This window comes from Pseudomonas sp. R3-41 (assembly GCF_054161485.1).
Map to the genome: position 1 here is coordinate 4,482,072 of NZ_CP096421.1, position 227,615 is coordinate 4,709,686.

202 protein-coding genes and 3 tRNA genes (2 of these 205 cut by a window edge) are annotated in these 227,615 nt (G+C 61.5%); 99 read left to right on the forward strand and 106 right to left on the reverse strand.

Annotation, left to right across the window (positions count from 1 at the left end):
* Window positions 1-300, reverse strand: partial view of a M20/M25/M40 family metallo-hydrolase gene (locus M1D99_RS19155; RefSeq protein WP_458130617.1) — the start only. Its footprint begins 939 nt before the window's first position; the window shows 300 of its 1,239 coding nt (coding positions 1-300); the start codon lies at window positions 298-300; the stop codon falls past the left edge of the window.
* Between the two features lie 85 nt (window positions 301-385).
* A complete protein-coding gene (locus tag M1D99_RS19160) occupies window positions 386-1,471 on the reverse strand; it encodes a diguanylate cyclase (protein ID WP_434571071.1) in 1,086 nt (361 codons plus the stop codon).
* A 268-nt stretch (window positions 1,472-1,739) separates the two neighbouring features.
* On the opposite strand from M1D99_RS19160, the gene M1D99_RS19165 reads away from it, so the two are divergent.
* The 3 genes from M1D99_RS19165 (at window position 1,740) to M1D99_RS19175 (ending at window position 5,021) form a co-directional block, all read left to right on the forward strand.
* Window positions 1,740-2,669, forward strand: coding sequence for an alpha/beta fold hydrolase (locus M1D99_RS19165; protein ID WP_434571073.1), 930 nt, complete (start codon window positions 1,740-1,742; stop codon window positions 2,667-2,669).
* 144 nt (window positions 2,670-2,813) lie between these two features.
* A complete protein-coding gene (gene hglS, locus M1D99_RS19170; RefSeq protein ID WP_458130618.1) occupies window positions 2,814-4,202 on the forward strand; it encodes a 2-oxoadipate dioxygenase/decarboxylase HglS in 1,389 nt (462 codons plus the stop codon).
* A 300-nt stretch (window positions 4,203-4,502) separates the two neighbouring features.
* The gene (locus M1D99_RS19175; RefSeq protein ID WP_434571077.1) at window positions 4,503-5,021 is read left to right on the forward strand and encodes an Hcp family type VI secretion system effector; all 519 of its coding nucleotides are present in this window, start codon (window positions 4,503-4,505) and stop codon (window positions 5,019-5,021) included.
* A gap of 501 nt (window positions 5,022-5,522) precedes the next feature.
* Here the strand turns inward: M1D99_RS19175 and M1D99_RS19180 are convergent.
* The 6 genes from M1D99_RS19180 to M1D99_RS19205 all read right to left on the reverse strand — a co-directional run bounded on the left by M1D99_RS19180 (window position 5,523) and on the right by M1D99_RS19205 (window position 12,279).
* Entirely contained in the window at window positions 5,523-5,696 is a 174-nt protein-coding gene (locus tag M1D99_RS19180; protein ID WP_458130619.1) for a hypothetical protein, read from the reverse strand.
* A 26-nt stretch (window positions 5,697-5,722) separates the two neighbouring features.
* Window positions 5,723-5,965: a hypothetical protein gene (locus tag M1D99_RS19185; RefSeq protein WP_186730067.1), complete on the reverse strand. Its 243-nt coding sequence runs from the start codon at window positions 5,963-5,965 to the stop codon at window positions 5,723-5,725.
* 66 nt (window positions 5,966-6,031) lie between these two features.
* Window positions 6,032-7,102: a lipocalin-like domain-containing protein gene (locus M1D99_RS19190; RefSeq protein ID WP_458130620.1), complete on the reverse strand. Its 1,071-nt coding sequence runs from the start codon at window positions 7,100-7,102 to the stop codon at window positions 6,032-6,034.
* Window positions 7,092-9,560 carry an FtsX-like permease family protein gene (locus tag M1D99_RS19195; RefSeq protein ID WP_458132154.1) on the reverse strand — a complete coding sequence of 823 codons (2,469 nt, stop codon included), beginning with the start codon at window positions 9,558-9,560 and terminating at the stop codon, window positions 7,092-7,094. The genes M1D99_RS19190 and M1D99_RS19195 overlap by 11 nt, the downstream gene beginning before the upstream one ends.
* Entirely contained in the window at window positions 9,560-10,228 is a 669-nt protein-coding gene (locus M1D99_RS19200) for an ABC transporter ATP-binding protein (RefSeq protein WP_186708642.1), read from the reverse strand. The genes M1D99_RS19195 and M1D99_RS19200 overlap by 1 nt, the downstream gene beginning before the upstream one ends.
* Before the next feature lie 353 nt (window positions 10,229-10,581).
* On the reverse strand, window positions 10,582-12,279 hold the full coding sequence (locus M1D99_RS19205) for a sulfatase-like hydrolase/transferase (RefSeq protein ID WP_458130621.1): 1,698 nt from the start codon (window positions 12,277-12,279) through the stop codon (window positions 10,582-10,584).
* Window positions 12,280-12,654: 375 nt separating this feature from the next.
* Here M1D99_RS19205 and M1D99_RS19210 point away from each other — a divergent pair, with 375 nt between their 5' ends.
* The 16 genes from M1D99_RS19210 to M1D99_RS19285 all read left to right on the forward strand — a co-directional run bounded on the left by M1D99_RS19210 (window position 12,655) and on the right by M1D99_RS19285 (window position 30,826).
* On the forward strand, window positions 12,655-14,019 hold the full coding sequence (locus M1D99_RS19210; RefSeq protein WP_411385072.1) for a UDP-glucose dehydrogenase family protein: 1,365 nt from the start codon (window positions 12,655-12,657) through the stop codon (window positions 14,017-14,019).
* Entirely contained in the window at window positions 14,016-15,071 is a 1,056-nt protein-coding gene (locus tag M1D99_RS19215) for an NAD-dependent epimerase (RefSeq protein ID WP_434571087.1), read from the forward strand. The genes M1D99_RS19210 and M1D99_RS19215 overlap by 4 nt, the downstream gene beginning before the upstream one ends.
* The gene (locus M1D99_RS19220) at window positions 15,068-15,814 is read left to right on the forward strand and encodes a sugar transferase (protein WP_458130622.1); all 747 of its coding nucleotides are present in this window, start codon (window positions 15,068-15,070) and stop codon (window positions 15,812-15,814) included. The genes M1D99_RS19215 and M1D99_RS19220 overlap by 4 nt, the downstream gene beginning before the upstream one ends.
* A complete protein-coding gene (locus M1D99_RS19225; RefSeq protein ID WP_186708626.1) occupies window positions 15,815-16,459 on the forward strand; it encodes a CpsD/CapB family tyrosine-protein kinase in 645 nt (214 codons plus the stop codon).
* 20 nt (window positions 16,460-16,479) lie between these two features.
* Complete coding sequence (locus M1D99_RS19230) at window positions 16,480-17,502, forward strand: polysaccharide biosynthesis/export family protein (RefSeq protein ID WP_186708624.1); 1,023 nt, start codon at window positions 16,480-16,482, stop codon at window positions 17,500-17,502.
* A gap of 15 nt (window positions 17,503-17,517) precedes the next feature.
* Window positions 17,518-19,110 carry a GumC family protein gene (locus M1D99_RS19235; protein WP_411385076.1) on the forward strand — a complete coding sequence of 531 codons (1,593 nt, stop codon included), beginning with the start codon at window positions 17,518-17,520 and terminating at the stop codon, window positions 19,108-19,110.
* Window positions 19,107-20,210, forward strand: coding sequence for a glycosyltransferase family 4 protein (locus M1D99_RS19240; protein WP_186708620.1), 1,104 nt, complete (start codon window positions 19,107-19,109; stop codon window positions 20,208-20,210). Before M1D99_RS19235 ends, M1D99_RS19240 begins: the two co-directional genes overlap by 4 nt.
* Window positions 20,207-21,577 carry an O-antigen ligase family protein gene (locus tag M1D99_RS19245; RefSeq protein ID WP_434571091.1) on the forward strand — a complete coding sequence of 457 codons (1,371 nt, stop codon included), beginning with the start codon at window positions 20,207-20,209 and terminating at the stop codon, window positions 21,575-21,577. Before M1D99_RS19240 ends, M1D99_RS19245 begins: the two co-directional genes overlap by 4 nt.
* Window positions 21,574-22,533 (forward strand): glycosyltransferase, encoded by a 960-nt coding sequence (locus M1D99_RS19250; RefSeq protein WP_458130623.1) that lies wholly within the window; start codon window positions 21,574-21,576, stop codon window positions 22,531-22,533. Before M1D99_RS19245 ends, M1D99_RS19250 begins: the two co-directional genes overlap by 4 nt.
* Window positions 22,526-23,662, forward strand: a complete 1,137-nt coding sequence (locus M1D99_RS19255; RefSeq protein WP_458130624.1) for a glycosyltransferase — start codon at window positions 22,526-22,528, stop codon at window positions 23,660-23,662. Before M1D99_RS19250 ends, M1D99_RS19255 begins: the two co-directional genes overlap by 8 nt.
* 12 nt (window positions 23,663-23,674) lie before the next feature.
* The gene (locus M1D99_RS19260) at window positions 23,675-24,679 is read left to right on the forward strand and encodes a polysaccharide deacetylase family protein (RefSeq protein WP_434571097.1); all 1,005 of its coding nucleotides are present in this window, start codon (window positions 23,675-23,677) and stop codon (window positions 24,677-24,679) included.
* Window positions 24,676-25,980, forward strand: coding sequence for an oligosaccharide flippase family protein (locus M1D99_RS19265; RefSeq protein WP_186708605.1), 1,305 nt, complete (start codon window positions 24,676-24,678; stop codon window positions 25,978-25,980). The genes M1D99_RS19260 and M1D99_RS19265 overlap by 4 nt, the downstream gene beginning before the upstream one ends.
* Before the next feature lie 263 nt (window positions 25,981-26,243).
* Window positions 26,244-28,193 (forward strand): hypothetical protein, encoded by a 1,950-nt coding sequence (locus tag M1D99_RS19270; RefSeq protein WP_458132155.1) that lies wholly within the window; start codon window positions 26,244-26,246, stop codon window positions 28,191-28,193.
* Window positions 28,190-28,879 carry an N-acetyltransferase gene (locus M1D99_RS19275; protein ID WP_458130625.1) on the forward strand — a complete coding sequence of 230 codons (690 nt, stop codon included), beginning with the start codon at window positions 28,190-28,192 and terminating at the stop codon, window positions 28,877-28,879. Before M1D99_RS19270 ends, M1D99_RS19275 begins: the two co-directional genes overlap by 4 nt.
* A gap of 5 nt (window positions 28,880-28,884) precedes the next feature.
* Window positions 28,885-30,060: a GNAT family N-acetyltransferase gene (locus tag M1D99_RS19280; RefSeq protein ID WP_458130626.1), complete on the forward strand. Its 1,176-nt coding sequence runs from the start codon at window positions 28,885-28,887 to the stop codon at window positions 30,058-30,060.
* Window positions 30,032-30,826: a carbohydrate deacetylase gene (locus M1D99_RS19285; RefSeq protein WP_434571102.1), complete on the forward strand. Its 795-nt coding sequence runs from the start codon at window positions 30,032-30,034 to the stop codon at window positions 30,824-30,826. The genes M1D99_RS19280 and M1D99_RS19285 overlap by 29 nt, the downstream gene beginning before the upstream one ends.
* Window positions 30,827-30,965: 139 nt before the next feature.
* Here the strand turns inward: M1D99_RS19285 and M1D99_RS19290 are convergent, their stop codons facing one another.
* Complete coding sequence (locus M1D99_RS19290; RefSeq protein WP_434571104.1) at window positions 30,966-31,508, reverse strand: hypothetical protein; 543 nt, start codon at window positions 31,506-31,508, stop codon at window positions 30,966-30,968.
* 161 nt (window positions 31,509-31,669) lie between these two features.
* On the opposite strand from M1D99_RS19290, the gene M1D99_RS19295 reads away from it, so the two are divergent.
* Window positions 31,670-32,653 carry an alpha/beta hydrolase gene (locus M1D99_RS19295; RefSeq protein WP_458130627.1) on the forward strand — a complete coding sequence of 328 codons (984 nt, stop codon included), beginning with the start codon at window positions 31,670-31,672 and terminating at the stop codon, window positions 32,651-32,653.
* 278 nt (window positions 32,654-32,931) lie between these two features.
* On the opposite strand, the gene M1D99_RS19300 is transcribed toward M1D99_RS19295, so the two are convergent.
* Window positions 32,932-33,645, reverse strand: a complete 714-nt coding sequence (locus M1D99_RS19300) for a FadR/GntR family transcriptional regulator (protein WP_186708587.1) — start codon at window positions 33,643-33,645, stop codon at window positions 32,932-32,934.
* A 300-nt stretch (window positions 33,646-33,945) separates the two neighbouring features.
* Here M1D99_RS19300 and gudD point away from each other — a divergent pair, with 300 nt between their 5' ends.
* Window positions 33,946-35,289 carry a glucarate dehydratase gene (gene gudD, locus M1D99_RS19305; RefSeq protein ID WP_186708585.1) on the forward strand — a complete coding sequence of 448 codons (1,344 nt, stop codon included), beginning with the start codon at window positions 33,946-33,948 and terminating at the stop codon, window positions 35,287-35,289.
* Window positions 35,290-35,643: 354 nt separating this feature from the next.
* On the opposite strand, the gene glgB is transcribed toward gudD, so the two are convergent.
* From glgB to M1D99_RS19320, 3 genes are all read right to left on the reverse strand, one after another.
* Window positions 35,644-37,878: a 1,4-alpha-glucan branching protein GlgB gene (gene glgB, locus M1D99_RS19310; protein WP_186708576.1), complete on the reverse strand. Its 2,235-nt coding sequence runs from the start codon at window positions 37,876-37,878 to the stop codon at window positions 35,644-35,646.
* 11 nt (window positions 37,879-37,889) lie between these two features.
* Window positions 37,890-41,234 carry a maltose alpha-D-glucosyltransferase gene (gene treS, locus M1D99_RS19315; RefSeq protein ID WP_186708567.1) on the reverse strand — a complete coding sequence of 1,115 codons (3,345 nt, stop codon included), beginning with the start codon at window positions 41,232-41,234 and terminating at the stop codon, window positions 37,890-37,892.
* 210 nt (window positions 41,235-41,444) lie between these two features.
* The gene (locus M1D99_RS19320) at window positions 41,445-43,442 is read right to left on the reverse strand and encodes an alpha-1,4-glucan--maltose-1-phosphate maltosyltransferase (RefSeq protein ID WP_458130628.1); all 1,998 of its coding nucleotides are present in this window, start codon (window positions 43,440-43,442) and stop codon (window positions 41,445-41,447) included.
* Window positions 43,443-43,654: 212 nt separating this feature from the next.
* On the opposite strand from M1D99_RS19320, the gene M1D99_RS19325 reads away from it, so the two are divergent.
* Complete coding sequence (locus M1D99_RS19325; RefSeq protein WP_458130629.1) at window positions 43,655-43,819, forward strand: hypothetical protein; 165 nt, start codon at window positions 43,655-43,657, stop codon at window positions 43,817-43,819.
* 159 nt (window positions 43,820-43,978) lie between these two features.
* On the opposite strand, the gene M1D99_RS19330 is transcribed toward M1D99_RS19325, so the two are convergent.
* On the reverse strand, window positions 43,979-44,479 hold the full coding sequence (locus M1D99_RS19330) for an MgtC/SapB family protein (protein ID WP_186708554.1): 501 nt from the start codon (window positions 44,477-44,479) through the stop codon (window positions 43,979-43,981).
* A gap of 135 nt (window positions 44,480-44,614) precedes the next feature.
* Here M1D99_RS19330 and M1D99_RS19335 point away from each other — a divergent pair, with 135 nt between their 5' ends.
* The 3 genes from M1D99_RS19335 (at window position 44,615) to mapR (ending at window position 48,247) form a co-directional block, all read left to right on the forward strand.
* Window positions 44,615-44,851: a DUF3203 family protein gene (locus M1D99_RS19335; RefSeq protein ID WP_411385090.1), complete on the forward strand. Its 237-nt coding sequence runs from the start codon at window positions 44,615-44,617 to the stop codon at window positions 44,849-44,851.
* A gap of 375 nt (window positions 44,852-45,226) precedes the next feature.
* A complete protein-coding gene (ccoG, locus tag M1D99_RS19340) occupies window positions 45,227-46,639 on the forward strand; it encodes a cytochrome c oxidase accessory protein CcoG (protein ID WP_434571118.1) in 1,413 nt (470 codons plus the stop codon).
* Window positions 46,640-46,837: 198 nt separating this feature from the next.
* Complete coding sequence (gene mapR / locus M1D99_RS19345) at window positions 46,838-48,247, forward strand: GntR family transcriptional regulator MpaR (RefSeq protein WP_250965328.1); 1,410 nt, start codon at window positions 46,838-46,840, stop codon at window positions 48,245-48,247.
* A 149-nt stretch (window positions 48,248-48,396) separates the two neighbouring features.
* Here mapR and M1D99_RS19350 read toward each other — a convergent pair whose 3' ends face one another.
* Together M1D99_RS19350 and M1D99_RS19355 are read right to left on the reverse strand one after the other, a co-directional pair.
* Entirely contained in the window at window positions 48,397-49,143 is a 747-nt protein-coding gene (locus M1D99_RS19350) for an SDR family oxidoreductase (protein ID WP_458130630.1), read from the reverse strand.
* A 77-nt stretch (window positions 49,144-49,220) separates the two neighbouring features.
* Window positions 49,221-50,099 (reverse strand): Dyp-type peroxidase, encoded by an 879-nt coding sequence (locus tag M1D99_RS19355; RefSeq protein WP_458130631.1) that lies wholly within the window; start codon window positions 50,097-50,099, stop codon window positions 49,221-49,223.
* 223 nt (window positions 50,100-50,322) lie between these two features.
* On the opposite strand from M1D99_RS19355, the gene ampC reads away from it, so the two are divergent.
* Window positions 50,323-51,471 carry a class C beta-lactamase gene (gene ampC, locus M1D99_RS19360; protein WP_458130632.1) on the forward strand — a complete coding sequence of 383 codons (1,149 nt, stop codon included), beginning with the start codon at window positions 50,323-50,325 and terminating at the stop codon, window positions 51,469-51,471.
* A 177-nt stretch (window positions 51,472-51,648) separates the two neighbouring features.
* On the opposite strand, the gene M1D99_RS19365 is transcribed toward ampC, so the two are convergent.
* The 4 genes from M1D99_RS19365 to M1D99_RS19380 form a co-directional block, all read right to left on the reverse strand.
* A complete protein-coding gene (locus M1D99_RS19365; protein ID WP_186730082.1) occupies window positions 51,649-52,197 on the reverse strand; it encodes a DUF4174 domain-containing protein in 549 nt (182 codons plus the stop codon).
* 136 nt (window positions 52,198-52,333) lie between these two features.
* Window positions 52,334-53,692 (reverse strand): erythromycin esterase family protein, encoded by a 1,359-nt coding sequence (locus M1D99_RS19370; RefSeq protein ID WP_458130633.1) that lies wholly within the window; start codon window positions 53,690-53,692, stop codon window positions 52,334-52,336.
* A 69-nt stretch (window positions 53,693-53,761) separates the two neighbouring features.
* Complete coding sequence (locus M1D99_RS19375; protein ID WP_186708523.1) at window positions 53,762-54,547, reverse strand: sulfite exporter TauE/SafE family protein; 786 nt, start codon at window positions 54,545-54,547, stop codon at window positions 53,762-53,764.
* 106 nt (window positions 54,548-54,653) lie between these two features.
* Complete coding sequence (locus tag M1D99_RS19380; RefSeq protein ID WP_250964640.1) at window positions 54,654-55,358, reverse strand: hypothetical protein; 705 nt, start codon at window positions 55,356-55,358, stop codon at window positions 54,654-54,656.
* A 341-nt stretch (window positions 55,359-55,699) separates the two neighbouring features.
* On the opposite strand from M1D99_RS19380, the gene M1D99_RS19385 reads away from it, so the two are divergent.
* Window positions 55,700-56,848, forward strand: a complete 1,149-nt coding sequence (locus M1D99_RS19385; protein WP_186708518.1) for an aldose epimerase family protein — start codon at window positions 55,700-55,702, stop codon at window positions 56,846-56,848.
* 161 nt (window positions 56,849-57,009) lie between these two features.
* Window positions 57,010-57,831 carry an aldo/keto reductase gene (locus M1D99_RS19390; protein WP_186708516.1) on the forward strand — a complete coding sequence of 274 codons (822 nt, stop codon included), beginning with the start codon at window positions 57,010-57,012 and terminating at the stop codon, window positions 57,829-57,831.
* A 149-nt stretch (window positions 57,832-57,980) separates the two neighbouring features.
* Here M1D99_RS19390 and M1D99_RS19395 read toward each other — a convergent pair whose 3' ends face one another.
* A complete protein-coding gene (locus M1D99_RS19395; protein WP_458130634.1) occupies window positions 57,981-60,344 on the reverse strand; it encodes a DNA polymerase II in 2,364 nt (787 codons plus the stop codon).
* A 375-nt stretch (window positions 60,345-60,719) separates the two neighbouring features.
* Here M1D99_RS19395 and M1D99_RS19400 point away from each other — a divergent pair, with 375 nt between their 5' ends.
* The 5 genes from M1D99_RS19400 to M1D99_RS19420 all read left to right on the forward strand — a co-directional run bounded on the left by M1D99_RS19400 (window position 60,720) and on the right by M1D99_RS19420 (window position 64,675).
* A complete protein-coding gene (locus M1D99_RS19400; protein ID WP_030138503.1) occupies window positions 60,720-61,160 on the forward strand; it encodes a CBS domain-containing protein in 441 nt (146 codons plus the stop codon).
* 69 nt (window positions 61,161-61,229) lie between these two features.
* Window positions 61,230-61,826 (forward strand): paraquat-inducible protein A, encoded by a 597-nt coding sequence (locus M1D99_RS19405; RefSeq protein WP_458130635.1) that lies wholly within the window; start codon window positions 61,230-61,232, stop codon window positions 61,824-61,826.
* Window positions 61,823-62,482: a paraquat-inducible protein A gene (locus tag M1D99_RS19410; RefSeq protein WP_458130636.1), complete on the forward strand. Its 660-nt coding sequence runs from the start codon at window positions 61,823-61,825 to the stop codon at window positions 62,480-62,482. Before M1D99_RS19405 ends, M1D99_RS19410 begins: the two co-directional genes overlap by 4 nt.
* Window positions 62,463-64,121: a PqiB family protein gene (locus M1D99_RS19415; protein ID WP_411385095.1), complete on the forward strand. Its 1,659-nt coding sequence runs from the start codon at window positions 62,463-62,465 to the stop codon at window positions 64,119-64,121. Before M1D99_RS19410 ends, M1D99_RS19415 begins: the two co-directional genes overlap by 20 nt.
* 17 nt (window positions 64,122-64,138) lie before the next feature.
* On the forward strand, window positions 64,139-64,675 hold the full coding sequence (locus M1D99_RS19420) for a PqiC family protein (protein WP_458130637.1): 537 nt from the start codon (window positions 64,139-64,141) through the stop codon (window positions 64,673-64,675).
* Between the two features lie 77 nt (window positions 64,676-64,752).
* On the opposite strand, the gene M1D99_RS19425 is transcribed toward M1D99_RS19420, so the two are convergent.
* Window positions 64,753-65,382: a glutathione S-transferase family protein gene (locus tag M1D99_RS19425; RefSeq protein ID WP_186708663.1), complete on the reverse strand. Its 630-nt coding sequence runs from the start codon at window positions 65,380-65,382 to the stop codon at window positions 64,753-64,755.
* Window positions 65,383-65,604: 222 nt separating this feature from the next.
* Here M1D99_RS19425 and M1D99_RS19430 point away from each other — a divergent pair, with 222 nt between their 5' ends.
* Window positions 65,605-66,039: a phage infection protein gene (locus M1D99_RS19430; RefSeq protein ID WP_434571134.1), complete on the forward strand. Its 435-nt coding sequence runs from the start codon at window positions 65,605-65,607 to the stop codon at window positions 66,037-66,039.
* A 199-nt stretch (window positions 66,040-66,238) separates the two neighbouring features.
* Here M1D99_RS19430 and M1D99_RS19435 read toward each other — a convergent pair whose 3' ends face one another.
* The 4 genes from M1D99_RS19435 to M1D99_RS19450 form a co-directional block, all read right to left on the reverse strand.
* Window positions 66,239-67,333 (reverse strand): DUF1615 domain-containing protein, encoded by a 1,095-nt coding sequence (locus M1D99_RS19435; protein ID WP_186710864.1) that lies wholly within the window; start codon window positions 67,331-67,333, stop codon window positions 66,239-66,241.
* Between the two features lie 259 nt (window positions 67,334-67,592).
* Complete coding sequence (hemB, locus tag M1D99_RS19440; RefSeq protein ID WP_434571136.1) at window positions 67,593-68,567, reverse strand: porphobilinogen synthase; 975 nt, start codon at window positions 68,565-68,567, stop codon at window positions 67,593-67,595.
* Between the two features lie 116 nt (window positions 68,568-68,683).
* Window positions 68,684-69,541 (reverse strand): PhzF family phenazine biosynthesis protein, encoded by an 858-nt coding sequence (locus tag M1D99_RS19445; RefSeq protein WP_458130638.1) that lies wholly within the window; start codon window positions 69,539-69,541, stop codon window positions 68,684-68,686.
* On the reverse strand, window positions 69,538-70,236 hold the full coding sequence (locus M1D99_RS19450) for a glutathione binding-like protein (protein WP_186710858.1): 699 nt from the start codon (window positions 70,234-70,236) through the stop codon (window positions 69,538-69,540). Before M1D99_RS19450 ends, M1D99_RS19445 begins: the two co-directional genes overlap by 4 nt.
* Window positions 70,237-70,544: 308 nt before the next feature.
* On the opposite strand from M1D99_RS19450, the gene M1D99_RS19455 reads away from it, so the two are divergent.
* Window positions 70,545-71,219: a histidine phosphatase family protein gene (locus M1D99_RS19455; RefSeq protein WP_186710866.1), complete on the forward strand. Its 675-nt coding sequence runs from the start codon at window positions 70,545-70,547 to the stop codon at window positions 71,217-71,219.
* A 134-nt stretch (window positions 71,220-71,353) separates the two neighbouring features.
* On the opposite strand, the gene mnmH is transcribed toward M1D99_RS19455, so the two are convergent.
* Window positions 71,354-72,457 carry a tRNA 2-selenouridine(34) synthase MnmH gene (gene mnmH, locus M1D99_RS19460; protein WP_458130639.1) on the reverse strand — a complete coding sequence of 368 codons (1,104 nt, stop codon included), beginning with the start codon at window positions 72,455-72,457 and terminating at the stop codon, window positions 71,354-71,356.
* A complete protein-coding gene (selD, locus tag M1D99_RS19465; RefSeq protein WP_458130640.1) occupies window positions 72,457-73,491 on the reverse strand; it encodes a selenide, water dikinase SelD in 1,035 nt (344 codons plus the stop codon). Before selD ends, mnmH begins: the two co-directional genes overlap by 1 nt.
* 182 nt (window positions 73,492-73,673) lie before the next feature.
* Here selD and M1D99_RS19470 point away from each other — a divergent pair, with 182 nt between their 5' ends.
* Window positions 73,674-73,958, forward strand: coding sequence for a hypothetical protein (locus M1D99_RS19470; protein WP_186710061.1), 285 nt, complete (start codon window positions 73,674-73,676; stop codon window positions 73,956-73,958).
* 263 nt (window positions 73,959-74,221) lie between these two features.
* Window positions 74,222-74,809 (forward strand): DcrB/PsbP domain-containing protein, encoded by a 588-nt coding sequence (locus M1D99_RS19475; protein ID WP_186730093.1) that lies wholly within the window; start codon window positions 74,222-74,224, stop codon window positions 74,807-74,809.
* Between the two features lie 181 nt (window positions 74,810-74,990).
* Here M1D99_RS19475 and M1D99_RS19480 read toward each other — a convergent pair whose 3' ends face one another.
* From M1D99_RS19480 to M1D99_RS19495, 4 genes are all read right to left on the reverse strand, one after another.
* Window positions 74,991-75,707, reverse strand: a complete 717-nt coding sequence (locus tag M1D99_RS19480; protein ID WP_434571145.1) for an alpha/beta hydrolase — start codon at window positions 75,705-75,707, stop codon at window positions 74,991-74,993.
* Between the two features lie 65 nt (window positions 75,708-75,772).
* The gene (locus M1D99_RS19485; RefSeq protein WP_434571147.1) at window positions 75,773-76,885 is read right to left on the reverse strand and encodes a succinylglutamate desuccinylase/aspartoacylase family protein; all 1,113 of its coding nucleotides are present in this window, start codon (window positions 76,883-76,885) and stop codon (window positions 75,773-75,775) included.
* A 102-nt stretch (window positions 76,886-76,987) separates the two neighbouring features.
* The gene (locus M1D99_RS19490) at window positions 76,988-77,767 is read right to left on the reverse strand and encodes an ABC transporter substrate-binding protein (protein WP_186710055.1); all 780 of its coding nucleotides are present in this window, start codon (window positions 77,765-77,767) and stop codon (window positions 76,988-76,990) included.
* Between the two features lie 416 nt (window positions 77,768-78,183).
* The gene (locus M1D99_RS19495) at window positions 78,184-78,618 is read right to left on the reverse strand and encodes a rhodanese-like domain-containing protein (RefSeq protein ID WP_186730695.1); all 435 of its coding nucleotides are present in this window, start codon (window positions 78,616-78,618) and stop codon (window positions 78,184-78,186) included.
* Window positions 78,619-78,721: 103 nt separating this feature from the next.
* Between M1D99_RS19495 and ftrA the strand changes: the two genes are divergently transcribed.
* Window positions 78,722-79,681 (forward strand): transcriptional regulator FtrA, encoded by a 960-nt coding sequence (gene ftrA / locus M1D99_RS19500; RefSeq protein WP_434571150.1) that lies wholly within the window; start codon window positions 78,722-78,724, stop codon window positions 79,679-79,681.
* A 210-nt stretch (window positions 79,682-79,891) separates the two neighbouring features.
* On the opposite strand, the gene cobF is transcribed toward ftrA, so the two are convergent.
* A complete protein-coding gene (gene cobF, locus M1D99_RS19505) occupies window positions 79,892-80,650 on the reverse strand; it encodes a precorrin-6A synthase (deacetylating) (RefSeq protein ID WP_458130641.1) in 759 nt (252 codons plus the stop codon).
* Complete coding sequence (locus M1D99_RS19510; RefSeq protein ID WP_434571154.1) at window positions 80,647-81,225, reverse strand: histidine phosphatase family protein; 579 nt, start codon at window positions 81,223-81,225, stop codon at window positions 80,647-80,649. Before M1D99_RS19510 ends, cobF begins: the two co-directional genes overlap by 4 nt.
* 299 nt (window positions 81,226-81,524) lie before the next feature.
* Here M1D99_RS19510 and M1D99_RS19515 point away from each other — a divergent pair, with 299 nt between their 5' ends.
* From M1D99_RS19515 to M1D99_RS19550, 8 genes are all read left to right on the forward strand, one after another.
* On the forward strand, window positions 81,525-82,379 hold the full coding sequence (locus M1D99_RS19515; protein WP_053183441.1) for a MurR/RpiR family transcriptional regulator: 855 nt from the start codon (window positions 81,525-81,527) through the stop codon (window positions 82,377-82,379).
* A gap of 2 nt (window positions 82,380-82,381) precedes the next feature.
* Entirely contained in the window at window positions 82,382-83,026 is a 645-nt protein-coding gene (locus M1D99_RS19520) for an isochorismatase family cysteine hydrolase (RefSeq protein WP_458130642.1), read from the forward strand.
* Window positions 83,023-84,375 (forward strand): type I glutamate--ammonia ligase, encoded by a 1,353-nt coding sequence (locus M1D99_RS19525; RefSeq protein WP_434571158.1) that lies wholly within the window; start codon window positions 83,023-83,025, stop codon window positions 84,373-84,375. The genes M1D99_RS19520 and M1D99_RS19525 overlap by 4 nt, the downstream gene beginning before the upstream one ends.
* Window positions 84,359-85,111 carry an N-formylglutamate amidohydrolase gene (locus M1D99_RS19530; RefSeq protein WP_458130643.1) on the forward strand — a complete coding sequence of 251 codons (753 nt, stop codon included), beginning with the start codon at window positions 84,359-84,361 and terminating at the stop codon, window positions 85,109-85,111. The genes M1D99_RS19525 and M1D99_RS19530 overlap by 17 nt, the downstream gene beginning before the upstream one ends.
* Before the next feature lie 73 nt (window positions 85,112-85,184).
* Window positions 85,185-86,534, forward strand: coding sequence for an APC family permease (locus M1D99_RS19535; protein ID WP_250964611.1), 1,350 nt, complete (start codon window positions 85,185-85,187; stop codon window positions 86,532-86,534).
* Between the two features lie 111 nt (window positions 86,535-86,645).
* Complete coding sequence (locus tag M1D99_RS19540) at window positions 86,646-87,662, forward strand: arginine N-succinyltransferase (protein WP_186730701.1); 1,017 nt, start codon at window positions 86,646-86,648, stop codon at window positions 87,660-87,662.
* A 61-nt stretch (window positions 87,663-87,723) separates the two neighbouring features.
* A complete protein-coding gene (gene astA / locus M1D99_RS19545) occupies window positions 87,724-88,758 on the forward strand; it encodes an arginine N-succinyltransferase (protein ID WP_434571162.1) in 1,035 nt (344 codons plus the stop codon).
* Between the two features lie 173 nt (window positions 88,759-88,931).
* Window positions 88,932-89,801, forward strand: coding sequence for an isocitrate lyase/PEP mutase family protein (locus M1D99_RS19550; RefSeq protein ID WP_053120909.1), 870 nt, complete (start codon window positions 88,932-88,934; stop codon window positions 89,799-89,801).
* Window positions 89,802-89,940: 139 nt separating this feature from the next.
* Here the strand turns inward: M1D99_RS19550 and M1D99_RS19555 are convergent, their stop codons facing one another.
* Window positions 89,941-91,170, reverse strand: a complete 1,230-nt coding sequence (locus tag M1D99_RS19555) for an acyl-CoA dehydrogenase (protein WP_434571165.1) — start codon at window positions 91,168-91,170, stop codon at window positions 89,941-89,943.
* A 177-nt stretch (window positions 91,171-91,347) separates the two neighbouring features.
* On the opposite strand from M1D99_RS19555, the gene M1D99_RS19560 reads away from it, so the two are divergent.
* The 3 genes from M1D99_RS19560 to M1D99_RS19570 all read left to right on the forward strand — a co-directional run bounded on the left by M1D99_RS19560 (window position 91,348) and on the right by M1D99_RS19570 (window position 93,928).
* Window positions 91,348-92,280 carry a LysR family transcriptional regulator gene (locus M1D99_RS19560; protein ID WP_186710034.1) on the forward strand — a complete coding sequence of 311 codons (933 nt, stop codon included), beginning with the start codon at window positions 91,348-91,350 and terminating at the stop codon, window positions 92,278-92,280.
* Window positions 92,281-92,485: 205 nt separating this feature from the next.
* Window positions 92,486-92,887, forward strand: coding sequence for a MerR family transcriptional regulator (locus M1D99_RS19565; RefSeq protein WP_186730703.1), 402 nt, complete (start codon window positions 92,486-92,488; stop codon window positions 92,885-92,887).
* 141 nt (window positions 92,888-93,028) lie between these two features.
* Window positions 93,029-93,928 carry a hydroxymethylglutaryl-CoA lyase gene (locus tag M1D99_RS19570; RefSeq protein ID WP_434571167.1) on the forward strand — a complete coding sequence of 300 codons (900 nt, stop codon included), beginning with the start codon at window positions 93,029-93,031 and terminating at the stop codon, window positions 93,926-93,928.
* A gap of 856 nt (window positions 93,929-94,784) precedes the next feature.
* Here the strand turns inward: M1D99_RS19570 and M1D99_RS19575 are convergent.
* On the reverse strand, window positions 94,785-96,482 hold the full coding sequence (locus M1D99_RS19575) for an AMP-binding protein (protein WP_434571168.1): 1,698 nt from the start codon (window positions 96,480-96,482) through the stop codon (window positions 94,785-94,787).
* Window positions 96,483-96,836: 354 nt separating this feature from the next.
* Between M1D99_RS19575 and M1D99_RS19580 the strand changes: the two genes are divergently transcribed.
* Genes M1D99_RS19580 through M1D99_RS19595 form a run of 4 tightly spaced genes read left to right on the forward strand, consistent with a single transcriptional unit; the run spans window position 96,837 to window position 102,397 of the window.
* On the forward strand, window positions 96,837-98,000 hold the full coding sequence (locus M1D99_RS19580; RefSeq protein WP_250965215.1) for an isovaleryl-CoA dehydrogenase: 1,164 nt from the start codon (window positions 96,837-96,839) through the stop codon (window positions 97,998-98,000).
* Window positions 98,001-98,011: 11 nt separating this feature from the next.
* On the forward strand, window positions 98,012-99,619 hold the full coding sequence (locus M1D99_RS19585) for a carboxyl transferase domain-containing protein (RefSeq protein WP_434571172.1): 1,608 nt from the start codon (window positions 98,012-98,014) through the stop codon (window positions 99,617-99,619).
* A 13-nt stretch (window positions 99,620-99,632) separates the two neighbouring features.
* Window positions 99,633-100,451: a gamma-carboxygeranoyl-CoA hydratase gene (locus tag M1D99_RS19590; protein WP_186710025.1), complete on the forward strand. Its 819-nt coding sequence runs from the start codon at window positions 99,633-99,635 to the stop codon at window positions 100,449-100,451.
* The gene (locus M1D99_RS19595; RefSeq protein ID WP_458130644.1) at window positions 100,448-102,397 is read left to right on the forward strand and encodes an acetyl/propionyl/methylcrotonyl-CoA carboxylase subunit alpha; all 1,950 of its coding nucleotides are present in this window, start codon (window positions 100,448-100,450) and stop codon (window positions 102,395-102,397) included. The genes M1D99_RS19590 and M1D99_RS19595 overlap by 4 nt, the downstream gene beginning before the upstream one ends.
* 29 nt (window positions 102,398-102,426) lie before the next feature.
* Here the strand turns inward: M1D99_RS19595 and M1D99_RS19600 are convergent, their stop codons facing one another.
* On the reverse strand, window positions 102,427-103,074 hold the full coding sequence (locus tag M1D99_RS19600) for a LexA family protein (protein ID WP_186710021.1): 648 nt from the start codon (window positions 103,072-103,074) through the stop codon (window positions 102,427-102,429).
* Between the two features lie 131 nt (window positions 103,075-103,205).
* Here M1D99_RS19600 and M1D99_RS19605 point away from each other — a divergent pair, with 131 nt between their 5' ends.
* Window positions 103,206-103,547, forward strand: coding sequence for a DUF6124 family protein (locus tag M1D99_RS19605; RefSeq protein ID WP_186710019.1), 342 nt, complete (start codon window positions 103,206-103,208; stop codon window positions 103,545-103,547).
* A 259-nt stretch (window positions 103,548-103,806) separates the two neighbouring features.
* Here the strand turns inward: M1D99_RS19605 and M1D99_RS19610 are convergent, their stop codons facing one another.
* The gene (locus M1D99_RS19610; RefSeq protein WP_458130645.1) at window positions 103,807-104,022 is read right to left on the reverse strand and encodes a hypothetical protein; all 216 of its coding nucleotides are present in this window, start codon (window positions 104,020-104,022) and stop codon (window positions 103,807-103,809) included.
* 20 nt (window positions 104,023-104,042) lie between these two features.
* Here M1D99_RS19610 and M1D99_RS19615 point away from each other — a divergent pair, with 20 nt between their 5' ends.
* Window positions 104,043-105,194 carry a M14 family metallopeptidase gene (locus tag M1D99_RS19615; protein WP_458130646.1) on the forward strand — a complete coding sequence of 384 codons (1,152 nt, stop codon included), beginning with the start codon at window positions 104,043-104,045 and terminating at the stop codon, window positions 105,192-105,194.
* Between the two features lie 178 nt (window positions 105,195-105,372).
* On the opposite strand, the gene M1D99_RS19620 is transcribed toward M1D99_RS19615, so the two are convergent.
* Both M1D99_RS19620 and M1D99_RS19625 read right to left on the reverse strand, forming a co-directional pair.
* Window positions 105,373-105,909, reverse strand: coding sequence for a cytochrome b (locus M1D99_RS19620; RefSeq protein ID WP_434571179.1), 537 nt, complete (start codon window positions 105,907-105,909; stop codon window positions 105,373-105,375).
* Window positions 105,906-106,988 carry a catalase family peroxidase gene (locus M1D99_RS19625; protein ID WP_186710014.1) on the reverse strand — a complete coding sequence of 361 codons (1,083 nt, stop codon included), beginning with the start codon at window positions 106,986-106,988 and terminating at the stop codon, window positions 105,906-105,908. Before M1D99_RS19625 ends, M1D99_RS19620 begins: the two co-directional genes overlap by 4 nt.
* Window positions 106,989-107,157: 169 nt before the next feature.
* On the opposite strand from M1D99_RS19625, the gene M1D99_RS19630 reads away from it, so the two are divergent.
* Both M1D99_RS19630 and M1D99_RS19635 read left to right on the forward strand, forming a co-directional pair.
* The gene (locus M1D99_RS19630) at window positions 107,158-107,664 is read left to right on the forward strand and encodes a sigma-70 family RNA polymerase sigma factor (RefSeq protein ID WP_186730707.1); all 507 of its coding nucleotides are present in this window, start codon (window positions 107,158-107,160) and stop codon (window positions 107,662-107,664) included.
* Entirely contained in the window at window positions 107,661-108,413 is a 753-nt protein-coding gene (locus tag M1D99_RS19635) for an anti-sigma factor family protein (RefSeq protein ID WP_458130647.1), read from the forward strand. Before M1D99_RS19630 ends, M1D99_RS19635 begins: the two co-directional genes overlap by 4 nt.
* Window positions 108,414-108,825: 412 nt before the next feature.
* Here the strand turns inward: M1D99_RS19635 and M1D99_RS19640 are convergent, their stop codons facing one another.
* Window positions 108,826-109,662: an IclR family transcriptional regulator gene (locus M1D99_RS19640; protein WP_434571184.1), complete on the reverse strand. Its 837-nt coding sequence runs from the start codon at window positions 109,660-109,662 to the stop codon at window positions 108,826-108,828.
* A gap of 246 nt (window positions 109,663-109,908) precedes the next feature.
* Between M1D99_RS19640 and M1D99_RS19645 the strand changes: the two genes are divergently transcribed.
* The 8 genes from M1D99_RS19645 (at window position 109,909) to M1D99_RS19680 (ending at window position 118,722) form a co-directional block, all read left to right on the forward strand.
* Window positions 109,909-110,934 (forward strand): ABC transporter ATP-binding protein, encoded by a 1,026-nt coding sequence (locus M1D99_RS19645; RefSeq protein WP_458130648.1) that lies wholly within the window; start codon window positions 109,909-109,911, stop codon window positions 110,932-110,934.
* Window positions 110,931-111,800 (forward strand): ABC transporter permease, encoded by an 870-nt coding sequence (locus M1D99_RS19650; RefSeq protein WP_186710009.1) that lies wholly within the window; start codon window positions 110,931-110,933, stop codon window positions 111,798-111,800. Before M1D99_RS19645 ends, M1D99_RS19650 begins: the two co-directional genes overlap by 4 nt.
* A gap of 6 nt (window positions 111,801-111,806) precedes the next feature.
* Window positions 111,807-112,601 (forward strand): ABC transporter permease, encoded by a 795-nt coding sequence (locus M1D99_RS19655; RefSeq protein WP_186710008.1) that lies wholly within the window; start codon window positions 111,807-111,809, stop codon window positions 112,599-112,601.
* A gap of 7 nt (window positions 112,602-112,608) precedes the next feature.
* On the forward strand, window positions 112,609-112,899 hold the full coding sequence (locus M1D99_RS19660; RefSeq protein WP_186710006.1) for a (2Fe-2S)-binding protein: 291 nt from the start codon (window positions 112,609-112,611) through the stop codon (window positions 112,897-112,899).
* Between the two features lie 706 nt (window positions 112,900-113,605).
* Window positions 113,606-114,961 (forward strand): FAD/NAD(P)-dependent oxidoreductase, encoded by a 1,356-nt coding sequence (locus tag M1D99_RS19665; protein ID WP_434571191.1) that lies wholly within the window; start codon window positions 113,606-113,608, stop codon window positions 114,959-114,961.
* A complete protein-coding gene (locus tag M1D99_RS19670) occupies window positions 114,958-116,073 on the forward strand; it encodes an NAD(P)/FAD-dependent oxidoreductase (RefSeq protein WP_434571193.1) in 1,116 nt (371 codons plus the stop codon). The genes M1D99_RS19665 and M1D99_RS19670 overlap by 4 nt, the downstream gene beginning before the upstream one ends.
* A gap of 18 nt (window positions 116,074-116,091) precedes the next feature.
* On the forward strand, window positions 116,092-117,153 hold the full coding sequence (locus M1D99_RS19675) for an ABC transporter substrate-binding protein (RefSeq protein WP_458130649.1): 1,062 nt from the start codon (window positions 116,092-116,094) through the stop codon (window positions 117,151-117,153).
* Window positions 117,154-117,396: 243 nt separating this feature from the next.
* Entirely contained in the window at window positions 117,397-118,722 is a 1,326-nt protein-coding gene (locus tag M1D99_RS19680) for a leucine-rich repeat-containing protein kinase family protein (RefSeq protein WP_458130650.1), read from the forward strand.
* A 183-nt stretch (window positions 118,723-118,905) separates the two neighbouring features.
* On the opposite strand, the gene M1D99_RS19685 is transcribed toward M1D99_RS19680, so the two are convergent.
* On the reverse strand, window positions 118,906-119,610 hold the full coding sequence (locus tag M1D99_RS19685) for a YebC/PmpR family DNA-binding transcriptional regulator (protein WP_458130651.1): 705 nt from the start codon (window positions 119,608-119,610) through the stop codon (window positions 118,906-118,908).
* Between the two features lie 219 nt (window positions 119,611-119,829).
* Between M1D99_RS19685 and M1D99_RS19690 the strand changes: the two genes are divergently transcribed.
* The gene (locus tag M1D99_RS19690; protein WP_458130652.1) at window positions 119,830-121,236 is read left to right on the forward strand and encodes a type VI secretion system Vgr family protein; all 1,407 of its coding nucleotides are present in this window, start codon (window positions 119,830-119,832) and stop codon (window positions 121,234-121,236) included.
* Between the two features lie 125 nt (window positions 121,237-121,361).
* Window positions 121,362-121,910, forward strand: coding sequence for a cytochrome b (locus M1D99_RS19695; protein WP_434571199.1), 549 nt, complete (start codon window positions 121,362-121,364; stop codon window positions 121,908-121,910).
* 6 nt (window positions 121,911-121,916) lie between these two features.
* On the opposite strand, the gene M1D99_RS19700 is transcribed toward M1D99_RS19695, so the two are convergent.
* Together M1D99_RS19700 and M1D99_RS19705 are read right to left on the reverse strand one after the other, a co-directional pair.
* Window positions 121,917-122,825, reverse strand: a complete 909-nt coding sequence (locus tag M1D99_RS19700; RefSeq protein ID WP_434571201.1) for a 1-aminocyclopropane-1-carboxylate deaminase/D-cysteine desulfhydrase — start codon at window positions 122,823-122,825, stop codon at window positions 121,917-121,919.
* 226 nt (window positions 122,826-123,051) lie between these two features.
* Complete coding sequence (locus M1D99_RS19705; RefSeq protein ID WP_458130653.1) at window positions 123,052-125,091, reverse strand: oxidoreductase; 2,040 nt, start codon at window positions 125,089-125,091, stop codon at window positions 123,052-123,054.
* A gap of 242 nt (window positions 125,092-125,333) precedes the next feature.
* Here M1D99_RS19705 and M1D99_RS19710 point away from each other — a divergent pair, with 242 nt between their 5' ends.
* The 3 genes from M1D99_RS19710 to M1D99_RS19720 all read left to right on the forward strand — a co-directional run bounded on the left by M1D99_RS19710 (window position 125,334) and on the right by M1D99_RS19720 (window position 128,894).
* Window positions 125,334-126,551 (forward strand): DUF3422 domain-containing protein, encoded by a 1,218-nt coding sequence (locus M1D99_RS19710; RefSeq protein WP_186710597.1) that lies wholly within the window; start codon window positions 125,334-125,336, stop codon window positions 126,549-126,551.
* Window positions 126,552-126,723: 172 nt separating this feature from the next.
* The gene (locus tag M1D99_RS19715; RefSeq protein ID WP_186710595.1) at window positions 126,724-127,854 is read left to right on the forward strand and encodes a carbon-nitrogen hydrolase family protein; all 1,131 of its coding nucleotides are present in this window, start codon (window positions 126,724-126,726) and stop codon (window positions 127,852-127,854) included.
* A 2-nt stretch (window positions 127,855-127,856) separates the two neighbouring features.
* On the forward strand, window positions 127,857-128,894 hold the full coding sequence (locus M1D99_RS19720; RefSeq protein ID WP_186710594.1) for an AraC family transcriptional regulator: 1,038 nt from the start codon (window positions 127,857-127,859) through the stop codon (window positions 128,892-128,894).
* Between the two features lie 27 nt (window positions 128,895-128,921).
* Here M1D99_RS19720 and M1D99_RS19725 read toward each other — a convergent pair whose 3' ends face one another.
* The 3 genes from M1D99_RS19725 to M1D99_RS19735 all read right to left on the reverse strand — a co-directional run bounded on the left by M1D99_RS19725 (window position 128,922) and on the right by M1D99_RS19735 (window position 131,354).
* Window positions 128,922-129,056: a hypothetical protein gene (locus M1D99_RS19725; protein WP_264083855.1), complete on the reverse strand. Its 135-nt coding sequence runs from the start codon at window positions 129,054-129,056 to the stop codon at window positions 128,922-128,924.
* Window positions 129,057-129,175: 119 nt separating this feature from the next.
* Window positions 129,176-130,060, reverse strand: coding sequence for a DUF2242 domain-containing protein (locus M1D99_RS19730; protein ID WP_186710593.1), 885 nt, complete (start codon window positions 130,058-130,060; stop codon window positions 129,176-129,178).
* A gap of 250 nt (window positions 130,061-130,310) precedes the next feature.
* Window positions 130,311-131,354, reverse strand: a complete 1,044-nt coding sequence (locus M1D99_RS19735; RefSeq protein ID WP_186730888.1) for an AraC family transcriptional regulator — start codon at window positions 131,352-131,354, stop codon at window positions 130,311-130,313.
* 207 nt (window positions 131,355-131,561) lie between these two features.
* Here M1D99_RS19735 and M1D99_RS19740 point away from each other — a divergent pair, with 207 nt between their 5' ends.
* A complete protein-coding gene (locus M1D99_RS19740; RefSeq protein WP_186710591.1) occupies window positions 131,562-132,506 on the forward strand; it encodes a SphA family protein in 945 nt (314 codons plus the stop codon).
* Window positions 132,507-132,745: 239 nt separating this feature from the next.
* Here M1D99_RS19740 and M1D99_RS19745 read toward each other — a convergent pair whose 3' ends face one another.
* From M1D99_RS19745 to M1D99_RS19755, 3 genes are all read right to left on the reverse strand, one after another.
* The gene (locus M1D99_RS19745) at window positions 132,746-134,044 is read right to left on the reverse strand and encodes a D-arabinono-1,4-lactone oxidase (RefSeq protein ID WP_434576566.1); all 1,299 of its coding nucleotides are present in this window, start codon (window positions 134,042-134,044) and stop codon (window positions 132,746-132,748) included.
* Between the two features lie 116 nt (window positions 134,045-134,160).
* Entirely contained in the window at window positions 134,161-134,532 is a 372-nt protein-coding gene (locus tag M1D99_RS19750) for a c-type cytochrome (protein ID WP_458130654.1), read from the reverse strand.
* 320 nt (window positions 134,533-134,852) lie between these two features.
* On the reverse strand, window positions 134,853-135,737 hold the full coding sequence (locus tag M1D99_RS19755; RefSeq protein ID WP_186710588.1) for a LysR family transcriptional regulator: 885 nt from the start codon (window positions 135,735-135,737) through the stop codon (window positions 134,853-134,855).
* 130 nt (window positions 135,738-135,867) lie between these two features.
* On the opposite strand from M1D99_RS19755, the gene M1D99_RS19760 reads away from it, so the two are divergent.
* Entirely contained in the window at window positions 135,868-137,511 is a 1,644-nt protein-coding gene (locus M1D99_RS19760) for a GMC family oxidoreductase (protein WP_458130655.1), read from the forward strand.
* Window positions 137,512-137,716: 205 nt separating this feature from the next.
* Window positions 137,717-139,339 carry an MFS transporter gene (locus M1D99_RS19765; protein WP_186730828.1) on the forward strand — a complete coding sequence of 541 codons (1,623 nt, stop codon included), beginning with the start codon at window positions 137,717-137,719 and terminating at the stop codon, window positions 139,337-139,339.
* A 43-nt stretch (window positions 139,340-139,382) separates the two neighbouring features.
* Here the strand turns inward: M1D99_RS19765 and M1D99_RS19770 are convergent, their stop codons facing one another.
* The 4 genes from M1D99_RS19770 to M1D99_RS19785 all read right to left on the reverse strand — a co-directional run bounded on the left by M1D99_RS19770 (window position 139,383) and on the right by M1D99_RS19785 (window position 143,944).
* The gene (locus M1D99_RS19770) at window positions 139,383-141,860 is read right to left on the reverse strand and encodes a TonB-dependent siderophore receptor (protein WP_458130656.1); all 2,478 of its coding nucleotides are present in this window, start codon (window positions 141,858-141,860) and stop codon (window positions 139,383-139,385) included.
* Window positions 141,861-141,956: 96 nt separating this feature from the next.
* Entirely contained in the window at window positions 141,957-142,916 is a 960-nt protein-coding gene (locus tag M1D99_RS19775; RefSeq protein ID WP_434571215.1) for a FecR domain-containing protein, read from the reverse strand.
* Entirely contained in the window at window positions 142,913-143,434 is a 522-nt protein-coding gene (locus M1D99_RS19780; RefSeq protein WP_053184044.1) for a sigma-70 family RNA polymerase sigma factor, read from the reverse strand. The genes M1D99_RS19775 and M1D99_RS19780 overlap by 4 nt, the downstream gene beginning before the upstream one ends.
* Before the next feature lie 102 nt (window positions 143,435-143,536).
* Window positions 143,537-143,944: a response regulator gene (locus M1D99_RS19785; RefSeq protein WP_411385145.1), complete on the reverse strand. Its 408-nt coding sequence runs from the start codon at window positions 143,942-143,944 to the stop codon at window positions 143,537-143,539.
* A 240-nt stretch (window positions 143,945-144,184) separates the two neighbouring features.
* On the opposite strand from M1D99_RS19785, the gene M1D99_RS19790 reads away from it, so the two are divergent.
* Together M1D99_RS19790 and M1D99_RS19795 are read left to right on the forward strand one after the other, a co-directional pair.
* On the forward strand, window positions 144,185-146,131 hold the full coding sequence (locus tag M1D99_RS19790) for a DNA topoisomerase III (protein WP_458130657.1): 1,947 nt from the start codon (window positions 144,185-144,187) through the stop codon (window positions 146,129-146,131).
* 671 nt (window positions 146,132-146,802) lie between these two features.
* Window positions 146,803-147,132 carry a hypothetical protein gene (locus tag M1D99_RS19795; protein ID WP_186710489.1) on the forward strand — a complete coding sequence of 110 codons (330 nt, stop codon included), beginning with the start codon at window positions 146,803-146,805 and terminating at the stop codon, window positions 147,130-147,132.
* A gap of 62 nt (window positions 147,133-147,194) precedes the next feature.
* On the opposite strand, the gene glsB is transcribed toward M1D99_RS19795, so the two are convergent.
* On the reverse strand, window positions 147,195-148,103 hold the full coding sequence (gene glsB, locus M1D99_RS19800; protein WP_186710491.1) for a glutaminase B: 909 nt from the start codon (window positions 148,101-148,103) through the stop codon (window positions 147,195-147,197).
* A 322-nt stretch (window positions 148,104-148,425) separates the two neighbouring features.
* Here glsB and M1D99_RS19805 point away from each other — a divergent pair, with 322 nt between their 5' ends.
* On the forward strand, window positions 148,426-148,620 hold the full coding sequence (locus M1D99_RS19805; RefSeq protein WP_053123348.1) for a hypothetical protein: 195 nt from the start codon (window positions 148,426-148,428) through the stop codon (window positions 148,618-148,620).
* Between the two features lie 9 nt (window positions 148,621-148,629).
* Here the strand turns inward: M1D99_RS19805 and M1D99_RS19810 are convergent, their stop codons facing one another.
* From M1D99_RS19810 to M1D99_RS19865, 12 genes are all read right to left on the reverse strand, one after another.
* On the reverse strand, window positions 148,630-149,634 hold the full coding sequence (locus tag M1D99_RS19810) for a hypothetical protein (RefSeq protein WP_458130658.1): 1,005 nt from the start codon (window positions 149,632-149,634) through the stop codon (window positions 148,630-148,632).
* A 227-nt stretch (window positions 149,635-149,861) separates the two neighbouring features.
* A complete protein-coding gene (locus M1D99_RS19815; RefSeq protein WP_458130659.1) occupies window positions 149,862-151,268 on the reverse strand; it encodes a saccharopine dehydrogenase C-terminal domain-containing protein in 1,407 nt (468 codons plus the stop codon).
* Between the two features lie 115 nt (window positions 151,269-151,383).
* Window positions 151,384-152,193, reverse strand: coding sequence for a DUF3618 domain-containing protein (locus tag M1D99_RS19820; protein WP_434571223.1), 810 nt, complete (start codon window positions 152,191-152,193; stop codon window positions 151,384-151,386).
* Window positions 152,190-152,621, reverse strand: a complete 432-nt coding sequence (locus tag M1D99_RS19825) for a phage holin family protein (RefSeq protein ID WP_186710499.1) — start codon at window positions 152,619-152,621, stop codon at window positions 152,190-152,192. The genes M1D99_RS19820 and M1D99_RS19825 overlap by 4 nt, the downstream gene beginning before the upstream one ends.
* The gene (locus tag M1D99_RS19830; RefSeq protein WP_186710501.1) at window positions 152,621-153,274 is read right to left on the reverse strand and encodes a hypothetical protein; all 654 of its coding nucleotides are present in this window, start codon (window positions 153,272-153,274) and stop codon (window positions 152,621-152,623) included. Before M1D99_RS19830 ends, M1D99_RS19825 begins: the two co-directional genes overlap by 1 nt.
* Window positions 153,275-153,612: 338 nt before the next feature.
* Window positions 153,613-154,113 (reverse strand): YciE/YciF ferroxidase family protein, encoded by a 501-nt coding sequence (locus M1D99_RS19835; protein WP_186710503.1) that lies wholly within the window; start codon window positions 154,111-154,113, stop codon window positions 153,613-153,615.
* A 153-nt stretch (window positions 154,114-154,266) separates the two neighbouring features.
* Window positions 154,267-155,196 (reverse strand): ZIP family metal transporter, encoded by a 930-nt coding sequence (locus M1D99_RS19840; protein WP_186710504.1) that lies wholly within the window; start codon window positions 155,194-155,196, stop codon window positions 154,267-154,269.
* A 64-nt stretch (window positions 155,197-155,260) separates the two neighbouring features.
* Window positions 155,261-156,142 carry a manganese catalase family protein gene (locus M1D99_RS19845; RefSeq protein WP_186710505.1) on the reverse strand — a complete coding sequence of 294 codons (882 nt, stop codon included), beginning with the start codon at window positions 156,140-156,142 and terminating at the stop codon, window positions 155,261-155,263.
* A 259-nt stretch (window positions 156,143-156,401) separates the two neighbouring features.
* The gene (locus M1D99_RS19850) at window positions 156,402-156,779 is read right to left on the reverse strand and encodes a con-10 family general stress protein (protein ID WP_186710506.1); all 378 of its coding nucleotides are present in this window, start codon (window positions 156,777-156,779) and stop codon (window positions 156,402-156,404) included.
* 528 nt (window positions 156,780-157,307) lie between these two features.
* Window positions 157,308-157,556 carry a metallothionein gene (locus tag M1D99_RS19855; protein ID WP_186710507.1) on the reverse strand — a complete coding sequence of 83 codons (249 nt, stop codon included), beginning with the start codon at window positions 157,554-157,556 and terminating at the stop codon, window positions 157,308-157,310.
* Window positions 157,557-157,583: 27 nt separating this feature from the next.
* Window positions 157,584-157,850, reverse strand: coding sequence for a hypothetical protein (locus tag M1D99_RS19860; protein WP_434571230.1), 267 nt, complete (start codon window positions 157,848-157,850; stop codon window positions 157,584-157,586).
* A 62-nt stretch (window positions 157,851-157,912) separates the two neighbouring features.
* Window positions 157,913-158,422 (reverse strand): ferritin-like domain-containing protein, encoded by a 510-nt coding sequence (locus tag M1D99_RS19865; RefSeq protein ID WP_186710509.1) that lies wholly within the window; start codon window positions 158,420-158,422, stop codon window positions 157,913-157,915.
* Window positions 158,423-158,599: 177 nt separating this feature from the next.
* Between M1D99_RS19865 and M1D99_RS19870 the strand changes: the two genes are divergently transcribed.
* Window positions 158,600-159,427, forward strand: coding sequence for an NAD-dependent protein deacetylase (locus M1D99_RS19870; protein WP_434571232.1), 828 nt, complete (start codon window positions 158,600-158,602; stop codon window positions 159,425-159,427).
* 116 nt (window positions 159,428-159,543) lie between these two features.
* Here M1D99_RS19870 and M1D99_RS19875 read toward each other — a convergent pair whose 3' ends face one another.
* The gene (locus M1D99_RS19875) at window positions 159,544-160,446 is read right to left on the reverse strand and encodes a LysR family transcriptional regulator (protein ID WP_434571234.1); all 903 of its coding nucleotides are present in this window, start codon (window positions 160,444-160,446) and stop codon (window positions 159,544-159,546) included.
* 241 nt (window positions 160,447-160,687) lie between these two features.
* Between M1D99_RS19875 and M1D99_RS19880 the strand changes: the two genes are divergently transcribed.
* The 3 genes from M1D99_RS19880 to M1D99_RS19890 are packed head-to-tail and all read left to right on the forward strand — an operon-like array spanning window position 160,688 to window position 163,280.
* Entirely contained in the window at window positions 160,688-161,386 is a 699-nt protein-coding gene (locus M1D99_RS19880) for a CoA transferase subunit A (RefSeq protein ID WP_458130660.1), read from the forward strand.
* A 35-nt stretch (window positions 161,387-161,421) separates the two neighbouring features.
* Complete coding sequence (locus M1D99_RS19885; protein ID WP_003180355.1) at window positions 161,422-162,087, forward strand: CoA transferase subunit B; 666 nt, start codon at window positions 161,422-161,424, stop codon at window positions 162,085-162,087.
* 11 nt (window positions 162,088-162,098) lie between these two features.
* On the forward strand, window positions 162,099-163,280 hold the full coding sequence (locus M1D99_RS19890; protein WP_434571236.1) for an acetyl-CoA C-acetyltransferase: 1,182 nt from the start codon (window positions 162,099-162,101) through the stop codon (window positions 163,278-163,280).
* Between the two features lie 1,276 nt (window positions 163,281-164,556).
* Here M1D99_RS19890 and M1D99_RS19895 read toward each other — a convergent pair.
* The 4 genes from M1D99_RS19895 to M1D99_RS19910 all read right to left on the reverse strand — a co-directional run bounded on the left by M1D99_RS19895 (window position 164,557) and on the right by M1D99_RS19910 (window position 169,013).
* On the reverse strand, window positions 164,557-165,444 hold the full coding sequence (locus M1D99_RS19895; RefSeq protein ID WP_434571238.1) for a DMT family transporter: 888 nt from the start codon (window positions 165,442-165,444) through the stop codon (window positions 164,557-164,559).
* 97 nt (window positions 165,445-165,541) lie between these two features.
* On the reverse strand, window positions 165,542-166,435 hold the full coding sequence (locus M1D99_RS19900) for a dihydrodipicolinate synthase family protein (RefSeq protein ID WP_458130661.1): 894 nt from the start codon (window positions 166,433-166,435) through the stop codon (window positions 165,542-165,544).
* Window positions 166,436-166,533: 98 nt separating this feature from the next.
* Entirely contained in the window at window positions 166,534-167,769 is a 1,236-nt protein-coding gene (locus M1D99_RS19905; protein ID WP_434571241.1) for an aromatic ring-hydroxylating oxygenase subunit alpha, read from the reverse strand.
* 275 nt (window positions 167,770-168,044) lie between these two features.
* On the reverse strand, window positions 168,045-169,013 hold the full coding sequence (locus tag M1D99_RS19910) for a LysR family transcriptional regulator (RefSeq protein ID WP_458130662.1): 969 nt from the start codon (window positions 169,011-169,013) through the stop codon (window positions 168,045-168,047).
* A gap of 333 nt (window positions 169,014-169,346) precedes the next feature.
* Here M1D99_RS19910 and proV point away from each other — a divergent pair, with 333 nt between their 5' ends.
* The 8 genes from proV to M1D99_RS19950 all read left to right on the forward strand — a co-directional run bounded on the left by proV (window position 169,347) and on the right by M1D99_RS19950 (window position 179,159).
* On the forward strand, window positions 169,347-170,507 hold the full coding sequence (proV, locus tag M1D99_RS19915; protein WP_186708375.1) for a glycine betaine/L-proline ABC transporter ATP-binding protein ProV: 1,161 nt from the start codon (window positions 169,347-169,349) through the stop codon (window positions 170,505-170,507).
* A gap of 93 nt (window positions 170,508-170,600) precedes the next feature.
* Window positions 170,601-171,554, forward strand: a complete 954-nt coding sequence (gene proW / locus M1D99_RS19920) for a glycine betaine/L-proline ABC transporter permease ProW (protein WP_250963964.1) — start codon at window positions 170,601-170,603, stop codon at window positions 171,552-171,554.
* 53 nt (window positions 171,555-171,607) lie between these two features.
* Complete coding sequence (proX, locus tag M1D99_RS19925; RefSeq protein WP_458130663.1) at window positions 171,608-172,636, forward strand: glycine betaine/L-proline ABC transporter substrate-binding protein ProX; 1,029 nt, start codon at window positions 171,608-171,610, stop codon at window positions 172,634-172,636.
* 199 nt (window positions 172,637-172,835) lie between these two features.
* Window positions 172,836-174,155 (forward strand): NAD(P)/FAD-dependent oxidoreductase, encoded by a 1,320-nt coding sequence (locus M1D99_RS19930; protein WP_458130664.1) that lies wholly within the window; start codon window positions 172,836-172,838, stop codon window positions 174,153-174,155.
* A 131-nt stretch (window positions 174,156-174,286) separates the two neighbouring features.
* The gene (locus M1D99_RS19935) at window positions 174,287-175,189 is read left to right on the forward strand and encodes a dihydrodipicolinate synthase family protein (protein WP_458130665.1); all 903 of its coding nucleotides are present in this window, start codon (window positions 174,287-174,289) and stop codon (window positions 175,187-175,189) included.
* Between the two features lies 1 nt (window position 175,190).
* Window positions 175,191-176,681: an aldehyde dehydrogenase gene (locus M1D99_RS19940; RefSeq protein ID WP_434571252.1), complete on the forward strand. Its 1,491-nt coding sequence runs from the start codon at window positions 175,191-175,193 to the stop codon at window positions 176,679-176,681.
* 164 nt (window positions 176,682-176,845) lie between these two features.
* The gene (dddP, locus tag M1D99_RS19945; protein WP_458130666.1) at window positions 176,846-178,192 is read left to right on the forward strand and encodes a dimethylsulfonioproprionate lyase DddP; all 1,347 of its coding nucleotides are present in this window, start codon (window positions 176,846-176,848) and stop codon (window positions 178,190-178,192) included.
* A 10-nt stretch (window positions 178,193-178,202) separates the two neighbouring features.
* Window positions 178,203-179,159, forward strand: a complete 957-nt coding sequence (locus M1D99_RS19950; RefSeq protein WP_186708363.1) for a GlxA family transcriptional regulator — start codon at window positions 178,203-178,205, stop codon at window positions 179,157-179,159.
* A 90-nt stretch (window positions 179,160-179,249) separates the two neighbouring features.
* Here the strand turns inward: M1D99_RS19950 and M1D99_RS19955 are convergent, their stop codons facing one another.
* The 6 genes from M1D99_RS19955 to M1D99_RS19980 form a co-directional block, all read right to left on the reverse strand.
* Entirely contained in the window at window positions 179,250-179,528 is a 279-nt protein-coding gene (locus tag M1D99_RS19955) for a transcriptional regulator (RefSeq protein ID WP_186708361.1), read from the reverse strand.
* Window positions 179,529-179,579: 51 nt separating this feature from the next.
* Entirely contained in the window at window positions 179,580-180,200 is a 621-nt protein-coding gene (locus M1D99_RS19960) for a dimethylsulfonioproprionate lyase family protein (RefSeq protein ID WP_434571258.1), read from the reverse strand.
* Window positions 180,201-180,239: 39 nt separating this feature from the next.
* Window positions 180,240-181,259 (reverse strand): Ldh family oxidoreductase, encoded by a 1,020-nt coding sequence (locus M1D99_RS19965; protein WP_458130667.1) that lies wholly within the window; start codon window positions 181,257-181,259, stop codon window positions 180,240-180,242.
* A 63-nt stretch (window positions 181,260-181,322) separates the two neighbouring features.
* On the reverse strand, window positions 181,323-182,222 hold the full coding sequence (locus M1D99_RS19970) for a glycine betaine ABC transporter substrate-binding protein (RefSeq protein WP_458130668.1): 900 nt from the start codon (window positions 182,220-182,222) through the stop codon (window positions 181,323-181,325).
* A gap of 353 nt (window positions 182,223-182,575) precedes the next feature.
* The gene (locus M1D99_RS19975; RefSeq protein WP_458130669.1) at window positions 182,576-183,511 is read right to left on the reverse strand and encodes an electron transfer flavoprotein subunit alpha/FixB family protein; all 936 of its coding nucleotides are present in this window, start codon (window positions 183,509-183,511) and stop codon (window positions 182,576-182,578) included.
* Window positions 183,511-184,260 carry an electron transfer flavoprotein subunit beta/FixA family protein gene (locus M1D99_RS19980; RefSeq protein WP_458130670.1) on the reverse strand — a complete coding sequence of 250 codons (750 nt, stop codon included), beginning with the start codon at window positions 184,258-184,260 and terminating at the stop codon, window positions 183,511-183,513. Before M1D99_RS19980 ends, M1D99_RS19975 begins: the two co-directional genes overlap by 1 nt.
* A 211-nt stretch (window positions 184,261-184,471) precedes the next feature.
* Between M1D99_RS19980 and M1D99_RS19985 the strand changes: the two genes are divergently transcribed.
* Complete coding sequence (locus M1D99_RS19985; protein ID WP_458130671.1) at window positions 184,472-186,508, forward strand: oxidoreductase; 2,037 nt, start codon at window positions 184,472-184,474, stop codon at window positions 186,506-186,508.
* A 321-nt stretch (window positions 186,509-186,829) separates the two neighbouring features.
* Window positions 186,830-187,213, forward strand: coding sequence for a VOC family protein (locus M1D99_RS19990; protein WP_186708349.1), 384 nt, complete (start codon window positions 186,830-186,832; stop codon window positions 187,211-187,213).
* A gap of 335 nt (window positions 187,214-187,548) precedes the next feature.
* On the opposite strand, the gene M1D99_RS19995 is transcribed toward M1D99_RS19990, so the two are convergent.
* From M1D99_RS19995 to tig, 13 genes are all read right to left on the reverse strand, one after another.
* Complete coding sequence (locus M1D99_RS19995; RefSeq protein ID WP_434571270.1) at window positions 187,549-187,818, reverse strand: hypothetical protein; 270 nt, start codon at window positions 187,816-187,818, stop codon at window positions 187,549-187,551.
* A 96-nt stretch (window positions 187,819-187,914) separates the two neighbouring features.
* Window positions 187,915-190,026 carry an ATP-binding protein gene (locus M1D99_RS20000; RefSeq protein ID WP_458130672.1) on the reverse strand — a complete coding sequence of 704 codons (2,112 nt, stop codon included), beginning with the start codon at window positions 190,024-190,026 and terminating at the stop codon, window positions 187,915-187,917.
* 273 nt (window positions 190,027-190,299) lie between these two features.
* Window positions 190,300-193,377, reverse strand: a complete 3,078-nt coding sequence (locus M1D99_RS20005) for an error-prone DNA polymerase (RefSeq protein WP_458130673.1) — start codon at window positions 193,375-193,377, stop codon at window positions 190,300-190,302.
* Window positions 193,374-194,795, reverse strand: coding sequence for a Y-family DNA polymerase (locus tag M1D99_RS20010; protein ID WP_458130674.1), 1,422 nt, complete (start codon window positions 194,793-194,795; stop codon window positions 193,374-193,376). Before M1D99_RS20010 ends, M1D99_RS20005 begins: the two co-directional genes overlap by 4 nt.
* Before the next feature lie 7 nt (window positions 194,796-194,802).
* Window positions 194,803-195,435 (reverse strand): translesion DNA synthesis-associated protein ImuA, encoded by a 633-nt coding sequence (gene imuA / locus M1D99_RS20015; protein ID WP_250963988.1) that lies wholly within the window; start codon window positions 195,433-195,435, stop codon window positions 194,803-194,805.
* On the reverse strand, window positions 195,435-196,052 hold the full coding sequence (lexA, locus tag M1D99_RS20020) for a transcriptional repressor LexA (protein ID WP_186708336.1): 618 nt from the start codon (window positions 196,050-196,052) through the stop codon (window positions 195,435-195,437). Before lexA ends, imuA begins: the two co-directional genes overlap by 1 nt.
* Window positions 196,053-196,286: 234 nt before the next feature.
* Window positions 196,287-196,496 (reverse strand): hypothetical protein, encoded by a 210-nt coding sequence (locus tag M1D99_RS20025; RefSeq protein ID WP_458132179.1) that lies wholly within the window; start codon window positions 196,494-196,496, stop codon window positions 196,287-196,289.
* Between the two features lie 294 nt (window positions 196,497-196,790).
* The gene (locus M1D99_RS20030; RefSeq protein WP_186708334.1) at window positions 196,791-198,662 is read right to left on the reverse strand and encodes a SurA N-terminal domain-containing protein; all 1,872 of its coding nucleotides are present in this window, start codon (window positions 198,660-198,662) and stop codon (window positions 196,791-196,793) included.
* Between the two features lie 224 nt (window positions 198,663-198,886).
* Window positions 198,887-199,159, reverse strand: coding sequence for an HU family DNA-binding protein (locus tag M1D99_RS20035; protein ID WP_002552737.1), 273 nt, complete (start codon window positions 199,157-199,159; stop codon window positions 198,887-198,889).
* Between the two features lie 149 nt (window positions 199,160-199,308).
* Window positions 199,309-201,705: an endopeptidase La gene (gene lon / locus M1D99_RS20040; protein ID WP_014339302.1), complete on the reverse strand. Its 2,397-nt coding sequence runs from the start codon at window positions 201,703-201,705 to the stop codon at window positions 199,309-199,311.
* A 161-nt stretch (window positions 201,706-201,866) separates the two neighbouring features.
* Window positions 201,867-203,150, reverse strand: coding sequence for an ATP-dependent Clp protease ATP-binding subunit ClpX (gene clpX / locus M1D99_RS20045; protein ID WP_063322129.1), 1,284 nt, complete (start codon window positions 203,148-203,150; stop codon window positions 201,867-201,869).
* Between the two features lie 112 nt (window positions 203,151-203,262).
* Window positions 203,263-203,898: an ATP-dependent Clp endopeptidase proteolytic subunit ClpP gene (gene clpP, locus M1D99_RS20050; protein ID WP_186609760.1), complete on the reverse strand. Its 636-nt coding sequence runs from the start codon at window positions 203,896-203,898 to the stop codon at window positions 203,263-203,265.
* 93 nt (window positions 203,899-203,991) lie between these two features.
* Window positions 203,992-205,302 (reverse strand): trigger factor, encoded by a 1,311-nt coding sequence (gene tig / locus M1D99_RS20055; RefSeq protein WP_458130675.1) that lies wholly within the window; start codon window positions 205,300-205,302, stop codon window positions 203,992-203,994.
* A 264-nt stretch (window positions 205,303-205,566) separates the two neighbouring features.
* On the opposite strand from tig, the gene M1D99_RS20060 reads away from it, so the two are divergent.
* Window positions 205,567-205,713, forward strand: coding sequence for a hypothetical protein (locus M1D99_RS20060; RefSeq protein WP_458130676.1), 147 nt, complete (start codon window positions 205,567-205,569; stop codon window positions 205,711-205,713).
* A gap of 13 nt (window positions 205,714-205,726) precedes the next feature.
* Here the strand turns inward: M1D99_RS20060 and M1D99_RS20065 are convergent.
* The 3 genes from M1D99_RS20065 to M1D99_RS20075 form a co-directional block, all read right to left on the reverse strand.
* Window positions 205,727-205,811 (reverse strand) — tRNA-Leu (locus M1D99_RS20065).
* 58 nt (window positions 205,812-205,869) lie between these two features.
* Window positions 205,870-205,945, reverse strand: a tRNA-His gene (locus tag M1D99_RS20070).
* Window positions 205,946-205,986: 41 nt separating this feature from the next.
* Window positions 205,987-206,063: transfer RNA gene (locus tag M1D99_RS20075), tRNA-Arg, on the reverse strand.
* 281 nt (window positions 206,064-206,344) lie between these two features.
* Between M1D99_RS20075 and folD the strand changes: the two genes are divergently transcribed.
* Together folD and pbpG are read left to right on the forward strand one after the other, a co-directional pair.
* Window positions 206,345-207,199, forward strand: coding sequence for a bifunctional methylenetetrahydrofolate dehydrogenase/methenyltetrahydrofolate cyclohydrolase FolD (gene folD, locus M1D99_RS20080; RefSeq protein WP_092326854.1), 855 nt, complete (start codon window positions 206,345-206,347; stop codon window positions 207,197-207,199).
* Window positions 207,200-207,556: 357 nt separating this feature from the next.
* Entirely contained in the window at window positions 207,557-208,495 is a 939-nt protein-coding gene (pbpG, locus tag M1D99_RS20085) for a D-alanyl-D-alanine endopeptidase (protein ID WP_434571292.1), read from the forward strand.
* A gap of 684 nt (window positions 208,496-209,179) precedes the next feature.
* Here pbpG and M1D99_RS20090 read toward each other — a convergent pair.
* Entirely contained in the window at window positions 209,180-209,374 is a 195-nt protein-coding gene (locus tag M1D99_RS20090) for a DUF6021 family protein (RefSeq protein ID WP_207961385.1), read from the reverse strand.
* 101 nt (window positions 209,375-209,475) lie between these two features.
* Entirely contained in the window at window positions 209,476-210,153 is a 678-nt protein-coding gene (locus M1D99_RS20095) for a peptidase C39 family protein (protein ID WP_458130677.1), read from the reverse strand.
* Window positions 210,154-210,377: 224 nt separating this feature from the next.
* Between M1D99_RS20095 and M1D99_RS20100 the strand changes: the two genes are divergently transcribed.
* Window positions 210,378-210,542 (forward strand): hypothetical protein, encoded by a 165-nt coding sequence (locus M1D99_RS20100; RefSeq protein ID WP_186708327.1) that lies wholly within the window; start codon window positions 210,378-210,380, stop codon window positions 210,540-210,542.
* An 86-nt stretch (window positions 210,543-210,628) separates the two neighbouring features.
* Here the strand turns inward: M1D99_RS20100 and M1D99_RS20105 are convergent, their stop codons facing one another.
* Together M1D99_RS20105 and M1D99_RS20110 are read right to left on the reverse strand one after the other, a co-directional pair.
* Window positions 210,629-211,378, reverse strand: coding sequence for a TerC family protein (locus M1D99_RS20105; RefSeq protein WP_053120828.1), 750 nt, complete (start codon window positions 211,376-211,378; stop codon window positions 210,629-210,631).
* Window positions 211,379-211,404: 26 nt separating this feature from the next.
* Window positions 211,405-211,656, reverse strand: coding sequence for a hypothetical protein (locus M1D99_RS20110; protein WP_024619156.1), 252 nt, complete (start codon window positions 211,654-211,656; stop codon window positions 211,405-211,407).
* Between the two features lie 138 nt (window positions 211,657-211,794).
* On the opposite strand from M1D99_RS20110, the gene nhaR reads away from it, so the two are divergent.
* Entirely contained in the window at window positions 211,795-212,691 is an 897-nt protein-coding gene (gene nhaR / locus M1D99_RS20115) for a transcriptional activator NhaR (protein WP_092472701.1), read from the forward strand.
* Here the strand turns inward: nhaR and M1D99_RS20120 are convergent.
* Window positions 212,688-213,848, reverse strand: a complete 1,161-nt coding sequence (locus M1D99_RS20120; protein WP_434571296.1) for an MFS transporter — start codon at window positions 213,846-213,848, stop codon at window positions 212,688-212,690. The two genes, nhaR and M1D99_RS20120, sit on opposite strands and share 4 nt — an antisense overlap.
* A 437-nt stretch (window positions 213,849-214,285) precedes the next feature.
* On the opposite strand from M1D99_RS20120, the gene sstT reads away from it, so the two are divergent.
* On the forward strand, window positions 214,286-215,518 hold the full coding sequence (gene sstT, locus M1D99_RS20125; RefSeq protein WP_434571298.1) for a serine/threonine transporter SstT: 1,233 nt from the start codon (window positions 214,286-214,288) through the stop codon (window positions 215,516-215,518).
* 218 nt (window positions 215,519-215,736) lie between these two features.
* On the opposite strand, the gene M1D99_RS20130 is transcribed toward sstT, so the two are convergent.
* Entirely contained in the window at window positions 215,737-216,246 is a 510-nt protein-coding gene (locus M1D99_RS20130) for a DUF1993 domain-containing protein (protein ID WP_186708319.1), read from the reverse strand.
* A 129-nt stretch (window positions 216,247-216,375) separates the two neighbouring features.
* Between M1D99_RS20130 and M1D99_RS20135 the strand changes: the two genes are divergently transcribed.
* Window positions 216,376-217,023 (forward strand): YceH family protein, encoded by a 648-nt coding sequence (locus M1D99_RS20135; protein ID WP_411387015.1) that lies wholly within the window; start codon window positions 216,376-216,378, stop codon window positions 217,021-217,023.
* 124 nt (window positions 217,024-217,147) lie between these two features.
* On the opposite strand, the gene M1D99_RS20140 is transcribed toward M1D99_RS20135, so the two are convergent.
* Window positions 217,148-217,969, reverse strand: coding sequence for a shikimate 5-dehydrogenase (locus M1D99_RS20140; protein WP_434571301.1), 822 nt, complete (start codon window positions 217,967-217,969; stop codon window positions 217,148-217,150).
* A gap of 256 nt (window positions 217,970-218,225) precedes the next feature.
* Between M1D99_RS20140 and M1D99_RS20145 the strand changes: the two genes are divergently transcribed.
* Window positions 218,226-218,576: a hypothetical protein gene (locus M1D99_RS20145; protein ID WP_434571303.1), complete on the forward strand. Its 351-nt coding sequence runs from the start codon at window positions 218,226-218,228 to the stop codon at window positions 218,574-218,576.
* Window positions 218,577-218,746: 170 nt separating this feature from the next.
* On the opposite strand, the gene M1D99_RS20150 is transcribed toward M1D99_RS20145, so the two are convergent.
* The 5 genes from M1D99_RS20150 to M1D99_RS20170 all read right to left on the reverse strand — a co-directional run bounded on the left by M1D99_RS20150 (window position 218,747) and on the right by M1D99_RS20170 (window position 226,534).
* Window positions 218,747-220,267, reverse strand: coding sequence for a nucleobase:cation symporter-2 family protein (locus tag M1D99_RS20150; protein WP_186728258.1), 1,521 nt, complete (start codon window positions 220,265-220,267; stop codon window positions 218,747-218,749).
* Between the two features lie 123 nt (window positions 220,268-220,390).
* Window positions 220,391-221,215, reverse strand: coding sequence for an arylamine N-acetyltransferase family protein (locus M1D99_RS20155; RefSeq protein ID WP_434571305.1), 825 nt, complete (start codon window positions 221,213-221,215; stop codon window positions 220,391-220,393).
* Window positions 221,216-221,316: 101 nt separating this feature from the next.
* Window positions 221,317-222,111, reverse strand: coding sequence for an exodeoxyribonuclease III (xth, locus tag M1D99_RS20160; RefSeq protein ID WP_186728256.1), 795 nt, complete (start codon window positions 222,109-222,111; stop codon window positions 221,317-221,319).
* 70 nt (window positions 222,112-222,181) lie between these two features.
* Complete coding sequence (locus M1D99_RS20165) at window positions 222,182-224,758, reverse strand: bifunctional diguanylate cyclase/phosphodiesterase (protein WP_458130678.1); 2,577 nt, start codon at window positions 224,756-224,758, stop codon at window positions 222,182-222,184.
* 204 nt (window positions 224,759-224,962) lie between these two features.
* Window positions 224,963-226,534 carry a sensor domain-containing diguanylate cyclase gene (locus M1D99_RS20170; RefSeq protein ID WP_458130679.1) on the reverse strand — a complete coding sequence of 524 codons (1,572 nt, stop codon included), beginning with the start codon at window positions 226,532-226,534 and terminating at the stop codon, window positions 224,963-224,965.
* Window positions 226,535-226,811: 277 nt separating this feature from the next.
* Between M1D99_RS20170 and chrA the strand changes: the two genes are divergently transcribed.
* Window positions 226,812-227,615, forward strand: the 5' portion of a protein-coding gene (chrA, locus tag M1D99_RS20175; RefSeq protein WP_434571310.1) for a chromate efflux transporter. Its footprint extends 555 nt past the window's final position; the window shows 804 of its 1,359 coding nt (coding positions 1-804); it begins with the start codon at window positions 226,812-226,814; its stop codon lies beyond the right edge, outside the window.

Genomic DNA, 227,615 nt, shown 5'->3' on the forward strand with positions numbered 1-227,615 from the left:
GAGGGTCGCCAGGATGTGCTGGCTACCGTCCGAATTCGGCACCTTCTCGATGGTAGCGCCCAACTTTTCCAGCTCGTCGATGGCAATGTCACCGACCTGGGTCAGCCCTGGCACATAGCCGGAGCCGGAGTCGATATTCACCAGCCGCTCCAGCAGTTTCAGGGCCTCGCCCTGGTACTGCTGCGCATCGGTCAGGATTTGTTGATGGGGTTGCGCGAAGGCCATGGGGGTGAAGGCGCCAAGGGCCAGGCTCAGGCCGAGGCTGACGGCCAGACGGGAGCGAACAGCGGTCATCGTCATGATTTCATCCTTGTTCCGTATCGAAAGAGTGCCATAGGCACCCTACCCGACAATGAACCAAGGCTCTAGACAGCAGGTGGCCATCTCAGAGGGAAACAACCGATGCTTCCAGCACCGGCCGATGCCGGTGGCAAGTGACCCGGTTGCGCCCGCTGGTCTTGGCTTCGTATAACGCCTGGTCTGCATCGTTGAGCCAAAACGTTGCGTCGCCATACGCCGGGTTGAACACCGCCAGGCCAATACTCAGGCTCACTTTAAGCGCCGGATCCTGCTCGTAGCTGAGGGTCGCGAAGCGCTCACGCAAACCATCCATTGCCTGCACAGCGTTATGCAGGGTCAGGTCCGGCAAGACCACGCAAAACTCGTCGCCACCATAACGCCCGACAATGTCGGCGGCGCGCAGGTTCTGCCTGAGCAGCTTGCCGAGCCGGCGCAGCACGACGTCGCCGGCGCCGTGGCCATAGGTGTCATTGATGGCTTTGAAATGGTCGATGTCGATCAGCGCAATCGCGCCATGGGCCGTCCCGTCCGCTGGATGGCGCCCGCAACGCTGGAACTCCTCGTTGAGGCGATCTTTCCAGGCGCCATGGTTGAGCAACCCGGTCAGGCTGTCGGTACGACTCAGGGCCAGCAACTCACGTTTCTGCCGCCCTAGGGTGTAGGCCTGGCGAAAGCAGATCCAACCCAGTGCCATCGGATACAGGCACAGCAGCGGCAGACAAGCATAGATCTGCGTCGGGCTGGTCATGGGCACGCCGGTCAACGGGAAGATCACCATGCCCACGGCGATGCCCGCCACTTGGGCCACAACCCCGACGAGCAGGAAACGCAGACCACCGATGGCGACGTTGTTCATCGCCATCATCGCCAGCGTGACGGCCGTGGGCAACGGGTTGAATTGCATCGCCACGACCCAGAAGCCGCCGAGAAAGGCATCGATCAACAAGTTGCGGTGTTCGGCGTGGTACGGCACCGCGCATCGGCGAGCCCACCCATAGGACAGGTGCGGCCAGAGCAGGCCGTTGAACAGCATGAGGCCCCAGACCCAGGGCGGCGGATCGAGGGGATAGAGCGCGGCGCTGACCAGCAGCAACCCCAGCGTCAGGCCCAGGATGCGCGATACGTAGAGCCTCCTGGCCAACGACAGTCCCTTTTTTCCCGTCTTTTGCATAGACGCCTCTGCACCGCGGGTTTCCCGAATCATCGGGATGGGCTTGCCTGGAGTCTATCAGGGCGGCATCAAATAGCCACCACTGAATGCAGGGGTATTTTCTTCGTCAAAATGCGGGGCTCTGCTCGGATTTTGGCTATATATGACAAGGAAGTCCGTGACACCTCGCAAAGCAGGTTCCTGGGCAACGATGTTCCCGGGTTAAGCTTCACTGAACACCGCCTGATCCGTTTGATTACATTCTGTCGCAGCCCATGGAGGGCAAAACATGCTGGTGTTGTTCGTGGTTATTGCTGTACTTATCGCCTGGAGTTGGTTGACCTATCCCGGCATTGGCCATGTGATCTACGACATGAGCATGGCCTTGGAAGCACGCCTTTACCGGTTGCGCAAAATCACCGTGCCCATCAGTGAAATGACCGTGTCGACCTGGCAGGGCGGGCCTTATGAAGCGTCCGCCAGCATCCTGATGCTGCACGGCTACAGCGGCGACAAGAACCTCTGGCTGCGGGTTGCCCGACATCTTGTTGGTGATTACCGAGTGGTGATCCCCGACCTCCCCGGCCATGGCGAAACCGGCTTCAAGGCCGGCGGCGGCTACGACATCCCGACCCAGGCCCGGCGAATCATCGAATTGCTCGACGCCTGCGGCTTGGACAAGGTCCACGTGATCGGCAATTCCATGGGTGGGCATCTCGCCGCGTGGCTGGCAGCCACTTCGCCTGACCGCGTGCTGACCCTGGCGCTGCTCAATCCGGCCGGTGTCACCTCCCCCCAGCCCAGCGACATGGACCGCCAATTGGCCGCCGGTCATAACCCGTCCCTCGTGCATTCGCGGGAGGAGTTCATGCCGTTCTACGCAATGACCATGGCGTCGCCGCCCTGGGTACCCGGCATGGTCATGGCCGCGGTGGCCGAGCGTTATGTACAGCAACGCGAAGAACTGGCGGAGATCTACACCGACTTTCGCGCCAGCCCGCCAATGGAGCCCCACTTGGCCGCCATTCGTGCCCCTTCGCTGCTGCTCTGGGGTCGCCAGGACCGGGTGATCGACGTCAGCAGCGTACCCGCATGGAGCAAGGGCATCGCGGACTTGCGTGTGGAAATCTGGGACGGGATCGGCCACCTGCCCATGATCGAACAACCAGGGAAAACCGCGGCGCTGTACCGTGACTTTCTCAAGGGATTGGGGCAGTGATCATGATGCAAGCAACGCCCGGTGGTGAACCGGTGGGTCAGTCCCTGGCAGAATGAAGTCCTGAAGATTCTTCGTTTGCCGGGACCGGCGAAGGCTGCGATCTTTCGTCCAACTTTCCCACAGCCCTCGCCAGGAATTCCCACGATGAGCTTCGTCAGCCCCGACCTGATCCGCCAACGCTTCTCCAAAGCGATGTCCGACATGTACCGCGACGAGGTGCCGTTGTATGGCGCACTGATGGAGCTGGTGGAAGCCACCAACGCCCAGGTCCTGACCGAACAGCCGGAACTGGCCGCCCACCTGAGCAACACGGGCGAACTCGAGCGCCTGGACCTGGAACGCCACGGCGCGATCCGCGTCGGCACCGCCGCCGAGCTGGCCACCCTGGGGCGACTGTTCGCGGTCATGGGCATGCAGCCGGTGGGCTACTACGACCTCACGCCAGCCGGTGTACCGGTGCATTCCACCGCGTTTCGCGCCGTGCATGAAAGCGCCTTGCAGGTCAGCCCGTTCCGGGTGTTTACCTCGCTGCTGCGCCTGGAACTGATCGAGAATGCCGAGCTTCGGGCCTTTGCCGAATCGGTGCTGGCCAAACGGCAGATCTTCACCCCCGGCGCCCTTGAGCTCATTGACCTGGCCGAACGCCAGGGCGGCCTGAGCGAAACCCAAGCCGAGGACTTTGTCCTACAGGCCCTGGAAACCTTTCGCTGGCACCACAGCGCCACCGTCACCGCCGAACAGTATCGGCAACTGAGTGCCCAGCATCGCCTGATCGCCGACGTGGTGGCGTTCAAGGGCCCGCACATCAACCACCTGACGCCGCGCACCCTGGACATCGACATCGTCCAGGCGCGGATGCCCACGCATGGCATCACGCCCAAGGCTGTGATCGAAGGCCCACCCCGTCGCCAATGCCCGATCCTGCTGCGCCAGACCAGTTTCAAGGCGCTCGATGAGCCCGTTGCCTTCACCGACCAGCCCCAGACCCGGCCCCAGCCCCAAGGCAGCCATAGCGCCCGCTTCGGCGAAATCGAACAACGCGGCGCCGCGCTCACACCCAAAGGCCGTGCGCTTTATGACCAATTGCTGAACGCCGCGCGCGATGCGCTGGGGGAATTCCCCAACGAAGCCAACGCCGGGCGCTACAACGTGCTGATGGCCGAACACTTCGGCGCATTCCCGGATAACCACGATGAGCTGCGCCAACAGGCGTTGGCGTATTTCCGTTATGTCCCGACGCCCAAGGGCCTCGCCGCCAAGGGCACCCTCGAGGCAGCGACCACCCTGGAACACTTGCTCGAACAGCAATACCTGCGGGCCGAGCCCTTGGTGTACGAAGACTTCCTACCCGTCAGCGCCGCCGGCATCTTCCAGTCGAACCTCGGCGACGCCGCCCAAAGCCATTACGCCGGGCAATCCAACCGCCAGGCTTTCGAGGCGGCGCTGGGGCGAGGGACCATCGACGAGTTGGGGCTGTATGCCCAGACGCAACAGCGCTCCATCGATGAGTGCAGGGCCGCATTGGGCGTATAGGAATACACCGAAGGATAAAACGGCAAGAAGTTGCCTGGGGGGCGCGTGCAGCGTGGCGCGCCTTCCTGGGTGATTCTGCCCGGATGGCGCGGTGTGCGGGTGGGCCGCGAGGATCTGTCATGCGCCGGGCAAGGGTTTGTGCGCTTTGTGACCGCCCTGGAAGATATAAGCACCAAGGGTCAAACCAACCTATTGATATCTATGGTTTTTTTGAAGATGGCACAGCTCTTGATAACCGTCAGGCCACCTCGGGGCGATTTCCGTCCCAGGCCCTTAGTTATCCAGGAAGGAGAGCATCCCTTGGCTACCCCCGCATATATGACCATTACAGGCGCCAAACAAGGTCTGATCACTGCCGGTGCGTTTACCATTGACTCGGTTGGTAATATTTTTCAGGAAGGTCGTGAAAATAAAATCATGGTGCAAGGTTTCCAGCATCGGGTGACTGTTCCGCGCGATCCGCAATCCGGCCAGCCGACCGGCCAACGCATGCACCAGCCCCTCATAATCACCAAAATGTTCGACAAGGCCACGCCGTTACTGCTTGCGGCCCTGACCAGCGGTGAATGCATGAATGAAGTCGAGATCCAATGGTTCCGGACATCCGCCTCGGGCAGCCAGGAACATTACTTCACCACCAAGCTGGAGGACGCGATTATCGTCGAGATCAAGGATTACATGTTCAACTGCCAGGACCCGGCGAACGCGCACTTCACCCATCTGGAAGACGTGCATTTCACGTACCGCAAAATCACTTGGACCCACGAAGTCAGTGGCACTTCGGGTTCCGATGACTGGCGTTCACCCATAGTCGGCTAATGTTCGAGCGCAACCACTCACGCATGGGCCACCGCTGTTGGCCAATGTGCAAACAAATAATTGAAAGTCATTGATTCAGGACGGTGTTCGCCCAGTGCGACGGCCTCGGCAATCCATGCACTGGTAAAGAGCCTGACACTGGGCGAACGGGGACAATAATAATGGAACTTTCAGACTATGTCCGGGAGAGTGTTTAAATAATTGTTTATCTTTGATCGTAACTGCCGCCGATTGATCATGACTCGCACAGTTACATTGTGACCGAACCGCGGAACCTGTGGCGAGGGAGCTTGCTCCCGCTCGGGCGCGCAGCGGCCGCTTTTGGGGCTGCTTCGCATCCCAGCGGGAGCAAGCTCCCTCGCCACAGTATTGAATGGCAACTCCTGCACTAGCCGTACAACCGGTTATACAAGACATGGACAAATACAAAAAAGTTATCCATGAATAAAAATTAAACAACCATTAAAAACTCTTTTTTAATACCCCTCGGCATGACGCACTTCATCCACGCCGTCCGTTTTTTTGCGCATCGGTATCCCCCGCATCAGGGTCACCGTGTTGCTGTTTGCGCTTGGCCGGGTCATTGGGCCGCAAGGCATCGTTATCGCGTTCCACTTCGCCGGGCAATGCTGGCGCGTCCGGGTTGGGCCGGGTTTGATCGGGGCTGTGGTTCATGGCGAACTCCTGGGGTCATTCGGGATTCAGGCATCGGGGTCGGCGACTTCTTCGGCGACATTGGCATCCGGGGAGCGCTGGTGCAGTTGCTCGGCCTGGGTCTTCAAATCCTGCCAGCGTGCCAGATCGATGGCGCCGCGGCCGAACAGGTCATTGGCCACCTGCATCAACTCAGTGAAATGAGCATCGGGGGACTGCTGCCGGTAGGCCTTGTCGTCGAACAGCCGCTGCCAATCGGCCAGCGACGGAAGCTTGAGGTCATCGCCCATGACGGACTCCTGCGAGACATTCATAGGTTATGAGGGTCGGCGTTCGCGGGGAGTTCCAGTGATTTTTCAGTAGCCGGTCATTTCCAGGTAACCCGTGCCGCCCTGGTTGCCGCTCAGCCGCACCGGGCCTTCCCAATAGGGAATGCGCAAGTCCATCCAGGCGTTGGGGTTGAGTGCCTGGGTGATGATGTCGAGTTGCTTGCCCGGGATCTTGATGGCCCAGCGTACCGGCATCGAGCGCCCGGCGACCTTGGCCGTGTCCAATGGCACGAGACTGATCTCCTCGGCGCGCAGGGTTTGCGCCCGGCCCTGGGCATCGACCCAGGTGCCCGTGAGGTAAGGCGCGCCGTGCTTGTGGCGCATGCGATAGAGCATCAGGTGCTGGCCATTGTCCAGGTGCAGGGAGAACCAGTCCCAGCCGGTCTGGTTGGCGGTCAGGGGCTGGCTGCTCCATTCGCGATCGAGCCAGGCCGGGCCGCTGACCGTGTAGCGCTGGCCGTCGATTTCCAGTTCACCGTCGGCCTGGAAAAACGGCTGGCTGTAGTAGTACGACGCCTGGCCCTGTTCGGATTTCTGGCTGAAACCTTGATCGCCCTGCAACACCAACGGACGGTTCGACGTCAGCCGCAAGGCATAGCTGAAGCGTCGGTCGCGAGCCTTCAATTGCATGTCCGCCAACGGCTCGGCCGCTGAAGCCTGGGTGCCGAATTGCCAGTCGTCGATCCAGGCCTCGAAGGGCTGCACTTGCACCCCGGCCTGCCCCACCCCACCTCGCGCATAACGTTCGGCGGCATAGTGCACGCTGTCGGAAGTGACCGCCGCATGACCGAGCCAGATTGCCTGGTTGCGCCAACCGCTGGCTTGGGGTGCGGCATCCAAGGCGCTGCGAAACAGCGTCCATTGCACGCCGAACTCTCGGCCTTGGGAATCCTTGAGGTTGGCGGTGATGTACCACCATTCGATGCGAAAACCTTCATGGACGCCGTGGTCGGCCGGGAAACTGAACACCCGCCCAGGCACGACCGGCGTGAACGCGACAGCCTGGTCGCCGAGGCCGGCGAAGCCCTTTTGCGTCGGCGCCGAGTCATCACAACCGCTGAGCAACGCCAGCAGTAACAGGCCGGCTTTAATCTTCATGGGCAAAGCTCCTGAGCAAATCCGCCGGCTGCGTGCGGTACAACGCATACAGGGGCCAGGCCGATGCCAGGAGCGTGGCGAGCATCGCCAGGGCCAGCAACTGAGCCAACTGCAATGGGAACACCCGCAACGGCAGGCGCCAGCCGAAAGCCTGCACATTGATCACCGCGTCCAGGCACCAGGCCAGGGCAATGCCCAGCGGCAAGGCCAGGACCAGGGTCAGCAGCGCCAGTAACCAGGTCTGGCCGAGGTTGAGCAACATCAACTGCCGACGCGTCACTCCCAGCGCCCACAACGGTGCCAACTGGCCGAGACGGCTCTGGCTCTGGGTCAGCAGGCTGATGAACAACGCCACCCCGGCTACCGCCAGGGTCAGGCTGTTAAGGGCGGCGGTGGCGGCGAAGGTGCGTTCGAACACCTGGGTCGACCAGCCCTTGAGCCGGGCCTGGTCGACAATGCGGCTGTCATCCAGGCCGAACCGGCCCTGCAATGCCGTCACCAGCGCCGGAATCGCCGGCGGTTCAATGCGCAGGTTGAAACGGTTCGGCGTCAGGTTCGGCCAGTGCGCCAGCAAGTGCTCGACGTTGACCAGCACATGGCCCTTGGGATTGCCATAGTCGGCGTAGATGCCGACGACACGTAGCGCCCAAGGTCCCTGCGGCGTCGGCAAGGTCAACTGATCGCCGATCCTCACCTTGAGGCGTCGGGCCAGTTGTTCGCTGAGCATGAGGGTGTCGGCGGCGGCCAACTGCTCCCACGGCTTGTCGCCGGACGATTCCAGCAGCGGCCAATGCTGGCGATAGTGAGAGTGGTCGAGGATGCCATGGATATCCGTCGGCCAGCCCCGCAACGGGAGCGAGACTTGCCAGAGCGGCACAACGGCAGTGATCGCCGGTTGCTGCTTGAGCCAGGTATGCAGCTCTTCGGCTTGGGCCGGGGTTTGCGGGTTGATGTACAACTCGGCGCTCAGCCGTTGTTCGAGCCAGTTGCTGAACGTCTGGCGAAAGCCGGCGGTCATGCTGCCGGCGCCGATGTTCGCCGCCAATGCCAGCAGCAAGGCCATCAGCGCCAGGCTCAGGGTCGGCAATTGTTGGCGGCAATCGGCGAGAAACCATTGCCCGAGCACCGAGCGGCTGCGGCGCGACAACCACGTCAGCACGCCGCTGAGCAACACCGGCAAGGCCAGTGCCGCGCCCAGCAACAAGGCGGTCATCAGGACAAAACCGCTGGCCAGGCTGTCGCCCCAGACCAACGCCGATGCGGCAATCAACGCCGCCACCGTCGCCACCCATCCCTGGCGTCGCAGCCAGCGCCCATGGGCTTGATGCCAGGCTTGGGGATTGGCCAACGCCAGCAAGGGCAGGCGCGCCGCCCGCAACAGGCTGTCGGCGCCGGCCAGCAGCGCGCCAAGCAAGCTCAGGCCGACACCGCTGAGCCACCACGCCGGGCTGAGGTTCAAGTGCCCGGCCACTTCAGCGCCGTACAAGCCCCGCAGGCTCGCCGCGACATCGGGCAACAACAGGCCCGCCAGCCAATAGCCGCTGAGCACCCCGGCGATCCCACCGAGCAAGGCCAACCCGCCCAGTTCAATCGCCAGGCTGGTGACCAGTACCCGCGCACTGACGCCACAGGCCCGCAGGGTTCGCAACAGACTGCGGCGCTGTTCCAGAGCCAGGCCGATGGCCGCGTGAACGATGAACAACCCCACCACGAAGGATAAAAAGCCCAGGGCGTCGAGGTTCAAGTGGAAACTTTCGGTCAGGCGCGAGAGATTGTTTTCTTCATCGGCGCGCTTGAATTGCAGTCGATCGCCGAACGCCTCCGGCAGCGCGGCGCTGAACGTCTCGGGCAACAGCAGCCGCGACAGCTGGTCCGGCATTCCGAGTACCGCTTGGGCAAACCCGATGTCCATCAACAGCATGCCCGGCGCCATGTCCACTTGGACATGCAGCGGCGGCAGGGGTCGCCCATCGACGGTTTGGGGCTGGTCGCCCTCACCCAGCCCCAGGGCCTGCAAAGTCTGCGGGGCGATCCAGGTACGACCGGGATCGGTAAAGAACTCCACCACCTCGCTCATCTCCCGCGCCTGCCCCGCCAACGCCGCACCGGGCGGCAGCGACACCGGGTCGATGCCCATCAGTTGCAGACGCTGGTCCTCGTGCCCCTTGAGCACCACCCGGGCCTGCAACACCGGCGACACCGGCCAGCCCTGGCGCCGCAAATCGACAAACCATTGCTGAGGGAAGGTGCCGCCGCCGGGTGCAGTGAGGCTGGCCTGGGGTTCGCCGCCGATCAGTTGGCTGGCCCGGGCGTAGCTGTCCCGGGCCTGACTGTTCAGCGCTTGCACGCCGGTGAGCAGACTGGTGGCGAGCCAGAGGCCAGTCAACACGCTGAAGAACTGCACCGGGTGCTGGCGCCAATGGCTGAGCAGTGCCTTGAGGGCCTGGCGGAAAATCATCACCCCTGGGCCACCTGCGCCAACCGTCCGCCATGCAATACCACGCGTTGGGCCAGGCGAGCCGCTACCCGGGGACTGTGGGTCACCATCAACAGGCTGGTGGGGCTGCCCTCCAGCAGTTCCAGCAAAAGCTGCAGCACTTCGTCACTGGTGGCTTCGTCGAGGCTGCCGGTGGGTTCGTCAGCCAGCAACAAGGGCGGTCGAGAAGCCAGCGCCCGCCCCAGCGCCACCCGTTGCTGCTGGCCGCCGGAAAGCTGCTCGGGGTAACGCCGCAGCAACCCTGAAAGCCCGAGCCGCTGCACCAGATGGGCTTGCCAGGCCGCGTCATAGCGACCGCACAAGCGGGCCTGGAACGCTAGGTTGTCTTCCACCGACAAGCTGCTGATGAGGTTGAACTGCTGGAACACCAGGCCGATTTCCGTGCGCCGCCAATTCGCCAGCTGGCTTTCACTCATGCCGTCGAGTCGATATTCGCCACTGCGAATGCTCCCGCGATCGACCTTGTCCAGCCCGGCAACCAAATGCAGCAAGGTACTCTTGCCGCTGCCAGATTCCCCCATCAGCGCCAAGCTGCTGCCGGGCATCAAGGTCAGGTCGACGCCCTGCAGCACCGGCAACGGGCCTTGGGGCGTGGGGTAGCTTTTGAACACTTGGCGGACTTCCAGCATGGGCAGCCTCGACGGGTGGGCGTGAGGCTCAGGATAGCGGAGGTTGGGCGCACTCAACACCTCCCACCCACTCACCCACCGCCATCGCGAGCAGGCTCGCTCCCACAGGGTTTACCGTTGATCAATCCGTGGCGTGATGGCTGGGTAGCTTTTGTGGCGAGGGAGCTTGCTCCCGCTTGAGTGCGTAGCGCTCATCGCTTTTTTTGGGGCCGCTGCGCGACCCAGCGGGAGCAAGCTCCCTCGCCACAGGGTCGTGCAAGACCTTGTGGGTATCCAACATCATCGCAAACTGACCCTCCGACATCGCGAGCAAGCTCGCTCCCACAAAGAGCCCAGCGCATGGGGGCCTTCAATCAATGCCCCGCCGCCATTTCGGCCTGGCCAGGCTGCGGCGTCACGATATGGTCCAGGTCAATATGCTTCCAAGCCGGTTTCGCCCCCAACCGCGCGTTGAAACGATAGTTGAACGTAAAATCATCCTCCGTCGGCTGGCTCAACGACCTGCCATAAACCGATTCAACCCCAACCGGGTCATACCCCATCAACTGCAACAGCGTCGGAAAGATGTTGTAGTGACTCGAACGATCCTTGTTCCGCGCCCAGGCGCCACGCCAATCAAGACTATCCAACTGACGGCCCTGGATCACCACCAACGGCACCAACCCCTCTTCGGGCATCGGGTCGCCACCACAATGAGTGTTGAGCCCAGGATTGCCACGCTCGTGCAGATCCTGGCCATGATCGGAGGTGTAGATCAGCACCGCTCGGCTCAAATCGGCCTGCTGGAAGACTCGCCTGAAGAACTCACCAACGTTCCACAGCAAGGTGTTCTGGTACGCGTTGCGGTACAGCAACCAGTCATCTTTCTGCCCATCGAAGCCGTCGCGGCTGCCGGTATCGGCCACTTCCTGGTACTGCCCGCGCGGCAAGGCCGGGCGGTAATTCATGAAGTCGTCGGGGTATTTGTCGTGTACCGGGAAATGCGCCCCCACCTTGTTGATCACCACCAGTTCAGCCTGGTGATCGTCCAGCAGTTCGATCAACTTCGCCGCCGCCGCCATGTCGCGGTCGCGCACGCGGGTCTGGTCGAATTGGACGAATTCATCGATGTCCTGCTTTTCCAACTCGGTCATCAGGTTCTGCAAGTTGCCACCGGTGCGCTGGGCGTCGATGTAGACGGTACGCAAGCCGGCCTTTTTGGCGTACTGCCAGATCGACGGCCGAGTGCTGTTGATGCGTATGTAGTCGGTCCGCGTCCCCCCGTAGCGCAAGGTGACATTGGTGTCGGCGCTGCAATTGGCAATGGACGCCGCGTAGCCGAAATTGAACATATCCACGCCCTCGGGCGGCGTTTTCAGGCCGCTGCGCACGCCAAACGGGGTGTTGATATCCAGGTAATTGCCGCCGACGCTTTCATCGATGATCAGCACTATGTCCTGCTCGATCAAGGATGATCGCCGCGTTAGGGTGACCGGCTCCCGGGGACCGATCGTGCTGTGCAAGGACTCATAGGCAAGGAGATTCAAATAGGCCAACGGCGTGTACATCACCGGCAGGCCGCGCGCACCTTCGCCCGCCCGCACGAACAACACGCCACTGAGCAACATCACCCCCAGCACGGGCGCGACCACAGGCAGATAACCGGGCACTCGCAGCGTTCGTCGAGGTTTGAGAGCGATGCCGAACAACAGTAACAAGCCCCCGATCACCGCGTTGATGATCACCTCGCGGTACTGATAGGCCGCCTCCTGGATAAAGCCTCCCGAGTACACCAGCGAAACGAACTGGCTGTAGGTCAGGTAACTGTCCGTGACTTGGGTGTACACCTCGAAAAACACCGCCGAAACAAACAACGCCAAGGCAAACACATGCCTCACCAACGTCTGGCGAATGTAGGCGCTCATCCACAGCGCCAGCACCAGCACCACGAACATGGCGCCGAACAGCACGGTCGCCAAGCCCAGGCCCAACGCGTCGAGACGGTCGAGGTAAGCGTCGTACCCCTTGAGCAGGTACAAAAGCAGGAGCAATTCCTTGAGGTAGCGGGCCATGTTTTCCTCGACCGGATCGCGGTGTCAAAAGCGCTTCGTTCCTGCACGTTAGCAGCCGGTTTTCAAAGCGCAAGAAACGTCCACCCACAACAAGCGTCAAAAAAAAGTTACCCCAAAAACGACACGAAAATAGGTAACAAAATATAAAAATCTATGGATAACGACCGTTTATCGCTTTGTTAAATGCCGGACATCCCCAGTAAAACAGCCACTTTGCTAGAACAGTCAATGACTTGATATCAAAAGGCCCGATTTCACATGAATTGCCAACACTGACAACTGTCATTTTGCTGACACGCTTTTCTGAAGCTGCGCTATACCCCTCTAAACAGTTTCATCCGAGTTACATCATTCGGTTTGCGAGGCGCGCCAAAAATGGACGTGAGCGTATTTGGTACGGGGTATGTCGGGCTGATCCAGGCGGCTGCAATGGCCGACGTCGGACACCGCGTTTTATGCATCGATATCGACCCGAACAAGATCCGGCAACTGCAACAGGCTGTGCCAACCATCAGCGAGCCGGGGCTGTCCAATCTGCTCGAAGACAACATCAAGGCCGGACGCTTGTCGTTCAGCTCCCAGGCCAGCGACGCGGTCAATCATGGCGAGTTGATCTTCATCGCCGTTGGCACGCCCGCCGATGAAGACGGCTCGGCCGACCTCAGCCATGTGCTGGCCGTCACCCGGCAGATCGCCGATTTCATGGACAGCGACCGCACCCTGGTCATCAAGTCCACCGTGCCGGTGGGCACCGCCGACAAGGTGGCCGAATGCGCCCGCCAGGCATTGGCCCGGCGCGGCCTGAAACAGCTGAACGTACGCGTCGTGTCCAATCCCGAGTTTCTCAAGGAAGGCAGCGCCCTGGCCGATTGCATGCGTCCGGACCGGATCATCGTCGGCACCGCCGATCCAGTGGCTCGCGACCAGATGACCGAGCTCTACGCGCCCTTCTGCCGCAACCACGAAAAACTGATGTTCATGGACAACCGCAGCGCCGAACTGACCAAGTACGCCGCCAACGCCATGCTCGCCACCCGCATCAGTTTCATGAACGAACTGGCCAACCTCACCGAACGGTTGGGCGCCGACATCGAAGCGGTGCGCAAAGGCATCGGCTCGGACCCGCGCATCGGTTATCACTTCATCTACCCTGGCTGCGGTTTCGGCGGTTCGTGCTTTCCCAAGGACCTGCGGGCCCTGCTGCACACCGCCGAACAAAGCGGCATGCCACTGCGCCTGCTGCGCAGCGTCACCGACGTCAACGACAGCCAGCGGCACATCCTCTTCGAAAAACTGGCCAAGCAGTTCCAGGATGGCCTGGCCGGCAAGTCGATTGCCATCTGGGGCCTGGCGTTCAAGCCCAACACCGATGACATGCGCGAAGCCCCCAGCCGCTACCTGATGGAAGCCCTGTGGCGCGAAGGCGCACGGGTCCAGGCCTACGATCCGGAAGCCATGTCCGAATGCCGTCGCCTCTACGGCTATCGCAAAGACCTCAATCTCTGCGCGACCCGCGATGACACCCTGGAAGATGCCGATGCCCTGGTGATTTGCACTGAGTGGAAGAACTTTCGCGTGGTGGATTTCGACCTGCTGGCCAGCAAGTTGCGCGCCCGGGTGATCATCGATGGCCGCAACCTGTACAACCCCGAACACCTGGCCGCCGCCGGGCTGTTGTATCGCGGTATCGGGCTGCGCCACACCGTGCCCGGCACTCCGGCGCCAGGGCCGCAAGCATGAACATCCTGGTCACCGGCGCAGCCGGTTTCATCGGCGCCCACGTCGTGCTGCGGCTGCTGCGCGACGGCCATCGGGTGTGCGGGCTGGATAATTTCAACGACTACTACGACCCGCAGCTCAAGCACGATCGCGTGGCCTGGGTGAACGGCCAGGTCGGCAGCTTCCCCTTGGCGCGGCTCGACCTGGCCGACGCGCCGGCCATTGATGAACTGTTCCAAACCCGGCGCCCGGACGTGGTGATTCACCTCGCGGCCCAGGCCGGCGTGCGCTACTCCCTGGAAAACCCCCAGGCCTATGTCGACAGCAACATCACCGGGTTCCTGAACATCCTGGAAAACTGCCGCCGGTATCCCGTCAAGCACTTGATCTACGCCTCCTCGAGCTCGGTGTACGGCGCCAACACGCGCATTCCTTATTCAGTCCAGGACAATGTCGACCACCCATTATCGCTGTATGCGGCGAGTAAAAAAGCCAACGAACTGATGGCCCACAGCTACAGCCACCTGTTTGGCATTCCCTGCACCGGCCTGCGGTTCTTTACGGTGTACGGCCCTTGGGGCCGGCCGGACATGTCGCCGATCCAGTTTGCCCGCGCCATCGCCGAAGACCGGGTGCTGCAACTGTTCAACCACGGCGAGCACCAGCGGGATTTCACCTACATCGACGACATCGTCGAAAGCATCGCCCGCCTGATCGACCGTGCGCCCCAGGTCACGCCCTTGCTGGATCACGAACAACCGGACCCGGCCACCAGCCGCGCGCCCTGGCGGATCTACAACATCGGCGGCCAGCACCCGGTGGCGCTGCGCACCTATGTCGCGCTGCTGGAAAAACACCTGGGACGAACCGCTCGCATCGAACTGCTGCCCCTGCAAGCCGGCGATGTACTCAACACCTGCGCCGACGCCAGCGACCTGGCACGGGCCACCGGCTTCCGGCCGTGCATCGCACTGGACGACGGCCTGGGTCGCTTCATCCAGTGGTTCCTCGATTACTACCCACTGCCTGCCCACGCGCCGCTCCCGGCCCAACCTCAGCGGAGGAGTCTATGACCCGACATGAACAAGCCATCGAGATCAACGCCCCCGGGCGCGACAAACGTGTCGATCCCGACCACCGCAGGCGCCTGGACGCGGCCATCCACCGCCAGGGCCGTGGATGGTTGACCGGTCGCGACGGCGGCCGGCCCTGGACGGTCTCGCGCACCAACCGTGTAGTGGCCTGCCTCGGCGCACTGGCGATCCTGGTGGTGTTCTGCCCGCTGTTGCTGGGCCTGGCACTGCTGGTCAAATTTTCCAGCCCGGGCCCGGTGCTATTCGTACAGAAGCGCACCGGTTATCGCGGGCGGGTGTTCGGCATGTACAAGTTCCGCACCATGGTCGCCGACGCCGAGGCCCTCAAGGAGTCGCTGCGTCACCTCAACAAACACGGCGCCGAAGCCATCGATTTCAAGATCGACAACGACCCGCGCATCACGCCCATCGGCCGGTTCCTGCGTCGCAGCAGCCTCGACGAACTGCCGAACCTGATCAACGTAGTGACTGGCGACATGCGCCTGGTGGGCCCGCGGCCAACCTCGTTCAACGCCTATCGCTACAAGGACAACCATCTTGTGCGCCTGAGCATCTACCCCGGCATGACCGGCCTGTGGCAGATCTCCGGGCGCAGCAATATCGACTTCGACCAGCGCGTGGAATTGGACCTCAGCTATATCGCTGAACAAAGCCTATGGCTGGATTTGAAGATCCTGATGCTAACCCCCTTCAAAGTTTTCAGCGGCCACGGAGCGAGTTAAATGGACGGTTCAACGAATATCCTGACCATAGCCAGCCCGAGCGAGACCAACCTGACCTCGACCGTGCTCGACCCTTCCCTGCGGATCCTGCTCTTGACGTCCGCCAACACCGGCACTGGCACCAGCACCAGCGCCATGGCACTCGCCGCGCAACTGGCGCAGATGAGCAACGGTCGCGTCCTGCTGGTGGATGCCAGCCAGTCACCGCGCAACCTCAGCCAACAGCTGTCGTTGCACAAGGAGCGCGGCTTCACCGACCTGTTGTTCAACAGCCTTGCCCCGCCCCTGTTGCAGGATTGCGTGGTGCAGGCGTCCAGCCTGCCCTTCGACGTGCTGCCCCACGGTCGCCTCGGCCGCAATGCCGACCACCTGAGCCCCGAGCGCCTGCGCCCGCTGTTCAGGCAACTGGCGGCGCAATACCGCTTTGTGGTGATCGACGGCGACGCGGTGTATTCGGCCAGCGACACCCTGGTGCTCAGCACCCAGGTGGATGGCGTGGTGCTGGTGGTGCGCGGTGAAGACACCCGCTGGGAAGTGGCCCAGGCCACCCGCCAGCGCCTGTCCCAAGCCGGCGCGAAAGTGGTCGGCAGCGTGTTCAACCGCCGCAAGTACTACATGCCCAAGTGGCTCTACAACAACCTGTAAGCCTGCAAAAGGATGACGAGATGAACGCCAAGATGCTTGTCCTGCTGTTGCTGCCGCTTGCCGGTTGCTCCAGCACCACCGATACCCGCTCGATGCCGGTGCAGATCCTCACGGCCGCGCCGGCCAACGCCCAGGCCACCGACATGCCCAGGGTCGAACAAACCCTGAGGCCCCAAGATGTGTTGGATGTGATTTTTCACATCGACACCACCTCATCCCAGGCTTATCGAGTGCAACCTGGCGATCAGGTTGCCTTGAACTTCACCGCCGCCAGCCAGCTCAACGGCACGCAACAGGTGATGCCCGACGGCAGCATCGAACTGCCGGGCGCCAACACCTCGGTGAAAGTCGCCGGCCTGACCACCGACGAAGCCCGCCTGGCGGTGCAGCGTGCCTACAACCAGAAGATGCTGTTCCAACCCAACCGCAACCAATTGACCGTTCTGGTGACGAGCCCGCTGTCCGGCGAGACGAACTTGCGCAACACCCTGACCCACCCGGCCACGGGCATGAGCCGGGAAATCATCGTAGGCCGGGATGGCTACGCCAGCTTCCCGGAAATCGGCTCGGTGCCGTTGCAAGGCATGACCGTCACCCAACTGGAAACCTTCCTCAACGAGCGCTACGCGCAGCTGCCCGGCCACATGACGGTGGATGTGCTGCTCAAGTCCACCGCCGGCAACGAGATCTATGTCCTCGGCGAAGTGGCGCAGCCGGGTTCCTACCCGATCCGCCGGCCGATCTCGGTCCTCGAGGCCCTGACCCTGGCTCGTGGCACCAACGTCAAGGCAAGGCTCGACTCGGTGGTGATCATGCGTCGCAACGGCAATCAGGTTGAAGCCCGCCACTACGACGTGGAGAAGGCCCTGAGCGGTGACGCCTCGCAGATCGCCTACCTGCAACCGGAAGACATGCTGTATGTGCCCAAGACCGGCTTGGCCAAAGCCGGTGAAATGGCCAGGCAACTGGCCGACGTGGTGCTGTTCCAGGGCGTTGGCGTCAGCTTCGGCTACGACCTCGACAACGACAGCAGCGGCAACTGACCCAGGTGAATGATCATGAACCCCAAGGAAAACTATCTGCACGAGTTCTTCAGGATCTTCTTTGCCAACAAGCAGTGGGTGAAGCGCGTCTTCCTGATTTTCGCCATGATCGCCCTGGTGCTGCCGTTGATGCTCAAGCAGAGCTTCGACATCACCGCCCAGGTGATCGTCCAGTCGAAAAAGCTCTCCCAGGGCGACGCCACCACGTCGCTGAACCAGGAAAACGCCACCTTCATCCCGCCGTCCCTGGCGGACATGGAAACCGAGAGCAACATCCTGCGCTCGCCGGCGCTGATCCGGCAGACCATCAGTGTCCTGCGCGAACAGGGTGAATACACCCCAAGCCCCGGCATTCTCAACAAATGGGTGAGTGAACCGCTCAAGCGCTACATCACCCAGCCCCTGCGCGAGTACGTCGTCAACCCGCTGCGCGATGGCCTGGGGCTTGAGGTCGATCCGGTGCGCGACACCGTGCTCGATACCCTGACCGACGAGGCCATCGAGAACCTGAAGATCGAGACCCTGCCCGGCTCCAACGTCATCTCCATCGTCTACAGCTTCGGCGATCCGGCCCAAGGCACCCGGTTCGTGGCGCAACTGCTGCAGAACTACCTCAGCAACCGCCAGGACCTGCAGTCGATCGAACTGCCGCAAACCTTCTACGAGCAGAAGAAAGCCCAATACCAGACGCGCCTTGACGGCTTGGAAGGCAACCGCCTGACGCTGCTTGAAGGCGTCGGCTCTTCCGATCCCAAGGAAGAAATCACGTTCCGCTTGAATGCGATCAACACCGAGGAACAGGCACTGAACCTGTACCGGGATCGCTTGCTGCAAAGCCAACGCTGGCTCGATTACCTCAAGACCAGCCTGGCGGCGGCGAACAGCTCGCGGTTCAACGACTACACCTTCCCGTTCACCTTCACCACCACCGTGGACAACATTGCCTTCGAAGACCGGGAAATCCGGCAAATGGGCGAGCAATTGACCAGCCAGGTGAGCCGCTACATGAACGACCTGGCGATCTTCCAACCCAGCAGCGAACCGATGCTGCTGGCCCGGGAGCAGATCGTGCGCACGCGCCAGCAATTCCTCAAAGTGGTGAACAACCGCATCCAGGAACGCACCACCGACCTGGCGGTGGTCAGCTCGGTGATCAACCAGAAAGTCGAACGCATCGCAGCCTTCAAGGAACGCATCCACCAGTTGCAGGAAACCCAGAGCAAGCTGCGGCAGATGGACACCGAGATCAACGCCCTGCATGCGGCCTTCTCGACGTATGCCCAACGCTTCGCCGAGGCCAGCACCGCGCGTTCGCTGGACAACGACCTGTCCAACGCCCGGGTCCTGAGCCCGCCGTTCGAACCCACCGCCGCGGCCTTTCCCAAGCCGATGCTGATCATTGTCTTCGGCATGTTCAGTGGCCTGCTGCTGGCGATCGCCCTGGTCTACGTGCGTGAGTTCTTCGACCATCGCTTCAAGCACCCAGCGCAAATCAGCCAGCAACTGGATCTGCCGGTCTTGCTGGTGATCAACGAGCAGTCACCCGAGCAGATCAATCCACACCGCAACTGGAGCCTGCCCAGCCTTGTCCATTGGGTGAGAAATTGAACGCGCCGTTCGGCCCGTCCCGCCATGACAGCCCCTTGTCGATCATTCATCTGCTCGACAGCGGCGGCTTCTATGGGGCCGAGCGGATGCTGCTCGATCATTGCCTGGCGACACCCGGCCAACATCAGGTGGTGTTTCTGGCGGCGCCGCCGACCTTGATCACGCGGTTCCGCCAGGCCGGAGTCGATTGCCACCACTGCGCCAGTTGGGCCGAGTTGTTGCAACATTTGCGGCAACGGCGCGCCGAGCGACCACTGATCAATACCCACAACTTCAAGGGTCTGTTGTTCGGCTGGTCGGCGGCCACGATGCTGCGCCTGCCGCTGGTGATTACCCAGCACGGCTTCACGCCGCGCAGTCCAAAGCAGCGGTTCTATACGTGGCTGAGCCTGCAACTGTGCCGTACCGCGCCGGTCAAGCGTGTGGTTTGCGTGGCCGAAAGCATCGCGGCGCTGCACCGCCAGGCCAGCGTGCGGGCGGAAAAACTCGATGTGATCCCCAACGGCCTGCCCGCCGTCACGACGCCGCTGCCCCACCACGCCGACAGGCAGCGCTGGCGGGTCGGCTACGTCGGTCGGTTGAGCAGCGAGAAGGGCCCGGACCTGTTCCTCGACGCGATGATCCCGCTGTGCCAGCGCCATGCGTCGCTGCACGCGGTGATGCTTGGCGACGGCCCGGAACGCCAGTCCTTGCTCAAACGCATCACCGATGCCGGGCTGCCCACGCGCATCGAACTGCCTGGTTATCAGACAGACATGAACGGCTGGTGGAGCCGCCTCGATGCGCTGGTGATCAGTTCACGCACCGAAGGCACGCCGATGATCCTGCTCGAAGCCATGCAGGCCGGCGTGCCGGTGGTGGCGTTCGGCGTCGGCGGCATTCCCGATATCCTGCAAGACCGCCACAACGGCCTGCTCGCTACACCGGCCGACAGCGAGGCGCTGGCCAGCCAGATCGAAACGCTGTTCAGCGAACCGCCCCTGGCGCAGATCCTCGCCGACAACGCGCGGTGCACCCAACGCGACCGCTACGACCTGCGCACGCTGGCCGAACGCTGGTCACAACTCTATATCCGCACGGCACGGGAGGCTCGGCCATGATCGTCCCGCTCTCGATCGTCAGTCTGCTGGGGCTGGTCTGCCTGGCATTGCTGGCCAGTCCTTATCCGTTCCTGGCACCGGGCGCAGTGTTCGGCCTGGTGGGCGTCGCCATGCTGTACCGCAAGCCCAGCTGGGGTTTGCTAGGCATTGCCGCGCTGCTGCCGTTCGAAGGCCTGTTCAAGGACAACGCGTTTTCCGGCAGCAAATTCCTCGGCGTGGCGCTGATCCTGATCCTGATGCTGCAGTTGGCCTTGCACCAGATCCCTGGGACGCGCTTGCGCAGCAATATCTGGAAGCCGTTACTCGGCTTCATGGCGTTGTATGGCCTGAGCCTGTTGATCTCGGAAAACATCGGCGTGTCCCTGACGCATCTGCGAGAACTCGCCGTAGGGCTGATTCTGTTTGTGATCGCGCTGCTGATCGGCCGCGAGCTGAACCTGGATATGTTCGCCCGGCTGATGACGGTGAGCGTCGCCACGGCCTGCGTGCTCGCGATGTTTTCAGCCCGGTACCAGGATCAGGGCCGCGCCTCGGGTTTGCTGGAAGACCCGAACGCCTTTGCACTGTTGATTGCCTTTACCGTACCGCTGGCATTGCTGCTGACCCTACGCAGCCAGAACCTGTTGCACCGGTTGTTCTGGGGTGGCGCTTTCATCCTGTTGTTGGGCGGGATGACGAAGACAGAATCGCGTTCAGGGCTGGTTGTGCTGTTGCTCAGTCTGATGATCGGCTTGTATCACTATCGGGCGCAGCTACCTCGCATACGTCCTCGGCACCTGGGGTTCGCGATGCTCGGCCTGGCACTCATGGTTCCGGTGACAGTCGCCGTGATGCCGGCTGGCTACGTGGCGCGCATCCAGTCGTTGAGCATCCTCAGTTCCGGCACCAATGCCCACAAGGACGGTTCCTTGGGTCGTCGCGCCTCCTACATTGTGGTGGGCAGCCAGATGATCCGAGAGAACCCGATTCTCGGTTCCGGCCCCGGGACGTTTCCGCAGCACTACGCCCCCACCGGCTACGCGAAAGCATTCTCGGCCAATCGCAAAATGGGCGATCTGTACCGCCAGGCCCATAACACCTACCTGGAAATCTTCAGCGAAATCGGCGTACCAGGCGGCTTGATGTTTGTCGCTACGATTGGGCTGGGCCTCTATAACCTGATGCGCGCGCGCCAACTCTGGCTCCGGCGTAGGGACTGGGCCCAGGCGGACCTGCTGACGCACTTGGGCATGAGTTTCCTGTCGCTGGCGCTGTTCCTGATGTTCCTCAGCGCGCCGAACCACAAGTTGCTGTGGATCATGCTCGCCTTGACCAGCATTTTGCGCTACGACGCCGAACAGGCCGAGCCGCAGGAGGCCCGTTCATGAGCCGCGTAAGCATCATTATCCCGATGTACAACGAGGCCCGGCACATCGGCCGCACACTGCTGGCGGCGCAGGAAGCGGCTCGCCAGGCGCGGCTGGATTGCGAGTTGATCGTGGTGGACAACGGCTCCGACGACCACGGTCCGCGCATCGCCAATGAGCTGGGCGCGCGGGTGTTGATCGTACCTGGCGTGCACATCGGTGCCCTGCGCAACCGTGGCGCGGCGGTCGCCAGTGGGGAATGGCTGGCGTTCATCGACGCCGACATGGAAATGCCGGCCGACTGGCTCAAGTCACTGCTCGAAATGGAAGGCCGCCAGGGCGATGTGCTGGGGCTTGACCTGGACACGCCCGGCCAAGCGCCGTGGTTTGCACAGGCTTGGCAGCGCCGCAGTCAGCGTCCGGGCTCCCGCCCCTTGCATCGCGTGCAATGGTTACCCAGCGCCAATCTGTTGATGCGTCGCGCCTGGTTCGAACGGGTCGACGGTTTCGACGAGACCCTGCGCACGGGTGAAGACAAGGATTTCTCCCTGCGCCTGCGCCAAGCCGGTGCGCAGTTGTTGCTGGTCAACGAAAGCGTGGCCCTGCACTGGGGCTATGAAGGCAGCTGGCGCGAATGGATGAGCAAGGAGCTGTGGCGCCAGGGCAGTCACTGGCAGTTGTTGCGCAGCCACGGGCCGAGCCTGCGCCTGCTGCGGTTTCCCGCGCTGTCCATTGGCACCTGGGGCATGGATTTGCTGGCACTGATCGCCTTGCTTCAAGGCCAGGCGCGCCTGGGGCTGATGCTGTTGTTCATCAGCACATTGCCGGCCTTGGTGCTGAGCCTGCGCCAGAGCCAACGCGACCCGCGCCTGGCCTTGCAACTGTGGACCTTGCACGGGGTGCGCCTGCACCTGACCGGTGCCGCGCTGCTGCTCAATCTTTTCCAACGGAACGTCAGGAGACCTGCCCGTGGCTGAATATCTGTATTGGTCTTGCCTGTTGCTGCCGGTGTACGCCTACCTCGGCTACCCCGTGCTGTTGACCTTGCTCACTCCGCTGTTTCCGGTACGCCGCTACATCACGGCAGTGCCCATGGACGTCAGCATCATCATTGCTGCCCATAACGAGGCGCGGCACATCGAAGCGAAATTGCGCACGCTGCTGGCCCAGGATTACCCGGCGCGCTCGCTGCAAATCATCCTTGCCAGCGACGGTTCCACGGACGACACGGTGGCCTGCGCGCGCAACGTCATCGACCCGCGGATTACCGTGCTCGACCTGCCACGCCAGGGCAAGGCGGCCGCCCTCAATACCGGCGTGGCCCACAGCAGCGGCGACATCCTGGTGTTCACCGATGCCGACAATCAATGGTTTCCCGATACTCTCGGCCATCTGCTGGCACCGCTAGGGGATCCTGAGGTTGGCGCCTGTGCCGGCCATATGGAGATTCCCGTGCCGGGCAAGGGCCTGAGCCTGGGCGATAGCTTGTATCGGCACTACGAAGGCTGGTTGCGGCGGGTGGAGAGCCGCACCGATTGCATGGTCTCGGCCGACGGTGCCCTGTTGGCGCTGCGCCGGGTTTTGTTCCAACCGATACCGGCGCAAGTCAACGATGACTTTTTCCTCAGCACCTGCGCGCCGGCCGCTGGCAAATCCATCGTCTACGTACCCCAGGCCCGAGTGACCGACCAGGGCGTGGACGAAGCCGACAAGCAGTTTCGCCGGCGCCAGCGGGTCACCGTCGGTGGGTTGCAGAGCCTGGCCCAGCGCCGGGAGCTACTTAACCCGCTGCGTCACGGCCTCTACGCCATCGGGTTGATCAGCCATAAATTGATCCGCCGCCTCGCGCCAGTGTTGCTGCTGCCGCTGTTGCTGAGCAACGCCTGGCTGTGGGACGACCATCCGTTCTATCGCCTGAGCCTGGTGGCGCAGTTGCTCGGCTACGCCATGGCACTGATCGGCTTGATGGACGCCGGCCACCGGTTGCCCCGGCCCTTTCGACTGGCGGCGTTCGTGCTGGTGACGCTGGCGGGCATGAGCATCGGGCTCTGGCAGTTCCTGCGGGGCCAGCGCTACAGCCAATGGAACCCCGAGCAGAATCGCTAAGGAGAAGGGCCGATGTCGATCAAACACGTCTTCAAGCGCACCGGCGGCTGGCTGTACCTGAACACATCCCTGGGCCGCCATCCACTGCGTGGCGCCGGCGTGATCCTGATGTTGCATCGCGTGTTGAACAACGACCGCGCCGCCGAATTGCCCCATCGCAACGAGTTGTGCGTGGGGCCCGATGCGTTTGAACATTTGCTGATCTGGCTGCAACGGCATTTCGAATGTGTGCCACTGATGAGCTTGCTGCTGGCCGACCCTGAGAGTGTCCCGAATCGCCCACGGGTGGCCCTGACCTTCGACGACGGCTGGCGCGACAACGCCATGAATGCCTTTCCGTTGCTGCGCCAATACCAGGTACCGGCGAGTATTTTCCTGTCCACCGACTTCGTCGGCAGTCGCCAGCACTTCTGGTGGGAAAGCATCGGCGAAACCCTGTGGGGCAGCCACGGACAGGTGGCACGGCATTCGCTGATCGAGCAGTTGCAACACGTCGGGCGGCCGTTGCCGGTGCTGCTCGATGATATCGACGATGAGCGCCGCAGCCTGGCGCTGCTGCATTATCTGCAAAGCCTCAAGACCCTCGATCCACGCACCTTGAGCGAGCTCACGCAGGCCTGCCCGCACGGCTCGCAACCCCAGGCCCTGGACTGGCCCCAGGTGCGCCTGCTCGAAGATTCCGGCCTGGTCCGCTTCGGCCCCCATGGCGCCAGCCACGCGATCCTGACCGGGCTGGACGACCAGCGCCTGCATGAAGAACTGACCCGCAGCTGGACAGCCCTGGAAAACGGCTGCGCCCAACCCTTGCCGGTGTATTGCTATCCCAATGGGGATAACGATGCCCGCGTGCGCCAACAGGTGGCGGCCCACGGTTTTGCCTTCGCCCTGGGCACCGAGGCCGGGCTGTATCGCAACGATGGCGACCCTTTGAACCTGCCGCGTTTCGGCGTCAGCCAGCGCAACGCCTGCCACCCTGAATTGTTGGCCTGGCGTATTCGCCAAGGAGCCCGTTCATGAATCGCGCACATTACATCAGGCTTTTGGTGTTGAGCATGGGCACAAGCCTGGCGATGATCGGCCTGCGCCTGCTGCGCAACGTGTTGCTGGCACGGATCCTGGGGCCCAGTGAACGCGGGCTGTTGGCGCTACTGAGCACCCTGCCGGACCTGATCAGCGCCACCACCAGCGGGGGCCTGAATTCCGCCGTGGGGTATCAGGCGGCGCAGCATCGCTCGATGAGCCTGTTGCTCAGCCATGTGCTGGTCTTCGGCTGCCTGCTGGCGGGGTTGCTGACGCTGCTGGTGGTGGCGCTGGTGCGCGGGTTCGGCGCCGAACTGGACATCACCCTGCAGCTGGGACTGCTGGCCTGGCTGCTGTTGCTGGCCGTGCCGCTGGCGGTACTCAAGAGCGGCCTGCTGACGCTGCACAACGCCTCCGGCGGCGTCGGTGTGTTCAATGCCTTGCGGCTGATGGAATCCCTGGTCCCGCTGTTGCTGTTCGTCGCGCTGTTCTGGATGTGGAAAGACACGGCGCTGGAAGCGGCGCTGATCAGCTGGCTGGCGGGCCTGAGCCTGGTCGTACTGGCGGGCTGGATGTGGTTGCGCCGAGATCATGCGTTCACGCTGCGCTGGGATCGCACCGGCCAGAACGAACTGCTGCGTTACGGTGTCCGCAGTCATCCGGACCTGTTGTTCCAGCAACTGATGATGCGCTCGGATTACCTGTTCATCGGTGCACTGCTGGGCAGCACGGCGCTGGGGCACTACGCCATGGCCAGCGCCGCGGCTGAACTGCTGCATATCGTGCCGGAAGCGGTCACCACGCCACTGATGAAACGCCTGCTGCAGCAAGACACAGACATGAAGCGCCTGACCCCGCTGGCCTTGCGCCTGACCGCCACGGCCATGCTCGCCGCCTGCCTGGGCATGGTACTGGTCGGCGAATGGCTGATCGTCACCATGTTCGGCATCGCCTACCAACCGGCGTACCCGGCCCTGCTGGCGCTGCTGCCTGGGGTGTTCGGGTTGTGCTACGCGAGCATCCTGCGCCTGGACCTGCTGGGCAAGGGCCGCCCCGGTAGCGTTTCGTTATTGATGGGCGTGGGGGCGCTATTGAACCTGGCGCTGAACCTGATCCTGATTCCGAGCTACGGCATCGTCGGCGCCGCCGCCGCTTCGTCCATCGCCTACTTGGGTGTGACCGTTGCCATGCTGGTGATGTATTGCCGCCTGAGCGGCGTGGCGCCGTGGCAGACGCTGATCATCCTGCCCAGTGATTTGCTGCCGATGCGTCAGATGCTGCTGGGGAAATCCGCGTGAGCACCGTGGCCAGCAAAACCGCCATCGCGAGCAAGCTCGCTCCCACAGGGTCCGGTATGTGCAAGCACCACAAATCCCTTGTGGGAGCGGGCTTGCTCGCGAAAGCGGTGGGGCAGCTTGCGATGATGTTGAAAGTGACGGCCTCTTCGCGAGCAAGCCCGCTCCCACAAAAACCTGGCGCCGAGCACAATTTTCATGACCACAACAAATCAACTGTGGGAGCGAGCCTGCTCGCGATGAGGCCAGTGCGGCGCATGCTCAAAATGAGCGGTTGCCTGTGTTTCCTGCTTTTGGCCACTTCGGCCCAAGCCGCGTCCATGCAGTGGACCGGTATCCGTGACGGCAGCCTGTACCTGCAAACCGACCGTCCAGATGCTGTCACCGTACGCTGGGTGCCCGCCTGGCAGGCCGATGCCAATGCCGAACACGTGTATCTGCTCGACGGCCACGGGCGGTTGGCGGGCGAACGCCTGGTCAAGGCCGACCAGGTGCGCGGAGAGCAACAATGGCCCTTGCTGCCCGGCGCCGCCAGTTATCGGTTGGAGATTCCCGGCTACAGTTTCCGGCGCTATAGCGTCGAACACGACGCCCGCACCCGTGCCCTGTTTGCTCCGGCCAAGGTGCATTTCAGTGCTGAAGCCCACGATGGCGACGAGCTGTATTTCAAAGTGGCGGCTGGCGAACAGGCAGTGCTGGCAGGCAAGTTCCACGGCGGCGCGCGGGCATTGCAAGCCCGGCGCGTCGCCGATGGCAAACAGCTGCAACTGAACCTCAAGCCGTACCGCGCCTATTGGCAGTTCGACCAAGTGGCCCTGCCGGTGACGGATGTTGAACAAGTCTGGCGCCTGCATGTACAGGGCAATGGCAAGCTGGCGTTCTGGCTGGACGGCACGGCCAACCTGTTCGCCCAAGACCCGGCGCACTTGCAACCGGTGCGCCAGGATCCGGGGCAGACCCACCTGACGCTCCACGACGAGGCGCTCGGCACGACCCCTAAACTGGGCATATACCTGCCGTACGAATTACTGCCGCCCTCCAGCTACGCGATGCTCGATGCGCTCAAACCCCAGGCGGCAAGCCTCTACAGTTTTGTCGATGTCATGGCGGCCAAGGTCAATCATGAAGACGCCTTCCGACGTTTGTATCAGGGCCGCTTCGGCATCAGCCAGGACATCACCCTGCTCGCCGCTACCCAGCGCCGGGCGGATCTGCAGGCCGACCGGACCAGTCTCAGCGGCTTGCAAGCCTGGCTCATGTCGACCCGGGCTTCGGGCGGCAACGGTATCCATTACCTCAGTTTTGCCGATGAGCCAAACCTGAACTACCCAGACTTCGCCAGTTTCCAGCAACTGTTCCAGAGCATGGCGGCCCAGGTCCGCGCCGATCCTGCCAACGCACGCGCCGGTGTCCGCATCGCCATACCCGCCAGTTCCCGGTTCACCAACGGCCCCTTCACCGACAATGCGGCTGACAAGCGCGGGATCGACTGGGCACGGCGCCTGCTCGCGACGTCCGACGACCAGATCGACGCCTTGGCCTGGCACGAATGGATGATCCGCGACCTGCTGGCGACCCGGGTCTACCGCGACAGCGTCCGTCAGGCCGCCAACCTGGTGGGGCTGGACAGCCAGGGCCGGCCCCGCAAGGCGTTGCTGTTGGACCAGACCAACATGTCCAGCGGCTCGAGCCTGAGCCCTTACGACCAGGAAACCCACTACGCCGCTTTGTGGTGGACGTCGGTGGCGATCAACGCCTCCGCGGATGGTTGGCTCGACATGCTCAACTGGTTCATGCTCGCCGACGAACCCGAATACCCCAAAGGCATGGTGCGGGTGCTGGACAATCAGCGCTTCGAGCTCAAGCCCGTGGGCCTGGCCCAGCAGTTCATCCAACAGCACTGGCTCGACCAGGTGCTGCGCCTGGACAACGACGCGTTTGAAGTCGACGTACTGGCCATGGCCACCGGAAAACAACGCAATCTGCTGGGCGTGAACAAAAGCACGCGAGCCCATCAGGTCAGCCTCGACGGCACGGCCTGCCCTCAGCCTGGCATGACCTTGATGTATTTCGGCCCGGACAACCGCAGCCACAACGCTGTGCTTGATTGCAAGGCCGGCCAGGTCGGGTTCCTCCTGCCAGGGGAAACCGTGTTCGCCCTCAGTTGGACAGCTCCCCTTCCCCCCAAACCTGCCACCCGTCAGGAGGCACCATGAACGCTCTGCAAACATTGCGAGATCGCATCCAGAAAAAAGGTCTGCGCGCCGTTCTAAAGCAGCTGTGCAGACGCTACGTATTTGCCCACACCCGACTGGTGTGGCTGGAGCATGACATACGGACCCCGCTCCCCCCCCATAACCTCAAGCCCTACCCACCGATGCGCCTGGAGCTCATCACGGTCAGCAATGCCGATGCGTTTGCCCGACACTTCGGCGACCGCGTCGAAACCATGCGCGAATTGGCGGCTGAAGGCTACACCGGCTTGATGTACCTGGATGATCAGGGCGACAGCGTGGGCTTCGCCTGGGCCAGTACACGGGACTATTTCGACCGCCATTTCTACCGCTGCAACTTTCCGATCAAGCCTGGCGAGTACTTTCAGTTCGGTGGCGAGGCGATTCGTCAATACTGGGGTACCAGTATCTCGGCGGACATGCAGTTGGAGGTGTGGAAAGTCATGGCGGACCAGGGTTGCAGCACGATGGTCGATGTCTGCGATCTGCAAAACATCCAGGCGATCAAGATGCACATCCGCATGGGCTTCCAGGAGCGCGGGCAGATCACCCACCTCTACCGTTTGTTCGGTCATTGGCGGTTCCTGCGCAATACGTCTTACGCCGGCACGGCACTGGACGCGTTCCGTAAACCGGCGCAGCCGGCTGCCTCGACGTCGGCGGCCTGATCCCCATGGCGATCCGGTTCCAATGGTGTCGCTCCCTGGGCGCAGCGGATTTTCCTGTATCAGCTTATGAACTGCTGCTGACCCAGGTGGCCGACGCAACACCGTTCAACAGCCTGGCCTGGCTGCAAGCGGCGGAATTCGCCCTGTTGCCCGAGCAGCAGTTGCATGTACTGCTGGGCTGGCAAGACCAGGCCTTGTGCCTTTGCCTGCCTCTGATATCAGGACGTGAACGTATCGGCGGGCTGCGGTTCCGAGTGTTGCATCACTTGGGTTTTCCAATGACCGACCGCATCGCCCTGCTGGCGCGCCTGGACGCCGAAGACATGGGTCAGGCGCTGATGCAGATCCGTCAGCACTTGCCTCACGCGTTGCTGCAATTGAATGAAGTGATCGAGCCGATCGGTGAGCAAAGCGTCCTCAGCGCCTGGATGGCGCTGAGTTCAACCGGAGAACGGCGGCTCAGTTGCCGGGTTCCGGTGCATTTGATCAATGACAGTGACCGTCAAGAGATATCCGGCGATCCACGTTATAAATTGCGCCGGGCGCGCAAGCGGATCGCCGCCTGTGGCGCCGAGATCCGCCGGGTGACACCCGATGCCATCAGCATGGGGCAATTGCTGCGGACCCTCGCCGATGTCGAGGCGGTCAGCTGGAAAGGCGAAGAAGGTGTCGGCATTTTCGCCGACCCCAGGCGCCACCAATGGATGAACCACGCCTTCACCGCCCTCGCCGCCCAAGGCCTGGTGCGGGTGGTGCTGCTGGAGCTGAACGGCGAGTGCATCAGCTATCGCCTCGGCCTGCTGGACCAGGGCCGGCTGTACGATTACAACCTGGCGTTCCTGCCGCAGCATGCCGACCTGGGCAGCGGCCGGGTATTGCTTGAAGAGTGGATCCGCTGGGGGCTGGACGAAAACTGGCGCTGGATCGATGCGTCGCGGGTCAGTCTCAATAACTCCAATCATCAATTGCACGAGCGCATGACCGGCCTGCTGGAACACTGGCGTTGGAGTTTTTATTCCTGGCAGCCTGATGGTTTGCTCCTGGGTTTCGCCTTGCGGCTTTGGAAGAGCCTGAAACCATGGCTTGGCCAGCGCAAGACGAAACCAACCGCGGCGACGTCATCGTCTTCCTCCAAGCCCCAGGAGAACACCCATGCCTCGCCGAGCGATCATCAACGCTGACGACTTCGGGCTCAGCCTCAGCGCAAACGCATTGATCCTGCGGGCCTTCGAGACCGGCGTGATCAGTTCCGCCTCGGCCATGGCCAACATGCCGGGTTTCGAGCAAGCCTGTGAATTGGCCCGGCAACCACTGCTCAACGGCCACGTCGGCCTGCACTTCAATCTCAGCCACGGCCCGTCGCTGGGCCAGGCAATCGCATCGCGCCGGCTTTTTTGCGACGCCAATGGCCAGTTCGACCTGAACCTGTCGCGGTATTGCCTGCGCCTGGGTACGAAGGACCTGGCGGCGGTGGAAGACGAGCTCCACGCGCAATGGCAACATTGTCTGGATCAAGGCCTGAGCCCCAGCCACCTCGACTCTCATCAACACGTGCACAATATCTGGCCCATCGGCGAACTGGTGGCCCGCTTCGCCGCCCGGCAAGGCGTGCCCATGCGCCTGGCGCGCAACCTGGGGGTGAACTTGAACCTGCCCAAGCGCATTTTCAAGACCCTGCTCAACCGGCGCTTGCGCAGCCTGTGCGGGGCGACAGCGGATTACGTCTGCACGCCAGCCGACCTGGACCACGCCGCGCCGCCGGAACACGGCTCGCTCGAGGTCATCGTTCATCCGCTGCAATTGGACGGGGACTTTGGCGATGCCAGCCTGATGCCAGGAGACTCGTTGACCCACGTACTGCACAAGCGCCTGGCGGGCGTGCCCAAGGTCGCGCATGACCGGACCACCCAGGTGTTGAAGCTGGTTGAGCGTGGGGACGGGCACTGACAGGGACGCGTATACCTGTGGCGAGGGAGCTTGCTCCCGCTGGGTCGCGTAGCGGCCCCTCAGGCTTCAATGGTGACTTGTCGGGGACTGCTTCGCAGTCCAGCGGGAGCAAGCTCCCTCGCCACAAGTCATCATTGTTTCAACTACCGAGGCTCAGCCGCGCCAGCGAGGCACGGCGGTCGATGGCCTCACGCAACCGGCGCTTCTGCGCCTCCCAGACATTGGCATCCACCCGGGGTGAACGCATCAGCGCCAACATCGCTTCCTTGGCGTTGAGGTATTCGGCCCACGCATCCCGCGCCTTGAGACTGCGCCGCTCTTCCTCGCTCATGTCCATGCGCCGCAGGGCCAGGGCACATTCGTCCTGGATCAAGGGGCCGAGGGTCGCCTGGATCTTGTGGGGTGCCTTGAAACACGCCGTACCGGCGACGATCTCCCGCGCCCGGTCCAGGCCCCATTCCAACGCCTGGGCCAGTGGTTCATGCAAGGTGCGGTCGTAGAACTCTTCGACCCAAACGGATCCATTCGGACGATAAACACAGACGAAGACTTGCGTCATGCCCTGCTGATTGATTCTTGCTTGAACCTCGACCTGGGTACCGTCCTCCAGGATCTCTTCGTGGTTGCGCGCCGGCAACCGGCTGTTTACCCAAAGCCAATACTGTGCGCTTCTACGTCGCATCGCGTTGCCCTCCCCCTAAGGAATAGGGAGTAAGACACAGGGTTTGGGGATTTTCCAGCGCCGACAAGCGCGCTTCAGACGAATGACAGCCCGAAATCCCTGCGTCGATTTCGGAGAATCTGCTACAAGGCATCTTCGGTTTCGAGTAGCGAATGGCATCGATGTCTTCACTCTTACTTTCTGGCCTGAAACGCCGCTGGTTGGCCTGGCTGTGCATGAGCGCATTGGTGATCGGCCTGCCGGTGGGCTGCGGGGTGTTGCAGCACAAGGAACGAGAACTGGTCTTTCGCATCGAGCCGGGGACGGCGAGCTGGTTCAGTGGGTTGCCCAGTGGTGTGCAGGAATTCGACCTCAAACCCAAAAGCTTCAAGGCCGGGGAAAATATCCACGGCTGGTGGTGGCCGGCCGAACGCAAGAACGCGCCGGCCATTTTGTATTTGCACGGCGTACGCTGGAATTTGACTGGCCAATTGTTTCGTATCCAACAACTGCGGGCGCTGGGCTATTCGGTACTGGCCATCGACTACCGAGGCTTTGGCAAAAGCCATGGGGAGCTGCCGTCGGAGGCCAGCGTCTATGAAGATGCACGCATCGCCTGGGAGCGTCTCGAAGTCTTGCAACCGGACCCAAGCCTGCGGCTGATCTATGGCCATTCCCTGGGGGGCGCCGTCGCGGTGGACCTCGCTGCGCAACTCGGCCAGCAGGTGGCGAAGGATGGCAAAGCCCGGGTCCGGGGCCTGGTCATCGAATCCACCTTTACTTCGCTGGGGGATGTCGCCACCGCGATGGCGAATACGTCCCTGCCGGTGCGTTGGTTGCTGTCGCAGAAGTTCGACTCCATCGACAAGATCGGCGAGATCAACATGCCGCTGCTGATTGTCCATGGCGCCGCCGACCGCTACGTGCCGCCACGGTTCAGTGAACAACTGTTCAACGCTGCCCGGGAACCCAAGCGCCTGCTGCTGGTGCCTGGGGCGACGCATAACAACAGCATGAGCCGGGCGGGCAAAAACTACCGGCAGGCCTTGGATGCACTGATGAAAAGCTCGCCATCGCCTGTGGCCGGAAACACCCCCGCTGCCCCGGCCAAAGCGGTTGAGCCAATGAATCCCCATGCCTCCTGTGGGAAGCGGTGGGTCAGTTAGTAGCGATGTTGGCTGTGCCGCCGCCATCGCGAGCAGGCTCGCTCCCGCCGTTTGTCCGAGGAGTTCGCAAATATTGCATACACCAAAAACCCTGTGGGAGCGGGCTTGCTCGCGAAAGCGGTGGGTCAGTTGGTAAGGATATTGACTGTACCGCCATCTTCGCGAGCAAGCCCGCTCCCACAGGGTTCCGAGGCGTTCAAGAAATCGGCATCCACCGCTGATTCCCTTGTGGGAGCGAGCCTGCTCGCGATGGCGGTGGGTCAGGCGACGATGAGCCGTCAGGATCCCGCGCCGAACCGGTCACGGCTGTTGGTCAGGTGCAGCCACATGGCGGCGCGGGCGGCGTCCGGGTCCTGGCGCTTGATGGCGTTGAAGATCGCCTCATGCTCAAGGCTGGCAAACTGCGCCAGCTTGCTCAGATCCGCCTGGCCGCGCTCGGCCACGTTCACACGGGTCCTGGGAATCATCGCATTGCCCAGGTGCTGCATGATCTCGACAAAACAGGCGTTGTCCGTCGCTTCGGCGATGAGCAGATGGAAACGCCGGTCAGCTTCGACACAGCTGTCGTTGTTGTTGGACAACCGCTGGTAATCCTCCAACGCCTGGCGCATCCGCTGCAGTTGATGTTCGCTGCGACGCTGGGCCGCCAAGGCGACGGCCTGGGTTTCCAGGCCCAGGCGCAGTTCCAGCATCGCCCGCACCCCCGCAGCGGTGTCGACATTCAGCCGCAGCCCCTGCTCGCCGGTTTGCGCCAGCACAAAGGTGCCGATGCCGTGGCGGGTCTCCACCAGCCCCGAGGCCTGCAATTTGGAAATCGCCTCGCGCACCACCGTACGACTGACGCCATGGGCCTGCACGATGGCACCTTCCGACGGCAACTTCTCGCCCGGTTTCAACTGCCCCAGCAGGATGCTCTGGCTCAGCTTCGCCACCAGGTCATGGGCCAGGTTGTGGGTGCGCTTGCGCAGGGGGGCGTGGGTGTCTGGCGGCATGAACCGTTGTTCCTTGATACGGGCAGGCTGATCGTCGGATGAAACCTCGTCGCGCCCTGAACTTGTATGACAAGCTAGATCATCGCAGCCTACACAAGGTTGCGCCAGTACAAACGCAACCCTGCCTGAATTTTTTATTTTTTTACCAACCCCCGTAAACAAAGGAGCCCAGAGAGATTTTCAAGTGATCGCAATCAAAAAGCGACAAAGCTCACTTGTAAGACAAAAAAATCAAGTTGTATGATGTCTATCAACATCGCCCCGTCGCGATGCCCCATAAAAACAACGAGTGGGAAAGACATGCAGATTCAAGAAGCCACCAAAGCCCCGATCATTACCAGCATGCAGGTCGTACCCGTGGCCGGCCACGACGGCATGCTGCTGAACCTCAGCGGCGCCCACGGTCCGTTCTTCACCCGCAACATCGTCATTCTCAAGGACAACGCCGGCCACACCGGCGTGGGCGAAGTGCCCGGCGGCGAGCGCATTCGCCAGACCCTCGAAGACGCCCGTTCGCTGGTGGTCGGCAGCCCTATCGGCACGTACCAGAAGATCCTCAACACCGTGCGCCACGCCTTCGCCGACCGCGATGCCGGCGGCCGTGGCCTGCAGACCTTCGACCTGCGCATCACCATCCACGCGGTTACCGGCCTGGAAGCGGCCTTGCTGGACCTGCTCGGCCAACACCTGGACGTACCGGTCGCGGCCCTGCTCGGCGAAGGCCAGCAGCGTGATGAAGTGAAGATGCTCGGCTATCTGTTTTACGTCGGTGATCGCCAGCAGACCGACCTGGCCTATCGCAGCGAGCCGGATGCCGACAATGACTGGTTCCGCGTTCGCCACGAAAAAGCCCTGGACGCCGACGCCGTGGTGCGCCTGGCCGAAGCGGCCCAGGCTCGTTATGGCTTCCAGGACTTCAAGCTCAAGGGCGGCGTGCTCCAAGGCGACGCAGAAATCGAGGCAGTCACGGCCCTGGCCGAGCGCTTTCCACAGGCGCGCATCACCCTGGACCCGAACGGCGCCTGGTCACTCAAGGAGGCGATCCGTTTGTGCCGCGACCAGCACAAAGTGCTGGCCTATGCCGAAGACCCTTGCGGTGCCGAGAACGGCTATTCCGGGCGCGAGGTCATGGCTGAATTCCGCCGCGCCACGGGCCTGAAGACCGCCACCAACATGATCGCCACCGATTGGCGCGAAATGGGTCACGCCATCACCTTGCAGTCCGTGGACATTCCCCTGGCCGACCCGCATTTCTGGACGATGCAGGGCTCCGTGCGCGTGGCGCAGATGTGCAATGAGTGGGGCCTGACCTGGGGCTCGCATTCCAACAATCACTTCGATATTTCCCTGGCGATGTTCACGCATGTGGCCGCCGCGGCACCGGGCGACATCACGGCCATCGACACTCACTGGATCTGGCAGGACGGCCAGCGGTTGACCAAGGCGCCGCTGCAGATCCAGGGCGGTTGCGTGCAAGTGCCGAAAAAACCGGGGCTGGGGATCGAGTTGGACACCGACCAGCTGGCCAAGGCCCATGAACTGTACAAAGGCATGGGCCTAGGCGCGCGGGACGATGCGGTGGCGATGCAGTTCCTGATTCCGGGCTGGACGTTCAACAACAAGCAACCGTGCCTGGTTCGCTGAGTCGATCAACTTCCCTGTGGGAGCGAGCTTGCTCGCGATGGCGGTGGGTCAGTCACATTGATGTCGACTGACACTTCGCTATCGCGAGCAAGCTCGCTCCCACATTGGGTCGATGGTAGCCATGAGTTTGAGGCCACTCATGACTCCCACATTGGGATCTGGGGCGGCCTTTGATTTCATGACCGCCGCAAACACCTGTGGCGAGGGAGCTTGCTCCCGCTGGGCTGCGTAGCGGCCCCCTTCCGGCGGTTGCTGCGCAACCGAGCGGGAGCAAGCTCCCTCGCCACGGTCATCATCTGCCTTCAGACATCACTAACCCGCTGCCAGCTATCCGCCCGGCCCAGGCATTCAGGCTCAACCCTCCGGCCGCAGGATCAACACCGCCAACGGCGGCAGGTTGAGCTCCAGCGACAAGGCCTGGCCATGGCTGGGCACTTCTTCGGTGGAGGCTCCGCCGCCGTTGCCGTAGTTGGAACCGGCGTAGGTGTCGGCATCGCTGTTGAGCAATTCGACCCAACGCCCGCCGAACGGCACGCCGACCCGGTAGGCCTCGCGTGGCACCGGGGTGAAGTTGGCGACCACCAGCACCGGCCGGCCATCCTTGCTCCAGCGCAGCCAGGCGTAGACGCTATTGAGGGCATCGTCACCGATCAGCCATTGGAAACCCTGAGGCGCGTCATCCTGGTCATGCAGCGCCGGTTCTTCACGGTACAGCCGGTTCAGATCGCTCACCAACTTCTGCACGCCCCGGTGCTCCGGGTATTGCAGCAGGTACCAATCCAACTGCTGGTCGTGGTTCCACTCGCGCCATTGGCCGAACTCACAGCCCATGAACAACAATTTCTTGCCGGGATGGCCCCACATGAAGCTCAGGTAGGCCCTGAGGTTGGCGAACTTCTGCCAGCGATCACCGGGCATCTTGTCGATCAGCGAGCGTTTGCCATGGACCACTTCGTCGTGGGAAATCGGCAGCACGAAACGCTCGGACCAGGCGTACACCAGGCCAAAGCTCAGTTCGTTGTGGTGATGGGCGCGGTACACCGGGTCTTGCTGGATGTAGTGCAGCGAATCGTGCATCCAGCCCATGTTCCACTTGTAGGCGAAACCCAGGCCGCCCTGCTGGGTGCTCTGGCTGACGCCCGGCCACGCGGTGGACTCTTCGGCGATGACCAGCGCACCGGGGGTTTCCAGCGCCACCACGTCGTTGAGGTGCCGCAGGAAATCGATGGCTTCGAGATTTTCCCGCCCGCCGTGACGGTTGGGCACCCACTCACCCGCCTTGCGCGAATAGTCGCGGTACAACATCGAGGCCACGGCATCCACCCGCAGGCCGTCGACGTGGAAATGCTTGAGCCAGTGCAACGCCGACGCCAGCATGAAGCCGTGCACTTCGGTGCGGCCCAGGTTGTAGATCAGCGTGTCCCAATCCTGGTGGAAGCCTTCCAGCGGGTTGCCGTATTCGTACAGAGCGGTGCCGTCGAACTGGGCCAGGCCGTGGGTATCGGTGGGGAAATGCGCCGGCACCCAGTCGAGGATGACGCCGATATTGGCCTGGTGGCAGGCGTTGACGAACGCGGCGAAATCGTCCGGCGAACCGAAGCGTGCCGTCGGCGCGAACTGTGACAGCGGCTGATAGCCCCAGGAGCCGCCGAAGGGGTGCTCCATGATTGGCATCAGCTCGATGTGGGTGAAGCCCAGGTCCTTGACATACGGAATCAACCGCTCAGCCATTTCATGCCAGTTGTATTGCCGGGCCACCTCCCCCGCCTCGTCGATTTCGCACTGCCAGGAGCCGGCGTGCAATTCATAGATCGACAACGGCGCGCCCGGTAGCTGGCGTTCGCGACGGCTTTGCATCCACTCATCGTCGTGCCATTCGATGTTCAGCGGCGAGGCGACCTTGGAAGCGGTGTCCGGCGGCATCTGCGTGGCCAGCGCCACCGGGTCGGCCTTGAGGGGCAGGATGCCGTGGGCGCCGAGGATTTCATATTTGTAGCCTTCGCCAGCACCGAGCCTCGGGATAAAGATCTCCCACACGCCGGATGGATAACGGATGCGCATCGGATGTCGCCGGCCGTCCCAGACGTTGAAGTCGCCGACCACCGACACCCGTCGCGCGTTCGGCGCCCAGACCGCGAAGCGCACGCCGTCGACGCCATCGACGGTCTTCAACTGCGCCCCCAAGCAGGCGCTGAGATCACGATGGTTACCTTCGGCGAACAGGTAAAGGTCCATCTCCCCCAGCAACGGGCCGAAGCTGTAGGGGTCTTCGGCAACCTGCTCGCCGCCAGCCCAACGGGTGCGCAGCAAGTACGCCTGGGCGCGAGGGAAATGGCCGACGAACAGCCCCGGGGTTTCGGTGACTTGCAGCTCACCCAGTTCTTCGCCGCTGTCCCGGGCCAACACATGTACGCTCAGGGCACCGGGCAGGTAGGCACGGATGAACTGGCCGCCGGCGCCGTCGCCATGGGGCCCAAGGATGGAAAACGGGTCGTGATGTTCGGCACGTACCAGCGCGTCGATGTCATGGGGCGCCGGCAACAAGGACTCCTTGGCCTGCCCCTGGGGTTCTTTATTCGAGACACTCATGATTCTCTCCACTAAATCGGTCCGGCTACGTCGGAAAAGGGTTGCAGCCCCTTCAACAACCCGACCAGGCCGTGCAGCGGCACGGGCAGCCAGGTGGGGCGATTCTCGGCTTCATAGGCCACTTCATAGGCCGCCTTCTCCAGGCCGAACAACGCCAGCGCAGCGTCTTCGCCTTCAGCATCCTTCCACTCATGGGCAAGACTAGCTGCCGCCAGCCGATATGCCTCGACAAATGCCTGGCGAGCCTCTTTCAAATAACGATCGGCGACCCGTTGCCGCGCCGCATCGGCATCGGCCGTGCTGTCGACGGTGTGCAGGTGAATCGCCATGGCCGCCGCATAATCGAAGGAACGCAACACGCCACTGACATCCTTGTACGGGCTGTGCTTGCCCCGTCGCTCATGCAATGGCCGCGCCGGCTCACCTTCGAAGTCGATCAGGTAAGCATCGCCCTTGATCACCAGGACTTGGCCCAGGTGCAGGTCGCCATGGACGCGAATGCGCAAGCCACCGGCGGCCTTGCCGGCCAGTTCCTGGACATGGGCCAGGACGGTTTTCTTGTGCTCCAGCAAGCGTGCGACCATGGCCTGGTCGGCGGGGTTCAATTGGCCTTGGTTCTGCTTGAGCAGGCGCAAGGCGTTTTCCACCTGGGCGGCCACGTCCTTGCCGATGGCCTGTGCTTCCTTGGCGTTGGTGGTTTGCGGTGTAAAGTCCGGGTCGTCGGTGGCCTGGGCCAATACCTGGTGCATTTCCCCCAGGCGTTGGCCGAGCATGCCGGCGAAATCCTTCAGCTCGCCCAAGGCGTTGTAATGCTGCTCCTGCTCGGACACCGCGTCCGCCAGCTCATCGCGCAAGGCGCGTTCGAGGTTGTTCTGGGTCCATTCCCAGGCGTCGCCCTGGTTACTCAGGTAGCCTTGGGCGATCATCAGCAACGCATCTTCGCCTTGGGCGTCGCGGCGAATCACCGAACCCAGCAGCGGTGAAATATTGCTGAAGCCGGCAGCGGTCAGGTAGGCACTCATTTCCAGTTCCGGGTGCACACCCGAGGCGACCTTGCGGATCAGCTTGAGGACGAGGCTGCCCCCCACCACCACCGAACTGTTGGATTGTTCGGCGGACAGGTAGCGCACCTCCGGCTCGTCTCCCAGGTTCAACGCGGCCAGGCCTTCGGTCGGCTCGAAACGCAACTCACCTTCGGCGAACGGCAGCACCGTGGCGGCCTGCATGCTGTGCAGTACGGCGCGCACGAAGCTTTCCAGGCTGAAGGCATCGGTGATCAAGCCCACCTGACGCACCCGACGAACCCGGGACAAAGCCAGCTGCTGCGGCAATGCCGCACCGACCTGGTCCTCGGCAAGCAGGCCGAACGGCAATTGGTAACGCAGGGTCTGGCCGCCACTGGTGACATCGATTTCACTGAGCAACACCGGATGCTGTGGATCGCCGAAGCGCACGCCATAGACAATATCGACCTTCTCGATCGCGCTGTCCTTGCCGGCGAACCAGCGCCGGTTCTGCAACCAGGTCGGCAGGATGGTTTGCTCCAACGTGGTGCGCGATGGCGCTTCGAGCAATTCTTCCAGGCGTTTTTTCAGCACCAACGTGGTGAAGTCCGGCAGGCTCTGGGCCGGTTCCACGTGCCAGCTTGGCATTTGGTTTTCTGCCGCCAGGGCGAACCAATAGAAGCCGTACGGCGCCAGGGTCAGGAGGAAGTTCAACTGGCCGATGGGCGGGAAGGCATTGCCGCCGAGCATCTCCACCGGGACCATGCCGGCGTAGGCCGACAGGTCCAGCTCGGCGGCCTGGGCGCTGCGGGACACGTTGGCCACGCACAGGATGATTTCGTGCTTGCCGTCAGGCCCGGTGTATTCGCGGGTATAGGCCAGGATCCGGCGGTTGCTCGGCGAGAGCATCTTCAGCGTGCCCCGGCCGAAGGCCTTGGATTGCTTGCGCACCGCCAGCATGCGGCGGTTCCAGTTGAGCAGCGAGTGCGGGTCGCCGGCCTGGGTCTCGACGTTGACCGACTGGTAGCCGTACAGCGGGTCCATGATCGGCGGCAGCACCAGGCTGGCCGGGTCGGCGCGGGAGAAACCACCGTTGCGGTCGATGGACCACTGCATCGGCGTACGCACCCCATCGCGGTCGCCCAGGTAGATGTTGTCGCCCATGCCGATTTCATCGCCGTAGTACAACGTCGGCGTACCGGGCATCGACAGCAGCAGGCTGTTGAGCAACTCGACGCGACGACGATCGCGCTCCAGCAGTGGCGCCAGGCGTCGGCGAATGCCCAGGTTGATACGCGCCCGACGGTCGGCCGCATAGTAATTCCACAGGTAGTCGCGCTCCTTGTCGGTGACCATCTCCAGGGTCAGCTCATCGTGGTTGCGCAGGAAAATTGCCCACTGGCAATTGGCCGGAATCTCCGGGGTCTGGCGCAAAATGTCGGTGATCGGGAAACGATCTTCCTGGGCCAGGGCCATGTACATGCGTGGCATCAGCGGGAAGTGGAAGGCCATGTGGCATTCGTCACCGTTCAGCCCTTGGGCGTCGACATCGCCGAAGTACAACTGGGTGTCTTCCGGCCATTGGTTGGCCTCGGCCAGCAACATGCGGTCAGGGTAGTTGGCGTCGATCTCGGCGCGGATCAGCTTCAGGACGTCATGGGTCTCGGGCAGGTTTTCGTTATTGGTGCCGTCACGCTCGATCAGGTACGGGATGGCATCCAGGCGCAGGCCGTCGATGCCCATGTCCAGCCAGTAGCGCATCACCGACAACACGGCCTTGATGACCTGCGGGTTGTCGAAATTGAGGTCGGGCTGGTGAGAGTAGAAGCGGTGCCAGAAGTACTGGCCCGCCACCGGGTCCCAGGTCCAGTTGGACTTCTCGGTGTCGAGGAAAATGATGCGCGTGCCGTCGTACTTGTGGTCGTCATCGGACCAGACGTAGAAGTCCCGCGCCTTCGAACCTTTCTTGGCTTTGCGCGCGCGCTGGAACCAGGGGTGCTGGTCGGAGGTGTGGTTGATGACGAGCTCGGTGATCACCCGCAGGTTGCGCTTGTGGGCTTCGGCAATGAACCGCCGGGCATCGGCCATGGTGCCGTAGTCGGGGCTGACGCCGCGGTATTCGGCGATGTCATAACCGTCGTCGCGCCGGGGGGAAGGATAGAACGGCAGCAGCCAGATGGTGTTGACGCCCAGGTCGGCGATGTAGTCGAGTTTTTCGATCAGGCCGGGAAAGTCGCCGATCCCGTCGTTATTGGAGTCGTAATAGGATTTAACGTGAACCTGATAAATCACCGCATCCTTGTACCAGAGCGGATCCTTGATGAAGGTGGCAGACCGGGGTTTCTTCGCCATGTGCAACTCCTGATAATTCAATAAAGCCGCGGGATACAGGCTTGTGGGGTCTTGTTATGCGGCGAGGCCTTGTTCTGTGATGAGGTCTTTGTGGCGAGGGAGCTTGCTCCCGCTGGGCGCGAAGCGGCCCCCTTGAAATCACGACTGCTTCGCAGCCGAGCGGGAGCAAGCTCCCTCGCCACAACAGCCCTCACTCGACATCGCGCGGCATCACGCCACGCTGATCCGCCAAATCCCGAACGGCTGGTACGCCGGGTCGATCCGCATGAACTGGTACTTGCCGTACCAGGTCCAGCGATGTCCGTTCATCAGGTCCTCGCCCTGGGTCTGGGCATCGTCGGGCAGGCCCATTTCCCACAGCGGCAGTTCGAAATTGGCTTCCTGTGGGTTGTGCGGGTCGAGGCTCACCGCCACCAGGATGAAATTGCTGCCATCGGCCGTGCGCTTGCCGAAATAGAGAATGTTGTCGTTCCAGGCGTTGTAGATCTTCAGGCCCAGATGGGTATGCAGCGCCGGGTTCTGCCGGCGGATGCGGTTGAGCTGGGCGATCTCGGCAATGATGTTGCCCGGCGCGGTGAAGTCCCGGGGACGGATCTCGTACTTCTCCGAGTCGAGGTATTCCTCTTTGCCCGGTACCGGGGCCGACTCGCACAGTTCGAAGCCCGAATACATGCCCCACAGGCCTGAGCCCATGGTCGCCAGCGCCGCGCGGATCAAGAAGCCCGGGCGCCCCGACTCATGGAGGAAGGCCGGGTTGATGTCGGGTGTATTCACGAAGAAATTCGGCCGGTAGCACTCGCGCAACGGCGACTCGTTGAGCTCGCTGAAGTAGGTCGCCAGTTCGGCCTTGGTATTGCGCCAGGTGAAATAGGTGTAGCTCTGGGAATACCCGACCTTGCCCAGCCGCGCCATCATCGCCGGCGTGGTGAACGCTTCAGCCAGGAAGATCACCTCAGGGTATTGGGCCCGGACATCGGCGATCAGCCATTGCCAGAACGGCAGAGGCTTGGTGTGCGGGTTGTCGACCCGGAAGATCTTCACGCCTTCCTCGACCCAGCCCACCACGATGTCCCGCAGTTCTTCCCACAGGCTGGGAATCGCATCGGCCGCATAGAAATCGACGTTGACGATGTCCTGGTATTTCTTCGGCGGGTTTTCCGCATATTTGATCGTGCCGTCCGGCCGCCAGCTGAACCAGCCGGGGTGCTGCTTGAGCCAGGGATGGTCCTGGGAACACTGGATGGCGAAGTCGAGGGCAATCTCCAGGCCGTGCTCAGACGCCGCCGCCACCAGGCGCCGGAAGTCCTCGCGACTGCCCAATTGCGGATGAATGGCCTCGTGCCCGCCCTCCTCGCTGCCGATGGCATAGGGACTGCCCGGGTCGTCGGGGCCGGCGGTGAGGGAGTTGTTCGGGCCTTTGCGGAAACTGCGGCCGATGGGGTGGATTGGCGGGAAGTACAGCACATCGAAGCCCATGTCCTGGATCACCGCCAAGCGCGAATGCACGTCATTGAAGGTGCCGTGGCGCTGGGGATCGTCGGTGATCGAACGGGGAAACAGTTCATACCAGCTGGCAAACTCGGCCAGTTTTCGCTCCACATCCAACGAGTATTCGGGGCTGATGCTCAAGTAGGGTCGATGATCGGCCAGGGACATCAGGTCGGCACTGCGTGGGGCCAGGAACAGCGCCACCTGTTCGTTCGGCAACAGGCCGGAGAGTTCGTGGTGCAAGGCCGCCAGTTGCTCGCTCAGTTCACCGCTGCTGCGCTCGGCAGCCATGTGCACTTGATTGCGCCCTTCCTGCAACTCCAGGCTGATGGGCACCCCGGCAGCGAACTTCTTCTCCAGCTCGTAGCGAAAACTGGCGAACTGGTCGATCCAGGCCTCAATGCAGAACACATAGCGGCCTTGCTCCGGCACGGTGAACTGGCCGCGCCAGCCGTTATTGCCCAGGTCGCTCATGACCTCGCTGTTCCATACGTCATCCTGGAGCGAGCGCCAGCGGATGCGCACCGCCAGCTTATCGTGACCGTCGGCGAACACTTTGCTGGTCACCGTCACGTCCTGCCCGGCCACGGCCTTCGCGGAGAATTGCCCGCCGTCGATCACCGGCATGGTGTTTTCAATCGCGATACGCGGCAACAACAAGGCCTGAGACAACGGCAAATGCGGGTTGTAGGCCAGGTCAGACGGGTGTTCGGCAGTCATCGAGCATCGCTCCTTTTACGCCCCATGGACGCGCTTGTGGCGGTAAAGGCCCAACGGGTCCCTGAAAAAACTCACTTAAACTCCGAACCGGAACGACGGCTAAAAGTTCAGCGGGATTTGCCCCCGGGATGCATCCGGGATCAAACCCGGCGCTGGGTGGTCAACAACCATAAGCACGACTCAAGCCATGTGCGTTACGGAGACCCGTCCCGATGAGTATTCCCATCCCGGCCGAAACACCCGATCCGAACATCGACGACCCCAACTTGCCCCCGCCCAGCCCTGATCCCGAGCCGATTCCCGAGAAAGACCCGCCGCTGGACCCGCAGCCGCCCAAGGGTGACCCGCCCAGCGAGAAGCCGCCGGAGCGGGTTTGATTCAAGCGTAGTGATAAAGGAACAGGATGACGAAAAAACCTGTGGGAGCGGGCTTGCTCGCGAAAGCGGTGTGTCAGTGATGAAGATATTGCTTGTCACGCCGCCTTCGCGAGCAAGCCCGCTCCCACAGGGTTGTGTGTGTTCAGGCTGGTTCTCGTGTCACAGCTTGTCGTCCTTCTCCAGCGCCCGGACGATCATCGGCATCACACTGAAGATCGCCAGGGCCAGCACTGTGCTGAGGACTGCCGTGGCTTCCCGCCCCAGCCCAGCCGCAACGCCGATGGCGGCTGTCATCCAGAGGCCGGCCGCCGTGGTCAGGCCCTTGACGTGACTTTCGTCGCCGTCGTTGTTTTTCAGGATGGTACCGGCGCCGAGAAAACCGATGCCGGCGACCACACCCTGTATCACCCGGCTCATGGCATCGGCCTGGGACCCGGACATCTGTGGCACCAGGACGAACAGCGCCGCCCCCAGGGCCACGAGCATGTGGGTACGCACACCGGCCGCCTTGCCCTTGTGTTCGCGCTCGAAACCCAGGATGCCGCCCAGCAGCGCGGCCATGACCAGCCGCACCGTGACCCGGGTCATCTGCTGGGCATCGGTGATGTCGGCGAATTCCGCCTGCAGGGTTATCCAGACTTCATGCCACCAGGCGTTCATTGACAGTCCTCTTTTGCGTTGGATAAACGATGGACCGCAAGCGAAGCCAGAGGTGCAGCCGACCGCTGATCAGCCGCGACGAACCCTGGCTTGGCCGAGGGACCTAACATTCATGATCCCAGAAGGAGCAACGCCATGACTGTCCGTATCGATGACAACCAGACCTGCCATTTCGAAACCCCCAACGGCACCGAACAGCGCCCCGCCAGCGAGCTGACCATCATCACCGACCCGGACAAAGCCATGTCGGTCGTGGAACTCAATGGCGACCGGGTCTACATCACCGAGGCTGAAGCCGATGCCCTGACCGTGGCCGGTGCGGTCGATGAGCGCAAGCACCTCAAGGCCACGGACAGCGGCTCGGCGATCTGAGCCCATCTACCAGAGCAATAAAATCCCAGTGGTCAGAGCAATGTAGCCCTTGTGGCGAGGGAGCTTGCTCCCGCTGGGCTGCGAAGCAGCCCCAACACATCGCGACCGGTGTATCAGGACGACCGCGTTGCAACTCTTGGGGTTGCTTCGCAACCCAGCGGGAGCAAGCTCCCTCGCCACAAAGTGTTTAACGCCCAACCGTCGGTGCGTCAGCCTAAAAGGCGTTGTTTGTCCATCCATGGGTGCATCAAAGTGTCGCAGCGCCTGGGCTTCGCGGCATCTGATCCGGTTTTTATCGAAACACCTGAGTCTGTTATGCAAACAGTTCCATGGTCATAGTGCACCGGCCAGATAGAGGCTGATGAGCGACCGACCATGAGCGATAGAATCCCCGTCCAGTTGATACAGACGTTCGAACCTGCGCCAACCAAGATCAAGGCCAGGACCACCGACGCCCTGATCCACACCCGCAGCTTCACCGGCTTGTTCCGCACCTTGCGCATCAGCGGTGCGGGGGTTCTGTTCCTGCTGTTCTTCGGCACGGTGTGGTTGAACTGGGGCGGCCGCCAGGCGGTGCTCTGGGACCTTTCCGAAAGCAAATTCCATATCTTCGGCGCGACCTTCTGGCCCCAGGATTTCATCCTGCTGTCGGCGCTGTTGATCATCGCTGCCTTCGGCCTGTTCGCGATCACCGTGTTTGCCGGTCGCGTGTGGTGCGGCTACACCTGCCCACAGAGTTCCTGGACCTGGCTGTTCATGTGGTGCGAGAAAATCACCGAAGGCGAACGCAACCAGCGGATCAAGCTGCAAGCGGCGCCGTGGGGCCTGAACAAACTGTTGCGCCGCAGCGCCAAGCACACCTTGTGGTTGGCCATCAGCCTGCTCACCGGCCTGACGTTCGTGGGCTACTTCACGCCGATCCGCCCCTTGGCCGAGGAACTGCTGACCCTGCAAATGGCGGGCGTGAGCTTGTTCTGGGTGCTGTTCTTTACCGCCGCCACCTACCTCAACGCCGGCTGGCTGCGTGAGGCGGTGTGCATGCACATGTGCCCTTATGCACGTTTTCAGAGCGTGATGTTCGACAAGGACACCTTGACCATTTCCTACGACACGGCCCGCGGCGAAATCCGCGGCCCGCGCAAACGCGAGGTGAATCCGGCCAATATTGGCCTGGGCGATTGCATCGACTGCCAGATGTGCGTGCAGGTCTGCCCCACCGGCATCGACATCCGTGACGGCTTGCAGATGGAATGCATTGGCTGCGCCGCCTGCATCGATGCCTGCGACTCGATCATGGACAAGATGGGTTACGCCCGTGGCCTGATCAAATACACCTCCGAACATCAATTGCAGGGGGGCAAGACTCACCTGCTGCGCCCGCGACTGATCGGCTATACCGCCGTGCTCCTGGTGATGATCGGCGCGCTGGCCGTGGCGCTGGTGCAACGGCCCATGGTGTCACTGGACGTCAGCAAGGACCGCGGCCTGTTTCGCGAAAACAGCGCCGGCCAGATCGAGAATATCTACAGCCTGAAAATCATCAACAAGACCCAGCAGCGCCAGGACTATCAGCTGTCCCTGGTGGACGGCGACGGCTTCGTCCTGCAGGGCAAGACCCGGTTGAGCCTGGCCCCGGGGGAAATCGTCGATGTGCCGGTGTCGGTGGCGATGCTCAGCGAACGGCCCGGCAAAGGTTCCCTGGAAATGACCTTCAAGGTCGCCGACAGTGACGAGCCGGACAACAACAGCGTGGCCAAGAGCCGTTTTGTCGCACCGATGAATCGGTGAAGCCGTAAGATGCCGGGCACCTGTGGGAGCGAGCCTGTGAGGGCAAGCCTGTGGGAGCAAAGCTTGCTCGCGAAGAACGATGACACGACCTTACTGTTGATTTGTGTCGCCTGTATCGCGAGCAAGCTTTGCTCCCACACGCTCGCTCCCACAGTTTAAAAAGCGCAAACCACGCGTCATTCGAGACTGGGCCCCACCATGAAACGCTACGAAAAATTCGCCGACGACATCGCTGAACTGATCCGCTCGGGCATGCTGGGGCCGGGCCAGCGCGTGCCGTCGGTGCGCTACGCCAGCCAGACCTACGGCGTCAGCCCGTCCACGGTGTTCCAGGCCTATTACCTGTTGGAGCGACGCGGCATGATCCGGGCCCGGCCGCGCTCCGGCTACTTCGTCAACACCCATGCACCGAGCCCGTTTTCCGAGCCGGCGATCAGCAGCCAAGTGCACGAGTCCACCGAAGTCGACGTCAGCGAGCTGGTGTTTTCAGTCCTGGATTCGATCAAGGACCCGAACACCGTACCGTTCGGCTCGGCATTCCCCAGCCCGACGCTGTTCCCGTTGCAACGGCTGTCCCGCTCGCTGTCCAGTGCAACACGGGACATGGACCCGCGGGTGGTGGTCACGGACATGTCACCGGGCAATCCGCAACTGCGTCGCCAGATCGCCCTGCGCTACATGGTTGGCGGGCTGATGCTGCCCATGGAAGAACTGCTGGTCACCAACGGTGCCCTGGAAGCCTTGAACCTGTGCCTCCAAGCCGTGACCGAGCCCGGCGACCTGGTGGCGATCGAGGCGCCGGCATTTTATGCCAGCCTGCAGGTACTGGAACGGCTCAAGCTCAAGGCGGTGGAGATTCCGGTCCACCCACGCGACGGCATCGACCTGGACGTGCTGGAGCAGACGCTGGAGCGTCACCCGATCAAGGCCTGCTGGTGCATGACCAGTTTTCAGAACCCCATGGGCGCGACCATGCCCGAGGAACGGAAACAGGCGCTGGTGGCGTTGCTGCGTCGCCATCAGGTGCCGCTGATCGAGGACGACGTCTACGCCGAACTTTATTACGGCCAGCAGGCGCCCAAGCCCGCCAAGGCGTTCGACACTGAAGGATGGGTGATGCATTGCGGTTCGTTCGCCAAGAGCCTGGCCCCGGGTTATCGCATCGGCTGGGTCGCCGCCGGGCGCTACGCGCAGAAGATCGAACGGCTCAAGCTCATGACCTCGCTGTGCGCCTCGATGCCGGCCCAGGCCGCCATTGCCGACTACCTGCAACACGGTGGCTACGACCGTCACCTGCGCAAGCTGCGCTACGCCCTGGAAGAACAGCAAAACGCGATGCTTGCCGCCATCGCCCGCTATTTCCCGGCCCAGACCCGGGTCAGCCAGCCCGCGGGCGGCTACTTCCTGTGGCTGGAGCTGCCCGAGCAGATGGATTCGCTGAAACTGTTCCAGATGGCCCTGGCCCAAGGCATCAGCATCGCCCCGGGCCCGATCTTTTCACCGACCCGGCGCTTCAGGAATTGCATCCGCTTGAACTATGGCAGCCCGTGGACTGAAGCCTCGGAAAAGGCCATGGAGACGTTGGGGCGGATTATTCGATCGTTTTGAATACGATGTCGCTCTGAAAGTTGCCTTCGCGAGCAAGCCCGCTCCCACAGTGGATCTACTGCGTACATGAAATATGTGACCGCGGGGGAACAATGTGGGAGCGGGCTTGCTCGCGAAGAGGCCAGTGCAGACAACGAAAAACCCCGAGGTCAGCGCCCGCCCCCCAAATCCACAAACGTCCCGGTCGCATACGAAGCCTTGTCCGACAGCAGCCAGATAATCGCCTCGGCCACTTCATCCGGACGCCCGCCACGGGCCATGGGAATCGCCGACTCCAGCTTGCTGACCCGATCCGGGTCGCCGCTCAGGGCGTGGAAATCGGTATAGATATAGCCGGGACGCACCGCATTGACGCGAATGCCTTCACCGGCCACTTCCTTGGACAGGCCGACGGTGAAGGTGTCCAGCGCGCCCTTGGAGGCCGCGTAGTCGACGTATTCTCCCGGCGAGCCCAGGCGGGCGGCCACCGACGAGACGTTGACGATGCTGCCGCCCTGCCCGCCATGTTTGGGCGACATGCGCAGCACCGCGTGCTTGGCGCACAGGATCGGCCCCAGCACGTTGGTCTTCAGTATCTTGAGGATGCGGAATTCGGACATTTCATCGAGTCGGGACTTATGGGCAACCGTACCGGCGTTATTCACCAGGGCGGTGACACGTCCCAGTTCGGCATCGACCCGATTGAACAGGCCGATGACTTCATCTTCGAGGCTCACGTCGGCCCGCACGGCAATTGCCTGTGCGCCCTTGGCCCGAACCTGTTCGAGCACCTCTTGCGCGGCACTTTCATCAGACTGGTAATTGATGCAGATCCGATAGCCCGCTTCGGCAGCCAACAGCGCCGTGGCCGCCCCGATTCCGCGGCCGCCACCGGTGATGACGATGACTTTATCCACGCTTGCTTCTCCCTTCCACGGATAGACGTGCGGCCCAAGAATAGCGTTCGCGTCACGCTTTGCACATACCGCTGCGTCTACCGGGCCAGGGCGCGCAGATCCAGGCGTCCTTCCAACAGCGGCGGGCACCAGTAATAGCCGCCGGTGATCGGGCGGCTCATGCGATACAGACCGTCGGTAATGCCATCTTCCAGGCCACTCATGCGCCGCAATTGCGCCTCGAAGGCGTCAAGGGAGAAACCGAACGCCAGGAACATCAGCCCTGCACGGTCGCCTTCGATCCAAGGCATGGAACGCCGGACCACGAAGGCCTCCGGGGCGAAGCTCTCCTGGGCGGTGCGCTTGACGTGAGCCGACTCCGGCGCGTCGTCGAGTTCTTCGTTGTCGCTCAGGCGCCGGCCCATGATGTTGTCGCGCTCATGGGGCTGCATCGCCGCGAAACCGTCCAGATCGTGCTGCCACTGCTGGATCGCGGCGAAACTGCCTCCGCGCAGCCCATCGGCACCCGGGGCCAGGGCGGCGGCGACGGCCGCTTCGTCGTGGGGGTTTTCGGTGCCGTCTTCATAGCCGGTCAAGTCGTGGCCGGTCATGTGGCGGAAGGTTTCGTTCATCTGCACCAGGCGCAGTGCCGGGGCCAGCGCCGCTTCGATGGCGCGACTGCGGTGCATCAGCTCGCCGCGGTCTTCACCGTGCAACCAGCACCACAGGGCATGCTGGGTCGAGGGGTTGTCCACGCCGACGCCAGCCAACGCAGGAAAAGCCCGCAGGCCATCGACCTCGGCGCCCAGCGCCTGGACCAGCGACTCGCCGAAGCCAACCACGGCCCGGCCATCGAGCAGCAACAGGAGTTTGTCTAGCGCAGCCGGCAGTGCCTCGACCGATTCCAGGGCAAAAAACAAATGACGGGCCTGAGGCGGAACAGGGGTGGCGAGAATGCCAGGCTGGTAGTAACTCATGTGAACTCCTTTAGAAAGAGCGCAAGTTTACCCGGCAGCCGCCGCTTTGTGTGGTTTGGCTTGAGTTCCGGTCACGGGGGCAACCGGGCCGTTTGTGGGAAGGTTCCCGCGGCCCCGTCAGATTGCTCAGAAACATGCCGCGGCCCGATAGCCTCGGATTGCCGGACAGCCCAAAACGCCCTAGATTGCCCTCCTTCAGGAAGACCAACGAGAGCGCTGCACCATGCACATTGCCAGATCGATACTCGCCGGGACGCTTCTCCTGGCCTGCGGGACGTCCACAGGCTTTGCCCAGGAGCTCATTGAAGACACGGTCAATGCCGTCATCCAGCCGCTGATGAAACAACAGGACATCGTCGGCATGGCCGTGGCGATCACCTACAACGGCCAACGGCATTATTTCAACTACGGCGTGGCCGCCAAGGACACGAAAAAGCCGGTCACCGACCAGACCCTTTTCGAAATCGGCTCGGTCAGCAAGACCTTCACCGCCACCCTCGGTGCCTATGCCCAGGCCCGGGGCAAACTGTCCCTGACGGATCCGGCCAGTCGCTTTGCACCCGAGCTGCGCGGCAGCGCCTTGGAGGGCAGCCGCCTGCTCGATCTCGTCACCTACACCGCCGGTGGCCTGCCCTTGCAGTTTCCCGACGAGGCGGATCATCCGGACCGGATGTTCAGTTATTACAAGACCTGGAAGCCGCTCTACCCGGCTGGCACCCAGCGACTTTATTCAAACCCGAGCATCGGCCTGTTCGGTTATCTGGCGGCCCGCAGCCTGGAGCAACCTTTTGACGAAGTGATGGAGCGCACGCTGATGCCAGGGTTAGGCCTCAAGCACAGCTATGTCCGGGTACCGCAGGATCAGATGGACCGATACGCCCAAGGCTATGCAAAGGACGGCAAGCCCGTGCGGGTCGGCCCTGGCGCCCTCGACGCCGAGGCTTACGGGGTGAAAACCAGCTCGTCGGACCTGCTTCGTTTCATCGAGGCCAACCTGCGACCTGACAAACTGGACGCGGATTTAAAGCAGGCCATCGCCACGACCCATACCGGTTTCTACAGCGTTGGCGGGATGAACCAGGGACTGGGCTGGGAGTTCTACCCCGCGCCGTTCAGCTTGGATGACCTGCTCGCCGGCAACACACCGCAGATGGCCCTGACGCCTCAAAAAGTCGAACCCCTGGCCCCGCCCCTCCCAGCGCCAGACGGCGCCTGGATCAACAAGACCGGCTCCACCAACGGTTTTGGCGCGTACGCGGCGTTCGTGCCTGGCAAGGACATGGGGATCGTCATGCTTGCCAACAAGAACTACCCGATCGAGGAACGGGTGAAGGCGGCGCATCGGATCCTGATGGCGTTGGAACGCCAATAACTCATGACGCCTCGGGGTGATGAGTTTCTCTGTGGCGAGGGAGCTTGCTCCCGCTGGGTCGCGCAGCGGCCCCAAACCAGTCATTCGACAATCCATTGAAAAAAAGCAGAGGGCTGCTGCGCAGCCCAGCGGGAGCAAGCTCCCTCGCCACAAAAGCGGCCTCGGCGCTAGCGGGAGTCAATCTTCCAAAGGCTTCGGCGCGGCCGCCGGCTTGGCGGCCTTGCCAGGCTTGGTGCCTTTCGCATCCTTGGCCGGTGCAGGCTCGGGCGTGGGAGGGGGCGCTGGTGGCGTTGCTTCTTTTTCCGCGGCGGGGAGTTTATCGACGGTGTCGAAGAGGTCCTTCAATTCAATCGCGCCGGAATGCTCGAGTTTCTTTTCCCCGTCCTTGCCCACCAGGATGATCTTGGTCTGGGCACCGGCGCCCAGCTTGAGGGAGCGAATCAGCGCCATGGTGCTTTGCGGGTCCAGATCCTTGCCATCGCGCTGGCCGATGGTATTGAGCACGGTGTAGAGCACCATGTTGCGCTCGGAAAAACCCTGCTTGCCCGCTGGTTCATCCAAGGCCTTTTTCAGGCTGACCCAGGCCGGGTCGACCGTGCTGGGGGCAATGACGATCAGGGAACGCGACTTGCCGACTTCCGCCACCAGAGGGGAGTCACCATCGGCAGCGAACAGAGGGCCGGCGATGGCCAGCAAGGTAGCGAAGGTCAACGACCGAATGAGCATGCGCCTCTCCTTTTGATAGTTACGCTGTACTGATTGCACAGGGCGGCGATTGTTCCGCGAGCGTCGCCCGATACTGCGCCTGCCTGCCTTGAAGCTTAGGCGAGCACGTTCATTGCGCAACCGCCCTGCACAGCGTTCAGAGGCCAAACGGGAACGTATCCTCCTCGTGTTCCAGGACCTGCGGCGTCGGCAATGGCGTAACGGCTTCGCTCTGTTCGAACCAGAGCCAGGCGTCGAACTGCTCGGCCAGCACCGCTTCGAAATAATGGCTCTGACGCTCGGTTTCAGGGCGGTAGATCACACCAATCGCGCGTTCGAGCAGTGGTTCGGACAGCGCGTCCAGGAGCGCCTCGTCAGGATGGGTGCGCCATTGCGTCAACGAGGCATGAACACCGGCCTGGAGGAATTGGTGCTCCCAACTGCCGGGCAACGCTGGCCGCACCTGTTTGATCTTCATCGGCGCATCCCAGTCGTCCGCCGCCGCGACACTGCCACGGTCGGTGCCCATGCCCAGCAACACCGCGCTGCGGCCATAAGCCATGCGGCAGAGCTGGCCAATATTGAACTCCCCTTCCCAGCCCATGCGTGTCGCGGCAGCATTGCCGATGTGGGAGTTATGCGCCCAGACCAACGCCTTCGCATCAGTGCCCCGATGCTCCAACAAGGTTTGCAGGGTGTCGAACATGTGCCGGTCCCGCAGGTTCCACGATGACTTGCCCCCGCGGTACATGGCTCGGTAGTACTGTTCGGCGGCGCGCACGACCCGGGCGTTCTGGGTGGCGCTGAAGAAGGCCTCATCATCACTGATCATCGGATCCAGGCGTTTGGCCAACAAGCTGTTGAGCTGCTCGACCACGGCGTCTTCACACGTTGCCAGGTTGCCGCGCTCGGTGAAATGACCATACAGCGCCGGGTCATCGTGCCACGGCGTGAGGCAGCCATAACGATGACGGGCATCACGGGCCATGTCCGGATGGCTGGTATCCAGATAGTTCAGCACCTCATCGATGGAGTGACGCAGGCTATAGACGTCCAGGCCGCGAAATTCCACCCTTTGCCCCATGGGCTGCTCCAGATTGTAATCGCGCAACCAACGGACGAAGCCTTGGACTTCGCAGTTGCGCCACATCCAGGTTGGGAATCGGGCGAATGCCTGCTGCTTCCACGCCGACGGCCCCAAGTCGCGTACACAGCGGTCGATTTGCCCGGCATCGGGCCAGTCCGCTTCGACGGCAACGATATTGAAACCGTGATGCTCTATCAGGTGTCGGGTAATGGCGGCACGGGCCCGATAGAACTCATGGGTGCCGTGGCTGGCCTCGCCAATCAACACGACCTTGGCATCAGCGAAGCGATCGAACATCTCACCAAAGGCCGGGCTGTCCTCGGCAGGCAGTGGCTCGGCGTGGTGACGCAGGATATCGGCAATGTCGGTGCGAGGCTCGGCGCCACGCCGGCGTAGTCGTTGCAGCAGATCTCTGGCTGGGCTGTTCATGGGTCTTGGCCTCATCAGTACCTGGTTTACAGGTATGACTGTGGCTATGGACCCATGACTCCGATCAAATCAGAACGCGAGTTTGAAGCCGATCATCGCCAGCATCACCGCCAGGCAAGGCCGTAGGACCTCATCGGAGATGCGTCCCGACAAATGGCTGCCCAGGTAGATCCCCGGCAACGAACCGATCAGCAGGAAACCCAGGATATGCCAATCCATGTTGCCCATGCTCGCATGGCCCAGGCCTGCCACCAGGGTCAGCGGCACGGCATGGGCAATCTCGGTGCCCACCAGGCGCTTGGTGACCAGGAACGGATAAAGTATGAACAGCGCCACAGTGCCCAGGGCGCCAGCACCGATGGAGGTCAAGGCAACCATCGTGCCCAGCACCAGGCCGGTGATGACCGTCAGCACATTGAGTCGTGAACCGGAGGGGTTGTAATGACCGCCAGCACGATCATGGGCGAATTGCAGCAGGCGCTTCTTGAACAGGATCGCCAGGGCGGTGGCGAACAACACAAAGCCCAAGGCTTGTTTGATCACCGCGTTCATAGCGTCGGGCGAGCTGTGCAGGCTGCTGAGAAACCACAGCGTCAAGCCGACCGCCGGCACGCTGCCCAGGGTCAACCAGCCGGTGATTGCCCAATCGATATTGCGGTTTTTTGCGTGAACCAGGACACCGCCAGATTTGGTAATGGCCGCGTACAGCAGGTCGGTGCCCACCGCTGTCGCGGGGTTGATACCAAACCACAACAGGATCGGGGTCATCAGTGAACCACCGCCAACGCCGGTCATTCCAACGATGAAGCCGACCACCAGGCCCGCAACGACTAAACCGACATTACCGAAATCCATTGAACCCGTCTCGACACGACCGCGTGAAAAATCTGGCCGCGAGCATAGCGATTTTTCTTATAACCCCCTATATCGATGTGATCTATCTTTATTCCTTTTTCTCAGCTCACTGGACCGGCAGGAAGTTGAGGAACAGCAGGCTCTGGGCGTAGTTCAAGCCGATGCGCCGGTAACGCTCATCAAGCATCTGGGTCAGCAGGTCCAATCGGGCGACGATTTTGCCGAACTCCACGGCGAAACTAAGGTTGCTGCCCTCCTCCGAAATCTCATTGGAAAACAGCAACGGCGTGCCGTCCTTGTTCTGCCGCTGACTGAGCAGCCAAGTGGCTTTTTCGATGTTGCGCGCCGCGTTGCTGACAAAACGCGGGTCGATGGTATCGGTCATGTAGAACTCGAGGCGATTGCCATGAGCGGTGACCAGCATGCTGCCGATGGCGTAGATGAACGCCCCGACCCGATCACCGAGAAATTCCGGGCTCATGGCATAGCTCAGGGCGGCCAAGTCCTTCTTGCCCCCCAACGTCGGCAAGGGTTGTTGCTGCTCGATGGCCATGCGCACCTGTTTTTCCGCGGTGCGGGCGTCGAGAAAGCCGGACTTGCGCAGTTCCTCGGGGTTGCGCAGGTACAGCTTGCTCATCAGCAGGTAAAGGCTTTGCAAGTTGTCGTGCATCGACAATGTCGCCATGCGGTCGACGCTGGTCTGCAAGAACTCCTGGGGCCTGGCTTCGCTGAACTGCGTGACCATGTCCTGCCCCTGCTGATGGCTGCAGCCGCCGCTGAACAGCATCGACACGCCAACCAATCCGGCCATGCAGGCTTGGCGCAACCTCGTCACAGAAGAAAAAACACCGGCCATCGAGTCTCAATCTAGGCATGGGGAAGCGATGGGGGTCGCCGCTTCCAGGCCAAGGATAGAGCTGTAAAAACCGCAAAAGTGCGACGCCCGAGGTGAAAGCGCTCGCTTGGGCAAGCCTCGCCTCGCTCAATTAGTCTTACTTTTTAATTGATAAATCCCGATTTATAGCTATAAATCCATTTCCTAGCCGTAAATAGAAAGACTACTGAACAGAAAAACCTTCATCGCTGTCCGACCAAGTAACGGACTCGACCGCGTTAAAACAACAACAAAACAACAGGAAGGAAGGTCACACCATGCTTGAATCCAGACATCTGCTCACGGCCCTCGGAGTCTCTCTGATGATTGCCACCTCCTCCCAGGCCGCCGGCCTGACCAATGAACGCGTTGCCTTCGGCAAGACCGACGACGGCACCGCGGTTGAGAAATTTGTCCTGCGCAACAGCCACGGCATCGAGGCGACCGTCATCACCTATGGCGGGATCCTCCAGTCGCTGATCGTGCCGGACAAAAACGGCATGACCGCTGATGTCGTGCTCGGCTTCGACGATGTGCAGGGCTACCAGAAGAACGGCAGCGTGTATTTCGGCGCGACCATTGGCCGCTTTGGCAATCGCCTGGCCGGTGGGGCGTTCGAGCTGGATGGCAAGCGTTACCAGGTGCCGCAGAACGACAAGGACAATTCCTTGCACGGTGGGCCACAAGGGTTCGACAAACGTGTTTGGAAAGCCGAACCGAGCAATGACAAGGATTCGGTGGGCGTGACCCTGACGTACCTGTCGGCGGACGGCGAAATGGGCTTTCCCGGCAACCTGAAGACGGATGTCACCTACAGCCTCAACGACAAGAACGAGCTGCGCATCGACTACAAGGCCACCACCGACAAGCCGACCGTGTTGAACCTGACCAACCACAGCTATTTCAACCTGGCGGGTGCAGGCAACGGTGACATTCTCAAACAAGTCGCGACCCTGCACGCGGCCCGTTACACCCCGGTCACCGGCAAACTCATCCCTACCGGCGAGCTAGCCCCCGTGGCCGGCACACCGATGGATTTCACCAAGCCCACCGCCATCGGCACGCACATCAAGGCTGATCACCCACAACTCAAGTTCGCCGAACCGAAACAGGGCGGCTTCGATTTCAACTGGGTGCTGGATGCCAAGGGCGATGTGGACAAACTGGCTGCCGAGGTGCATGACCCGCAGTCCGGACGACTCCTGCAGCTCTACACCAGCGAGCCTGGCGTGCAGTTCTACACCAGCAACTTCCTCGACGGCACCGTCAAGGGCAAGCAAGGCAAGGTGTATCCGCATTGGGGCGCGTTCACCCTGGAAACCCAGCATTACCCCGACTCGCCCAATCAGCCGGACTTCCCTTCGACGCGGCTTGATCCGGGCCAGACCTACACCCAGACGATGGTATTGAAGTTCTCCACGAAATAGAAAAGCTGCGCAACACCGGTAGGAGCTGTCGAGCGAAGCGAGGCTGCGATCTCTCCCCAGACAATTGAGTCTGGAGCGAAAAATCAAAAGATCGCAGGCTTCGCCAGCTCCTACTATCCTGCTGTCCATTGGATGATGGATCAGCACAACAGGAGAGAGTCATGAGGACGCTGGAATTGGCGGGTGTGTCCGTACCGGTCATTGGCCAGGGCACCTGGCGCATGGGTGAAGAACCGTCCCATCACAAAAAAGAAGTGGCCGCCCTGCGGTTAGGGATCGAACTGGGCATGACCCTGATCGACACTGCAGAGATGTATGCCGAAGGCGGTGCCGAGACCGTCGTCGGCGAAGCGATCACCGGCTTGCGCGACCAGGTGTTCCTGGTGAGCAAGGTCTATCCCCACAACGCCAGCCGCAAAGGCATTCCCCTGGCCTGCGAACGCAGCTTGCGCCGGCTCGATACCGATTACATTGATCTTTACCTGTTGCACTGGCGCGGCCAGTACCCCTTGGAAGAAACCGTCGAAGCGTTCGAGCGTCTGCGCGAAGAAGGCAAGATCGGCCGTTGGGGGGTGTCGAACCTTGACGTCGATGACCTTGAGGAGCTGGCTTCTCCGGCCTGCGCCACCAATCAAGTGCTGTACAACCTGCAGGAACGCGGCATCGAATTCGACCTACTGCCTTGGTGCCAGCACCGACGCATGCCGATCATGGCTTACTGCCCTGTCGGCCAGGGCGGGCACTTGCTCAAGGATCACACCCTGGGGCAAATTGCCGAGCGCCATCGCGCAACATCGGCCCAGATAGCACTGGCCTGGTTACTGCGCCAGGACAACGTGATTGCCATTCCCAAGGCGGTGAAGCCTGAGCATGTGCGCCTGAATGCCGAAGCGGCCAACCTCAGGCTCGAGCCCCAGGACCTGGCCGCCCTCGACCTGATCTTTCCCCAGCCCCAGGGCAAGCAGCGGTTGGCGATGGTGTAGTCCTCGCAAATCAAACGCTTTTTGTGGCGAGGGAGCTTGCTCCCGCTGGGTCGCGTAGCGGCCCCACTATCCTTGCGATCGCTGCGCAATCGAGCGGGAGCAAGCTCCCTCGCCACAAAAGCAGTCCGGCGCCTCGCAAACGACAGCCGTTAGAACAACCCCATCTGCCCCCCCACCAACGTTGAAAAGTCATCGTCCACAAACGGCAGGATCGCGTCCGCCACCGGCTGCAGCTGTTTGGTCACGTAGTGGTCGTAATCGATTGGCGCGCTGCGGGTTTCCAGCGGTTCGGGACCGGCGACAGTGATGACATAGCTGATCCAGCCGCCATTCTGGTATTGCCGCGGACGGCCCTGGCGCTGGTTGAACTCATCGGCCAGCCGCGCGGCCCGTACATGGGGCGGGACGTTGCGTTCATAGTCGTCCAGCGGTCGACGCAGGCGCTTGCGGTAGACCAGCCGCTCATCGAAGGCACCGGACAGGGTCTGCTGCACATAATCGCGCACATAGTCCTGGTAGGGCTTGCGGTGGAAGATCCGCCCGTACAGCTCCTGCTGGAACTGCCGGGCCAGCGGCGACCAATCGGTCCGCACGGTTTCCAAACCCTTGTAGACGATTTCATCGCTGCCGTCGGCGCGAGTCACCAGTCCGGCGTAGCGTTTCTTGCTGCCCTCCTCGGCACCTCGGATGGTCGGCATCAGGAAGCGCTTGAAATGCGTTTCGAACTGCAGCTCCAGCGCGCTTTCCAGCCCGAACTCGGCACGCACCTGTTCACGCCACCATTGGTTGACGTGCGCCACCAGCTCGCGACCAATCTTGGCCGCCTCCTCCTGACCGTGGGCACGGCGCAGCCAGACGAAAGTGGAATCGGTATCGCCGTAGATCACCGAATGCCCCTGGGCTTCGATCAACTGGCGGGTGTGCTGCATGATCTGGTGGCCACGCAGGGTGATGGACGAAGCCAGGCGCGTGTCGAAGAAGCGACAGCCACTGGAGCCGAGCACGCCATAGAATGCGTTCATGATGATTTTCAACGCCTGGGACAGCGGCGCATTGTGTTCGCGCTTGGCGGTTTCCCGGCCTTCGGCGACCCGCGCGACGATGGCCGGCAGGCAGTGCCGAGTACGGGAGAAGCGCGCCCCGCGAAAACCGGGCACCGACTCTTGGTCATCAGGGTGGCGCAGCCCTTCGATCAAGCCCACCGGGTCGATCAGGAAGGTGCGGATGATCGACGGATACAGGCTTTTGTAGTCCAGCACCAGCACCGACTCGTAGAGCCCCGGTTGAGAGTCCATGACAAACCCGCCCGGGCTGGCCTCGGGCGGGCGCTGGCCAAGATTGGGGGCAACGAAACCCTGGCGGTGCATCAGCGGCATGTACAGGTGCGTGAAGGCTGCCACCGAACCACCGCTGCGGTCCGCTGGCAGGCCGGTGACGCTGGCCCGCTCCAAGAGGAACTTGAGCAGTTCGGTCTTGGCGAAGATCCGCGTCACCAGCTCGCAGTCCTTGAGGTTGTAGCGGGCCAGGGCCGGCTTGTCCTCGGCGAACATGCGATTGATCTCGTCCATGCGCTGGTACGGGTTGTCGATGGACTTGCCCTCCCCCAGCAGCGTCTGGGCAACATTTTCCAGGCTGAACGACGGAAAACTCCAAGTGGCCGAGCGCAAGGACTCGATGCCGTCGATGATCAGCCGACCGGCCGCCGAGGCGAAGAAGTGGTTGTTGCGCGCGCCGTGCTCGCGCCATTGCATTTCTTCGCCACCGCGCCCCAGGCGCAACGGCACCGCCAGCCGCCGGGCATGTTCATGCAACACCCGCAGGTCGAACTGCACCAGGTTCCAGCCGATGATCGCGTCGGGGTCGAAACGGGCGAACCAATCGTTGAGTTTTTTCAGCAGCAGCGTGCGCGATTCGCAATATTCCAGCTGGAAGTCCACGCCGGTATCGTCGCCGTTAGGTGGCCCGAGCATGTAGACCTGGCGCTCGCCGCAGCCTTCCAGCGCAATGGAATACAACTCGCCCTGGGCGGTGGTTTCGATGTCCAGGGACACCAGGCGCAACGGTGGACGGTAATCGGGCGCCGGTTTCATCTGGGCATCGACCAGCAGGCCATCCGCGGCCGGGGTACCGCCGAACCAGACCGGGGCGGTGATGAAACGCTCCATCAGGTAGCGCTCCGGCGGCCTGACGTCCGCTTCGAACACCTCCACACCGGCGCGGCGCAAGGTGGTGTCCAGGCGCATCAGCTGGGCATGTTGCTGGCAATACAGGCCCAGCACCGGGCGATGCTCGAAATCCAGCAGGTCCAGGGGGCGCAGTTCGATATCCTTCTCCCCTTGCAGCAAGGCTTCGAGCTGGCCGCGCTGGACCTGCGGCACAAAGGCCACCGACGTTTGCATCGGCAGGCGCACGCGCCGGGGACCGGCGTCGGTCGCCAGCCAGAACTCGACTTCGGTGCCGGCCGGGGTGTCGCGCCAATGCCGGGTCAGGACGAAGCCCTGCTGTAGATCCACCGCTGCAACCTCGAATTTTGCGTAGGCGACGATTCTACCTGTGGCGGGGGGACTTCACCTGACCAACTGACACACCACCCACCTGCTTAACTGGCACCCACCTGCTTTTTGTGGCGAGGGAGCTTGCTCCCGCTGGGGTGCGAAGCAGCCCCAAAACCGACCACCTCGGTATATCGGGCGAATGCCAACAACCCGGGGCTGCTGCGCAGCCCAGCGGGAGCAAGCTCCCTCGCCACAGGGTGCATGGCGCCACTTCGGTGGTGAATTTACCGGCAATGACGTTTTTGGACGATTGGCCGCCGCTTTACCGCTTGCTCTGCGCCGTTGGGTCTACGATGCTTTAACCACCTGCAAAAACAACACCCGAGGCTCCCCATGAAAACCGTCGCGCAGTTGCTCCGGATAAAAGACGAGAAGAACCAGCAAGTGCACACCATCTCACCGGACGACATGGTATTGCAGGCCCTGATGCGCATGGCCGAGAAAAATGTCGGCGCCTTGCTGGTGGTGAAGAACGATGAGGTGCTGGGGATCATCAGCGAGCGCGACTATGCGCGCAAAATGGTCCTGCACGGGCGCTCGTCGGTGGGCACGAAGGTCAGCGACATCATGGTCTCCCCGGTGATCACCATCGACCCGCACCAAAATGTCGAGACCTGCCTGAGCATCATGACCGAGAAGCACTTGCGGCATTTGCCGGTGGTAGAAGACGGCAAACTCGTCGGGCTGCTGTCCATCGGTGACCTGGTCAAGGAAGCCATCGCCGAACAGGCCGACCTGATCCGACAACTGGAGCAATACATTCGCGGCGAATGATCCGTCGCAACGGGTTGCTCATTCTCAACACACTTCTATATTGAAGGGGTTGTTCCTGCGAGCATCCCGATGGCCGCCACCGACCGACTGATCATTTGTGAACATTGCGATGCGGTGTACGAGCCGGTTGTGCTCGCTCCGCACCAGAAAGCCGCGTGCGTGCGCTGTCACGCGGTGATCCAGCGCTACAACGGCCTGACCATCGAACAGCGCCTGGCCTTGAGCGTGACGGCCGCGGTGTTGTGGGCTTTCGCCAACATTTATCCGGTAATGAGCATCCGCCTCCAGGGCCTGAGCAACAGCGCGACATTGTGGGATTCCATCGTGGCGCTGAGCCAGGGCCCCATCACTTTCATCGCCCTGGTGACAGCGGTGGCAATCATCATTGCGCCGGCCTTCCAGCTGGCGCTGTTGCTCTGGGTCCTGGGCCATGCCCACCTCCAGCGGCGGGCGCCGGGGTTCGCCCTGTGCATGCGCAGCCTGGAAACCCTGCGGCCCTGGAGCATGCTGGAGGTGTGCCTGCTGGGCGCACTGGTGGCGGTGATCAAGCTCGCCGGCCTGCTGGACGTGCTGCCGGGCATCGGCCTGTTCGCCCTCGCGGCCTTGAGCCTGTTGATGATCCGCATTGCCGGGCGTGATGTCCGCGACCTGTGGGACAGCCTATGAGCGGCCAGCCGCTGGACACCCCGCCCGAGGCCCGCGACCTGAACCTGTGCCTGTGCCACAGTTGCGGCCTGGCCTGCGACATGACCGACGAACCCGATACCTGCCCCCGTTGCGACGCTTCCCTGCACCGCCGCAAACCCGACGCCATCACCCGCACCTGGGCCTACATGCTCGCCGCGCTGGTGTTCTACATCCCGGCCAACCTGCTTCCGGTCATGAACACCCAGATGCTCGGCGAGGGCGCCGACAGCACGATCATCAGCGGCGTCATCGAGTTCTGGCAAAGCGGCGCGTGGGACATCGCCCTGATCATCTTCATCGCCAGCATCGCGGTGCCCGGCATCAAGTTCGTCGTGTTGACCCTGCTGCTGGTGACCGCACAGCGGCGCAGCACCTGGGCCCAGGTCCAACGGGCGAAGCTGTACCGACTGGTGGAAGTCATCGGCTACTGGTCGATGCTCGACGTGCTGGTGGTGGCCCTGGTGGCGGCCCTGGTCAAGTTCCAGGCACTGAGCGATATCGAACCGCGACCGGGTATCCTGTTTTTCGGCCTCGTGGTGCTGTTCACCATGTTGTCGGCCATGAGTTTCGACCCCCGGCTGATCTGGGACACCCAACCTTCCGAGGAGACCATGGATGAAGTCGCAAGTCACTGACGGGCAACAACCCGCACCCGGTCGGGCTCACGTCAGCACCCGTCGCTGGACGGTATCGCTGGTGTGGATCGTGCCGATCATCGCGGTGCTGGTGGGCATTTCCCTGGTGGTCAACAACTGGCTGCAGGAGGGCCCGACGATCACCATCACCTTCAAGACCGGCCAAGGCCTGACCGCCAACAAGACCCAAGTGAAATATCGCAACGTGGTGATTGGCCAGGTCACCGACGTGCAATTGAGTGAAGACCAGAAGAACGTCACCGCCACCGTCAAGCTCGCCAAGACCGCCGACACCTTCACCCACGAAGACTCGGTGTTCTGGGTCGTACGGCCGCGTATCGGTGCCGGTGGGATCTCGGGAATCGACACGCTGCTGTCCGGCGATTTCATCGGTGCCGACGCTGGCCAGTCGAAAGTGCGCGCCAAATCCTTCACCGGCCTGGAAGCCCCGCCGCCGATCACCTATGGCGAACCGGGCAAACGCTTCACCCTGCACTCCCAGGACCTCGGTTCGCTGGACATTGGCTCACCGGTGTACCTGCGCAAGATCCCGGTGGGCCAGGTCGTGTCCTATGCACTGGACGCCGAGGGCAAAGGCGTCAACATCGACGTGTTCGTCAACGCGCCCAACGACCGGTACGTCACCGAAAACACCCGGTTCTGGAACGTCAGCGGCGTGGACGTGAACGTCGGCGCCAACGGGTTCGCCGTCAAGACCGAGTCGCTCTCGGCCTTGCTGCTTGGCGGCATCGCGTTCAGGGCACCGGAATACAGTCCAAACGACACCATTGCCAGCGAAGACAAGACCTTCGAATTGTTTGCCGACCAGCAGAGCGCCCTCGCCCCACCCGACGGCAAGGGACAATACCTGGCCCTGCGTTTTGACCAGGCACTGCGCGGATTGCGAGTCGGCGCACCGGTAGAGTTCCTCGGCGTTGAAGTCGGCCGGGTGGTGGCCATCAACCTGGATTTCGATGAGAAACAACGCAGCTTTCCGGTCAACGTCGGCGTGGTGATCTACCCTCAGCGCCTGGGCAAGGCCCATGAAAAACTGCTCAAGTCGCTCAACCACGATCCGGAAGACGAAGCCGCCGGTGCCCGCCTGATCGGCAGCTTTGTCGAGCGCGGCCTGCGCGCCCAGGCCCGCAGCGGCAACCTGCTGACCGGGCAGTTGTACATCTCGCTGGACTTCTACCCCAAGGCCGAAAAAGTCGCCTTCGACCCCAGCGCCCGCCCCGTGCGTATTCCAACCCTCCCGGGCAGCCTGCAGCAATTGCAGGAACAACTGCAGACGATGGTCGAGCGGATCAACAAACTGCCATTGGAGAGCATCGCCGGCAACCTGGATGGCAATCTGGTGGAGTTGCGCAAAGGCCTGGCCCAGTTCAACAGCAAGACCTTGCCCGGCGTGCAAAGCACCTTGCAGGACGTCAGCAAGACCCTGCAATCGGCCAACTCGACCCTGGCCGAAGACTCGCCGCAGCGTGAACAACTGACCCAGACCTTGGACGACCTGGGCCGCATGTCGCGCTCGTTGCGCGAGCTGTCGGACTACCTGAGTCGCCACCCCGAATCGCTGCTTCGCGGCCGGCCCAAGGACGCACCGGCACAGAACCTTACCTTGCCGGTGAAAGAATGATCACAGGAGCCCGCCCCATGCCACTGACGCTGAAACTCACCCTGGTTGCCGTGGCCCTGCTGCTCGGCGCCTGTCGCAGCGATCCGATTCATTACCACACCCTGAGCCCGGTTCAGCCGGCAGGCCAGTCACGCTCTGGCATGGACATCCAGATCGAACAGGTGAGCGTTCCCCCCCAGGTGGATCGCACCCAGATGGTCATTCGCCAGGGCAGCAGCGGGTTGGCGATCCTCGAAACCGAATGGTGGGGCGCCAGCCTGGCGGATGAACTGCACAGCAGCCTGGACGAACAACTGAGCAACCCTGGCGCGCCGAAATCATCGCTGCGGGTGGATGTGCAGCGCTTTGACTCGATCCCGGGCCGCTACGCCCGCATGGACGTGCAATGGCGGCTACGAAGCCTAAGCGGCGATACCCGCCCCCTCGTTTGTCGCAGTAGCCTGCAGACACCGTCGGGCGCCAGTATCGACGACATGGTGACAGCCCATCAGCAGAACGTCCGGCAATTTGTCGACCTTGTCGAGCAGGCGGCTGTACGCAAAGGCTGTCCTTGACCTGTAGGAGCTGTCGAGCGAAGCGAGGCTGCGATCTTTCGCTTGAGATTCAAGCGTCAGGGGAAAGATCGCAGCTCCTACAACGGCCAATGCAGCGACAGTATCGGCGCCACGCGTGGATGGCGGTCGATGCGCTCCAACAATCCGTAGAATTGCGGGCGGGCGTTGAGCATCGCCTCTCGCGTATTTCTCCACTTGGTGATCACAGCCGCCAGGATATCCAACGCCCCCGGCTCGGCACCGCCGAGAAACGGTTGGGCCGGGAATTGGTCGGCAAACAGCGCCCAGTTGCGGTAGAGCCGTTGCTGGGTACCTGATACCAAGCGCTGCCGAGTCTCTTCGTCCGCATCGTCCAGCCAGCGCTCCGGAAAATCGATGATGCCGATGGGGGTGTAGCAGTTGGCCGCGATGTAAACCAGGCCTCGTATGGCTTGCGCACGTTGGGCTGCGTCGTCAGGGAGCAGCTTCGAGGCGGGAAAGGTCAGCCCGAGGTGAATCAGAATCGCCGATGCCTCGGTCAGCACCGAGCCATCTGGCAGTTGCAGCGTTGGAACCTGCTTCAGGGGGTTGAGGGCCTCGAGCTCTTTCGCTGCTTCACTTTCTTCCGTCGAATAGGCATCGACCCGCCGATAAGCCACATCACAAAGGTCCAGTGCCACCTCTACCGCCGACGAGCCGGATTGCCTGTGACCGAATAACTGATACATGAGCTTGCCTCCTGCCTGTGGGTTACCCGGTAGAACCTGCAAACCTGGCAGTGTTCCACCCGAAGGACGACGCGCACGCCAGGGGGACACCCTCATTGGATCAACCGACATCGAGCTATCACTGCCGTCGATGTTCACCATCATGCCAATGAAGTTCTCTTGATGATCGCCCGGGACAACAATGGCCCCACACAAACCACTGCACCCCCGGAGCACACCATCATGAAACGCCAAGTCATCCTCAGCCTCGCTTTCTCCGTACTGGCCGCCAACGTATTCGCCGCCTCCTCGCAACCCGTCGTCGTCGAAGGCGGTTCTGATCGCCTGATCGAAAACCGCGTAGCTGAAGGTGGTTCTGATCGCCTGCTGGAACGCCGTGTAGCCGAAGGTGGCTCCGACCGCCTGATCGAAAACCGCGTCGCCGAAGGCGGTTCTGATCGACTGCTGGAACGCCGTGTAGCCGAAGGTGGCTCCGACCGACTGATCGAAAACCGCGTAGCTGAAGGTGGTTCTGATCGCCTGCTGGAACGCCGTGTAGCCGAAGGTGGTTCTGATCGCCTGATCGAAAACCGCGTAGCTGAAGGTGGCTCCGACCGCCTGCTGGAACGCCGCGTTGCCGAAGGTGGCTCTGATCGCCTGATCGAAAACCACGCATGATTTGCTTGACCGTAATGCCTGAAAACAACGCAAGTCATAGGCAACACACCCCGTGGCGAGGGAGCTTGCTCCCGCTCGGGCGCGCAGCGGCCGCAATGATCGACAAGCCGCTGCGTAGCCCGCCCGACACACCCATCAAGACGACTCCCCCTTAAAAGCCCGGCCTCATCCACCGGGTTTTTTCATGCCCCGACATCTGCTAACGCCCCGCCGCCCGCGCCATGCAGCGCTGATAACGCTCATCCACCCGCTTGGCAAACCACGCCGTGGTCAGCTTGCGCGTGATCTTCGGACTCTTGAGCACGATCCCCGGCAATATCGCCCGCGGCAACGGCTTGCCCTCGGCGCGCTCAGCCAGTTCGAACACCCGCTTGTAGAGCTTGCTGTCCTCGAACGCCAGGCTATCGCCCTGCTCCAACTGATCGCGAATGGTCGGGTTGCGCATCCCCAACGACTTGCCCAGCGTGCGAACCGCCAGCTCCGTGCTGCCCGGCATGATCGAGTCATGGGCAACCAGATCGCCGTCCAGCGCCAGGGAAATGCCCGACGCCACGCTGACCGCATGCTGGAAAGCCGCGTTGCGACTGGCGTACCACCCGGCGTTGAAATCGGCGAAACGATACAACGGCTCGCTATAGCTCACCGGATAACCCAGCAAATGCGCGATACCGAAGTACATCCCGCCACGGCGACTGAACACTTCGCGACGAATCGAACCATCCACCGTATAGGGGTAATCCCGCGCATTGGCTTGGGCAAACGCGATGCTCACCTGCATCGGGCCACCGGTGTGCACCGGATTGAAACCGCCGAACAGCGTCTTGCCCAGCGGCACCATGCCGATGAAATCATCGAAAATCCCGCTCAGCTCTTTCTCGCTACGCGCCGCATTGAGTCGATCGCTGTAGCTTTTGCCATTGGGCGAACGCACCTGGAGCGCGCCGCTGACCAACAGCTCCGGAATGTGCACCTTCGCCGCCCGGCGGTTGATCTCTTGACGAGCGATCTTGCCCAGCCCCGGCACTGGCGGGTCGGCCTGGAACGTCGACTCCTGTTCGGTCACCGCCAGGACCGCACAGATATTCTGCGTCGTGGACGGAATCTGCTGGGCCGCAAAGGCCACGTAGATGTCAGTCGCCCAACCTTGGCGATCCGTCGTCTTGGCCGGCAATAATTGCACGATCTGCTTCTTGACCTCAGCGGGTTGGCGCTCGGGCTCCTGGGCCTGACGACTACCGCAACCGGCCAGGGCCAGCAACGCCGCGAGGCTGATCATCAATCGGTCGAATTGCATGGGGCTCCATCGGGTTTGTTGTTCCGGAGCAACCATACGATCAAAAGTGAATGCGGGCTATGCCCAATGTGGGAGCGGGCTTGCTCGCGAAGGCGGCGGCACATGCGGCATTGATATCAACTGACCCACCGCTATCGCGATCAGGCTCGCTCCCACAGGAGAACGGCGGTGTGCCTGGATTTCCCATCCAACCCAAAACCATTGTGGGAGCGAGCCTGCTCGCGAAGGCGGCGGCATTGGCATCATTGATGCAGGCGGATCAGATCCCGCTCAGTGCCAGATCCATGGCGAAGTAAGTGAAAATCAAATCCGCCCCCGCCCGCTTGATGGCACCAAGGCTCTCGCGTACCACGCGGGCCTCGTCAATGGCACCGGCCTGGGCGGCGAATTTGATCATCGCGTATTCGCCACTGACCTGATACGCCGACAGCGGCAGGTTCGACGCCTGGCGAATGTCGCGGATGATATCGAGGTAGGCACCGGCCGGCTTGACCATCAGCGCATCGGCACCTTCCTGCTCGTCGAGCAGGGATTCGCGCAAGGCTTCGCGGCGGTTCATCGGGTTCATCTGGTAGCTCTTGCGGTCGCCTTTGAGCGCGCTACCGCCGGCCTCGCGGAACGGGCCATAGAGCGCCGAAGCGAATTTGGTGGAATAGGCCATGATTGCCGTCTGGCTGAAACCGGCGTCATCCAGGGCCTTGCGAATCGCCTGTACCTGCCCGTCCATGGCTGCCGACGGCGCGATCACATCGGCACCGGCGCGGGCCGCCGCCACGGCTTGCTTGCCCAGGTTGACCAAGGTCCGGTCGTTGTCCACTTCATCGTCGTGGAGGACGCCGCAATGACCATGATCGGTGTATTCACAGAAGCAGGTGTCGGACATCACGATCATTTCCGGCACCGCGTCCTTGCAGATCCCGGCCATGCGCGACACCAGGCCGCGCTCGCTCCAAGTGTCGCTGCCGTCGTTGTCCAAGTGATGGGACACACCAAACGTCATTACCGACCTGATGCCAGCACGGGCATAGCGCTCGATCTCACTGGCCAGCTTCGATTCAGGGATGCGCACCACGCCGGGCATGCTCTTGATCGGCACAAAATCATCGATTTCTTCTTCGACGAAAATCGGCAGCACCAGGTCGTTCAAGGTGAATTCGGTTTCCTGGAACAGGCTGCGCAAGCTTGCATTGCGACGCAGGCGGCGTGGACGTGCTTCGGGGAACTGGCTGGACATGGGACTCCTGGGCAAAAAAGGGTGCTCGATCACAGAGCGCAAAGCTTATGCCCTGGCCAGCCAGGGCACAAACGCCTGCTGGAAAACAGAGTGTTACCAGCCGAGCAATAATCGCCTCACAAGGTCAACGAGCCATTGATGCACGTCACGACTGCGCCGCCAATCCAGACTTCATCCCCCACCTGCTCGACATGAATGCGCCCGGCCCGGCCCATCGTCAGTCCCTGGCTGACCACGTAGGTCGCCGGCGCCAGGCCTTTGTCCAGCATCCATTGCGCGAGCCCGGCGTTCAGGCTGCCGGTGGCCGGATCCTCGGGCATGCCATCACCGGCGATAAAACCGCGCACTTCAAATTGGGCCTCATCGCCATCCACGGCCCGATCCCAAGGTGCGATCACGCCCACGGCCAGATCCAGCAACTGCGGGTAATCGGGTTCAAGCGTCAGCACCTGCTGGCGATCCTTGAGCATCACCGCCAGCCAACCGGCACCGTTATCGACCCATTGCGCCTCGACAATCGCCTCCGCGGCAAGCCCTAGCCCCTTGCGCACCCGCTCCAGCAGCTCGGCGTCCAGCGGACCGGACTTGAGCAAGGGTGGCGCGAGGAACGCCAACCCATGATCGCTGCGGCGAATCCTGACCAGGCCGACGCCGCACTCCTGCACGATCTCCTGCCCTTTCGGCACGCCGCCGGCTTCCAGCCAGGCGTGACAACTGCCCAAGGTCGGATGCCCGGCAAACGGCAACTCGGTCAAGGTGGTGAAGATACGCACCCGGTAATCGGCTTCCGGGTGCCGCGGCGCCAATAGGAACGTGGTTTCGCTGAGGTTGGTCCAATTGGCAAAAGCCGCCATGTGCCCGTCACTGAGCCCGTCGGCCCCCAGCACCACCGCCAGTGGATTGCCTTTGAGCGGCACATCGCTGAACACATCCAGTTGTTTGTAATCGAAACGGCGGGACGTCGGGCCACTCATTCCGGAATCTTCAACCCGCGCGCCACAGCCGGTCGCGCCAGGAAGCGCTCCAATACCCGCGTCACATTGGGGAAGTTCTGGATACCCACCAGATCACCGGCCTCATAAAAACCGATCAAGTTGCGCACCCAGGGAAACGTGGCGATATCGGCGATGGTGTAGCGCTCGCCCATGATCCAGTCCCGGCCTTGCAGACGGCCATCGAGGACCTTGAGCAGACGCTTGCTCTCTTCGACATACCGATCCCGCGGCCGCTTGTCCTCGTAGTCCTTGCCAGCGAACTTGTTGAAGAACCCCAACTGCCCGAACATCGGCCCGATCCCACCCATCTGGAACATCAGCCACTGGATCGTCTCGTAGCGCGCCGCCGATTCCTGGGCTAGCAACTGCCCGCTCTTGTCTGCCAGGTAAATCAGGATCGCCCCCGACTCGAACAGCGCCAACGGCTGGTCTCCCGGCCCATGGGGATCGAGAATCGCCGGGATCTTGTTGTTGGGATTCAGGGAAAGGAACTCGGGCGACATCTGGTCGTTGCTGGCGAAGTCCACTTTGTGAGGCTCGTACGGCAGGCCGATCTCCTCCAGCATGATCGAGACCTTCACGCCGTTGGGGGTAGGCAGCGAGTAGAGCTGGAGCCACTCCGGGTATTGGGCGGGCCATTTTTCGGTGATGGGGAACGAAGTCAAGTCGGGCATGGGGTCGGCTCGGAAATGAAAGAAAGCCCGAGGATAATCCAAGATGTAGGGCACGGCATCACTGCCCGTCATGGAATTCACCTCGTCCGTTCTTAATTTCGCAACATCCTGTCGTTAACGTTCAACCCATCTCCTGACGGAGATCGCTACAGTGCACCGAAATCGAACCAAAGCGCTCAAAGGGACTCTGAGCAATGCCCCCCGAGGATTCGACGAGGCGTAACGACAGGGAAAACACCCGAAGCCAGGCGCTTCGCGGTGCCAGGGTTTGTCAGCCTGACTCACGCGTGCCGAAGACTACTTATTCGATGATGAACCCACTGAATTTCGCCAGACGTTTCAAACACCGTTCGTGGCTGATGCTGCCGACGCTGCTTGTGGTCTGTGGCCTGGTGTTGTCGCTGGAGTCCAGCGTCAGCCGTGCCCAGCCAGCCGACGGTGTACAGACCCTGGTGTTCCTGCGCCACGCGGAGAAACCCGCCGGCGGCCTGGGCCAGCTCAACTGCCAGGGCCTCAACCGCGCCATCGACCTGGCCACCCTGTTGCCGGAAAAATTCGGCAAGGCCGATTACGTGTTCGCGGCCAACCCTACCCGCAATGTCGAGGAGGGCGAACAGGACAACTCCTACAGCTACATTCGCCCGCTGATGACCATCAGCCCCAGCGCCATCAAGCTCGGGTTGCCGGTGAACATCAATTATTCGGCCAACGACACCAGCGACCTGGCTGATGAACTGCTGGACGACAAGTACCACAACGCCACCATCTATACCGCCTGGTCCCATGGTTACCTGCCGGAGCTGATCAACGAAGTCGCCGGGGAGGCCTTGGGCAAGAAGCAGACCATTACCGATGACTGGGCCTCGGGAGACTTCGACTCGCTGTATGTGCTGACCCTCACCTGGCACAACGGCAAGGCCAGCCTCACCAGCCAGAGCTATAAGCAAGGGTTGGATAATGGCCAGGAGACCTGCCCGACATAATCAGGCGGTATTCCCTGTGGGAGCGGGCTTGCTCGCGAAGGCGATGGCACAGTCAACATCCTCGTCAACTGATCCACCGCTTTCGCGAGCAAGCCCGCTCCCACAGGGATTGACAGTGGATATGGAACCTGTGGTCAACCGCCCCGGGCCGCCCGCTCCCGCAGATATTCCAGCACCGCCGCCTGCTCCCCCGAGAACTCGATCCGCAGCCCTTTCTTTTCCCGCTGGAACACGTACATCGGGTCGTAATACTCACGCAACAGACCTTCGATCCACCAGCGATGCAAGTCGACGGCGCCGCTGTTGGCCTGTTCGGCCAAGGCGGCTTCCAGGATGTCCTTCAGGCGTCGGTGGCGGTCGCCGCCCAGGCGTTTGTGGATGTTGTCCAGGCTTGCCAGCAGTCGCTCGGCAAACAGCGAGAAGCCTTCGTCGCCGTGCACCGCGACAAATTCCGCGCAAAGGTCGATGACGTAATCCTGCAGGATCCGCTCGACCCGACGCTCCACGCTGTCCTCCAGCCAGACCATCGGAACCTGTTGCATGCGCTGGTACAAGGACAGCGGCAAGGCGCAACTACCGACCGCACGGCTCTCATCTTCCAGCACAAATTGCCCGATACCGGCGGCGCGCTTTTTCAGCACGTCCACGGCCAGGCGATTCTCGAAATCAATGTTGGACGGCTGGCCCGTGGCGCGTTTGCCGAAGCTCGAACCGCGATGGTTGGCATACCCTTCCAGGTCCAGGCTGTTGCCCAGTTGGCCCAGCACTTGGGTCTTGCCGGTACCGGTCATGCCACCCAACAGCACCAGATCGCACTGGGCGACTGCCTGCTCGAGGGTGTCCAGCAAGAACGTGCGCATCGCCTTGTAGCCACCGCCAACCCGAGGGTAGTCGATGCCCGCTTCGTCCTTGAGCCACTGTTGGACGATCTGCGAACGCAAGCCGCCGCGAAAGCAATACAGCAAGCCTTCGGGGTGGGCCTTGGCGAACGCGGCCCAAGCCTGGATGCGCTGGGCCTTGGTCTCGCCGGACACCAGTTGATGGCCCAGGACGATGGCGGCCTGCTGCCCCTGCTGCTTGTAACAGGTACCGACGCGTTGCCGTTCGTTGTCGGTCATCAACGGCAAATTGACCACGCCGGGAAAGGCACCCTTGATGAATTCCACCGGGGCGCGCGTGTCCATCATCGGTAAATCATTGAGGAAGATGTCGCGGTAATCGGTGATGTCATGGCTCATCAAGACACCTCGACCGCGTGACTCTGTCGCTCGACCAACTCGCCGATGGGTTCCAGCGCCAGACCGAGTTCAGCGGCCACCCGCAGGAACTCGTCCTCGCCTTCGGGGGTGACAGCAATCAACAAACCACCGCTGGTCTGCGGGTCGCACAGCACGCGCTTGTGCAGTTCCTGGACCCGACCGACCTTGCTGGCGTAGCTGTCGTAGTTGCGCAGCGTTCCGCCCGGCACGCAGCCCAGGTCGAGGTAGTACTCGACGCCTGGCAAACGCGGCACCGCGTCATAGCGGATACGCGCGGTCAGTTGGCTGCCGTCGGCCATTTCAACCAAGTGCCCGAGCAGGCCGAAACCGGTGACATCGGTCATCGCGGTCACGCCGTCGAGCTTGCCGAAGCGGCTGCCAGGCTTGTTGAGGGTGCACATCCAGTCACGGGCCAGGCCAACATCGGCGGCGCGCAGCTTGCCCTTCTTTTCCGCCGTGGTGAGGATGCCGATGCCCAGGGGCTTGGTCAGGTACAAGCGGCAACCGGCGGTGGCTGTGTCGTTGCGCTTCATGTGGCGCTTTTGCACCAGGCCTGTCACCGCCAGGCCGAACATCGGCTCAGGCGCATCGATCGAGTGCCCGCCCGCCAGGGGGATTCCGGCCTCGTCGCACACGGAACGACCGCCGCGAATCACTTCCCGGGCGATTTCCGGGGTCAACACGTTGACTGGCCAGCCGAGAATCGCGATGGCCATCAGCGGGTCACCGCCCATGGCATAGATGTCGCTGATGGCATTGGTGGCAGCGATGCGGCCGAAATCGAAGGGATCATCGACAATCGGCATGAAAAAATCGGTGGTCGAAACCACTCCTCGCTCCTCGTCGATGGCGTACACCGCCGCGTCGTCGCGAGAAGCATTGCCGACCCACAGCTTCGGATCGAGGTTCTGCGCACCACTGCCGGCCAGGATCACTTCCAGCACTTGGGGCGAAATCTTGCAGCCGCAACCGGCGCCGTGGCTGTACTGGGTCAGGCGAATCGGCTCGCTCATGGGCATACCTCTATTCAGTCAATTGGCCGATTCTAGCAGCAACGCCACCGACTCAGTGCCGCGCCGAGCATTCGCCCATACAACAGGCTGGGGCGATTCCCCCCAGCCCATCAGATGGAATTTTCCATTTCTGGAGGGATCACTTGAACATCACCCCTGCCTATCCACCCAGGAGACTGCCGATGCGCCTCGCACCCGCTGCTGCCGACAGCACTCATATTGATTACGGCCTCGACACGCTATTTGGTCGCGAAACCAAAAGCGTCCACTGCCAGTTCGATGTCAAACGCCTCGACGACGGCGAACCGCCCTGGTTCGCGCTGCACGTGCGCCCGCCATTGCCGACGGATCTGGAAAAGGCCCAGATCGTGGTGTTCAGCGCCGAAGGCAAACGCATCAGCGGCATTGTCCGGCGAGCCGAACGCCTGGCTGATGACAGCCTGCAACTGGACGTGGAACCCGACTGAGGTTTCGCAGGCACCGCCTGCCATCGCGAGCAAGCTCGCTCCCACCGGGGCTGTCGAACCCAATGGCGAGACCCACACCGCCCCACTGTGGGAGCAGCTTGCTCGCGATGACGTTAGCCCAGACGCCCCAATCCTGGGGGAGTGCTCCGGCGTTACCACACTCCTTTCGCTGAAATGACGCCTCTTCGGCACAGGCGCTGGAGTCCGGTGCGACGCCCATGGGATGATCGGCCTTCAAGCGCGACCATCCGTGGAGAGTTTCAATGTCATTGCTGAGTAAACAAGCCGCCGCCCTGTTGCTGGGTGCCATCGCCAGCCTGGTCGTGGCATCCGCCCAGGCGGCCCCGGCCAAACCTGCCAGTGATGCGCCGGCGCAGAAGGTATCGATGCTCGGCGGCAAGTTCATCTTCACCTTGCCCAAGGGCTTCACGGCGACGCCTTTGCCCCCCGGCGAGGCTGCCCAGGGCACCGCCGGGGCGACGGGGACGATGTACAGCAATGCCACCAGCAAGACCGTGGTGATCGCAGCGGAAAACGTCATCATCAACGGGGCGAATGTGAAGGATGACGATGGTGCGTTCCTCGACACCACCGTGGCCGACTTCGCCGTTCAGCGCCTCAAGTCCCTGCCGGACGCCAAGATTCTCAGCGAAAAAAGCCTGAAGCAAAAAGGCACCGGCCTGGGCCTGCGACAGCTCGACACCCAGGCGACCCAGGGCGGTGGACCGACCCTCGACAGCACCTTGCTGGCTGCCTCCGGCACGCGCATGGCGGCGGTGCAAATCATTTCCCGGGCCAGCGACAAGGCAGGTCATGTAGCGTTGGTGAAACAGATCGCCAGCGGTCAATAAGCGCCCCGGGGGCCACAGTGGACCTGGGTGTCCGCAACATCTAAGTTCGTCGCCGAACCCTGTGGGAGCCGGGCTTGCTCGCGATGGCGTCGGCCCACATGGCATCGATGCAAGCTGACCCACCGCTATCGCGAGCAAGCTCAGCTCCCACAGGGTTTCGCCCACAGGGACTTAATAGTGATCAGGGATTAAGCCGCTCCAGCCAGGCCCGCAGGTCTTGGATCTCCAAGGCACTGATGCTGTGGCCGACGCCCGGGTAGGCATGGAATTCCGGTTCCAGCGCCAGCGTTTTCAGAAAGCTGTTGGCCTCGGTGCCATCGTGATACGGGATGATCGGGTCTGCCGTGCCATGACCGATGAACACCGCCAGTGTTCGTCGCGACTCGTCGGGGGCCAGCTCTGCCCGCAGTACCGACAGGACCCGCCCACCCATCGCGGCAATGCCGCCGACGGCTTCAGGGTGTCGCAAGGCCACTTCATAGCTCATCATCGCCCCCTGGCTGAACCCCACCAGGTAGACCTTGCTTGCATCGGTCGAATATTTGGCCCGGGCCTTGTCGATGAAGTCCAGCAGCATTTGGCCGCTGGCCTTCAGGTCCGAAGTGTCACCGTCATAAGCGCCGTCGCCCTTTTTCGCGAACCACTGGTAACGGTCCCGCTCCATGCTCTTCGGCGCTCGCACCGAGAGGTAGTTGTAGTCCCGGGGTAGCTCGTCCTTGAGTTCGAACAGGTCCTGCTCGTTACTACCGGAACCGTGCAGGAAGATCACCAGCGGTCGGTTCCGGGCGTGCTCATCGACTTGGGCCAGGTAGTTGAGCGGCAAGTCCGTGTGCAACGAGGGTTGGGCCTGCAACCCGGATGAGACCAGCAACAGAAACAGGGCGAGCGCTTTGAACATCGATCTTCCTCCATCGTTTCGATAGCCGCACGGCAAGGCGCGTGCGGTGAGGTAGACAGCAGTTATCAGTCGTTGATCAATTTCCCCGTACGAATCGGTTCACGCCCGGCGACTTTAGCCTGCCAGATACCCGGCTGCGTATAACGTCCACGGTCCAGGGCGAACAACACACCGCTGGTGCCGGCCCGCACGGTGGTGACCAGATCGCCCAAAGGGTCGACCACTTCAAACAGCGGATCGCCCCGCTCCACCCATTCGCCGGCCTCCCGCAGAAAACTCACCACGCCATGGTGCGGCGCGAACAGGTATTGCGTGCCTTCGAACGGAAAGCCTTCACAGCACTGCTCTGGCGCGGGCGGCCATTCCCCGGCGATGAAACCTTGCTCGGCCAGGAACCCGAGGATGGCTTCACAACTGGCCTGGGCCTGCTCCACCCGGGTATCGCCCATGCTGCCCAGCTCCAGCGTTGTCGCCAGGTTCGCCGGTGGGATTGCCGCCGCCGGAAAGGCCTTGGCCAGGCGCAACCAGGGCGCGGAGCAGGATTCATCGAACGAACTGCCGCCCGAATCCTCGCACAGCAACGCCACACCCGCTTTCAAGCGTGCGGCCAGGGAACGCCATTGCGGCCACTGTTGCGGCAAGGCGTACAAGTGGATAGCGGCCTCGAAATCGCAATGCAGATCCAGGGTAATGTCGGCGTCGCAGGCGTGGCGCAGCAGCAGGCGATGCAGCGCTTCGAGTTGCGAGGGAGGTGGCGGCAGGTCATCGAGGACCTCGGTCATGGCCTGGCGGATCAAGGTGATATTGGCAGCCGGATCGTCGCCCAGGCGCTCACCGATACGCTGCGCCACCGGTGCGCTGAGCTCCACGAAGGAACGGTTGAAATTCTTGCCGCTGCCCAGTTCGAAACGCCCCATGTGGGCACTTTGCAGGTGTTGATCCAGGCCGATGGGGTTGGCCACCGGCACCAGTTCGATCACGCCCTTGAGCATGCCCTGGGCTTCCAGGTCGTTGAGCCGCTGCTTCAGCTCCCAGGCGGTGCGCATGCCCGGCAGTTCATCGGCGTGCAGGCTGGCCTGGATGTAGGCCTTGCGCGGGCCGTGGCCGTAACGAAACACACTGAGCCGGCGTTCGGTGCCCAGGTGACTCCATGGCAAGGTATGGTCGATGCGTTGCATGAGGAACTCCGAATGGCGGCATGACGATAGACGCAGGGTAAACAATCGCCCATGAAAAAGGCGGCCGGCCGGGTCAACGGCGGGCCACCTGGGGTTCAGCGATTAATGCCCATAGACATCAAAGGCGAAGTATTTGTCTTGCACCTTCTTGTACGTGCCGTTGGCGCGGATTTCGGTGATGGCCGCGCTGAATTGATCGGCCAAGGCCTTATCGCCCTTGCGCACCGCAATGCCGGCGCCGCCGCCGAAGTATTTCGCGTCTTCATAAGTCGGGCCGACAAAAGCGAAGCCCTTGCCAGCGTCGGTCTTCAGGAAGCCTTCGTCGAGGGTGACCGAGTCGGCCAGCGTGGCGTCGAGGCGACCGGAGACCATGTCCAGGTTGGCTTCCTGCTGGGAGCCGTAGCGCACCAGGTCGATCCCGGCGGGTACCAGCACTTCGGTGGCGAAACGGTCGTGGGTGCTGGCGCGCAGCACACCGACTTTCTTACCCTTGAGTTCGGTCAGCGGATCCTTGACCGCGGTGCCTTCCTTCATCACGAAGCGCGCCGGGGTGTGGTAGTACTTGATGGTGAAATCAACGTTTTTCTTGCGATCGTCGGTGATGGTCATGGACGACAGGATCGCGTCGATTTTCTTCACTTTCAGCGCGGGGATCAGGCCATCGAACTCCTGCTCGACCCAGACGCACTTGACCTTCATCTGTTCACACAGCGCATCGCCGATATCGACATCGAAGCCGGCCAGCTTGCCGTCGGGGGTTTTCATCGAAAAAGGTGGATAACCGGCTTCGATCCCGAGGCGGATCGGCTTGGCGTCTTCGGCCACGGCCGACAGGGACAATACGGACAGTGCCAGGGCACCGAACATGGCTAGCTTCTTCATTTTCGCTCCTGAGTGCGCAGGTATTTTATTGGATCGTTATAGGCAGATTCATAGCAGCGTTCGGTCAGCAAAAACCGAAGTGGCCGGGAGTCTAGAGGGGCACTCAGGAGGGAAATTATGTTGAGGCGACAAATAGTTATAAAAACAGCCAGGTGCGTCCGGCGGTCACAGGATTTGCGAAAAGCCTGACAGGGAAACACTCCAAAGGCAGGTACACACCCTGTGGCAGATAACCCCTGTGGCGAGGGAGCTTGCTCCCGCTGGGCTGTAGGAGCTGTCGAGCGAAGCGAGGCTGCGATCTTTCCAAGGCTGGTTGAGCATCAAGCGAAAGATCAAAAGATCGCATGCTTCGCCAGCTCCTACAGAGCCCAGCGGGAGCAAGCTCCCTCGCCACAAAAGCCTGGTTGCAGGAGGAGTCAGCAATCGCAGCTGATCGCCTCGTCCGCCACGCGCTCCACCGAGCCGGTCAGGCGAAAGCCTTCATCGAGCCAGCCCATGACTCCGCCGATCATTTCCTTGACCGGGTAACCCAAGGTTGCCAGGCGCACCGCCGCCTTGTTCGCGCCATTGCAATGGGGACCGGCGCAATACACCACGAACAAGGTGGTCTTGGCATAGGCCGCCAGTGCCTGGGCGGTGAGCGTGCGGGTCGGCAGGTTGATCGCCCCGGGGACATGGCCGCGCTCATAGGCCAGCGGTCCGCGAACATCCACCAGCACAAAATCGACATGACCGGCCTGTTGACTGGCGTGGACGTCGGAACAATCCGTTTCGAACGACAAGCGACGGCTGAAATGCTCCAAGGCAATATCGGAAGGGGCGGCAGGCACTTCGCGAACCAGGCTGGTCATGGGTGTGTACTCCAAGGGTAGATAAAGGCGTGGAGAGACTTTATCCCCCCGATGCTTGCCGCTACAGTGGCGTACAAGACACTCTGTGGGAACTTTCCGACAAATGCAGCCTATCTCGGGTTTGGTCGCGATCCTCGCCTACGACGGCCTGTGCACCTTCGAATTCGGTGTCGCCGTCGAGATTTTCGGATTGGAACGGCCGGAATTCAATTTCCCTTGGTACGAGCATCGGATCGTCGCGGTCGATGATGGCCCGATGCGCGCCATGGGCGGCTTCCAGGTATTGGCCGATGGCGGCATGGAACTGCTCGAAACCGCCCGGACCATTGTCATACCAGGCTGGCGCAGCCGCAGCGAGCCACCGTCCCAGGCGCTGCTCGACGCATTGCGCAGGGCCCATGCCCGTGGGGCGCGCCTGTTGTCGATCTGCTCCGGCGCCTTCGTGCTGGCCGCCGCCGGCCTGCTCGATGGCCTCGGCGCCACGACTCACTGGCGCTACACCGACGAACTGGCCAAGAGCTTTCCCGCCGTGCGGGTCGACCCGGATGTGTTGTACGTCGACTCGGGGCAGGTCATTACTTCGGCGGGCAGCGCCGCCGGCATCGATGCCTGTCTGCACCTGGTGGCACGGGACTATGGCCTTCAGGTCGCCAACACCGTGGCGCGCCGGTTGGTGATGACACCGCAACGGACCGGCGGCCAGGCGCAGTTCATCCCCTCGCCGGTCAGCCGTACGCCACGCAGCGACCTGTCAAGCGTCATGCAATGGGCCCGCGAGCGCCTGCACGAACCCCTCGGCGTGCGCGAGCTGGCCAGCCAGGCGGCCATGAGCGAACGCACCTTCCTGCGCCACTTCACCCAGGCCTGCGGTGTGTCGCCCAAGGCCTGGCTGCAACACGAGCGCCTGGCCCGGGCCCGGGAGCTGCTGGAAAGCACCGGCGACAACACCGACAACATTGCGCAACTGTGTGGTTATCGCTCGGTGGAAAGCTTTCGCGTGGCGTTTCGCAGCGTGGTGGGGTTGGCGCCGTCGGTGTATCGGGAACGGTTTGGGCGGGGATGAAGATGCCGGGGGATCATGCCCCTCCGTGGCGAGGGAGCTTGCTCCCGCTCGACTGCGCAGCAGGCGCTGTAGGAGCTGCCGAAGGCTGCGATCTTTTATCTTTCCCTTGGGACTCAAGTGCCTAGGGAAAGATCGCAGCCTCGTTGCACTCGACAGCTCCTACAGGCCCAGCGGGAGCAAGCTCTCTCGCCACAGGGTGAGGTGCAAGCGTCATCGTGGCTTACGCAACAAATACGTATCCATGATCCACCCATTGGCCTCTCGCGCGGCCTTGCGGGTGCGTTCGATGTCATCGGCCACGTCTCCCAGCCGGCCGGCGATCAGAATTTCATCCGGCATTCCCACATAGGCGCCCCAATAAATCTGCGTATCGGGATCGCTGGCCTGGCGATAGCCATCCTCGGCATCGAGCATCACCACCACACTGGCTGCATCGCCCACCTGCCCCGCCACCAAACGGCGTCCGGTGGTGATTTCCAGCGAACCGCCAATAGTGTTCAACGGCACTTTGTGCCGGGCGGCCAGGGCCTGGAGACTGGTGATGCCGGGGATCACCTCGAATTCGAAAGCGCAGCGGCCCGCCTCGAGAATCGCCTGCAGGATGCGCACGGTACTGTCGTACAACGCCGGATCGCCCCACACCAGAAAACCGCCCCGCTGGCCGCAGGACAGTTCTTCATTGATCAACCGTTCGAAGGTGGCCTGTTTGGCGCGATTCAGCGCTTCGACGCTGTCCTTGTAGTCCAGCTCGCCGCGTTGGCGTTCCGGGCTATAGGCTTCGACGAAACGGTAGGTCCGATCAACGATGTAGCGTCGACAGATTTCACGCCGCAGGTCCAACAGCTGGTCCTTGGCCGGGCCCTTGTCCATAAGGAAGACCACGTCCAAGCGGTTCAAGGCTTTCACTGCCTGCATCGTCAAGTGGTCCGGATCGCCGGTCCCAATACCAATGACGGATAACTGCTTCATCGCGGCGACTCCTGGCCAGGTTCCTGGGCGCGCAATCGCCATACGCCGTTGAAACGCAACTCCAGGGTGGACAACGGTTCGATGTCGATCCGGTTGAACGTGGCGGCCGGGCAACCCAAGACGGTCATCAGCGCGGCACGAATCACGAAGGGGTGGGTGACGGCCAGCAGATGCCCCGGTCGGGCCTCCAGACTGGCCAGCCAGTTTGCAACACGGCGACACAACCGGGCGACGGATTCACCACCATGGGGAGCCGCCTCGGCATCGTCGAGCCAGGTTTGCAGGGCCTGCGGTTCAACCTTGAGCAATTCATCGATGGACAATCCGCGCCAGCGTCCAAGGTCACAATCGGCCAGGGCCGGGTCCACCTGAGGCTCGTCGCCGAACAGCGCGGCGGTCTGGCGAGTGCGCAGCTCCGGCCCGCAGAGCAGTTGCCTGACGTTTCGATAGCCATGCTCGACCTGCCCACGGCGCCCCAGCCAGCCGGCGTCCAGGGCTTCGTCCAGACCGAAGCGCGCCTGCTTCTGGGCAACGGTGCGGGCGTGGCAGATCAACGTCAGGCGAGTGGTTTTCACACTGGATTCTCGGGTAATCGGACGGGGCCCATGGGCGGATTATTCACGCGTTTAGTTGTACAGCACCTTATACGAAATCAAATAACTGAGACAAAAAGGTGTTATTTCCGACGACTCCATGAGCAACGACTGACATACCAGGCCCACCTGACCAAGACCAATTCCTACAGGGCTTTCGCACAACTTTGGAGCATTTTAAACGGAACGTAAAAACCACTGGACATGTAGCACTAGCTACATAAATACTGTTTTCAGGAGTTATGAAAGAAAACCAACATTCATCCAGGCAAGGAGCACGGATGCCGCCCCTCAGAGACCTGATCACCGATCCCGGCCTGGTATTGACGCCGTCGGAACGCAAGGTCGTACGTGCCCTGCTCGATCATTACCCACGCAACGGCCTCGGTCCGATGTCACGCCTGGCAGACCATGCCGGTGTCAGCGACCCGACCATCGTGCGGCTGGTGAAAAAACTCGGGTTTGGCGGTTATGCCGAATTCCAGGATGCACTGCTCAGCGACATGGACCATCGCTTGCGCTCCCCCCGCACCCTGTTGCAACCGCGGGCCAAGTTGCAGCAAGGCGATACGTGGAGCCAGTACCTGGCCGCCAGCCAACGCAACCTCAGCGACACCCAGGCGCTGACCCAACCCGAAGACGTGCGCATTCTCGTGCAGTGGTTGCTCGACAGCCGCCATCAGGTGCATTGTTTCGGCGGCCGTTTCAGCAGCTTTCTTGCCCATTACTTGCTCAATCATTTGCGGCTGCTGCGCGCCGGCTGTTTTGCCCTGGAAGACAACGCCCAACTGCCTGACCGCCTGTTCGACGTGCAGCGCCAGGACGTGGTGCTGATTTTCGATTACCGTCGCTACCAGGCCCAGGCCCTGCGCGTGGCCAGCGCGGCCAAGGCGCGGCACGCCCGGGTCGTGCTGTTCAGCGACGTCTATGCTTCGCCGTTGCGCGAGCTGGCGGACCTGATCATCAGCGCCCCGGTGGAATCGGTCTCGGCCTTTGACAGCCTGGTGCCGGCGCTGGCCCAGGTCGAGGCCCTGATCGCCTGCCTGACCCTGCAATGCCCTGAGCTGGCCGAACGCCTGGAAGGTATCGACGCCTTGCGCACGGAATTCAACACGCACCTGTTGGAGGAAAAATAAGGATGTTCTCGCTCCCCCATCGCTCGCCCCGGGATTTGCCGTTCACTCGTCAACACACGGCATTGCTGTTGGTGGACATGCAACGCGCCTGGCTGGAACCGCAATTCGATGCCCACCTGCACAGCCCCGACGCCGCGTATTTCCTCCAGCGGGCCCGCCAGCAGGTCATTCCCAACCAGCAGCGCCTGCTCAACGCCATGCGAGACGCGCGGCAAAACGTACTGCACACCCACATCGAAAGCCTCACCGCCGATGGCCGCGACCGCTCCCTGGATCACAAGCTGTCGGACATGCACCTGCCCAAGGGCAGCCCTGAAGCGCAGATCATTGCCGAGCTGACGCCGCAGGAAAACGACATCGTGCTGCCCAAGACCTCGTCCGGGGTGTTCAATTCCACCAACATCGACTACGTGCTGCGCAACCTGGAGACCCGGCACTTGATCGTCGCCGGAATCGTCACCGACCAGTGCGTCGACATGGCCGTGCGCGACGCCGCCGACCGCGGCTACCTGGTCACGCTGGTGGAAGATGCCTGCGCCACTTACACCGAACAACGGCACCTGGCGTGCCTGAACGCGATCAAGGGCTACTGCTGGATCACCGATACCGACACGGTACTCGCTCGCCTGCAGGAGATGCAGCCATGAGCCGCCCCGACGCCGCCGCCCTCCTCGCGCCGCTGCCGGTCACGACCCTGGTGACCACCGACCTGATCGGCGTGACCCGTGGGCGCTCGTTTCCCAGCGATGAATTGCCCCACTACGTCGCTGCCGGCTGTGGCTGGGTGCCGGCCAACAGCGCGTTGACGCCCCAGGACATCATCGCCTCGACCAACCCCTGGGGCGCCTATGGCGACCTGCGGCTGGTGCCGGACCTGTCCAGCCGGGTGACCATCAACAATGGCCCCGATGCCCAAGCGCCGGCCCTGGACTTCATCCATTGCGACATTCGAGAGACCGACGGCCGGCCTTGGAGCGCCTGTCCGCGCACGCTGCTGCAGGATGAAGTGGAGCGTTATCGCAGCGAACTGGGCCTGCAAGTTTTCGCCGCCTTCGAGCATGAGTTCAACCTGGCTGCCACCCCTGTGCAGCCTGATCGCCTGGCTTTCAGCCTCCAGGCCCAGCGCCAGCAAGCCGGGTTCGCCGGCTGGTTGCTCAGCGCCCTGCGGGCCGGCGGCGTCGAGCCGGAAATGTTCCTGCCGGAATATGGCAAGCAGCAATACGAAATCACCTGCCGCCCGACCCTGGGCGTGGCCGCTGCCGACCGGGCCGTGAACGTCCGGGAAATCACCCGCGAGATCGCCCGGCAGATGGGCCTGGACGTGAGTTTCGCCCCCAAGACCTCGGAACATGCCGTGTGCAACGGCGTGCATCTGCACCTGAGCCTGCAAAACCTGAGCGCGGATCCGGTGCTGCATGACGCCGCCAGCAGCAATGGCTTGTCCAGCCTCGGCCAGCATTGGGCCGCGGGTGTGCTGCATTATCTGCCGGCGCTGTGTGCGCTGACCGCGCCGACGCCGCTGTCTTACGAGCGCCTGCAACCTCATCACTGGAGCGCCTCTTATGCGTGCCTGGGACAGCGCAACCGCGAAGCGGCGCTGCGCATCTGCCCTACCGTGAGCCTCGGCGGGAAACCACTGGCGAACCAGTACAACCTGGAGTTCCGCGCCATGGACGCCACCGCCTCGCCGCACCTGGCGATGGCCGCGCTATTGATTGCCGGACGGCTGGGCATCCAGCAACGGCTGCCATTGCAGGCGGTCACCGATGAAATACCCGATGAGCTGGATGAAACACAACGCCGCGCCCGTGGCATTATCGCCCTGCCGACAACCCTGGCACAGGCACTGGACTGCCTGCGCCACAGCGGGGCGTTGCTCGAAACCCTGCCCGGCCCGCTGGTCGAAACCTATTTCGCCTTGAAGGGCCAGGAGTTGGCCTTGACCCAGGCGCTCACACCTGCCGAGCGTTGCGAGCACTATGCACGAATCTATTGAATGTGCTGAAACGGGCCTCTACACCAGGCCAGCCTATCGATTGACCCGGGAAGACTCCGACCACCCGGTGCTGCTGGTGTGCGAACACGCCAGCCGTTTCATTCCCGTGACGCTGAACGACCTGGGCCTGGATGAAACCGCGTCCCAGGAACACATTGCCTGGGACATCGGCGCCCTGCTCCTGGCCGAACGCCTGTCCGAAACCCTCGGCGCGACCTTGCTGTCGGCCAATTACTCACGGCTGTTGATCGACCTCAACCGCCCGCTGCACGTGCCCGATAGCATTCCGGCCCAGAGCGAGATCTACCAGGTCCCGGGCAACCACGACCTGGACGAGGCCACCCGCGAATATCGCCAGCAGTGCCTGTTCCATCCCTTCCATGATCGGTTGCGTGCGTTGATCGACCAACGCCTGGCGGCCAACCGGCCGGTGCGCGTGGTGGGCATCCACAGTTTCACCCCGGTGTTCTATGGCCAGCCACGCGCACTGGAAGCCGGCGTGCTGTTCGGCGAAGCCAAGGAATATGCCCAGCACATCGTCGACGGGCTGAGCCGGCATTCGCTGCGGGCAGCGGGCAACCAGCCCTACAAGATCAACCCCCTGACCGACATGACAGTCCCGGTGCACGGCGATGGCCGCGGCCTGGATTCGGTGCTGATCGAAGTGCGCAACGACCAACTGCGCAGCCCCGAATCGGTACGGACCTGGAGCGCCTACCTGGCGCCCCTGTTGTAGAGGTGCAGCGGCAAGTTTTTAGCGACAAGCGGTAAGCAAAAGCAAATACAACAGCTGAAAAGGAAAACGGCTCATGAGCATTGAGGCATTTGGCTACAAACAGGAATTGAAACGCGGCCTGTCACTGACAGACCTGGTGGTCTACGGGATGATTTTCATGATCCCCATCGCACCGTTCGGCGTGTATGGCTACGTCAACGCCGAAGCCCCGGGAATGGTGCCGCTGGCCTACATCATCGGCATGGTGGCGATGCTGTTTACCGCGTTGAGCTACGGCAGCATGGCCCGGGCCTTTCCGGTGGCAGGCTCGGTCTATTCCTACGCGCAACGGGGCCTTAACCCACACGTCGGGTTCATCGCCGGCTGGCTGATGCTGCTGGACTACCTGCTGATCCCGCCACTGCTCTATGTCTACGCCGCCATGGCGCTGAACCATTTGTACCCGGACATTCCCAAGGTCGGTTTCATCCTGGCCTTCCTGGTGAGCGCGACCTTCGTCAACCTGCGGGGCATCACCTTCACCGCGCGGATGAATATCATCTTCCTGCTGGCACAGCTGGTGGTGCTGGGGATTTTCCTGTTCTACGCCTGGAACGCCCTGCAGGGTGGGGCCGGTCACGGCCAACTGACCCTGGCGCCGCTGTACAGCCCGGAACACTTCAACTTCGCCCTGCTGATGCAAGCCGTGTCCATCGCGGTGCTGTCGTTCCTGGGCTTCGACGCCATTTCCACCCTGGCGGAAGAGGTCAAGGGTGACCCGGGGCGCAGCGTCGGCAAGGCGGCACTGGTGACCTTGCTGGTGATGGGGGCGATTTTTGTGGTGCAGACCTGGATCGCCACCGACCTGGCGGCCGGCATGGGCTTCAAATCCGCCGACACCGCGTTCTATGAAATCGCCGAGCTGGCGGCCGGCAGTTGGCTGGCCACCTTGACCGCGGTGGCCACGGCCCTGGCCTGGGGCGTGGCGGTGGCGATCACCTCCCAGGCAGCGGTGTCGCGCCTGTTGTTCGGCATGGCCCGGGACGGCCAGTTGCCCAAGGTGTTGGCCAAGGTCCATCCGAAACACAACACCCCCTACATGAGCATCTATCTGGTGGCGGTGCTGTCGTTGCTGATCTGCTACCTGTTCATCAACGCCGTGGACACCCTCACCTCCCTGGTCAATTTCGGCGCCCTGAGCGGCTTCATGTTGCTGCACATCACGGTCATCAACCATTACTGGCGCCGCCAACAGTCCGGCCAACTGATTCGCCACGTGATCTGCCCGCTGGTCGGCTTCGTGATCGTCGCGGCCATCATGTACAACATGGGCGTGGCTGCGCAGAAGCTCGGCCTGATCTGGATTGCCGCGGGGGTGGTCTATCTGTGCCTGCTCAACAAATTCGGCAGTCGTACCGCCCTGCCCGATCCGGCAGGTCAATGAGGGGCGGCGGTCGAAAGGGTTCGGCCAGCCGTGGTTAAAACGCGTGGACATCGACAGTGATCGTCAGGCCCGGTGCCAGTCACCGGGCTCCCTGGAACAGGAGTGCAATCCATGCTGGCCTTACGTCCAGTTCAATTAGCCGATCTGCCGCAACTGCAACAATTGGCCCGTGACAGCCTGGTGGGCGTCACGTCGCTGCCGGACGATACCGGGCGTCTTGAGGAAAAAATCCTCGACTCGTGCGCCTCGTTCGCCGCCGATGTGCAGGGGCCGGGGGCGGAGAATTATTTTTTCGTCCTGCAGGACTTGGAATCCGGGCGCCTGGTGGGTTGTTCGGAGATCCTTTCCAGCACCGGTTGCAACGAGCCGTTCTACAGCCTGCGCAACCGGCCGTTTTCCAGCGAGTCCCGGGAGCTGAACATCCAGCATGGCGTGCCCGCACTGTCGTTGTGCCAGGACCTCAACGGGCAAACGCTGCTGCGTGGCTTCCACATTGACGCCGAGCGGGTGCGCACGCCGGCATCGGAGCTGCTGTCCCGGGCCCGGCTGATGTTCATCGCCGCCCACCCCCAGCGCTTTGCCGAGTCGGTCATCACCGAAATCGTCGGTTTTAGCAGCGAAGACGGCCAGTCGCCCTTCTGGGACGCCATCGGCCAGCACTTCTTCGACCTGCCCTATGTCGAAGCCGAACGATTGTGTGGCTTGCAGAGCCGGACCTTTCTCGCCGAACTGATGCCGCAGTACCCGATCTACGTGCCCATGCTCCCGCCAGCGGCCCAGGCCTGCATCGGCCGTGTCCATCCCGACGGCCAGGAAGCTTTCGATATCCTCGAACGCGAGGGTTTCGAAACCAACAGCTACGTCGATATCTTCGACGGCGGGCCGACCTTGCATGCCCGTATCGCCCATATCCGTTCCATCACGCAAAGTCGCCTCACCACCGCCAGGCAGAGCCTGCAGATTGACGCCCGCGGCCTGTACCTGGTGAGCAACGAGCACCTGGGCAGCTACCGGGCCATTATTGCCGAGCTGGACGTCAACGCCGACGGCCCGGTGGCCCTGTCACCCGCCATGCTGACCGCCCTGGACATCCAGGACGGCGCGCGGATCCGGGTGGTTGCCCTATGAGCCTCATTCGAACCCATGGCTTGCACCGACGCTTGGAACGACACGACAAAGGAGCTGCAGCATGATTGTTCGTCCGGTGGCCATCACCGATCTGCCTGCCTTGCTGGACCTGGCCCGTTGCGCGGGGCCCGGGTTCACCAGCCTGCCGGCCAACGAAGAGCGCCTCGCCCATCGTGTTCGCTGGGCCCAGCGGACCTTTGCCGGGCAAGTCGAACGCGCCGATGCCGACTACCTGTTCGTGCTCGAAGACGATGATCGACAGGTGGTGGGTATCAGCGCCCTGACTGGGGCGGTGGGGCTGCGTGAGCCCTGGTACAACTATCGGGTCGGGGTCACGGTCAGTTCGGCGCCGGAGCTGGGGATCCAGCGGCAGATCCCGACGTTGTTTCTCAACAATGAGATGTCCGGGCAATCGGAAATCTGCTCATTGTTCCTGCACCCCGAGCAACGCCACGGCCACAACGGCCGCTTGCTGTCCCTGGCACGCCTGCTGTTCGTGGCCGAGTTTCCCCATCTGTTCGGCGAAAAACTGATCGCCGAACTGCGCGGCCACGCCGACGAACAAGGCTGTTCGCCGTTCTGGGACAGCCTGGGACGGCACTTTTTCAAGAAGGATTTCAGCTACGCCGACCAGTTGTCCGGCATGGGCAACAAGTCGTTCATCGCCGAGCTGATGCCACGCCAGCCGCTGTACACCTGCCTGCTCACCGAACAGGCCCAGGCGGTGATCGGCAAGGCTCACCCGAACACCGAGCCGGCGCTGAAGATCCTCAGTGCCGAGGGTTTCAGCCATAAGGGCTACATCGACATTTTTGACGGTGGCCCGGTGATCGAGGCGCCAGTGTCGAAGATCCGCAGCGTCCGCGACAGCCAGGCGCTGACCCTGGCTATTGGCACCCCGGATGAACGCGCACCGGTCTGGCTGATCCACAACCGGCGCCTGGAAAACTGCCGTGTGACCAGCGCCCGCGCGCACTTGCATGGCCACACCTTGGTGGTCGATCGCCTCATCGCCAAACGCCTGCAAGTGCAACCGGGTGATACCGTGCGCGCCGTGGCGTTGCCCAGGCAGGGGCAACAGGCGGTGGCGGCATAGCCCGCGTATCCGTTGGCTACCGGCCTTCGGGGCCTGGGACCGTTGCTCTGATGCCATAACGGCATCGTCCATACGCATTCGTCATCATCTTTGCGCTTGCCACGTGATAGCCTTTGGATCTTTCGGCGTTGACACTTTTGCTCAAGCCTTTCCATTCCATTGGTGGAACTCATATGTCCAGGCTTTCCCATCAAGATTTGCGTCGTAACTTTCGTCAACTACTGGCTTCCAAGACCTGCTACCACACCGCCTCGGTGTTTGACCCGATGTCGGCGCGCATTGCCGCCGACCTGGGTTTCGAAGTGGGCATCCTCGGAGGCTCGGTGGCATCGTTGCAAGTATTGGGCGCGCCGGACTTCGCCCTGATCACCCTCAGCGAATTTGCCGAACAGGCCACCCGTATCGGTCGCGTGGCCCAGCTGCCATTCATTGCCGACGCCGATCATGGCTATGGCAATGCCCTGAACGTGATGCGCACCATCATCGAACTGGAGCGGGCCGGCGTTGCGGCGTTGACCATCGAGGACACCTTGCTGCCGGCCCAGTTCGGGCGTAAATCCACCGACTTGATCGGCGTGGCCGAGGGCGTCGGCAAGATTCGCGCGGCGCTGGAAGCGCGAGTCGATCCGGAAATGGCGATCATCGCCCGGACTAACGCGGGGATCCTGCCGGTGCAGGAAATCATCAGCCGGACCCAGCAATATGAACGTGCCGGGGCGGACGGGATTTGCATGGTGGGCGTGCAAGACTTCGATCATCTGGAGAAAATCAGCGAAAACCTGACGGTGCCGCTGATGCTCGTCACCTATGGCAACCCGTTGCTGCGCGACGACAAGCGCCTGGCCGAACTGGGCGTGCGCGTGACCATCGACGGCCACGGCGCCTACTTCGCCGCGATCAAGGCGACCTATGACAGCCTTCGCGAACAACGGCAGATCTTCACCCAGGCCTCGGACCTCAGCGCCACCGAACTGACGCACACCTACACCCAGCCCGAGGAGTACATCCGCTGGGCCGAGGAATACATGAGCGTCAAGGAATAAGCGGACTCGCCCCCACAGGATCAGCCTGTGGGAGCAAAGCTTGCTCGCGATGGCGTGGCATCTCCCACATTGATGCAAGCTGGCCCACCGCTGTCGCGAGCAAGCTTTGCTCCCACAGAGGCCCATGGTGGGCCAGATCCTAGCCCTTGCTGCGCAGCATCTCCTTGGGCACGTACTTGCCGATCTCGAACTTGCCAATCGCGGCGCGGTGGACTTCATCCGGGCCGTCGGCCAGGCGCAGGGTGCGTTGCATGGCGTACATGTAGGCCAGCGGGAAATCGTTGGAAACCCCAGCGCCACCGTGGATCTGGATCGCCCGGTCGATGACCTTCAAAGCCACGTTCGGCGCGACGACCTTGATCTGGGCGATTTCGCTTTTCGCCACTTTATTGCCCACGGTGTCCATCATGTACGCCGCCTTCAGTGTCAGCAGGCGCGCCATGTCGATTTCCATCCGCGAGTCGGCGATCCTGTCGATGTTACCGCCCAGCCGCGCCAACGGCTGGCCAAAAGCGGTGCGGCTGACGGCCCGCTTACACATCAATTCCAAGGCGCGCTCGGCCATGCCTATCGAACGCATGCAGTGGTGAATCCGGCCCGGACCTAGGCGCCCCTGGGCAATCTCGAAGCCGCGGCCTTCACCCAACAGGACGTTTTCGTACGGCACCCGCACGTTATCGAACAGCACCTCGGCATGGCCGTGGGGCGCATCGTCGTAGCCGAACACCGGCAACGGCCGGACGATCTTGACCCCAGGCGTGTCCACCGGCACCAGGATCATCGAATGCTGGGCATGGCGTGGGGCATCGGGGTTGCTCAGCCCCATGAAAATCAGGATCTTGCAGCGCGGATCGCAGGCGCCTGAGGTCCACCATTTCTTGCCGTTGATCACCCACTCATCGCCGTCACGCTCGGCGCGGGCGGCCATGTTGGTGGCGTCCGAGGAGGCCACGTCCGGCTCGGTCATGGCAAAGGCCGAGCGAATCTCACCGCGCAGCAGGGGTTCGAGCCAGCGTTGCTTCTGTTCTTCGTTGGCGTAGCGCACCAGCACTTCCATGTTGCCGGTGTCCGGCGCCGAGCAGTTGAACGGCTCCGGCCCCAGCAACGAACGCCCCATGATCTCTGCCAATGGCGCGTATTCCAGGTTGGTCAGGCCGGCACCCAGTTCGGACTCTGGCAGGAACAGGTTCCACAGGCCTTCCGCCTTGGCCTTGGACTTGAGCTCTTCCATGATGGCCGTGGGTTGCCAGCGGTCGCCTTCGGCCACTTGCCGTTCGAACACCGCTTCGGCCGGGTAGACGTAGGCGTCCATGAACGCCGTGACGCGTTCACGCAGTTCCTGAACCTTGGGGGAATAGGCAAAATCCATGAGCAGCACCTTCTTGGCAGAGGTTGTTTTAGGTCATGAAATCGATGCTAGTTCAGCTACGAAAATTTACCTAACCTATTCTCGGCGTGTATTAACATTCATCACCGATATATGTTTCACTGATTCTCATCGCCACCCGGCACCTCACAACAAGCCCAAGAACAAGAGTGCAGCGCCATGAATCTGAGCAAGGTCGACCTCAACCTTTTCATTGTCTTCGATGCGATCTACACCGAAGCCAACCTGACCCGCGCCGGGCAGATCGTCGGCATCACTCAGCCAGCCGTGTCCAATGCCCTGGCCCGTCTGCGCGAGACCTTCAACGACCCCCTCTTCGTGCGCACCGCCCAAGGCATGGTGCCGACGCCCATGGCCCAGAACATCATCGGCCCGGTGCGCAACGCCTTGTCACTGCTACGGGTGTCAGTGCAGGAAAGCCGGATCTTCAACCCGCTGCAGGCCGTCAAGACCTATCGCATCAGCATGACCGACCTCACCGAAGGCGTGATCCTGCCACTGCTGTTCCAGCGCCTGCGTCGCCTGGCGCCGACCGTGGCGATCGAGAGTTTCCTGTCCAAGCGCCGTGAAACCACCAAGGAACTGGCCGCCGGCCGCCTCGATTTCGCCGTGGACGCGCCGCTCAACACCGACCCGCAGGTGCGCCACGTCAAGTTGATGGAAGATCGCTACGTGTGTGCCATGCGCAAGGGCCATCCCCTGGCGGGCAAGGAAAAGATCAGCCTCGACGATTACCTGGCCCAAACCCACGTGCACATCTCCAGCCGCCGCAACGGGCTGGGTTACGTTGACCTGGCCCTCGGCAAGATGGGCATCCAACGCAAGATCGCCTTGCGCTCCCAGCATTACTTGATGGCCTCCCAAGTGCTGCAGCAGACCGACATGGTCATGACCGTCCCCGAGCGCTTTGCCCGGCGTCACGATTTGCACGCCTTCCTGCTTCCGGTCAACGACGTGCCACCGGTGGAAACCCATCTCTACTGGCACGAAAGCACCGACCAGGACCCGGCCAACCGCTGGATGCGCGAGCAGATGATCGAGCTGTGCCAGCAGGTGACGGCCCATGAGAAGAAGCTCGATCAGGTGGTGTAAGGTTATAGACCGCGTCATCGTTCTTCGCGAGCAAGCCCGCTCCCACATTAGTCCTGAGTACATGCTGCATTTGTGTACGACGCAGAACCTGTGGGAGCGGGCTTGCTCGCGAGGAGGCCCGCACAGGCAACACATCCGCGATTGCTTGACGCGCACGTCAACCTGCCTTTAGCTTAGCGCCAACCCTTTCGTTTCGAGCGCTTCCATGAGCAGCCAGACCTACAGCATCTCCGACCTCGCCCGCGAATTGGATATCACGACACGGGCCATCCGTTTCTACGAAGAACAAGGCCTGTTGAGCCCGGAGCGACGGGGTCAGGAGCGCATTTACTCGCCGCGGGACAAGGTCAGCCTGAAGCTGATCCTGCGTGGCAAGCGCATTGGTTTTTCCCTCGCTGAGTGCCGCGAGCTGATCGAACTCTACGACCCCACCAGCGGCAACCAGAAACAACTGCACAGCATGCTGGCAAAAATCGCCGAGCGCCGGGAACAGCTCGAGCAGCAATTGCTGGACATCGAACAGATGAAGCTGGAACTCGACACCGCCGAAGAACGTTGCATCCAGGCGCTGGAGCAGACGCTCAAGGGCGAGGAAATCGCCCAGTAACAACACGACTCCCTTGTGGGAGCGGGCTTGCTCGCGAAGGCGCCCGGACAGTCAATATCAATGTCGACTGACACGCCGTCTTCGCGAGCAAGCCCGCCCCCACAATGGAGCAGCACTCGCCACTATTACAGGTCACTCTCCATGTCCCTCCCCTCCTTTGTACGCTTGATCGAAGTCGGCCCCCGCGACGGGTTGCAGAATGAAGCCCAGCCCATCAGCGTCGCCGACAAGGTGCGTTTGGTGGACGCCCTGAGCGCCGCCGGCCTGGGTTACATCGAAGTCGGCAGTTTCGTCTCGCCCAAGTGGGTGCCGCAAATGGCCGGGTCCGCCGAGGTGTTCGCGCAGATCCAGCGCAAGCCCGGTGTGACTTATGGCGCCCTGGCGCCCAACCTGCGGGGGTTCGAAGATGCACTGGCGGCGGGCGTAAAAGAAGTGGCGGTGTTCGCTGCCGCGTCCGAAGCGTTTTCCCAGCGCAACATCAATTGCTCTATCAAGGAAAGCCTGGAGCGTTTCGCGCCGATCATGGACGCCGCCAGACAGCACGGCGTCAGTGTGCGCGGCTACGTCTCTTGCGTGCTGGGCTGCCCGTATGAAGGGGCGGTCAAGCCTGAGCAGGTCGCGTGGGTCGCTCGGGAGCTGTATGCGATGGGCTGCTACGAAGTCTCCCTGGGTGACACCATCGGCACGGGCACCGCTGGCGCCACCCGCAGGATGTTCGAGGTGGTGGGCGCCGATGTGCCGCGGGACAAACTCGCCGGTCACTTCCACGACACTTACGGCCAGGCCATGGCCAATGTGTACGCCAGCCTGCTGGAAGGCATCGCGGTCTTCGACAGCTCCATCGCCGGCCTCGGCGGCTGCCCGTATGCCAAGGGCGCCAGCGGTAACGTCGCCACCGAAGACGTGCTGTACCTGCTCAATGGCTTGGGTATCGAAACCGGTGTCGACCTGGACGCACTGATCGCCGCGGGCCGGCAGATTTGTGACGTGCTCGGCCGCCCCAGCGGTTCGCGCGTGGCCAAGGCCCGCAGCGCACAGTGAGGTGTTACCGCTGGCTTTGTAACAGCGGCGAAACGAGTAACACGGAAACAATTTGTCGGGTTTGGTCCGTCAGGTTTTTCAGCCGAAAATCACAACCTATTGATTTGTATAGAATTTTAAAAGTTGGCACGCCACCTGCTATATCTCTGGCATAACAAGAATAAAAAAACGCAGCAAACCCAATAAAAACAAGACGAAACGACTCTGACATAACAAAAACAACACGGCAGAGACGCAGCTAACAGATTTTTTTGGAGAAGATGGGCTTTTCAGGGTGCTTCCAGGAGCAACCCGCAACCGGGCAGAGAACAATAAAACTACCTTCAGGTAGCTCCCGAATCGGTTGGATCGCAAAGCGAAAAAGCAAATCAGCGCTCAAAAAAATACGTTTGCTCTTGATCCCGGATGGGGATCGCCAAAAACAGCGGTAAAGGGCCACGGCTGCCAATAACAACAACAGGCCGCCCCTCAATAATAAAAAAAGAGCACGCGACGACAAAATTAAAGGGGAGCTTCGGCTCCCCTTTGTGCTGTCTGGGGTTTGGGTTTTGTGGGAGCGAGCCTGCTCGCGAAGGGGCCCGGACAGTCAATATCAATGTCGATTGACACACCGCTTTCGCGAGCAAGCCCGCTCCCACAAGGCAATGCTGTTCACTTAAGGCAATCGACAAACCCGTGGCGAGGGAGCTTGCTCCCGCTGGGCCGCGAAGCGGCCCCAAAACCTCTCAATCGCGGCGTATCAGGCACACCACACCCGCCGGTTTACGCCTGCTTCGCAGCCGAGCGGGAGCAAGCTCCCTCGCCACAGGTTCATCATTTTTAAGTGAAAGGCATTAGCCCCCACAGGGGATCTTGCTCACCCTTCTCTATCACGCAGTTCTTCGATGCTGATTTCGCGCATGCGGAATTTCTGGATTTTGCCAGTGACCGTCATCGGGAACTCTTCAACGAATTTGAAATGACGCGGCGTCTTGAAATGGGCGATGCGTTCCTTGCACCAGGCTTGCAGCGCTTGCTCGGAGGCGCTGTGGCCGGGGTGGAACTTGATCCAGGCGACGATTTCCTCGCCATAGCGCGAACACGGAATGCCGATCACTTGCACATCCGCCACCGCCGGATGGGTGAAGAAGAACTCCTCCAGCTCGCGCGGGTAAATATTCTCCCCGCCACGAATGATCATGTCCTTGTTGCGCCCGACGATGCAGACGTAACCCTGCTCGTCCATGGTCGCCAGGTCGCCGGTGTGCATCCAGCCCTGGGCGTCGATGGCATCGGCGGTGCCCGTGGGGTTGTTCCAGTAGCCGAGCATCACACTGTAACCACGGGTACACAATTCGCCGACCGCGCCATGCGGGACGACCTGGCCTGCCTCATCGATAATCTTGCTTTCCAGGTGTGGCTGGGTGCGGCCGACGGTGGTCACCCGCAGCTCCAGCTCGTCTGAAGGACCGGTCTGCAACGACACCGGACTGGTTTCCGTCATGCCGTAGGCAATCTGCACTTCAGCCATGTGCATCTCGTTGATGACCCGCCGCATCACTTCGATCGGACATGTAGCCCCAGCCATGATGCCCGTGCGCAGGCTGGACAGGTCGAAGTCGAGCCGCTGCGGCTGGTCCAGCAGGGCGATGAACATGGTCGGCACGCCATATAGCGCGGTGGCTTTTTCCTCGGCCACGGCTTTTAGCGTCAGCAACGGGTCGAAGGCATCGTTGGGGTAGATCATGGTGCTGCCATGGGTCATGCAGCCCAGGTTGCCCATGACCATACCGAAGCAATGGTAGAGCGGCACCGGGATCACCAGCCGGTCGCCAGCCGTCAGGCCCAGGCTTTCGCCGACCATGTAACCGTTGTTGAGAATGTTGTGGTGGCTGAGGGTCGCGCCCTTGGGAAAGCCGGTGGTGCCGGAGGTGTATTGGATATTCACGGGCTGATCGAAGTGCAGGCTGGATTGGCGCTCGGCCAGTTGTCCTGGCGTCACCGCCGCCCCCAGGGCGGCCAGTTGTGACCAAGGCAGAAAGCCTGACGGGGGTTGGGGATCGAGGCTGACTACACCGCGCAAATCCGGCAGGCGTTCGCTCTGCAACTGGCCGATCGATTGTTCCGCCAGCTCCGGAGCCAGCGCTTGCAACATGGCGTGGTAATCCGAGGTCTTGAACGCCCCGGCACACACCAGCCATTGGCACCCGGACTGTTTGAGCACGTATTCGAGTTCGGAGACTCGATAGGCCGGATTGATATTGACCAGAATGACGCCGATCTTCGCACTGGCAAACTGGCTGATGCACCACTGGGCGCAATTGGGCGCCCACACGCCGAGACGGTCGCCGGTTTTCAAGCCCAGCGCCAACAAGGCCCGGGCATGCAGATCGACGGCCTCAGCCAGTTGCCCCCAGGTATAACGCAACGATTGATGACGAACCACCAACGCCTCGCCCTCTGGATGACGGGCCACGGTCTGGTCGAAAACCTCGCCAATGGTTTGCGCCAGCAAGGCCTTGTCCTGCGAGCCGCGGGTGTAGCTGAGCTGCGAATGCGAACCGGTTTGATCCATGACGCCCCCTCTTGTCTTTATTAGTGGGTGTAGCGGTGGAACCTCATGCACGAATGTCGTAGTGGCTGGTAGGAGCTGTGTAGGAGCTGTCGAGTGCAACGAGGCTGCGATCTTTCCAAAGACACTTGAATCCCAAGCGAAAGATCAAAAGATCGCAGCCTTCAGCAGCTCCTACATGCGCTCGAGCGGGAGCAAGCTCCCTCGCCACAAAAGCTGTTTCAAAACACCCGTACTCTGGCTTAAGTTGACGTTAACGTAAAGGTCGATTGACAGCCTCTCGTCGCAGGCTTACGTTAACGTAAAGGTAGAGCATTTCCCGCTCTCCGCACCCGATAAAAAAGCCAAAGGTGTCCCATGAGCTACCCATCCCTGAATTTTGCCCTCGGCGAAACCATCGACATGTTGCGCGACCAGGTGCAAGCCTTCGTCAAGGCCGAACTGGCGCCCCGCGCAGCGCAGATCGATATCGACAACCTGTTTCCCGCTGACATGTGGCGCAAATTCGGTGACATGGGCCTGCTGGGCATCACCGTACCGGAAGAATACGGCGGCGCTGGCCTGGGCTACCTGGCCCACGTGGTGGCGATGGAAGAAATCAGCCGCGGCTCGGCCTCGGTCGCCCTCTCCTATGGCGCCCATTCCAACCTCTGCGTGAACCAGATCAACCGCAACGGCACTCACGAACAGAAAACCAAGTACCTGCCCAAACTGATCAGCGGCGAACACATCGGCGCCCTGGCGATGAGCGAACCGAACGCCGGCTCCGACGTAGTTTCCATGAAACTGCGGGCCGACAAGCGCGGCGACAAATACGTCCTCAACGGCAGCAAGACCTGGATCACCAATGGTCCCGATGCCAACACCTACGTGATCTACGCCAAGACCGACCTGGAAAAAGGCGCCCACGGCATCACTGCTTTCATCGTCGAGCGCGACTGGAAAGGCTTCAGCCGCAGCAACAAGTTCGACAAGCTCGGCATGCGCGGCTCCAACACGTGCGAGCTATTTTTCGATGACGTCGAAGTGCCGGAAGAAAACATCCTCGGCGCCCTCAACGGTGGCGTGAAAGTCCTGATGAGCGGCCTCGACTACGAGCGCGTGGTGCTGTCCGGAGGCCCGACCGGGATCATGCAAGCCTGCATGGACCTGATCGTGCCCTACATCCACGACCGCAAACAGTTCGGCCAAAGCATCGGCGAATTCCAGCTGATCCAAGGCAAGGTCGCCGACATGTACACCCAGCTCAACGCCAGCCGCGCCTACCTGTATGCGGTGGCCCAGGCTTGCGAGCGCGGCGAAACCACCCGCAAGGACGCCGCCGGGGTGATCCTCTACAGCGCCGAGCGCGCCACGCAAATGGCCCTCGACGCGATCCAGATCCTGGGGGGCAATGGCTACATCAATGAATTCCCCGCCGGTCGTCTGCTGCGGGACGCCAAGCTGTATGAAATTGGCGCTGGGACCAGTGAGATTCGTCGGATGTTGATCGGCCGCGAACTGTTCAACGAAACCCGCTAACGGAGCTGACCATGGCCACGCTGCACACTCAGCTCAACCCGCGCTCACCGGAGTTCATCGCCAACCGCGAGGCGATGCTCGGACACGTCGAAGCCCTGCGCACCCTGCTCGCGCACATTCGCCAGGGCGGCGGACCCAAGGCCCAGGAGCGGCATACTTCACGAGGCAAATTGCTGCCCCGTGAGCGCATCAACCGATTGCTGGATCCGGGCTCGCCGTTCCTGGAGATCAGTCCATTGGCGGCCCATGAAGTCTATGGCGAAGACGTGCCGGCGGCCGGCGTGATTGCCGGCATTGGCCGCGTGGAAGGCGTCGAATGCATGATTGTCGCCAATGACGCGACGGTCAAAGGTGGCTCCTACTATCCGTTGACGGTGAAAAAACACCTGCGCGCCCAAACCATCGCCCAGCAGAATCGCCTGCCGTGCATTTACCTGGTGGATTCAGGCGGCGCCAACCTGCCGCGCCAGGACGAAGTATTCCCGGACCGCGAGCACTTTGGCCGGATCTTCTTCAACCAGGCCAACATGAGCGCCCTGGGTATCCCGCAGATTGCCGTGGTCATGGGTTCCTGTACCGCTGGCGGCGCTTATGTGCCGGCCATGGCGGACGAGGCGATCATGGTCCGCCAGCAAGCGACGATTTTCCTCGCCGGCCCACCCTTGGTAAAAGCCGCCACCGGTGAAGTGGTCAGCGCCGAAGACTTGGGCGGCGCCGATGTGCACTGCAAGATTTCCGGCGTGGCGGATCACTATGCCGAAAGCGACGAACATGCCCTGGCCCTGGCCCGGCGCAGCGTGGCCAACCTCAATTGGCGCAAACTCGGTGAGTTGCAGCGTCGCCAGCCCATCGCCCCGCTGTATTGCAGCGATGAGCTGTACGGCGTGGTATCGGCCGATGCCAAGCAGCCGTTCGATGTGCGGGAAGTGATCGCGCGCCTGGTGGACGGTTCGGTGTTCGATGAGTTCAAGGCGCTGTTCGGCACGACCCTGGTGTGCGGTTTCGCTCATTTGCACGGCTACCCGATCGCAATCCTGGCCAACAATGGCATCCTCTTCGCCGAGGCCGCGCAGAAAGGCGCGCACTTCATCGAACTGGCCTGTCAGCGCGGGATCCCGTTGCTGTTCTTGCAGAACATCACCGGTTTCATGGTCGGGCAGAAATACGAAGCCGGTGGCATCGCCAAGCACGGCGCAAAACTGGTGACCGCAGTGGCCTGCGCCAAGGTGCCGAAATTCACCGTGATCATCGGCGGCAGTTTCGGCGCGGGCAACTACGGCATGTGCGGCCGCGCCTATGATCCACGGTTCCTGTGGATGTGGCCAAACGCGCGAATTGGCGTGATGGGGGCCGAGCAGGCGGCCGGCGTGCTGGTGCAAGTCAAGCGTGAACAAGCCGAACGCAGTGGCCAGCCCTTCAGCGCCGAGCAGGAAGCCGAGATCAAACAACCGATCCTCGATCAGTACGAAGAACAGGGTCACCCCTATTACTCCAGCGCACGGCTGTGGGACGACGGCGTCATCGACCCGGCCCAGACCCGCGATGTACTGGGCCTGGCCTTGTCCGCGTCACTGAACGCGCCTATCGAACCGAGCCGCTTCGGCGTGTTCCGGATGTAAACGGGGAATGACCATGGAAAACTTCAACACCCTCGAACTGCACACCGACCCGCGGGGCGTCGCCACCCTGTGGCTCAGTCGCGAGTCGAAGAATAACGCGTTCAACGCCGAAATGATCCGCGAACTGATCCTCGCCCTCGATCACGTCGGCAGCGATCCAAACCTGCGTTTCCTGCTGATCCGCGGTCGCGGCAAGCATTTCAGCGCCGGCGCCGACCTGGCCTGGATGCAGCAGTCGGCCGAGCTCGACTACCACACCAACCTCGATGACGCCCGGGAACTGGCGGAGCTGATGTACAACCTCGCCAAACTGAAGATTCCTACGCTGGCTGTCGTCCAGGGTGCGGCGTTCGGTGGCGCGCTGGGGCTTATCAGTGCCTGTGACATGGCCATTGGCGCCAATGAAGCACAGTTTTGCCTGTCGGAAGTGCGCATTGGCCTGGCCCCGGCAGTGATCAGCCCGTTCGTGGTGCAAGCCATCGGCGAGAGGGCGGCGCGTCGCTATGCGCTGACAGCGGAACGTTTCGACGGGCAGCGTGCGAAAGAGATCGGTTTGCTGTCGGAAAGTTACCCAGTCGAGACCCTGGACCAGCAGGTCGAACAATGGATCGACAACCTGTTGCTCAACAGCCCGGCGGCCATGCGCGCCAGCAAGGAACTGCTGCGTGAAGTCGGCAACGGCGCCCTGACCCCGGCGCTGCGACGCTATACCGAAAACGCCATCGCCCGCATCCGCGTCAGCGCGGAGGGCCAGGAAGGCCTGCGGGCCTTTCTGCAAAAGCGTGCGCCGAACTGGCAAGCCGAATCGAATAACAAGGAGTCGCGTCGATGAGCGCCCCTGCCCTCACTACGTTGCTGGTGGCCAACCGCGGCGAAATCGCCTGCCGCGTGATGCGCACCGCCAAGGCCATGGGCCTGACCACCGTTGCGGTCCACAGCGCCACCGACCGTGATGCCCGCCACAGCCGTGAAGCCGACATTCGCGTGGACCTGGGCGGCAGCAAGGCTGCCGACAGTTACCTGCAAATCGACAAATTGATCGCCGCAGCGAAAGCCAGCGGCGCCCAAGCCATCCATCCCGGTTATGGCTTTCTGTCCGAGAACGCCGGGTTCGCCCGGGCGATTGAAAGCGCCGGGCTGATCTTCCTCGGTCCACCGGCCTCGGCCATCGACGCCATGGGCAGCAAATCGGCGGCCAAGACGTTGATGGAGACCGCCGGAGTGCCGCTGGTGCCCGGCTATCACGGCGAATCCCAGGACCTGGAGACCTTTCGCGACGCCGCCGAGCGCATCGGCTACCCGGTATTGCTCAAGGCCACCGCCGGCGGTGGCGGCAAGGGCATGAAAGTCGTCGAGGACGTCAACCAACTGGCCGAAGCCCTGGCCTCGGCCCAGCGCGAGGCGCAGTCCTCGTTTGGCGACTCACGGATGCTGGTGGAAAAATACCTGCTCAAGCCACGCCATGTGGAAATCCAAGTATTTGCCGACCAACATGGCAACTGCCTGTACCTCAACGAGCGCGATTGCTCGATCCAGCGCCGCCACCAGAAAGTCGTGGAAGAAGCCCCCGCGCCCGGCCTGACCCCGCAATTGCGCCGGGCCATGGGTGAAGCCGCCGTGCGCGCGGCCCAGGCGATCGGTTATGTCGGGGCCGGTACGGTGGAGTTCCTGCTGGATGCCCGGGGCGAATTTTTCTTCATGGAGATGAACACCCGGTTGCAGGTCGAGCATCCGGTCACCGAAGCGATCACTGGACTGGACCTGGTGGCCTGGCAGATTCGCGTGGCCCAAGGCGAGCCATTGCCGCTCGCTCAGGCGCAAGTACCGCTGCGCGGCCACGCCATCGAAGTGCGGTTGTATGCCGAAGACCCGGCCAACGATTTCCTGCCCGCCACCGGGCGGCTGGCGTTGTATCGCGAATCGGCCGAGGGGCCGGGGCGGCGAGTCGACAGCGGGGTTGAAGAAGGCGATGAAATCTCGCCGTTCTACGACCCGATGCTCGGCAAGCTGATCGCCTGGGGTGAAGACCGCGAGCAGGCGCGCTTGCGGCTGTTGAGCATGCTCGACGAATTTGCCATTGGCGGGCTGAAGACCAACATCGGCTTCCTGCGACGGATCATCGCCCACCCCGCCTTCGCAACGGCGGAACTGGACACCGGATTTATCCCACGTTACCAGACGCAATTACTGCCAGAGCCCGGCGAATTGGATGACGCGTTCTGGCTCGCCGCCGCCCAAGGGTTCGCCTTGAGCCTGACCCCGCGTGTACGCGGCGATGATGCCGAATCACCCTGGGCCAGCACCACCGGGTTGCGTCTGGGGCTGCCCAGGGAAACCACCTTGCACCTGAGCTGTGAAGGCCAGGATCGCGCACTGACGCTGGACGGCACCGTCTGTCGCGCGGAACTCAAGGGTGAGCAACTGACGGTCGAGCACCACGGCCTGCGCCGCAGCCACCGGGCCATTCGCCAGGGCGACAGCTTGTACCTGCAATGGCAAGGTGACCTGCACCGGATCGACCTGTACGACCCGCTGGCCGCCGCCGAAGCCAGCCACAGCCATCAAGGCGGCCTGGTGGCGCCCATGAACGGCAGCATCGTGCGGGTCTTGGTGAATGTCGGCCAGACAGTGGAGGCCGGGGCTCAACTGGTGGTGCTGGAGGCCATGAAAATGGAGCACAGCATTCGTGCGCCCCAAGCTGGCGTGATCAAGGCGCTGTACTGCCAGGAAGGTGAAATGGTCAGCGAAGGCAGCGCCCTGGTGGCGTTCGAAGAATAGGCATCGGCCCGCTCCCAGGGCCGATCCAGTCAGAACCTGATGGTGGCCTGCACCACCACACCGATGATGCGGCATTGCTCGGTGTACAGGTTTTTCGGGTAAGTCGGATTGAGCGGAACCAGGTAACGCTGCCCGCTCTCTTCGATCAATTTGCGAAAGGTCGCGTCACTGCTGCCGGGCAGGCAAGCGACCACCAATTTGCCGGGCACCGCCTCGATGGCCGGGTCCACCAGGATCGACATGCCCTCGGGAATGCTCAACCCGTTGGGTGCGGTCATCGCATCGCCCACCACCACCAGCCAGAATGCATCGCCCAGGGCGTGGTAGTCCGTCAGTTCGTAGCGCGCCTGGCTGTAGGCGCCAGGATCACCTTCACGAATCTCGCCCACCTCGTGCCACTCACTGACCGGGTAACGGAAGTACGGGTTGTACTTCTGCGCCAGGGCCATGCCTTCTTCGGTGGAGGTGTCCGGCTCGCGGATCACCATCGCCACTTCCAGAAACTCCAGCCCCAGCTCCCGCAGGACCCGGTTCATGTCGTCGACACTGGGCTGCCGGCGCTTGGTCAGCCAATGGCCGACGCCGCCCTGGGACATGCCCAACCGCTCTGCGAGCACCACTTGCGTGATGTGCAGCTCCTTCATCTTGGCCTTGACCAACTCTATCCATTTATCCATGTGCGGCACGATACGTGGGTGACCCCGACCCTCAAAACACAAATTGTAGTATTTAAATTGTCGTCACAATTACGGTAAGTACTATTCTGGGTTCAGGAGTTCAGCCCCCACACACGGAGATTTTCATCACCATGGACACACCCAATACAGACCAGCCCAGCAGCCCTTTCGATGGCACATTCCCTTCACTGCAGGATTGCCCGGCGGCCAAACGCGCCCTCGACTACTACTTGAAACCAAGTGTTTCACCAGCCCAGGCAGAACATCGCTTCTTCGAGGTCAGCCGCAGTGTCAACGCGGAAGAAGCCCTTGTCCACGCCTGCGACCTGTTGCGCTGCGCAGCGGCGACCGCCCATGAGTCGGCCAGCCAGTTGGAGGGTTCGAGTCGTGACCTGGCGTTTTCGGTGGTGCACATGATCGATCTGGTCAAGGTGATGCTCGACCGATCCCTGGATGGCTACCCTACTCGCTAGCGGTAACCCTTTGGAATGTCATCGCGAATGCGGACGAAGAGAAAAAATTTCCAATCGATGCGATCAAATCATTTGACTTCCAAATGATAATGATTATTATTGCATCAGCTGGTCGCGAGATCAGTCGATAGGCCAGAAGACCTTAGGTCGGACTTCTGGAATATCTCCTCATCAGGCTAATCACGGTTTTTGACCCGGCTTTTTGCCGGGTCTTTTTTTGCCGATTTTTCGGCTTATGTCTTCAGGCTAATGAAGTCTTTCAGGGTGCTGCCAATTCGATGGCGGCGATCATAACAAATGAATATCTGTTTACAAGAGACGCCTCGCCACACAGGCGAAAACTATCGACAACCAGCACTTGAGAATCAATTGCAGACTCTCTAAGCTGGCTCCGCGTCCAGGGAGGACGCCCCCCTTCTTTACCTGATGCAAATCGTCCCGGTTTCGTCTTTCTTGCGTGTAAAGTAACGGTCATGAAAATCCTTTCCAGGAACCGTGACCGTGGCTAAATCTTCCTTTGATATCAGTGCCAATTTCGACTGCGGCAACATCGAGGTCGTCGACATCAGCAACCCGTTGCAGTCGTTGCTCAAGATCAGGCCCGACACCCGCAGCGCCCATTTCCAGTGGTTCCATTTCAAGGCCAGCGGCTTGCACGTCGGCCAGGAATATTCCTTCCGCCTGCTCAACGCCAGTCAATCGTCCTATAACAAGGCCTGGACGGGCTACCAGACCGTTGCTTCCTACGATCACGTCAATTGGTTCCGCATTCCGACCCAGTTTGAAGGCGACGCCCTGCGCTTTCACCTGGAGGCCGAGCAGCCCCACGCCTGGTTCGCCTACTTCGAACCCTACAGCCGTGGCCGTCATGACTGGCTGATCGAGCAAGCACAGCACAAGGCCGGCACCGAGCTATTGGCGGTCGGTAAAAGCGTCGAAGGCCGGGACATTCAACTGCTGCGCAAGGGCAGCGGCGCCGAAGGCCGGCGCAAAGTCTGGATCATCGCCCAGCAGCACCCCGGCGAGCACATGGCCGAATGGTTCATGGAAGGCGTGATCGAACGCCTCCAACAGCATGACGATGCGCAACTGAACCGGTTGCTCGCCAAGGCCGATCTGTACCTTGTGCCGAACATGAATCCGGACGGCGCCTTCCATGGTCACCTGCGGACCAACGCCATGGGCCAGGACCTCAACCGTGCCTGGCAGAACGCCAGTCCGGAAATCAGCCCTGAGGTCTTTTTCGTCCAGCAGCAAATGGAAAAGTATGGCGTCGATCTGTTTCTCGATGCGCACGGCGATGAGGAAATCCCCCACGTCTTCACCGCCGGTTGCGAAGGCAACCCGGGCTACACGCCACGCATCGCCGAGCTCGAAGAGCGCTTTCGCAGCCAACTCAAGCACCAGACCAAAGACTTCCAGACCGCTCACGGCTACACCCGCGACGAACCGGGCCAGGCCAACATGACCCTGGCCTGTAACGCAGTCGGGCAGAAATATGACTGCCTGTCCCTGACCCTGGAGATGCCATTCAAGGACCACGACGATCACCCGAACCCGATCACCGGCTGGTCCGGCAAACGCTCGATGCAACTGGGCAAGGATGTGTTGAGCACCATCGAGGCCATGGTTGACGAGTTACGCTGAGCCAACGACCTGATCATCTCCCTAGTCTAAGGTGAACACCTGTGGCGAGGGAGCTTGCTCCCGCTCGGCGGCGCAGCCGTCGTAAACCGGCTGACGCAATCTGCCTGAAAGATTGCGTCAGCCCATTTGGGGCGGCTGCGCCACCCAGCGGGAGCAAGCTCCCTCGCCACAGGGTTCATCAGCCCTTGCCGCGCAACATACTGTCCAACACCTCATCCCGGCGCACCCACGCGTGAAACAGCGCCGCCGCCAAATGCACCAGCACAGTCACGAATAGCAAATAAGCCAGGTACCCATGGGCCTTGCGCAGCAGCGCGAACGTCTGGGCGTGGGCAGGCAGGATCGAAGGCAGTTGCAACGAGTCGCTGAGCGTCACCGGGTCCCCCGCCGCCGAAATCATGCCCCAGCCCAGCAGCGGCAGGATCAGCATCAAGGCGTACAACAACACATGGGAGGCGTTTGCCGCCAGCACTTGCCAGCCCGGCAGATCGGCCGGCAGCGGCGGTTGACGAGTGGTAAAGCGCACCAGCAGACGGACGATCACCAGCAGCAAAATCGCGATGCCCAATGGCTTGTGCAATTGCAGCAGCCATTCATGGCGTTCGGACACCGAGGCGACCATGCCCGCGCCGATAAACAGCATGGCGATGATCATCAGTGCCATCAGCCAGTGGAGCAGTCGAGCCAGCGGAACAAAGTGACGAGGGGCGCTCATGGGCGGGACTCCTGGGTGGCGGGCAATTGGCTCACTTCGCTGGTACGGCGCAGATAGGAACTGGCATAGGCGGCGGAGCGCGCGACCAGCAGCGGATCGTCAGAACCTTCGATCCCTTGGGGCAGGATCAGCGGGTCATAGTTGATGTCGCGGCATTCGCCGTTGTCCTGGGCCTGGGTGCGCTCCAGCACCAGCGTGCCGGCATTGAGCACCTTGCGGTCAGCGGGCCAGGCCTTGCTGGCGTCGTTCACCGGATCCCCCGGGTTGGCCAGGGTGATGTTCAACTGCCAACGCAACGGCCCGGCGGCAAGACGCTTCGCCAAGTCTTGTTCGAGAAAGTCGGCGCCCTGGGGCGGCGTCGCATCGGCGGCGTCCTGGCTCAGCGGCACCACGCCCCAGCGAACGGCCTGGCGCTGCCCAGCGGGGTTGACCAGATAGAACGCGTTAATGCCGTTGTAGGTTTCGGTGGCATAGCTGGCCGACGGCTTGGCGGTCTTGATCCATTGCAGGAACGGCACCGCTTCGGGGTGCGCGGCAAAAAACGCCGGCACGGCCGCAGGGTTCGGTTTTCCAGTGGCAGGGTCCGGCGACTGGGCTTGCTGGAATTGGTAGAACGCTTCGACCGTGCCCACCGGAAACACCGGCATGCTGTTCATGCCGGTGCGCCATTGTTGGCCGTTGGCCTGGGTAAAACGCAGCGCCAGGCTGCGAATCGGCACACTGCCGTCCGGCGCATAGGGGTTGCCACTGGGCAAGGCGAAACGCCCCACCACTGGTGTTTGCGGCTGCGTGAACACCTGGGCGCTGGAATAGGCGCTGGCCTCGCCCGTGCTTTGGAAATAGCCCGCGACACAGACACCTTTGGAGTGGTTGCGTCGAAAGCCCGGATGCATGCCATTGTTTTTTTCCAGGACATTGACCAGCGCGTCCGGCGTCAAGCGCTGCGGGTCGAGGCTGCCATTGACGTAGGCAAATGCCCCGGCCAGCGCGGCAACAATCACCGCGATGCCGCTCAGGCGCAGGGTCAGGGCGGCGGCACTCAAGGGCCGCCGGCTCGACGAGGGTGAAGGATCAACCATGAGAAAGCTCCAGGGGCGCGAGGCCATTCGTTGGAAAGGACCCGTCAGACGAAGGCCCGCCAGGTTTATTCCCACGCCTCGTATTTATTTTTCCTGCACTGGAATAATCTCGTTCGCGGGGCGTCTTTCCAGTCCCGGTGCAGTGACTGCCCACAGAAACCACACTTTCATGAACACACTCGACGAACAGTTGCGCGAACTCATCCCCAGGCTACGGCGTTTTGCCGTGTCGCTGACGCGCAACCCGAGCAACGCCGACGACCTGGTGCAGATGTGCCTGGAACGGGCGTTGTCCAAATGGAACGACAAGCGCCCGGACGGCGATCTGCGGGCCTGGCTGTTTTCGATCCTGTATCGGCAGTTTCTCGACGGCCATCGCCGCTCCCGACGGTATGCGCGCATGCTGGAGTTTTTCACCGGCCGCGACGACGCCCACCCTTCGGCCGAGCGCAGCGTGATCGCGCAATCGTCCTTGCAAGCCTTCGATCAGCTCACGACGGAACAGCGCGCGCTGTTGCTCTGGGTGTCGGTGGAAGGCTTGAGTTACCAGCAAGTCGCCGACATCCTCGGCGTACCGACCGGCACGGTGATGTCGCGCCTGTCCCGCGCCCGCCAGGCCCTGCGCCAACTCAGCGATGGCGAAATCACCCGCCCCACCCTGCGGATACTCAAATGATCAGCATGCCCCCCAGCGACAGCGACCTGCACGCCTACGTCGATCGTCAACTGAGCGAAGCCGACCAGCGCCTGGTCGAGACCTACCTGGCCAACCAGCCTGAAGTCGCGGCCTGGGTCCGCGCCTGGCAACAGGACGCGCAGCATTTGCGCACGGCCCTGAGCGGCGCCTTGCAACAGCCATCCAACCCGGACCTCGACCCGGCCATGATTCGCCAGCGCCTGAAACATCGCTCCCGCCGCCACTTGGCCAACGCCGCGGTGTTGCTGCTGGCCGTCAGCGTGGGTGGCTTCGGTGGCTGGCAGGCGCGGCAGATGACCCTGCTCAGCGCCGCCGCCCCCATGGGCGATGCCCTGCAGGCATACCGGTTGATTGCTCAGCAGGGCATCCTCCCAGCCGACTACCAGAGCGGCGACGAACAGCACATGCAAGACTGGCTCGACCGTTACTTCACTCAGGCCGACCGGCTGCCCGACCTGTCCAGCGCCGGGTTCAAGCCGGTCAGCGGGCGCTTGCTCAGCACCGAGCAAGGCGCGGCGGCGATGGTGGTCTATCAGGACCCGAGCGGTCAGAAGATCAGCTTCTACGTGCGCCCTCCCGGCCCGAAGAATTTCCTGCTGCCCCGGGGCAGTCGCCGCGATGGCGAGCTGCAGGCCGAGTACTGGTCCGGGCCGGGCTACAACTATGCGATGGTCATACCGAGTGATACGCCGACGACGCAGCGGCTCAAGCAGACCTTGAATTTCTAAGCCCCCTGGCCAATGGGAAATCTCTGTGGGAACGAGCCTGCTCGCGAAGACGGTGTGTCAGGCGACATCACCTCGGCAGATACACCGCCTTCGCGAGCAAGCCCGCTCCCACGAGTAAACAGCGGCGTGAACAAAATCCACGTCCATCACACATCCAATGTGGGAGCGAGCCTGCTCGCGATGGCGGTAGTTCAATTAAAGATGATGTCGACTGTCACACCGCTATCGCGAGCAGGCTCGCTCCCACAAGTAAACAGCGGCGTGAACAAAATCCACGTCCATCACACATCCAATGTGGGAGCGAGCCTGCTCGCGATGGCGGTAGTTCAATTAAAGATGATGTCGACTGTCACACCGCTATCGCGAGCAGGCTCGCTCCCACAGGGAACGTCAACTGCTCTTGAGTGTGTATTCACCCCTGCCCAAACACCTGCGAAGGCCTTCGCAGCAACGGGTCGAACGGGTTGATCCGCGGCCCGATCAGCGCCGCTTCGCGCTTGAGCATATCCACCACCGTCGGCAGGCGATCGGGGCCCAACCGGTCGCTCACGGTGGCCACGCTCAAGGCCGCCACGGCCCGGCCATCACGGTCGAGAATCGGCACGGCCACCCCGGCCATGCCCTGCAATACGCCGGTGTTGCGTCCGGCGTAGCCCAGCGCGCGCACGTTCTCCACTTCCGTGCGCAGGAAAACTTCGTCGTACAAATGGAAATCCTTGAGCCGCGGCAGGTTGTATTGAATCACCGTGTCGCGCTCTTCTTCCGGAAGGAACGCCAGGATCGCCAGGCTGCCCTGCCCCACGCCCAACGCCACGCGGCCACCGATGTCGCCGGTGAATGTGCGAATCGGAAACGGCCCCTCGCTGCGGTCCAGGCAGATGGCATCGAAACCACTGCGGGCGAGCAAAAACAGCGAGTCCCCCAAGGACGCCGACAACCGCAGCATGGCCGGGCGCACCAGCTCGCGCAGGTTGCCGGTGTTCCCGGCCCGGGCCGCCAGGGCGAAAAAATCCAAGCTCAGGCGATAGCGTTTGCTGCGCGCGTCCTGCTCGACCATGCCCTCGTCCATCAGGCTGCGCAGCAGGCGATGTGTGGTGGGCTGGGACAGGCCGATGCGCTGGGCCAGTTGCGTCACCCGTTCACCGCCCTCCACCGTGTCGCCCAAGCTGCGCAACACGGCAAACAGCCTGGAGACTGCGCCGACACCGACTTCGCCTTTCTCATTATTCCGATCAGTGGAATTATTCATCTATTTTCTCATTACTCAATTTATCCACTGAATGAAATTGAAAATAGTCTTCGCTTCAGTGAAATAGTCCATTGAGCCCATCCTATTCTTCGTCCTACTCTTCGTCCATACAGGGGCGATTCGAACAACAGCGGCAGCCGACTTGAGGTCGAGCGCCAACGCACCCCAGCAGCACCCTTTCGTATCTGCCCATACAAAAAAGCGCGCCTTGCGGCGACGCATAACAATCCCAGGTGGAGCGCAGCGATGGCTTTTTTGCAACTTGAAGGGCTTGGCAAACGTTACGGCGACATCGACGCCGTGGTCGCCACCCATCTGTCGGTGGAAAAAGGCGAGTTCGTCTCGCTATTGGGGCCTTCCGGCTGCGGCAAGACCACGACCTTGCAGATGATCGCCGGCTTCGTCGAAGTCAGCAGCGGGCGCATCCTGCTGGACGGCCGCGACATCACCCACGCCAAGCCCGCCAGCCGCGGCCTGGGCGTGGTGTTCCAGAGCTACGCGCTGTTCCCCCACATGACCGTCAAGGACAACGTCGCCTTCGGCCTGCGCATGCGCAAAGTGGCCAACGCCGAGTTGCAACAACGGGTGGATCGGGTGTTGAAACTGGTCCGCCTGGACCGTCACGCCGACCGCTACCCACGCGAACTCTCGGGTGGCCAGCGCCAACGCGTGGCACTGGCCCGGGCGCTGGTGATCGAACCGCCGGTGCTGTTACTCGACGAGCCGTTGTCCAACCTCGACGCCAACTTGCGCGAAGAGATGCAGTTCGAAATACGCCGCATCCAGCGCGAAGTCGGCATCACCACGCTGATGGTGACCCATGACCAATCCGAAGCCCTGTCGATCAGCGACCGGGTCGTGGTGATGCAGGCCGGGCGCATCACCCAGATCGACGCGCCGTACACCCTTTACGAGCACCCGCGCACCGAGTTCATTTCAGGTTTCGTCGGCAAAGCCAACCTGCTGGCCGGCAGGCGCGACAGCGCGGGTATGGTTCAAGCCTGCAGCCCGGCCGAGGGTGAGCTGACCCTGAATTTGCGTCCGGAAAAAATCGACCTGTGCGAGGTTGGTTCAGGGCGACTGCAAGGCACCCTCACCAGCCGCTTCTTTCTCGGCAGCCAATGGCTGTACGGCGTCTCCACCCGCCTGGGTGAACTCTGCGTGGTGCGCCGCAACGATGGCTCGGCGCCCCTGGTCGAAGGCACGGCGGTGGGCCTGGATTGGGATCCGGCGCTGCTGCGGGTACTGAGCGCGGACGAGGTACCGGCATGAAGCTGATCGATGCGATGCGCCGCGGCCGGCAAGGCTACCTGATGTCCGCGCCGGCCCTGGCCCTGTACCTGGGCTTGTTGGTCATTCCGCTGGGCTTGACCTTGGTCTTGTCATTCAATGTATTCGACTACAGCTCGGGCATCAACGGCGATGCCTACACCTTCGAGCACTACACCAGCCTGTTGGGCGATCCGTACTTCTACGAGATCTTTTTGCGCACGTTCTGGATCAGCGCCCTGACCACCCTCCTGTGCGTGCTGATCGGCGTGCCCGAGGCGTACATTCTCAGCCGCATGGGCGCACCGTGGCGCTCGATTTTCCTGATCCTGATCCTCACGCCGCTGCTGATTTCGGTGGTGGTGCGGGCGTTCGGCTGGAGCCTCTTGCTCGGTGCCGACGGCCTGGTCAACCAGGCCCTGCAAGCCTTCGGCGGCGCGCCGGTGAAGCTGCTCTATACGCCGTTCGCCGTGGTCATCGCCCTGGTCCACGTGATGTTGCCGTTCATGATCATTCCGGTCTGGACCTCGCTGCAGAAACTCGACCCGGCCGCCGAGCAGGCCGCGCTATCCCTCGGGGCGAGCCAGTTCACGGTGATCCGCAAGGTGGTACTGCCGCAGATCATGCCCGGCGTGCTGTCCGGCACGCTGATTGTGTTCGGTCTCGCCGCCAGTTCCTTCGCGATTCCCGGCCTGCTCGGCGGACGGCGCTTGAAGATGGTCGCCACGTTGATCTACGACCAGTACCTGTCGGAGCTGAACTGGCCGATGGGCGCGGCCATTGCCGTCGCGCTGCTGCTGCTCAACCTGCTGATCATGCTGTCGTGGAACCGGATGATCGAAGGCCGCTACAAGAAGTCATTGGGGTAATGGGTCATGTCTAGAAACGGTCCTTTCGCGCTGTTGTTCCACGCCTTGGTGGTGATCTTCATGCTCGCGCCGCTGGTGGTGGTCTGCCTCGTCGCCTTCACTCCGGAAAACACCCTGAGCCTGCCGACCACCGAGTTTTCCCTGCGCTGGTTCCGCGCGGTGTTCGAGCGGGCGGATTTTGTCGACGCGTTCTACAACAGCCTGGTCCTGGCGTTCTGCGCGGCCTCGCTGGCGACCTTGATCGCGGTGCCGGCGGCCCTGGCGATCACCCGGCTCGAGTTTCCGGGCCGGGACTTCTTCAACGGCCTGTTCCTGTCACCGATCATCATTCCGCACCTGGTGCTCGGGGTGGCGTTGCTGCGCCTGTTTGCATTGATGGGCGTGAACGGCAGCTTCGCCTGGCTGATCTTCGCCCATGTGCTGGTGATCACGCCGTATGTGCTGCGCCTGGTGCTGGCCTCGGCCATCGGCCTGGACCGCAGCGCCGAACAGGCCGCGCAATCGCTAGGCGCCGGACGCTTCACGCTGTTCCGGCAAATCACCTTGCCGATGATCCTGCCGGGGGTGGCCGGAGGCTGGCTGCTGGCGTTCATCAACAGTTTCGATGAGGTCACGCTGTCGATCTTCGTCACCTCGCCGGCCACGCAAACCTTGCCGGTGCGCATGTACGTGTACGCCACCGAATCCATCGATCCGATGATGGCGGCAGTGTCGGCGCTGGTCATCGGGCTCACCGCGCTGACCATGATTTTGCTCGATCGGGTCTATGGCCTGGATCGGGTCCTGGTAGGCAAACAATGAGGGTGTCATGGCACTGCTGAAACGACTGGCCGAAGGCGACCGCCCGGCCCTGGACTTTATCCTCGACGGCCAGCCTGCCACCGGCCTGCTGGGCGACACGCTGCTGACCGCCGTGCTGACCTGCAGCGAACACTTGCGCGGCAGTGACTTCAGCGCCGAACCCCGGGCCGGCTTCTGCCTGATGGGTGCCTGCCAGGATTGCTGGGTGCGCCTGGGCGACGGCCGCCGCGTCCGCGCCTGCTCGACCTTGCTCGAAGCCGGACAGCACATCAGCCGCGAACCGGGGCGCCAGGTATGAAGGGTGTCGACGGGCACGGCCTCATCGCGAGCAAGCTCGCTCCCACAGGAGACCTGCGGCGCTCACAAAACCCAAGTCCACAACCAATCCCATGTGGGAGCGGGCTTGCTCGCGAAAGCGGTCTGCCTGCTGAAACCGTCGTTGGATGTGCCGCCGTCTTCGCGAGCAAGCTCGCTCCCACAGGAGACCTGCGGCGCTCACAAAACCCAAGTCCACAACCAATCCCATGTGGGAGCGGGCTTGCTCGCGAAAGCGGTCTGTCTGCTGAAACCGTCGTTGGATGTGCCGCCGTCTTCGCGAGCAGGCTCGCTCCCACAGGGGAACTGCGGCGTGCACAAAACCCAAGTCCACAACCAATCCCATGTGGGAGCGGGCTTGCTCGCGAAAGCGGTCTGCCTGCTGAAACCGTCGTTGGATGTGCCGCCGTCTTCGCGAGCAAGCCCGCTCCCACAGGGGAACTGCGGCGCTCACAAAACCAGCCTCCACAACCGACCCCATGTGGGAGCGGGCTTGCTCGCGAAAGCGGTCTGCCTGCTGAAACCGTCGTTGGATGTGCCGCCGTCTTCGCGAGCAGGCTCGCTCCCACAGGGGAACTGCGGCGTGCACAAAACCCAAGTCCACAACCAATCCCATGTGGGAGCGAGCCTGCTCGCGATGACGGCTTCGACAACAGCGCAAATCCCCCGGCCCTGCCCGTGAGGTGGCGATGAAACCGATAACCATCATCGGCGCCGGCCCGGCGGGTATCCGTGCCGCGCAGACCCTGGTCGCCCACGGCCTGTACCCCGTGCTGCTGGACGAAGCCGCCCGCGGTGGCGGGCAGATCTATCGGCGCCAACCGGCCAATTTCAAGCGCCCGCCGGACAAGCTTTATGGCTTCGAAGCACACAAGGCCAACGCCATCCACCAGGCCCTCGACCAATTGCGCGGACAGCTCGATTACCGTCCCGATACCCTGGTGTGGAATGCCGAGGCCGGCCTGCTCGATACCTTGCATGCAGGCCGCGCCGATCGCCTCGAGTACGCCGGCGTGATCGTCGCAACCGGCGCCACCGACCGGGTCCTGCCAGTGCCGGGGTGGACCCTGCCCGGGGTGTACAGTCTGGGCGCGGCGCAGATCGCCCTGAAGTTCCAGGGGTGCGCCATCGGCGAACGGGTGGTGTTCGCCGGCAGTGGCCCGTTGCTGTACCTGGTGGCCTATCAATATGCCCGAGCCGGCGCGAATGTGGTCGCGGTCCTCGACAGCTCACCGTTTAGCGCCCAGGTCCGCGCCCTGCCCGACCTGCTGGTACAACCGACCACCCTCGCCAAAGGCCTGTATTACCGCGCCTGGCTGACCACCCGCGGCATCCCCGTGCATCAAGGTGCGAGCCTGGCGCGTGTCGAAGGAGAACGGCGGGTGCAGTCGCTGGCATGGCGCAACGCAAGCGGCGAACACACACTCGATTGTGACGCGGTGGCCTTCGCCCACGGCTTGCGCAGCGAAACCCAACTGGCCGACCTGTTGGGCTGCGATTTCACCTGGAACACGCTCAATCGCGCGTGGCTGCCCCAACGGGACCGCGCCGGACGCAGCAGCGTGCCGGGAATCTACCTGGCCGGTGACGGTGCCGGCATCATGGGCGCCGACGCGGCAGAGCTGGCCGGTGAACGGGCGGCCCTGGCCTTGCTTGAAGACCTCGGCTACGCCACCGACCCACAGCGTTGCACGCAACTGGAACAAGCCCTTGAACGCATCGGCCGGTTCCGCGAAGGCCTGGAGCGCGCATTTGCCTTTCCTGAACACTGGGCTGCCGACGCCGCCGATCAACTGATGATCTGCCGCTGCGAAGAAGTCAGCGTTGGCGACATCCGCCGCGTGGTGAACGAAGGCCATTGGGAAATCAATCGGGTCAAGGCCCACTGCCGGGTCGGCATGGGCCGTTGCCAGGGGCGGATGTGCGGCAGCGCGGCTGCGGAAATCATTGCCCGCGAAAGTGGCCGCACCGTCTCCAGCATCGGCCGCTTGCGGGCCCAGGCGCCGATCAAGCCCGTACCGTTCGGCCTGGAGGTCGAGCCATGATCGAAGTGGATGCGGTGATCATTGGCGGCGGTATCGTCGGCGCCTCGGCGGCGCTGTTCCTGAGCCAGGCCGGACGCCGGGTGGCGCTCTTGGAACGCGACTTCTGTGGCTCGCACTCCAGCGGCGTGAACTACGGCGGTGTACGTCGCCAGGGTCGGCCGCTGTCGCAACTGCCCTTGTCGCAACGGGCCCATGAGATCTGGCGCCAGTTGCCCCAGTTGATCGGCATCGACGGCGAGTACCAGCGCAGCGGCCATCTCAAGCTGGCCCGCAGTGCCGCAGACCTGCAAGCGCTGCACGACTATGCCGCCGCCAGCCAAGGCTTTGGCCTGGATTTGCAACTGCTTGATCGCACGGCCCTGCGCGCGCGCTTTCCGTGGGTCGGCACCGTCGCGGTCGGGGCGTCGCTGTGCCCGGAAGACGGCCATGCCAATCCGCGCCTGGTATCGCCAGCCTTCGCCCAAGCCGCGCGCCGGCAGGGTGCGCAAGTCCACGAACAATGCGCCGTCAGCCATGTTGAGCACGAGGGCCAGCGCTTTGTCGTACGCACCGCAACGGGCCTGACGTTCCACGCGCCCTGGCTGCTGAACTGCGCCGGTGCCTGGGCCAGCCAGTTCGCCGCGCAATTTGGCGAAGCGGTGCCGATGCACACCGGGCACCCGGCGATGCTGGTCACCGAACCCTTGCCCTTGGTCATGGATGCCAGCACGGGCGTCGAGGGCGGTGGCATCTACGCCCGCCAGGTCTCGCGCGGCAATTGCGTGCTGGGAGGCGGCCAAGGTTTTGCGCTGGATGCCGCTCGCGCCCGGCCCGGCCAGAACGCCGTGCTGGATATCCTGTGCCAGGCCGTCGAGCTCTACCCGTTTTTGCAAGGCGCCCAGGCGATTCGTACCTGGAGCGGCACCGAAGGCTACCTGCCCGATCGCCAGCCGGTGATCGGCCACAGCAGCACCCAGCCCGGTCTATTGCACGCGTTCGGCTTTGCCGGCGCGGGCTTCCAGATCGGCCCGGCGGTGGGCCAGGCGCTCACCGAGATCATCTGCAGCGGGGCTTCGTCCACGCCGCTGGATGCGTTTTCCATCACCCGGTTTCACTCCATCTCCGTTGCTTGATAGAGGAAGGTCGCGCCAATGAATAACGTCAAACGCAGTGCATTGTTCGGTTTCTGCTCGCTGGGTTCCGCTTGCCTGGGCGCCCTGCTCCCGGTCACCCAGGCGTTGGCCGAGCCGACGCTTTACCTGGGCATGAACGGCGGCACCATGGAGCGGCTCTACGCCGACAAGGTCTTGCCGGCTTTCGAGAAAGCCAACAACGTCAAAGTCGTCATCGTGCCCGGCACCTCCGCCGACATCCTGGCGAAAGTCCAGGCCAGCAGGGGCAACCCGCAGATGCACGTGATGTTCCTCGATGACGGCATCATGTACCGCGCCATCGCGATGGGGTTGTGCGACAAACTCGAGGACAGCCCGACCCTGGCGCAGATCCCGGCCAAGGGACGCATCAAGGATCAGGCCGTGGCGGTCAGCCTCGGCGTGACGGGGCTCGCCTACAACACCCGGCTGTTCAAGGAAAAAGGCTGGAATACGCCCACCTCCTGGATGGACCTGGCCGATCCGCGCTTCAAGGACAAAGTGGTGTTCCAGTCGATGGCCTCGTCTACCTTCGGCCTGCACGGCTTCTTGATGTTCAACCGGATCCAGGGCGGTAGCGAAACCGACGTCGAGCCGGGCTTCAAGGCGTGGCCGAACACGGTGGGCCGCAATGTGCTGGAGTACATCCCGAGCTCGGCGAAGATATCCGAAATGCTGCAAACCGACGAAGCCGCGCTATTCCCCCTGACACCGACCCAGGTGACCGCGTTGAAACTCAAGGGCATGCCGGTGGAATATGCCCAGCCGAAGGAAGGCGCCGTGGTCCTCAACGTCGCCGAATGCGCCATCGCGCAGAACACCCAGCCGGAACTGGCGCAAAAACTTGCAGAGTTCCTGCTGACCCCGCAAGCCCAGGCCATCGCCCTGGAAGAAGGCGACCAGATTCCGTCCAACCCCAACACCCCGACCACCGACAAGACCCGTGGCCAGGTAGAGGCGATGAAGCAATACCTGGAGACAGCGATTGCCGTGGATTGGGACCAGGTCAACGAACAACGCCCGGCCTGGAACGCCCGCTGGAACCGCAGTGTCGAGCGCTAGGACCCGCTTTGCAGTTATCATGCGGCCAATTCACACCGAATTGAACAGATAACCTGTGGCGAGGGAGCTTGCTCCCGCTGGGCTGCGAAGCAGACCCCAAGCCTGACACCAAGGTGTGTCAGCCTGATTGCATGGCCGCTTTTGGGGCTGCGATGCAGCCCAGCGGGAGCAAGCTCCCTCGCCACAGGTTCTGTGCTGGTTTCAGTATTTGTGCCCGCCCCTTGATCAACAGCGAACCCTCCCATGCACACCCTCGCTCAACTACGCGCCGGCCAGCTCTCGGGGATTACCCGGCTGGACCTGGCCTGCGGCTTGACGGAGTTTCCCCGGGAAATCTTCGAGCTGGCCGATTCCCTCGAGATCCTCAACCTCAGCGGCAATCAGCTGGACACGCTGCCCGACGACCTGCATCGGCTGCCCCACCTGCGTGTGTTGTTCTGCTCGGATAACCGCTTCACCGAACTGCCCGAATGCCTGGGCCGTTGCAGCGCGTTGACCATGGTTGGTTTCAAGGCCAACCGCATCACCCGTGTCACGGGCGTCGCGCTGCCGCCAAGGCTGCGCTGGTTGATCTTGACCGATAACGACGTCGACGAGTTGCCCGACGAGCTGGGCCAACGCCCGCACCTGCAAAAACTGATGCTGGCCGGTAACCGTCTGCAGCAGTTGCCGGCGAGCCTGGGCCGGTGTCATCGCCTGGAGCTGCTGCGCATCGCCGCCAATCGACTGACCGAACTGCCGCAATGGTTGTTGAGGCTACCGAGCCTCAGTTGGCTGGCCTACGCCGGCAACCCGCTGGAAGCCCAAGCGGAAGCGGCGGCCCTGAATACCACTGTGCCTATCGACTGGTCGCAACTGGCGCTGCAACAACCACTGGGTGAAGGCGCATCCGGGGTGATTTTCCAGGCGCTCTGGCAAGCCCCCGGCCAGGTGGCGCGAAACGTCGCCGTGAAGCTGTACAAAGGCCAGATGACCAGCGACGGCTCGCCCCTGCATGAAATGCATGCCTGCATCACGGCCGGTCGACACCCGAACCTGATCGACGTGTTGGGCCAAGTCACCGGGCACCCCGAGCAACAGGCCGGGCTGGTGATGGCACTGATCGAGCCCAGCTACCGCAACCTCGCCGGGCTGCCGAGCCTGGCGTCATGCACCCGCGACGTGTATGCCGATGATCTGTGCCTGAGCGCCCCGGCGGCATTGCGCATCGCTCACGGCATCGCCTCGGCGGCGGCGCACCTGCACCGCCAAGGCATCTCCCACGGCGATCTCTACGGGCACAACATCCTGTGCAATGACCAGGGCGATTGCCTGCTGGGCGATTTTGGCGCGGCGTCGTTCCACGCCATCACGGATAACCTGCAAACCCGCGCACTGCAACGCATCGAGGTGCGGGCCTTCGGGATTCTGCTGGGGGAATTGCTGGCGCGGATCGAACCGGCGCTCGCGGCACAGAATCTTGCATGGCTGCAGGATTTGCAGGCGCGCTGCTGTCAGCCGGAGGTGCTGGCACGGCCGGGGTTCGATGAGATTGAAGGTTTGCTAAGCGAGTTCAAACACATCGACTAAACCAGCCCCCCAAACAAACACACCACCTATTGTGGCGAGGGGATTTATCTGTGGGAGCAAGGCTTGCCCGCGATGCGGACACCTCGTTTTCTCAGAGACCGCGTTGTTTTCATCGCGGGCAAGCCTTGCTCCCACAGAATGAGCGGCCCCCAGGAATACCCCCCTTGCCACAGGGTGTACTGCTTACCCCGCCAACCCGACAAACATGTCCTGCACGTCATCGTGATTGTCGAGGCCTTCGAGGAAGGCTTCGACTTCGGCCATCTGCTCATCGCTCAAGCCGCTGACCGGGTTCTTCGGCTGGTAGCCCAGCTTGGCCGACAACACGGTGAAGCCCTGCTCCGGCAAGGCCTTCTGTACCGCATCGAGGTCGGCAGGGTCGGTGATAAACAACGTCGCGCCTTCTTCACCCGGCTCGAAATCCTGGGCACCGGCCTCGATGGCGGCCATTTCCGGATCGGCATCCGGGCTGTCCGGCGCGGCTTCGATCATACCGACATGGTTGAAGTCCCACGCCACCGAACCCGAGGCGCCCAGTTGGCCCTTGCGGAAGGCGACGCGAATTTCGGCCACGGTACGGTTGATGTTATCGGTCACGCATTCAACGATCAGCGGCACCTGGTGCGGCGCGAACCCTTCGTAGGTGACGCGGTGGTATTGCACGGTTTCACCGAGCTGGCCAGAACCTTTCTTGATCGCGCGTTCCAGGGTCTCGCGGGGCATCGAGGCCTTTTTCGCCTGCTCGACCACCAGACGCAAGTGCGCGTTGGTCGCGGTATCAGCGCCGTTGCGTGCGGCAATGGTGATTTCCTTCACCAGCTTGCCGAAGATCTTGCCCTTGGCGTTGGCAGCCGCTTCTTTGTGTTTAACCTTCCACTGTGCGCCCATTACTCACTCTCTTGTCTGACGCGCCGAGACATCTGCCGGCCGGCGCTGTGGCGCAAGTTTATACGGCCTAAACCGGCTGATCGACCAAAAAATTCACCCTGCCGGATCGACATTTTCACAGTGTGTTGTAGGGCGTTTCTGAAATAGCGGCTCACAAGCACCATTTCCTCCCGTGGTTTCGTACCCTCTGTGCCTCTCTCCCCGCCAGTAGGAGGCGCGATGCGCAACGACACGGAAAGTCCCTTCAGCCTGACGCTCACGCAAAGCGACTTGCAGCTGCAAGTCTTGCGCTTCAATGGCCGCGAAGCCCTCAACCAGCCGTACCGTTTCGACCTTGAATTGATCGGCCTGGCCCCACCGATAGACCCCGACCTGCTATTGGGGCACCCGGCCTTCCTGCGCCTGGACCGCGACTCGGGTATCCATGGGATTATCCACAGCGTTTGCCTGAGCGCCCCGGCACCGCGGCGCATCGGTTATCGCTTGACCTTGGTTCCCTACCTGCAGCAATTGGAACAAGGCCCACGGCGCCGGGTTTTCCATCGGCTCAGGGTGGTGCAGGTGCTGCAACGCCTGCTGGAAGACAACGGCCTGCCCGCCGACAGCTATCGTTTCGAGCTGCCCCACGGGCAGTATCCATGCCGCCCGTTCTGCATCCAGTACGACGAAAGCGACCTGACCCTCCTGCAACGGCTGTGCGAGGAAGAAGGCATTCATTACCACTTCGAACACACCCCCCAGGGCCACGTCCTGGTGTTTGCCGAAGACCCGAAGAGTTTTCCCACACGGCCCGTCGAACTGTCCCTGCGCCCGAACGACAATTCGATACCGGCCATCAAGCGCTTGTATTTGCGTCACCACGGGATGCTGCCTGGCTTGCCCATCGGGTTCAGCGATCGGGCCACGACCGACACCGAGGCCTGGGCGGCGAATCAACCCATTGAGCAGATCGACCATGAGGCCATGCACGGCGACCCGGCCTTGACTCACCGGTACCAGGCCGGTCGCCGCCACCTGGAACGGTTACGCTGTCGGCAGCGGGAAATCCATGGCCACAGTGACCAACCCGCCCTGCACGGCGGCGACATCGTGCAGATCTGCGAGCACCCGGTTTCCACGTTCAACGATCAATGGCTAATCACCGAGGTCCAGCACCGCGGCCGGCAGTTTTCGATTCTTGAACCGGACCTCCCCACCACATCGTCGGCCCGTGACTACCACAACCGCTTCACCGCCATCCCCTGGGCCACGGTGTTCAGGCCGGCCCTCAAACACCCCAAGCCCTGCATCCCCGGGTATCACCGGGCCCATGTACTCGGCCATCCCGGCCAACCGGCCCAGTCCGATGAGCGCGGGCAAGTCAGCGTCAGCCTCTGGGCGCCGGACCAGGAAGGCATCACGCTGCCCGTGTCGCGACTGACGCTGAACAACAGCCCCTCGCTGAGGGCCGGCAGCGAAGTGCTGGTGAGTTTTCTCGATGGCGACCCCGACCGGCCGGTGCTGTGCCCAGGGGCTGTCGATACCGGCGCAGGACACGCCGCCGCCCCACCGAAACCGTCCCGTGGCAACCCTGATGCCGGATTGCTGTTGGACTGGCTGCTGAACCCGCCAAACTTCACGCCCTGAGCCGGCGCGTGGCTTCTTGCCGGCAAACCTGATCTGGCTCAAGCAAACCCAGCGAAACGGGCATACAGTGGAGACACAACGCCGCTCTAGACGGCGCTTTTGCCCTGATTGTTGGAGATACCGCGATGCCCTGGAAAAACTCGGAAAACCGCTACAGTACCGTCACGGTAACCTTGCATTGGCTGATGCTGGTGCTGCTGGCCGTGGTTTACGCCTGCATAGAGTTGCGGGGAATTTTCCCCAAGGGCAGTGGCGGCCGGTCCCTGATCAAGGAAGCGCATTTCATGCTTGGCCTGACCGTGTTCCTGCTGGCCTGGCTGCGCCTGTTCGCCCGCACCAGGGGCAAGGCACCGGCAATTTTCCCGGCCTCCCCCGCCTGGCAAACCCTCCTCGCCCGCCTGATGCACTGGGCGCTGTATGTATTCATGATCGCCATGCCGCTGCTGGGCTGGCTGATCACCAGCGCCGAAGGGCACCAGGTGATGTTCTACGGTTTCGATTTGCCGTTGCTCATCGATCAAGACAAGGACTTTGCCAAGCAATTGGAAGGCTGGCATGTGCTCGGCGGCACCATCGGCTATTGGTTGATTGGCCTGCATGCCTTGGCGGGGCTGTATCACCACTACGTGGTACGCGACAACACGCTGTTGCGGATGATGCCCAAACGCGGCTGATCGCTGTCAGTCGAACCCTCGGCGGCCTTGCAGACCGCCGGTGTGGACAAAGATCAAACGGGTGCCAGGGGCAAACCTTCCGGCCTCGACGTGCACCTTGAGCGCCATCAAGGCCTTGCCGGTGTACAACGGTTCCAGTTCGATGGCCGCCGTGGTTTCGATGAAGGCAGTCAGCTCGGCATCGACCCGGGCGAAGCCACCACGGCTGCCGTCGAGCAATTCATAACGCGGATAACAAAGCCCCGCCTCCCCCACAATGTGCTCGACCTGCTGGGCCACGCCATGGTCCGGGGGCACCGCCAGCACACCGTAGACCGCACGCTTGCCCGCTTCGGCCAGCACCAGCCCAGCCAGTGATGTTCCCGTGCCGCAGGCCAGCCACCAGCCGTGATAATCCGCCCACCCCAACGCCGCCAATTGTTGATCGACACTGGCCGCCCAGGCCATGCAGCCTTGTGCCCCAGGCAATCCCGAACCGCCCTCGGGCACCGGGTGCAAATGTGGATAGCGGGCCTGCCACGGCCCCCAGAAACCTGGTGCATGTCGCTCTCGGTATCCGCCATAACCCAACCAATGCAATTCCATGCCGAATGCTGTCAGGTCGCGCACCGTCGGCGTGTCCTGGGGGTGACCGCGCAGCAGCCCGGCCGTGGGAAACCCGAAGCGCTTGCCGGCTGCCGCCAGCGCATGCAAGTGATTGGAATAGGCCCCACCCAGGCTCATGACCCCCTCGGCACTGGCCTCCTGGGCGGCGCGCAGATGATGGATCAGTTTGAACCACTTGTTGCCGCTGATCAGTGGATCGATCCGGTCCAGGCGCAACACCGCCACTTCAACACCGGCACGGGCGAGCCAGTCCAGGTGAAGGGGTTCGAGTCGGGGTTGGGGATGCCAGTCGAGGGCAGGAAGCAGCATGGCGGCAGGTCGGAGGAAATGGGCTGGCATCTTACCAGCTTGGTCGCGAAGAACCTGACACCACCAAAACCTGTGGGAGCGGGCTTGCTCGCGAAGAGGCAGGCACATCCAATATTTTCATTGACTGACACACCGCCTTCGCGAGCAAGCCCGCTCCCACCTGGAATCGGCGGCGACCTTGGCTTCCATATTTGCAAGCTAAGGTCGCGCCCACAGTTTTTGTGCCTTACAACTGCGCCGCCAACCGCGAGCCCTGGTTGATCGCCCGCTTGGCATCCAGCTCAGCCGCCACATCGGCACCGCCGATGAGATGAACGGTCTGCCCTGCCGCTTCCAGGCCTTCCTGCAACTCACGCAGCGGATCCTGGCCGGCGCAGATCACGATGTTGTCCACGGCCAGCACTTGCGGCTCGCCGGCTTCGCCGATGCGGATGTGCAGGCCGTCGTCGTCGATCTTCAGGTACTCGACGCTGTTGAGCATCTGCACCTGCTTGTTCTTCAGGCCCGTGCGGTGAATCCAGCCGGTGGTCTTGCCCAGGCCGTCACCGACCTTGGACGTCTTGCGTTGCAGCAGGAATACCTGGCGTGCCGGTGCATGGGGTTCGGCCTTGACCCCGGCGACACCGCCGCGCGCTTGGAGATGGGTGTCGATCCCCCACTCCTTCCAGAACGCCTCACGGTCCTGGCTGGTGGCGACGCCCTGGTGAACCAGGAATTCCGAGACGTCGAAGCCAATACCGCCGGCACCGATCACCGCGACACTGCGCCCCACCGGCTTGCGTTCGAGGATCACGTCCAGGTAGCTCAAGACCTTGGCATGCTCCACCCCGGGAATCGCCGGCACCCGAGGGGCGATGCCGGTGGCGAGGATGATCTCGTCGTAACCGCCGGCCACCAATTGCGCCACATCCACCCGGGTGTCGAGGCACAGCTCGACATGACTGGTCTGCAATTTGCGCTTGAAGTAGCGCAGGGTTTCGAAGAACTCTTCCTTGCCCGGCACGCGCTTGGCGACGTTGAACTGGCCACCGATTTCGCTGGCCGAATCGAACAGCGTCACCTGGTGCCCACGCTCGGCCGCCACCGTGGCCGCGGACAACCCGGCCGGGCCGGCACCGACCACGGCAATTTTCTTCACCTGGGTCACCGGCAGGTAGTTCAGCTCGGTTTCGTGGCAGGCCCGCGGGTTGACCAGGCAACTGGTGAGCTTGCCGCCGAAGGTGTGGTCCAGGCACGCCTGGTTGCAGCCGATGCAGGTGTTGATTTCATCGCTGCGACCGGCAGCCGCCTTGTTGACGAACTCCGGATCGGCCAGGAACGGCCGCGCCATGGAAACCATGTCGGCATCGCCTTCGGCCAGGATCTGCTCGGCCACTTCCGGGGTGTTGATGCGGTTGGTGGTGATCAGCGGGATGTTCACCGAACCGCGCAGCTTGGCCGTGACTTTGCTGAACGCCGCCCGTGGCACCTTGGTGGCGATGGTGGGAATCCGTGCTTCGTGCCAACCGATACCGGTGTTGATGATCGTCGCGCCGGCCTGCTCGATGGCCTTGGCCAACTGGACGATTTCGTCCCAGGTGCTGCCGCCTTCCACCAGGTCAAGCATCGACAGGCGAAAGATAATGATGAAGTTCGGGCCTACCGCCTCGCGCACCCGACGGACGATTTCCACCGGCAGGCGCATGCGGTTTTCATAGCTGCCGCCCCAACGGTCGGTACGGTGGTTGGTATGAGCCGCCAGGAACTGGTTAATGAAATAACCTTCCGAGCCCATGATCTCGACGCCGTCATATTCCGCCTTCTGGGCCAGGACCGAGCAAGTGACGAAATCGCTGATCTGCTTCTCGATACCCTCCTCGTCCAGTTCCTTGGGCTTGAATGGGTTGATCGGCGCCTGGATCGCACTCGGTGCCACTTGCTTGGGGCTATAGGCGTAGCGCCCGGCGTGAAGAATCTGCATGCAGATCTTGCCGCCGGCCTCATGCACGGCCCGGGTGACGATCTGGTGCTTGAGCGCCTCTTCTTCGGTGGTCAGCTTGGCCGCGCCGGAGTAGACACCGCCCTCGTCGTTCGGCCCGATCCCACCGGTGACCATCAGGCCCACGCCGCCCCGGGCGCGCTCGGCGAAATACGCCGCCATGCGTTCGAAGCCACCGGGTTTCTCTTCCAGGCCGGTGTGCATCGAGCCCATCAGGGTACGGTTGCGCAACGTGGTGAAACCCAAGTCCAGCGGGGCCAGCAGGTGCGGGTAATGAGAGGCGGTCATCGGTAGCTCCACAACGGGCGATCACGGGAATAAAGCGCAAGCTCTGCGGCTTGCGTCTGTCATGGCCCACAGCGTAAGAGTCCGGCTGCGGCTGCTCAATGACCGTAACTGACAACTTAATGATCCAAATGCGCAGTCACCCATCAGGTGCCGCGTGACTCTCGGCGGGGTAAGCCAGTCCTACCAACGCTGGCTCACGTGCTCAAACCAAAAAATAACGCTAATAACAGAGTCGTCATTGCATGCATCCCCAACGAAAAATGCTGCACAACGAGTTGCACGCCCGCCCGTCGTTGTATTTCGACGAACCGGCCCACGTCTTCCACTTGGCATTCCTGGGCGACAACGCCCAGTGCAACGCTCTACTGGAGCGACTGTGCCCCGATACCGTCGCAGCAGACGCCGCACAAGGCATCACCCGCCTTGATGGGCATCCACTCAAGTGGGAGCGTCACGCCGAATTCTTTACCCTGACCCTGGTCGTGCCTGCCAGCAGCAACGAGCTGCAATGGACGACACTGCCCGAAAGCCTTGCCCGGGGCATCGAAGGTCACACCCAGCACCTGATCAATGCCGTTCAGGTGGTGGTGCGCGCCGAAGCCGGCCTCGACCTGCCCAGCTACGGTTTCAAGGACCCTTGCGGCTCATGCGTGGGCGGTGGCGATGCGGTGGTCTGGAGCGATTTTCGCCTGACCGAGGACGGCACCAATCGCCTCTTGTTCATCAACCGACGGCTCAACGCCTATCGCCAAGGGCGCATGATTCGGCGCCTGTTGGAAATCGAGACCTATCGCATGATGGCGTCCTTGTCCCTCAGTATCGCCAAGGCACTGGACCCGCAACTGAACGAATTCGATCGCACCCTGGTGAGCCTCTCCGAGCGCAACGCCAATGCCAGTGGGGTGCATGCCAAGGCCCTGTTGGAGGATATCGCCCTGCTGTCGCGCCAGGTCGTCAGCAGTTCGGTCAGGACTCGCCACCGCTTCAGCGCGACCCGCGCCTACGCGCAATTGGTGTTCGAGCGCCTGGGGGAGTTGCGCGAAAGCCATTTGGGAGATTGCCAGCGTTTGGGCGTGTTCATCGAACGCCGTTTCAAGCCCACGGTGCGTTATTGCGCCGCCACTGAACAGCGCCTCGAACAACTGGCCATGAGCGTCGCCAACCTGGGCGACCTGCTGCAAGCCCGCGTGCAAGTCGAGATGGAAGACCAGAACGCCGAGATCCTGCGCAGCCTCAATGCCCGCGCCGATGCCCAGATCAAGATCCAGCGCGCCGTGGAAGGCCTGTCGATCATCGCCATCACGTACTACCTGATCAACCTGTTCAAGTTGGTCTACAGCGGGTTGCACACCTTGGGCGCACACCTCTCGGCCCGCGACGCGCTGCTGGGCATGACGCCACCGGTGTTGTTGATCATGTTGCTGATTCTGATCCGGATCAGGAAGGCCAAGAGTCACTAGCCGCCCTGCCCAGCGCGAAGGGCGTCCACGGGTTCCATGGACGCCTTTGCGGACGCTTGCCGTGCGTACAAATCCTCACCCGCCCTTCGCTAATCCCTTGTTTTACCGTACCCTGCCCCGTGACGCTTGATGAAAAATCACGAACCTGAACACGGCCGCTGACTGTTCCCCCATGCGCAAATTTCTGTACTTGCTGTTTTCACTGGCCTTGATTGCCGCCCTGGTCACCTACGCACTGTGGACGACGGATCGGCCGGCCGGCCATTACCTGTCAGACCTGCGCATCACCCTGGCGGTCGACCAGGGCACGCCGGCCGACCGTGGCAATCTGCTGGGCATCCAGCCCGAACTGTTCCCCACCGACTACCAAAGCCCCGAGCGCCTGCATCGCAAACTGGCGGCCTATCTGCAGGCAGCCCGCGACCAGGGTTTTCTCAATGCCAAGACCGTCGTGGTCCTGCCCGAGCACATCGGCACCTGGCTGATGGTCGGTGGCGAAAAAGACGAGTTGTACCAGGCCACCACCCTGAAGGAAGCCATGAACTGGCTGGCGGTGAGCAATCCGCTGGCGTTCGTCCAGGCGCTGGTCAGCGCCGAGGGCAATAACCGATTGGACGATGCCTACCTGCGCATGAAAGCCGAGCGCATGGCCCGTGATTATCAAACACTGTTCGGCGGGCTGGCCAAGGAGTTCGGCATCACCCTGGTGGCGGGCTCCATCGTGCTGCCCGAACCCAGCGTCAACGAAGGCGAGCTGAAAATTGGCCGTGGCGCGTTGTACAACAGCAGCCTGGTGTTCGGCAGCGATGGCCGGCCGATCGGCCAGCCGCAACGCCAACGACATCCGGTGTTCGAGCAACAGGATGTGCTGGGCGCCGAGCACCCGGCCGCCCCCCTGGTCATCGACACGCCTGCCGGGCGCCTGGGCGTGCTCATCGGCAGCGACAGTTGGTACCCGCTCCACTACCGGCAGCTCAATGAACAGGGTGCGCAACTGATCGCGGTACCCGCCTTTGTCATCGGTCGCGGCGCCTGGGACAAGCCCTGGAGCGGTTATAAAGGCCTGTCCACGCCGAGCGAAGTGAGCCTCAGGCCTGGCGAAGTGAGCGAGGGGCAAGCCTGGCATCGCCTGACACTGACCAGCCAGTTGCCTATCAGCCAGGCCCGGGGCGGCGTCAGCGTGTTCCTGCGCGGGCAGTTCTGGGACAGCGGCAGTGCCGGCCAGAGCTTTATCAGCCACAACGGCCAGCACTTCCCCGACGGCGAAGCCCGTGGCGCCCGCCTGTTGAACTTGTGGTTGTAAGCATGAAACCGCAGCCGATGCGCCTGGGGGATCTGTCGGTAGGCTTCGTCCATAGCCTGGCTGACGCGGTCGCCAGCCATGGGCAAGACCCCAAGCCCCTGCTTGAACAGTACGGCCTCGACGCCGCGCGCCTGGCCGAGCCCGGGGCACGCCTGTCGATTCCACGGTACATGCGCCTGGGCCACGCCGCGATTCAACAGACCCAGGACCCGGCCCTGGGCCTGCGCATGGGTCAGCTCGGCCGTTTGAGCCAGGCCGGGCTGGCCGGCGTCACCGCTGCCCAGGCGCCGACCGTACGCGAGGCGGCCCGCTGCATGATCCGCTTCGAGCCGCTGTACGGCTCCAACTATCGCGGCCAATCGAGTTTCCATGAGGATGCCCGCGGCGCCTGGCTGCGGTTCTATTCCATCAGCCCGTATAACGCCTACAACCGCTTCGTCGTGGACTCGATCATTGCCGGCTGGCTGGCGCAATTGTCCAGCGTCAGCGGCGTCGCGCTGCGGCCCGAACGCATAGACATCGAATTCGAGGAACCGCCGTATCAGGAGGCCTACCGCACACTCGGTGACTGCCCGATCCAGTTTGGCGCCGAACAGAATCAACTGCGCCTGGGCCTGGACAGCCTTGCCCAGCGCAACCCGCAGCATTGCCCCAGTACCTGGCATCACCTGGTTCAGTTATGTGAACGGGAACTGGAACAGCTGACCCGCACCCGCAGCCTGCGCGAGCGCATCATCCAGCTGCTGGGACCGTTGCTCAGCGGCGGCCGGGAACCCGACCTGGAAGAAGTGGCGGCTCGCCTGAAGCTGCCGACCTGGACCCTGCGTCGCAAGCTGGCCGAGGAAGGCACGCAGTTTCGCGCCATCCTCAACGACACCCGTCGCGACTTGGCAATGACCTACATACGCGATACCGAACTGGCGTTCGGTGAAATCGCCTACCTGTTGGGGTTTGCCTCAGCCGAAGCCTTTCAACGGGCCTTCAAGCGTTGGAATGACCAGACGCCTGGGGAGTTTCGCCGTAGCCACAGAGGGAGTTAAGCTTCAAGCTTCAAGCTTGCAGCTGCGTTACAACTCCGTTGCATCTTCGGCGGGTTCCAGCGGGTCCAGTTCGTAGGCCTGGTATTCCAGCAGCTCTTCCTGATAATCATCCATTACGCGTCCTTCCCCTGTCGTTGAACCAATGCCTGATGGCGCTGGCATCAGCATAAAGCTGCTTTATGAACAAAACATGAAGCAAAGGCTTCATGAATTAAACGTAGCACAGGGTCGGGAAATTACTGCGTGAAGTGTGGCAGGAAGTAACTCCCTGCCACTGGATCTCAGGAGGCCGGAAGCGGCTGGATCGGCTCGGTCGGGGCCGGCAACGAGCTGGACGGTGGTGGTGGCGGTGTCACGGTTTCTGTCGTCGGCGCAGACTCGAACGATTCAGGAGCAATCGGCGCGGGCTCGCTCGGCGGTGCGACAGGCTCCGACACCGCAGGAGCGGTTTCGACGGGGGCCGGCGCAGCCTCCTCGACGGGTGTGGCCGCTGCAGGCGCAGGCGCAACAGGCTCGGCCGCTGGGGCTGGAGCCGGATCTGGAGTCGGTGCAGGCATCAAGGCGGCCGACTCGGCCTTGGTTTCCGGTACACCCAGCTCGGCCTTCGGTTTGTCGGCATTCTCGGCGGCTTTCTTCGCTTCGGGAGGCAGGAACAGCTCTACCAAGGCAAAGAAACGCTCATAGAACTTGGCCGCCGACACGGTTTCGCTGGCGACCTTGACCATCGAATCATCCGAGGAGCCGATCGGCATCGACACCGAACCCAGCACGCCCACGCCCAGGCTGGCGGAGTTGTTGGTTTTCTTCAGGGCATAACGGTCCTGCAAGGCGTTGGCGAACATGGTCGCCCGGTGCCCGGTACCGCCATCTTCGGCACAGACCAGGTTGAAACTGATCTCCATATGGGTTTCGCCGGTCTGCTGGAAACTCTTGTGACCGCTGACCAGCTTCGGATCGCTGCTGGTGATGATATAGCCCTGGCTGAGCAACGCCCGGCGCCCGGCTTCGCAGGTGGCCGCGTCACTCACCGGATACGTGCGCGAGAACGTGCCGGAATCATCGAAGTTCTCGTGCTCATAGATGGCGGTTTTCTTCGACGAACAACCGGCTGCGGCGGCCAGCACCAATGCAAGCCCTACGGTGCGCATGGGAAATGATTTGAACATTGAACATCCTGAGAGAAACGGTCCGGGGCGTATTGTGCAACAGAACGCGACCAGGCAGCGTGGCTAATCTTGTTTCATGGGGAGTGCGAGTTTACTGGGGGTTGTTTGCAGGAAAAAGATGTCAATCCGGTAGATCGACGAACACCCGCCTCCAGGCAACAACCGGATACAAAAACCCTGGTTGTTCGGCCTGTCTCTGTTCATTTAGGGAAAGCCCACGCGACTTGAGAAATACCGTGTGGACATATCCTTAGAGCCGAGCGTCGGCGCTCTCATTGCGAAACGCGCTGGGGCTCATGCCGGTCCAGCGCCGGAACGCCCGGCGGAAGCTGCGCACATCGCTGTAGCCGACCTCTTCGGTGATGCGCTCGATGGACAGCTCGGGGTTGGCCAGCAGGTTCAGGGTGCGGCCGCGGCGCACCTGTTCGAGCAAGGTCTCGAAGGTCAGGCTGTGTTCGGTCAGGCGCCGACGCAGAGTGCGGCTGCTCATGTTGAGGTCGCTGGCGATTTTCTCGATGTGGCTGCCCCGGGTCAGGTCCCGGGCAATCGCCCGTTCCACGGTCTGGATCAGGTCGATCTTCTGGTGGACCTCGCAGGCCTCCTGCTCGAGCAAGGCCAATGCCTGGCGCAGCGCCAGCGGGTGGTGATTGGGCAAACGCATGTCCAGCCAGCGCACGTCGATCAGCATGCGGTTGTGCCGACAACCGAAGCGCACCTCAGGCCCCAGGATCCGCTGGTACGCCTGGGCATAGGACGGCGCGGCATGCATGAATTCCACGGCCTGGGGCTTGAAATCGGGACCCGCCAGCGCCCGGCCGTAGACCATCAGGCTGGCGAAGAACTCTTCCACGGCAAACACCTGGATCTCGGCAAAAGGCAGGCGGCAAGTGGCCTCGACCATGATCCGGTCAGTGGCCTCTTCGACACGGGTCACGGCGATGCCGCCGGTGGTGTGCTGGTAACGAACCCCGAGGGCGAAGGCATCGCGCAGGGTTTCGCACAGCGACAAGACGTGCCCCAGCAGGCCGAGGGTGCCGAGCACGTTGCGATCACCCACCCATAACCCCAGCCCCTGGTCAGGCAACAGCTTGAGTGCCCGTTGGATCATGACCACGGCCTGGCGATAGGAAATGCGCTGGGCGGGATCTTGCAGGTCATCGAGGCCGAACCCCAGGCCGCGACACAGGCTGGCGGCATCGAAGCCCTTGTCCGCCACCACCTCGGCCAACGTTTGCAGCAAAAATGGCGATACCAGCGCCAATTCATAGGTGGGGTCGATGACTTTCATCTGCATGGGGCGGGTTCCGGAGCACGTTAGGTGGCGTTTTTGTAACCGGTTATTTCATAAAGTTAGCATGAGCCGCTGGATAGAGGGGTAGAAAAATCTGGCCGCCCAAGTCCCCTGTCTGGCCGCCAATACCCTGCCCTGTCGGCGGCGAACGGCTTATTTGTATGACTCGGACCTCCGGTGCATTTCCAACAATAATAATGAGCCCCCCACATGAACCCGACCCGCACGACATTCGCCTTGCAATTGACCCTCGGCCTGGCCTGCGGCGCAGCCCTGCCCGCCTTGGCCACCGAATCGGGGGTCGACAACATCGGCCCTGGCACCGATGGCTTTTTCGTGTTGCCGCTGGAAGTCGACAGCCTTCCCGACCACATGGTCGCGTTCAACCTCTACTACAACCATTACAAGGCCCGGAAATTCAACATCAGTTCGTTGGGCGGCGAAGTGCCGGACGTCGAAATCGAATCCACGGCAGTGGTCCCACGTATCGATTACCTGAGCCCGTTGCGAGTGGCCGGTGGACGCGCGGGGATCTACATCGCCCAGCCCTGGCTCAAGCAGGAAGTCTCGGTGTTCGGCCTGCATGACACCCGTGAAGGCATGGGCGACACGACTATTTCACCCATTGTGCTTTGGGACATGGGCAAGCACCTGACCTTGGCCGCGGCGGTGGAAATCACCGTACCCACCGGCGAATACAGCACCGATCGACTGGCCAACACCAGCAACAATTTCTACACCTACAAGCCGCTGTTTTCCTTCACCTGGTTGCCCACGGAAGACACCGAGGTGTCGATGAAGACCACCTACAGCTTCAACCGCAAGAACAAGGACACCGACTACCGTTCCGGGCAGATTTTCCACTTCGACTATTCCGCCAGCTACCGGGTGACCGACAACCTGAGGCTGGGGCTCAACGGCTACTACCTCAAGCAGACCACCGACGACAAACAGTACGGCCGCACCGTGCAATTCGCCGGGCAGGATGTGGACGACGGGGTCCGCGGCCAGGTCTTCGCCATCGGCCCGGCGCTGCACCTGACCTTCCTCAAGTACGCCAGCGCCGAGATCCGCTGGGCCAAGGAGTTCGAAGTGGAGAACCGCACCGAAGGCGAAATGCTCTGGGCCAAGATCAGTATTCCGTTTGCGTTCTAAAGGGCTTTTTTGGCTGTTGGGCTTTTAGGACTTTTGTGGCGAGGGAGCTTGCTCCCGCTCGGCGGCGTAGCCGTCGTAGCCGGCTGAGGTGGTCTATCTGGAAAAATGGGTTATCCGATTTGGGGCTGCTGCGCAGCCCAGCGGGAGCAAGCTCCCTCGCCACAAGGTTTGTGCCTGACAGAATCAGCTAACCAGCTAACCAGCTAACCAGCTAACCAGCTAACCAGCCATTTGAAGCCTCAGCTCACCCCCAGAATCGAGGCAAGATGCCCATTGAGAAACTTGCCGCCAGGGTCCAATACCTGGCGCACCTGGGTGAATTCAGTCCAGCGCGGGTACAACGCCTGGAGTGCCTTGGCGTTCAGCGAGTGCAGCTTCCCCCAATGCGGGCGGCCCTGGTATTTCCAGAAGATCGGCTCGATGGCGGCGAAGAAATTGTGGTGGTCCATCTGGTAATGCTGGTGCACGGAAATTGAGCAACTGTCCCGGCCTTGGAACATGCTCAAGGCGATGTCGTCGGCCTTCACGTAGCGGTATTCGATGGGAAACCAGGTGCGCAGGTCCTTGTCGCGGATCAGCGCGAGGATTTCCCGCAGGCACGCCGGACCGTGTTCGGCCGGGACTGAATATTCCATTTCGTTGAAGCGCACGGTGCGGGCGTTGGCGTAGATGTCATGGGAATCACCGACGCGGTCATCGAACTCGGCCACCAGCCGCAGGCTGTTGAGCAGCGCGCGCCGGACCGCTGGAAAATCGCTACCGTACTTGTCGAGGTTTTCGATCAGGGAGACGAACTCGTTGCCGCCCTCCTCCTCGGGACTGATCGGCGGCGTGGCCGGATCGGTGGTTTCGTTCAGGGTGATCGACAGCGCATAGTCGGAATGGGTGACGACTTGCATTTCCCAGTGCTGGTTGTCCCGGATGTTGGTGTGCACGTCCTCGAGCAACTCCTCGGTTTTCGCCACCCACTGGTGCTCGCGCAAGCGATAAGCCGCGCGGTTTTGTAACCGCACGCGGGTCACCAGCCCCAGCGCGCCAAGGGACACCCGGCCGGCCTGGAACACCTCGGGATGACGCAGGGCATCACAATCGAGGACCTCGCCGCTGGCCGTCACCAGTTGCAGGCCGACCACTTGGGAGGCGTATGAGCCAAAGGCCTTGCCAGTGCCATGGGTCGAGGTGGCGATGGCACCGGCCAAGGTCTGGTAATCGACGTCGGCCATGTTCGGCAGTGCCTGGCCGATGGCCTTGAGCGCCGGGCCCATGCGGGACATGGGCGTGCCGCCGCCGAACTCGGCTTGCAGGCTGGCGCCGTCGTGGTCCAGCAGGCCACTGAAAAAACTCAGCGACAACAAGGTGCCGTCGGTGGGCACCAGGGCGCTGAAGGAATGCCCGGAACCCACCGGCCGAATCCGCCCTTCGGCGCGGCGCACCACCTGCACCAGTTCGTCGAGGTCCTTGGGGGCCAGGCGCGCCGCCGGCAGGCAACTCTGCGCACCGGACCAGTTGCGCCACGGGATCAAGCGAGGCGCGCGCATCAGCTCGGCCAGGGCGCCCTGGCTGCCCAGTGCGGTAAAGGCGGCGACAACGCCGGCCTGTTGCAGCAACCGACGCCGTGAGTAGTCCATCGTCATGCCGAAAGTACCCGTATTTATTATTGGAAGTGTTGGCCGGACATGAAGGCGATCAGGGCCAGGAACTGCTCTTCGGAACAGTGCATGCACAGGCCCATCGGCGGCATGCCGTTGTAGCCGTTGATCGCGTGGTCCAGCAGGGTCTCGGCGCCCTGTGCGACCCGCGGGGCCCAGGCGTTCGTATCGCCGGTCAACGGCGCGCCGGCGCCGGGGTTGGCGTGGCAGAGTTTGCAGCTGCTGTCGTAGACCTGGGCCAGTGCTGCATCGCTGGGCATGGCCGTGAACACTGTCGGCGCGGGGGGCTTGGGCTCTTCGCCGCAGCCGGCGAGCAGGCTGCCGAACAGCACGATGACGGCGGAGTGAAGCAAGGTTGAAGGCGTGATTGCCAACATAGGGCCCCTCTTGGCTGCGCTTTTCTTGTTGTGGGTCAACACTAAGGCACGCCAGCGCGTCGGCTGAGGTCATTGGGGGCCAGAAAAGGGGGCTTGGGCGGCCAGTTGCCGGGGCACCAACGACCTTTGTGGCGAGGGGATTCATCTGTGGGCTCTATGGGTTCTGTGGGAGCAAGGCTTGCCCGCGAAGCAGGCGACTCGGTTCCAGATAGACCGTGTGTTCTTCATCGCGGGCAAGCCTTGCTCCCACAGAGCCCACAGAACCTTGCCTCCACAGAGCCTTGTTCCACATAGAGGCTCGCCACAGGGATATTGCGTGCTCAGGGCAACAACAACCCCTGCTCGCGCTCGCACAACTGCACCACGTAATCCCACAACACCCGCAGGCGTACGGATTTGTGCAGTTCGCGACGGGTGCTGATCCAGTAGCTGCGGCGGATGGTTTCGTCCGGCAGCAGCGGCACCAGCGTCGGGTCGCCGCTGGCCATGTAGCACGGCAACACGGCGATCCCCAGGCCCGAGCGCGCGGCCTGTTGCTGGGCGATAACGCTGGTGCTGTGAAACACCACCCGAGGGTTGCGGCAAAAACTGTTGAGGAACATCAGTTCCTGGCTGAACAGCAGATCGTCGACATAACCGATCCAGGCATGGCGGCCCAGGTCCTCGCGGCTGCGCAGTGCTGGCGAGCGATCCAGGTAGGCCTGGCTGGCGTACAGCGCCAGGCTGTAGTCGGTGAGTTTGCGGGTCACCAACAGGTCGGCCGCCGGGCGTTCGAGGTGGATGCTGATTTCCGCCTCACGGTTGAGGATGCTGACAAAGCGCGGCACCGCCACCAGCTCCACCTCCAGCCCCGGGTAGCGCTGGAACAGCCCGTCCATGCGACTAGCCAGGAACATGATGCCCAGACCTTCGGTCACTCCCAGGCGGATCTTGCCCAGGGGTGCGCTGGACTGGGTGATGTCCTCCTGGGCCAGCAACGCCACGTTCTCCATGGCTTCGGCGTGCTTGAGCAATGTCTCGCCGGCCGGGGTCAGTTCATAGCCCTGGGCATGCTGGACGAACAGCGCAGTGCCGAGGCTTTTCTCGATGGCCTCGATGTGCCGGGCCACCGTGGCGTGGGTGGTGTTCAGCCGTCGGGCAGCCGTCAACAAACGCCCGCTGCGTTGCAGCTCCAGGAAATAGCGCAGGTCATTCCAGTCGAACATGGGGCGATCCTTGAACGCGCCTGAAGGCGGGACTGTTTATAAACGCACAGCGGCTGCGCAAAAACTAACATTCTTTTGACGAAAACTAACAACTAGGATGGCTCTCACAACAACAAGAATGAGGTCGCGAATGCAACCTGTCGTCGATGAATACGATTACGTGATCGTGGGCGCCGGCCCTGCCGGGTGCTTGCTGGCCAATCGGCTTTCGGCCAACCCGCAACACCGGGTCCTGCTGCTCGAAGCCGGTGGGCGCGACAATTATCCATGGATTCACATTCCGGTCGGCTACCTGTTCTGCATCGGCAATCCACGCACCGACTGGTGCTTCAAGACCGAAGCGCAACCGGGCCTGCAAGGCCGCGCCCTGAGCTACCCGCGCGGCAAGGTCCTGGGCGGTTGTTCCTCCATCAACGGCATGATCTACATGCGCGGCCAGGCTGCCGATTACGACGACTGGGCCGCCGCAGGCAATCCCGGCTGGGCCTGGAAAGACGTCCTGCCGCTGTTCCGCCAGAGCGAAAACCACTTCGCCGGCGCGTCTGAATTCCACGGTGCCGGCGGCGAGTGGCGGGTCGAACGCCAGCGCCTGTCATGGCCGATTCTCGATGCCTTCCGCAGCGCCGCCGAGCAGAGCGGCATCCCCAACGTCGACGATTTCAACAGCGGCGACAATGAAGGCTGCGGCTATTTCCAGGTCAATCAGAAAGCCGGGGTGCGCTGGAACGCGGCCAAGGCGTTTCTCAAGCCGATTCGCCAGCGCGCCAACCTCACCGTATTGACCGACGTCGAGGTCGACCGGGTGTTGCTGCGTGACGACCGCGCCCATGCCGTCAGCGCTCGCTGGCAAGGCAAGGGCATGACCTTCAAGGCCCGCAAGGAAATCGTCCTGTGCGCTGGCGCCGTGGGTTCGCCGGGGATCCTGCAACGCTCCGGGATCGGCCCGCGCAGCTTGCTGCAACGCCTGGGCATCGGCGTGACCCATGAGTTGCCCGGTGTCGGCGGCAACTTGCAGGACCACCTGCAACTGCGGCTGATCTACCAGTTGGAAAACGCCCGCACCCTGAACCAGATCGCCGGGAGCCTGTGGGGCAAGATGGGCATGGGCCTGCGCTATCTGTACGACCGCAGCGGCCCGCTGTCCATGGCCCCCAGTCAACTCGGCGCGTTCGCCCGCTCGGGCCCGGAGCAGAGTTCGGCCAACCTCGAATACCACGTGCAACCGCTGTCCCTGGAACGCTTCGGCGAACCGCTGCACAGCTTCCCGGCGTTCACCGCGTCGGTCTGCGACCTGCGCCCGCAAAGCCGTGGCCGGGTGGACATTCGTTCGGCCGACCCACACGAGGCGCCGCTGATCCAGCCCAATTACCTGAGTCACCCCGAAGACTTGCGAGTCGCCGCCGACGCCATCCGCCTGACCCGACGCATCGTCGCGGCACCGGCCCTGAGCGCGTTCAAACCGGTGGAATACCTGCCGGGCCCCAGCCTGCAGACCGAAGAGGAACTGCACCAGGCCGCCGCCCGCATCGGCACGACGATCTTCCACCCGGTCGGCACATGCCGCATGGGCCAGGACGGCGACGCCGTGGTGGATGCGCAACTGCGCGTGCACGGCATCAAGGGCCTGCGCATCGCCGATGCCTCGATCATGCCGCGCATCACCTCGGGCAATACCTGCTCGCCGACGCTGATGATTGCCGAGAAGGCGGCGCAGATGATGCTCGAGGCAGACACCCGAATCACCACGCCGCAAAAGGAGCCTGCCACGGTCTGAAAAACAACAGAGTCCTACCTGTGGGAGCGGGCTTGCTCGCGAAGGCGGTGTGCCAGTCGACATCATCGTTAGCTGACACACCGCCTTCGCGAGCAAGCCCGCTCCCACAGGGAAATGTGCAAGCAAAAGGAACGTGTCAAATCAGGAGACGCCACCCCGGCGTCGCAGTGGAACAACAAAAACAATCACTGTGAGGGATACCGCTATGTCCGAGCATGTTCAGCCCCTGGAAGCCACGCGCAGCGCCGGCACCAGCCAGGAAACCCAGAAAGTCATCTTCGCCTCGTCCCTGGGGACGGTGTTCGAGTGGTACGACTTTTTCCTCTACGGCGCCCTGGCGGCGGTGATCAGCAAGCAGTTCTTTGCCGGGGTCAACGACACCACCGCGTTCATCTTCGCCCTGATGGCCTTCGCCGCCGGTTTCATCGTGCGGCCGTTCGGGGCCCTGGTGTTCGGTCGGTTGGGGGACATGATCGGGCGCAAGTACACGTTCCTGGCCACCATCGTGCTCATGGGCCTGGCGACGTTCTGCGTCGGCCTGCTGCCCAACTACGCCAGCATCGGCATCGCCGCGCCAATCATCCTGGTGGTGTTGCGCATGCTCCAGGGCCTGGCCCTGGGCGGTGAGTACGGTGGCGCGGCGACTTATGTCGCCGAGCACGCGCCAATGGGCAAGCGCGGTTTTCATACCAGTTGGATTCAGTCCACGGCCACCCTCGGGCTGCTGCTGTCGCTGCTGGTGGTTTTGGGCTGCCGCTACTTCACCGGCGATCAGTTCGAAGTCTGGGGCTGGCGCATTCCTTTCCTGCTGTCGATCCTGCTGCTGGGCATTTCCACCTGGATTCGCCTGAGCCTGCATGAGTCGCCGGCCTTCCTGAAAATGAAAGAGGAAGGCAAGTGCTGCAAGGCGCCGATTCGCGAATCCTTCGGCAAATGGGAAAACCTCAAGGTGGTGCTGATCGCCCTGTTCAGCATCAACGCCGGGCAAGCGGTGACCTTCTACGCCGCGCAATTCTATGTGCTGTTTTTTCTCACCCAATTCCTCAAGATGGACCCGGCCCTCGCCAATAGCCTGCTGATTGTCAGCGTGGTGATCGGCGCACCGTTCTTCATCTTTTTCGGCTGGCTGTCGGACAAGGTCGGGCGTAAACCGGTGCTGATGATCGGCCTGCTGCTGGCGACGGCCCTGTACTTCCCGATCTTCAAGACCTTGGCCCACTACGCCAACCCGGCCATCGACCTGGCGAGCCGCCAGGCACCCATCACCGTGATCGCCGATCCGGCCACCTGCACCTTCCAGTTCGACCCGGTGGGCAAGGCGCGTTTCGACAGCCCTTGCGACAAGGTCAAGACCTTCCTGGTCAAGCAAGGCCTGCCCTACAGCAGCGTCGCGGCCCCGGTCGGCAGCACGGTGCAGATCAGCGTCGGTGACGTGAAACTCGAAGGCTACGACGAGGCGGCCCTGCGCGGTGCGGTGACCCTGGCCGGCTACCCGCAACAGGCCGATGCGCAGCAGATCAACCGCCCGATGATCGTGGCCTTGATCGTCGCGCTGATCATCATCTCGGCGATGTGCTACGGACCGCTGGCGGCGTTGATGGTCGAACTGTTCCCGACCCGGATCCGCTACACCTCCATGTCCCTGCCCTACCACATCGGCAACGGCTGGTTCGGCGGTTTCCTGCCCACCGTGTCGTTTGCCCTGGTGGTCTACACCGGGGATATCTTCTATGGGCTGTGGTACCCGGTGGTGATCACCGGGGTGAGCCTGGTGGTGGGCATGATCTGCCTGCGGGAAACCAAGAACGTGGACCTGGATACCAACTGAGGGGCAGAACCGTGGCGAGGGCACTGGCGCCCTCGCCACCGCCTCAGAAGCGCGCCTTCATCGTCATGGTGAAGTTGCGCGGCTCACCGTAATAGTTGCCGAAACCCTCGGTGCCGATGGTGGTGTAGTAGCGCTTGTCGAACAGGTTGTTGCCATTGAGGGCCACCGACCAGGTGTCATCGATGCGGTAGCCAACGCGACCGTTCCACACCGCATAACCGGCCTGGGTGATCTTCTCGCCGCTGACCGGCGATACACGGAAGTTGTCGCTTTGGGCATTGACCCCGGCGCCGACACTGAACCGTTCCAATGCCCCGCCGAGGGCATAATCGCCCCACAGGCGCAGCACATGGCGCGGCACGTAGCTGTTGAACGAGCCGCCGTTGAGGCTGGTATCAATGTCGTCGAGGGTCTGGGTCTGGGTGTAGGTGTAGCCGGCCAGCAATTGCAGGCGCTCGATGACTTCACCGCTGATCTCGGCTTCGAAACCCTGGGCGCGCACCTTGCCGGCGTTCTCATAGCAGTAACCGTCCGAGGACGCACAGCTGGAGGCGTAGTCCGTCTGGGCCTGGTCTTTCTGCACTGTGCGGAACAGGTTGAAGGCACTGTTCAGGCGTCCCTCGAACCACTCGCCCTTGATCCCCAGCTCATAACTCTCGCCCACCAGGGGCTTGAGTGCCGAGCCGCTTTCGGAGCGGTAGTTGCCCTGGGGCGTGAAGATATCCGAATAGCTGGCATAGGCCGTCAGGTGCTCGTTGAGGTCCAGCAACACGGCGGTAAACGGCGTGACTTGGCCCGTCTCCGTGCTCTTGGCGTGCTCCGAACCGCCGGTGAGGAACTCCGAATCGGTCTTGGAGCTGTACCAGCTCACCCGGCTGCCGACGACAAACGTCAACGGGTCCGCCAGTTTCAGCCGCAGGGTCGAATACATGCCGTGCTGCTCGGTCAGGGTCTTGACCGGTCCACCGCGCGTCGAGTTTTCGATGAAGTAACTGTCGTCCGGTTCGGGAATATGCCGATCTGGCTCGAACACATTCTGCTTCTGGGGCAGCAGTGCCACCGAGAAGAAGTCATCCTTGTCCGAGCGGCTGGCGTTGAAACCGACGATCAACTCATGTTGTTGCCCCAGGGCGTCGAACTTGCCGTCCAGGTAGGCGTCGAGGCCGTAATCGACCTGGTCATAGTCGTACATGCTGCCCAGCATGTTGGTGGTCGAGGTACCGGGCGCCACCGAGCCCGATGCAAAGGCGTATTTGATGTCCTGGGTATTTTTGGTATAGACCCCGGCGACCTTCACGGCCCAATCGTCATTGAGGTGATGGGCGATATCACCGAACACCGTGGTCCGCTGGCTACGCCAGGTGTTCCACGACGGGTCCAGGCAGGTGGAGCGGCTGAGTTTCAGGTCGCTGCCGTCCCGGTAGCGCGGCAGCCCGCCCCAGCAGGGGCTTGCATCGACGTCTTCATAGGCAACACCCAGGCCGAGCGTCGTGTCGGGCGACAGGTCGAAGTCCAGGGCGCCGTAGTAGATCTGGTCCTTGCGCCGGGCATCGTCGTAGAAATAATGCCGGCTCTGCTCGGCGATCACCGCCCTGCCCCGCACGGTGCCGGAGTCATTCAACGGGCCACCGGTATCGACTTGCCCACGGTAGTTGTCCCAGGTGCCACCGGACAGGCTGAGTTCGGTCTGGGCCGTGGTCTGGCCGCGTTTACGCACGAAGTTGACGCCGCCGGACGTACCGCCCGCCCCCTTCATCATCCCGGCGGCGCCGCGCAGGACTTCGACACGGTCGTAATAAGCCATGTCGCTGCTGAAACTGTCGGCCTGGACATAGCTGTTGCCCATGTCCAGCGGAACGCCGTCGTATTGATACTGGCCAGACATGCGGAACCCGCGGGAATAGAAATACTTGCCGCCCATGGTCGAGTCGTAGACGGTGATGCCAGGCGTCTTCTCCATGACTTGTTCGATGGTATTGAGGTTCTGGTCATCGAGCATCTTGCGGGTGATCACCGTCACCGACTGCGGCGTTTCGCGCAGGGAGTGCTCGCCCTTGCTGATGGTGACCGCCCCCGTCGTGTAGGAATTGCTCTGCTCGGTGGTCGCCCCGAGCCGCTGTGCATCGATGCGGGTAGCGCCCAGTTCCATGACCGAACCGTTGGCAGGCAGCCGGCGCAGCAGGTACGTGCCGTTGGCCTGGGGCTCGGCTTGCAGGCCACTACCGCCAAGAATGCGGGCAAAGCCCTCGCCCACGCCGAAAGAACCTTTCAGGCCGGGCGATTGCAAACCTTCGAGTTGCCGAGCATCAAACGAAAGGGCAACGCCGGCGGCGCTGGAAAAACGGGTCAGCACATCCACCAGGCGGCCGGCGCCGATATCGTAGGCCTGCACCGCACTCTGCTGCGCCTCAGCCGCTGCAACCGGGCTTGCATTCACGGCCATGGCGCCAGCGGTCGTGACCGCCAGCAAGCCGATTTTCACTGCAAACACCAGACGGCCTGGCGCACTCACCCACGTCATATTTCCCCTCCCTCAAACGATCGATAAAAACTCACTGAGGAAGAGCCGAACGATGAGGATGAAAAGTGCAAGGGCTGGTTTTTTTATTACGCAGCATCAGCGCCGATCGCCACCGGCGACCTGGACCCAGAATCGGCTGTAGCGGGTCACCCGCAACGAAAAGCCACTTTCCAGCGCGGCCAGGGCGAGATCAGTGTCATCGACGGGAAATACACCGGACACCTTCAAGTCGCCAATCGCCGGATCCCAACGCAGCACGCCGGGACGGTAACGCGACAGTTCGTCCAGCAGCGCCGCCAGGGGACGGTCAATGGCGATAATGCTTCCCTTCTGCCAGGCCCCTACCGACACATCGTTGCCGCGTAGCGTCCCTAACGAACGCTCATTGAAATCCAGGCGCTGGCCGGCCTCGACGCGCATCCTTGCTCCACGTGCTGGCAGGCTCACCTCGACCGCTTTCTCCAGCACCGCCACTTCACCGCCCCGCGCCTGGCTACGGACAATGAAACGCGTGCCCAGGGCCAGCACCTCGGCCAGCCCCGTGACCACCTTGAACGGACGGCGCAAGGGATCGACCGCCGTCGTCACGAGCACCTCACCCCGCAACAGTTCCAGGCGTCGCTGCTGTCCGTCGAAACGAACATTGATCGAGGTGTCGGTGTTGAGCATGAGCGTGCTGCCATCGGCCAACTGGAACTCGCGACGCTCGCCCACCGCCGTGCGGTAATCGCAAAACAGGTTCTGCGTGGCCTGGCTGCGCCAGCTCAACCAACCCAGGCCGCCAGCGGATGTCAGCAGCAAGGCGCTGCGCAACACTTGGCGGCGGGAGCGCTGGTGGGTGTCGCTCAAGGTCGGTGCCGCCAGGACGCCCGGCACATTCGCCATTTGCTCGGCCACCGCGGCCATGCGCTGCCAGGCCTGGCCATGCAACGGATCGGCAGCCAGCCAGGCGCGCCAATCGGCCCGGTCCGCGTCGGTGCTAATCCCGGAATTGAGCCGGGCGTACCACCGTGCCGCCACACGGATGGCTTGCAATTCTTCGGGCGGCAGGTTCATGAAAGCTGCAATTGAATTTGCATGAGGCAGCAATGCTCCATGGCCTTGGCCATGTGATTGTTGACCGTGCGGACGCTGACGCCCAGGCGCTCGGCAATTTGCGGATAGGTCAGCCCATCGAACTGCGACAGGATGAACGCCTGCCTGACACGCGGCCCCAATCCCAGGAGCAGACGATCGATCTCCATCAAAGCCTGGAGCAGGATCGCCTGCTCTTCCAGCGAGGGGTGCTGCTCTTGCGGCATGGCGGCCAATGCTTCGAGGTAGGATTGTTCCAGCGAGCGGCGGCGAAACAGGTCGATCAACAGCCCTTTGGCGATCATCGACAGGTACGGGCGCGGCTCGCGGATATCCAGCGCCGTGCGCGCCTTGATGACCCGCACAAACGTATCCTGGGTCAGGTCAGCCGCATCGAAGGCATTGCCCAAGCGCTTGCGCAGCCAGCCCTGGAGCCAACTGTGATGATCACTGTACAGAACGTCGACAGCACTGCGTAGGGACAGATCGTTGGCGGGCATGGCAATGGAATAATTCGCGACTGATAATGACTCGCATTGTCATAGACACCATCGTCGCTTGCAACCCAAACGTGCACGGACACTCCCCCTCGCTGGAATCACTCAGTTGATCGAGTGATTTTTCACCGTGCTCTCCACCAGGTCCAACATCTGTCCCAACGCCCAAGGCTTGGCAATGAACGAGGCGTGGTGCTTGATTCCGGCGCTTTCCGGCGTCTCGAAACCGGACATGATCAGCAGCGGGATCTGCGGCCAGCGATCCCCCGTGAGGTTGGCCAGGTCCGCACCGTCGATCTTGCCGGGCATGGTGATATCCGTGAGCAGCAGGTCGACGTAGTGGGCGCTTTCTTCGAGGAACGTCAACGCCGCATCGGCGCTTTCCCGAGGCTCCACGACGAACCCTTCTTCCTCGAGGATTTCACAGAGGAACTCCAGAATGGTTGGATCATCTTCCACAACGAGAATCAAACGTGTAGTCGCCTGGCCGTCGCCATTTGGCATCGAATTCATGAAAGTGACTCTCCTTGACCTCGTAAACCTGCTTTGCGGCTTCAACCGCCTTGAAGTTATGAGCGATACCCTTTAGAGAAATTCATTCTGCGTGCCAACCGAGCGCCGAATGTCACGCCAGCCACCTTGGCAACGCAGCGCAACGCTTATATCTGTATATCCATACAGATAAAACTTGCTCTGGCGCGCATCCGTGACCATGCTACAAGCCCATGAAATCTGCTTCAGGAAAAGGGCGCTATGCAGCTGTACCTGTGTGAAAAACCGTCCCAGGCCAAGGACATCGCCGCCGTACTCGGTGCCACGCGCCGTGGCGACGGTTGCTGGCTGGGCCCGGGCATCACGGTCACCTGGTGCATCGGCCACCTGCTGGAAACCGCTCCACCCGATGCCTACGACGCGCGCTACAAGCGCTGGGTCCTGGCCGACCTGCCCATCGTGCCGGCGCAATGGAAAATGACCGTCAAGCCGAAAACCGCCAGCCAGTACAAGGCGGTCAAGCGCCTGTTGGGAGAAGCGAAAGAACTGGTGATCGCCACCGACGCCGACCGTGAGGGCGAAATGATCGCCCGGGAGCTGGTAGAACATTGCCGTTATCGCGGGCCGATCCAGCGGTTATGGTTGTCGGCCCTGGACGAAGCGTCGATCCGCAAGGCCCTGGCCGCCCTCAAACCGGGGGTCGAAACCTTCAACCTGTATCACTCGGCCCTGGGTCGCTCCCGGGCCGACTGGTTGATCGGCATGAACATGAGTCGCCTGTTCACGTTGCTGGGGCGCCAGTCCGGCTACCAGGGCGTGTTGCCGGTCGGTCGCGTGCAGACACCGACGCTGCGACTGGTGGTGGACCGCGACCGCAGCATCGCCCACTTCGTGCCCGTCGCCTATTGGGCCATCGACGTGCAGCTCAGCCACGACGGCACGGCGTTTACCGCCCAGTGGCGCGCCGACCCGGATGCCTGCGACGACCAGGAGCGCTGCCTGAACCAGGCCCTGGCCCGGGACGCCGCCCAGGCCATGGGCAACGCCACCACCGCCCGGACGCTGAAAGTGCGTACCGAGCGCCTGCGCGAAGCGGCGCCGTTGCCCTTCGACCTGGGCACCCTGCAGGAAGTCTGCTCGAAGAAGCTCGGCCTCGGCGCCCAGGAAACCCTGGACATCGCCCAGTCGCTCTACGAGACCTACAAGCTCATCACCTATCCGCGCAGCGATTGCGGTTTCCTGCCCTTGAGCCAGCACAGCGAAGCACCGGCCATCCTGGCCGCCCTTGCCCAGGCCGACCCCAGCCTCGCGCCACTGCGCGAGCATTTGCAGGCGCAGCGCAAGTCCCGGGCCTGGAACGACGCCAAGGTCAGCGCCCACCACGGCATTATTCCCACCGCCGCCGCCAGGAACCTGGACAAACTCGCCGGCAAGCAGCGCGCGGTCTATACGCTGATTCGCGCGCGCTACCTGGCGCAGTTCCTGCCCAACCACGAATACGACCGGACCCAGGCCGACTTCGACTGTGCCGGCCAGGCGCTGCGTGCCGTGGGCAAGCAGATCGTCGAGCCCGGCTGGAAACGCGCCCTGCCCGAAGCACTGGCGCCGGCCAGGGGCCGTGAAGCACCGGCGCCGCAGGTCCTGCCGGCATTGGCCGAAGGTCGCGATTGCGCGGTGGACGAGGTGAAACCCAAGGACCTCTGGACCCAGCCACCCAAGCCCTTCACCGAAGGCGACCTGATCAAGGCGATGAAGAACGTCGCCAAGCTGGTGGAAGACCCGTTGCTCAAGCAGAAGCTCAAGGACACCACCGGCATCGGCACCGAAGCGACCCGGGCCTCGATCATCCAAGGGCTGCTCGACCGCGGTTACCTGGTGAAAAACGGCAAGGCCCTGTCCGCCACCCCGGCGGCCTTCAGCCTCATCGACGCCGTGCCCCGAGCCATCGCCGACCCAGGCACCACCGCTATTTGGGAACAAGCCCTGGACATGGTGCAAAGCGGAGAAATGAGCCTGGAAGAATTCGTCACCCGGCAAGCCGCCTGGATGAGCAAGCACGTCGCCCGCTGCCAGGGCATGAGCCTGACCATCAGCGGCCCGGCCAGCCCCGCCGGGCGTGGCGCAACACCGTGGAAAAACAAGCGCAAGCCGGCCAAGCGCAAGGCTAGCGGTGCACCGCGCAAGGCGAGCAAGGCCAAGGCCACTTGAACAGCGCCGATTCCAAGCGCTGCCTTTGTGGCGAGGGAGCTTGCTCCCGCTGGGTTGCGCAGCAACCCCAATGCAGGCGACTCGGTCAATTTGACTCATGCACCGACAGGTTTTTAGGGCTGCTACGCAGCCCAGCGGGAGCAAGCTCCCTCGCCACAGGTGATCACTCGTAACCGTTTTTCATACCCAAACCGTTTTGTCCGACAATATGTAGTGACCAAAAATAATCACTACAAAACCGTTGACGCCTCCGATTTGCCCTTGCATGATGCAGACGTCTCCCCGATCGGGAGTACAGGCAACTGTTTGAGCAAGCTCGTCTGACCGCCGAGCTGTTTTTTGGATAAGGGACTGCCCACAAGGCAGATTGAAGGTGCTGACCTGGCATGACCGTCCGGTAACAAGGACGAGAAACGCTAGCGAAGATCCTCATGACGCGCGTGGTCGACCCTCGAAAGTTGACACTGCCTGAGATTCTTCGCTGTTTCTCTTCGTTGTAGCGCATTTGCGTAGCAGCCCTTCGATAACACTACACAACCGATGCACGACCCCGTCGAAGTCAGGCGGACGAACGCTGACGGCCTGGTTTCGGTAGCAGGCAGGCACTTACCGAGTAGCGAAGTTTTTGCGAACCACCAGACAGATCAACCAAATGGTCAAGGGGCTTACACATGAATCTGAATAATCAACCATCTATTGATGAACTGGCTCGCATGTTCGCCGCACACAAGGACACACTGGACAGCCATATCCTGTGGATCAGCAAGACTGGCCAGGTGCGTATGGACTGCCTGTCGCCCTACACCCAAGAAGACGAGTTCGAAAAGAACACGCAAGAGCTGTGCGCCCGGCTGAAGATGTACCGCCGTGGCCAGGGCTACGTGGGCAAGAAGGCCGCGGCTGACAAAGACTTCATGGGCCGCGTGCTGCAAACGCTGACCCAGGCCTGGCAGTCGATGCAGAACACGTCCGAGGTCCGGGTTATCGACCGCCTCTGCTGAAATCCCCTAACAAAAGGGCCCGCGCCTGAACCAGGAGCGGGCCCTTTTTTTGTGAGACGGGACTAGAACACCGACCAGCCAATGCGCTGGCTCATCATCTCCAGCGCCGCCATGCCGGCCAGGGAGTTGCCGGCGGCGTTGAGTTCCGGCGACCAGACGCAGACGGTGAACCGGCCCGGCACCACGGCGACTATCCCGCCACCGACACCACTCTTGCCCGGCAGGCCGACGCGATAAGCGAAATTGCCGGCTTCATCGTACAGACCGCTGGTGGCCATGATGGAATTGACCTGTTGGGTCTGCCGGGCGCTGAGGATCTGTTCGCCGCTGTGTTTGCAGAACCCGTCGTTGGCCAGGAAGCAGAACGCCCGCGCCAGGTCGATGCAGCTCATCCGCAGGGCGCAGTGGCTGAAATAACTGCGCAGCACCGCTTCCACGTCATTGTGGAAGTTGCCGAACGATTGCATCAGATACGCCATCGCCGCGTTGCGGGCGCGGTGCTGGTACTCCGACTCGGCGACCTTGCCGTCCACCATCACCTGTGGGTTACCCGACAGGCGGCGCACGAAATCGCGCATCGACAGCGCTGGCGCGGCGAAGCGGGACTGGTTGATATCGCAGATCACCAACGCGCCGGCATTGATGAACGGGTTCCGCGGGCGGCCGCGCTCGAATTCCAATTGCACCAGGGAGTTGAAAGGCTGGCCGGAGGGCTCATGGCCCAGGCGCTCCCAGATCGCTTCGCCGGAATGCCCGATGGCCTGCACCAGGCTGAACACCTTGGAAATACTCTGCACTGAAAACGCTGTTTCAGCGTCGCCGGCGTAATACAACTCGCCATCATTGCCGTACACGGCAATGCCCAACTGATTGGGCACCACGGTGCCCAGGGCAGGAATGTAGTCTGCGACCTTGCCCTGACCGATCAGGGGGCGAACCGCATCGAGGATCTCGTTCAACAGTGCTTGCATATGCGCGGGGTCCAGTCATTCCCCGTTCGAGTGCGGGGATACAGACGCTAGACGCTGGTGGGCGGGGTCAGAGCACACTGAGTTGCGAGGAAAAAAAATGGCGAGGGAGCTTGCTCCCGCTGGGCTGTGAAACAGCCCCATCGATGATCGCTGCAACCTGACGGACCGAGTGGATGGATCAGGGCCGCTACGCGCCCCAGCGGGAGCAAGCTCCCTCGCCACAACAGCCGTGTTCGCCGCAATGAATGCAAGCGCTTTCAGTGACGCTGGTCGTCGAATCGAGCGGTCTATAGTTCAAAGGATCAATCGGCAGGAGTAGACGATGCGTCAGATCATGCAAAAAGAACCCTGGTGGGCCTCGCCGCCCCAGCCCGGGCAGGATGAAAGCGAACTGGAATGGGGCTGGCTGGTGATCTACAGCGAAGGCGAACCGCGCTTCGAGTTCATCAAGGAGCGTCCATCGGACGAACAGATCCGCCATCGCAAGGGTTGTCGCGTCACCCTCGGCTCGGAATGAGTCGGCCCGTCATGGCTTGAGGTCCGGCAAGACCACCGCTCGATTGGCCAGGTCCGCCTCCACCAGGTTGCCTTTGATTTCCTCGTCCAGGTAATACACCGGTGCCATCACGCCGCTGAGGGGATGCTTGAGTGACTTGAACCAGGCTTCGTCGAACGCCGCGCTCAGGCTCTTGCGGATCTGCGCCTCCATTTCCGGCCGCTCACCCTCGTGGATGATCGCGCGAATACCCGCCACGCCCACCGAAATCAACGCCCCGGCCGCCTTCCCGGCCACGGCCGCCGCCGCACCGGTTGCCCCACGCGTGGCGAACTGGGCCTCGATTTTTTCGCTGGTGCGTTGCGCCACGGTTGCGATCACCGCCTCCGATGGCCCGGCCCCCGTGCTTGCAGCCTTGTCGACGTGATCGATCAGGGCCGCATAGGCCGGCAAGGTATTCAGCGGCTCGGCGTGAACCATTTCGTACAACGAAGCATCACGCGCCGCCGGCGGACCCAGGCGGATGGCAGGGATGCCATGCAGGCGTCGGTTCATCAGCTCGTTCGGGATTCGATGCCGCTGGGCGATGACCTGGGCCTGTTGATTGAGCTGACGGATGTAGTAGCCCGTCGCGTTGGCCCTGATCGCCTCGGGATCGATTTCCACCGCCACCGGCGCCAGCACCTTCTCGCGATATTGCTCCTGCAGGTAAACCGCCAGGCGCTTGGCCGAAGAATCCGCCTCGCCCTCGGCACTGGCCGCGTACCAGCTGACCTTCACCGCCAGCCATTCCTGGGTCCAGTAGCTGCTGAACCAGGGGATGAATTCAGCCTCGGTGCGTTCATACACCAACACGCGCCAATGCTCCATCGACCCGCATGCATAGACGGCCGCCTGTTCGAGGGCGCTCTTCGACGCCGCGATGATCTGCTGGTCTACCTGTCGCCAGGTGTCCTGGGCAATCATCACCGTGGCAACCGGTGGACCGCGCTGTGGCGTGGCGCACCCCGCCAGAACGAGCACAACGGCCAACATCAGCGAACGCCGCAAAGTCGCGCCCCCCGGATTCCTGTAATCCATGGGGGTGAGTATAGGTCGCGATGAACAGGGATCCGGCCCAAACACGCCAAATACACCGCGGTTCCCTGTGGGAGCGAGCCTGCTCGCGATGGCGTCGTGTCAGTCAACATTCTTGTAACTGAACCACCGCTATCGCGAGCAGGCTCGCTCCCACAGGGGATTGGTGTCGCTCAGCCGCTCATTCAGAACCGGGTGAAATGCTCGAATTGCCAATCATCGGCCGCACCATCCCCGCGAGCCTTGTGAAGGGCACCGGTCGGCGTCCAATCGGTGCACTTGCCCACCAACGTCCCCAGGTAAGGCCGGGCGACTTCCAGCACGCATTCATAGTCCATTTGTTCCGGCTCGACGATGCCACGATCCGGATGTTCAATGGCCCAGACGATTCCCGCCATGACACCGGCCGCCACTTGCAGGCTGGTGGCGTTATTGAAGGGCACCAGGGCCCTCGCCTCGTCAATGCTCAACACCGAACCAAACCAGTAGGCGTTCATTTCATGCCCCATCAACAAGACCCCCAAGGCATCCACCCCACCGGGGTCGATTTCGCCGTTGAGGATCCGCTGCCGGGCCTGGGTTTCCCAGCCACGACCGATCAGCTCATGGACAGAAAGCCATGCATCGTTGCAGGGGTGATAGGCGTAATGCAGGGTCGGTCGATACACCAACTTGCGCTGGTCCTTCACGGTCAGCAAATCGGCCGTCGAAGCGGTTTCGTGGTGGGTGATCATCAGCCCCAGGCACGGCCCGCCCACCGGCGTCCAGGTCTTGATCAAGACGCTGGCGCTCGGGCGTTCCAGATAGATCGCGTTGCGGCTCCCGAAACCATGACGCCGGGCAGCCGCTGGCCAAGTCCGTTCATGGGACCCCCACCCCAACTCGGCCGGCTGACGGCCCTCGCTGATGAACCCCTCCACCGACCAGGTGTTGACGAACTCGTCGTCTTCCTTGGGACGCTGGGAGCGTTGGCTGTCGCGCTCGGCAAAATGAATGACCTTGATCCCCAACGCCATGCTCAGCCTGGCCCAGTCCACACCGCCCGGTTTTTGCGGCAGCGGCTGCTTCAATTGCGTCGCCAGTTCAACCAGCCCGGCCTTGAGCAAATGGGTGATCAAACCGGGATTGGCGCCATGGGCCACCATTGCCGTCGGGCCTCTGCCCAGTTTTTTGCGCAGGCCCAGCACTTGATAGCGCAATGCGTAATTGGTCCGATGGGAAAGGTCCAGGTGCGGATCCTCGTAGCCTCCCGCCCACGGCTCGACGCAGGTGTCGAGGTACAGCGCGCCCTTCTCGAACGCGTACGCCATGAGGTCCAGGGAGCTGACCTCGACGGACAGGTTGACGATGAAATCACCACGCTTGACGAAGCGATCGAGGATTTGTGCATAGGTTTTTCGGGTCAGGGCCTTGGGGATAAAACGGATTCCCCGCTCCTTGAACCAGATGTTGTGGTCGATCACCGGTGCGATGACGGTGATCTGCTTGATCTCGACGTGATCCTGCCCCAGCAGCAAGGGCAACGTGGCCCGGGCGATGGAGCCGAAGCCGATGAAGATCAGACGGCCGGTGAACGGGATCTGACGTTTCATGTGCTGCCTCCTTGAGAAGGGTGTACGGCCCATGAAATAACCGAACGGTGATCGAGGCTACTGTCAAGGTTGACAGGTGCGGCGCAGATCGCCCTGCGCCGCACCTCGCGTGCGCCTACGAAGTGCCCAGCCCGCCGGACATATCCGCGCCGGAGTGGGCCCGCCCGTTGGCCGGCGTGACGGCGGGCTCGTCACGGTGTTCGGTGGTTTTGCTCACCGTATCGCGCACCGTTTCATAACCCTCCCGCGCAGTGCGCTTGACCTTGTCGGCCAGGTCGGCGCTGGTCTTGCCCATCGTTCGCTGTTCGGTAGAGGTGCTGGGCAACGCCGCGCCCAGCATCGCCCCGAGGGCGATACCCGCCGCCGCCATCATCAACGGCTGCTCTTTGAGCAGACGGCTGAACTCATCGCCCAAGTGCTGCGACCCTTGGGCCATGCGCTCGCCCGCCTGATGAGCGCTGTGCCGGGCATGCCGGGCGCTGGCGCCCACGTCGTCCGCCAGGTGCGCAGCTTTGTCCTTGAGATGGTGAAAGCCTTCGCGCAATGAATCACTGCTGCTGTGCAGGTGTTCCCGGGCACTGTCCAGGCCACCGGCAAGCCCTTCGCTCCAACCGCTGGAATCCTGGTCCGGCCCGACGCGATAACCGACCCGCGGCGGATGGTTCTGGCCGAGCATCAGCCAGCACAAGCCAACCGTGGTCAACACGGTGGGTACCGGGTTGTTGCGCACCGTAGTGCCCAGGTTGCCGAAAAACTCGGCGCCATTTCCCTTCACGAGCCCCAGGGCCTGATCCAGCATTTGCCCTGGCGTGAACTTGCTGCCCAAGGCGTCGACGATATGGCTGATATGGGCGCGCTGCTCGTCGATTTCGCGCTCGATGGTCTCTGGGCTCTTTTCGGATTCGGTTTTGAATTCATCCTTCATGAGGCTTTCCTCCGCAGGGCTTCCTGATCTTTGTTCAAGGCATCGAGCGTTCGGTCAGGCTTGAAGTGGGACGGTTCGAACTGTTTCTTGCCCGACTGGACCATGACAAAACCAATGATCATGACCACGACGCCGACGATCAGCGCGGCCAGCCAGGGCGCCATCATCGTACTCAGGCCATACACCACCGCCATCAACAGGATGATGAAGCCGGCCATGAGCACCATGGCGCCACCGGCCACCGCAGCAATGCCCGCCTTGAGCGTGTTGAGGCTCGCCTGGAATTCAGCCTTGGCCAGCGCCAATTCCTTGGTGAAGAGCGAGGGGACTTCGTGGGTCAATTGCCTGAGCAACCCCATGACCGAGGCATCGCTTTCGGGCGTCGAGGCGCTGGCGGTACGCTGCATATCCGGGTCTGGTCGGTTCATCACAATTCTCCTCTGGTATTGGCCGAACCCGGCAGCGAGCCGGTGGCTGAATCACTGGGATGGTCCTGAACACTCGGTGAGGTCGGGGTGACACCGGTAGCCAGGCCGCTGCGGGTAGCGGCACCGGGGCCGATGGGATCAGGGGTCGATTCAAAAGGCCGCTGGGCGCCGAATCCTCCGGCGGGTGGGTTTGAATGGCCGGCGGCGGGTTCGTCGGCCTCGGTGGCGACCGGCGAGGCACCGGCCTTGAGGAATCGCGACAGCCCAAAGCCCACCGCGATGCTGCCGGCGAGGAACAGACCGGGGTTGTCCCGCGCCAGGCGAGAACCGTCATGCAGCAACTGTTCGGCACTCTTGTTGCGCAATTTGCCGGCCAGGCCGCTCATGCAATCGGCCATGTCCGCCAGATAATGGGATAAGCCGAGGGTGTCGTTGGCTTCGAGCTCCGACATGGCGGATTTGGCGCCACGCGCCAAGGCATCGATCTGGTCCGCCGCGGTATCGCGGTATTGGCCGAAATGCGCATCGGCCTTCTCGCGAGCGCTGCCGATCGCTTCGTTCACGTCCTCCTTGATGTGGTTCAGGGATTCCTCAGGCCGACCTTGGCTTGAAGTGCCGCTTTGTCGCTCGGGGTTGTTGTCCGGGATAGTCATGTCTGTCCATCGCCTCCGTGATGAAAAACTCAACAACAGGCAGTCGCTAAGCGATGCCTGGATAAGTGCCTCTCAGAACAAATGACGGGACGCGATGCGGGCTAGTTCCAACGAGTTTGAAGGCTGGACGCTGTGTGGTCGTTGAAGCCGCTTGATGGGTTTTTACGGCAAAAAAAATGGGCACTGATGCCCGATTCACGTAGACCTGTGGCGAGGGAGCTTGCTCCCGCTGGGGTGCGAAGCAGCCCCAAGAATTTCTGCGTTCAACCCCAAAACCTGGGACTGCTGCGCAGTCCAGCGGGAGCAAGCTCCCTCGCCACAAAAACGCGACGTCGAACTCAGGACTCCATCGTCGCCGCCTGGTTGCCGCCCTGCTCGGCAATCTTCGAGAGTTTCTCGTCGGTGGCTTTTTCTTCCTTGAGGGTCGCCAACAGCAGGCCGACCACTTCATCGCCCAGCTTCAGGTGCTTGGCCATGGCGATCAAGGTGCCGTAACTGGCGATTTCGTAGTGCTCGACTTTCTGCGCCGCGCCGATCAAACCCGCATCGAGCACCGCGCCTTTTTCGATTTCCTCGATCAGCTCCTTGGACTCTTCCACCAGTCCTTCCATGGCGATGCATTTCATGCGCTTGAGCTTGATCCCCGCCACTTCGACGAGGGTATCGATGCGCTCAATCTGGCCTTGGGTTTCCTCAAGGTGATCGTGAAAGGCTTGTGCGAGCAAAGGGTTGGTGGTGGCCCGAGCCATGCGCGGCAAGGCACGGGTGATCTGTTTTTCAGCACTGTAGACATCGGACAGTTCGTGGATGAACAGGTCTGTCACGGTTTTTCTGGCCATTTCAATCTTCCTCTGTTCAGAAGGCGAGCCTCGAAAGGTTGATGGGGTGAAGCCGGCAGAGGCGGCTTCACCTGTCATCAACACTGACCCAGGGGAAATTTCGGATGTTCCAGAAATTTGCCGAAACGTTGACAGAGGGTATCGGTGACGCGCTCAACCCAACGCCGTGTCGAGAAACATCATCACCGCAAAGCCCATCATCAAGCCGAGGGTGGCCGGGGTTTCATGGCCGTTGCGATGGGTCTCGGGAATCACCTCGTGGGAGACCACGAAGATCATCGCCCCCGCCGCCAGCCCCAGGCTGATGGGGTACGCGACGGCCACGCCCGACGACATGCCCAGGCCGATCACCGCCCCCAGTGGCTCCATCAGCCCTGAACCGACCGCGATGAGCGCGGCACGCAAGGTGCTGATACCGGTGACGCGCAGCGCCATGGCAATGGCCAGGCCCTCGGGAATGTCCTGGATGGCAATGGCGGTGGTCAGGGGCAAACCGACCTTGAAATCGCCGTCGGCAAAACTGACGCCGATGGCCATGCCTTCCGGCAAGTTGTGCAGGGTGATGGCCAGTACAAACAACCAGACACGATTGATCCGCTCGGCCTGGGGACCACGCCGGCCACTGAGTTCATGTTCGTGCGGCACGAAACGGTCCAGGCCGATCATCAGGGCCACGCCCAGCCCCAGGCCCACCACCACGACAAACGCGGCGAGCAACTGATTGCCACAGATAATCTGTGCCGCCTCGATGCCCGGCAGGATCAATGAAAACGAACTGGCGGCGAGCATCATGCCGGCGGCAAACCCCAGCATAATGTCCTGGGTACGCGAGGAGATATCCCGCAGCACCACCGCCATCATCGCCCCCAGGGCGGTGGCGGCAAAACCCGATGTTCCGCCCAGCACGGCGTAGCCGAGGTTTTGACGATTGGCGCCAACCAAGGCGTTGTAGCCACTGTAGAGCAACAACGCGGCCACCAATGCCAGCCCGAGCCAGAACGTAACCCCCAACAAGAGATTCTCTTGCACGGGGTTCAGCCAAGTGCGCCAGGGCGATCGAATCCGGGAAGTGGGCTGGTCCATCGAATGTCCTTACGGGTCTTGGCTCGAAATATCAGGCGAGGGAGTCGCCTCCCTCGCCATTTGTTTACAGTTTGTCACCTTGCATCCCCGAACCCAAGTCGGCGCCTGTGGTGGGGTTGCTTTCAGGGTTGGACATCGTCCGCGCCTTCATGTCCATCAACAGTGCTTCGTCCTTTTCACTCAACTGGACGCTGGCCAGGCCATCGCCACCGTCGACCGCCGGAACCGGATTCTCGACGAACTCCCAGTCCTCGCCCTGGTTCCATGGACCACGCACGGTAGGCTCACCCTGGGACATGTTGAAATACACGTTGGTGAACTCCGGCATGCCGGGCAGCTTACCTTGTGGGAAGTTGGGCTGGATGGCATGCAAGGCTTTTTCGAACGACAACTGATGGGCGATTTCACGGGTCATCAAAAAGCCCAACGCTTCCTTTACCCCCGGGTCGTCAGTGACGTTCATCAATCGCTCATAGACAATTTTTGCCCGGGCTTCAGCGGCGATGTTGGAACGCATGTCTGCCGTCGGCTCACCGATCGTGTCCACATAAGCGGCAGTCCACGGCACGCCGGCGGAATTGGTTAATGGCGAGCCGGCACCGTACAGGAGGCTGGTGATATGAGAGTCGTTACCGGCACCGTTGATGTCCCGGTACAGTTGGCCCTCCTTCTCCACCCCTTCAGCCATCTTGCCCTTGGCGCCCTTGTTCAACATGACGATGATCGAGCCGATCACTTCCAGATGACTGAGTTCTTCGGTGGCAATGTCCATCAGCAGATCCTTGCGCCCTGGATCGTCCTCGGACAAGGCCTGGGTGAAATAACGCGACGCCGCCGCCAATTCCCCCTGGGCGCCACCGAACTGCTCGAGCAGCAGGTTGGCGAGTCCAGGATTAGGCTCAGCGACACGCACGGTGTACTGCAATCGTTTGTTATGTAGAAACATGATTGAACTCCTCGCTCAGGCACACTTCATGAGCACACTGCCGACCGGCAGGCTCATGAAAATCTGAAGAAGTTAAATGAATAAAATTTAGTTTTTATTCAAGACGGAAGACGAGTGGTTAATTGCAACTCAAACCCCCTCACCCATCTCTTGAACAATCAATAGCGCAGCGAAGCCGGGCATGAAATACCCGACTTTTAATATCAAGGCCGGAACAGGTCCCATGCCAACGACACGGGACCTGCGAGACCACGGGACATTACGATTTACGACCGCCACCGTGGCTGTTTTCACCGCCTTTCTTGCCAGCTTCGGAGGCTTTTTCCCGGTCGTTGGCAAAGTTGCCACCCGACGCCTGGCCACCTTTGCGGCCGGCTTCCGAAGCCCGCTCAGGGTCGTTGGCAAAATTACCACCCGAGGCTTGCCCGCCTTTGCGGCCAGCCTCTGCAGCACGTTCCGGGTCGTTGGCGAAGTTACCGCCCGACGCCTGGCCACCCTTGCGTCCAGCCTCGGATGCGCGTTCCGGATCGTTGGCAAAGTTGCCGCCCGACGCCTGGCCGCCTTTTTTCCCGGCTTCCGATGCCTTCTCACGATCGTTAGCGAAATTGCCAGGGTTGTTATTACCTGTGTTAGCCATTTCATTCACCTCGTTAGTTGATGTCAACGAACCTGTTGGCTCGTCCTATTCGGAAAATTTGACGCCGTTAAGGTTTTAAAAAAGAGCTGCAAACGGCGACGAACGGTCAACACCCTTATTTATATCCCCACTGCCCGGGTATTTATTGTGCCAGCCTATTAAACAAGCGGCGATTGATTGGCAGTGTTAAATATCGAAACTTCGTCCAACGAAGAAACCTGTGGGAGCGGGCTTGCTCGCGAAGGCGGTGGACCTGCTGGCATATAGGTTGGCTGTGCCGCCGTCTTCGCGAGCAAGCCCGCTCCCACAATGGCCCCGCCTTTAACATTAAAAAACAGTGCGTGTCTTTCCACGCTGTCCGCCAAGGGCCCGGTGGCGCCGGCACCCCATTGCACCGGTCTCGTCACCCAAGCCTCGCGCCGTTCCAGGAAGCCAAAACTCGCGGGCTGCCGGTGTTGTCTTGCACCACCGCACTGACCGGCTTGCGGTGTCCGGGCACCCTGTCGCCGATGCCCGGATAGAGCAATGTCAGGGTGAAATCGGGTCACTGGCGGGGAACGTTTCTTCCAGTGCTTCATCCAGTTGGTTGTTGGTAATGTCCCGCTCGCCGACCTTGCCACTTCGTTCGCAATGACAATCCGCCGACGGACACGGCTCGCCATTGGGGTGTTGTTCTGCGCAGGCCTGGCTGCAATAGGCCTCGCCGTCATGATTGAACACCCGCTCGGGATCTACCTCGCAATGGCAGCCGGGGCAGCCACAACGCAGTTCGCTCATGTTCGTCCTCCTGAGGACCGGGTGTTGTCACGATCCCACCAGTAATTGAACCTCCAGGTTGGCCGCCGCGACGCCGTGCTTCGCTACATACACCTCATCGGTCCAACCTTTGGTCCGGTTGCGATACGTCTGGGTGCCAAGGGCCGTTGTGTCCCATTCCATGACATCGCCGATGTCGACGTCATTGGCGGGCCCCAGTTCAAGCACTGTGTGGCCCTCCTCTTCCGAAACGTAGACACCCACCCTGGCGCTCTGTCGATTGATGGCTCTTACCTTGCCGGTGGTCTGCTTCATACCTGTCCTCTTTTCTTTTGACGGCAGGTTTGGCGCGGTCGGGCCGCGCCACACTTTTCACCTCAGCGCTTGGCTTCGGTATGCGGATTGGCCGAACGTTCCAGGAACGCTGCGGTAATCTGCGGCAGGTGATCGCGCAGCCATTCAGCCATGGCGATTTCCTGGGGCAGAATCTGCTCGCAAGCCCTTTGGGTTTCCACATCGCCGGCCACTTTCGCCGCCTCGATCAACACGGTGTAGGACGCGATCTCCAGGTTCTCGAAGACGTAGCCACTCATGGCGCCCTTGACCACTTCGTCACTCATCGCCATGCCGCCCATGGCTTGACCGAACGCCATCAGCTTGCCGGCCATGTCCTTGAGCATCGACGGGCTACCGCCCAAACGCTGGATGCACTGTTCCACCAACTTTTGCTGCCCGAGCGTCTCCTCGATGTGCTGTTCGATCCGGGCCTTGAGGACCGGGTAATGTTCCAGGCGCTCGGCCTGGGCCTTGAGCATTTTCTCCGCTTGCTGTTCCATGGCATGGGCATCGTTGAGCCAATCCAGCAGGTTCTCTTTAGGGGTTGCCATTGCGTTCTCCTTATCAGTGTCATTGGCGCACTGCAGTGCGAGAGCTTTGAGATAGCGCACATAAGGTGGATGTCCCACGCCCGCGGAAAGTTTGAAGAAACACCTGCGCAGGGCGACGAAAGGCGTGCGGCAAGCCCGCTGCTAACCTCAACGATTCCAGGCCAGCGGAGAACCCACATGCCCGACGATCTTCAGCGTGACCCCGTCGAACAACTGCAGCAGTACATGGCCGGGCGCCGTTTCCTGGTGCTGACCGGCGCGGGAATCAGCACCCCGTCCGGCATTCCCGACTACCGCGACAGCGACGGCGTGCGGCGGGGCAAGCAACCGATGATGTACCAGGAGTTCCTCGCCAAACCCGAGGCGCGACGGCGCTATTGGGCGCGAGCGATGCTGGGCTGGACACGCCTGCGTCAAGCCCGTCCGAACCAGGCCCACGAGGCCTTGGCGGCGTTGCAGGGACAGGCCCGCATCAGTGGCCTGATTACCCAGAATGTCGACGCCTTGCACGACCAGGCCGGGAGCCAAGGCGTCATCGAACTGCACGGCAGCCTGCACCGTGTGCTGTGCCTGGACTGCGGCCAGCGCAGCGAGCGACAGCAGATTCAACACTTGATGGAAGCTGAAAACCCTTACCTGGCGGGCGTCGATGCGGTGCAGGCACCCGACGGCGACACCCTGCTCGACCCGGCGTTCGAGGCGCGCTTCCAGGTGCCCCGTTGCCCCCATTGCGAGGGCGAACGCTTGAAGCCCGATGTGGTTTTCTTCGGTGAAAACGTCGCCGCCGCCACCGCGACCCGCGCCACCCTGGCGGTGGAACAGGCAGATGGGCTGTTGGTGGTGGGCTCATCGTTGATGGCGTATTCGGCGTTCCGCCTGTGCCGGGCAATCAAGGACCAGGGCAAGCCGCTGCTGGCGATCAACCGAGGCAAGACCCGGGCTGATGAGTTGCTGGACTTGAAGGTCGAAGTACCGTGCGAAGAACTGCTGCCACTGCTGATCTGATACCACGCAATACCCTCTGTGGGAGCGGGCTTGCTCGCGAAGGCGGTGGGTCAGTCGATATCTGCGTAGCTGACCCACCGCTTTCGCGAGCAAGCCCGCTCCCACAGGGATTGTGGTTACTTCGATATCAACCGTACGGGCAATTCCTGATCCCTCAGCGTATCGAACAGCGCCTGCGCCGCCGCCGACAGCTCATGCCCCGGCTTGGTCAGCACCCCGATGGCCCGTTCGATCACCGGATCGCTCAACGTGATGCAGCGGGCCCCCAGCTCATGCATCTGCCCGACACACAGGGCCGGCACGGCACTGACGCCCAGGCCGCTGGCGACCATCCGCCCGACGGTCGCCAGTTGATGGCTCTCGAACTCCACGGGCAGTTTCATACCTCGGGCCTGCAGATGCTCCTCCAGCATCACCCGAACGGTGGAGGGTCGTTGCAACGTGATGAATGGCTGCTCCAGCAAGGTTTCCCAGTGGATTTCGTCGCGCTGGGCAAGCGGCGAGTCCAGCGGCACCACCGCGACGAAGCGATCGAGATACAAGGGCGTGAACGCCAACGATGAACCCTGCATCGGTTCGAACGCCACGCCCAGTTCCACATGACGATCACGAACCATTTCCAGCACCTGTTCGTTGATCACGTCGTTGACCGTGACGTTGACATTCGGATAGCGGGCGCGGAAGGTCTTGAGGATCGGCGGCAGCAGGTTGCCGGCAAACGACGGCATCGCCGCCAACGTCACGCGACCGCGCTGCAAGGTGAAGCGCTGGCGCATTTCATCCTCGGCGTTGTCCCAGTCGGCCACCAGCCGGCGGGCCAGGGGCAGCAAGGACTCACCTTCGGGGGTCAGCGCCACGTTACGGGTGTTGCGGCTGAACAGGCGGCCACCGAGGCCTTCTTCCAGGGCCTTGATGGTCAGGCTCAGGGCCGACTGGGACAGGTGCAGCCGCTCGCAGGCCACGGCGAAGCTCAGGCTCTGGGCCACGGCGAGGAAGGCGCGGATTTGCTTGAGGGTCATGGTCGTTCTATGTCCGGTTACGTAGGAGTTGCCGAAGGCTGCGATCTTTTGATCTTTATCTTTCGCTTGAAACTTAAGTGTCTGGGAAAAGATCGCAGCCTCGTTGCACTCGGCAGCTCCTTCGGGGTAAGCACTATTGAGTTTTATCAATCAATCTAATCTAAAAATCAACTTAACAAATATATGACTTGGCGCAACACTGCATTCCATTGCGACCCCATCAAGAATAAAAGAGGTGTCTATGGCAGGTTTCGACAAACGCGTGAGCTCTTATGAGGAAGCGCTGGAAGGCTTGAAGGATGGCATGACTGTCATCGCCGGCGGCTTCGGCCTGTGCGGTATCCCGGAAAACCTGATCGCCGAGATCAAGCGCAAGGGCATCCGCGACCTCACCGTGGTGTCCAACAACTGCGGCGTCGACGGTTTCGGCCTCGGCGTGCTGCTGGAAGACCGGCAGATTCGCAAGGTGGTCGCCTCCTACGTCGGCGAAAACGCCCTGTTCGAGACACAGCTGCTGAGCGGCGAAATCGAAGTCGTGCTCACCCCCCAAGGCACCCTCGCCGAAAAAATGCGCGCCGGTGGCGCAGGCATCCCGGCGTTCTTCACCGCCACCGGCGTCGGCACGCCCGTGGCCGAAGGCAAGGAAGTGCGTGAATTCCACGGCCGCCAGTACCTGATGGAAGAATCCATCACGGGCGACTTCGCCATCGTCAAAGGCTGGAAGGCCGACCATTTCGGCAATGTGATCTATCGCCACACCGCGCAGAACTTCAACCCGCTGGCCGCGACGGCGGGCAAGATCACCGTGGTGGAAGTCGAAGAAATCGTCGAACCCGGCGAGCTGGACCCGACGCAGATCCACACCCCTGGCATCTACGTCGACCGGGTCATTTGCGGCACGTTCGAAAAGCGCATCGAACAGCGCACCGTGCGTAAGTGATCCCCTGCCCCCGGCCCGAATGAAGGAATAACACCATGGCACTTTCCCGCGAACAAATGGCTCAACGCGTCGCCCGCGAAATGCAGGACGGCTACTACGTGAACCTGGGCATCGGCATTCCGACCCTCGTCGCCAATTACATTCCCGAAGGCATGGAAGTCATGCTGCAATCGGAAAACGGCCTGCTCGGCATGGGCGCGTTTCCCACCGAAGCCGAAGTCGATGCCGACATGATCAACGCCGGCAAGCAGACGGTCACTGCGCGCATTGGCGCGTCGATCTTCTCTTCGGCCGAATCGTTTGCCATGATCCGTGGCGGCCACATCGACCTGACCGTGCTGGGTGCGTTCGAGGTGGATGTCGAAGGCAACATCGCCTCGTGGATGATCCCCGGCAAACTGGTCAAGGGCATGGGCGGCGCGATGGACCTGGTGGCCGGTGCCGAGAACATCATCGTCACCATGACCCATGCGTCCAAGGACGGCGAGTCGAAACTGCTGCCCCGTTGCAGCCTGCCGTTGACCGGTGCCGGTTGCATCAAGCGCGTGCTGACCGACCTCGCCTACCTGGAAATCCAGGACGGCGCCTTCATCCTGAAAGAACGTGCCCCGGGCGTCAGCGTCGAGGAAATCGTCGCCAAGACCGCCGGCAAATTGATCGTGCCGGACCACGTCCCTGAAATGCAGTTCGCTGCCCAGTGAGGAGAGATTCGATGCAAGAAGTCGTGATTGTCGCCGCCACCCGTACCGCCATCGGCAGCTTCCAGGGTTCGCTGGCTGCCATTCCCGCACCGGAACTCGGTGCCGCGGTGATTCGTCGCCTGCTGGAACAGACCGGTTTGTCCGGCGAACAGGTCGATGAAGTGATTCTTGGCCAGGTGCTGACCGCAGGTTCCGGACAGAACCCGGCACGCCAGGCATCGATCCTCGCCGGCCTGCCCCATGCGGTGCCGGCACTGACCCTGAACAAAGTCTGCGGCTCAGGCCTCAAGGCGTTGCACCTGGGCGCCCAGGCGATCCGCTGTGGCGACGCCGAGGTGATCATCGCCGGCGGCATGGAGAACATGAGCCTGGCCCCCTACGTCCTGCCGGCCGCTCGCACCGGCCTGCGCATGGGTCACGCGAAGATGATCGACAGCATGATCACCGACGGCTTGTGGGATGCCTTCAACGATTACCACATGGGCATCACCGCCGAGAACCTGGTGGACAAGTACGGCATCAGCCGCGAGGAGCAGGACGCCTTCGCCGCCGCGTCCCAGCAGAAGGCGGTCGCCGCCATCGAAGGTGGGCGATTCGCCGACGAGATCACGCCGATCCTGATTCCCCAGCGCAAAGGCGATCCCGTGGCGTTCGCCGCGGATGAACAACCGCGCGCCGGTACCACCGCCGAATCCCTGGGCAAGCTCAAGCCTGCCTTCAAGAAGGACGGCAGCGTTACGGCGGGCAATGCCTCCTCGCTCAACGATGGCGCCGCCGCGGTGATCCTGATGAGCGCGGAAAAAGCCAAGGCCCTGGGCTTGCCAGTGCTGGCGAAAATCAGTGCCTACGCCAATGCCGGCGTCGACCCGGCCATCATGGGCATTGGCCCGGTCTCGGCCACCCGTCGCTGCCTGGACAAGGCCGGCTGGTCCTTGGACCAGTTGGACCTGATCGAAGCCAACGAAGCCTTTGCCGCTCAATCGCTGGCCGTGGCCCGGGAACTGAAATGGGACATGGACAAGGTCAACGTCAACGGCGGCGCCATCGCCTTGGGCCACCCTATCGGCGCCTCGGGGTGCCGGGTCCTGGTGTCGCTGCTGCATGAAATGATCAAGCGCGACGCCAAGAAAGGCCTCGCGACCCTGTGCATCGGCGGCGGCCAAGGCGTGGCCCTGGCGCTGGAACGGGCGTAACCGACACGGGTTCAACAGGGGTTGTGCGGACCCACGAATATCCGCGTAGCCACTGGCACCACCCCCGGCGCGACCTCGGTTGCGCCGGTTTTTTTGCCTTATTTTAATCTGTATGGCTGCTGCCGCCATCGCGAGCAAGCTCGGCTCCCACAGTGGACTTGTGGTGCCAGCCATATCTGCATTCACCACAAAACCCTGTGGGAGCCGAGCTTGCTCGCGATGACGGCGGCACAGTCAATACTGATGCAAGCTGACCCACCGCCTTCGCGAGCAGGCTCGCTCCCACAATGGACTTGTGGTGCCAGCCATATCTGCGTTCACCACAAAACCCTGTGGGAGCCGGGCTTGCTCGCGATGGCGGCGGTACATTCAGCATTCCGGTGACAGGCACACCGCTTTCGCGAGCAGGCTCGCTCCCAGTGGACTTGTGGTGTCAGCCATATCTGCATTCACCACAAAACCCTGTGGGAGCCGAGCTTGCTCGCGATGACAGCGGCACAGTCAATACTGATGCAAGCTGACCCACCGCTTTCGCGAGCAAGCCCGCTCCCACAGTGGACTTGTGGTGCCAGCCATGTCTGCGCTCACCACAGAACCCTGTGGGAGCCGAGCTTGCTCGCGATGGCGGCGGTACATTCAGCATTCCGGTGACAGGCACACCGCTTTCGCGAGCAAGCCCGCTCCCACAGTGGACTTATGGTGCCAGCCATATCTGCGTTCACCACAAAACCCTGTGGGAGCCGAGCTTGCTCGCGATGACGGCGGCACAGTCAATACTGATGCAAGCTGACCCACCGCCTTCGCGAGCAGGCTCGCTCCCACAATGGACTTGTGGTGCCAGCGATATCTGCACCCACCACAAAACCCTGTGGGAGCCGAGCTTGCTCGCGATGGCGGCGGTACATTCAGCATTCCCGTGACAGGCACACCGCTTTCGCGAGCAAGCCCGCTCCCACAGTGGACTTGTGGTGTCAGCCATATCTGCATTCAACACAAAACTCTGTGGGAGCCGGGCTTGCTCGCGATGGCGGCGGTACATTCAGCATTCCCGTGACAGGCACACCGCTTTCGCGAGCAAGCCCGCTCCCACAGTGGACTTGTGGTGTCAGCCATATCTGCATTCAACACAAAACTCTGTGGGAGCCGGGCTTGCTCGCGATGGCGGCGGTACATTCAGCATTCCTGTGACAGGCACACCGCTTTCGCGAGCAAGCTCGCTCCCACAGTGGATTTGAGCGGTACGCAATGTCTGTGTTGCTCGGTATCTGCCAGGCCACTACCCTTTCGCCTTGATCGCATACATGCCACCGGCAATCACCAGACACGCCCCCACCACCGTCCAGGTGTCTGGCAGTTCGCCGAATATCAACAGGCCAATCAGCGTGGCAAACACCAGCAGCGTGTAGTTGAACGGCTGGAGCGTGGCCGCGGTTGCATACTTCAGCGCCTGGAGAAATAACAGCTGGGCCACCACGCCTGTCGCGGACAGTACCGCAATCAGGCCCCATTGCGTCGGGCTCGGCGCCACCCATCCAGGAAGACCTACCGAAGTGATGGTGATCGCGCCGAAGAAGCCCATGTACAGCATGTTCGTGGCGAACGAATCATGCTGGCTGATCCGACGCGTCAGCACACTGAAGACCGCGAAACCCAAGGCAGACGCCAGCGGAATCAGCGCTACAAGCTCGAAGACACCGGTGCCAGGCCGAAGGATGACCAGCGTCCCCGCGAAGCCCACGGCGGCGGCAACCCATCGACGCACGCCGATGAACTCACCCAGGAACCCTCCAGCCAACGCCAGTGTCATCAAAGGGAACACCGCATACAGGGCATGCATCTCCGCCAGTCCCAAATAGCGCAGCCCCCATCCAAACAGCACGATTTCACCCACCCCTATCAACGCACGGATGACCTGCAGGTAAGGATGGCCGCTTCGGCACGCAGTCCGCAGGCTGCCCTGATAGACGCTATAACCCACAGCAAAAGCCAGGAACGCCCAATAGCGCACCATCACCAACTGCGCGACGGGAAGGTCTTTGACCAGCACCTTGGTGATCCCGTCCTGGCTGGCAAACACCAGCATGGAGAGCAGGCACAGGAGAATGCCGAACTGGGGCCTGGGAACGTCATACGCTCGTGCAGCGCTGTCCAACTGATTGCTCATGGATCATTCCATCTGGAGGAGAATTGCTGCTTCGTGACGCCAGGCATCATCCATGCCCGGCACGCCATTCGCGTCATCGTAAGCCTGGGCCCGGTTGTCAGGCGAGCTCAGACTCGAGCGCGATCAACGGCGCAAGGGCAACCTTGAGCACATCGATTTTATCGGCGGACAAACGCGCCAAGGGCCGACGCGGATTCCCCGCCCCATAACCGCTGATCTCGGCAGCGGCGTAGACCGACTGCACATAGTCACCCTGCCAGATCAACGACATCACCGGCTCGATCGACCGCCAAACCTCCCGGGCACGTGCCCAGTCCTGTTTCATGGCAGCCTCCACCACGGCAACGCAAGCGCGCGGGGCCATGTTCGCCCCGCCCCAGATCAAGCCCGCGGCACCGGCGAAGAGCGCGTAGGGCACCAGCGCATCGGCGCCATTCATCGTCGGCAGCCCCGTGCGGATCAGCGAGGCTTGGGCGGCAAGGTCACCACTGCTGTCCTTGACCGAGACGAAGTGGGGTATCTCGCTCAGCCGGCGAAACAGCGACGGGGTCACTTCTACGCCCACCGCCTGGGGCACGTTGTAGCCTATGATCGGCACCCCGACCTCAGACACCGTCGAGTAGAAATCGACGATGCCCTGGCCGTCGGTCGGGCCTTCGAAAAACGGTGGCAACACCATGACGCCGTCGGCGCCACATTCAGCGGCATGACGGGTGCGCTGCACCAGTTCGTCCGCCAACAAGGCAGAGGTTTGCACAATAACGCGAGCACGCCCCTTGAGGACCTTGGCGCCGAAGGCCACCAATTGCCGGGACTCTTCCTGGCTCAGGTAGACATGCATGCCGGTCCCCGAGCTCAGGACAAAACCCTGTACGCCAGCAGCCAGATAGCGCTCGAGCAACGTCTCGAAGCGTGGATAGTCAATCTTGCCTTGGGCATCGAACGGCGTGGTCACGGCCAGGTTGAGGCCGGAAAAAGCGAATGCGGACATTGGATCGTGCCCTTTCTTGCTTTCCTGATCGGACGCACCGACAGCCCTTCCCGGGCTGTTTGCACGCAGTAGTGGCAACACATATCGTCGCAGGGAAATCAGCTCACCGATTTAAGTGGAATCTGGGCCTGGAGGCGCGTCAGCATGGTTTCGCAGTACCAATCATCGAACTGGCATACGCCATTTTCCGCAATGTCCGAAAAGGGTCCCGGCTCATAAGTCGGCGATGTCACACCGGCCTGCGTGCCTTCTACCAAACGACGGTCTTGATCGTTGGTGGCCAGCCAGACCTTCGTCAGCCGGTCAATCTCATAGTCCACACCTTCAACGGCAGTATTGGGCACCAGCCACTTGGTCGTCACCAGCGTTTCGCCGGGGCCGATCGGAAGCACCCTGAAGCTCAAGGCGTGATCGCCGAGAAAGTGGTTCCAGGTAGACGGGTAGTTGAAGTAGAGCAAGGCGCCAATATCCGGCTCGCCGCTTTTATCCAGGCGTCCCGCGACAGCCGGTTTACCATCCATGGTGTAACTCACGGCGCCTGCGGACAGTGGAATGCGTGTCATACGAAAACGGCCATTCGGATCCATGACCAGCTTGCTGGGCATACCCGCGATTTCGCAGCGATTCCAGTGTGCAGTCAGTTCCGGATCATCTTCGCCCCCGACCCCGGCCACCGAAAGGTTCTCGACAAAAGAATTCATCAACTCGGGATGCGTACCGTCACAATGGAAACACTCGCGATTGTTTTCAAATACGAGCTTCCAGTTGCCCTTTTCGATGAGGTTTGACTCGAAAGCCACCTTGCAATTATCGAGGAAATGAGGGGCTATGAAAGGACTTACAGAGTGCCTGAAACTTCCGAACTCAGGCGCCTCGTCAGCGACGCAGACATAAATGTAGGTATGAACAATTTCACAATGAACAGGTTTCAGATTGTATTGCGTCCTGTCGAAATCGGCGCCCATATTACCGGCAAACAAAAGGCTGCCATCCAGTTCAAACGTCCACTTATGATAAGGGCAGACGAGTTTCGCAACTTTACCTTGGGCGTACTCGCAAACTTTAGAGCCACGATGACGACAGGCATTATGAAAAGCCCGGACCTGGCCACTTTTATCCCTGATGATCAAGACGGGATAGTCGCCAATCTGCAAGGTCAAGTATTGCCCGGGCTTTTCAAGCTCAAAAGTATGCCCGGCAAAAATCCAGTCCTTGTGCCAGATCTGCTCAAGATCCTGACGAAAAACCTCAGGTTCAATATACAGTTCACGGGGAAGCGCGTGGCGCGCCTTACGCTTTTCGATCAGGTCGATCACGGATGCCTTGGTATTCATTATTATCCTCTTCACATCAACCTGACGGTTAATGGCAAGTACGCCCAGAAAACGGTGTCATGGCCAACGGATCCTGTGCGCTGAAATGTCCAACGCCGCCGTTGAATTAATATTTTTCAACCATGTTTAATACGAAGGGTACGGTAGCCTGCCCAGCCGGCAAAACTACATTTTCGTTGCTCAACTGATAACTTAGCGTTATGACCCAGTGAATTCAGAAAATACCGTGCTGACCATCGCTACCGACCGAGAAGACTTGAAGGAAGCGGGGGAATTTATACGCTCCACCTGGAAAACTTCGAAAGAATCCAGTCGCGCACTCTCCGACAGGCATCTTCGTATTCAGTCCTTTCATTGCAGGCCACGTAATGAAGGCTGTTTCGAAGCGTCACTTGATGCTCGACAGGGCGAACGAGCTGCCCTCGCTCGACCATTGCCCCGACCAGCTGGTTCCAGCCCAGTGCGACGCCTTGATGGGTCAGGACCATGTTCATGATCAGGTTGTAATCATTGGCATGAAAAATAGGCGGACAGTCGGAAGGACGCTCATCGATATCAACGTTCAGAAAAGCCAGCCATACCCCCCAATCCACATGTTCAGCCACGCCCGACCGTCCATACGGACTTAGATTGAGCAGCGAAGAATCGCGCACCCCTTCCAGCGAGGTCAGTTCGGGATGCGCGTCCAAAAACGCCGGAGAGCAAACTGGATAAATAATATCGTGGCACAACTGATGACTCTTGTACCCGTCTCCCACTTTGCGAATTTTTGAAATGATGATGTCCGGTTCTATGCCCGGCTCCATATTCACAAAGTTCTGAGTGGTAATCAGATTGAACTCAATATCCGGGTTAGTCGCACGAAACTCCGGAAGATGCTCTGACAGCCACAATGCAGAAAAGGCCGGTGAGCAACAAACCGTCAGGATATGTTTCTGCGTCGGCGCGGTACGAATCCTTTCAGCCGCCTGTGCGATATTAACGAAGGACAGTTGCGCCGCCTCGAAAAAAATCTTTCCCTCGGCGGTTAGTTCTACCGTGCGCCCGGCACGCATGAACAGTTGAGCGCCCAACGAGTCCTCCAGTTCTCGAATCTGCCGACTGATCGCGGCTTGCGATACGCACAGCGCCTCCGCTGCCCGCGTGAAGCTTTCATATTTAGCGGCGGCGACAAATGCTCTGACAGCCCGAAGGGAAGGCATTCTAAGCAGCAATGTATCAGGGTCTACGTGTCTGCTGAGCATGGTAAGCCCTCATCCTCCTGTCATCCGCGGGAGCGGCGGAGCCTAACTCAATAGCCTAGCCCAGGCCATACCAACGCGTCGTGATTGGACCAAGGCGGTCGTTTCGGCGGGTCTGGATAACGTTAGGTTATCCATAAAGCCCTGTAAATGTTGTTGGATTTAAAATCCGGATACTTATAGATTGAAAAAAAGCCCGAGCCCAAGGGCAAACAATAAAAAACAGGTACATGTCATGCGCAGATCCATCTTTTATTACTGCCCGCCTAAATTACCAACGTTCGAATTCAATTCGATTTCGTGCGCTTGTAGCGTTATACGCAAAGGAGGGACGCAATGACGAGTCCAGACGAAATCATTTCAGTTAAGAATGTTTTTAAGATATTTGGCGCACACCCCGACGCGGCGATGAAAATGCTCGCCGCAGGGGCCAGTAAAAAAGATGTCTTTGAGAAAACAGGTCAAGTGATTGGTGTTTTCGACGCCAGCTTTGCGGTTAAGCGTGGCGAAATCTTTGTGATCATGGGGCTCTCGGGATCCGGGAAGTCGACGATGGTGCGATTGTTCAACCGCCTCATCGAGCCCACGTCAGGCAGCATTTATCTGAACGGCCGCGAAATTACCGGGTTGGCTGATAAAGCTCTTCTGGATGTTCGCCGCAAAGAGATGGGCATGGTGTTCCAATCCTTTGCCTTGATGCCGCACATGAGCGTTCTGGAAAACACTGCCTTTGGCCTGGAAATTTCCGGTATCAGTGAAAAGGAGCGGCATAGCCGCGCCAGGGAAGCCCTCAGCCAAGTCGGTCTTGCCGGACAGGAGCACAGTTATCCGCATCAACTTTCCGGCGGCATGCAACAACGGGTAGGCCTGGCCCGCGCGCTGGCCAACGACCCGACCATCCTGCTGATGGATGAAGCCTTTTCCGCCCTGGACCCGCTTATCCGCAGCGAGATGCAGGGAGAGCTCATCCGCCTGCAGGCAGAACAGAAGCGCACCATCATCTTCATTTCCCATGACATTGAGGAAGCCGTTCGCATCGGTCACCGCATCGCGATCATGGAGGGCGGTCAGGTGGTACAGATCGGCACGCCTCAAGAGCTGATCAGTCAACCGGCCAACGACTATGTCCGCACCTTCTTCAAAGGCTTCGACAGCTCACGGATCCTCAAGGCAGGCGACGTGGCCAGGCTCGATCCGGAATGGGTTCGCAAGCTGAACGGCCAAGCGCCACAGTTCAAGGCCGGCCTACCGTTCGGTTACTTGATCGATGAAGGCGGGCAATTGCTCGGGGTCGTGGATATCGATACCAGCGGCGCAGGTGGCAGCACGCATTACACCCAGCACCAACAGCACCCTGTATTTACCGATACCCCCCTGCACGAAGTACTGGAAATCGCAGCCAACCTGCCCTACCCGGTCCCTGTACTCGACCGTTCGGGCGCCCTCACCGGGACGCTATCAAAGAGCGAGTTACTGCAAACGCTGAGCCGCCATTAATACAGGCGCGCCCCTCTACGCTGGCGCGTCCCTGACCTGAAGTACCTGCGGCCTTCATACGCCGCTGCGGTGATGATGAAGAGGTAAACCCTGATGTCCGAGTTCAGTTTTCTCGACCCGTTTCAAGTCCTCACTATTCCATTGGGTGACTGGGTGGAAAGCACCCTCAATTTCCTGGTACACAACTTTCGCGATGTGTTCCGCGCCATCCGCTGGCCGATTGACCAAGTACTGAACGGCGTCGAATACACGTTGCAGAGCATCCCACCCAGCATCGGGATCATTCTGTCTTCCTTGCTGGGATGGCAGCTGGCCGGTAAACGCATGGCTCTGCTGTGTTTTGTGACGCTCACCCTGCTGGGCCTTATCGGTGTCTGGTCCGAGTCGATGACCACGCTGGCGCTGGTACTGACTTCAGTATTCTTTTGCGCCTTGCTAGGCATCCCCCTGGGTATTCTCTGCGCCCGTAGCGACAACCTGGAAAGGATCTTGCGGCCCGTACTCGATGCCATGCAGACACTGCCGGCGTTCGTTTACCTCGTCCCTGTCGTCATGCTGTTCGGCATCGGCAACGTGCCGGGCATCCTCGTGACCATTGTCTTCGCACTCCCCCCTCTGGTGCGCCTGACGAACCTGGGCATCCGCCAGGTCCCGGAGGACAAGATAGAAGCGGCCCGCGCGTTCGGCTGCACGCCGCGGCAGATGCTGACCCGCGTCCAGTTGCCCTTGGCGACGCCCACCATCATGGCTGGGCTCAACCAGACCCTGATGCTTTCGCTGTCGATGGTGGTGATCGCTTCGATGATCTCGGTGGGCGGCCTTGGCCAAATGGTCCTGCGCGGCATCGGCCGCCTGGACATGGGCTTGGCCACGGTCGGCGGGACTGGCCTGGTGCTGCTCGCCATCTTCCTTGACCGCCTGACCCAAGCCATGGGCGCACGCACCGGAGCCGACCCAAGCCTGCGCTGGTATCACACCGGTCCTGTCGGCTTTGTTCTGCGCTTGTTCGGGGCGAAACAACCGGTGGGAAGGAGCAAGACAGCTTAAACCCTCGTATTCGATCTGCCGCACACGAAGATAAAACCAAAAGGTACGCGAAGATGTCTGAATTCAAGCTTTCCCGTAGCATTCTCAACTGCGCTGCAGTCCTTTCCATCGCGGCGATGTCGCTTTGCGCAAACGCTTCGGCCAACCAACCGGGCGACGGTGTAAAGATCACTCCTATCTTCCCCTCTATCGCTGAAGAACGATTCCGCGGCGAAGTGGCGATGGAAGGCCTCCGAGAGCTGGGTTACAAAGTGCAGGAACCCAAGGAGACCGAGTACGGCGTCATGATGATGGCCCTGGGCAGTGGTGATGCGGACTTTACGGTGCACTTGTGGGACAAATTGCACGATAAGTTCTATCAGCAGGCCGGGGGCGACAAGACCATGGTCAAGGCGGGCGACATCATGCCCGGCGTGCTCCAAGGTTACTTGATCGACAAGAAGACCGCTGAAGCTCATAACATCAAGTACATCACTGACTTGAAAAAACCGGAAATCGCCAAACTGTTCGACACCGACGGCGACGGCAAGGCAGACATGACGGGATGCAACCCTGGATGGGGCTGCGAGCTGATTATCTCCCATCATATGAAAGCCTATGGCCTGGATAAAACGGTCACCGTCAACCAGGGCTCCTATTTCGCACTGATGGCTGACACCATTACGCGTTATAAGGAAGGGCAACCGATTCTCTACTTCACTTGGGTTCCACAATGGATTGCCAATGTGTTGGTCGAAGACAAGGATGTGGTCTGGCTGGAAGTACCAAAAACCGACCTGCCTGATGGCAAGAATGATGTCGACACGATGTACAAGGGCAAGAATCTCGGTTTTGCAGTCGATAAGGTCGAGGCCGTGTTGAACAAAGACTTCGCCGATAAGAATCCAGCGGCGTTGAAGTTCCTTTCGGTGATGCAAATTACCACCGCTGACGAAAGCGCCCAGAACTTGAAAATGCAACAGGGCGAGAAAAAGCCTGCTGATATCCGCCGTCATGCCAAGGAGTGGGTTGCCGCCCATCGGCAGCAATTTGATGCCTGGTTGCAAACGGCTCGCGCTGCGACGACACAAGCCAGCAAATAATAAGCATATCGAGGTGGGGCACGTCGATGACGGCCCCGGCCTTTAATAGCATTGCGTTCGTAGCCGCACTTCGCCTCAAACATAGTTAATTGAACTGCAAAGTTTTAACACTTACGTGGATTCTCAGCTCACGTGAAGTTATCGAGCACCCTTTTTTGTATGACTGGCATCGGCTCGGTTGAATGGACAGGATCTTGAAATGTTAAAAGTATCTTCATTGCCTGCCGATGATCAATTTTGCGGGTGGTACCACTTGAGCAAGGGGCGCCAAATCAAGCCCGCCCATCAAGGCCATGGCAGCGCACGCTGGGCCATTGTCGGTGCTGGCTTCACCGGGCTTGCCGCCGCCCGTCAGCTCGCGACTCATTTCCCCGACGATCAGATCGTGTTGATTGACGCCCAGGAAGTGGGATTTGGCACTTCCGGTCGTAATGCAGGGTTCGCTATCGACCTGCCCCATGACATCGCCGCCGAGGATTACATTGGCGATATCGCCACGGCGAAGACCACACTGAAACTTAACCTGAGTGGCCTGAATTATTTAAAAGAATTAGTTGAACGCCACGGCATCGATTGCCAAATGAAACATTGTGGTAAATATCAGGCAGCCGTTGAACCACGGGGCATCGCCGTCCTGGAGGCCTACCGTCGCGGGCTCGATAAACTCGATCAGCCCTACCAGATGATTGAGGCTGGCGAACTGCCCGAACATATCGGCACGCATTTTTACCGCAAGGCCTTATTTACGCCGGGGACGTCTTTGCTTCAGCCTTCGGCGTTGGTCAAAGGTTTGGCCGACAGCCTTCCCAGCAACGTGACGCTATACGAAAACACCGCGATCACCCATGTGGAATACGGCACCAAGACGGTACTCACGCATGCCGCGGGCTCAATTACCGCGGACAAACTGATCCTGACCAATAATGCCTTTGGCATGAGTTTCGGCTTCCTGAAGGGCCGCATGCTGCCGGTGTTCACCTATGCCAGCCTGACCCGCCCCATGACCGAGCAAGAACAAGCTCGTCTTGGCGGACGGCCTTATTGGGGTGTCATTCCTGCGGATCCATTCGGCACCACGGTACGTCGCACACCGGACAATCGTCTTTTGATCCGTAACAGTTTCAGCTTCAACCCGGACGGCCGCAGCGATGCAAAATACTTGAAACGTTTTGTCGCCCGGCACCAGGCCTCTTTCGAACAACGCTTTCCCATGCTGCCTGAAATGAACTTCGACTATACCTGGGGCGGCGCACTGGCTCTTTCACGTAACCATATGGGTTATTTCGGTGAACTTTCACCCAACGTCTATGGAGCTCTGTGCTGCAACGGACTGGGTGTTACCCGCGGGACAGCCACCGGAAAACTCTTGGCGGATTGGCTGGCCGGAGAACAATCCGAGCTCATTGATTTTGTCTTGAAGTCACCCGGCCCCTGTCCTAACCCACCCGCGCCGCTGGTTTCAGCGGGCGTCAATATAAGTTTGCGCTGGGGGCAATACCGCGCGGGTAAAGAAAGTTAATCATATCGAAGAAACTTGAAGACGTTGGAGCTGCTCGTTCGATCTTCTGCGAGCGGTTCTCTTGGTTAAAAAGGCTGCGCTGACTGGCTAGCGCCGCTTGATAGGCATTGACACTAACTGGAGCGAGATCAATGAAGTTTGAAGGCATTTACACACCGGCCGTTACGCCGCTGACCTCTGACGGCAGTATCGATAAGACCGCCTTCGCCGAAGTCCTGGAGTATCTGGTCGACTCCAAGGTCCGCGGCATCATTATCGGCGGCTCGACTGGCGAATATTACGCACACACCGCCCAGGAGCGTTTCGACCTGGCCGCCCAGGCCAAGGACGTATTGCGCGGGCGTCTGCCACTGATCGTCGGTACCGGCGCCATCCGCACCGAAGACTCGGTCGCCTACGCCGAAGCGGCGAAGGCCATCAAGGCCGATGCGTTGTTGGTGGGCTCGCCACCCTATGCACTGCCGACGCAAAAAGAGATCGCCCTGCATGTCAAGGCCGTGGACCGCGCCGCCGGCCTCCCCATCATGCTTTACAACTATCCAGGCCGCATGGGCGTGAGCATGGGCGAGGAGTTCTTTGATGAAGTCCTCGATGTGAAAAACATCGTCGCCATCAAGGAAAGCTCCGGTGACATGGCGCAGATGCACCGTCTGGCCTGCAAGTACCCGCACATCGCCCTGTCATGCGGGTGGGACGATCAAGCCCTGGAGTTTTTCGCCTGGGGCGCCCGCAGTTGGGTGTGCGCCGGCTCCAACTTCATCCCCCGCGAGCACGTCGCGCTGTACGAGGCCTGCGTTGTGGAAAAGGACTTCGACAAAGGCCGCCGCATCATGGCGGCAATGATGCCGTTGATGGACTTCCTGGAAGGCGGGAAGTTTGTCCAGTCCATCAAGTACGGCTGTGAACTGAACGGCTTGAGCACCGGTGGCCTGCGCGCGCCCCTGCATGGCCTGGACCTTGAGGAAAAGCAGGCGCTGCAAGGCGTCGTCACCGAGCTCAAGCGCAACATCGCGCAGATCACTGGAGGTGCCTGAAATGGCTGATTTACTGAGCAAAGAACAGTACGCGGCCATCGCCGCCCAGTTGAAATTTCCTACCCAAGCGTTCATCAACGGCGAGTTCCGTGATGCCCTCTCTGGAAAAACCTTCATCACGACGAACCCGGCCACGGGTGAACAGCTTGCCGAGATCGCGGCGTGCGATAGCCGTGACGTCGACGTTGCCGTAGCCGCCGCCAAGCAAGCCTTCGAGGATGGTCGCTGGCATAAGCTGTCGCCCGGCGCACGTAAGCAGGTGCTCCTGCGTTTCGCCCAATTGCTGGAAGACAACGCCCACGAACTCGCCGTGCTGGAAAGCCTGGACAGCGGCAAGCCGGTCAGCGAATGCCAGAACGTCGATGTGCCCGACACGATCCATACCCTGCGCTGGCATGCGGAGTTGATCGACAAGGTGTACGACAGCACCGCGCCGACCGGCCACGGTGCCGTTACCTTGGTGGTGCGCGAAGCGATCGGCGTCGTCGGCCTGGTCCTGCCGTGGAACTTCCCACTGTTGATGCTGGCCTGGAAAATCGGTCCATCCTTGGCCGCAGGCTGTTCCATCGTGGTCAAGCCGGCCAAGGAAACCACCCTGACCGCGCTGCGTGTGGCCGAGCTGGCCCATCAGGCCGGTATTCCAGCAGGCGTATTTAACATTACCCCGGGCGGCGGCCGCGAGGCTGGCGAGGCAATCGGTCGGCACATGGATGTGGCGATGGTCAGCTTCACCGGTTCGACCGACACGGGCCGGTTGTTCCTCAAGTACGCGTCCGAGTCGAACCTCAAGCGCGTCGTGCTGGAACTGGGGGGTAAAAACCCCGCCGTGGTGATGAATGACTGCGAAGACCTCGATCAGGTGGCCCAGTATGTGACCGCCGGCGCGTTCTGGAACATGGGCGAGAACTGCTCGGCCTCCTCGCGGCTGATAGTCCATGAAGACGTCAAGGATGAGCTGCTGCAACTGATCGGCAAGCATCTGCGCGACTGGAAAATGGGTGACCCGCTCGATCCTGAAAATCGCCTCGGCGCCATGATCAGCAAAACCCATTTCGACAAAGTACGTTCGTATCTGGAATACGCAGCCGAGCACAAACTCAATGTGATGCAAGGGGGCGAGACCGAGTCCGGCGTGTTCGTGCAGCCGACCATCATCGATGGCGTCGAGCGTGACAGTCGCCTGTTTATCGAGGAGATCTTCGGGCCGGTCCTCAGCGTCACCAGCTTCAGCACGATCGACGAAGCCATCGAGCTGGCCAACGACACGGTCTACGGCCTGGCGGCCTCCGCCTATACCGGCAGCCTGCGCAATGCCTTGCGCCTGTCGCGGGAGATTCGGGCGGGCGTGGTCACGGTCAACTGTTTCGGTGAAGGCGACGCTTCCACGCCGTTCGGCGGCTACAAGGAGTCTGGCTTTGGTGGTCGCGACAAATCGGTCTGGGCACACGACCAGTACACCGAGCTGAAAACCATCTGGATAGATGCTTCGTAACCTGTTCGAGATCGCGATTTTGTGGCGGCTGTACTGGCTTCATCGCGAGCAAGCTCGCTCCCACATTCCTCCGGCGTACACATGACCCTGTGGGAGCGAGCTTGCTCGCGATGAGGCCGGCACAGCGGGCAATACCTCAAGCAGACTGAACACTGGACGCCATCATGACCCCTTCACCTTTTTCGATTCCAGCCAATGCTCGGCGCATCGACCCGGCCAGGCAGCGCGCAACCGCATTAAAAAAAGATGGCTCCGTCAATGACAACGACCGCGTCGAAATAGGCCCCACTCCCCTGGCGTTCGCGGAGTGGGAGCGTTTGGGCCTGGAGCCGCCCCATTTGCCCACCCTGCGTACCTATCGATTGCAACGACTGGTTGATCAGTTGGTCGCCCGTGACCTGGGCGGCATTCTGTTATTCGATCCGCTGAATATCCGCTACGCGACCGACACCACCAACATGCAGTTATGGACGGCCCATAACCCCGCGCGGGCCTGCTTCGTCGCCGCCAGTGGGCACGTCGTGTTGTGGGACTTCCATGGCTGCGATCACCTTTCCGCCCATTTGCCGCTGATTACAGAATTGCGCAGCGGCGCGTCTTTTTTCTTTTTCGAGACCGGCGAGCACACCGATCGACACGCCAGGCATTTCGCCGCGCAAATCGACGAATTGCTGCGCCAACACGCCGGAGCCAACCGACGCCTTGCGGTAGACCGAATCGAAGTCGCCGGCGTGCGCGCATTGGATGCCCTCGCGATCGAGATGTGCAGCGGCCAGGAAGTCACCGAATTCGCGCGCATGATCAAAGGCCCGGATGAAATCAAGGCGATGCGCTGCGCGGTGGCCGCGTGCGAAGCCTCAGTGGCCGAAATGCACCAGGCGATGCGCGCCGGTGCGACCGAAAACGACGTCTGGGCCGCCCTGCATTCCGGCAATATCCGCCGTGGTGGCGAATGGATCGAAACGCGCATCCTCAGTTCCGGTCCCCGCACCAACCCCTGGTTCCAGGAGTCCGGTCCAAGGGTGTTGAGCGACGGCGACCTGTTGTCGTTCGACACCGATCTGATCGGCACCTACGGCATGTGCGTGGACATGTCCCGCAGTTGGATTTGTGGAGGACTTGAGCCCACGGCCGAACAGAAACGCCTGTATCGAATTGCTCATGACCATATCAGCCACAACAGCGAGCTGATCAAGCCGGGCGTACGTTTTACCGAACTGACCGCCAAGGCCCATCGGCTCCCCGAGTCCTGCCGCGACCAGCGGTACGGCGTGCTGTTCCATGGTGTTGGCCTGTGTGACGAGTACCCCTGTGTCCGCTATCCGGAGGACCTGGAATCCTACGGATACGAGGGCGAGTTGCAAGCGGGCACGGCCCTGTGTGTCGAGGCTTACGTGGGTGAAGTGGGTGGCCGCGATGGCATCAAGTTGGAGAACCAATTACTGGTCACTGAAACCGGCTATGAGTTGTTGACGCATTACCCCTTCGACGACAGCTTTCTGCGCATATGAAGCTTGATTGATGAGCCATTTAGTTGAAAGCCATAAACCATCAAGCATCGGTTTTCTCTTGCTTGAGAACTTTTCCCTGACGTGCTTCACGCAATGCCTGGACGTGCTCGTGACGGCCAATCTGATCCGGCCAGGCTCGGTAAAAGTTCATACATTCAGTCGAAACGACTCCGAAGTCATGAGCGACCTGGCCATCCCTATCAGGCCGGATACCCCCCTGACCGACATCAGGATCGCCGCCCTGGATCTGATGATTGTCTGCGGAGGGTTGCGCACGCCTAGAGTCGTGCCTGATGGGTTGGTGAAACTATTGAACAAACTCGCCAGCATGCCCATCGCGCTCGGTGGGTTATGGAATGGCGCCTGGTATCTGGGCAAGGCCGGGCTGCTGGATGGCTACCGCTGTGCCGTTCACGCAGAACAACGGATCGCGTTATCCGAATTTTCGCCTAACACGAACGTCACGTTGGACGCCGTGGTATTCGATCGAGACCGGCTCACGGCGGCGAGTCCCGCGGGCGCTTTTCAGATGATGATGAAGTGGCTTTACAAAGCGCTTGATCAGAACGTCGCGAACGCGGTTTTTGACCTGTTGGATCATGACCAATCCAGGTTTCGGACTTCAGTACAGGTGCAAGACGGCAAGGTCAGCGCCCCGCTACGAGAAATCATCACCTTGATGGAGAGTAACCTGGAGGAACCGCTGGGCCCGGATCAACTTGCCGAGTGTGTTCAATTATCAAGACGTCAGGTGCAACGACTTTTCCAGGAACAATTGGGCGTCCCTCCCCAGCGCTATTACCTGGAACTGCGACTTAAAGGCGCCCAACACCTGATACAGAATTCACGCTTGGCGATCATCGATGTTTCAATTGCCTGCGGCTTTGTCTCAACCCCGCATTTCAGTAAATGCTACAGCGCCTTTTTTGGTTACCCCCCGTCGAGGGAACGTCGCCACGAACTATGAGCGCTGCCTGGGTACGCATCGCATTCCCGGACCGTCACCGCCTCCGCGTAGACGGTGAGCGGATGTCGATGGAGCTCAAACGTGCAGAACCTACATCAACTCATGGCGGGCGACTTCGATAGGCTGTAGATGGGCAGTGTCGCAATCCTTGCACAGCCGACGGGCGATGCTGTGGCGCCGCGTGTCTTTTTCTAAAAGCTCGACCGCCATGAACGCTTCGATACCCGCCCCACCTTCAACTTTTTCAATAAAACTCAGAATGGCCTTTTTCATGAACCAATGGGCGGTGCGATCCAACTTAGCCGACGCGGACTTCAGCCTGGCCCGCGTCTCTTCGTCCAACTTGATGCCCTGTGTGGTCACCGCCATATCTCTTCCTCTCAATCATTACCCGAGTTCATCGCTTCTTATAACGAGGCATTAGTGCATCAAGCCCCACAGGGCCAGTAGTGGAGCATCTCTCGACTTCATTGCATGGACACAGGAGGGCGGGTTGAAAACCAAACCTCCCGCGCCAGGACTCCACCACCCCACCGCCTCCCTATACCACTCGCCCGGCGACAGAACGAGATAGAACTCGGCAGGCGGGTGTTGGTGATAGGGGTAGCAGGTTTCGGGCAGCATGAGCGCCAACCCCAAGGTCAGGGTGGAACATTCAAATAACCCTCCGGGGCCGGCGATCATCCCGTGGCGATGCCGCTCCACAAAAGCGCTGTCCTGGTCGGCCCGGGCCTGGCGATTCATCCAGGTGACATGGGGCAAGAGCGTGCCTAACGCACCCCGTATCGACAGCAGATCATCATCGGTCCTGGGCGCAGCTTCAAGTGCCTCGGATAAGTGGGACGCCAAAAAGCCTGGCAGTGCATTTGAAGCTTGCGCAGCCGTCCTGATCGTCCATTGGGCCGACTTCAGGGACGCGACATGCGCTTGCGCCTCATCGCAGCCGCTGCCCGACAGGATGTTTTGAAGCGAACACCTGAGCGAGTCGCCGCTGCGGAGAATGTCCTGACCCCACGCTGGATTTTCAGTGCTATTCATCATCGTTTCGATCCCATTTCCCGAGTGACGTATCGGAGCGGCTTACAGACAACTCAGTTGTTCCAGCAGGTCAACGGGAACACTGATCCCATCATTCTGCGCGGTGACCGTTGAATGTTGCCGTTCCCATCCCGGCCTGTGGACGCCCATCTGCGCCAGGCGGGTCAGTTGACTTGAGAGCCGCAGCTCGAATCCCGCCGAAAAGAAATCCGGCGCCAACAGCTGGATCAACAGGCCACAGCCAGGCGTCTGGTTTCCCTGGTTGAAGTCCGGCGCATCCAGCGACCAGTTGGCGCCCGTGAGCCCCGCCGCCAGAACCTCGACCATGAGCATCAGGTTGGCCCCACGGTGACCGCCAAAAGGCAGCAGCGCACCGCCCAGCGCCGCCAGGGCATTACGTGTGCCGTTGCCCTCCAGGTCCACCGCCCAACCCTTGGGAATATCGTTGCCCGTCGAAGCGGCGTGGGCGATGTTCACGAATGCCGCGGCACTGCAGGCCTGGTCGAACAACAAGGGGATGCCATCGGCCGAGGGCGCGGCAAACGAGAGCGGGTTGGTCGAGTAGGTCTTGCCCTTGGCGCCAGGAACGGCCACCAGCGCCGGTCCGTTTGCGACCGCCAAGGCAATCAGCCCGGCCTGGGCAAACCGCAGCGTGTAGTCGCCCAACTCACCGCTGGTAAAACTGTTGCATTGGCTCAACGTGGCCATGCCATTGGCGTGCGCGGCATGGCACAGCGAATCGAAACAGCGATCGACCCCCAACTGGGCAATTCCGCCTTGGGCATCGGATTTAAAGATCATCGCGCCAGCGCGGGAGATACTTGGCTCGGCACGTGGATCGATGCGTCCGGAGGAAAAGCCCGACAAGTAATCGGCAAGATGCCGGAACCCCACGGCCTGGTTATCGCGCGCTTGCGCAGCCACTGTGGCGTGGGCCAATGAGAGGGCAACCGCGGCTGAGCAGCCCTTCGCTGCGCAGAGGCGCTTCACCCAGCCGACCGCTTCATCCAGGGTAAAGCGACGGTAAGCGGTGGTCTTCAAGGGGATCGCCTGAATGTTCATTCGATGCAGCCGATGCCCCTCACAAGGGCATCGGACGGCAACACAACTATTGGATGACGGCCATTACTGGGCCGGTGTCGCGGAAGCGGTCTGGCTGCCGAACATCGCCTCGAAGCGCGGCTTGTTGGCGGCGTAATACTCCGCAACGACCTTGTCCGCCGAACTGTCACGAGCGGTCGCCATCAACTTCTCGAGGTCGGCCTTTGGGATCTTGAAGTTGGCGAAGAACCGGGCGACATCGGGATGTTCGGCGCTGAAGCCTTTGCGAGCCACCGCATGGATCTGCTCGGCGCCCCCGAAAATCTGCTTCGGATCGTCCAGGTAGCGCAGCGGCCACTTGGCGAACATCCAGTGCGGGCTCCAGGCGTTGATCAAGGCCCATTTGTCACGCTTGAGGTTGCGATCCAGCTCGCTCAACATGCCGGACTCCGAAGAGGCGACCATCTTGTAGCCCTCAAGCTTGTATTCCTTGATGGCCTTTTCCGTGAGTTTGTATTGGCCATTGCCCACTTCCGAGGTCAGGATCTTGCCGCCGAGTTTTTCCCGTACTTCAGGCTTGTTCAGGTCTTCGACACTGGCAATCTCGCTGGTGGGAATGGACGTTGGCACCGCCATGCCGATCCGACCTTCATACAACACGCCAAGGTCTTCGAGCTTGTCCTGGTATTTGTCGTAGAACGCCTTGTGAGTGCTCGGCAGCCAGACCATCGGGATCAGGTCGATATTGCCGTTGGCCAAGGCCTGGAACTGAATGCCAATATCGGCGAGCACCAATTTGACCGGTTGCTTCAAGTGGTCGCGCAATGCGGTATCCGCCAGCGTTACGGCAATTTCCGTATCCGACCAATTCACCCATCCGATGCGGATAGGCGTGGCTTCCTCGGCGTGGGTCATCAGGCTGCTGGCGGCCATCGCCAGGCCGGCAAACCAGCCGATACACGTCTTACTGGACAACGTCATCATGGTGCATCTCCGCGTACTGTATTAATAGTTATTGGCAGGGCAGCAGAAGAATTAACGTTCCCTCATCAGAGCAGAGTGCTATCACCCTCCTCAAGGGATTTAATGTTATGCATGGATAAGTTTTAGTTATGGGAACAGCTCATGTATTTCGGTCGCTCGGCCCTCCTCCGCCCTTTGGCGAAACTCTTTTGGTAATGCAGATTCCCTTAAGACTGTCGACAAACCGTGGCGAGGGAGCTTGCTCCCGCTGGGCTGCGTAGCAGTCCTTTTGTGAGCGCTTCGCACTGGAGCGCCAGCCCGGTCAAGCGGGAGCAAGCTCCCTCGCCACGGGTTCAGCGTTTTTCGTTAAGCACTCACAACGCTTTTTCGAGTGCCGGCAATGCTTCGAACAGATCCGCCACTAACATGTAATCCGCCACTTGGGCGATGGGTGCTTCAGCGTCCTGGTTGATCGCGACAATGACCTTTGAGCCGCTCATACCCGCCAAATGTTGAATGGCGCCACTGATGCCCGCCGCGATGTAAAGCTCTGGCGCGACGATTTTCCCGGTCTGCCCGACCTGCAAATCGTTGGGGGCAAAACCCGAATCCACCGCCGCACGGGAGGCCCCGACGGCGCCGCCAAGCTTGTCAGCCACTCGCTCGATCAGGGCGAAATTTTCTTTGCTCTGCATCCCGCGACCACCGGACACGACGACACGGGCGCTCGACAAATCCGGCCTTTCGCTGGCCGTCAGTTGTTCGCTCACGAAACGCACGTTGCTTGCGCTTTGCCCGCCCTCCAGCGCCACCACTTCACAGCGATGTTCATGGGGCAAGGCCTGGGCGAACGCCGAGGCGCGGACCGTGAGCAGCTTGATCGGATCGAGGGACTGCACGGTGGCGATGGCATTGCCGGCATAAATGGGGCGCTGGAAGGTGTCCGCCGAAACAATGTGGGTGACGTCGGACAGCATGCCGACATCCAGGCTGGCCGCGACCCGTGGCAGCACATTGCGTCCCATGCTGCTGGCGTCGGCAACGACATGCGTATACCCCTCGGCCACCAGCGAAGTGATCAGTGGCTGGACATTTTCCGCCAGGGCATGCTCGAACATCGCCCCTTGTGCGAGCAGCACCCGGTCCAGGCCCTGGGTCAGCGCTGCCTGTTGCGCCACTGCCGACGCATCCGCCCCGCCCATCACCAGCAAATCCGTCTTGGCGCCCAACGCCAGGGCGGCGGTCACGGCACTCCATGTACCTGCCGTCAGTTGACCTGCACTGTGTTCGGCGATCACCAATGTGCGCATCAAATCACCCCCGCAACGTTCTTCAATTTATCCACCAGTTCGGCCACCGAACCGACGTTGATCCCGGCTTTGCGCACCGCCGGCGGCACTACGCCTAATAATCGAGCGTGTTCCTTCACGCACGCGCCCAAGGTGTCGGCGGCAATGATTTCAAGCGATTTTTTCTTGGCTTTCATGATGTTCGGCAACGAGGCATAGCGCGGTTGGTTCAGCCGCAAGTCGCAGGTCACCACGGCCGGCATGGCGAGGGCGACCACCTGGCTGCCACCGTCGACCTCACGCTCCACGACCCATTGCCCGTCGACCTGATTGACGGCCGAGGCGTAAGTGGCCTGGCCGCTGCCGATCAACTGCGCGACCATTTGCCCGACCTGGTTGTTCTCCTGGTCGATCGCCTGTTTGCCAAACAGGATCAATTGCGGCTGTTCCTGATCGATCACTTTGCTCAGGTACTTGGCGACGTTGAGTGGTTCGAGTAGCGCATTCGTCTCGACCAGCAACGCCCGGTCCGCACCGAGTGCCAAGGCCGTGCGCAGTTGTTCCTGCGCCACCGACGTGCCCACCGAGACCACCACCACTTCGGAGGCCAGCCCCTTCTCCTTGAGGCGAATCGCCTCTTCCACCGCGATTTCGCAGAACGGGTTCAAGGCCATCTTCACGCCATTGAGTTCGACGTCTGAACCGTCGGCTTTCACCCGGACTTTTACATTCGGGTCGATGGCACGCTTTACCGCAACGAGCACTTTCATGGTTCTTCCCATAGCCCCCTTGCACTGTGGATCGATGCGAGATGGCCGGCCGCACGAGCCGGTGCACCCCTGTTTCGACTGGATGGTAATCCTGGTTTTTCCGCCACGCAAGAAAAATGTACACCTGTGTCTCAATCGTTGACACACATGAACATTCAACATACCGTTATGTCAAACCAAGCCTGATGTTCTGTTCCCGGAGCGCAACACCATGTCCAGCGATCCTCTGCTGCAGCCCTATAAGATCAAGCACTTGACCCTCAAGAACCGGATCATGACCACCTCCCATGAGCCGGCTTATCCTGTCGACGGCATGCCGAAGGATTTGTACCGCGCCTATCACGTCGAACGGGCCAAGGCTGGCGTGGCGCTGACCATGACGGCGGGTTCCGCCGCCGTTTCCCGTGACAGCCCGCCGGTGTTCAACAACGTGCTGGCGTACAAGGACGAAGTGGTCAAATGGATGAAGGACCTGACTGACGAATGCCACGAACACGGCGCGGCAGTGATGATCCAACTGACCCACCTGGGTCGGCGCACACGCTGGGACAAGGCGGACTGGCTGCCGGTCGTCTCGCCGTCCCATCGCCGCGAAGCGTCCCACCGGGCCTTCCCGAAAAAACTGGAAGACTGGGACATCGACCGGATCATCAAGGATTACGTGGATGCCGCCGAACGCATGAAGGCCGCCGGTCTTGATGGCCTGGAACTGCAGGCCTACGGGCACCTCATGGATCAGTTCTGGTCGCCGTTGACCAACGATCTCGACGGGCCCTACGGCGGCTCGCTGGAAAACCGGATGCGCTTCACCTTCGACATCCTGCGTGGCATTCGCCAGCGTTGTGGCGAAGACTTCCTGCTCGGGGTGCGCTACACCGGCGATGAAGACCTGCCTGGCGGCTTCGGCGCCAGCGACGGCCTGCAGATCTCCCACATGCTCAAGGACAGCGGGCTGGTGGATTTCCTCAACGTCGTGCGCGGGCACATCGATACCGATGCCGGCCTCACCGACGTGATCCCCATCCAGGGCATGCGCAATTCGCCGCACCTGGATTTTGCTGGCGAGATTCGCTCGGCCACCGGTTTCCCGACGTTCCATGCGGCCAAGATTCCGGACGTCGCCACGGCGCGGCACGCCATCGCCTCCGGCAAGGTGGACATGATCGGCATGACCCGCGCGCACATGACCGACCCGCACATCGTGCGCAAGATCATTGAAAAACGCGAAGAAGAGATCCGCCCCTGCGTCGGCGCCAACTATTGCCTGGATCGCATCTACCAGGGCGGCGCCGCCTACTGCATCCACAACGCTGCCACCGGCCGCGAAACCACCATGCCCCATGAGATCCCGAAGGCGTCGGTCAAGCGCAAAGTGGTGGTGATCGGCACCGGCCCGGCGGGCCTGGAAGCGGCGCGGGTGGCTGGTGAACGCGGTCATGACGTCACGGTGTTCGAAGTGGCGGATCAGCCCGGTGGACAGATCCGCTTGACCGCCCAGAGCGAGCGGCGGCGCGAGATGATCAGCATCATCGATTGGCGCATGGCGCAATGCGAACGGCTGGGGGTGAAGTTCCATTTCAACACCTGGGCCGAAGCCGAGACCGTGATGGCCGAGGCGCCGGACGTGGTGATCGTCGCCACGGGCGGCTTGCCCCATACCGAGGTGCTCAAGCACGGCAATGAGCTGGTGGTGTCGACTTGGGACATCATTTCCGGTGACGTCAAACCCGGCCAGAACGTGCTGATCTTCGACGACGCCGGCGACCACGCGGCGCTACAGGCGGCCGAGGTCATTGCCAACAGCGGTGCGAAACTGGAGATCGTCACGCCGGACCGGTCGTTTTCGCCGGAGGTGATGGCGATGAACCTTGTGCCGTACATGCGCAGCCTGCAAGACCTGAACGTCACCTTCACAGTGACCTATCGAGTCGATTCCGTAGAGAAGCGCGACGGTCAACTGATCGCCAACTTCGGCAGCGATTACGGCCAGGTGCACAAACAGCGCGTGGTCGATCAGGTGGTGGTCAACCACGGCACCCTGCCCCTGGACGACCTGTACTTCGAACTGCGCCCGCATTCGAGCAACAACGGCGCGGTCGAACAGCACAACCTGATCGCCGGGAAAACCCAGGACATCGTGACCAACCCCGAAGGTCGCTTCCAGCTGTTCCGGATCGGCGACGCAGTGTCGGCACGTAATACCCACGCGGCGATCTACGATGCGCTGCGGCTGGTCAAGGACATCTGAAATATTGCCCTGATCGTCAGGGTCAGGACTGATGTTGCATTCAAGACGTTCGATGAGCCCGTGGCGAGGGAGCTTGCTCCCGCTGGGCTGCGTAGCAGACCCATTTTGTGAGTGCTTCGCACTGGAGCGCCGGCCCGGTCAAGCGGGAGCAAGCTCCCTCGCCACAGGTTCATCGTTTCTCAAGTAGATAGCGTTGCAACTAACACGATGCTTTTCCATGTCAGCACAGACCTTGAAACCAAGGGCTGCGGTCGCATTCGTACCGTCATTCATTTCTGAAATCCGCTCGTAAACCCAATGACCCAAAGAAAGGAAACCAAGATGTCCGTTTTTACCCATGTCACCGTCGGCACCAACAACCTGGCAAAAGCACGTGCGTTCTATGACGCCACCCTGAAAGAGATCGGCCTCAAGCGTGTTGCCGACCTCAACGAGGCCGGCTCCATCTGGGGCGTCGACAAGCCGTCGTTTTTTGTCCTCAATCCGGCCAACGGCAGTGCGGCCACCATCGGCAACGGTGTGACGGTGAGCTTCGAAGCGCCGAACCGCGCGGCGGTCCAGGCGTTCCATACGGCCGCCCTGGCAAACGGCGGCGTCTGCGAAGGCCTGCCAGGCCCGCGTGGCTGGGCGGACAACGCCTTCGCCGCTTATGCCCGGGACCTGGATGGCAACAAGCTGGCGGTGTATTGCTTCAAGGCTGAATAAACGCAGGCAGCACCACCGCTATCGCGAGCAGGCTCGCTCCCACAGGGATCGTGGGTGTTCATGAGTCTCATATTCACCACAGGAGTCTTGGGTGTTCATGAGTTTTGCATTGACCACAAGACCACTGTGGGAGCGAGCCTGCTCGCGAAGACGGTGGCACAGACAACATTGATTCAAGCTGACCCACCGCTTTCGCGAGCAAGCCCGCTCCCACAGGGATCTTGGGCGCTTATGAGTCTCATATTCACCACAAGACCATTGTGGGAGCGGGCTTGCTCGCGAAGAGGCCGTCACAGTCACCTGCATGCAGATTGCCCATCGCTTTGGCAAGCAGCCTAGCCCCCATCGGTATCGATATCGGCATCCGTGCTTTCACCGGATTTCGGCCGGTCCGGATCAGGCTTGAAGCCGGGGCTGAAGGTGTTGTCATTGTCCTGGTGATGCTGCTTCTGATCGACCTCAGAGGCGGCGCTGTCAGCCTGGTCCGTTCCGGCAGGATTGACTGGCTCGGCATCAGACGCTTTGCCCGGAACCTGAGGGTCGATGGCCGGATCATTACGCGCAGACGGCGTCTGTGGCTGAGTGTTTGCGGGATCGTCGTTCATAGGCACCTCGTTCATGGCAGGGCCGGATGGTTGACCGGTCTTGAACATTCGAAGGTGACGCAACGGCTTCGGTTCCATTTGTTTAAAACGCAGCGATCAACCGCCCAACACGCTCCTGACCATCCGGGCCAATGCGTCCGGGCCGTAGGGTTTGCTCAACAGATGGGTGTCGGGGCTCAATTGATGGTTTCGGGAGATGATGTCCCGGGTATGGCCCGAGGTGAACAGCACCGGGACCGGCGGGCTCTGCACCTTGGCCCAGGCGGCCAGGTCGGAACTCTTGATCAGGCCAGGCATGACCACGTCGGTGAAAATCAGGTCCACCGCGGTGCCGTCCAGCAGCAGTTTCATCGCCTCATCGCCGTTGGCGGCCGTGAGGGTCCGATAGCCTGACTGCTCCAGCAGGTCCACCGACGCACTGCGCACCTCGTCGTTGTCCTCCACCACCAGAATCGTCTCTTGCCGGCCAGACTGAAGCGCGTCGTGTTGCTCGGTTTCCCCTACTTCAGGCGCAAGGCTTCGAGGGAAATACATCCGCACCCGCGTGCCGTCACCCAGGTCGCTGGAAATCTCGATATGGCCGCCACTCTGCTTGACGAACCCGAACACCATGCTCAATCCAAGCCCAGTGCCCTGGCCATCGGTCTTGGTGGTAAAAAACGGTTCGAACACTTGCTGCAGGACATCGGGCGGCATGCCGGCACCGCAATCGATCACCGACAGTCGGACATAGTCGCCGGCCGGGATTCCCTTGCCGGCGCAGAACGCTTCATCGAGCACGATGTTCTCGCCGAGCAGGCGGATGGTGCCCTCGCCGCCCATGGCGTCACGGGCATTGATCGCCAGGTTCAACAGGGCATTTTCCAGTTGGTTGCGATCGACATGGATGCACCAGGGCGCCTGGGGCAGGCTCACTTCAATCCGGATGGTTTCGCCCAGGGCCCGTTGCATCAACTCACCCATGCCCTCATAGATGCGCCGAGGGTTGTAGACCGCCGGTGACAAGGGCTGGCGCCGGGCAAATGCCAGCAACTGCGAGGACAGCTTGGCCCCCCGCTCCACGGCTTCGATGGAGGCACTGACACGCCGTTGCACATTGGCATTGTCTCGTTCGTGGCGTGCCAGTAAATGCAGGTTGCCGGCGATCACCTGCAGCAAGTTATTGAAGTCATGGGCCACGCCACCGGTGAGGCCGCCAATGGCCTCGAGCTTCTGTGACTGGCGCAACTGTTCTTCCGCGGCCAACCGCGCCTGCACTTCGTTGGCGACGCGCTGCTCCAAGTCACGGGTGAACTTGAGCAGCGACGCTTCGGCCGTCTTGCGCTCATCGATATCAATCAGCACCCCCGGAAAACGCAGGGGCTTGCCCGCCCCGTCGAACTCGCATCGACCGCTGGCCAGTACCCACCGGTAAGTACCGTCCAGGCGACGAACCCGATATTCGGCGCTGTAAGGCGCGCCCGTGTGCACGGTCAGTTCGACCCGCTGGTTGACTTCATCGAGGTCGTCCGGGTGGATGCCCTGGCGGGCGATCTCGACTGGCAGCGCGTCCAGCGAGCAGTCGGGTGGGTAGTTGAAGGTACGGGCGAAACGCTCATCGCCCGACAGCGTGTCGGCCTGGATGTCCCAGACGAACGACCCCAGCAATGGCCCGGCCGAGAGCGCCAGTTGGATACGCTCATTGACCGCGCGGTAACTGCGTTCGGCCGCTTGCCGGGCGCGCTCGGTCAATACGTGCTCGGTGGTTTCCACCACAATCGCCAGTACGCCCGCTGGAGACTGGTCGTCATCGGGCACCGGGCTGTAATAGAGATCCATCCACACCTCTTCAGGCTTGCCATCGCGCAACAGGACCAGCTCTTTGCTGCGGTAGGACAAGGTGCCACCGGCCAGGCAGACGTCCAGTACATGGCGGTTGAATTCGGCGACTTCCGGCCACCCCAACTCCACCGCACACCCCAGCAGGTAGGGATGGCGGCCGCCAGCGAACTCGGCATAGGCATCGTTGTAGATCATGAAGCCCTGGCGGCCCCACAACATCACCATCGGCAGGGGCGAAGCCAGCAACAATTGGACAGCGCTGCGCAAGCTGGCGGACCAGTGCTCGATGGCGCCCAACTCGGTTCGGCTCCAATCGAACGCCCGGATACGCCCGGCCATCTCACCGCCCCATCCAGGGCACCCGTGATTCTGGGATAGAAACTGCATGGTCGACTCTGAACCTCAAAATACCTGCAGGGAATCGGCATACACAAATCCCTTGCGATCAGAGCTTCGAGCGTCAGGTTGGCGTTTGGTTTCATGCTGACCGGTTTGCGCACGATCCCTGTGGCGAGGGAGCTTGCTCCCGCTGGGCTGCAAAGCAGCCCCAAAAAAGGCTGACGCAATCCTTCAGGCACACCGGGCCGGCTGGTTTACGACGGCTGCGCCGCCGAGCGGGAGCAAGCTCCCTCGCCACAGGGTTGTGGTGTTATAGCAACCTCAGCGGAAATCGCGGCTTTGCACCTGGATACCCGCCAACAATTCAGTCAGGTCGCTCAAGCGCCCGGCGATCAAGTGGCGGACCTCGCCGACGCTTTCCCAGCGTCCGTCGACCCTGAGCAATTGCGAGCCCACCAGGGTCTTGCGCTGGCGCTCGGCCAGGTCGCGCCAGACCACCACGTTGAGGTTGCCGAATTCATCTTCCAGGGTGACGAAGGTCACGCCGCTGGCCGTCCCCGGGCGTTGGCGGCCGGTGACCAGCCCGGCGACGCTGACGTTGCGGCCATGCTCCACGTCCTGCAATTCCCGTGAACTGCGGCAGCGCCGGGCGCGTAGTTCGGGGCGCAGCAGGGCCAGCGGATGAGGGCCGAGAGTCGTGCCCAGCGTGGCGTAATCGGCAAACAGGTTTTCCCCCAGCGAGGGTTCGGGCAGGGTCACGGGCGGTTCTTCCTGGCTGGGCAAACCGGCGAAAAGCCCCAGTTGCTTCTGCACCCCGGCCACTTCCCAGCGAGCCCGATGGCGATCCCCGGCCAAGCCTTGCAAGGCCCCCGAGTCCGCCAGTTGCGCCTGGGCCCGGGCATCGAGTTGCGCGCGTTCACCCAAGTCGGCCACGTCGCTGAAGGGCCGCTGCCGGCGCGCCGCTTCGATACGGCGGGCATCCTCTTCGCGAAAACCCTTGACCAGGCGCAGCCCCATGCGGATCGCCGGTTGCCGGCCGTCCATGGGCTCGAGGCTGCACTCCCAATCGCTGGCGCGCACATCCACCGGGCGGATCGACAGTTGATGCCGGCGGGCATCCTGGAGGATCTGGTCCGGGCTGTAGAACCCCATCGGCCAACTGTTGATCAGGGCACAGGCAAACGCCGCCGGTTCGTGGCATTTGAGCCAACTGCTGGCGTAGGTCAGCAAGGCGAAACTGGCGGCGTGGGATTCGGGAAAACCGTAATTGCCGAAGCCTTTGATCTGTTCGAAGATTTGCGCGGCGAATTCAGCGGTGTAGCCATTGTTCTTCATCCCCTGCGCCAGGCGTTCCCGATGGGGCTCCAACCCACCGTGACGTTTCCAGGCAGCCATGGAGCGCCGCAATTGATCGGCTTCGCCCGGGGTGTAGTCGGCCGCGACGATGGCGATCTGCATGACCTGCTCCTGGAACAAGGGAACACCCAGGGTGCGGTCAAGCACTGTTTTCAGCGCCTCAGAGGGATACGTCACCTCTTCTTCTTTATTTCTGCGCCGCAGATACGGGTGCACCATCCCTCCCTGGATCGGCCCGGGCCGCACGATCGCCACTTCGATGACCAAATCGTAGAACCTCTCGGGTCTCAGCCGAGGCAACATCGACATCTGCGCCCGGGATTCGATCTGGAAGACACCGATGGTGTCGGCTCGCGAAATCATCTGGTAGGTCGCCGGATCTTCCTGGGGCAACGACGCCAAGGCATAACGCTGCCCCCGGTACTGCTCGATCAGGTCGAAACAACGCCGAATCGCGCTGAGCATGCCCAAGGCCAGGATATCCACCTTGAGCAGCCCGACCGCGTCCAGGTCGTCCTTGTCCCACTGGATGATGGTGCGCTCGGCCATGGCCGCGTTTTCCACCGGCACCAGGGTGTCCAGGGGCTGTTCGGAAATCACGAAGCCGCCTGGGTGCTGGGATAAGTGCCGGGGGAAACCGATCAATTGCTGGGTCAGGCCCAAGACCCGGCGCAACACCGGGCTGTCCGGGTCGAAGCCGCCTTCACGCAAGCGCTCCACCGGCGGCGCCTCGTCGCTCCAACGGCCGCAGCAATCGGCCAGGGCATTGACCTGGTCCGGCGGCAGGCCCAGGGCCTTGGCCACATCGCGCACCGCCCCGGCGCCGTGGTAACTGCTGACCACCGCCGTCAAGGCCGCACGATGACGACCGTAGCGCTGGAACACGTACTGCAGCACTTCCTCGCGACGGTCGTGTTCGAAGTCGACGTCGATGTCCGGCGGCTCGTTGCGCTCCCGGGACAGGAAACGCTCGAACAACAGGCTGGTGAGACTGGGGTCGATTTCGGTAATGCCCAAGGCGTAGCACACCGCCGAGTTGGCCGCCGAACCGCGCCCCTGGCAGAGGATATGGCGGCTGCGGGCAAAGCTGACAATGTCCTGCACGGTGAGGAAATAGCTGTCATAGCCCAATTCGGCGATCAGGCTCAACTCCTTGTCGATCTGTGCCCGCACCTTGTCTGTCACGCCATCCTTCCACCGCTCGCGCATGCCCCGCTCGGTCAGCTCCCGCAGCCAGGACGCCGGATCATGCCCCTCGGGCACCAGCTCACGCGGATACTCATAGCGCAGTTGGCCAAGGTCGAAGGTGCAGCGCCGGGCGATGGCCAGGGTTTCGTCGAGCAAGGCCCGCGGGTAGAGCTCGGCCAGATCCTTGCGGCTGCGCAAGTGGCGCTCGCCGTTGGGGTGCAGGCGCTGGCCGGCCTCGGCCACCGTGACGTGGTGGCGGATGGCGGTCATGGTGTCCTGCAAGGCACGGCGGCCGCGCACATGCATGTGCACATCGCCGCTGGCCACGGCCGGAAGATCCAAGCGTTCGGCCAGCGCCAGGCAGTCCGCCAGCCGTCGGCGGTCGTCCTGCCCGCAATGCAACTGGACCGTCAGCCACAGGCGCCCGGCAAAGATCGGCTGGAGCCAACGCCCGTGCTCCTCGGCGTCCTTGCCCTCGGCGACCCACAACGCCAGCAGCCCCGGCAAGGGCTCGTCGAAGTCCTCCCGCACGATGCGATAGTGGCCCTTCTCGCTGCGGCGCCGGGCGCGGGTGATCAACCGGCACAAGGCTTGATAGCCGTCCAGGTTTTCCACCAGCAGCACCAGTTTCGGACCGTTCTCGACCTGGATTTCGCTGCCGACAATCAATTGCAGCGCCAACTCCTTGGCCGCCTGCCAGGCCCGGACGATCCCGGCCAGGGTGCATTCATCGGTGATCGCCAAGGCCTGATAGCCCTGCTGCTTGGCGCGACGGCACAATTCCAGGGCACTGGAGGCGCCGCGCTGGAAGCTGAAGTTCGACAGGCAATGCAGTTCGGCATACTCAACGCTCATGCAAACCAGCCCTGCAGCCACAGCGGCCCACCCTCACCCACCGGTCGATAGGCCCAGCCCCGTTGTCCGCTGCGAGTTTCGATCAGGTAATAGTCGCGGCGCACATCCGCGCCATCCCACCAACCGGTCTCGATACGCTCGGGCCCCATGAGGATTTGTGCCTGGCCTTGCGGCAAAGCCTGGGGTTCATCCAACAGCCAGCCGGGACGCTGCACGCCCTCGCGCGCCGGACAAGCCTGGGATCGGGGCTGGGAAGTCGTCTGCCAGGCGCACTCAGGCCGATGGTCGTCGCGAAACCCCAAGCCTTGCACGGCATCATCCCCCAGGCGGGCCCGCAGCCGTTCCCGCAGTTGCTCCCAGGGCAATGACTGTTGCGGGCGTTCGTCGAACAGTTCCAGGCGCTGGGGCACGAAACTCGGCAGGTCTTCTGCGCACAAGCGAAAACCCCGCACCGGGGCCTCGACCTGCACTTGCTCCAAGCGACCGCGGGCCAGTTCGAAGAGCATCGCCGGGTCGCGTTCGGCGCTGAGCAGGCCGACCTTGATCACCGTATCCGGCAACCCGGCGTGTTCCAGGTGCAAGTCGAAGCGCTGCACGCCGCTGTCGCGGCCGCAGAGGAAGGCCGACAGGTCACCGGTCAGGCGGCGCAACGGGAACAGCAGCGCCTGATGGGATTGCACGTCATAGTTGAGTTCGATGCGCACATCGAAACGGTCGGGCGGCAGGTAGAACGACAGCGCCAGGGTGCGGCTGCCCGTCAACGCATCGAGGTGCTTGAGCACCTGGGCCTCGAAACGCCGAGCCAGGGTCTGTCGGGGCAAGGCCTGGACCTGGCTCAGGCGGCGCAGGCCCATGCGCGACAGCGCCGTGGCGACGTCGGGCTCCAGGCCAATTCGTTCCACGGGCATGTGGCCCAGGCAGTGCTGCAAGGTCTCGGCATCGGGCACCACCAGGGCGTCATAGGCATTGGCCAGCACCCGCGCCGCCACCGGGTTGGGGGCGGCGACGATGCGATGACGAAAGCCCAGCTCGTTCAGCTCGGCTCGCAAGCGCGCCTCGAACACCGGCCAAGGCCCGAACAGGCCCAGGCTCGACTCGATCTCGAACAGCAGGGTACGCGGGTAATGCACGCTGACCTGGGAGCTGAAACGGTAGGCCCAGGCCGCCAGGAACTGTTGCCAATACTCGATCTGCGCCGCGTCGTACTCGGCGGTGGCAAAGCCTTTGCTCAAGGCCTGGGCGGCGGTCATGGTCTGGCCGGGACGCAAGCCCAGGGCCCGTGCCGGCGCGTTCACCGCTTGCAGGATCCGGCGCTGGGCCGGGCCGGTCAGCAAGGCCAGGGGCTGGTCGGAATCGGGGCGCTGACGCAGCGCGGCGTCCAGCGCCAATTGCGGGAAAAGAATACAGACCCAGCGCATCGCAACCTCAATGCCCGGTTTGGGGGGCGAGCGTGGCAAAGGCAATCGGTGCCGAACGGGCCAGCCCGCCCCGGCACTTGAGCACGCGCAATTGCGCCGGCCGGGTATCGATGGCGATGCGCAAAGCCGCCGGCGACGGGTTGATAGCCTCCTGGATCGGGCGCCAGGCGAACGCCAGGGTCTGGCCGGTTTCCGCCGCCACTTGCAAGCGGCGCAAGGCCCGGTCGTCCGCTTGGCGGGGCCAGCACAGCACCGCGCCACAACTGCCCGACCGCAGGCATTGTTCGGTGGCCCACAAGGCCTCACGCTCATCGGCACGGATGATCGACAACTGGCGTAGGTCGATGCCGGCGTTCTGCCAAGCCTGGGGATAAGGCACGAATGGCGGCGCCACCAACACAATCCGCTCCCCCGCCGCCGCCAGCCGCGCCAGGGTCGGCCAGACCAACTGCAACTCGCCCACGCCCGGCGCGGCGATGAGCAGCTCCGTCAACGCCGCTTCCGGCCAGCCGCCACTGGGCAACGCCGCGTCCAGTGCATCATGGCCAGTGGGTTGCGGGCTGGCAGCCGGCGGCGCAGGCCGGCCCTTCCAGACTTGGCCGCCGTTGAACAGCGTGTCCAGCGCAACGACAGCGCCCATCAGCCTTGCCTCACCAAACCACAGAACACTCCTTCTATCGCCAGGTCCTGGTCGGCCTCGACGATGATCGGCTGGTAGGCCGGGTTGCGCGGCAGCAAACGCACCCGCTCGCCGATGCGTTCGAAGCGCTTGATGGTGACTTCACCGTCCAGGCGCGCCACGACGATCTGGCCGTTGGCAGCCTGGGGGGTACGCTGCACGCCCACCAGGTCACCGTCGAGAATGCCGTCCTCGATCATCGAATCGCCCTGGACCCGCAGCAGGTAATCCGGCGCCTTGGTGAAAATCGCCGGATCCAGCATCAAGCGACTGTGGACCTCGGCATCGGCGCCAATCGGCAGGCCGGCAGCCACTCGCCCCAGCACCGGCACGTCAAGCAGTTCGGGCCGCGACGGCTGGTTCAGCAAGCGAATGCCCCGGGCCTGGTGCGGATTGACTTCGATGAAACCAGCCTCGGTCAACGCCAGCACATGCTTGCGCGCCACGCTGCGAGAGGCAAAACCGAACGCCTCGCTGATTTCAGCGAGGCTGGGAGGCTGACCCTGATCGGCGATGCGTTCGCGGATAAACGTCAGGATGGCGGTGCGGCGGGGAGTGAGAGTCGTCATGGAGTACATTTGTACTCTTCTGGGATTTTCCTGACAAGCACCGCCAGTCAGTTCACACAGCAATACCCTGTGGGAGCGAGCTTGCTCGCGAAGGCATCAGCACATTCAACACCCAGGCAAGCTGACCCACCGCCATCGCGAGCAAGCTCGCTCCCAAAATGGGATCGAAGTACGACTGTCAGGACAGGTCGGTTGAAAGACCGTCTTCGCGAGCAGGCTCGCTCCCACAGGGGGAACGCGGTCTCACCAAGAACCAGGTCGGCTATCAAGCCGCCTCGCTTTTGCTTTTGCTTTTGCTTTTGCTTTTGCTTTTGCTTTTGCTTTTGCTTTTGCTTTTGCTTTTGCTTTTGCTTTTGCTTTTGATCTTGAGGCCCCGTTAACCACGCTGGCCGAACGCAGGCATTGTGGAGTGGGCATCCCGGCATGGATGCCGGGATAGCCGCGCTGGGCCATGGATGGCCCTTCGCGGCGGGCCCACGGAGCAATGCCGGAGAGAGGGCATGCCGAGCCTAGGCGAGGCACCGAGTGGTGGGGCAAGCCTTTTTTGCTTACTTTTTTTGGCGTTTGAAAAAAAGTGAGCCGCCGTCAGGGCGGAACCCTAAGTGGCCGTTACCGCAGCAACGGATATACACACAAAACCCGCCCCCTCTCAAAAAACCAAAAAAAAACGACGCTTCCCATTTCTGCAGAAGCGCCGTTTCTCTAAATGAGCAGCATTACAACCAAGTTTGAAAAAGCATCAAGCAATCAGAAACGCTTGATATCCGCCTGACTCTCCAACTGCTTGCGGTACGCCGCAAAGTCCTGCTGACCCACGCGGGACGCAAGGTAGCGGCGATATTGCGCCTTCTCTTCGTCAGTCGGTGCAGCCGCTTCGTTTACACCGTTCAGACGCACGACCACCAGGCTGCCGTCAGGCAAGGTCACGCTGCTGAAGGTCGGCTTGTCCTTGGACTCAGGCTTGGGCATGCGGAACAGCGCTTGCAGCACCGCCGGGTCGATGCCTTCCTGGTTGCGGGTGACCGCCTCGGTGGCTTTCCAGCCCTGGCCGTCGACCGGTTTGTCCAGCGGCGTCTTGCCATCACGCAGGCTGGCGATCAACTCGTCGGCGCGGGTCTTGGCCGCTGCGCTGGCGTGTTCCTTGGTCAATTGAGCACGAATAGGGCCAGCCACTTTTTCCAGCGGCAGTTGCTCAGGCTTACGGTGCTCCTTGGCACGCAGGACCACGACGGTTTCCGGGTCCAGCTCGATGGCGGTGCTGTTGGCACCCTCTTCCAGCACTTCCGGGCTGAACGCCGCGGTCACCACCGCGCGATTGGCCGCAATGCCTTCGCCGCCTTCACGACCGAACGGGGCCGATGTGTGGACGGTCAGCTTCAGGTCCTGAGCCGGTTGCGCCAGGTCGGACGCTTCGAACGAGGCATCTTCCAATTGCTTGGTCGCCTCCACGAAACGCTGCTCCACCTGCTGGGTCTTCAGATCGCGGGTCAGTTTGTCCTTGAGGCTGGCAAAGCTCGGCACTTCAGGCGCTTCGACACCCAGCAGCTTGATCAGGTGCAGACCGAAGTCGGTGCGCACCGGTGCCGAGACCTGATCCTTGTTCAGGGCGTACAAGGCCTTTTCGAACTCCGGATCGTAGACGCCTGGGCCGGCATAGCCGAGATCGCCGCCGTTATTCGCCGAACCCGGATCCTGGGAAAACTCCTTCGCCAGCGCTTCAAACGATTCGCCTTTGGCCAGGCGAGCCTGGACCTCTTCGATCTTCGCCTTGGCCTGGGCTTCGGTGACCTTGTCGTTCACTTCGATCAGGATGTGCGCAGCCCGACGTTGCTCGGACAGATTGGCGATTTCTTTCTGGTAAGCCGCTTGCAGGTCTTCGTCCTTGACGCTGACCTGATCGAAGAAAGAGGCTTTCTTCAGCTCGAGGTAATCGATGACCACCTGGTCAGGCGTCATGAATTCCTTGGCGTGTTGGTCATAGTAAGCCTTGACCTCATCATCGGTCAGCTTCACCGACGCCGGATCGGCCTTGATGTCCAAGGTGGCGAAATCACGGGTCTGCTTTTCCAAGCGGGCGAATGCCAGCACCTGGGCATCGGTGACGAAACCGCTGCCTGCCAGGCCGGCGCGCAACTGACCGATCAGCATTTCCTGAGCCAGCATCTGGCGGAATTGCATACGGCTGTAACCCAGCTGGCGGATCACTTGATCGAAACGCTCGGCGCTGAACTTGCCATCGACCTGGAACTCAGGCGTTTGCAGGACCACTTGATCGAGCGCAGCTTCGGAGAAAGCGAATTTCGCATCGTGTGCGCCTTGCAGCAGCAACTTGCGATCGATCAGGCCCTTGAGTGCCGAATCGCGCAGCATTTTTTCGTCCAGCAGGGAGGCGTCGAAATCCTTGCCCAACTGTTGCATGAGCTGACGGCGTTGCATGTCGACCGCTTGGCTCAGCTCGTTCTGGCTGATCTCTTCGCCGTTGACCTTGGCCGCTTCATTGGTGTTCGAGGTGGCTTGAAAAATGGCTTCGAAACCGGTCAACGCCATCAATGCGACGATGATCCCGATGATGGTCTTGGCAATCCAGCCTTGTGAATTGTCCCTGATATTCTGCAGCATGCGTCCCCCAGAAACGGTTGAACTTCAAATTTAGGCAACCGTGGAGCGTGGGTAGAATCCGGATAGAAGAAAGGCGCATCCGAGGATGCGCCTTCTCGTAACTGGCGGAGCGGACCGGGCTCGAACCTGCAAGCCCTGGCGTGCCAGACCGGTAGCAACCGGTCGTATTACCGCTCCGCTGCCAAGCCAGGCATGACCCCGACCCGGATAAACTCAACGAAACCTTAGTTAACGGCTTCTTTCAGTGCTTTACCAGCTTTGAAGCCTGGCTTTTTGGCAGCAGCGATTTCCAGCGTCTTACCGGTCTGCGGGTTGCGACCGATACGAGCAGGACGATCGGTCACGGAGAAGGTGCCGAAACCAACCAGAACAACGGAGTCGCCAGCCTTGAGAGCGCCAGTGACGGATTCGATTACAGCGTCCAGCGCACGGCCAGCAGCAGCTTTCGGGATATCAGCGGATGCAGCGATAGCATCAATCAGTTCCGACTTGTTCACTCTAAGTCCCCTTATATCTATTTGAGATGATTCTAAGTTTTTTTGGTGAAAGCAAAAACGAGTGCTGAATGGCCTGCAGACACTTAAGAGCCGCTTTATAACAAGGGCTCTAAAAAACTGTCAAGGAAGGCCCCCCAGGCAAATGCGTATTAATGCGTGCTAATTCTTTCCTTAGAGTCAGACTCTCGCTTTTCTTCCTTCGCGACAATCTCCGGAGCCACATCCGGCAAGGGCTCCGGCGCGTATTGCAGCGCAATTTGCAGGACCTCGTCAATCCATTTAACCGGTTTGATCTGAAGATCTTGCTTGATGTTGTCAGGAATTTCCTTCAGATCGCGGACATTCTCTTCGGGAATGATCACGATCTTGATCCCGCCACGGTGTGCCGCCAGCAGTTTTTCCTTCAATCCACCAATCGCCAGCACTTGACCGCGCAGCGTGATTTCACCCGTCATGGCCACGTCGGCGCGCACCGGAATACCGGTCAAGGCCGAGACCAGGGCCGTGCACATGCCTACACCCGCGCTTGGGCCGTCCTTGGGCGTAGCCCCTTCAGGCATGTGGATGTGCGTGTCGCGCTTCTCATGGAAGTCCAGGGGAATGCCCAGGCTCCGGGCGCGGCTGCGAACCACCGTCAGTGCCGCGGTGATCGACTCGACCATCACGTCGCCCAGGGAACCGGTCTTGATCAGTTGACCCTTGCCCGGTACCACGGCCGCTTCGATGGTCAGCAACTCGCCACCGACCTGAGTCCACGCCAGGCCAGTCACCTGGCCGATCTGGTCCTGCTGCTCGGCCAGGCCGTAGCGGAACTTGCGCACGCCCAGGAAGTGCTCCAGCAGGTCCGCAGTGACCTTGACCGCGAAGCGTTTTTCCAGCGCATGTTCCTTGACCGCCTTGCGGCAAACCTTGGCAATCTGCCGCTCCAGGCCACGCACACCGGCTTCGCGGGTGTAGTAGCGGATGATGTCGCGAATCGCTTCCTCGTCGAATTCCAGCTCGCCTTTTTTCAGGCCATTGGCCTGGATCTGCTTGGGCGAAAGGTACTTCACGGCGATGTTGATCTTCTCGTCCTCGGTGTAGCCCGGCAGACGAATCACCTCCATCCGGTCCAGCAACGCTGGCGGAATGTTCATGGAGTTGGAGGTGCAGAGGAACATCACGTCCGACAGGTCGTAGTCGACCTCCAGGTAGTGATCGTTGAAGTTGTGGTTCTGCTCCGGATCGAGCACTTCGAGCAATGCAGAGGCAGGATCGCCGCGCATGTCGCTGCCCATCTTGTCGATTTCGTCCAGAAGGAACAGCGGATTGCGCACGCCGACCTTTGTCATCTTTTGAATCAATCTTCCCGGCATCGAACCGATGTAGGTACGGCGATGACCACGAATTTCCGCCTCGTCACGCACGCCACCCAGGGCCATGCGCACGAATTTACGGTTGGTCGCGTGGGCAATCGACTCCGCCAGGGAGGTTTTACCCACCCCGGGAGGACCGACCAGGCACAGGACCGGACCGCGAATCTTCTTTACGCGCTTCTGCACGGCGAGGTATTCAAGGATGCGTTCCTTGACCTCTTCCAGACCGTAATGGTCGGCATCGAGGATGTCTTCGGCGCGTGCCAGGTCCAGACGCACCTTGCTCTGGGCTTTCCACGGCACCTGGACCAGCCAGTCGATGTAGGAGCGCACCACGGTGGCTTCGGCAGACATCGGCGACATTTGCTTGAGTTTGTTCAATTCAGCCTGGGCCTTGGCCAAGGCATCCTTGGGCAAGCCGGCGGCATCGATGCGCTTTTTCAGCTCTTCGATTTCGTTGTGGCCTTCATCGCCATCACCCAGCTCTTTCTGAATGGCCTTCATCTGCTCATTCAGGTAGTACTCGCGCTGGCTGCGCTCCATCTGCTTCTTGACGCGACCACGAATGCGTTTTTCAACCTGCAACAGATCGATTTCGCCATCGAGCAATGCGAGCACGTGTTCGACACGGGCCGACAGATCGATGATCTCGAGAATTTCCTGCTTCTGCTCGATCTTGAGGGCCATGTGGGCCGCCATCGTATCGACCAGCCGTCCAGGCTCGTCGATGCTGTTAAGCGACGACAGGACCTCTGCAGGCACCTTCTTGCCCAATTGCACGTATTGTTCGAACTGTGACAGCAGGCTACGGACAAATACCTCTGATTCACGCTCGGGCGCATCGACTTCTTCGATCAGCGACACCTCGGCCCGGCAGTGGCCGTCCACTTCGCTGAAACGTTCGACAGTACCGCGCTGCTCGCCTTCGACCAGGACCTTGACGGTACCATCGGGCAACTTGAGCAACTGCAGAACCGTTGCAATCGTACCTACGCGATAAAGTGCGTCTTCGCCGGGATCATCGTCGGCTGGATTTCTCTGAGCCAGCAGCAGAATCTGCTTGTCACCCGTCATCGCAGCCTCAAGGGCTTCGATGGACTTCTCGCGCCCCACGAACAGCGGGATAACCATGTGCGGATACACCACGACATCGCGCAATGGCAGGAGAGGCAATTCGATGGTTGTCTTCATGATTTCGCCTCTACGGCGGCCCTAGGGCCGGAAACAGATGGAAGTAAGCTTGAAACCAAGATGGGGGCAGCCTTGAAAAAAAACAAGCGCTAAGACACGTCTAAAACGCGCTAAAAGCAAAGGGGCCCGAAGGCCCCTTCTTTATTCCGGCAGCGGGACGCTTAAGCGTCCGGTGCGGCCTTGGCAGCCGGCTCATTGTTTTCATAGATATACAATGGCTTGGACTTGCCTTCTATAACGCTTTCGTCGATCACGACTTTACTCACCTCGGACTGCGAGGGGATTTCATACATCGTGTCGAGCAATACGCCTTCGAGAATCGAGCGCAACCCACGGGCACCGGTCTTACGCTCCAGGGCACGTTTGGCGACCGATTTCAGCGCGTCGGAACGGAACTCCAGGTCTACACCTTCCATTTCGAACAGCTTGGCATACTGCTTCGTCAGGGCGTTCTTCGGCTCGGTCAGAATCTGCATCAACGCCGCTTCATCCAACTCATCCAGCGTTGCCAGGACCGGCAGACGACCGACGAATTCCGGGATCAGACCGAACTTGACCAAATCGTCAGGCTCGACTTCACGCAGGGACTCACCCACCTTCTTGCCTTCTTCCTTGCTGCGCACTTCGGCGTTGAAACCAATGCCGCCACGGGTGGAACGGTTCTGAATAACCTTTTCCAGGCCGGAAAACGCACCGCCGCAGATGAACAGGATGTTACGGGTATCAACTTGCAGGAATTCCTGCTGCGGATGCTTGCGACCACCTTGGGGTGGAACGGAAGCGACCGTGCCTTCGATCAACTTGAGCAAGGCCTGCTGCACGCCTTCACCGGAAACGTCCCGGGTGATGGACGGGTTGTCGGACTTGCGGGAAATCTTGTCGATTTCGTCGATGTAGACAATGCCCATCTGGGCCTTTTCCACATCGTAGTCGCACTTCTGCAACAACTTCTGAATGATGTTCTCGACGTCTTCACCGACATAACCCGCCTCGGTGAGGGTGGTTGCATCGGCGATGGTGAACGGAACGTTCAGCAAGCGGGCCAGGGTTTCGGCAAGCAGGGTCTTACCCGAGCCTGTCGGGCCGATCAGCAAGATGTTGCTCTTGCCGAGTTCGACCTCGTCATTCTTCTTGTCACGCTGGTTCAGGCGCTTGTAGTGGTTGTACACCGCTACGGCCAGTACCTTTTTCGCACGTTCCTGACCAATCACATACTGATCAAGGATGCCGCTGATTTCTTTAGGCGAAGGCAATTTATGCGCGCTGCTCTCGGCCTGGGCTTCCTGCACCTCCTCGCGGATGATGTCATTGCACAGGTCGACGCACTCGTCGCAAATGAAGACCGAGGGGCCGGCAATCAATTTGCGCACTTCATGCTGGCTTTTGCCACAGAAGGAGCAATAAAGCAGTTTGCCGTTGTCCTCGCCGTTGCGGGTGTCAGTCATTCGATCGATCCAAATCCGATAGGCTTGCAACACAAGATGAAGGCAATTGCGGGCTTTTTCAAGCCCGCAGGTGATCGGACCTGCCGATCAACCTCATTTTGAGCTGCTTATTTTAAGCGGGGCGCTGGCTGATCACTTCATCGATCAGACCATATTCACGTGCGGCTTCAGCGCTCATGAAATTGTCGCGATTGGTATCGCGCTCGATTTCTTCAAGCGTGCGCCCGCTGTGCTTGGCCATCAAGGTGTTGAGGCGCTCGCGGATGAAGAGGATTTCCTTGGCATGGATTTCGATATCCGATGCCTGGCCCTGGAAACCGCCCAGTGGCTGGTGAATCATCACGCGCGAGTTCGGCAGGCAATAACGCTTGCCATGGGCACCAGCAGTCAGCAAAAACGCGCCCATGCTGCACGCCTGACCGATACAGGTCGTCGAAACGTTAGGCTTGATGAACTGCATGGTGTCGTAGATCGACATGCCCGCCGTCACCGAACCGCCCGGGGAATTGATATAGAGATGGATATCCTTGTCCGGGTTTTCGGCTTCAAGGAACAACAGTTGCGCACAGATCAGGTTGGCCATGTAGTCCTCTACCGGGCCCACCAGAAAGATGACGCGTTCCTTGAGCAGACGCGAGTAGATGTCATAGGCACGTTCGCCACGGGCGGACTGCTCGATAACCATCGGGACCAGGCCGCCTGCGGCCTGGATGTCAGAGCTCTGCTGATAAAAAGAATTGCGGGACATGTCTCGCAGTCACTCCCAAATAGTTATGTCTTGAATACGCATAAGCCAGCACGAAGGCTGGCTTATGGGTGTTTATTTCTTACCGCAGAACCATCAATCGGCTTGTGGAGCTTCCACCGGCTTGACCGCTTCTTCGTAAGAGACCGCTTTATCGGTCACGCTAGCTTTCTGCAGAACAGTATCCACAACTTGTTCTTCCAGCACAACCGAACGGACTTCGTTCAGTTGCTGGTCGTTCTTGTAGTACCAGGACACGACTTGCTCAGGCTCCTGGTAGGCCGAGGCCATTTCCTGGATCAGCTCGCGAACACGGGCTTCGTCAGGCTTGAGTTCGAACTGCTTGACCACTTCGGCGACGATCAGGCCCAGCACGACGCGGCGCTTGGCTTGCTCTTCGAACAGCTCGGCAGGCAGTTGGTCCGGCTTGATGTTGCCGCCGAACTGCTGAACAGCCTGTACGCGCAGACGGTTCACTTCGTTGTCCAGCAGGGCCTTTGGCACTTCGATCGGGTTGGAAGCCAGCAGACCATCCATGACCTGGTTCTTGACCTTGGACTTGATGGCCTGGCGCAGTTCACGCTCCATGTTCTTGCGAACTTCGGCGCGGAAACCTTCCAGACCGGTTTCCTTGATGCCGAACTGGGCGAAGAATTCTTCGTTCAGTTCAGGCAGTTTCGGCTCGGAAACGCTGTTGACGGTCACGGTGAACTCGGCGGCTTTGCCAGCCAGGTCCAGGTTCTGGTAGTCCTCAGGGAAGGTCACGTTCAGCACGCGCTCTTCACCGGCCTTGGCGCCAACCAGGCCATCTTCGAAGCCAGGGATCATGCGACCGGAGCCCAGTACCAGCTGGGTAGCCTTGGCGGAACCGCCAGCGAACACTTCACCGTCGACTTTGCCGACGAAATCGATGTTCAGTTGGTCTTCGTTCTGGGCAGCACGCTCGGTCACTTCGAAACGGGTGTTCTGCTTGCGCAGGATGTCCAGCATCTTGTCCAGGTCGGCATCCGACACATCAGCGCTCAGGCGCTCGACGGCGATGGATTCGAAACCGGCAACCGTGAACTCAGGGAACACTTCGAAAATAGCGACGAATTCCAGGTCCTTGCCTTTTTCCAGCACTTTAGGCTCGACGGACGGAGCGCCGGCCGGGTTCAGCTTCTGCTCGACGACCGCTTCGTAGAACGAAGACTGGATCACGTCGCCCACGGCTTCCTGACGCGCATCAGCTTCGTAACGCTGACGGATCACGCTCATTGGCACTTTGCCTGGGCGGAAACCTGGGATTTTGGCCTTTTGGGCAGTCTGCTGCAGACGCTTGTTGACCTGAGTCTCGATGCGCTCAGCCGGCACGGTGATGCTCATGCGGCGCTCAAGAGCAGAAGTATTTTCAACAGAAACTTGCATGGATATTCCTCGTTGCACAGACGTTGGCCGGGCGTTTCCGACCCCAGAATCAAGGGCATGCATTCTAGTAGGTCAAACTCAAGAAGTCACCCTACTGAAAACGCGCTGGAAACAGGCGCCGGATTTAGGAAGGGACAAACGGTCATGCCCCACCCGGATTGCAAATACAGTCGATTCAGTCCAGGGCTCTGCGTCAACGCTTCTATATATAGAAGCGGCGTGTCCGATCACGCAGCGCCCCGCCCCACAAGGAGACCGACGGGCATGCTACGCATCATCACGAAACAATATTCGCGACAAACCGTTCGCTGCGCTCAACCGCAAAAAACAGCGCCGACGCCAGACACAGAACCACCGAAAACAAAAACGGCGCAGCCCTTTTCAGGTACTGCGCCGTTTTCTGCTATTTAAATAGCGACTTGTATGGTGCGGACGGAGAGACTCGAACTCTCACACCTTGCGGCGCTGGAACCTAAATCCAGTGTGTCTACCAATTCCACCACATCCGCGTATCAAGCTTTTAAAGCAAAGGCGCCAGATTGTTAGATCTGGCGCCTTTCTAGAATATGGGGTGGACGATGGGGATCGAACCCACGACAACGGGAGTCACAATCCCGTGCTCTACCAACTGAGCTACGCCCACCATATTGCCTTGTTGCCTTACTTGTGCCAAAGCTGCCTAATTGGCGCACCCGGCAGGACTCGAACCTGCGACCATCCGCTTAGAAGGCGGATGCTCTATCCAGCTGAGCTACGGGCGCCTTTTTAATCTGTATTCTTGGACGATTACAAACTAAGTGCTTTCAGTTTTGCCGAGTTGAAACAACCAACTCCGCTCAACCTTCTTAACCAGTGCTAGGCTGTGCCCGACAAGTGCGACGAATGTTATAGACGGCCTGATAGGTCGTCAACTCTTTTTTAAAAAAAATTCATTTAATTAAAGGGGTTAGGGGAATTTGCAGACCAAGCGCCTTTGCCCTCACGCCCCGGCGTGCGAGAATGCGCTCTCTTTTTTTCCCCTCTCGATGGTTAACCACGCGCAATGACTGCACAACTTATCGACGGCAAATCGATCGCCGCCAGCCTGCGCCAGCAGATCGCCCAACGAGTCACCGAGCGCCGCCAGCAAGGCCTGCGCACGCCCGGCCTTGCGGTGATCCTGGTCGGCAGCGATCCTGCCTCTCAGGTTTATGTCTCGCACAAGCGTAAAGACTGTGAAGAGGTCGGCTTCCTTTCCCAGGCCTACGACCTGCCTTCCGAAACCACCCAGCAAGCGTTGGCCGATCTGATCGATCGCCTGAACGACGATCCGAACATCGACGGTGTTCTGCTCCAGTTGCCGCTGCCTGAACACCTCGACGCCTCCAAGCTGCTGGAGCGTATCCGTCCAGACAAAGACGTCGACGGCTTCCATCCTTATAACGTCGGCCGCCTGGCCCAGCGTATCCCACTGCTTCGCCCCTGCACCCCCAAGGGCATCATGACCTTGCTGGAAAGCACTGGCGTGGACCTGTATGGCCTTGATGCCGTGGTGGTGGGTGCGTCCAACATCGTTGGTCGCCCGATGGCCATGGAGTTGCTGCTGGCCGGCTGCACCGTGACCGTGACCCATCGCTTCACCAAGGACCTGGCCGGCCATGTCGGCCGTGCCGACCTGGTGGTAGTGGCCGCCGGCAAACCCGGCCTGGTCAGGGGTGAGTGGATCAAGGAAGGCGCCATCGTGATCGACGTGGGCATCAATCGCCAGGAAGATGGCAAGCTGGTGGGCGATGTGGTCTACGAGACCGCCCTGCCCCGCGCTGGCTGGATCACCCCGGTACCCGGCGGCGTAGGCCCGATGACCCGCGCCTGCCTGTTGGAAAACACGTTGTACGCGGCCGAGACGCTGCATAGCTGACATATCGCTTCAATCCAGCCATAAACCCTGTGGGAGCGAGCCTGCTCGCGATAGCTTGGGATCAGCCAATATCAATGTTGGCTGAAACTCCGCTATCGCGAGCAGGCTCGCTCCCACAAGCGTTTTTGTCGCCTGATCCTTATCGACAGGCGTTGGCCTGTGCCGCGATTCCCTCGATCGCGCAAACTACGAATTTTTCAGATTCGATTCGCCAGAATCCCCCTTCATTAAACTTTATTTATTCACAACCCCTGGCGGTACAGGCATATAGCGCTGCTGTCGCCCATACTCCTAGAATGCGACGTTTTTTTTAAGTCGTTGCTCAACGGCACCTTCAACTCCATCGAGTCTACTCGCGTGAAAATCCATCTTTCGATCATCAGCCTGTTCATCGCTTTCACAGGCAGCTTTATCACGCAAAACGTCGTTGCGCAGGAAACCATCGCGGCCCCTCGGGATACGGCCAAGCTGCAAGTCGCCTCGGGCAGCGCGATGTTGTTGGACTTGCAGACGGATAAAGTCGTCTATTCGAGCAACCCCGACGTGGTGGTGCCGATCGCTTCGGTGACCAAGTTGATGACCGGCCTGATCGTGCTGGATGCCAAACAGAACCTGGATGAATACATTTCCATCACCATCGCCAACACTCCGGAGATGAAAGGGGTGTTTTCGCGGGTCAAGCTCAACAGCGAGCTGTCACGCCGGGATGTTTTGCTGATCGCCCTGATGTCTTCGGAAAACCGCGCCGCCGCCAGCCTCGCCCACCACTATCCGGGCGGCTATGCGGCGTTCATTGCCGCCATGAACGCCAAGGCCAAGGCGCTGGGCATGACCAGCACGCATTACGTCGAGCCGACGGGCCTGTCGATCAACAACGTCTCCACTGCCAGGGACCTGACCAAGTTGCTGATCGCCGCCCGCAAGTACCCGCTGCTGAGCGAATTGAGTACGACCAAGGAAAAGACCGTTACCTTCCGCAAACCGGTGTATAGCCTGGGGTTTCGCAATACCGACCATTTGGTTCACAAGGCCAACTGGGATATCCAGTTGACCAAGACCGGCTTTACCAACCAAGCCGGCCACTGCCTGGTGCTGGTAACGAAGATGGGCAATCGCCCGATGGCGCTGGTGATCCTCGACGCCTTTGGCAAGTACACGCACTTCGCCGATGCCAGCCGGATTCGTAGCTGGGTGGAAACCGGAAAAAGCGCCGCCGTGCCGGCGGTTGCCCTGCAATACAAGGCCGCCAAGAATCTCAAGAGCCGCCAGAGTGGGGTGGTGGAAGCCTCCAAGTAATCCACGAATCAAAAAGCTCCGACTCGTAACGGGGCGCCCGAGATCAACGTCCATCGCGAGGCGGCCTGATAGCCGACCTGGCTCTTGATGGGACCGCGTTTCTTCTGTGGGAGCGGGCTTGCTCGCGAAAGCGGTGTGTCAGTTGACGGTGATGTTGGTGGGCCGGCCTCTTCGCGAGCAAGCCCGCTCTCACAGATGGTCTTGGTGTTTATAAGTTTTCTGCTCACCACAGGCCTATTGTGGGAGCGAGCCTGCTCGCGAAGGCGGTGGGTCAGTGTGCGGTGATGTTGGATGGCCTGGCCTCTTCGCGAGCAAGCCCGCTCCCACAGGTGGTCTTGGTGTTCATAAGTTTTATGTTCACTATAGACCTATTGTGGGAGCGAGCTTGCTCGCGATAGCGGTGGCTCAGCCACATAGATGCCGGCACGTGCCCAGCTCTTGCTCTTGCTTTGGCTTTGATCTTGGTCTTGATCTGGGCGCCCCGTTAAACCACGCTGGCCGAAGTGAGGGCACACCGAGCCTAGGCGAGGTGCCGAGTGGTGGGGCAAAGCGCTTTTGGTTACTTTTGGCTGGTCCGGCTCCCGGCTCTTCCAAAAGTGACCCGCCGTAAGGGCGGCCCCCTAAGCCGCCGTTACCGCAGCAACGGACATACACACCAACCAAGCCTCTCAAAACAGATGACGTCTAGGCCTTCAAGTCACCCAGCGGATCATAAGGCTCAGGCTTTCGCTCATCCTTCTTATCCAGAGGCGCCTTTGCCGGCCCGACCGGATCGACCTGGGGATCCTCAAGATCCGGCGAATCCGGATCGAACCCCAAATCATCACCACTCGAATGCTCGGATGAATGTGGCCCCGTAGGTGTTTTCGACTGTGCCATGCGTGCCTCCTCTTATCACGGTCGGAAAAATGCCCAACTCTGACGATAAGAGCCTCAGCCCTGCCAGGTCGTGCCCGGCAAGTGACGAACGGGATGAACGATCAATGGGCGGCGCTGAGCGCCTTGGTGGCCCGCGCCGCCGCTTGCTCCTGCCCTGCCCCGGCCAGATCGGCCGCCGCTTTCAACCAACGCTGTGAGTCGACATTGGCCGGAAGCTGCGTAGGGCGCTGAACCAGCACCGCCCAGCCACCCGCGCTCTGGAAGGCCGATTCGAAGGCACTGAAACTCATCAACTGCCGACGATTCATGCCTGCACGCAACAACACCGTCTGCTTCTGGCGGTTGTAGCCGGCGAGAATCCCATACCGAGGCGCGGCCCAGAACGCCGAACCATCGACATAGCGCACCAGCACCGGATAACCCGCCGCGACCTGCTCCAACAGCGCGGACAGCTTGGCGTCGAGGGGATACACCAGCAGCCCGTACTCGCGCGCCAGTGTTTGCATGTTTTTCTGCAAATGGGCTTCGCCACCGGGTAGATGCAAGGGTTTTTCCAACAGCCCTGGAGTGATCACGGTGCCTTGCAACGTCAGCAAGGCGGCCAGGGATTGCGGGGCGCCCTGGTGCATTTCGCCACGATAGAACGGCACGCTGTTGAGCTCTACCCGTTCCGGCAGGCGCTGGATCTGCGGCGATACGCTGCCCGCGCAACCCGCCAGGGCGACGAGGCAGGACACCGCCAGTACCAATGATCGAAACGATGGAATGACTGGCGACATGATGACTCTCTTGTTCAGGTACCCGGCATCCGGGCCAGGCGTGGGTCGACGATCATAAGGTGCGCACAGCCCTGGGTATAGCCATAACCATCGTTTTAAAAGGGCGATAGAACGAACCGATCCATACCCCAGCGCCATACATCGACAAGCTGCAACACTTGAGCGACTAGACTGTCCATTGTACTGGGTGCGTTATCCCGAACCGGGGATAGAAGGAGGCACAAATGAGCCTGACGACGACAATCCTGATGCTGATATTCGGCTGGCTGAGCGTAGCCACGGCCATGCTGTGGGGCGTGCTTCGAATCGCTCGACGCCACCATCACGCGCCACCTGCGCCATCGGGAAAAGCCGCCAAACCTGCCCGGCACCACGCCGCCGCGCACTGACCTCTCACGTTCAAACCCATCGTTCTCAAATCCAAAAAAAAGCCACCCGGGCCTGGACCCGGGTGGCTTCTGCCTGCTGCCTGGAATCAGGCGTTGTCGGGCAGCGCCTTTTCCTTGGCCCTGCGGGACAACATGTTCAACACCTCGATCGCCGCCGAGAACGCCATGGCCGCATAGATATAGCCTTTCGGTACATGGGCGCCGAAACCTTCGGCGATCAGCGTCATGCCGATCATGATCAGGAAGCCCAGGGCCAGCATGACGACCGTCGGGTTGTCATTGATGAACTTGGCCAGCGGTTCGGCCGCCAGCAGCATCACCAGCACCGATACGACGACGGCGATGATCATGATCGGCAAATGCTCGGTCATGCCCACGGCCGTGATGATGCTGTCGATGGAGAACACCAGGTCCAGCATCAGGATCTGACCGATGGCCGCGGCAAAGCCCAGCGTCACCCCGGACGTGGCCGACTTGGGATCATTCGGCGCCGGGTCCATGCTGTGGTGGATTTCAGTGGTCGCTTTCCACAGCAGGAACAGGCCGCCGGCGATCAGGATCATGTCTTTCCAAGAGAACGCCTGGCCGAGGATTTCGATGACCGGTTCGGTCAACTGCACAATGAAGGCAATCGTGCTCAACAGGCCCAAGCGCAGGATCAGCGCCATGCCGATACCGATCCGCCGCGCCTTGGCACGATGTTGTTCGGGCAGCTTGTTGGTCAGAATCGAAATGAAGATCAGGTTATCGATGCCAAGCACGATTTCCATCACGACCAGAGTCGCCAGGGCGATCCACGCGGTGGGGCTGGCGGCGAGCTGTAAAAGATAATCCATGGGTCAGTCCTGACTGATGTGACGCGTTAGATGGTTTTGGTAGGGGTTTGTGTTTCGTCAGCTTCGTCCGCTGGCTCTTTCTTCGGGCTGATCAAGCCGCCGGTGGCTTCGCTGATCGCCTGTTCGGCGGCCTTATGGGTATCGTCGATGGCCTGCTTGGCGGTTTCCGCAGCCTGCCCCATTAACTGCTGAGCACTTTTTTCAGCCTGTTCACAGCCCGCCAGTGTCGTTGCCGACATCACCAACAGGGCTGCAAGCCCCAGGGATTTATAGGTCATGGAATAAATGCCTCTTGAAGAATAGAAGGAGCTCGAAAGTGGCCCACCAATGGCCAGGCATTCTAGAGAGACGAATACTTCAGGAAAATTCGTATTTTCAGCGGTTATACTTCGGTTTTTACGAAGCAATGTGAACCCATGCTCAATTATCGACAACTGCATTACTTTTGGGTCGTGGCGAAAACCGGCAGCATCGTGCGGGCGTGCGAGCAGTTGAACCTGACCCCACAGACCATCAGCGGGCAGATTTCCCTGTTCGAGCAAACCTATAACATCAAATTGTTTCGTCGTGTCGGGCGGCAGTTGGAACTGACCGAAGCCGGCCGCCAGACACTGCCCTACGCCGAACACATGTTCCAGTTGGGCGGTGAGCTGGAACTGATGCTGAGGGCCCAGCCCAACGAACAGCAAACCCTGTTCCGGGTCGGAGTCGCGGATGTGGTGCCCAAGTCCATCGTCTATCGACTCTTGGCGCCGACCATGGAGTTGAGTGAACCGCTGCGCATCACCTGTCGCGAGGACAAGCTCGAACGGCTGCTGGCGGACCTGGCGATCCAGCGCCTGGACCTGGTGATTTCCGACAGCCCGATGCCGACCCACCTGGACATCAAGGGCTACAGCCAGAAACTGGGGGAATGCGGGATCAGTTTTTTTGCCACCGCCGCGCTGGCCGAACGCTACGGGCAGGATTTCCCCCATGGCCTCAATGACGCTCCGCTGCTGATTCCCGGGCCGGAAACCGTAGTGCGCAGCCGCTTGCAACGCTGGTTCGCCGAGCAACAGATCCAACCGCGCATCGTCGGCGAATTCGATGACAGCGCCTTGATGCAGGCCTTTGGGCAATCAGGCAGTGGGATTTTCATCGGCCCGAGCGTGATCGCCGAAGAGGTCAAGCGGCAGTACGGCGTAGAAGTGATCGGCCAGACCGATGCGGTGAGCGAATCCTTCTATGCCATTTCCGTGGAACGCAAGGTCAGCCATCCTGGCATCGTTGCGATTGCCGAAGGCGCCCGTCGCGAGTTGTTCAGCGCTTAGTTATCCAGGCAAGTCGCGCGGGGCTTGAAAGTCATCAGGAGCAACGCCAGCAAAATCGAGACGAAGATGAACCCGGCGGCCGCGAACCCGACACTGCCCAGGCCCAGGGTATCGATGACCCGGCCACCGATCATCGCCCCCAGGCCAATCCCCAAATTGGCCCCGGCGATGTTCAACGAGGCGGCAAACGCCGGGGCCTGCGGGGCTGCCTTCATCAACCGCACATGGCTGACCAGAAACAACGCGGCCTGGGTCACGCCCCAGATGCCCATCGCCGCCGCCAGCGCGAGGGGTGAATGAATGCTTGGGACCAACGCCACCATGCCGCCGATCAGGAACAGGCAGAACACCATCGACGCGATCAGCGGATGGCGGTCCACCGCACGGCCGCCCAAGGAGTTGCCCAACAGCCCGACGGCGCCGAAGCCCATCAGGCACCAGCCCACCAGGGTGCCATCGAATCCGGCGAGGCGTTCGAGGATATCCGCCAGATAGGTGTAGGCGGTGAACATGCCGCTGAACACCAGGATCGACAACAGCACGTGCCCTTGCATCAACGGGCTGCGCAGGATCTTCAACTGCGAACGGAAGCTCACCTGATGCAGGTGCAGGTTGGTTTTCGGCAAATAGATAAACAGCAACAAGGCCTTGGCGAAGGCAATGACCGCCAGGATCGCGAAGGCACTGCGCCAGCCAAACGCATCGGCGATCAACGTGCCCACTGGAATGCCGAACACCGTGGCACAGACGATGCCGAAGCCGATCCGGGCGATGGCCCGCCCGGCCAGTTGCGGCCCGACAATGTCCACCGCCGTTTCACTGGCCAGCGCCCAGAACACCGGCAGGCCCAGGGCCGGGATCAATCGGGCAAGGGCCATTACCCAAATGTTGGGGGCAAAGGTGGCCAGCAGGTTGGCCAGACCGAACATCACCAGCACACTGATAAACAGCTTGCGCCGCTCGAAGCGGGCGAACCAGGCCGTGAGGAACGGCCCGAACGCCGCCACCGTAAACGCAAACAACGTCACCAGCAGCCCGGCCTGGGGAATGCTGACGTGCAGGTCGCGAGCGATGGAGGGCAACAGGCCGACGATGACGAATTCCGTGGTCAGCACGGTGAAACCGGCGGCCGACAGCAGGAAGATGGGTAACAACATGTGGAACTCCAGCGAAACGACGACACCAGCGTTTAGTGGCCTGTGTGGTTAGTTCGTTAGTTCAAGTTCGGATGACAGGAGTCCATAGCCAAGGCGCTGCGACGAGTCATAGCCCGCTATGGCGAGGAGCAGCAACGCAGGATATGGACTTCTGGCGCCGAACTTGACTAACAGAACTGACCACACAGGCCACTAAGGCCCGCTGGCGGAAAGAAGGTGAGAACGGCAAAGCCTAACAGAATGCACGCGTCTTACAAACGCACCTTATGGCCCGGATAAGGGTGACGGACTGTCACAGGTCCGTCAGATTTATTACCGGCTGTGCTAAAGTCCGCGGCCTGCAAATGCCATACTTTCTCTCGGTTCGCTCATGTGGCCTGCCCGCTTGTTGCCCTGATCTGTCGACCGTTGAACACAATAAAATCAGAGATGCCGCTATGACAGCTTCGTCCGTTACCCCTTTGCAACGCCTTAAACGCACCAGCCTGGTGACGCAAATCATCATTGGCCTGATCGCCGGTATTGTCCTGGCATGGCTGGCGCCCGACGTGGCCAAGTCCAGCGCCTTCATCGGCAACGTCTTCGTCTCCGCGCTCAAGGCCGTGGCGCCGATTCTGGTGTTCGTGCTGGTCATGGCGTCGATCGCCAACCACAAGCACGGCCAGGAAACCCATATCCGCCCCATCTTGTTCCTCTACCTGCTGGGCACGTTCGCCGCGGCGGTGGTCGCGGTGGTTGCCAGTACGTTGTTTCCGTCCAGCCTCGTGCTGACCACCCATGACGTCGCGGTCACCGCACCCGGCGGCATCAGTGAGGTCCTACAGGGCCTGTTGCTCAGCGTGGTGGACAACCCGGTCCGCGCCCTGCTCAACGGCAACTTCATCGGTATCCTGGCCTGGGCCATCGGCATGGGCATCGCCATTCGCCATGCTGGCCAGACCACGCGCACCGTGCTCGAAGACCTGTCCAACGGCGTGACCGTGATCGTGCGCCTGGTGATCCGCTTCGCCCCGCTGGGGATCTTCGGGCTGGTGGCCTCGACCCTGGCCACGTCCGGCTTCGGCGCCCTGCTCGGCTACCTGCACCTGCTGACCGTGTTGATCGGTTGCATGCTGTTCGTGGCGTTGGTGGTCAACCCACTCATCGTGTTCTGGAAACTGCGTCGCAACCCTTACCCGCTGGTATTCACCTGCCTGCGCGAGAGTGGCATCACAGCGTTTTTCACCCGCAGCTCGGCGGCGAATATCCCGGTGAACCTGGAACTGAGCAAACGCCTAGGCCTGCACGAAGACACCTATTCGGTGTCGATCCCACTGGGCGCGACCATCAACATGGCGGGCGCTGCCATCACCATCACCGTACTGACCCTGGCGGCCGTACATACCTTGGGTATTGCAGTTGACCTGCCAACGGCCGTGCTGCTGAGCGTTGTCGCCGCCATTTGCGCCTGCGGTGCGTCCGGGGTGGCCGGCGGTTCGCTGTTGCTGATTCCCCTGGCGTGCAGCCTGTTTGGCATTCCCAGTGAGATCGCCATGCAAGTGGTCGCTGTGGGTTTCATCATCGGTGTCCTGCAGGACTCGGCGGAAACGGCGTTGAACTCGTCGACGGATGTGCTGTTCACGGCGGCGGCGTGCCTGGGTGAGGAAGCGAAGCTCGCGCGTACGGCTTAAAAGATCGGGGCAAACTCGACCCTATGGGACAACTGATCCACCGCCTTCGCGAGCAAGCCCGCTCCCACAAGGGTTATGTGGTGAATACAAAATCAATGTGGGAGCGGGCTTGCTCGCGAAGCAGGCGCCTCGGTCGATCAGAATCCCCCCAAATACCAAGGTCACAAAAAAGCCCGGGAACGGCCCAAACCGTCCCGGGCTTTTTCGTGCCGGCGGGGTTAGAACGCGCCCATGTAGTCGCGCTTGCCCACTTCCACGCCATTGTGACGCAGCAATGCGTAGGTGGTGGTGACATGGAAGAAGAACTGCGGCAGGCCGTAGGTCAGCAGGTAGTTCTGGCCACTGAAGCGCTTCTCCTTCGGCGTCCCCGGACGGGTAACGATTTCGATGCCTTCCTTGCCATCGATCTGCGCAGGCGCGATGCCATCGATAAAGGCCAATACCTTGGCGATCAGGGCTTGCAGCTCGGCGAACGTGGTCTCGCTGTCGTCATACTTTGGCACTTCGATCTCGGCCAGGCGCGCGGACACACCCTTGGCGAAATCCACCGCGATCTGCACCTGGCGCACCAGCGGGAACATGTCCGGGTACAGGCGGGCTTGCAGGAAAGCGTTCGGGTCGATGTTTTTCGCGGTGGCGTGGGCTTCGGCCTTGTTCAGAACGTCGCTCAACGCGTTGAGCATCTGCTTGAAAACCGGGACGGAAGCGGCGTACAGGGAAATAGTCATGGCAATCTCATGCAGGTGGCAGGAAAGAATGAATCAACGGCAGCGATTATAGCCACGGCTGATTGCACGGCTTGTCTTTTATTGCGCAAGGATTAGGCTAGGCGGCTTCCACAGCATAGGGAACGCGCGATGAGCATCGAAGAACAACAGCAGGCTGAAGAACCACGGCTCAATAGCACGGAAATCCGCATCCTCGGCGCGCTGGTCGAGAAACAGGCCACCAACCCCGAGACCTACCCGCTGACCCTCAACGCCCTGGTACTGGCCTGCAACCAGAAAACCAGCCGCGAACCGGTGATGAACCTTAACCCCGGCCAGGTTGGCCAGAGCCTGCGGGCGCTGGAAGGTCGCGGTTTTACCAAGCTGGTGATGGGCAGCCGCGCCGACCGCTGGGAACATCGGGTCGACAAAGCCCTGGAGCTGGTGCCGGCCCAAGTGGTCCTGATGGGCTTGCTGTTCCTGCGTGGCCCGCAAACGGTCAATGAGTTGCTGACCCGCAGCGGACGGATGCACGACTTTGAAGACGCCGAGCAAGTGGTGCACCAACTCGAACGCCTGATCTCCCGGGGGCTGGCGCTGCTGGTGCCACGCCAGGCCGGCCAGCGCGAGGACCGCTATGTGCACGCCATGGGCGACCCGGCGGACATCGAAGCGATTCTCGCCGCCCGCCAGCACCCGGTGGAGCGTGGCGCGGGCGGCGGTGTCTCGCTGGAGCGCATCGAAGAGCTCGAAGCGCGGATCGCCGCACTGGAAGAACGCCTGGCAAGACTGGAGTAACTTACTGGAATTCCGGCAGGAGCTGTGTAGGAGCTGTCGAGTGCAACGAGGCTGCGATCTTGTGACAGACAATTGAGTCGAAAGCCAAAGATCAAAATCAAAAGATCGCAGCCTTCGGCAGCTCCTACGCGGACCGGGCGAAAGCGACGGCTTTTTCGAATTGCTCCAGGTTGGGCCGCACGCCGGTGTACAGCACGAATTGCTCCAGGGCTTGGATCGCAATGACTTCCAGCCCGGTGATGACCCGTTTGCCTTCGGCCCGGGCGCGCACGATCAGGGGCGTTTCCGACGGAATCGCCACCACGTCGAACACGGTTTCGGCGGCGGCGATGGTCTCGGGCTCGAACGCCAACTGGTCGGCTTCCGGGCCGCCGGTCATGCCGATCGGCGTGACGTTGATCAGCATCTGCGGCCGTCGCGCACCCAGTTCAGCTTGCCATTCATACCCCAGGGATTCGGCCAAGGCTCGCCCTGCGGCTTCATTGCGGGCGACGATCAGCCCTTTTTTATAGCCCCCATCATGCAAGGCGCTGGCCACCGCCTTGGCCATGCCGCCGCTACCGCGCAAGGCAAAGGTGGCGTCCTTGGGCACGGCGTGGCTTTGCAACAATTGGGCAATGGCAATGTAGTCGGTGTTGTAGGCCTTCAGATGACCGTTGGTATTGACGATGGTGTTGATCGACTGGATCGCGGCGGCGGAAGGGTCCAACTCGTCCACCAGGGCGATGCAGGCTTCCTTGAACGGCATCGACACGCCGCAGCCACGAATACCCAAGGCGCGGATACCGCCCACCGCGCCAGGCAGGTCCTGGCTGCTGAACGCCTTGTAATAGAAGTTCAGGCCCAGTTGCTCATACAAATGGTTATGAAAGCGCAGGCCAAAGTTTCCGGGACGCCCCGAGAGCGACATGCACAGCTGGGTGTCTTTGTTGGGGTTGATCTGCATGCGTGTCTCCTTGCATTCACTTTCGGACAAACGGAACGCCGCCCCGAAAGGTCTATTGGATGATGATACCGCCAGGTCCGGCCAGATCCAGGCTGCTGGATGACGCGGCGCGGTAAAAAAAGCGCTACAGACCTTACACAATATTTACCCAACGGCGGCGCAAATCCTGAGAAAATCGCTGTCATAGCAGTATCCCCGCGACGCTCATCGGGTCTGTCGCAGACCACAGGCGCCGGGGCCGAAACGAGGAACAGCCATGAATCGTAGACTTCCCATCATCGCCCTGCTCATGGGGGCACTCACGGTCACCGGCCAGGCATCCGCCCACGGTCGTGGTGGTTGGGAGGGGCCCGCCGTGTTTGGTGCCATCGTCGGTTCGGCCATTGTCGGCTCGGCCATCATCAACCGTGATCGTCCGGTGTATGTGCAGCAACCGGTCTACGTGCAACCGCAACCGGTCTACTACCAGGCACCACCGCCGGTCTATTACCAACCGCAGCCGGTGTATGTAGAGCGGCCAATCTACTATCGCCCGGCACCGGTGTATTACGGGCCACCACGAGGCTACTACTATGGCCCACCCCGGGGTCATTACGGCCGTTGGTAACCCGCCTCCGAGTAACACAAAAAAGCCTGTGATCGATGATCACAGGCTTTTTCATGTCCACTAGATAACCCCTGTGGCGAGGGAGCTTGCTCCCGCTGGGCTGCGCAGCAGTCCTAAAACAGGGCCGCTTCGCGTCCAGCGGGAGCAAGCTCCCTCGCCACAGGGAATTGTCAGACGTGCTCGCTGCTTTTCAGTCGGCTCGGCCCATGTTCCGCTGGTTCGTGAACAGGCTCTGCCACCACCGGAATCTCGTTGCCGTCACAATCATGCAGCTTGCCGTCGCTGAAATAATCGCCTTCGCGCAGCGCTGCCAAGTCCTGGTAGCGCAACACCCGCTCGGTGCCGGCGGCGAAGACTGACTGTTGGTCGGAATTGCCCGTGGTGAAGTGGTTGAACGCCAGGTTCAGCATGATCGCCATGATCGCCGAGGAACTGATGCCTGAATGGAAGATGGTCGCGAACCAGCTCGGGAAATGATCGTAGAAGTTCGGTGCGGCGATGGGAATCATGCCGAAGCCGATAGAAGTGGCGACGATGATCAGGTTGACGTTATTGCGGTAGTCGACTTTCGACAGGGTGCGAATGCCACTGGCCGCCACCGTGCCAAACAATACGATGCCGGCACCGCCCAGCACCGAGGTCGGCACCGCGGCGATCACACGGCCCATGAACGGCAGCAGGCCGAGTACAACCAGGAACACCCCGCCGGTTGCCACCACGAAACGGCTCTTGATCCCGGTGACCGCCACCAGTCCGACGTTCTGGGCGAAGGCACTCTGGGTGAAGGAACCGAAGATCGGCGCGATCATGCTCGACAGCATGTCGGCCCGCAGACCGTTGCCCAGACGCCTCGAATCGACCTTGGTGTCGATGATTTCGCCCACCGCCAGGATGTCGGCAGAGGTTTCCACCAAGGTCACCATGATCACAATGCACATCGACAGGATCGCGGCGATATGGAATGTCGGCATGCCGAAATGGAACGGTGTCGGAAAACCGAACATCGGGCCTTGGCTGACCGACGAAAAGTCCGCCATGCCGAGGAACACCGCGATGACCGTACCGATGACCATCGCCAACAGAATCGACAGCCGCGAGATGGTTGCACTGCCCATCTTGCTCAGCAGCAGTACCAGCACCAGGGTCACCGCGGCCAGGCCAATGTTCGCCATGCTGCCGAAATCGGCGGCGTGACTGTTACCGCCCATCGCCCAACGCGCCGCCACCGGCATCAAGGTCAGGCCGATGGTGGTGATCACGATGCCGGTGACCAGGGGTGGGAAGAACCGGGTGATGCGGGAAAACACTGGAGTGATCAACAAACCAATCAGGGACGCTGCGATCACCGCGCCGAGGATGGCTTGAAAGCCCCCCTCCCCGCCACTGCCGACAATCGCCACCATGGTCGCGACGCCCGAAAACGATACGCCCTGCACCAAGGGCAGTTGGCAGCCAAAAAACGGCAGCCCGAGGGTTTGCAGCAATGTGGCCAGGCCTCCCGCGAACAACGACGCGGCAATCAACAGACCGATGTCCGCCGGCGACAGCCCGGCCGCCTGGCCGATGATCAACGGCACGGCGACGATGCCACCGTACATGGTCAACACATGTTGCAGGCCGTAAGCCATATTCGCGCCGACGCCGAGGTTTTCGTCCTCGGGCCGTGGGAGTGAAACATGGGGCGTTTTCATGGTTCGGGGATTCCCTGTTTTTTGTTATGGGCACACTGTATTCAAAACTCGGGACAAATGTCCATAGAGTTGTATACAACTTGTTGCATGCCCATCAGGAACAGCGCCCCGACCCAGCGCCTTTTATGACTGCAGCAACCCCACCACCGCGGGCCGCAACAGCTCGCGCGGCGGTACGCGCAGGCTGAATTCCTGCTCCAGCAAATCGATCAACTCATCGGCATCAAGGATCACGCGTCGCTCACTCTCCTGCCCTATCCGGTGTACGGCATAGCTGTTGCCGTTAAGGGTCTTGCGCAACCCGTCGCCGGTGCGGGCCACCATCAACCGCCCCATGAACGGCGACTCAGGGTGATTGCAGACGTACCAATTGCCGACGGTGTAGTCGATGTCTTCCTGGCGCTGCAGGTCGAACAGGTACATCGGTCGCCATTCGTCGGCGACGTTGGCGCGCAACAAGTAACCGTCCGTGTGGGTCTCGATGCGGTACGGCTCATGGGGCGTGGCCTGGGCCTCACGACTATCGAGCAACAACGGCGCGGTGGGCACCATGCCGCCAAAGCCGACGTCGGTGATGTAGCGCACACCCTCGATCGTCACCAGGCTCAGCCGATGGGTCCGGGCGGTCCAGGCGCCCTCAGGCGCATTCATCACCACGCGCCCGGTGATGCCGCGGGCGTCGTAACCCAGTGCTTGCAACAGCGCCAGGAACAGCTGGTTAAGTTCATAGCAATAGCCGCCGCGCCCCTCTTCGAAAACCTTGCGCTCGACCGATTCAAGGTCGATGGGCACGGGCTGACGCAGCAACGTCGACAGGGTTTCAAAGGGGAATTCGGCAGTATGGCGCCATTGCAGTTGACGCAAGGTGTCGAGGGTCGGCGCCGGTGGTGCGTCGAAACCCAGGCGCCGCAGATAACGAGCCGTATCGCTCAGTTGGGGATGACTCATGAGGGTGTCCTTTTCCAGGGTCGGCGCAGCGCTCACAAGCGCACTGCTATTGGGCGCCAGGTATAAGGCATTCCCCTCACAGAGACAACAATCGCCCCCGGTCAGCGCTGTTTGCGCGAAGCCAGCCGGATCCAGGTGGGTGCATGATCGCTGGGGTGGGGCTGGTTCCTGACCCAGGCATCCACGCCCGCCTCGCTCAGGTAGGCGCTGGCGGCCGGGTTGAGCAACAGGTGATCGATGCGCAGCCCGGAGTTCTTCTGCCAGTGCTGGCGGAAATAGTCCCAGAAGGTGTAGATCCGCTCCTCCGGATAAAGGTGGCGCAGCGAATCGGTCCAGCCCTGGTCCAACAAGCGCTGATAGCATTCCCGGCTTTCGGGTTGCAACAGCGCATCCTTGAGCCAGGAGCGCGGGTTGTAGATGTCCATGTCGGTGGGCACCACATTGTAGTCACCGGCCAGCACTACGGGATGATCACTGGCCTGCAACCCTTGGGCATAGTCGATCAGCCGTTCGAACCAGGCCAGCTTGTAGTCAAACTTGGGACCCGGTTGCGGATTGCCGTTGGGCAAGTAAAGGCACCCTACCAACACGCCATGCACCGCCGCCTCCAGATAGCGACTGTGACTGTCGTCGTCCCCGCCGGGCAAGCCTCGGCGGCTCTCCAATGGCTGCGCACCGCGGGCCAGGATCGCGACACCATTCCATGACGCCTGCCCGTGCCAGATCGCCCCATACCCCACCGACTCCAGCTCCGCCGCCGGGAAGTCCTTGTCCCCCGCCTTGAGCTCCTGCAAACAGGCAATGTCGGGTTTCTCCCGCTCCAGCCATTCCAGCAGGTTGGGCAGCCGGGCCCGGATGCCATTGATGTTGAAGGTTGCGATCCGCAGGTTTTTCATAGGACCCTTACTCGAAATGCCACGTTACTGGCTGTGACCGTCAACCCGTCGCGGTGGTTGCAACGAGTCTTCAAGAGCCGGTTTTCGGTAAGGCCCGACCGTTCTCCAGCAACTGCGCAAAGGCCTGTTTATCGATCGGCCGGCTGAGGAAATAGCCTTGTACCTCGTGGCATTGGTCCGAGCCCAATGAACCGAGCTGGGCCAGGGTTTCCACGCCTTCGGCAGTGACCGTCAGCCCCATGGCCTTGCCCAGGTTGATGATCGCCTGCACCACGGCGCGGTCGTTGCTGCTGTTGCTCATGGAGGCGATGAAGCGCTTGTCGATCTTGATGCCGTCGAATGGATAGGTGCGCAGGTAACCCAAGGACGAGTAACCAGTACCAAAGTCATCCATGTTCAAGCGCACGCCCAATTCCTTCAGGGCATTCATGACCTGCAGGGCGCCATCGACGTCGTTGAGCATCACGTTTTCAGTGATCTCGAGCTCCAGGCGACTCGCCGGAAAACGGGTTTCGATCAACACCTGTCGCACATCCTCCACCACGTCACTGCGCTCGAACTGCGCCGGCGAAAGGTTGACCGACACCATCAATTCCCCCGGCCAGGTCAGCGCGGTTTCGCAGGCCTCACGCAACACCCAACGAGACAGCGGGACAATCAGGTCGGTTTGCTCGGCCAACGGAATAAAGGCATCGGGGCCCAACAAGCCTTGCGTCGGATGCTGCCAGCGAACCAACGCCTCGACCGCCACGATCTCCCGACCATCGACGGTATAGCGCGGCTGGAAATGCAGGACGAATTCGTTTTTCTTCACGGCCTGGCGCAGGTCGCTTTCCAGTTGGCGACGGTGCTGGATCTGATCGTTCATTTGCGAGGCGAAATAGCACCAGGTTCTCTTGCCCTCTGACTTGGCCTGGTACAAGGCAATGTCGGCGCAGCGGATCAGTTCACCGGGCACATAACCCTGACGACGACTGACGGCGATGCCGATGCTGGCACCGATGTGCAGCGAATGGGTTTCGTAGAGGATCGGCTGCTGCAAGCTGTCGATCAACCGCTCACAGAATCGATCGATTTCCGTGGTGTGCTCCATGCCGTTGAGCACCACCACGAACTCGTCGCCCCCCAGCCGCGCCACCAGGTCTTGCTCGCGGGTGCTGTCGCGCAGCCGCTGAGCCACTTCCAGCAACACCGCGTCGCCGGCCGGGTGGCCAAGGGAATCGTTGATTGGTTTGAAGTTGTCCAAGTCCACCATCAGTAATGTCAGGGGGGCGGCATGTTCCTTGGCCACCAGCGCATCATCCAGGTACCGCGCCAGCTTGTTGCGGTTCGGCAAGCCGGTCAGTGCATCGTGCATCGACAGATGCTGAACCTGGGCATGGGCCGCCACTTCATCGGTGATGTCACTGGCCGTACCGCGATAGCCCACCACTTCGGTCTTGGTGTAGATCGGGCGTGCCGACACGCGACAGAAACGCAATTGCCCGGAATGATCGCGGTAGGAGCAGCGCAAGTTGCTGGTGCTCTGCTCCTCCGTCAACTTGCCCAGCCAGAGGGCGATTGGCGTGGTGTCGCAATACAGCAGTTGCTCGATGTCCTGCCCCAGCCATTGCTGGTCGGAAAACCCGGTAACCGTATTGAAACGCGCCGACAGATAAGTGATGCGCTGCTGCCCGTCGATTTCCCAGATCCAGTCGGAAGCCGCCTCGGCCACGGCCCGGAAGCGCTCCTCGCTGGCCTCGAGGGCGTGCGCGGACCTTTCCAGGCTGTCGTAACTGGCGTCCACATGCCGTGCCGTGCGTAACGCATAACGAAAGAAGTAAGCGGTCAGCAGGGCCAGGATCAACAGCGCGGCCCCCAGCGGCGGCACCAGGGACCAGAGCAATTGCTGGCCCGGACGCTCGAGTCGGGACACCAGGCTGTAGCCGGTACTGTCCAGCGGCACGGCCGGCTGGCCGGGCTCGAGCTCGGTGTCTTTCTTGAGATTCAAGTCGGTGAGGCCATAACTCTTGCCCATCTTGCGCAGCTTGACGGGGGTCAGTTGGTCGACGAACAGCAACACCGAGGTGCCTTTGGCCTCGACCTGGGGCCTTTCGTCGTTGGGCAGGATCACCGACGCCGTGACGACGGCCGGCCAGCCCTCGAACAATGTGTAGCGGATCGTCGACATCGTCAGGTCGGGCTGTGCCTGGAGTTGGCCCACCAGCTCGGCCAGCGGCGTATCCATATAAACCGAGGCGTCATCCTCGACATTGCGTCCACGCACCACGGCATATTTGGTGCGTTGCCGATCGATGACAAACACGCCTTCGTATTCGTCATTGGTGAACAGGGTCTTGCCCATGTTCTGTTCGGCGTAGGCCCACTGCACATCGACTTCACCGTTGAGGTGGTCATAAGCCGTGGTCCAATAGGCATAACTGGCAATGTAGTTTTTCGATGCGGTGATGCGATTCTCGAGGGCGCGCTCGATATAGAAATGCGTCTTGCGCACGTCCTCCGCGTCCAGCTTTTGCGCGATGTTGAACAGCGCGGCGATCGCCACCAGGACGCCCAGGACAAACAGTCCCGCGACGGCCACGACCAGGCGACGAGTAATGGGGGTGTGACGTGCGGTGCCTGAAGGGGTATCGGCAGTGGAATCCATTGACCTGCTCCTATCCTGTCAACGCTGGCCTCGGTGCCTGGAAAGATGAGGACCGGGGCCAGTCGTTCGTAACCTTAGCAGCCACTGCTCGATCCGTTGGCGAGCCCACGGTGTTTTGCGAAAGAGCCTACACGCTGCTTGAGACCCGCCCGCGCGATGCCTGAATAGTTGACCGTGGCAGGCAGCCGATGATTCCAACCGATCTCAACGATCCGAGCGCGCCAAGCTGTCGAACCCGCCTTCGGTCGATAACACCGCCACCCGGTTGCGGCCGCTGTGCTTGGCCTGGTAAAGCGCCGCATCGGCGCGCTGGATGAAGACTTCGATGCTGTCCAGGCTGCTAGGCACAAAGGCATAGCAGCCCAGGCTCACCGTGAGGTAGCCGGTCGGGGAGCTGGAATGGGTGATGTGCCTGTCGATGACAGTGCGCCGGATCTGCTCGGCCAACGCCATGGCCCCCGAAAGATTGGTGTCAGGCAACAACACGGCAAACTCTTCGCCGCCATAACGTACCGCCAGGTCGGCCTTGCGATGGCAACAACTCTTGAGCACCTTGGCCACTTCCGCCAGGCAATGATCCCCGGCCACGTGCCCATAGGCGTCGTTGTAGTGCTTGAAGAAATCGATGTCGAGCATGATCAGGCTCAAGGGGCTGCGCTGACGGGCGCCCCGGCCGAACTCGATATCCAGGGCCCGCTCGAACAACCGCCGGTTCGCCAGCCCGGTGAGGCTGTCGTGAGTAGCAATCAGTGCCAAGGCTTCCTGGGCCTTGCGCAAATCCGCTTCGATCTTTTCGCTGTTGCGGACCTGGCGCACGAATACCCAGCCGAACAAGCAGATGCCCAGGACCACCAAGCCCACGATGAGGCTGGATTGGAAAGCCCGGTCGTGCCAGCCCGCGAGAATCGATTCTTCGGACATCGCGGCGGTGACCACCAGCGGATAAGCCTGCAAATGTTGGTGCCCATACAACCGGATGACGCCGTCGATGGCTGAACGGATGGTCGCATCGCCAGACATCCCGCCGGTCAGGGCATGGTTGTAGATATGCTCCTCGTCCAACGGGCGGCCGATCCGCGCCTCATCGAAGGGGCGACGGGCCAACAGTGTCCCGTCAGACAAAGCCAGGGCCATCTCGCCTTGCTCATCCAGGCTGAAGCTTTTAAAGAACCGGTCGAAGTAGGACATCTTGATGCCGGCCATCAACACGCCCTGGAAGTTGCCGTCTTTATCATTCAGGCGCCGGGAAACCGGAATGATCCAGTCGCCGTTTTGCCGACTGCGGACCGCCGGGCCGATATGGGCGATCAGGGAAGCATTCTGTTGATGGAAAGCGAAATACTCTCGATCCGCCACCCCTGCTCCCCTGTGCAGGTAGTCAAAGGAGGTGGTGATCCAGTGACCGTGCTTGTCGAACAGGAACAGCCCATGCAACTGCTCAAGCGATTGCACACGGCGGGCGAGGGTTTGTTGCAAGCGTGGCAATACCGCGGGGCCGACCCCGTCGATCTGGATCCAATCTGCCAGGCTGGCCAGGACCAGATCGGCCTGGAGGAAGGTGTCCTGGGCCTGCTGGGCCATGGCCCGGGTAAGGGTGGCCGAGGCGATGCGGGCCGACTCCAAGTCGTGGCGACGGGACTGCTCCAACTGCAGGAAAAGTAAACCGCACAGGCACAGGCACACCGCCGCGATAAACGTCACCGCGGCCTTGAGCAACGGCAGGCGTTTCAGGGCGCCGGCAGGGGTATGGAAAGGGTCGTAAATGGAGATAGGCAAGCGAGTTCCTGAAGGGGGCAAAAGCATGAGCAAATTCGCCCATAACCCTTAATATTCGTGAGCTTAGCCTACCGCTTGTGAGGCGGCAATTTGCCTGTGCAACGGAGCCGATGGGTGGCTTGAGTGGATCCAAAACGCCGCCCGCCAGCCGACTGAAATGCGCGTTCCTGAATGAAGAAGTACCCGTGTTTACAAGCAAACCTTCCTGGGGGCTATCTAAATTGCGTAACGCCCCATAACGTATGGGCGCCTTCGACTTTTAAGTGCCCCGCTGCCCATGAGCAAATCGACCCGAACCGATGACGAACAGCCCCTGACCCGACCCGGCGCCGTCAGCCTACGAGAAGCGTTCTGGTTCTGGCTCAAACTGGGCTTCATCAGTTTCGGCGGCCCTGCGGGGCAGATCTCGATCATGCACCAGGAACTGGTGGAACGTCGGCGCTGGATTTCCGAACGGCGCTTCCTGCATGCCCTCAATTACTGCATGTTGCTGCCAGGGCCCGAGGCCCAGCAACTGGCGACCTACCTGGGCTGGTTGATGCACCGAAGTTGGGGTGGCGTGGTCGCCGGGGCGTTGTTCGTACTGCCTTCGTTGTTCATTCTCATCGCCTTGTCGTGGCTGTACATCGCCTTTGGCGAAGTGCCGGTGGTAGCAGGTATTTTCTACGGCATCAAGCCGGCCGTGACAGCCATCGTGGTGCATGCCGCCCACCGGATCGGCTCCCGCGCGCTCAAGAACAATTGGCTGTGGGCGATCGCGGCGGCATCGTTCACGGCGATCTTTGCCTTTGATCTCCCCTTCCCGTTGATCGTACTGGGTGCGGCTGCCGTCGGTTATTTCGGCGGTCGCTGGGCACCGGATAAATTCAGCCTGGGCGGCCACGCTACCCAGCACAAGTCCTTCGGCCCCGCCTTGATCGACGACGACACGCCAACCCCGGACCACGCCCGGTTCAGCGCTACCAGGTTGGCCCGGCTGGTCGTCGTCGGCGCGCTGTTGTGGGTCGTGCCAATGGGCCTGCTGACCGCTGTGTTCGGTTGGGACGGCACAATGACGCAAATGGCCTGGTTCTTTACCAAG

What these genes read in the sequence shown, in the direction of transcription:
- M1D99_RS20005 (WP_458130673.1), bottom strand. Translation starts at nt 193,377, where the DNA reads ATGAGCGTTGAGTATGCCGAACTGCATTGCCTGTCGAACTTCAGCTTC.
- M1D99_RS19555 (WP_434571165.1), bottom strand. Translation starts at nt 91,170, where the DNA reads ATGGATTTTGCCTATTCCCCCAAGGTTCAGGAACTGCGTGAACGCGTC.
- M1D99_RS20150 (WP_186728258.1), bottom strand. Translation starts at nt 220,267, where the DNA reads ATGAAAACGCCCCATGTTTCACTCCCACGGCCCGAGGACGAAAACCTC.
- M1D99_RS20105 (WP_053120828.1), bottom strand. Translation starts at nt 211,378, where the DNA reads ATGGATTATCTTTTACAGCTCGCCGCCAGCCCCACCGCGTGGATCGCC.
- M1D99_RS19535 (WP_250964611.1), top strand. Translation starts at nt 85,185, where the DNA reads ATGAGCATTGAGGCATTTGGCTACAAACAGGAATTGAAACGCGGCCTG.
- M1D99_RS19470 (WP_186710061.1), top strand. Translation starts at nt 73,674, where the DNA reads ATGCGCCTCGCACCCGCTGCTGCCGACAGCACTCATATTGATTACGGC.
- M1D99_RS20110 (WP_024619156.1), bottom strand. Translation starts at nt 211,656, where the DNA reads ATGACCTATAAATCCCTGGGGCTTGCAGCCCTGTTGGTGATGTCGGCA.
- M1D99_RS19540 (WP_186730701.1), top strand. Translation starts at nt 86,646, where the DNA reads ATGCTGGCCTTACGTCCAGTTCAATTAGCCGATCTGCCGCAACTGCAA.
- M1D99_RS19860 (WP_434571230.1), bottom strand. Translation starts at nt 157,850, where the DNA reads ATGAAGCAGACCACCGGCAAGGTAAGAGCCATCAATCGACAGAGCGCC.
- M1D99_RS19550 (WP_053120909.1), top strand. Translation starts at nt 88,932, where the DNA reads ATGTCCAGGCTTTCCCATCAAGATTTGCGTCGTAACTTTCGTCAACTA.
- M1D99_RS19630 (WP_186730707.1), top strand. Translation starts at nt 107,158, where the DNA reads ATGAACACACTCGACGAACAGTTGCGCGAACTCATCCCCAGGCTACGG.
- M1D99_RS19770 (WP_458130656.1), bottom strand. Translation starts at nt 141,860, where the DNA reads ATGACGTGGGTGAGTGCGCCAGGCCGTCTGGTGTTTGCAGTGAAAATC.
- M1D99_RS19215 (WP_434571087.1), top strand. Translation starts at nt 14,016, where the DNA reads ATGAACATCCTGGTCACCGGCGCAGCCGGTTTCATCGGCGCCCACGTC.
- M1D99_RS19355 (WP_458130631.1), bottom strand. Translation starts at nt 50,099, where the DNA reads ATGAGTTACTACCAGCCTGGCATTCTCGCCACCCCTGTTCCGCCTCAG.
- M1D99_RS19575 (WP_434571168.1), bottom strand. Translation starts at nt 96,482, where the DNA reads ATGGATCAAACCGGTTCGCATTCGCAGCTCAGCTACACCCGCGGCTCG.
- M1D99_RS19795 (WP_186710489.1), top strand. Translation starts at nt 146,803, where the DNA reads ATGAATCTGAATAATCAACCATCTATTGATGAACTGGCTCGCATGTTC.
- M1D99_RS19840 (WP_186710504.1), bottom strand. Translation starts at nt 155,196, where the DNA reads ATGGACCAGCCCACTTCCCGGATTCGATCGCCCTGGCGCACTTGGCTG.
- M1D99_RS19845 (WP_186710505.1), bottom strand. Translation starts at nt 156,142, where the DNA reads ATGTTTCTACATAACAAACGATTGCAGTACACCGTGCGTGTCGCTGAG.
- M1D99_RS19425 (WP_186708663.1), bottom strand. Translation starts at nt 65,382, where the DNA reads ATGTATCAGTTATTCGGTCACAGGCAATCCGGCTCGTCGGCGGTAGAG.
- M1D99_RS20060 (WP_458130676.1), top strand. Translation starts at nt 205,567, where the DNA reads ATGCTACGCATCATCACGAAACAATATTCGCGACAAACCGTTCGCTGC.
- M1D99_RS19445 (WP_458130638.1), bottom strand. Translation starts at nt 69,541, where the DNA reads ATGAGTGGCCCGACGTCCCGCCGTTTCGATTACAAACAACTGGATGTG.
- M1D99_RS19830 (WP_186710501.1), bottom strand. Translation starts at nt 153,274, where the DNA reads ATGACTATCCCGGACAACAACCCCGAGCGACAAAGCGGCACTTCAAGC.
- M1D99_RS20130 (WP_186708319.1), bottom strand. Translation starts at nt 216,246, where the DNA reads ATGACTATTTCCCTGTACGCCGCTTCCGTCCCGGTTTTCAAGCAGATG.
- M1D99_RS19515 (WP_053183441.1), top strand. Translation starts at nt 81,525, where the DNA reads ATGCCGCCCCTCAGAGACCTGATCACCGATCCCGGCCTGGTATTGACG.
- M1D99_RS19720 (WP_186710594.1), top strand. Translation starts at nt 127,857, where the DNA reads ATGAAACCGCAGCCGATGCGCCTGGGGGATCTGTCGGTAGGCTTCGTC.
- M1D99_RS19335 (WP_411385090.1), top strand. Translation starts at nt 44,615, where the DNA reads ATGACTGTCCGTATCGATGACAACCAGACCTGCCATTTCGAAACCCCC.
- M1D99_RS19270 (WP_458132155.1), top strand. Translation starts at nt 26,244, where the DNA reads ATGAGCGGTTGCCTGTGTTTCCTGCTTTTGGCCACTTCGGCCCAAGCC.
- M1D99_RS19695 (WP_434571199.1), top strand. Translation starts at nt 121,362, where the DNA reads ATGCCCTGGAAAAACTCGGAAAACCGCTACAGTACCGTCACGGTAACC.
- M1D99_RS19985 (WP_458130671.1), top strand. Translation starts at nt 184,472, where the DNA reads ATGTCCAGCGATCCTCTGCTGCAGCCCTATAAGATCAAGCACTTGACC.
- M1D99_RS19660 (WP_186710006.1), top strand. Translation starts at nt 112,609, where the DNA reads ATGGCACTGCTGAAACGACTGGCCGAAGGCGACCGCCCGGCCCTGGAC.
- dddP (WP_458130666.1), top strand. Translation starts at nt 176,846, where the DNA reads ATGACCCCTTCACCTTTTTCGATTCCAGCCAATGCTCGGCGCATCGAC.
- M1D99_RS19775 (WP_434571215.1), bottom strand. Translation starts at nt 142,916, where the DNA reads ATGAACCTGCCGCCCGAAGAATTGCAAGCCATCCGTGTGGCGGCACGG.
- M1D99_RS20140 (WP_434571301.1), bottom strand. Translation starts at nt 217,969, where the DNA reads ATGCAGATCAACCCCAACAAAGACACCCAGCTGTGCATGTCGCTCTCG.
- hemB (WP_434571136.1), bottom strand. Translation starts at nt 68,567, where the DNA reads ATGTCCAGCCAGTTCCCCGAAGCACGTCCACGCCGCCTGCGTCGCAAT.
- gudD (WP_186708585.1), top strand. Translation starts at nt 33,946, where the DNA reads ATGCAGATTCAAGAAGCCACCAAAGCCCCGATCATTACCAGCATGCAG.
- M1D99_RS20010 (WP_458130674.1), bottom strand. Translation starts at nt 194,795, where the DNA reads ATGCGCTGGGTCTGTATTCTTTTCCCGCAATTGGCGCTGGACGCCGCG.
- M1D99_RS19220 (WP_458130622.1), top strand. Translation starts at nt 15,068, where the DNA reads ATGACCCGACATGAACAAGCCATCGAGATCAACGCCCCCGGGCGCGAC.
- M1D99_RS19210 (WP_411385072.1), top strand. Translation starts at nt 12,655, where the DNA reads ATGGACGTGAGCGTATTTGGTACGGGGTATGTCGGGCTGATCCAGGCG.
- M1D99_RS19625 (WP_186710014.1), bottom strand. Translation starts at nt 106,988, where the DNA reads ATGGTTGATCCTTCACCCTCGTCGAGCCGGCGGCCCTTGAGTGCCGCC.
- M1D99_RS19330 (WP_186708554.1), bottom strand. Translation starts at nt 44,479, where the DNA reads ATGAACGCCTGGTGGCATGAAGTCTGGATAACCCTGCAGGCGGAATTC.
- ftrA (WP_434571150.1), top strand. Translation starts at nt 78,722, where the DNA reads ATGCAGCCTATCTCGGGTTTGGTCGCGATCCTCGCCTACGACGGCCTG.
- M1D99_RS19455 (WP_186710866.1), top strand. Translation starts at nt 70,545, where the DNA reads ATGATGAACCCACTGAATTTCGCCAGACGTTTCAAACACCGTTCGTGG.
- M1D99_RS19970 (WP_458130668.1), bottom strand. Translation starts at nt 182,222, where the DNA reads ATGATGACGTTGTCCAGTAAGACGTGTATCGGCTGGTTTGCCGGCCTG.
- M1D99_RS19725 (WP_264083855.1), bottom strand. Translation starts at nt 129,056, where the DNA reads ATGCCAGCGCCATCAGGCATTGGTTCAACGACAGGGGAAGGACGCGTA.
- M1D99_RS19250 (WP_458130623.1), top strand. Translation starts at nt 21,574, where the DNA reads ATGAGCCGCGTAAGCATCATTATCCCGATGTACAACGAGGCCCGGCAC.
- M1D99_RS19190 (WP_458130620.1), bottom strand. Translation starts at nt 7,102, where the DNA reads ATGAAGATTAAAGCCGGCCTGTTACTGCTGGCGTTGCTCAGCGGTTGT.
- M1D99_RS19605 (WP_186710019.1), top strand. Translation starts at nt 103,206, where the DNA reads ATGGACACACCCAATACAGACCAGCCCAGCAGCCCTTTCGATGGCACA.
- M1D99_RS19930 (WP_458130664.1), top strand. Translation starts at nt 172,836, where the DNA reads ATGTTAAAAGTATCTTCATTGCCTGCCGATGATCAATTTTGCGGGTGG.
- M1D99_RS19940 (WP_434571252.1), top strand. Translation starts at nt 175,191, where the DNA reads ATGGCTGATTTACTGAGCAAAGAACAGTACGCGGCCATCGCCGCCCAG.
- xth (WP_186728256.1), bottom strand. Translation starts at nt 222,111, where the DNA reads ATGAAAAACCTGCGGATCGCAACCTTCAACATCAATGGCATCCGGGCC.
- M1D99_RS19865 (WP_186710509.1), bottom strand. Translation starts at nt 158,422, where the DNA reads ATGGCAACCCCTAAAGAGAACCTGCTGGATTGGCTCAACGATGCCCAT.
- M1D99_RS19790 (WP_458130657.1), top strand. Translation starts at nt 144,185, where the DNA reads ATGCAGCTGTACCTGTGTGAAAAACCGTCCCAGGCCAAGGACATCGCC.
- M1D99_RS19815 (WP_458130659.1), bottom strand. Translation starts at nt 151,268, where the DNA reads ATGAAACGTCAGATCCCGTTCACCGGCCGTCTGATCTTCATCGGCTTC.
- M1D99_RS19390 (WP_186708516.1), top strand. Translation starts at nt 57,010, where the DNA reads ATGAGGACGCTGGAATTGGCGGGTGTGTCCGTACCGGTCATTGGCCAG.
- lon (WP_014339302.1), bottom strand. Translation starts at nt 201,705, where the DNA reads ATGAAGACAACCATCGAATTGCCTCTCCTGCCATTGCGCGATGTCGTG.
- M1D99_RS19745 (WP_434576566.1), bottom strand. Translation starts at nt 134,044, where the DNA reads ATGCGCGCGCCTCGCTTGATCCCGTGGCGCAACTGGTCCGGTGCGCAG.
- M1D99_RS19565 (WP_186730703.1), top strand. Translation starts at nt 92,486, where the DNA reads ATGAGCAGCCAGACCTACAGCATCTCCGACCTCGCCCGCGAATTGGAT.
- M1D99_RS19375 (WP_186708523.1), bottom strand. Translation starts at nt 54,547, where the DNA reads ATGGATTTCGGTAATGTCGGTTTAGTCGTTGCGGGCCTGGTGGTCGGC.
- glsB (WP_186710491.1), bottom strand. Translation starts at nt 148,103, where the DNA reads ATGCAAGCACTGTTGAACGAGATCCTCGATGCGGTTCGCCCCCTGATC.
- M1D99_RS19760 (WP_458130655.1), top strand. Translation starts at nt 135,868, where the DNA reads ATGCAACCTGTCGTCGATGAATACGATTACGTGATCGTGGGCGCCGGC.
- M1D99_RS19890 (WP_434571236.1), top strand. Translation starts at nt 162,099, where the DNA reads ATGCAAGAAGTCGTGATTGTCGCCGCCACCCGTACCGCCATCGGCAGC.
- M1D99_RS19980 (WP_458130670.1), bottom strand. Translation starts at nt 184,260, where the DNA reads ATGAAAGTGCTCGTTGCGGTAAAGCGTGCCATCGACCCGAATGTAAAA.
- M1D99_RS19640 (WP_434571184.1), bottom strand. Translation starts at nt 109,662, where the DNA reads ATGAATAATTCCACTGATCGGAATAATGAGAAAGGCGAAGTCGGTGTC.
- M1D99_RS19675 (WP_458130649.1), top strand. Translation starts at nt 116,092, where the DNA reads ATGAATAACGTCAAACGCAGTGCATTGTTCGGTTTCTGCTCGCTGGGT.
- ccoG (WP_434571118.1), top strand. Translation starts at nt 45,227, where the DNA reads ATGAGCGATAGAATCCCCGTCCAGTTGATACAGACGTTCGAACCTGCG.
- M1D99_RS19485 (WP_434571147.1), bottom strand. Translation starts at nt 76,885, where the DNA reads ATGCAACGCATCGACCATACCTTGCCATGGAGTCACCTGGGCACCGAA.
- M1D99_RS19285 (WP_434571102.1), top strand. Translation starts at nt 30,032, where the DNA reads ATGCCTCGCCGAGCGATCATCAACGCTGACGACTTCGGGCTCAGCCTC.
- M1D99_RS19280 (WP_458130626.1), top strand. Translation starts at nt 28,885, where the DNA reads ATGGCGATCCGGTTCCAATGGTGTCGCTCCCTGGGCGCAGCGGATTTT.
- M1D99_RS19870 (WP_434571232.1), top strand. Translation starts at nt 158,600, where the DNA reads ATGCCCGACGATCTTCAGCGTGACCCCGTCGAACAACTGCAGCAGTAC.
- M1D99_RS19260 (WP_434571097.1), top strand. Translation starts at nt 23,675, where the DNA reads ATGTCGATCAAACACGTCTTCAAGCGCACCGGCGGCTGGCTGTACCTG.
- M1D99_RS20095 (WP_458130677.1), bottom strand. Translation starts at nt 210,153, where the DNA reads ATGTCGCCAGTCATTCCATCGTTTCGATCATTGGTACTGGCGGTGTCC.
- M1D99_RS20090 (WP_207961385.1), bottom strand. Translation starts at nt 209,374, where the DNA reads ATGGCACAGTCGAAAACACCTACGGGGCCACATTCATCCGAGCATTCG.
- treS (WP_186708567.1), bottom strand. Translation starts at nt 41,234, where the DNA reads ATGGCGAAGAAACCCCGGTCTGCCACCTTCATCAAGGATCCGCTCTGG.
- M1D99_RS19200 (WP_186708642.1), bottom strand. Translation starts at nt 10,228, where the DNA reads ATGCTGGAAGTCCGCCAAGTGTTCAAAAGCTACCCCACGCCCCAAGGC.
- M1D99_RS19600 (WP_186710021.1), bottom strand. Translation starts at nt 103,074, where the DNA reads ATGGATAAATGGATAGAGTTGGTCAAGGCCAAGATGAAGGAGCTGCAC.
- M1D99_RS20155 (WP_434571305.1), bottom strand. Translation starts at nt 221,215, where the DNA reads ATGAGTCATCCCCAACTGAGCGATACGGCTCGTTATCTGCGGCGCCTG.
- M1D99_RS20100 (WP_186708327.1), top strand. Translation starts at nt 210,378, where the DNA reads ATGAGCCTGACGACGACAATCCTGATGCTGATATTCGGCTGGCTGAGC.
- M1D99_RS19900 (WP_458130661.1), bottom strand. Translation starts at nt 166,435, where the DNA reads ATGTCCGCATTCGCTTTTTCCGGCCTCAACCTGGCCGTGACCACGCCG.
- M1D99_RS19570 (WP_434571167.1), top strand. Translation starts at nt 93,029, where the DNA reads ATGTCCCTCCCCTCCTTTGTACGCTTGATCGAAGTCGGCCCCCGCGAC.
- M1D99_RS19385 (WP_186708518.1), top strand. Translation starts at nt 55,700, where the DNA reads ATGCTTGAATCCAGACATCTGCTCACGGCCCTCGGAGTCTCTCTGATG.
- M1D99_RS20025 (WP_458132179.1), bottom strand. Translation starts at nt 196,496, where the DNA reads ATGGCCCAGCGCGGCTATCCCGGCATCCATGCCGGGATGCCCACTCCA.
- M1D99_RS19585 (WP_434571172.1), top strand. Translation starts at nt 98,012, where the DNA reads ATGGCCACGCTGCACACTCAGCTCAACCCGCGCTCACCGGAGTTCATC.
- M1D99_RS19490 (WP_186710055.1), bottom strand. Translation starts at nt 77,767, where the DNA reads ATGAAGAAGCTAGCCATGTTCGGTGCCCTGGCACTGTCCGTATTGTCC.
- M1D99_RS19325 (WP_458130629.1), top strand. Translation starts at nt 43,655, where the DNA reads ATGAGTATTCCCATCCCGGCCGAAACACCCGATCCGAACATCGACGAC.
- M1D99_RS19410 (WP_458130636.1), top strand. Translation starts at nt 61,823, where the DNA reads ATGAGCGGCCAGCCGCTGGACACCCCGCCCGAGGCCCGCGACCTGAAC.
- M1D99_RS19990 (WP_186708349.1), top strand. Translation starts at nt 186,830, where the DNA reads ATGTCCGTTTTTACCCATGTCACCGTCGGCACCAACAACCTGGCAAAA.
- M1D99_RS19180 (WP_458130619.1), bottom strand. Translation starts at nt 5,696, where the DNA reads ATGAACCACAGCCCCGATCAAACCCGGCCCAACCCGGACGCGCCAGCA.
- M1D99_RS19655 (WP_186710008.1), top strand. Translation starts at nt 111,807, where the DNA reads ATGTCTAGAAACGGTCCTTTCGCGCTGTTGTTCCACGCCTTGGTGGTG.
- mnmH (WP_458130639.1), bottom strand. Translation starts at nt 72,457, where the DNA reads ATGAGCCATGACATCACCGATTACCGCGACATCTTCCTCAATGATTTA.
- clpX (WP_063322129.1), bottom strand. Translation starts at nt 203,150, where the DNA reads ATGACTGACACCCGCAACGGCGAGGACAACGGCAAACTGCTTTATTGC.
- M1D99_RS19750 (WP_458130654.1), bottom strand. Translation starts at nt 134,532, where the DNA reads ATGTTGGCAATCACGCCTTCAACCTTGCTTCACTCCGCCGTCATCGTG.
- M1D99_RS19975 (WP_458130669.1), bottom strand. Translation starts at nt 183,511, where the DNA reads ATGCGCACATTGGTGATCGCCGAACACAGTGCAGGTCAACTGACGGCA.
- M1D99_RS19265 (WP_186708605.1), top strand. Translation starts at nt 24,676, where the DNA reads ATGAATCGCGCACATTACATCAGGCTTTTGGTGTTGAGCATGGGCACA.
- M1D99_RS19645 (WP_458130648.1), top strand. Translation starts at nt 109,909, where the DNA reads ATGGCTTTTTTGCAACTTGAAGGGCTTGGCAAACGTTACGGCGACATC.
- M1D99_RS19715 (WP_186710595.1), top strand. Translation starts at nt 126,724, where the DNA reads ATGCGCAAATTTCTGTACTTGCTGTTTTCACTGGCCTTGATTGCCGCC.
- M1D99_RS19245 (WP_434571091.1), top strand. Translation starts at nt 20,207, where the DNA reads ATGATCGTCCCGCTCTCGATCGTCAGTCTGCTGGGGCTGGTCTGCCTG.
- M1D99_RS19885 (WP_003180355.1), top strand. Translation starts at nt 161,422, where the DNA reads ATGGCACTTTCCCGCGAACAAATGGCTCAACGCGTCGCCCGCGAAATG.
- M1D99_RS19735 (WP_186730888.1), bottom strand. Translation starts at nt 131,354, where the DNA reads ATGCAGATGAAAGTCATCGACCCCACCTATGAATTGGCGCTGGTATCG.
- M1D99_RS19165 (WP_434571073.1), top strand. Translation starts at nt 1,740, where the DNA reads ATGCTGGTGTTGTTCGTGGTTATTGCTGTACTTATCGCCTGGAGTTGG.
- M1D99_RS19580 (WP_250965215.1), top strand. Translation starts at nt 96,837, where the DNA reads ATGAGCTACCCATCCCTGAATTTTGCCCTCGGCGAAACCATCGACATG.
- M1D99_RS19805 (WP_053123348.1), top strand. Translation starts at nt 148,426, where the DNA reads ATGCGTCAGATCATGCAAAAAGAACCCTGGTGGGCCTCGCCGCCCCAG.
- M1D99_RS19405 (WP_458130635.1), top strand. Translation starts at nt 61,230, where the DNA reads ATGGCCGCCACCGACCGACTGATCATTTGTGAACATTGCGATGCGGTG.
- M1D99_RS19855 (WP_186710507.1), bottom strand. Translation starts at nt 157,556, where the DNA reads ATGAGCGAACTGCGTTGTGGCTGCCCCGGCTGCCATTGCGAGGTAGAT.
- folD (WP_092326854.1), top strand. Translation starts at nt 206,345, where the DNA reads ATGACTGCACAACTTATCGACGGCAAATCGATCGCCGCCAGCCTGCGC.
- proX (WP_458130663.1), top strand. Translation starts at nt 171,608, where the DNA reads ATGTCTGAATTCAAGCTTTCCCGTAGCATTCTCAACTGCGCTGCAGTC.
- M1D99_RS19225 (WP_186708626.1), top strand. Translation starts at nt 15,815, where the DNA reads ATGGACGGTTCAACGAATATCCTGACCATAGCCAGCCCGAGCGAGACC.
- M1D99_RS19705 (WP_458130653.1), bottom strand. Translation starts at nt 125,091, where the DNA reads ATGACCGCCTCTCATTACCCGCACCTGCTGGCCCCGCTGGACTTGGGT.
- M1D99_RS19680 (WP_458130650.1), top strand. Translation starts at nt 117,397, where the DNA reads ATGCACACCCTCGCTCAACTACGCGCCGGCCAGCTCTCGGGGATTACC.
- M1D99_RS19740 (WP_186710591.1), top strand. Translation starts at nt 131,562, where the DNA reads ATGAACCCGACCCGCACGACATTCGCCTTGCAATTGACCCTCGGCCTG.
- hglS (WP_458130618.1), top strand. Translation starts at nt 2,814, where the DNA reads ATGAGCTTCGTCAGCCCCGACCTGATCCGCCAACGCTTCTCCAAAGCG.
- cobF (WP_458130641.1), bottom strand. Translation starts at nt 80,650, where the DNA reads ATGAAGCAGTTATCCGTCATTGGTATTGGGACCGGCGATCCGGACCAC.
- M1D99_RS19450 (WP_186710858.1), bottom strand. Translation starts at nt 70,236, where the DNA reads ATGCCCGACTTGACTTCGTTCCCCATCACCGAAAAATGGCCCGCCCAA.
- M1D99_RS19185 (WP_186730067.1), bottom strand. Translation starts at nt 5,965, where the DNA reads ATGGGCGATGACCTCAAGCTTCCGTCGCTGGCCGATTGGCAGCGGCTG.
- M1D99_RS20145 (WP_434571303.1), top strand. Translation starts at nt 218,226, where the DNA reads ATGAATCGTAGACTTCCCATCATCGCCCTGCTCATGGGGGCACTCACG.
- M1D99_RS19610 (WP_458130645.1), bottom strand. Translation starts at nt 104,022, where the DNA reads ATGACCGTTACTTTACACGCAAGAAAGACGAAACCGGGACGATTTGCA.
- M1D99_RS19665 (WP_434571191.1), top strand. Translation starts at nt 113,606, where the DNA reads ATGAAACCGATAACCATCATCGGCGCCGGCCCGGCGGGTATCCGTGCC.
- M1D99_RS19415 (WP_411385095.1), top strand. Translation starts at nt 62,463, where the DNA reads ATGAAGTCGCAAGTCACTGACGGGCAACAACCCGCACCCGGTCGGGCT.
- M1D99_RS19670 (WP_434571193.1), top strand. Translation starts at nt 114,958, where the DNA reads ATGATCGAAGTGGATGCGGTGATCATTGGCGGCGGTATCGTCGGCGCC.
- M1D99_RS19905 (WP_434571241.1), bottom strand. Translation starts at nt 167,769, where the DNA reads ATGAATACCAAGGCATCCGTGATCGACCTGATCGAAAAGCGTAAGGCG.
- mapR (WP_250965328.1), top strand. Translation starts at nt 46,838, where the DNA reads ATGAAACGCTACGAAAAATTCGCCGACGACATCGCTGAACTGATCCGC.
- M1D99_RS20000 (WP_458130672.1), bottom strand. Translation starts at nt 190,026, where the DNA reads ATGCAGTTTCTATCCCAGAATCACGGGTGCCCTGGATGGGGCGGTGAG.
- M1D99_RS19950 (WP_186708363.1), top strand. Translation starts at nt 178,203, where the DNA reads ATGAGCCATTTAGTTGAAAGCCATAAACCATCAAGCATCGGTTTTCTC.
- M1D99_RS19700 (WP_434571201.1), bottom strand. Translation starts at nt 122,825, where the DNA reads ATGCTGCTTCCTGCCCTCGACTGGCATCCCCAACCCCGACTCGAACCC.
- M1D99_RS19955 (WP_186708361.1), bottom strand. Translation starts at nt 179,528, where the DNA reads ATGGCGGTGACCACACAGGGCATCAAGTTGGACGAAGAGACGCGGGCC.
- M1D99_RS20030 (WP_186708334.1), bottom strand. Translation starts at nt 198,662, where the DNA reads ATGCTGCAGAATATCAGGGACAATTCACAAGGCTGGATTGCCAAGACC.
- M1D99_RS19910 (WP_458130662.1), bottom strand. Translation starts at nt 169,013, where the DNA reads ATGCTCAGCAGACACGTAGACCCTGATACATTGCTGCTTAGAATGCCT.
- M1D99_RS19320 (WP_458130628.1), bottom strand. Translation starts at nt 43,442, where the DNA reads ATGACTGCCGAACACCCGTCTGACCTGGCCTACAACCCGCATTTGCCG.
- M1D99_RS19370 (WP_458130633.1), bottom strand. Translation starts at nt 53,692, where the DNA reads ATGAACAGCCCAGCCAGAGATCTGCTGCAACGACTACGCCGGCGTGGC.
- M1D99_RS19935 (WP_458130665.1), top strand. Translation starts at nt 174,287, where the DNA reads ATGAAGTTTGAAGGCATTTACACACCGGCCGTTACGCCGCTGACCTCT.
- glgB (WP_186708576.1), bottom strand. Translation starts at nt 37,878, where the DNA reads ATGAGTGTCTCGAATAAAGAACCCCAGGGGCAGGCCAAGGAGTCCTTG.
- M1D99_RS20135 (WP_411387015.1), top strand. Translation starts at nt 216,376, where the DNA reads ATGAGCATCGAAGAACAACAGCAGGCTGAAGAACCACGGCTCAATAGC.
- M1D99_RS19825 (WP_186710499.1), bottom strand. Translation starts at nt 152,621, where the DNA reads ATGAACCGACCAGACCCGGATATGCAGCGTACCGCCAGCGCCTCGACG.
- M1D99_RS19650 (WP_186710009.1), top strand. Translation starts at nt 110,931, where the DNA reads ATGAAGCTGATCGATGCGATGCGCCGCGGCCGGCAAGGCTACCTGATG.
- astA (WP_434571162.1), top strand. Translation starts at nt 87,724, where the DNA reads ATGATTGTTCGTCCGGTGGCCATCACCGATCTGCCTGCCTTGCTGGAC.
- M1D99_RS19235 (WP_411385076.1), top strand. Translation starts at nt 17,518, where the DNA reads ATGAACCCCAAGGAAAACTATCTGCACGAGTTCTTCAGGATCTTCTTT.
- M1D99_RS19495 (WP_186730695.1), bottom strand. Translation starts at nt 78,618, where the DNA reads ATGACCAGCCTGGTTCGCGAAGTGCCTGCCGCCCCTTCCGATATTGCC.
- proW (WP_250963964.1), top strand. Translation starts at nt 170,601, where the DNA reads ATGTCCGAGTTCAGTTTTCTCGACCCGTTTCAAGTCCTCACTATTCCA.
- M1D99_RS19820 (WP_434571223.1), bottom strand. Translation starts at nt 152,193, where the DNA reads ATGAAGGATGAATTCAAAACCGAATCCGAAAAGAGCCCAGAGACCATC.
- M1D99_RS19430 (WP_434571134.1), top strand. Translation starts at nt 65,605, where the DNA reads ATGAAACGCCAAGTCATCCTCAGCCTCGCTTTCTCCGTACTGGCCGCC.
- M1D99_RS19400 (WP_030138503.1), top strand. Translation starts at nt 60,720, where the DNA reads ATGAAAACCGTCGCGCAGTTGCTCCGGATAAAAGACGAGAAGAACCAG.
- M1D99_RS19435 (WP_186710864.1), bottom strand. Translation starts at nt 67,333, where the DNA reads ATGCAATTCGACCGATTGATGATCAGCCTCGCGGCGTTGCTGGCCCTG.
- M1D99_RS19380 (WP_250964640.1), bottom strand. Translation starts at nt 55,358, where the DNA reads ATGGCCGGATTGGTTGGCGTGTCGATGCTGTTCAGCGGCGGCTGCAGC.
- M1D99_RS19690 (WP_458130652.1), top strand. Translation starts at nt 119,830, where the DNA reads ATGCGCAACGACACGGAAAGTCCCTTCAGCCTGACGCTCACGCAAAGC.
- M1D99_RS19730 (WP_186710593.1), bottom strand. Translation starts at nt 130,060, where the DNA reads ATGTTCAAATCATTTCCCATGCGCACCGTAGGGCTTGCATTGGTGCTG.
- M1D99_RS19230 (WP_186708624.1), top strand. Translation starts at nt 16,480, where the DNA reads ATGAACGCCAAGATGCTTGTCCTGCTGTTGCTGCCGCTTGCCGGTTGC.
- M1D99_RS19780 (WP_053184044.1), bottom strand. Translation starts at nt 143,434, where the DNA reads ATGCCCGCCAACGATCTGTCCCTACGCAGTGCTGTCGACGTTCTGTAC.
- M1D99_RS19595 (WP_458130644.1), top strand. Translation starts at nt 100,448, where the DNA reads ATGAGCGCCCCTGCCCTCACTACGTTGCTGGTGGCCAACCGCGGCGAA.
- M1D99_RS19620 (WP_434571179.1), bottom strand. Translation starts at nt 105,909, where the DNA reads ATGAGCGCCCCTCGTCACTTTGTTCCGCTGGCTCGACTGCTCCACTGG.
- M1D99_RS19530 (WP_458130643.1), top strand. Translation starts at nt 84,359, where the DNA reads ATGCACGAATCTATTGAATGTGCTGAAACGGGCCTCTACACCAGGCCA.
- M1D99_RS19850 (WP_186710506.1), bottom strand. Translation starts at nt 156,779, where the DNA reads ATGGCTAACACAGGTAATAACAACCCTGGCAATTTCGCTAACGATCGT.
- M1D99_RS19755 (WP_186710588.1), bottom strand. Translation starts at nt 135,737, where the DNA reads ATGTTCGACTGGAATGACCTGCGCTATTTCCTGGAGCTGCAACGCAGC.
- imuA (WP_250963988.1), bottom strand. Translation starts at nt 195,435, where the DNA reads ATGGGCGCTGTCGTTGCGCTGGACACGCTGTTCAACGGCGGCCAAGTC.
- M1D99_RS19810 (WP_458130658.1), bottom strand. Translation starts at nt 149,634, where the DNA reads ATGTTGGCCGTTGTGCTCGTTCTGGCGGGGTGCGCCACGCCACAGCGC.
- M1D99_RS19295 (WP_458130627.1), top strand. Translation starts at nt 31,670, where the DNA reads ATGTCTTCACTCTTACTTTCTGGCCTGAAACGCCGCTGGTTGGCCTGG.
- M1D99_RS19995 (WP_434571270.1), bottom strand. Translation starts at nt 187,818, where the DNA reads ATGAACGACGATCCCGCAAACACTCAGCCACAGACGCCGTCTGCGCGT.
- M1D99_RS19520 (WP_458130642.1), top strand. Translation starts at nt 82,382, where the DNA reads ATGTTCTCGCTCCCCCATCGCTCGCCCCGGGATTTGCCGTTCACTCGT.
- M1D99_RS19960 (WP_434571258.1), bottom strand. Translation starts at nt 180,200, where the DNA reads ATGATGAATAGCACTGAAAATCCAGCGTGGGGTCAGGACATTCTCCGC.
- M1D99_RS19275 (WP_458130625.1), top strand. Translation starts at nt 28,190, where the DNA reads ATGAACGCTCTGCAAACATTGCGAGATCGCATCCAGAAAAAAGGTCTG.
- sstT (WP_434571298.1), top strand. Translation starts at nt 214,286, where the DNA reads ATGACAGCTTCGTCCGTTACCCCTTTGCAACGCCTTAAACGCACCAGC.
- lexA (WP_186708336.1), bottom strand. Translation starts at nt 196,052, where the DNA reads ATGTACTCCATGACGACTCTCACTCCCCGCCGCACCGCCATCCTGACG.
- M1D99_RS19420 (WP_458130637.1), top strand. Translation starts at nt 64,139, where the DNA reads ATGCCACTGACGCTGAAACTCACCCTGGTTGCCGTGGCCCTGCTGCTC.
- M1D99_RS19300 (WP_186708587.1), bottom strand. Translation starts at nt 33,645, where the DNA reads ATGCCGCCAGACACCCACGCCCCCCTGCGCAAGCGCACCCACAACCTG.
- M1D99_RS19765 (WP_186730828.1), top strand. Translation starts at nt 137,717, where the DNA reads ATGTCCGAGCATGTTCAGCCCCTGGAAGCCACGCGCAGCGCCGGCACC.
- M1D99_RS19365 (WP_186730082.1), bottom strand. Translation starts at nt 52,197, where the DNA reads ATGCTCATTCGGTCGTTGACCTTCGCTACCTTGCTGGCCATCGCCGGC.
- M1D99_RS19785 (WP_411385145.1), bottom strand. Translation starts at nt 143,944, where the DNA reads ATGAATTCGATGCCAAATGGCGACGGCCAGGCGACTACACGTTTGATT.
- proV (WP_186708375.1), top strand. Translation starts at nt 169,347, where the DNA reads ATGACGAGTCCAGACGAAATCATTTCAGTTAAGAATGTTTTTAAGATA.
- M1D99_RS19895 (WP_434571238.1), bottom strand. Translation starts at nt 165,444, where the DNA reads ATGAGCAATCAGTTGGACAGCGCTGCACGAGCGTATGACGTTCCCAGG.
- M1D99_RS19290 (WP_434571104.1), bottom strand. Translation starts at nt 31,508, where the DNA reads ATGCGACGTAGAAGCGCACAGTATTGGCTTTGGGTAAACAGCCGGTTG.
- M1D99_RS19590 (WP_186710025.1), top strand. Translation starts at nt 99,633, where the DNA reads ATGGAAAACTTCAACACCCTCGAACTGCACACCGACCCGCGGGGCGTC.
- M1D99_RS19710 (WP_186710597.1), top strand. Translation starts at nt 125,334, where the DNA reads ATGCATCCCCAACGAAAAATGCTGCACAACGAGTTGCACGCCCGCCCG.
- tig (WP_458130675.1), bottom strand. Translation starts at nt 205,302, where the DNA reads ATGCAAGTTTCTGTTGAAAATACTTCTGCTCTTGAGCGCCGCATGAGC.
- M1D99_RS19835 (WP_186710503.1), bottom strand. Translation starts at nt 154,113, where the DNA reads ATGGCCAGAAAAACCGTGACAGACCTGTTCATCCACGAACTGTCCGAT.
- M1D99_RS19875 (WP_434571234.1), bottom strand. Translation starts at nt 160,446, where the DNA reads ATGACCCTCAAGCAAATCCGCGCCTTCCTCGCCGTGGCCCAGAGCCTG.
- ampC (WP_458130632.1), top strand. Translation starts at nt 50,323, where the DNA reads ATGCACATTGCCAGATCGATACTCGCCGGGACGCTTCTCCTGGCCTGC.
- M1D99_RS19880 (WP_458130660.1), top strand. Translation starts at nt 160,688, where the DNA reads ATGGCAGGTTTCGACAAACGCGTGAGCTCTTATGAGGAAGCGCTGGAA.
- M1D99_RS19160 (WP_434571071.1), bottom strand. Translation starts at nt 1,471, where the DNA reads ATGCAAAAGACGGGAAAAAAGGGACTGTCGTTGGCCAGGAGGCTCTAC.
- M1D99_RS19205 (WP_458130621.1), bottom strand. Translation starts at nt 12,279, where the DNA reads ATGGCCCGCTACCTCAAGGAATTGCTCCTGCTTTTGTACCTGCTCAAG.
- M1D99_RS20120 (WP_434571296.1), bottom strand. Translation starts at nt 213,848, where the DNA reads ATGTTGTTACCCATCTTCCTGCTGTCGGCCGCCGGTTTCACCGTGCTG.
- M1D99_RS20165 (WP_458130678.1), bottom strand. Translation starts at nt 224,758, where the DNA reads ATGGATTCCACTGCCGATACCCCTTCAGGCACCGCACGTCACACCCCC.
- M1D99_RS19560 (WP_186710034.1), top strand. Translation starts at nt 91,348, where the DNA reads ATGAATCTGAGCAAGGTCGACCTCAACCTTTTCATTGTCTTCGATGCG.
- M1D99_RS19525 (WP_434571158.1), top strand. Translation starts at nt 83,023, where the DNA reads ATGAGCCGCCCCGACGCCGCCGCCCTCCTCGCGCCGCTGCCGGTCACG.
- M1D99_RS19965 (WP_458130667.1), bottom strand. Translation starts at nt 181,259, where the DNA reads ATGAACATTCAGGCGATCCCCTTGAAGACCACCGCTTACCGTCGCTTT.
- M1D99_RS19480 (WP_434571145.1), bottom strand. Translation starts at nt 75,707, where the DNA reads ATGTTCAAAGCGCTCGCCCTGTTTCTGTTGCTGGTCTCATCCGGGTTG.
- M1D99_RS19635 (WP_458130647.1), top strand. Translation starts at nt 107,661, where the DNA reads ATGATCAGCATGCCCCCCAGCGACAGCGACCTGCACGCCTACGTCGAT.
- clpP (WP_186609760.1), bottom strand. Translation starts at nt 203,898, where the DNA reads ATGTCCCGCAATTCTTTTTATCAGCAGAGCTCTGACATCCAGGCCGCA.
- M1D99_RS19475 (WP_186730093.1), top strand. Translation starts at nt 74,222, where the DNA reads ATGTCATTGCTGAGTAAACAAGCCGCCGCCCTGTTGCTGGGTGCCATC.
- selD (WP_458130640.1), bottom strand. Translation starts at nt 73,491, where the DNA reads ATGAGCGAGCCGATTCGCCTGACCCAGTACAGCCACGGCGCCGGTTGC.
- nhaR (WP_092472701.1), top strand. Translation starts at nt 211,795, where the DNA reads ATGCTCAATTATCGACAACTGCATTACTTTTGGGTCGTGGCGAAAACC.
- M1D99_RS19195 (WP_458132154.1), bottom strand. Translation starts at nt 9,560, where the DNA reads ATGATTTTCCGCCAGGCCCTCAAGGCACTGCTCAGCCATTGGCGCCAG.
- M1D99_RS19685 (WP_458130651.1), bottom strand. Translation starts at nt 119,610, where the DNA reads ATGGGCGCACAGTGGAAGGTTAAACACAAAGAAGCGGCTGCCAACGCC.